General features: G+C 37.1%; 183 protein-coding genes, 22 tRNA genes, 1 rRNA gene, 4 pseudogenes, 2 riboswitches and 1 other annotated feature. Of the genes and pseudogenes, 70 read left to right on the top strand and 140 right to left on the bottom strand.

Annotation, left to right across the window (positions count from 1 at the left end; genetic code table 11):
- The 8 genes and pseudogenes from DN394_RS13905 to DN394_RS13870 form a co-directional block, all read right to left on the bottom strand.
- Positions 1-1,124, bottom strand: a pseudogene (locus DN394_RS13905) (DNA translocase FtsK); the annotation flags it as partial.
- Between the two features lie 155 nt (positions 1,125-1,279).
- Positions 1,280-2,236 (bottom strand): N-acetylmuramoyl-L-alanine amidase, encoded by a 957-nt coding sequence (locus DN394_RS13900; protein WP_149293893.1) that lies wholly within the window; start codon positions 2,234-2,236, stop codon positions 1,280-1,282.
- A gap of 40 nt (positions 2,237-2,276) precedes the next feature.
- On the bottom strand, positions 2,277-2,621 hold the full coding sequence (locus tag DN394_RS13895) for a thiamine transporter (RefSeq protein ID WP_098705208.1): 345 nt from the start codon (positions 2,619-2,621) through the stop codon (positions 2,277-2,279).
- 194 nt (positions 2,622-2,815) lie between these two features.
- Positions 2,816-3,430: a YtpR family tRNA-binding protein gene (gene ytpR / locus DN394_RS13890; RefSeq protein WP_001006767.1), complete on the bottom strand. Its 615-nt coding sequence runs from the start codon at positions 3,428-3,430 to the stop codon at positions 2,816-2,818.
- A complete protein-coding gene (locus DN394_RS13885) occupies positions 3,427-4,239 on the bottom strand; it encodes a DUF1444 domain-containing protein (RefSeq protein WP_000784602.1) in 813 nt (270 codons plus the stop codon). Before DN394_RS13885 ends, ytpR begins: the two co-directional genes overlap by 4 nt.
- A 78-nt stretch (positions 4,240-4,317) precedes the next feature.
- On the bottom strand, positions 4,318-4,632 hold the full coding sequence (locus tag DN394_RS13880; RefSeq protein WP_000838193.1) for a thioredoxin family protein: 315 nt from the start codon (positions 4,630-4,632) through the stop codon (positions 4,318-4,320).
- A gap of 83 nt (positions 4,633-4,715) precedes the next feature.
- Positions 4,716-5,225 (bottom strand): DUF84 family protein, encoded by a 510-nt coding sequence (locus DN394_RS13875; protein ID WP_000869958.1) that lies wholly within the window; start codon positions 5,223-5,225, stop codon positions 4,716-4,718.
- A gap of 286 nt (positions 5,226-5,511) precedes the next feature.
- Positions 5,512-6,585 (bottom strand): M42 family metallopeptidase, encoded by a 1,074-nt coding sequence (locus tag DN394_RS13870; RefSeq protein WP_001031515.1) that lies wholly within the window; start codon positions 6,583-6,585, stop codon positions 5,512-5,514.
- A gap of 148 nt (positions 6,586-6,733) precedes the next feature.
- Between DN394_RS13870 and DN394_RS13865 the strand changes: the two genes are divergently transcribed.
- Complete coding sequence (locus DN394_RS13865) at positions 6,734-7,045, top strand: PepSY domain-containing protein (RefSeq protein ID WP_000118541.1); 312 nt, start codon at positions 6,734-6,736, stop codon at positions 7,043-7,045.
- Positions 7,046-7,194: 149 nt separating this feature from the next.
- Here DN394_RS13865 and DN394_RS13860 read toward each other — a convergent pair whose 3' ends face one another.
- Both DN394_RS13860 and trmB read right to left on the bottom strand, forming a co-directional pair.
- On the bottom strand, positions 7,195-8,049 hold the full coding sequence (locus DN394_RS13860; RefSeq protein WP_060486701.1) for a YtnP family quorum-quenching lactonase: 855 nt from the start codon (positions 8,047-8,049) through the stop codon (positions 7,195-7,197).
- Positions 8,050-8,121: 72 nt separating this feature from the next.
- Positions 8,122-8,772, bottom strand: a complete 651-nt coding sequence (gene trmB / locus DN394_RS13855; RefSeq protein WP_149293892.1) for a tRNA (guanosine(46)-N7)-methyltransferase TrmB — start codon at positions 8,770-8,772, stop codon at positions 8,122-8,124.
- A 228-nt stretch (positions 8,773-9,000) separates the two neighbouring features.
- Between trmB and DN394_RS13850 the strand changes: the two genes are divergently transcribed.
- Positions 9,001-9,279, top strand: coding sequence for a YtzH-like family protein (locus tag DN394_RS13850; RefSeq protein ID WP_001122236.1), 279 nt, complete (start codon positions 9,001-9,003; stop codon positions 9,277-9,279).
- Positions 9,280-9,282: 3 nt separating this feature from the next.
- Here DN394_RS13850 and DN394_RS13845 read toward each other — a convergent pair whose 3' ends face one another.
- From DN394_RS13845 to pepV, 4 genes are all read right to left on the bottom strand, one after another.
- A complete protein-coding gene (locus DN394_RS13845; protein ID WP_002096266.1) occupies positions 9,283-10,080 on the bottom strand; it encodes a phosphotransferase family protein in 798 nt (265 codons plus the stop codon).
- 227 nt (positions 10,081-10,307) lie between these two features.
- Positions 10,308-12,449, bottom strand: a complete 2,142-nt coding sequence (pulA, locus tag DN394_RS13840) for a type I pullulanase (protein ID WP_098849571.1) — start codon at positions 12,447-12,449, stop codon at positions 10,308-10,310.
- Between the two features lie 137 nt (positions 12,450-12,586).
- Positions 12,587-13,132: an RNA 2',3'-cyclic phosphodiesterase gene (gene thpR / locus DN394_RS13835; RefSeq protein ID WP_098625685.1), complete on the bottom strand. Its 546-nt coding sequence runs from the start codon at positions 13,130-13,132 to the stop codon at positions 12,587-12,589.
- Between the two features lie 360 nt (positions 13,133-13,492).
- Positions 13,493-14,899 carry a dipeptidase PepV gene (gene pepV / locus DN394_RS13830; RefSeq protein ID WP_001274255.1) on the bottom strand — a complete coding sequence of 469 codons (1,407 nt, stop codon included), beginning with the start codon at positions 14,897-14,899 and terminating at the stop codon, positions 13,493-13,495.
- 357 nt (positions 14,900-15,256) lie between these two features.
- Here pepV and DN394_RS13825 point away from each other — a divergent pair, with 357 nt between their 5' ends.
- Positions 15,257-15,478 (top strand): DeoR family transcriptional regulator, encoded by a 222-nt coding sequence (locus DN394_RS13825; RefSeq protein ID WP_000805512.1) that lies wholly within the window; start codon positions 15,257-15,259, stop codon positions 15,476-15,478.
- Between the two features lie 81 nt (positions 15,479-15,559).
- On the opposite strand, the gene DN394_RS13820 is transcribed toward DN394_RS13825, so the two are convergent.
- A complete protein-coding gene (locus DN394_RS13820; protein ID WP_001234939.1) occupies positions 15,560-16,288 on the bottom strand; it encodes a pseudouridine synthase in 729 nt (242 codons plus the stop codon).
- 41 nt (positions 16,289-16,329) lie between these two features.
- Positions 16,330-17,982, bottom strand: coding sequence for a putative polysaccharide biosynthesis protein (locus DN394_RS13815; protein WP_001284052.1), 1,653 nt, complete (start codon positions 17,980-17,982; stop codon positions 16,330-16,332).
- Positions 17,983-18,276: 294 nt separating this feature from the next.
- On the opposite strand from DN394_RS13815, the gene DN394_RS13810 reads away from it, so the two are divergent.
- The gene (locus DN394_RS13810) at positions 18,277-19,545 is read left to right on the top strand and encodes a BaiN/RdsA family NAD(P)/FAD-dependent oxidoreductase (RefSeq protein ID WP_000558875.1); all 1,269 of its coding nucleotides are present in this window, start codon (positions 18,277-18,279) and stop codon (positions 19,543-19,545) included.
- Between the two features lie 208 nt (positions 19,546-19,753).
- A complete protein-coding gene (locus DN394_RS13805) occupies positions 19,754-21,190 on the top strand; it encodes an MDR family MFS transporter (RefSeq protein WP_149293891.1) in 1,437 nt (478 codons plus the stop codon).
- Between the two features lie 32 nt (positions 21,191-21,222).
- On the opposite strand, the gene DN394_RS13800 is transcribed toward DN394_RS13805, so the two are convergent.
- Both DN394_RS13800 and DN394_RS13795 read right to left on the bottom strand, forming a co-directional pair.
- Entirely contained in the window at positions 21,223-21,546 is a 324-nt protein-coding gene (locus DN394_RS13800; RefSeq protein WP_000098837.1) for an ArsR/SmtB family transcription factor, read from the bottom strand.
- Positions 21,547-21,978, bottom strand: coding sequence for an SRPBCC family protein (locus tag DN394_RS13795; RefSeq protein WP_000437758.1), 432 nt, complete (start codon positions 21,976-21,978; stop codon positions 21,547-21,549).
- Between the two features lie 424 nt (positions 21,979-22,402).
- Between DN394_RS13795 and DN394_RS13785 the strand changes: the two genes are divergently transcribed.
- Positions 22,403-22,630, top strand: coding sequence for a DUF3973 domain-containing protein (locus DN394_RS13785; protein ID WP_000498995.1), 228 nt, complete (start codon positions 22,403-22,405; stop codon positions 22,628-22,630).
- Positions 22,631-22,656: 26 nt separating this feature from the next.
- On the opposite strand, the gene DN394_RS13780 is transcribed toward DN394_RS13785, so the two are convergent.
- Both DN394_RS13780 and DN394_RS13775 read right to left on the bottom strand, forming a co-directional pair.
- A complete protein-coding gene (locus DN394_RS13780) occupies positions 22,657-22,839 on the bottom strand; it encodes a sporulation protein Cse60 (protein WP_000621751.1) in 183 nt (60 codons plus the stop codon).
- Position 22,840: 1 nt separating this feature from the next.
- Positions 22,841-23,077 carry a DUF2553 family protein gene (locus DN394_RS13775; protein WP_000533808.1) on the bottom strand — a complete coding sequence of 79 codons (237 nt, stop codon included), beginning with the start codon at positions 23,075-23,077 and terminating at the stop codon, positions 22,841-22,843.
- 255 nt (positions 23,078-23,332) lie between these two features.
- On the opposite strand from DN394_RS13775, the gene DN394_RS13770 reads away from it, so the two are divergent.
- Positions 23,333-23,827 (top strand): CarD family transcriptional regulator, encoded by a 495-nt coding sequence (locus DN394_RS13770; RefSeq protein ID WP_000451449.1) that lies wholly within the window; start codon positions 23,333-23,335, stop codon positions 23,825-23,827.
- A 73-nt stretch (positions 23,828-23,900) separates the two neighbouring features.
- On the opposite strand, the gene DN394_RS13765 is transcribed toward DN394_RS13770, so the two are convergent.
- From DN394_RS13765 to moeA, 7 genes are all read right to left on the bottom strand, one after another.
- Positions 23,901-24,686 (bottom strand): glucose 1-dehydrogenase, encoded by a 786-nt coding sequence (locus tag DN394_RS13765; protein ID WP_098849572.1) that lies wholly within the window; start codon positions 24,684-24,686, stop codon positions 23,901-23,903.
- A 13-nt stretch (positions 24,687-24,699) separates the two neighbouring features.
- The gene (gene glcU / locus DN394_RS13760; RefSeq protein ID WP_000353528.1) at positions 24,700-25,557 is read right to left on the bottom strand and encodes a glucose uptake protein GlcU; all 858 of its coding nucleotides are present in this window, start codon (positions 25,555-25,557) and stop codon (positions 24,700-24,702) included.
- A gap of 33 nt (positions 25,558-25,590) precedes the next feature.
- Positions 25,591-26,013, bottom strand: coding sequence for a DUF3888 domain-containing protein (locus DN394_RS13755; protein WP_000732103.1), 423 nt, complete (start codon positions 26,011-26,013; stop codon positions 25,591-25,593).
- 93 nt (positions 26,014-26,106) lie between these two features.
- Positions 26,107-26,340 (bottom strand): molybdopterin converting factor subunit 1, encoded by a 234-nt coding sequence (moaD, locus tag DN394_RS13750; RefSeq protein WP_097917984.1) that lies wholly within the window; start codon positions 26,338-26,340, stop codon positions 26,107-26,109.
- Between the two features lie 2 nt (positions 26,341-26,342).
- Positions 26,343-26,807, bottom strand: coding sequence for a molybdopterin synthase catalytic subunit MoaE (moaE, locus tag DN394_RS13745; RefSeq protein ID WP_000185930.1), 465 nt, complete (start codon positions 26,805-26,807; stop codon positions 26,343-26,345).
- Positions 26,804-27,319 carry a molybdopterin-guanine dinucleotide biosynthesis protein B gene (gene mobB, locus DN394_RS13740; protein WP_046958690.1) on the bottom strand — a complete coding sequence of 172 codons (516 nt, stop codon included), beginning with the start codon at positions 27,317-27,319 and terminating at the stop codon, positions 26,804-26,806. The genes moaE and mobB overlap by 4 nt, the downstream gene beginning before the upstream one ends.
- Positions 27,289-28,578, bottom strand: a complete 1,290-nt coding sequence (gene moeA / locus DN394_RS13735; protein WP_149293890.1) for a molybdopterin molybdotransferase MoeA — start codon at positions 28,576-28,578, stop codon at positions 27,289-27,291. Before moeA ends, mobB begins: the two co-directional genes overlap by 31 nt.
- An 83-nt stretch (positions 28,579-28,661) precedes the next feature.
- Here moeA and moaC point away from each other — a divergent pair, with 83 nt between their 5' ends.
- Positions 28,662-29,147, top strand: coding sequence for a cyclic pyranopterin monophosphate synthase MoaC (gene moaC, locus DN394_RS13730; protein WP_000094144.1), 486 nt, complete (start codon positions 28,662-28,664; stop codon positions 29,145-29,147).
- Between the two features lie 37 nt (positions 29,148-29,184).
- On the opposite strand, the gene DN394_RS13725 is transcribed toward moaC, so the two are convergent.
- The 6 genes from DN394_RS13725 to DN394_RS13700 form a co-directional block, all read right to left on the bottom strand.
- Positions 29,185-30,198, bottom strand: coding sequence for a molybdopterin-synthase adenylyltransferase MoeB (locus DN394_RS13725; RefSeq protein ID WP_149293889.1), 1,014 nt, complete (start codon positions 30,196-30,198; stop codon positions 29,185-29,187).
- A 16-nt stretch (positions 30,199-30,214) separates the two neighbouring features.
- Positions 30,215-31,228 (bottom strand): GTP 3',8-cyclase MoaA, encoded by a 1,014-nt coding sequence (moaA, locus tag DN394_RS13720; protein ID WP_048562058.1) that lies wholly within the window; start codon positions 31,226-31,228, stop codon positions 30,215-30,217.
- Between the two features lie 172 nt (positions 31,229-31,400).
- The gene (locus tag DN394_RS13715; protein ID WP_149293888.1) at positions 31,401-35,321 is read right to left on the bottom strand and encodes a BclA-related collagen-like exosporium protein; all 3,921 of its coding nucleotides are present in this window, start codon (positions 35,319-35,321) and stop codon (positions 31,401-31,403) included.
- Between the two features lie 117 nt (positions 35,322-35,438).
- On the bottom strand, positions 35,439-35,762 hold the full coding sequence (locus tag DN394_RS13710) for a hypothetical protein (RefSeq protein WP_001110866.1): 324 nt from the start codon (positions 35,760-35,762) through the stop codon (positions 35,439-35,441).
- Between the two features lie 20 nt (positions 35,763-35,782).
- Entirely contained in the window at positions 35,783-36,007 is a 225-nt protein-coding gene (locus DN394_RS13705) for a spore germination protein (RefSeq protein WP_000512464.1), read from the bottom strand.
- Positions 36,008-36,084: 77 nt separating this feature from the next.
- Positions 36,085-36,390 carry a rhodanese-like domain-containing protein gene (locus tag DN394_RS13700; protein WP_000141212.1) on the bottom strand — a complete coding sequence of 102 codons (306 nt, stop codon included), beginning with the start codon at positions 36,388-36,390 and terminating at the stop codon, positions 36,085-36,087.
- Positions 36,391-36,589: 199 nt separating this feature from the next.
- Here DN394_RS13700 and DN394_RS13695 point away from each other — a divergent pair, with 199 nt between their 5' ends.
- Positions 36,590-36,772 carry a hypothetical protein gene (locus DN394_RS13695; protein WP_000171896.1) on the top strand — a complete coding sequence of 61 codons (183 nt, stop codon included), beginning with the start codon at positions 36,590-36,592 and terminating at the stop codon, positions 36,770-36,772.
- Between the two features lie 49 nt (positions 36,773-36,821).
- On the opposite strand, the gene DN394_RS13690 is transcribed toward DN394_RS13695, so the two are convergent.
- A complete protein-coding gene (locus DN394_RS13690) occupies positions 36,822-37,946 on the bottom strand; it encodes a homoserine O-acetyltransferase family protein (protein ID WP_097917988.1) in 1,125 nt (374 codons plus the stop codon).
- A gap of 155 nt (positions 37,947-38,101) precedes the next feature.
- Here DN394_RS13690 and DN394_RS13685 point away from each other — a divergent pair, with 155 nt between their 5' ends.
- From DN394_RS13685 to DN394_RS13665, 5 genes are all read left to right on the top strand, one after another.
- Entirely contained in the window at positions 38,102-40,156 is a 2,055-nt protein-coding gene (locus DN394_RS13685; protein WP_149293887.1) for a spore germination protein, read from the top strand.
- 16 nt (positions 40,157-40,172) lie between these two features.
- A complete protein-coding gene (locus tag DN394_RS13680; protein WP_149293886.1) occupies positions 40,173-41,273 on the top strand; it encodes a spore germination protein in 1,101 nt (366 codons plus the stop codon).
- Positions 41,243-42,328, top strand: a complete 1,086-nt coding sequence (locus tag DN394_RS13675; RefSeq protein WP_149293885.1) for a Ger(x)C family spore germination protein — start codon at positions 41,243-41,245, stop codon at positions 42,326-42,328. The genes DN394_RS13680 and DN394_RS13675 overlap by 31 nt, the downstream gene beginning before the upstream one ends.
- A gap of 90 nt (positions 42,329-42,418) precedes the next feature.
- Positions 42,419-42,604: a hypothetical protein gene (locus DN394_RS13670; RefSeq protein ID WP_149293884.1), complete on the top strand. Its 186-nt coding sequence runs from the start codon at positions 42,419-42,421 to the stop codon at positions 42,602-42,604.
- A gap of 98 nt (positions 42,605-42,702) precedes the next feature.
- Positions 42,703-43,125, top strand: coding sequence for a pyrophosphohydrolase domain-containing protein (locus DN394_RS13665; RefSeq protein WP_000180554.1), 423 nt, complete (start codon positions 42,703-42,705; stop codon positions 43,123-43,125).
- A 44-nt stretch (positions 43,126-43,169) separates the two neighbouring features.
- On the opposite strand, the gene DN394_RS13660 is transcribed toward DN394_RS13665, so the two are convergent.
- Positions 43,170-44,102, bottom strand: a complete 933-nt coding sequence (locus DN394_RS13660) for a hypothetical protein (protein WP_149293883.1) — start codon at positions 44,100-44,102, stop codon at positions 43,170-43,172.
- A gap of 95 nt (positions 44,103-44,197) precedes the next feature.
- Between DN394_RS13660 and DN394_RS29405 the strand changes: the two are divergent.
- Positions 44,198-44,278 (top strand): annotated as a pseudogene (locus DN394_RS29405) (GNAT family N-acetyltransferase); the annotation flags it as partial.
- Between the two features lie 27 nt (positions 44,279-44,305).
- Here the strand turns inward: DN394_RS29405 and leuS are convergent.
- The 10 genes from leuS to DN394_RS13600 all read right to left on the bottom strand — a co-directional run bounded on the left by leuS (position 44,306) and on the right by DN394_RS13600 (position 55,786).
- On the bottom strand, positions 44,306-46,714 hold the full coding sequence (gene leuS / locus DN394_RS13650; RefSeq protein ID WP_097917993.1) for a leucine--tRNA ligase: 2,409 nt from the start codon (positions 46,712-46,714) through the stop codon (positions 44,306-44,308).
- 65 nt (positions 46,715-46,779) lie between these two features.
- Positions 46,780-46,999: a binding site (T-box leader), on the bottom strand.
- A 188-nt stretch (positions 47,000-47,187) separates the two neighbouring features.
- Positions 47,188-48,381 (bottom strand): MDR family MFS transporter, encoded by a 1,194-nt coding sequence (locus DN394_RS13645; protein WP_001137570.1) that lies wholly within the window; start codon positions 48,379-48,381, stop codon positions 47,188-47,190.
- Positions 48,382-48,659: 278 nt separating this feature from the next.
- Positions 48,660-49,883, bottom strand: coding sequence for a cation:proton antiporter (locus tag DN394_RS13640; RefSeq protein ID WP_149293882.1), 1,224 nt, complete (start codon positions 49,881-49,883; stop codon positions 48,660-48,662).
- Positions 49,884-49,886: 3 nt separating this feature from the next.
- Positions 49,887-50,384, bottom strand: coding sequence for a cation:proton antiporter regulatory subunit (locus tag DN394_RS13635; RefSeq protein ID WP_001026048.1), 498 nt, complete (start codon positions 50,382-50,384; stop codon positions 49,887-49,889).
- A 33-nt stretch (positions 50,385-50,417) separates the two neighbouring features.
- Entirely contained in the window at positions 50,418-50,984 is a 567-nt protein-coding gene (locus tag DN394_RS13630) for a tyrosine-type recombinase/integrase (RefSeq protein ID WP_097917996.1), read from the bottom strand.
- Positions 50,985-51,327: 343 nt separating this feature from the next.
- Positions 51,328-53,187 (bottom strand): FtsX-like permease family protein, encoded by a 1,860-nt coding sequence (locus DN394_RS13620; RefSeq protein WP_098092378.1) that lies wholly within the window; start codon positions 53,185-53,187, stop codon positions 51,328-51,330.
- Between the two features lie 17 nt (positions 53,188-53,204).
- Positions 53,205-53,966, bottom strand: coding sequence for an ABC transporter ATP-binding protein (locus tag DN394_RS13615; protein WP_071744449.1), 762 nt, complete (start codon positions 53,964-53,966; stop codon positions 53,205-53,207).
- Positions 53,967-54,198: 232 nt separating this feature from the next.
- Positions 54,199-55,221: a DUF418 domain-containing protein gene (locus DN394_RS13610; RefSeq protein ID WP_149293881.1), complete on the bottom strand. Its 1,023-nt coding sequence runs from the start codon at positions 55,219-55,221 to the stop codon at positions 54,199-54,201.
- Positions 55,222-55,357: 136 nt separating this feature from the next.
- Positions 55,358-55,507: a hypothetical protein gene (locus DN394_RS13605; RefSeq protein ID WP_001129340.1), complete on the bottom strand. Its 150-nt coding sequence runs from the start codon at positions 55,505-55,507 to the stop codon at positions 55,358-55,360.
- 15 nt (positions 55,508-55,522) lie between these two features.
- The gene (locus DN394_RS13600; protein ID WP_000840869.1) at positions 55,523-55,786 is read right to left on the bottom strand and encodes a YtzC family protein; all 264 of its coding nucleotides are present in this window, start codon (positions 55,784-55,786) and stop codon (positions 55,523-55,525) included.
- Positions 55,787-55,897: 111 nt separating this feature from the next.
- Here DN394_RS13600 and mnmL point away from each other — a divergent pair, with 111 nt between their 5' ends.
- The 5 genes from mnmL (at position 55,898) to DN394_RS13575 (ending at position 59,857) form a co-directional block, all read left to right on the top strand.
- Positions 55,898-56,857, top strand: coding sequence for a tRNA modification radical SAM protein MnmL/YtqA (gene mnmL / locus DN394_RS13595; RefSeq protein WP_149293880.1), 960 nt, complete (start codon positions 55,898-55,900; stop codon positions 56,855-56,857).
- On the top strand, positions 56,854-57,426 hold the full coding sequence (mnmM, locus tag DN394_RS13590) for a tRNA 5-(aminomethyl)-2-thiouridylate-methyltransferase MnmM (protein WP_149293879.1): 573 nt from the start codon (positions 56,854-56,856) through the stop codon (positions 57,424-57,426). Before mnmL ends, mnmM begins: the two co-directional genes overlap by 4 nt.
- Before the next feature lie 199 nt (positions 57,427-57,625).
- Positions 57,626-58,459, top strand: coding sequence for an ABC transporter ATP-binding protein (locus DN394_RS13585; RefSeq protein ID WP_149293878.1), 834 nt, complete (start codon positions 57,626-57,628; stop codon positions 58,457-58,459).
- Positions 58,460-58,477: 18 nt separating this feature from the next.
- Positions 58,478-59,158, top strand: a complete 681-nt coding sequence (locus DN394_RS13580; protein WP_149293877.1) for an ABC transporter permease — start codon at positions 58,478-58,480, stop codon at positions 59,156-59,158.
- 24 nt (positions 59,159-59,182) lie between these two features.
- The gene (locus DN394_RS13575; RefSeq protein ID WP_149293876.1) at positions 59,183-59,857 is read left to right on the top strand and encodes an aspartate/glutamate racemase family protein; all 675 of its coding nucleotides are present in this window, start codon (positions 59,183-59,185) and stop codon (positions 59,855-59,857) included.
- Between the two features lies 1 nt (position 59,858).
- Here DN394_RS13575 and DN394_RS13570 read toward each other — a convergent pair.
- The 3 genes and pseudogenes from DN394_RS13570 to DN394_RS29400 all read right to left on the bottom strand — a co-directional run.
- A pseudogene (locus tag DN394_RS13570) lies at positions 59,859-60,306 on the bottom strand (DNA topoisomerase); the annotation flags it as partial.
- Positions 60,307-60,389: 83 nt separating this feature from the next.
- Positions 60,390-60,608, bottom strand: a complete 219-nt coding sequence (locus DN394_RS13565) for a hypothetical protein (RefSeq protein WP_000739867.1) — start codon at positions 60,606-60,608, stop codon at positions 60,390-60,392.
- Between the two features lie 123 nt (positions 60,609-60,731).
- Positions 60,732-61,244: a DUF6973 domain-containing protein gene (locus DN394_RS29400; protein ID WP_434087825.1), complete on the bottom strand. Its 513-nt coding sequence runs from the start codon at positions 61,242-61,244 to the stop codon at positions 60,732-60,734.
- 199 nt (positions 61,245-61,443) lie between these two features.
- Here DN394_RS29400 and DN394_RS13550 point away from each other — a divergent pair, with 199 nt between their 5' ends.
- The gene (locus DN394_RS13550) at positions 61,444-62,745 is read left to right on the top strand and encodes a PepSY-associated TM helix domain-containing protein (protein WP_098084975.1); all 1,302 of its coding nucleotides are present in this window, start codon (positions 61,444-61,446) and stop codon (positions 62,743-62,745) included.
- A 37-nt stretch (positions 62,746-62,782) separates the two neighbouring features.
- Here DN394_RS13550 and DN394_RS13545 read toward each other — a convergent pair whose 3' ends face one another.
- A complete protein-coding gene (locus tag DN394_RS13545; protein ID WP_141475398.1) occupies positions 62,783-63,847 on the bottom strand; it encodes a tetraprenyl-beta-curcumene synthase family protein in 1,065 nt (354 codons plus the stop codon).
- 37 nt (positions 63,848-63,884) lie between these two features.
- Positions 63,885-64,688: an alpha/beta hydrolase gene (locus DN394_RS13540; RefSeq protein ID WP_097906679.1), complete on the bottom strand. Its 804-nt coding sequence runs from the start codon at positions 64,686-64,688 to the stop codon at positions 63,885-63,887.
- 74 nt (positions 64,689-64,762) lie between these two features.
- Between DN394_RS13540 and DN394_RS13535 the strand changes: the two genes are divergently transcribed.
- From DN394_RS13535 to DN394_RS13525, 3 genes are all read left to right on the top strand, one after another.
- Positions 64,763-65,275: a gamma carbonic anhydrase gene (locus DN394_RS13535; RefSeq protein ID WP_149293875.1), complete on the top strand. Its 513-nt coding sequence runs from the start codon at positions 64,763-64,765 to the stop codon at positions 65,273-65,275.
- Between the two features lie 143 nt (positions 65,276-65,418).
- Positions 65,419-65,952 carry a phosphatase PAP2 family protein gene (locus DN394_RS13530; protein ID WP_000868583.1) on the top strand — a complete coding sequence of 178 codons (534 nt, stop codon included), beginning with the start codon at positions 65,419-65,421 and terminating at the stop codon, positions 65,950-65,952.
- 12 nt (positions 65,953-65,964) lie between these two features.
- A complete protein-coding gene (locus tag DN394_RS13525) occupies positions 65,965-67,107 on the top strand; it encodes a glycosyltransferase family 4 protein (RefSeq protein WP_097994809.1) in 1,143 nt (380 codons plus the stop codon).
- A 278-nt stretch (positions 67,108-67,385) separates the two neighbouring features.
- Here the strand turns inward: DN394_RS13525 and DN394_RS13520 are convergent, their stop codons facing one another.
- The gene (locus DN394_RS13520; RefSeq protein ID WP_046958670.1) at positions 67,386-67,988 is read right to left on the bottom strand and encodes a molybdenum cofactor guanylyltransferase; all 603 of its coding nucleotides are present in this window, start codon (positions 67,986-67,988) and stop codon (positions 67,386-67,388) included.
- Positions 67,985-68,494 (bottom strand): MogA/MoaB family molybdenum cofactor biosynthesis protein, encoded by a 510-nt coding sequence (locus DN394_RS13515; protein ID WP_000117133.1) that lies wholly within the window; start codon positions 68,492-68,494, stop codon positions 67,985-67,987. Before DN394_RS13515 ends, DN394_RS13520 begins: the two co-directional genes overlap by 4 nt.
- Before the next feature lie 330 nt (positions 68,495-68,824).
- On the opposite strand from DN394_RS13515, the gene DN394_RS13505 reads away from it, so the two are divergent.
- Together DN394_RS13505 and DN394_RS13500 are read left to right on the top strand one after the other, a co-directional pair.
- Positions 68,825-69,004 (top strand): hypothetical protein, encoded by a 180-nt coding sequence (locus DN394_RS13505; RefSeq protein WP_000424811.1) that lies wholly within the window; start codon positions 68,825-68,827, stop codon positions 69,002-69,004.
- Between the two features lie 6 nt (positions 69,005-69,010).
- Positions 69,011-69,190 carry a hypothetical protein gene (locus DN394_RS13500; RefSeq protein WP_000486782.1) on the top strand — a complete coding sequence of 60 codons (180 nt, stop codon included), beginning with the start codon at positions 69,011-69,013 and terminating at the stop codon, positions 69,188-69,190.
- 41 nt (positions 69,191-69,231) lie between these two features.
- Here DN394_RS13500 and metK read toward each other — a convergent pair whose 3' ends face one another.
- Complete coding sequence (gene metK, locus DN394_RS13495; protein ID WP_000163113.1) at positions 69,232-70,431, bottom strand: methionine adenosyltransferase; 1,200 nt, start codon at positions 70,429-70,431, stop codon at positions 69,232-69,234.
- Between the two features lie 169 nt (positions 70,432-70,600).
- Positions 70,601-70,722: riboswitch (SAM riboswitch) on the bottom strand.
- Positions 70,723-70,950: 228 nt separating this feature from the next.
- On the opposite strand from metK, the gene pckA reads away from it, so the two are divergent.
- Both pckA and DN394_RS13485 read left to right on the top strand, forming a co-directional pair.
- On the top strand, positions 70,951-72,537 hold the full coding sequence (gene pckA / locus DN394_RS13490; protein WP_088080086.1) for a phosphoenolpyruvate carboxykinase (ATP): 1,587 nt from the start codon (positions 70,951-70,953) through the stop codon (positions 72,535-72,537).
- A 273-nt stretch (positions 72,538-72,810) separates the two neighbouring features.
- Positions 72,811-73,008 (top strand): hypothetical protein, encoded by a 198-nt coding sequence (locus tag DN394_RS13485; protein WP_000788114.1) that lies wholly within the window; start codon positions 72,811-72,813, stop codon positions 73,006-73,008.
- A 115-nt stretch (positions 73,009-73,123) separates the two neighbouring features.
- Here DN394_RS13485 and DN394_RS13480 read toward each other — a convergent pair whose 3' ends face one another.
- Positions 73,124-73,507: an ATP synthase subunit I gene (locus DN394_RS13480; protein ID WP_000624934.1), complete on the bottom strand. Its 384-nt coding sequence runs from the start codon at positions 73,505-73,507 to the stop codon at positions 73,124-73,126.
- Positions 73,508-73,789: 282 nt separating this feature from the next.
- Here DN394_RS13480 and DN394_RS13475 point away from each other — a divergent pair, with 282 nt between their 5' ends.
- Positions 73,790-74,011, top strand: coding sequence for a hypothetical protein (locus DN394_RS13475; RefSeq protein ID WP_000639043.1), 222 nt, complete (start codon positions 73,790-73,792; stop codon positions 74,009-74,011).
- Between the two features lie 28 nt (positions 74,012-74,039).
- Here the strand turns inward: DN394_RS13475 and DN394_RS13470 are convergent, their stop codons facing one another.
- Together DN394_RS13470 and DN394_RS13465 are read right to left on the bottom strand one after the other, a co-directional pair.
- Complete coding sequence (locus tag DN394_RS13470; RefSeq protein ID WP_098092410.1) at positions 74,040-74,945, bottom strand: DMT family transporter; 906 nt, start codon at positions 74,943-74,945, stop codon at positions 74,040-74,042.
- Positions 74,946-75,183: 238 nt separating this feature from the next.
- The gene (locus DN394_RS13465) at positions 75,184-75,507 is read right to left on the bottom strand and encodes an iron-sulfur cluster biosynthesis family protein (RefSeq protein ID WP_046958666.1); all 324 of its coding nucleotides are present in this window, start codon (positions 75,505-75,507) and stop codon (positions 75,184-75,186) included.
- Between the two features lie 123 nt (positions 75,508-75,630).
- Here DN394_RS13465 and DN394_RS28970 point away from each other — a divergent pair, with 123 nt between their 5' ends.
- On the top strand, positions 75,631-75,795 hold the full coding sequence (locus DN394_RS28970; protein WP_046958665.1) for a hypothetical protein: 165 nt from the start codon (positions 75,631-75,633) through the stop codon (positions 75,793-75,795).
- 215 nt (positions 75,796-76,010) lie between these two features.
- On the top strand, positions 76,011-77,036 hold the full coding sequence (locus tag DN394_RS13460; RefSeq protein WP_179953648.1) for a collagen-like domain-containing protein: 1,026 nt from the start codon (positions 76,011-76,013) through the stop codon (positions 77,034-77,036).
- A gap of 77 nt (positions 77,037-77,113) precedes the next feature.
- Here DN394_RS13460 and DN394_RS13455 read toward each other — a convergent pair whose 3' ends face one another.
- Both DN394_RS13455 and DN394_RS13450 read right to left on the bottom strand, forming a co-directional pair.
- The gene (locus tag DN394_RS13455; RefSeq protein WP_001030578.1) at positions 77,114-78,334 is read right to left on the bottom strand and encodes an ATP-binding protein; all 1,221 of its coding nucleotides are present in this window, start codon (positions 78,332-78,334) and stop codon (positions 77,114-77,116) included.
- Positions 78,331-79,587, bottom strand: coding sequence for an ATP-binding protein (locus DN394_RS13450; RefSeq protein ID WP_048565809.1), 1,257 nt, complete (start codon positions 79,585-79,587; stop codon positions 78,331-78,333). Before DN394_RS13450 ends, DN394_RS13455 begins: the two co-directional genes overlap by 4 nt.
- A gap of 251 nt (positions 79,588-79,838) precedes the next feature.
- Between DN394_RS13450 and DN394_RS29805 the strand changes: the two are divergent.
- The 3 genes and pseudogenes from DN394_RS29805 to DN394_RS13440 form a co-directional block, all read left to right on the top strand.
- Positions 79,839-80,935, top strand: a pseudogene (locus tag DN394_RS29805) (catalase); the annotation flags it as partial.
- 198 nt (positions 80,936-81,133) lie between these two features.
- The gene (locus tag DN394_RS29800; RefSeq protein WP_370458312.1) at positions 81,134-81,799 is read left to right on the top strand and encodes a catalase-related domain-containing protein; all 666 of its coding nucleotides are present in this window, start codon (positions 81,134-81,136) and stop codon (positions 81,797-81,799) included.
- Positions 81,800-81,815: 16 nt separating this feature from the next.
- Positions 81,816-82,625, top strand: coding sequence for an alpha/beta fold hydrolase (locus DN394_RS13440; RefSeq protein ID WP_149293873.1), 810 nt, complete (start codon positions 81,816-81,818; stop codon positions 82,623-82,625).
- 208 nt (positions 82,626-82,833) lie between these two features.
- Here DN394_RS13440 and DN394_RS13435 read toward each other — a convergent pair whose 3' ends face one another.
- The 3 genes from DN394_RS13435 to DN394_RS13425 form a co-directional block, all read right to left on the bottom strand.
- A complete protein-coding gene (locus DN394_RS13435) occupies positions 82,834-84,978 on the bottom strand; it encodes an LTA synthase family protein (RefSeq protein ID WP_149293895.1) in 2,145 nt (714 codons plus the stop codon).
- A gap of 272 nt (positions 84,979-85,250) precedes the next feature.
- Positions 85,251-85,481 carry a hypothetical protein gene (locus DN394_RS13430; protein WP_046956123.1) on the bottom strand — a complete coding sequence of 77 codons (231 nt, stop codon included), beginning with the start codon at positions 85,479-85,481 and terminating at the stop codon, positions 85,251-85,253.
- Between the two features lie 11 nt (positions 85,482-85,492).
- Positions 85,493-85,789 carry a DUF3986 family protein gene (locus DN394_RS13425; RefSeq protein WP_149293872.1) on the bottom strand — a complete coding sequence of 99 codons (297 nt, stop codon included), beginning with the start codon at positions 85,787-85,789 and terminating at the stop codon, positions 85,493-85,495.
- A 120-nt stretch (positions 85,790-85,909) separates the two neighbouring features.
- Here DN394_RS13425 and DN394_RS13420 point away from each other — a divergent pair, with 120 nt between their 5' ends.
- From DN394_RS13420 to DN394_RS13410, 3 genes are read left to right on the top strand one after another with little or no spacing between them, the layout of a single operon-like run.
- Positions 85,910-86,917, top strand: a complete 1,008-nt coding sequence (locus tag DN394_RS13420) for an ABC transporter substrate-binding protein (RefSeq protein WP_149293871.1) — start codon at positions 85,910-85,912, stop codon at positions 86,915-86,917.
- Positions 86,918-86,928: 11 nt separating this feature from the next.
- Positions 86,929-87,693, top strand: a complete 765-nt coding sequence (locus tag DN394_RS13415; protein WP_149293870.1) for an ABC transporter ATP-binding protein — start codon at positions 86,929-86,931, stop codon at positions 87,691-87,693.
- Entirely contained in the window at positions 87,686-88,492 is an 807-nt protein-coding gene (locus DN394_RS13410) for an ABC transporter permease (RefSeq protein WP_149293869.1), read from the top strand. The genes DN394_RS13415 and DN394_RS13410 overlap by 8 nt, the downstream gene beginning before the upstream one ends.
- 33 nt (positions 88,493-88,525) lie before the next feature.
- Here the strand turns inward: DN394_RS13410 and DN394_RS13405 are convergent, their stop codons facing one another.
- Together DN394_RS13405 and DN394_RS13400 are read right to left on the bottom strand one after the other, a co-directional pair.
- Entirely contained in the window at positions 88,526-88,753 is a 228-nt protein-coding gene (locus tag DN394_RS13405) for a hypothetical protein (protein ID WP_000849119.1), read from the bottom strand.
- A 214-nt stretch (positions 88,754-88,967) separates the two neighbouring features.
- A complete protein-coding gene (locus DN394_RS13400) occupies positions 88,968-90,092 on the bottom strand; it encodes a recombinase family protein (protein WP_149293868.1) in 1,125 nt (374 codons plus the stop codon).
- 81 nt (positions 90,093-90,173) lie between these two features.
- Between DN394_RS13400 and DN394_RS13395 the strand changes: the two genes are divergently transcribed.
- Positions 90,174-90,845 carry an HAD family hydrolase gene (locus tag DN394_RS13395; RefSeq protein ID WP_149293867.1) on the top strand — a complete coding sequence of 224 codons (672 nt, stop codon included), beginning with the start codon at positions 90,174-90,176 and terminating at the stop codon, positions 90,843-90,845.
- Between the two features lie 90 nt (positions 90,846-90,935).
- On the opposite strand, the gene DN394_RS13390 is transcribed toward DN394_RS13395, so the two are convergent.
- The 3 genes from DN394_RS13390 to DN394_RS13380 all read right to left on the bottom strand — a co-directional run bounded on the left by DN394_RS13390 (position 90,936) and on the right by DN394_RS13380 (position 92,391).
- Entirely contained in the window at positions 90,936-91,475 is a 540-nt protein-coding gene (locus tag DN394_RS13390; protein WP_149293866.1) for a DUF3267 domain-containing protein, read from the bottom strand.
- 34 nt (positions 91,476-91,509) lie between these two features.
- Complete coding sequence (mutTA, locus tag DN394_RS13385) at positions 91,510-91,989, bottom strand: antimutator 8-oxo-(dGTP/GTP)ase (RefSeq protein ID WP_097918012.1); 480 nt, start codon at positions 91,987-91,989, stop codon at positions 91,510-91,512.
- 84 nt (positions 91,990-92,073) lie between these two features.
- Complete coding sequence (locus tag DN394_RS13380; RefSeq protein ID WP_097918013.1) at positions 92,074-92,391, bottom strand: hydrolase; 318 nt, start codon at positions 92,389-92,391, stop codon at positions 92,074-92,076.
- Positions 92,392-92,474: 83 nt separating this feature from the next.
- Here DN394_RS13380 and ytzI point away from each other — a divergent pair, with 83 nt between their 5' ends.
- From ytzI to DN394_RS13350, 6 genes are read left to right on the top strand one after another with little or no spacing between them, the layout of a single operon-like run.
- A complete protein-coding gene (gene ytzI / locus DN394_RS13375) occupies positions 92,475-92,624 on the top strand; it encodes a YtzI protein (protein WP_000912935.1) in 150 nt (49 codons plus the stop codon).
- Between the two features lie 10 nt (positions 92,625-92,634).
- Positions 92,635-92,823: a DUF3953 domain-containing protein gene (locus tag DN394_RS13370; protein WP_098084959.1), complete on the top strand. Its 189-nt coding sequence runs from the start codon at positions 92,635-92,637 to the stop codon at positions 92,821-92,823.
- Positions 92,824-92,866: 43 nt separating this feature from the next.
- Entirely contained in the window at positions 92,867-93,097 is a 231-nt protein-coding gene (locus DN394_RS13365; protein ID WP_046958654.1) for a YczI family protein, read from the top strand.
- Between the two features lie 29 nt (positions 93,098-93,126).
- Entirely contained in the window at positions 93,127-93,360 is a 234-nt protein-coding gene (locus tag DN394_RS13360; protein WP_000920678.1) for a DUF3953 domain-containing protein, read from the top strand.
- A 27-nt stretch (positions 93,361-93,387) separates the two neighbouring features.
- Positions 93,388-93,627: a hypothetical protein gene (locus tag DN394_RS13355; RefSeq protein WP_000548108.1), complete on the top strand. Its 240-nt coding sequence runs from the start codon at positions 93,388-93,390 to the stop codon at positions 93,625-93,627.
- 11 nt (positions 93,628-93,638) lie between these two features.
- Positions 93,639-93,869 (top strand): YczI family protein, encoded by a 231-nt coding sequence (locus tag DN394_RS13350; RefSeq protein WP_097918015.1) that lies wholly within the window; start codon positions 93,639-93,641, stop codon positions 93,867-93,869.
- Positions 93,870-94,096: 227 nt separating this feature from the next.
- On the opposite strand, the gene luxS is transcribed toward DN394_RS13350, so the two are convergent.
- Positions 94,097-94,570 (bottom strand): S-ribosylhomocysteine lyase LuxS, encoded by a 474-nt coding sequence (luxS, locus tag DN394_RS13345; RefSeq protein ID WP_001141371.1) that lies wholly within the window; start codon positions 94,568-94,570, stop codon positions 94,097-94,099.
- Between the two features lie 128 nt (positions 94,571-94,698).
- Between luxS and yidD the strand changes: the two genes are divergently transcribed.
- The gene (gene yidD / locus DN394_RS13340; RefSeq protein ID WP_000809334.1) at positions 94,699-94,935 is read left to right on the top strand and encodes a membrane protein insertion efficiency factor YidD; all 237 of its coding nucleotides are present in this window, start codon (positions 94,699-94,701) and stop codon (positions 94,933-94,935) included.
- On the opposite strand, the gene DN394_RS13335 is transcribed toward yidD, so the two are convergent.
- Together DN394_RS13335 and DN394_RS13330 are read right to left on the bottom strand one after the other, a co-directional pair.
- Entirely contained in the window at positions 94,932-95,495 is a 564-nt protein-coding gene (locus tag DN394_RS13335; protein WP_000838167.1) for a beta-class carbonic anhydrase, read from the bottom strand. The two genes, yidD and DN394_RS13335, sit on opposite strands and share 4 nt — an antisense overlap.
- Positions 95,496-95,647: 152 nt before the next feature.
- Positions 95,648-96,778, bottom strand: a complete 1,131-nt coding sequence (locus tag DN394_RS13330; protein WP_149293865.1) for an RNA-guided endonuclease InsQ/TnpB family protein — start codon at positions 96,776-96,778, stop codon at positions 95,648-95,650.
- A gap of 890 nt (positions 96,779-97,668) precedes the next feature.
- Between DN394_RS13330 and cydA the strand changes: the two genes are divergently transcribed.
- Together cydA and cydB are read left to right on the top strand one after the other, a co-directional pair.
- Positions 97,669-99,018 (top strand): cytochrome ubiquinol oxidase subunit I, encoded by a 1,350-nt coding sequence (gene cydA, locus DN394_RS13325; RefSeq protein WP_046956116.1) that lies wholly within the window; start codon positions 97,669-97,671, stop codon positions 99,016-99,018.
- Positions 99,008-100,036 (top strand): cytochrome d ubiquinol oxidase subunit II, encoded by a 1,029-nt coding sequence (gene cydB, locus DN394_RS13320; RefSeq protein ID WP_000017651.1) that lies wholly within the window; start codon positions 99,008-99,010, stop codon positions 100,034-100,036. The genes cydA and cydB overlap by 11 nt, the downstream gene beginning before the upstream one ends.
- 167 nt (positions 100,037-100,203) lie before the next feature.
- Here cydB and DN394_RS13315 read toward each other — a convergent pair whose 3' ends face one another.
- Together DN394_RS13315 and DN394_RS13310 are read right to left on the bottom strand one after the other, a co-directional pair.
- A complete protein-coding gene (locus DN394_RS13315; protein ID WP_002008832.1) occupies positions 100,204-100,437 on the bottom strand; it encodes a spore germination protein in 234 nt (77 codons plus the stop codon).
- 28 nt (positions 100,438-100,465) lie between these two features.
- The gene (locus tag DN394_RS13310) at positions 100,466-101,242 is read right to left on the bottom strand and encodes an S-layer homology domain-containing protein (RefSeq protein ID WP_149293864.1); all 777 of its coding nucleotides are present in this window, start codon (positions 101,240-101,242) and stop codon (positions 100,466-100,468) included.
- 709 nt (positions 101,243-101,951) lie between these two features.
- Between DN394_RS13310 and DN394_RS13305 the strand changes: the two genes are divergently transcribed.
- Positions 101,952-102,989 carry a YdcF family protein gene (locus DN394_RS13305; RefSeq protein WP_149293863.1) on the top strand — a complete coding sequence of 346 codons (1,038 nt, stop codon included), beginning with the start codon at positions 101,952-101,954 and terminating at the stop codon, positions 102,987-102,989.
- Positions 102,990-103,041: 52 nt separating this feature from the next.
- On the opposite strand, the gene DN394_RS13300 is transcribed toward DN394_RS13305, so the two are convergent.
- The gene (locus tag DN394_RS13300; RefSeq protein WP_097918244.1) at positions 103,042-103,359 is read right to left on the bottom strand and encodes a zinc-ribbon domain-containing protein; all 318 of its coding nucleotides are present in this window, start codon (positions 103,357-103,359) and stop codon (positions 103,042-103,044) included.
- A 241-nt stretch (positions 103,360-103,600) separates the two neighbouring features.
- Here DN394_RS13300 and DN394_RS13295 point away from each other — a divergent pair, with 241 nt between their 5' ends.
- Positions 103,601-104,473 (top strand): YitT family protein, encoded by an 873-nt coding sequence (locus DN394_RS13295; protein WP_000411242.1) that lies wholly within the window; start codon positions 103,601-103,603, stop codon positions 104,471-104,473.
- A 195-nt stretch (positions 104,474-104,668) separates the two neighbouring features.
- Here DN394_RS13295 and DN394_RS13290 read toward each other — a convergent pair whose 3' ends face one another.
- From DN394_RS13290 to DN394_RS13270, 5 genes are all read right to left on the bottom strand, one after another.
- A complete protein-coding gene (locus DN394_RS13290; protein ID WP_000180096.1) occupies positions 104,669-104,887 on the bottom strand; it encodes a hypothetical protein in 219 nt (72 codons plus the stop codon).
- A gap of 97 nt (positions 104,888-104,984) precedes the next feature.
- Positions 104,985-105,800 (bottom strand): DUF4247 domain-containing protein, encoded by an 816-nt coding sequence (locus DN394_RS13285; protein WP_000071179.1) that lies wholly within the window; start codon positions 105,798-105,800, stop codon positions 104,985-104,987.
- A 12-nt stretch (positions 105,801-105,812) separates the two neighbouring features.
- Positions 105,813-106,319: a DUF4178 domain-containing protein gene (locus tag DN394_RS13280; protein WP_000051749.1), complete on the bottom strand. Its 507-nt coding sequence runs from the start codon at positions 106,317-106,319 to the stop codon at positions 105,813-105,815.
- A 21-nt stretch (positions 106,320-106,340) separates the two neighbouring features.
- A complete protein-coding gene (locus DN394_RS13275; RefSeq protein ID WP_000220322.1) occupies positions 106,341-106,745 on the bottom strand; it encodes a DUF350 domain-containing protein in 405 nt (134 codons plus the stop codon).
- Between the two features lie 80 nt (positions 106,746-106,825).
- Positions 106,826-107,491 carry a PspA/IM30 family protein gene (locus tag DN394_RS13270; protein WP_000110279.1) on the bottom strand — a complete coding sequence of 222 codons (666 nt, stop codon included), beginning with the start codon at positions 107,489-107,491 and terminating at the stop codon, positions 106,826-106,828.
- Between the two features lie 403 nt (positions 107,492-107,894).
- Between DN394_RS13270 and DN394_RS13265 the strand changes: the two genes are divergently transcribed.
- Positions 107,895-108,473: a lipoprotein BA_5634 family protein gene (locus DN394_RS13265; RefSeq protein WP_046956112.1), complete on the top strand. Its 579-nt coding sequence runs from the start codon at positions 107,895-107,897 to the stop codon at positions 108,471-108,473.
- Between the two features lie 37 nt (positions 108,474-108,510).
- Here DN394_RS13265 and DN394_RS13260 read toward each other — a convergent pair whose 3' ends face one another.
- Genes DN394_RS13260 through DN394_RS13250 form a run of 3 tightly spaced genes read right to left on the bottom strand, consistent with a single transcriptional unit; the run spans position 108,511 to position 110,907 of the window.
- Positions 108,511-108,678, bottom strand: coding sequence for a FeoB-associated Cys-rich membrane protein (locus tag DN394_RS13260; RefSeq protein WP_000989597.1), 168 nt, complete (start codon positions 108,676-108,678; stop codon positions 108,511-108,513).
- Positions 108,679-108,694: 16 nt separating this feature from the next.
- Entirely contained in the window at positions 108,695-110,683 is a 1,989-nt protein-coding gene (gene feoB / locus DN394_RS13255; protein ID WP_098849326.1) for a ferrous iron transport protein B, read from the bottom strand.
- The gene (locus tag DN394_RS13250; RefSeq protein WP_000060512.1) at positions 110,680-110,907 is read right to left on the bottom strand and encodes a FeoA family protein; all 228 of its coding nucleotides are present in this window, start codon (positions 110,905-110,907) and stop codon (positions 110,680-110,682) included. The genes feoB and DN394_RS13250 overlap by 4 nt, the downstream gene beginning before the upstream one ends.
- 194 nt (positions 110,908-111,101) lie before the next feature.
- Positions 111,102-111,203: riboswitch (TPP riboswitch) on the top strand.
- An 86-nt stretch (positions 111,204-111,289) separates the two neighbouring features.
- Between DN394_RS13250 and thiT the strand changes: the two genes are divergently transcribed.
- A complete protein-coding gene (gene thiT, locus DN394_RS13245; protein WP_149293862.1) occupies positions 111,290-111,958 on the top strand; it encodes an energy-coupled thiamine transporter ThiT in 669 nt (222 codons plus the stop codon).
- Between the two features lie 209 nt (positions 111,959-112,167).
- Here the strand turns inward: thiT and DN394_RS13240 are convergent, their stop codons facing one another.
- From DN394_RS13240 to DN394_RS13215, 6 genes are all read right to left on the bottom strand, one after another.
- On the bottom strand, positions 112,168-114,021 hold the full coding sequence (locus DN394_RS13240) for a sensor histidine kinase (protein ID WP_149293861.1): 1,854 nt from the start codon (positions 114,019-114,021) through the stop codon (positions 112,168-112,170).
- Entirely contained in the window at positions 114,018-114,707 is a 690-nt protein-coding gene (locus DN394_RS13235; protein WP_097918238.1) for a response regulator transcription factor, read from the bottom strand. Before DN394_RS13235 ends, DN394_RS13240 begins: the two co-directional genes overlap by 4 nt.
- Before the next feature lie 39 nt (positions 114,708-114,746).
- A complete protein-coding gene (locus DN394_RS13230) occupies positions 114,747-115,367 on the bottom strand; it encodes a class D sortase (RefSeq protein WP_098085918.1) in 621 nt (206 codons plus the stop codon).
- Between the two features lie 89 nt (positions 115,368-115,456).
- Positions 115,457-115,945, bottom strand: coding sequence for an LPXTG cell wall anchor domain-containing protein (locus DN394_RS13225; RefSeq protein ID WP_000728031.1), 489 nt, complete (start codon positions 115,943-115,945; stop codon positions 115,457-115,459).
- 177 nt (positions 115,946-116,122) lie between these two features.
- Positions 116,123-116,455, bottom strand: coding sequence for a hypothetical protein (locus tag DN394_RS13220; RefSeq protein WP_000415595.1), 333 nt, complete (start codon positions 116,453-116,455; stop codon positions 116,123-116,125).
- Positions 116,456-116,638: 183 nt separating this feature from the next.
- Complete coding sequence (locus tag DN394_RS13215; RefSeq protein WP_097918236.1) at positions 116,639-116,854, bottom strand: hypothetical protein; 216 nt, start codon at positions 116,852-116,854, stop codon at positions 116,639-116,641.
- 161 nt (positions 116,855-117,015) lie between these two features.
- On the opposite strand from DN394_RS13215, the gene hpt reads away from it, so the two are divergent.
- The 3 genes from hpt (at position 117,016) to DN394_RS13200 (ending at position 118,860) form a co-directional block, all read left to right on the top strand.
- A complete protein-coding gene (gene hpt, locus DN394_RS13210; RefSeq protein ID WP_001047287.1) occupies positions 117,016-117,543 on the top strand; it encodes a hypoxanthine phosphoribosyltransferase in 528 nt (175 codons plus the stop codon).
- An 86-nt stretch (positions 117,544-117,629) separates the two neighbouring features.
- A complete protein-coding gene (locus DN394_RS13205; RefSeq protein ID WP_000167910.1) occupies positions 117,630-118,532 on the top strand; it encodes a diacylglycerol/lipid kinase family protein in 903 nt (300 codons plus the stop codon).
- A gap of 148 nt (positions 118,533-118,680) precedes the next feature.
- Positions 118,681-118,860, top strand: coding sequence for a cold-inducible protein YdjO-related protein (locus tag DN394_RS13200; RefSeq protein ID WP_000289924.1), 180 nt, complete (start codon positions 118,681-118,683; stop codon positions 118,858-118,860).
- A 308-nt stretch (positions 118,861-119,168) separates the two neighbouring features.
- Here DN394_RS13200 and DN394_RS13195 read toward each other — a convergent pair whose 3' ends face one another.
- Positions 119,169-119,516 (bottom strand): YxeA family protein, encoded by a 348-nt coding sequence (locus DN394_RS13195; protein WP_097918234.1) that lies wholly within the window; start codon positions 119,514-119,516, stop codon positions 119,169-119,171.
- Positions 119,517-119,729: 213 nt separating this feature from the next.
- On the opposite strand from DN394_RS13195, the gene DN394_RS13190 reads away from it, so the two are divergent.
- Together DN394_RS13190 and DN394_RS13185 are read left to right on the top strand one after the other, a co-directional pair.
- Positions 119,730-120,188 carry a helix-turn-helix transcriptional regulator gene (locus DN394_RS13190; protein ID WP_000360776.1) on the top strand — a complete coding sequence of 153 codons (459 nt, stop codon included), beginning with the start codon at positions 119,730-119,732 and terminating at the stop codon, positions 120,186-120,188.
- 73 nt (positions 120,189-120,261) lie between these two features.
- Positions 120,262-120,645: a hypothetical protein gene (locus DN394_RS13185; protein WP_097918233.1), complete on the top strand. Its 384-nt coding sequence runs from the start codon at positions 120,262-120,264 to the stop codon at positions 120,643-120,645.
- 75 nt (positions 120,646-120,720) lie between these two features.
- Here DN394_RS13185 and DN394_RS13180 read toward each other — a convergent pair whose 3' ends face one another.
- The 4 genes from DN394_RS13180 to DN394_RS13165 form a co-directional block, all read right to left on the bottom strand.
- Positions 120,721-121,320: a DedA family protein gene (locus DN394_RS13180; protein WP_097918232.1), complete on the bottom strand. Its 600-nt coding sequence runs from the start codon at positions 121,318-121,320 to the stop codon at positions 120,721-120,723.
- Positions 121,320-121,898 carry a class I SAM-dependent methyltransferase gene (locus DN394_RS13175; protein ID WP_097918231.1) on the bottom strand — a complete coding sequence of 193 codons (579 nt, stop codon included), beginning with the start codon at positions 121,896-121,898 and terminating at the stop codon, positions 121,320-121,322. Before DN394_RS13175 ends, DN394_RS13180 begins: the two co-directional genes overlap by 1 nt.
- A 144-nt stretch (positions 121,899-122,042) precedes the next feature.
- Positions 122,043-123,992 (bottom strand): ABC transporter permease, encoded by a 1,950-nt coding sequence (locus DN394_RS13170; RefSeq protein ID WP_097918230.1) that lies wholly within the window; start codon positions 123,990-123,992, stop codon positions 122,043-122,045.
- A complete protein-coding gene (locus tag DN394_RS13165; protein ID WP_000859653.1) occupies positions 123,979-124,749 on the bottom strand; it encodes an ABC transporter ATP-binding protein in 771 nt (256 codons plus the stop codon). Before DN394_RS13165 ends, DN394_RS13170 begins: the two co-directional genes overlap by 14 nt.
- A gap of 306 nt (positions 124,750-125,055) precedes the next feature.
- Here DN394_RS13165 and DN394_RS13160 point away from each other — a divergent pair, with 306 nt between their 5' ends.
- The 7 genes from DN394_RS13160 to DN394_RS13130 all read left to right on the top strand — a co-directional run bounded on the left by DN394_RS13160 (position 125,056) and on the right by DN394_RS13130 (position 134,745).
- On the top strand, positions 125,056-125,928 hold the full coding sequence (locus tag DN394_RS13160; protein ID WP_097918229.1) for an AraC family transcriptional regulator: 873 nt from the start codon (positions 125,056-125,058) through the stop codon (positions 125,926-125,928).
- A gap of 250 nt (positions 125,929-126,178) precedes the next feature.
- Complete coding sequence (locus tag DN394_RS13155) at positions 126,179-126,874, top strand: response regulator transcription factor (RefSeq protein ID WP_000276740.1); 696 nt, start codon at positions 126,179-126,181, stop codon at positions 126,872-126,874.
- 2 nt (positions 126,875-126,876) lie between these two features.
- Positions 126,877-127,899: a sensor histidine kinase gene (locus tag DN394_RS13150; RefSeq protein WP_000765337.1), complete on the top strand. Its 1,023-nt coding sequence runs from the start codon at positions 126,877-126,879 to the stop codon at positions 127,897-127,899.
- 94 nt (positions 127,900-127,993) lie between these two features.
- On the top strand, positions 127,994-129,973 hold the full coding sequence (locus DN394_RS13145) for an FtsX-like permease family protein (RefSeq protein WP_149293860.1): 1,980 nt from the start codon (positions 127,994-127,996) through the stop codon (positions 129,971-129,973).
- Between the two features lie 67 nt (positions 129,974-130,040).
- Positions 130,041-131,996: an ABC transporter permease gene (locus tag DN394_RS13140; RefSeq protein ID WP_097918227.1), complete on the top strand. Its 1,956-nt coding sequence runs from the start codon at positions 130,041-130,043 to the stop codon at positions 131,994-131,996.
- A gap of 20 nt (positions 131,997-132,016) precedes the next feature.
- Entirely contained in the window at positions 132,017-132,769 is a 753-nt protein-coding gene (locus DN394_RS13135) for an ABC transporter ATP-binding protein (protein WP_000393250.1), read from the top strand.
- Positions 132,766-134,745: an FtsX-like permease family protein gene (locus DN394_RS13130; protein ID WP_149293859.1), complete on the top strand. Its 1,980-nt coding sequence runs from the start codon at positions 132,766-132,768 to the stop codon at positions 134,743-134,745. The genes DN394_RS13135 and DN394_RS13130 overlap by 4 nt, the downstream gene beginning before the upstream one ends.
- Before the next feature lie 50 nt (positions 134,746-134,795).
- Here DN394_RS13130 and DN394_RS13125 read toward each other — a convergent pair whose 3' ends face one another.
- From DN394_RS13125 to DN394_RS13040, 17 genes are all read right to left on the bottom strand, one after another.
- Positions 134,796-134,993 carry a YjcZ family sporulation protein gene (locus tag DN394_RS13125; RefSeq protein ID WP_001290402.1) on the bottom strand — a complete coding sequence of 66 codons (198 nt, stop codon included), beginning with the start codon at positions 134,991-134,993 and terminating at the stop codon, positions 134,796-134,798.
- 168 nt (positions 134,994-135,161) lie between these two features.
- Positions 135,162-136,487, bottom strand: a complete 1,326-nt coding sequence (gene gntP, locus DN394_RS13120; protein WP_087982671.1) for a gluconate permease GntP — start codon at positions 136,485-136,487, stop codon at positions 135,162-135,164.
- Positions 136,488-136,638: 151 nt separating this feature from the next.
- On the bottom strand, positions 136,639-137,769 hold the full coding sequence (locus DN394_RS13115) for an RNA-guided endonuclease InsQ/TnpB family protein (protein WP_149293858.1): 1,131 nt from the start codon (positions 137,767-137,769) through the stop codon (positions 136,639-136,641).
- A 680-nt stretch (positions 137,770-138,449) separates the two neighbouring features.
- The gene (locus tag DN394_RS13110; RefSeq protein WP_097917782.1) at positions 138,450-139,175 is read right to left on the bottom strand and encodes a GntR family transcriptional regulator; all 726 of its coding nucleotides are present in this window, start codon (positions 139,173-139,175) and stop codon (positions 138,450-138,452) included.
- The gene (locus DN394_RS13105; RefSeq protein ID WP_098092320.1) at positions 139,175-140,191 is read right to left on the bottom strand and encodes a sugar kinase; all 1,017 of its coding nucleotides are present in this window, start codon (positions 140,189-140,191) and stop codon (positions 139,175-139,177) included. The genes DN394_RS13110 and DN394_RS13105 overlap by 1 nt, the downstream gene beginning before the upstream one ends.
- Entirely contained in the window at positions 140,184-140,939 is a 756-nt protein-coding gene (gene dagF / locus DN394_RS13100) for a 2-dehydro-3-deoxy-phosphogluconate aldolase (protein ID WP_000181913.1), read from the bottom strand. The genes DN394_RS13105 and dagF overlap by 8 nt, the downstream gene beginning before the upstream one ends.
- 1 nt (position 140,940) lies before the next feature.
- On the bottom strand, positions 140,941-142,044 hold the full coding sequence (locus tag DN394_RS13095) for a DgaE family pyridoxal phosphate-dependent ammonia lyase (RefSeq protein WP_098092323.1): 1,104 nt from the start codon (positions 142,042-142,044) through the stop codon (positions 140,941-140,943).
- A complete protein-coding gene (locus tag DN394_RS13090) occupies positions 142,022-143,122 on the bottom strand; it encodes an amidohydrolase/deacetylase family metallohydrolase (RefSeq protein ID WP_098092325.1) in 1,101 nt (366 codons plus the stop codon). Before DN394_RS13090 ends, DN394_RS13095 begins: the two co-directional genes overlap by 23 nt.
- A gap of 361 nt (positions 143,123-143,483) precedes the next feature.
- Positions 143,484-144,344: a M15 family metallopeptidase gene (locus DN394_RS13080; RefSeq protein WP_098092326.1), complete on the bottom strand. Its 861-nt coding sequence runs from the start codon at positions 144,342-144,344 to the stop codon at positions 143,484-143,486.
- A 90-nt stretch (positions 144,345-144,434) separates the two neighbouring features.
- Positions 144,435-145,532, bottom strand: coding sequence for a sensor histidine kinase (locus tag DN394_RS13075; RefSeq protein WP_098085185.1), 1,098 nt, complete (start codon positions 145,530-145,532; stop codon positions 144,435-144,437).
- A complete protein-coding gene (locus DN394_RS13070) occupies positions 145,525-146,223 on the bottom strand; it encodes a response regulator transcription factor (protein WP_000822515.1) in 699 nt (232 codons plus the stop codon). The genes DN394_RS13075 and DN394_RS13070 overlap by 8 nt, the downstream gene beginning before the upstream one ends.
- Before the next feature lie 266 nt (positions 146,224-146,489).
- A complete protein-coding gene (gene menC, locus DN394_RS13065; protein ID WP_149293857.1) occupies positions 146,490-147,596 on the bottom strand; it encodes an o-succinylbenzoate synthase in 1,107 nt (368 codons plus the stop codon).
- Positions 147,597-149,042: an o-succinylbenzoate--CoA ligase gene (locus DN394_RS13060; RefSeq protein ID WP_149293894.1), complete on the bottom strand. Its 1,446-nt coding sequence runs from the start codon at positions 149,040-149,042 to the stop codon at positions 147,597-147,599.
- A gap of 283 nt (positions 149,043-149,325) precedes the next feature.
- The gene (gene menB / locus DN394_RS13055; RefSeq protein ID WP_000963888.1) at positions 149,326-150,144 is read right to left on the bottom strand and encodes a 1,4-dihydroxy-2-naphthoyl-CoA synthase; all 819 of its coding nucleotides are present in this window, start codon (positions 150,142-150,144) and stop codon (positions 149,326-149,328) included.
- A 68-nt stretch (positions 150,145-150,212) separates the two neighbouring features.
- The gene (menH, locus tag DN394_RS13050; RefSeq protein ID WP_098085187.1) at positions 150,213-151,025 is read right to left on the bottom strand and encodes a 2-succinyl-6-hydroxy-2,4-cyclohexadiene-1-carboxylate synthase; all 813 of its coding nucleotides are present in this window, start codon (positions 151,023-151,025) and stop codon (positions 150,213-150,215) included.
- A complete protein-coding gene (menD, locus tag DN394_RS13045) occupies positions 151,022-152,776 on the bottom strand; it encodes a 2-succinyl-5-enolpyruvyl-6-hydroxy-3-cyclohexene-1-carboxylic-acid synthase (RefSeq protein WP_097917770.1) in 1,755 nt (584 codons plus the stop codon). The genes menH and menD overlap by 4 nt, the downstream gene beginning before the upstream one ends.
- Positions 152,773-154,167, bottom strand: coding sequence for an isochorismate synthase (locus DN394_RS13040; protein ID WP_097917769.1), 1,395 nt, complete (start codon positions 154,165-154,167; stop codon positions 152,773-152,775). The genes menD and DN394_RS13040 overlap by 4 nt, the downstream gene beginning before the upstream one ends.
- A 194-nt stretch (positions 154,168-154,361) precedes the next feature.
- On the opposite strand from DN394_RS13040, the gene DN394_RS13035 reads away from it, so the two are divergent.
- Both DN394_RS13035 and DN394_RS13030 read left to right on the top strand, forming a co-directional pair.
- Positions 154,362-155,315, top strand: a complete 954-nt coding sequence (locus tag DN394_RS13035; protein ID WP_000425755.1) for a 1,4-dihydroxy-2-naphthoate polyprenyltransferase — start codon at positions 154,362-154,364, stop codon at positions 155,313-155,315.
- Between the two features lie 109 nt (positions 155,316-155,424).
- Positions 155,425-156,156, top strand: a complete 732-nt coding sequence (locus tag DN394_RS13030) for a yteA family sporulation protein (RefSeq protein ID WP_000957360.1) — start codon at positions 155,425-155,427, stop codon at positions 156,154-156,156.
- Between the two features lie 42 nt (positions 156,157-156,198).
- On the opposite strand, the gene cspD is transcribed toward DN394_RS13030, so the two are convergent.
- Positions 156,199-156,399 carry a cold-shock protein CspD gene (cspD, locus tag DN394_RS13025; RefSeq protein ID WP_001193052.1) on the bottom strand — a complete coding sequence of 67 codons (201 nt, stop codon included), beginning with the start codon at positions 156,397-156,399 and terminating at the stop codon, positions 156,199-156,201.
- Positions 156,400-156,720: 321 nt separating this feature from the next.
- Between cspD and DN394_RS13020 the strand changes: the two genes are divergently transcribed.
- The 3 genes from DN394_RS13020 to DN394_RS29395 all read left to right on the top strand — a co-directional run bounded on the left by DN394_RS13020 (position 156,721) and on the right by DN394_RS29395 (position 158,610).
- Positions 156,721-157,503, top strand: a complete 783-nt coding sequence (locus DN394_RS13020) for a TIGR00266 family protein (RefSeq protein ID WP_001147830.1) — start codon at positions 156,721-156,723, stop codon at positions 157,501-157,503.
- Positions 157,504-157,676: 173 nt separating this feature from the next.
- On the top strand, positions 157,677-158,399 hold the full coding sequence (locus tag DN394_RS13015; RefSeq protein ID WP_001260119.1) for a lipase family protein: 723 nt from the start codon (positions 157,677-157,679) through the stop codon (positions 158,397-158,399).
- A gap of 76 nt (positions 158,400-158,475) precedes the next feature.
- On the top strand, positions 158,476-158,610 hold the full coding sequence (locus tag DN394_RS29395; protein WP_000911073.1) for a hypothetical protein: 135 nt from the start codon (positions 158,476-158,478) through the stop codon (positions 158,608-158,610).
- 120 nt (positions 158,611-158,730) lie between these two features.
- Here the strand turns inward: DN394_RS29395 and glgP are convergent, their stop codons facing one another.
- From glgP to glgB, 5 genes are all read right to left on the bottom strand, one after another.
- Positions 158,731-161,139 carry a glycogen phosphorylase gene (gene glgP / locus DN394_RS13010; protein ID WP_149293856.1) on the bottom strand — a complete coding sequence of 803 codons (2,409 nt, stop codon included), beginning with the start codon at positions 161,137-161,139 and terminating at the stop codon, positions 158,731-158,733.
- An 18-nt stretch (positions 161,140-161,157) separates the two neighbouring features.
- Positions 161,158-162,588 (bottom strand): glycogen synthase GlgA, encoded by a 1,431-nt coding sequence (gene glgA / locus DN394_RS13005; RefSeq protein WP_002203738.1) that lies wholly within the window; start codon positions 162,586-162,588, stop codon positions 161,158-161,160.
- Between the two features lie 113 nt (positions 162,589-162,701).
- On the bottom strand, positions 162,702-163,736 hold the full coding sequence (glgD, locus tag DN394_RS13000; RefSeq protein ID WP_000504142.1) for a glucose-1-phosphate adenylyltransferase subunit GlgD: 1,035 nt from the start codon (positions 163,734-163,736) through the stop codon (positions 162,702-162,704).
- A gap of 18 nt (positions 163,737-163,754) precedes the next feature.
- The gene (gene glgC, locus DN394_RS12995; protein ID WP_000057613.1) at positions 163,755-164,885 is read right to left on the bottom strand and encodes a glucose-1-phosphate adenylyltransferase; all 1,131 of its coding nucleotides are present in this window, start codon (positions 164,883-164,885) and stop codon (positions 163,755-163,757) included.
- Positions 164,833-166,770 (bottom strand): 1,4-alpha-glucan branching protein GlgB, encoded by a 1,938-nt coding sequence (gene glgB / locus DN394_RS12990; RefSeq protein WP_097917766.1) that lies wholly within the window; start codon positions 166,768-166,770, stop codon positions 164,833-164,835. The genes glgC and glgB overlap by 53 nt, the downstream gene beginning before the upstream one ends.
- Positions 166,771-167,240: 470 nt before the next feature.
- On the opposite strand from glgB, the gene DN394_RS12985 reads away from it, so the two are divergent.
- Together DN394_RS12985 and DN394_RS12980 are read left to right on the top strand one after the other, a co-directional pair.
- Positions 167,241-167,846 carry a CalY family protein gene (locus DN394_RS12985; protein ID WP_149293855.1) on the top strand — a complete coding sequence of 202 codons (606 nt, stop codon included), beginning with the start codon at positions 167,241-167,243 and terminating at the stop codon, positions 167,844-167,846.
- A gap of 32 nt (positions 167,847-167,878) precedes the next feature.
- On the top strand, positions 167,879-172,102 hold the full coding sequence (locus DN394_RS12980) for a S8 family serine peptidase (protein ID WP_149293854.1): 4,224 nt from the start codon (positions 167,879-167,881) through the stop codon (positions 172,100-172,102).
- 174 nt (positions 172,103-172,276) lie between these two features.
- Here DN394_RS12980 and DN394_RS12975 read toward each other — a convergent pair whose 3' ends face one another.
- From DN394_RS12975 to rrf, 26 genes are all read right to left on the bottom strand, one after another.
- On the bottom strand, positions 172,277-173,221 hold the full coding sequence (locus DN394_RS12975; RefSeq protein ID WP_000715348.1) for an L-lactate dehydrogenase: 945 nt from the start codon (positions 173,219-173,221) through the stop codon (positions 172,277-172,279).
- Positions 173,222-173,716: 495 nt separating this feature from the next.
- Positions 173,717-174,745, bottom strand: a complete 1,029-nt coding sequence (locus DN394_RS12970; RefSeq protein WP_149293853.1) for a DUF4179 domain-containing protein — start codon at positions 174,743-174,745, stop codon at positions 173,717-173,719.
- The gene (locus tag DN394_RS12965; protein WP_149293852.1) at positions 174,738-175,268 is read right to left on the bottom strand and encodes a sigma-70 family RNA polymerase sigma factor; all 531 of its coding nucleotides are present in this window, start codon (positions 175,266-175,268) and stop codon (positions 174,738-174,740) included. Before DN394_RS12965 ends, DN394_RS12970 begins: the two co-directional genes overlap by 8 nt.
- 215 nt (positions 175,269-175,483) lie before the next feature.
- A tRNA-Glu gene (locus tag DN394_RS12960) sits at positions 175,484-175,555 on the bottom strand.
- 5 nt (positions 175,556-175,560) lie between these two features.
- Positions 175,561-175,651 (bottom strand) — tRNA-Ser (locus tag DN394_RS12955).
- A gap of 6 nt (positions 175,652-175,657) precedes the next feature.
- Positions 175,658-175,732, bottom strand: a tRNA-Asn gene (locus DN394_RS12950).
- Positions 175,733-175,739: 7 nt separating this feature from the next.
- Positions 175,740-175,816 (bottom strand) — tRNA-Ile (locus tag DN394_RS12945).
- Positions 175,817-175,826: 10 nt separating this feature from the next.
- A tRNA-Gly gene (locus DN394_RS12940) sits at positions 175,827-175,897 on the bottom strand.
- A gap of 13 nt (positions 175,898-175,910) precedes the next feature.
- Positions 175,911-175,986, bottom strand: a tRNA-Lys gene (locus DN394_RS12935).
- A 10-nt stretch (positions 175,987-175,996) separates the two neighbouring features.
- Positions 175,997-176,072, bottom strand: a tRNA-Thr gene (locus DN394_RS12930).
- A 14-nt stretch (positions 176,073-176,086) separates the two neighbouring features.
- A tRNA-Phe gene (locus DN394_RS12925) sits at positions 176,087-176,162 on the bottom strand.
- A gap of 14 nt (positions 176,163-176,176) precedes the next feature.
- A tRNA-Asp gene (locus tag DN394_RS12920) sits at positions 176,177-176,252 on the bottom strand.
- Positions 176,253-176,255: 3 nt separating this feature from the next.
- Positions 176,256-176,332 (bottom strand) — tRNA-Met (locus DN394_RS12915).
- A 28-nt stretch (positions 176,333-176,360) separates the two neighbouring features.
- Positions 176,361-176,453: transfer RNA gene (locus tag DN394_RS12910), tRNA-Ser, on the bottom strand.
- Positions 176,454-176,470: 17 nt separating this feature from the next.
- Positions 176,471-176,547: transfer RNA gene (locus DN394_RS12905), tRNA-Ile, on the bottom strand.
- 4 nt (positions 176,548-176,551) lie between these two features.
- Positions 176,552-176,628, bottom strand: a tRNA-Met gene (locus DN394_RS12900).
- A gap of 20 nt (positions 176,629-176,648) precedes the next feature.
- Positions 176,649-176,721, bottom strand: a tRNA-Ala gene (locus tag DN394_RS12895).
- A 14-nt stretch (positions 176,722-176,735) separates the two neighbouring features.
- Positions 176,736-176,809: transfer RNA gene (locus DN394_RS12890), tRNA-Pro, on the bottom strand.
- Between the two features lie 10 nt (positions 176,810-176,819).
- Positions 176,820-176,893: transfer RNA gene (locus DN394_RS12885), tRNA-Arg, on the bottom strand.
- 3 nt (positions 176,894-176,896) lie between these two features.
- Positions 176,897-176,985: transfer RNA gene (locus DN394_RS12880), tRNA-Leu, on the bottom strand.
- Positions 176,986-177,001: 16 nt separating this feature from the next.
- Positions 177,002-177,076, bottom strand: a tRNA-Gly gene (locus tag DN394_RS12875).
- Between the two features lie 29 nt (positions 177,077-177,105).
- A tRNA-Leu gene (locus tag DN394_RS12870) sits at positions 177,106-177,186 on the bottom strand.
- A gap of 21 nt (positions 177,187-177,207) precedes the next feature.
- Positions 177,208-177,283, bottom strand: a tRNA-His gene (locus DN394_RS12865).
- 10 nt (positions 177,284-177,293) lie between these two features.
- A tRNA-Thr gene (locus DN394_RS12860) sits at positions 177,294-177,369 on the bottom strand.
- 4 nt (positions 177,370-177,373) lie between these two features.
- Positions 177,374-177,449 (bottom strand) — tRNA-Val (locus DN394_RS12855).
- A gap of 4 nt (positions 177,450-177,453) precedes the next feature.
- Positions 177,454-177,569, bottom strand: a 5S ribosomal RNA gene (gene rrf, locus DN394_RS12850).
- Positions 177,570-177,627: the final 58 nt, after the last annotated feature.

Below are 177,627 nucleotides of genomic sequence, written 5' to 3'. Positions count from 1 at the left end.
TCCACTTCTTCTGATTCTTCCGTTTCTGCAATTACTTCCACTTCTTCTGATTCTTCCGTTTCTGTAATTACTTCCACTTCTTCTGGTATTTCCACGATAATCGTCTCTTCAAGTTTTTCTTCTGCTTTGACAATCACTGATTCTTCTGGAGCTTGCTTTTCTACTTCAATAGTAGGTTGTTCTATTTCTGTATTACGTTTAGTTTCTTCTGATAATATTGTATCCTCGTGCTCTACTTTAGAATCTACTAATTCTGTTTGTAGAATGTTTTTGGCCACTACATCACTTTCTTGCTTAGCATCTTCCATACGCTCAGCAATTGTTTGATGAGGTACTTCACCCGCTGGAACTGCCTGCTGTGCACTAATTTCTTGAACCACTTCTTTTTCTACTATAGGCTCTTGGCGTTCAATTTCATAACCGTTTTTCTCTAGCCATTGATCGACAACTGACTTTTCTTCCTTTTTACTTTGTTGATCTCGCTGATCAACGCCTTCATGACTGGAAGAAGTCGTTGCTTGTCCTTCTGAGAAATCAGATAATGTATATCCTTTTTTCTCTAGCCATGCATCAACGACTGATTTGCCCTCTACAGATATTTCAAGGTCTTCTCTTTCCTTTTCTTCCTCCTGCTTTTCTACCTTTTTCTCTACAGAAGGACGATTATATCCGTAAATTGGCGAAATCATTTCTGTTGGACGAAATGGTCTACGGTTACTTTCTTGCGAAGGTGCAGATGCCTTTTTTACGACAGGCTCTCGCTCCGGTTCATATTGTACTTCCGGCTCTTCATATGTAGAAACTACCTTTTCCACATACTGTCGTCTACTTCTTTCCACTTTGATTCCTCTTTGAGTAGGCTGATTTTCATATGTTACAACTTGAACAGGTTGTTCTTCAAAATGCCCTGTTGCTATAACATCCTCTTCATCGAACCCATTATCCGGTACTAATGGAAAACGGCATTTACCTGCATTCCTACTTGCCATTTGTGCTTCTCTTGCTTCAGTATAGTGGTTTACACGAGGAATTTTCGGCTGACTTTCGATTTGCTTTGATACTTCTTTATTCATCGCTGTTTGTTCTTCCTCTTTGTTAAACAGCTTTTTCATCCAATCTAACATGCTTACCACTCTTTCTACTAAATAGTAACATCCTTTATTGTATCAGCATTCGGCAAAAAGTGCAGGTAAAATTAAGCATGTCATATTTATCCATAACATTCTAATTTACGAGTGTTTTCATATGGAAAAACGCAGCCTTCCATGTAAGACTGCGTTTAAGCTTTACTCTTCCGATACTCATCTACACTATCCGTTACACTTTGCAATAAAGAATTTACATACTGTGGGTCAGATAATTTTTTATCTTCTTCAGGATTTGACATAAATCCAAGTTCTAATAGTACGCCAGGAACCTTTGCCCAATTAAATCCAGAAAGGTCATCCCTGAATTTAATTCCATTTACTTTCACTTGATGGTTCTCTCTCATTTTATTTACAATCGTTTGAGAGATTTGAAGACTTTCAGCATAAATCTCTTTCGTGTACGGACTTCCTTCTGCTGGCGTTAATACAGCAAATCCACTTTGATTCGGATTTTCAGAACCATCTGCATGAAGACGTAAAAACAAATTCGCCTTATGATCATTCGCAAATGTCGCGCGTTCTTTATTACTTATATCCACATCTTGTGACGTTCTCGTCATTAATACTTGCATTCCCTTTGCTTCTAACTTTTCTTTTAATACGGAAGCCATTTCTAATACAAGAACAGCCTCTCTTTTTTTCGTCGCAACACCAGTTGTACCATCTGTCACTTTATATTTTTGCGTCGTTGCTCCTGGCCCGATCGGCTCCAAATTTAAATTTGCTTTTTGTTGATGCCCCGGATCAATAACAACAAGAAACTTCCCTTGTTTTTCATTACTCTCTACTTTTTGCTCATTATTTTGCAGCGGTTTCTCAGCTGGCTGCACTGGCGTAGCTTCCTCTTTCTTTTCTTCAGCCAGCACTTCCTCCTGCTTCTGCTTCACTTGCTCATTCGTTTGAACTGCTTGCGGTTCTTCTTTCTTTTCTTGTTCTTCTTGCTGCTTTTCTACAGGTGCGTCTTCCTTGCTATCTTTGGTTTTTTCCTGCATAGAAGATGTTACTTCTTTTTTCGGCTCTTCTTGCGAACAACCTCCCATATATATTCCAATGAATGCAATCATACTCATTATCTTTATATACTTCATACTTTTCTCCCATCACTTTGCACCGGTTTCAAAGTTTTTCTTATAATTGTTTTATAATCTCATCCATATTTCCAATATGAACGGGTTGCCACGTTTCTGTACCACGCTCTGCGGTATAGACTAGATAAGCATCATCAACTACATTTACGAAAACAGGATCCCCCATATCTGTTTCATATCCGATAACAATCCATTCCTCTTTCCATTTTCCACTTTCTTCACTTAATAATGAATTTTTATGTTTATCATATCGATAACCGATTTGTCCTTTTTCTAATTCATTTTCGCTAAACAAATATATTTCATAGGAACCTAGTTCGATATCTTGCTGTTTTGAAGTTTCAATTCGTTTCAGAAGTCCGGCGATTTTTAGTTGTTTTTTCATACTTCTATCCCCTTCTATTTTTCTAAATTTTAACTAGATTGTTTATAAAATACAATATAGATTTTGAGAAAAAAGGTGACATCCTTATAATATGAACGATTTTTTGAATATATCTGTCACAACTCGCAATATATCAATGATTCAACAGAAAAGAGAGGCTGTCCAAAAGGACAACCTCTCTTTTCTTACATCAATTAAAATTTGAACTCTTGTCCAACTTCAAAGCTATCTTCTAATACAAGAATACCTTTTTCTTGTGGAGCATCTGGAAGCTCTAATTCACGTGCCGAGCAAATCATTCCAGAAGAAGGAACACCGCGAAGTTCAGCTGGTTTAATTAGCATACCGCTTGGCATTACAGCGCCAATTTTTGCAACGACAACTTTTTGTCCTGCATCAACGTTCGGTGCGCCACATACGATTTGTAATGTTTCTGTACCGATTTCTACTTTACAAATGTTTAACTTATCAGCATTTGGATGCTTCTCTTTTTCAGCTACATAGCCTACAACAAATTTTGGAGAAAGATCTGCTTCTACTGTTTCTTCAAAGCCGTTCTTCGCTAAAATTCCGTTGATTTTTTCTACAAATTCTTTCGTTAATGTTAGGTTACCTGTTTCTTTTACTTCTAAGTAAGAAGACGCATTAAAGATGTTAAATCCTGCTGTTACATTGCTTTCACGATCGTATACGCGTGCAACATCTCCTTTGCGATCAAAAGTACGGTTCTCTAAAGTAATATCTTGTAAGGCAACAATTAGAGTGTCACCAATTCCTTCAAGGTTGTAAAAAACGTTCACTTCGTTCATCCTTTCTCTTTTCCATCTGTCTTCTTCCGATTCTTCGCTAAAATAAAGATTGGCTCGAAGTCTCCATCTTCATATACGAATGAAAGTGATGTAATCGGAACATGCCCTTCGGCAAAAAATTTCATTGTCATTTGTGCAATAATATCATAACCGATTTCGTTGACGATATCAGCAATAATTAATACATCTTGGTGAGGAACAGCAACAACCATGTCACCAGAAATCTTTTCACGCATCGATTGTAGTAACGATTCGTTTAAAATACGCGTCGCATCATACCCATCATTTGTGTTTAAAAAGTAGAATGTATTCCCTGCTACTGTTTCTTGTTTAAATTCATAACCTAATGAGCGAGCGTTGAATAATGCCATTTCACGCACTTGTTGCTCTGTAAGTTCTAATTTTTGTAATAGACGCTCATCAATGAGTCGATACGTTTTATTCGAATCTAACGCGTAGTAAATACGTGTTTCCGCCGTATGATCCGTCATAATAAACGGATTTCCTTCTTCTGCTTGTTTCGGGAAAGAAGTAGAGCGAATAACAGGTAAAATTTTCGCTGCGCTATTTTCTTCTTTATGCATCGCAATTAACGCTTCTTGTACGTAATAAGCAACCTCTTCAATTGCTTTTTCTTTGTTCACTTCCCATTTTGCCACAACTCCTGGAAGCGATACGTTAATACCTTTTTTCGAGTCTTTTTGTTCTATACGTAGAACTTCTTTCTCGCTATCATACTGAAAGTCCCATTCTGGGCGAGATAATTTCTTCATTAACTCGTCTTTCATCTTTTTACTTGTCATCTTCATCTCTTTTTCCTCCCTTCCAAAAAAATAACCTCCCCCGCGAAGGTAGAGGTTGTTTTACAATTCAATTGGCAAATTGCCTTATTTTAAACCTTCAATGAACTCTTCGATTTGTTCTTGTGTTTTACGATCTTTGTTTACATAGCGACCTGTTTCTTCACCCTTATTGTACGCTACAAAGCTCGGAATGCCAAATACGTCTAATTTTACGCATAGATCAATAAACTCATCACGATCTACATAGTAAAATGAGAAATCACTATATTTCTCTTCTACTTCTGGCATAAACGGGTCTACAAAACGGCAGTCTGGGCACCATTCTGCTGAGAACATAAAGACTACATTCTCTTCATTTTTCAATTGTTGGAATTGCTCCATGCTTTCTAATGATTTCATCTATATTTCCTCCTCTAACGAGTGCATTTTTTCATGTTATAATCTTTCTTTTATACTACCATACATCGCGCATGGTGCAAGGTTTATGCTTGCTTTTCGTCATACTTATATTGCCCAACAAGTAACTTAACAACGTGTACAAATAATTCCGTGCGGTCGACATAATCATCTGTAAAAATACCGATAGCACCTTCGTGACTACGAATATCTTTTCTCTGTACAAACTCTTCCATCACTTCACTTAACTCCTTGCCATCTTCAAGAGGTGCTAAAAAATCATCTGGTAACTTAATACGTGCACCGCCTGCAACGAATGTTTTACCGGTACTTGTTGCTAGCGCGCCCCAGTTACACATAAATAAACCGTGCTCCGTTTTCATTACGCCACCTTCTAATCCAATACCAATTTGAGCTTCTCCTTCTTGTAGCGCTCGCTTCGCTCTATTAACCGCTCCTTGCATCGTCTCTTCATCTGTAAACGGCTGGTTTGCTACCCCTGAAGGAACAGAAAGAGATGTAATTGTAACATCTTTCCAAACCTTCTCCACAGCACCAACTTTCGTTTTATTCTTCGATCCAACTACTACTTTCATTTCGTTCACCTCTATAAAAATTTATCATTTTGTTCCATCCAATATCCGCTTCGGCATAAATTAAGTACCAACCACTATCACACACCACAGTGGAATCCCTTCTACCTATAAAAGAAGATGGCTTTCCGCAATATTATTGGTCCTAAACAAAAAAACAGGCTTCTTCTTTCTTCCTACCCGCGGTCTTAATACACCATTCGAGCACCTATTAAGCACTAACCGCCACCACACATCGCTGGTTCATCTATTCAACCTAAAAAAAGAAGGGTTTTTCGCCCTTCTTCTCCTACGCGTTATTCTTAATTGTCTCTAACGTCGTTTTATCCGTTGCTCTTACAAGCTTCGTAATGAGTTCTTTTGCTGCCGCATAATCATCAACATGTAAAATAGAAGCATGTGTATGAATGTAACGTGCGCAAACACCAATTACTGCTGATGGGATACCTGAGTTACTTGTATGTACACGGCCCGCATCTGTACCACCTTGTGAAATAAAGTATTGATACGGAATGTTGTGTGTTTCTGCTGTATCTAAAATGAATTCGCGCATTCCTCTATGCGTTACCATCGTACGATCATAAATACGAAGAAGAGCACCTTTTCCTAATTGACCGAACTGCGTTTTATCACCAGATGCATCGTTTGCTGGACTTGCATCAAGCGCATAGAAAATGTCTGGTTGAATCATATTTGCAGCAGTTTGTGCACCGCGAAGACCTACCTCTTCTTGTACAGTCGCACCAGAGTATAATGTGTTTGGTAATGTTTCGTCTTTTAATTCTTTTAATAATTCGATTGCAAGGCCACATCCGTAACGGTTGTCCCAAGCTTTCGCCATAATTTTCTTTTCATTTGCCATCGGCGTAAACGGACAGATTGGCACGATTTGTTGTCCTGGTTTTACACCAATCTCAATCGCATCTTCGTAACTATCTGCACCTATATCAATTAACATATTTTTTATATCCATTGGTTTTGCACGTTGCGCGTCACTTAATAAATGAGGAGGAATAGAACCAACAACCCCAATAACAGGACCATTCTTCGTCATAACTTGTACACGTTGCGCTAATAACACTTGACTCCACCAGCCGCCTAATGTTTGAAAACGAAGCATCCCGTTTTTCGTAATTTGCGTAACCATGAAACCTACTTCATCCATATGACCTGCTACAAGAACACGTGGGCCAGTTTCGTCCCCTTTTTTCAGACCAAATACGCTACCTAAACCGTCTTGCACAATTTCATCCGCATATTTGCTTAATTCTTGCTTCATAAAACGGCGTACATCATGTTCGAAACCTGATGCACCTTGTAATTCTGTTAACGTACGAAATAATTGTAATGTCTCTTTATTCACGAAGTCCCCTTCTTTCAAACCTTAGTAGAATACCTCTTTTATTGTAACGAAATTTTCGAAATGTTTCTAGTTTCTTCTTTTTTAGCTGTATTTGCTTTATAATTATCATTGGTACACTATTTTTATTTTATAGAATTGAGGTGAATATATGAGCTGGAAAGGTTTAGTAGCAGGTCTTGGCGTTGGGTTCGCAGCTGGTTATCTTGTTGCAAACAAAGTACAAGAACAATCCCATATTTCTTCAGAAAAAGCATTGAAAATGGTGAAACAAGCATTAAGTCATAAAGGTGAAATTACTGGCTCTTGGGTACATATGGTTCCAGAGACATTTGAAAAATATGATGTCGCATACGAAGTTTATCGTGGCGGTCTTACAACGATGTTAGATGATATACAAGAACGATTTGAATTTTTAGTTGATGCTAAAACAGGTACTGTTTTAGAGGTTATAGCAGCATAAAAAGGAGGGTTCCCATTAGGTGAACCTCTTATTTTTTAATTGTGGATAGTAATTGAAATTATATGGGCGATTTTCCGAATATATCGACTTACCGACAAAAAACGAAAAGGAGACTGCTCCAACAGACTGCTGGAACAAACTCCCCTTTTTTATGCTTCTACACTCGTTTTCCGCTCTATTTTTTCTACAATATGCCCTTCCTCATTCCATTTTACTGCACGGTAATATGCGTCATGATAAAAAGTAAACCATGCTCCTTTTTCAGCGCCGTACTCCATCCACTTTTGCTTATTTTCAATTGATGTCATTGGATAATCATCGTATGCCATTACCCATAGTACATTTTGATGTGCGTGCGTCGGCAATAGGTCTGCTAAATGAAGCATCGTTTCACCTTTGCTTTCTAAAGCAATAACTGCATGTCCATCACTATGACCACCTGTATGCGCCATTTTTATTTCATCCGTAATTTCTATTTCTTGCTGGAATGTAACAACTTGATCTACAATCGGCTCCCAATTTTCCTTCCAATATGTATTACGCGACCTGATATTTGGGTTCCTCATTTCATTCCATTCCGTTTCGCTTACGTAAACTTTCGCATTCGGAAACGATGGTACAAGGTGATCACCTTCCCATTTCGTTAAACCAGATGCATGATCAAAATGCAGGTGTGTCATTAAGACGTACTGAATATCTTCAGGTTTTAAATCTAATTTTTCTAATGATTTATAAACCGATGACTCTTCTGTTACACCTTGATTTCGCTTCATCTTCTCATTCAATTTACCGTTTCCTATTCCGGAATCAATGAGCATATTACCGTCTTTCGTTTGCAAAAGTAACGGATCTGTTCGTAAATAAATATGATTTGTATCATTATGTTTATATTTACGTGACCAAAGCACTTTCGGTACAACACCAAACATTGCTCCTCCATCTAAATGTGTGTTCCCGCCTTTTAGCCACGTCACTTTTATATCTCCAATTTGTAACTGTTCCATTTTTCATCCCCCTTTCTTTTTAATATTAACATAAAATTCCGATTATTTTAGTTATAAAAAACCTATGCATTACTACATAGGCTCTGTGCGATATTTTGCTTCAACTCGGTAAATACGATGACCTTTACTTGAGAATTTCTCTTCGTATTCTGTCATAATGTTTCCTTCATAATCACTATTATGAAGATCTAGGCTCAGGTAAGTTAATAACATACCATACTCAGCCATACTCATTAGAGAGTATTCAAATAAACCTTGGTTATCTGTTTTGAAATGAATTTCTCCGCCTTCTACTAACACTTCTTCATAATTGCGCAAAAATGTTTTATACGTTAAACGACGTTTCGTATGACGATTCTTCGGCCATGGATCTGAGAAGTTTAAATAAACGCGGTCAATCTCACCTTTTGCAAAGAAAACTGTTAAATCTTCAGCATCTTTATTAATTAACTTTAAGTTCGGTACTTCTTCTTCAATTAATTTATCAAGTGCATCTACAACAACACTTGTGAATTTTTCAATTCCAATATAATTAATATGTGGATTTGCTTTTGCCATATCATACATAAAGCGGCCACGACCTGTACCTACTTCAATATGAATTGGTTGTTCATTTCCAAATACTTCTTTCCAGTTACCAGCGCGCTCCTCTGGGTTTCCGATTACGATATGTGAATACTCATTAATTCGATCCATTGCATATGGTTTATGTCTTAAACGCATAGATGTCTCCCTCTCTTTACATAGCTATTTTAAAGGAATAATTCCTTCTCTCTGTTTTAATCAATCTCCCAAACAAAAAACCAAGTACGTACGAGCACTCGGTCCGTTTCTTTCAAGTATAAGATGTACCATTTTGATAAAAACTACATACAGCATTAAACATTCCATGACGAAACAGCTTTTTCTCGTACATTTGAAGAGAAAAACAATCGAAAGGATGATCCGTTCATGCCAATTAATCAACAACATCAATTAGAAGTGCTGAAAGATATTTTAGTCAATCACCAAAGTGATTGTTGCGGGACAGTTTCTGAATGCGAGCAATTAGAGCGTCTCATTCAATCGTTACTCGCAAACGATAGTATAAGTAGTGACGCTAAAGCAATGCTAAACGATGTATATTCTTATAGTCAATCGGGTAAATCTTCCTCTAATTTGGACAACCACATTTCCAATAATCAAGAACAACTTACTCAGTGGATTGCTGGAATGGACAATTTTTCTTAAGTATTACTCTGAAGCAAGTAGTTGCTGTAAATATTGATGCCAATATTCAGCTTCTGCTTGCTGTTTTTTTGTTGTGTGCCATTGCATAGACAAAATCGTTTGTGCTATTACATACCATCTCATACGTCTAAGCAGCGATTCATCCATTTCAATATCATAATATTCGAGCCACTCGCTCCATTCGTGGCGCGGAATGTACCAATATAATAACATACCAAGGTCTAGAGCTGGGTCAGCAATTACAGCTCCATCCCAATCAATTAAAAACAACTCATCTTCATCCGACAATAGCCAGTTGTTATGATTCACATCACAATGGCATACAACGAATTCATTGTATTCAATATCTTTTAATGAATCCATTAAATATTGAAGGCCTTGCTGAATTGTTTCATCATCCCTTATATCTCCTCTTAAAACAAGTTGCAGTTGTTGTAATAACTCTTGTGCGTGAAGCGGTTGCTTCCCAAGTCTTTGAATCATCTGTACAAGCGCTTTAGAGGAGTGTATTTTCTTCAAAAGTTTCGCAACACGTTCTAGTTTCATATCCTCTGGCTCTAGCTTCTGTCCCGGAAGCCATTTTTGAGCAGAAATTACATCACCGTTCGTTACCCTTCTTGTCCAAAGTAATTTTGGAACAATTCCTTCTGCTGACAATACCGCTAAAAAGGGCGATGTATTCCGCTTTAAAAATAACTTCTGTTGTCCGTTTTGCGCAATATACGCATCGCCCGTTACTCCACCAGCCGGTACAAGACTCCACTCTTTTCCTAATAATTGTTCCAACCATTCCATATTCATTACCCGTTAACAAATCCTTATCTTTTATAGTTATGAAAAGAAAAACCGCAACATTTCTACATATGTTGTGGATTCATATATTTTACTGTAAATGAAAAGAAAACTTGGCATAAGCCAAAAACTCTCTATTTTATTTTACAAAACCAGTCATAGAATGACAACTTATCAAAATCGTCACCTTTGTCAATTCTACATTTATTACATTCTCAACGTCAAGTAGCGATTTGTCACATTATCGTCAATATATACGTGCTAATTGGAGCCAGCTGAAGTTCCTTTCCTCTAAATGAAGAAATTGGCTCTATTTTCGCTTGCTTTTCGTTTACTAACACATGCCACGTTTCTTCTTTCGGAAGTTGCACCGTTTTAGCTTCTAAACCGCTATTAAATAAAACTACAATCTCTTTCCACGGTCCAAACGATTCTGCATGCCCTAAGTGATATGCAAGTACTTCTGGAGAGGTTTGCAAAAAAGTCATGTGCTTTTTTATAAGGTCTGCGTTTTGTAATCGGAATGCTCCGTGCTCTTTACGAATCGCAATTAAACCTTTTATATAGTTAACGGTCTCTATCTCGTTCTCTTTTTGATCCCAATCTAATTGATTAATTTCATCATTTGCATTATAACTATTTTCATTTCCTTGCTTCGTACGATAAAACTCTTGCCCAGCATGTAAGAAAGGAATACCTTGCGAAAGAATCACCATTGCGCTCGCTAGAAGGTGACGTTTTTTCAAAATCTCTTCTGGCTCTTCATTACTGCGCATTAGTTTATCCCACATCGTCATATTGTCATGACATTCTACATAGTTAATGCTTTGCACAGGCTCTAGAAACAGACCTGTTTCTTTCATACTCAAAAGACTTCCCGATGCTATATACTGCAAATGATTACAGTCTACATGCCCACCAAATGCAAAACCACGTTTATTTATATGAAAGGTACTCCCTTTTATCCCATCACGAAATTGATCATTAAATTGCGCAATATGCGGCATTTTCTTTGCATTATTTAACGTTGCTTTTTCCTCTAGAGGAAGTGGTGTTTGTAGCTCCCACCCTTCTCCTAATAACAATGCATCTCGCTTTATGTTTCGCACTTCTTTTTCTATTATATTCATTGTATCGACATCTAAAATTCCCATTAAGTCGAATCGGAATCCATCAACATTGTATTCAGTAAGCCAATATAAAATAGACTCTACAATGAATTTCCTCATCATTTTCCGTTCAGATGCTATATCATTCCCGACTCCCGTCCCATTAGAAGGCATGCCATCTTCACCATGACGAAAATAATATCCTGGGACAAGCTTTTCAAATGATGATAGCTCTCTTTCATATACATGATTATATACAACATCTACAATCACTCTAATGCCGTGCTCATGAAATGTTTCAATTAGTTGCTTACACTCTACTATCCTGTTATACGGATCAGAGAGGTCTGTAGCATAATATCCCGTTGGCGCATTGTAATATAATGGATTGTAACCCCAATTATATGCAGAGGAAGGATTCGCCTCATCTACACCACCGAAACAATATAAAGGTAATAGTTCAACATGTGTAACACCCAAATCTTTTATATGAGACAAGCCTGTTAACGTCCCATTTCGCCCTATTGTCCCTTCTTCCATTAGCCCTTTATATGTTCCTTTTTTACTCACTCCGCTGCCCTGATGAATAGTAGCATCACGAATATGCAGTTCATACAATATGGCATCTGTCATTGCCTGTAATGGTGGTAATTGCTCTCGTTTTGTTACATTTGTCTTTTCCAAATCGATAACAACGCCGTACGTCCCATTTACAGTCACTGACTTTGCGTAAGGATCCACCGCTTCATTCCATATTAAATTAATACAAACAAGAAATGTATACTTTGCTCCGGCTAAATCGCCTTGTAATGTATGAGTCCAAACCCCATTTTCTCCTCTATCCATTTCATGATCGGTATATTCTTTATCACTTTTATAAATCCTTACTTTCGCAAGCCTCGCAGTTGGAGCCCATACTTTAAATGTCGTTGCTTCTTTTTGATACACGGCTCCTAAATCTGTACCTTCGTAGTAATACTTTTCATCGAAAATCGCTGTTCTTATGACAGCACCTATTTGTAAATCTGTTTCTTCATTCCGTTCATCTCGTACTGTATAATACTTCCCCACATCTAGCGGCTCTTCTATAAAGCACTCATACTTCGTTGCATCCGGAAGCGCAATTGTATGAGAAATCGGTAAATCTTTCACGTTACTTCCTTCTTGCAAACGAAATGTCCGGCTTGTTCCATACGCGTGTGGGAGCAAAATTGTAATTTTATTCATTTCATCTAAATAGGCATCAAATGGACGTTTTACTTTCAACATAAAAAAATCACCATCATTCTTAAAATTAAATGAAACGAGCTGCAAATGATAAGGCTTTTCTTATCAGCAAGGCTCTATACAGTAACACATTATTCTCTATAGTATATTCACCTGTATAAAAAACGTTTTCATACATTCTATTTTTGTAATTTTATTTCAGCAATCGCTTTATACTTCGGTGTCTCCTTCACATGAGATTCGTATAAAGTAATCGTATCCGCTTGAAATGATATTTCAGGCACTTCCTTTATATGTTCTAAATCAAACTTCTCTTCTCCTACCCATTTACGAGCAACAGTAATATGCGGATGATACGGGCGCGTTTCTAAAGAAAATCCATTCCCTTCACAAATAACGTGTACTTGCTTTTGTAATTGAAACAAATCGTAATTCTCACTTACCTTCGCCCAAAAAATACGCGGTCTATCTTCCATACCGAACGTTGAAAATCCTTGTAATGTGAACGATAGTTCTTTCGTTTCTGTAAGTGTTTGTAATCCATTCTTTATTCCTTCTAATTGTTCCTCTGTCGTACTACCTAAAAATGAAAGGGTAATATGATAATCTTCTTTATGTACCCATGAACGAAATGGTAATTCCTCCTGCATTTCCTCTTTATAGTTAGACAGCACTTCTTTTATATGATTTGGTAACGTAATTGCGACAAAATAATGCGGCTCCATGTACATCTTCTCCTTCTTTCTATTGTTGCTTTTCTTTCTTATCTCATTCAATTAAATAGAATCAGACTTCCCTACAAGTCTAACCAAGTTAGGGTCGCGTTAATAAAATCAGTGGGGGTTTTGTCCATCCCCTACTGATTATCAGCCCTCACCAATCGGGCTTTTACGGGCAGTTGATCCCCACCTAACTTCTTCGCTTTCGCTAAATTTTAAAGTGGGGGGCTTACTGCCCGTTAATGCGGGATAGATGAAATTATATCAATATCTCGACAAGGGATATCGACTTAACAACAAACGCTACGTAACAGAAAACCGTCCCAAAATATTTATTGGGACGGCCTCTTCTTATTTATATATGCATTACTTCGCTAATTCATGAATTGCTTGCGCGTAAATTGCTGTTGCTTTTAATAAGTCTTCAATTTCAATGTACTCGTCTTTTTGATGCGCAAGTTCTTCTTTTCCAGGGAACAACGGACCAAACGCAACGCCAGCTTTCAATGAACGAGCGTAAGTACCGCCGCCAATTGCTAATAGCTCTGCTTTTTCACCTGTTTGTTCTTCATATACGCGTTGCAACGTACGAATTAACACATGGTCTTTATCAACGTGATGCGGGCGAGAGTTCGAATAGTCTGCTACCGCAAATCCATGAGTACCAACATACCCTTTTAACTTCGTGATCATTTCTTCAAAGTTATTCGTAACTGGATAACGTACATTTAATCCTAAATTGCCACCATTCTCTTTCGTATAAGAAAGGCGACCAACATTCACAGTTAATGGTCCGCTAATATCGTCTTTATAAGAAATACCAGCTTTCTCTCCTAAAATATCTCCTGTAAATGTTTCTGTTACAAACGATGCAAACGAAGCCCCTTTTCCATCAAGAGCAACTGTAGTTAAGAAGTTTGCCAGTAATAAACCTGCATTCTCACCCTTCTCTGGAGTAGATCCGTGAGCTGAAATCCCTTTAATTTGCAACGTCACCGTATTACCTTCTACAATTGCTTCACCTATTTTTTTAGCAGTTTGTAAATACTCTTCATATGCTACTGTAAGTGCATTTACATCTTCTCCTGTAATAATCGCTTCTGCAAAATCAGGAACCATATTTAAACGGCGACCTGATTCAAATGAAACAAGTTCATATGTACCTTTCTTCTCTTCACTACCACTTTGCACAACTTGTATATCAGAAATTCCTTTTTCTGCATTAATAATTGGAAAATCTGCGTCTGGCGCAAAACCGATTGTTGGCATTTCTTCGTTTTTAAAGTAGTGATCTACACATTTCCAATTGCTTTCCTCATCTGTTCCTAAAATCATACGAACGCGCTTTGAAAGAGGTAAACCTAATTCTTTTACAATTTTCATCGCATAATAAGCTGCCATCGTTGGGCCTTTATCGTCAATTGCACCGCGTGCAAAAATCTTTCCGTCGCGAATATCTGCGCTATATGCGGGAGTCGTCCAGCCATCTCCTTCTGGTACAACATCAACGTGACAAAGAATACCTACTAACTCTTCTCCTTGTCCCATTTCAAGATGACCTGCATACCCTTCTAAATTTTTAGAAGCAAAACCTTCAGTTTCTCCTTTATGTAACATGAAAGATAAAGCTTTTTCTACACCTTCACCGAATGGTGCGCCCTCTTTCGCTGATTCTTCTTCCCATACACTTTTAATTTGTAAAAATTGTTGTGTATCACGAATTAAATCATCTTTTCGTTTTGCAACTTCTTCTGTCCAATTAATCGCTGACATCACGCATCCATCCTTCACTATATTGTTTCTTTCATCATAACAAACCGAAATCTCTTATGCCATATACGAAACTCAAATACCTAACAATTGTAATATTTCAGATATTTCCCATTAGTTTTTCTTTTATTTTTCTAAAAAAATTTGCAGGAATTTGGCGTTTTACGTAGAATTTTATGTGTTAGTTGACTGACCATATATAAAATGTCAACTACCAATATTTTTCTATATGAATATTTGTTAAACTTTTGTAAAATTTAAGTAGATTAAAGCATGAATTTTATCATGTAGAGTACAATGGTAGTAACGACCTTCTTTCCTGAATGGGGTCAAAAAAACTAGTAGAGGAGTGGTTTTCTCTTGAAACCTACAACTACTCGTATGCTAACACGCATTAAATCAATTTATATGTACATCAATGAAAACGGAACGGTAACGACGAAAGACCTTGTAGATGAGTTCGGGATCACACCACGAACGATACAACGTGATCTAAATGTGTTGCAGTTTAATGAACTCGTGTATAGCCCTTGCCGCGGTAAGTGGACAACAACAGGAAAGAAAGTGAGAATGACCTCATAATGAAAAAATAATTGTATGTAAATAAATACATACCCCTTTCTAACTCATTAGAAAGGGGTCTTTTCTGCGCCAAAAACAGCACTATTTCTCAGTATCTACTTGATATGTTTTTAACATTTCTACTTCTTCATCTGATAGCTCTCGGTATTGTCCAAGTTCTAGCTCTTCATCTAATACTAATGGTCCCATCTCTGTTCTCTTTAGGTAGACTACTTTTTTCCCTACCGCTTCAAACATACGCTTCACTTGATGGAACTTTCCTTCTGTAATCACAAGCTCGATTTCAGAAATCTCATCGCTTTTTAATATTGTAAGTGCACCTGGCTTTGTTTCATAGCCATCATCTAAAATAACACCTTTAGCAAACTCTTTTACATCCTCTTCTGTTACTACTCCTGCAACGTGTGCATAATATTTTTTCGGCACATGCTTTTTCGGAGATAACAATTGATGTGATAACTTCCCGTCATTTGTTATCAATAAGAAACCTTCCGTATCAATATCAAGTCGTCCAACTGGGAACGGATCAAAGATTGCATCTTCTAACTCTAATAAATCTATTACCGTTTCATGATTATCATCTTCTGTCGCTGAAATAACGCCTTGTGGTTTATGCAACATTAAATAAATAAACTCTTTATATTCCACAACTTCTCCGTGAATCATAACTTCTTGCTCTTCTACATTTACATGAACCTTCGCATCTTTCACTGGCGTTCCATCAATTTTTACAACGCCGTCTTTCAATAATTTCTTTACTTCTTTTCTACTTCCATATCCCATATTTGCTAATAATTTATCTAATCTCACGTTTTTCACCTTCTTTATTTATCATAGAAAAGGGGACGTAATTACGCCCCTTTTGATTTCAACTTTATTTTGAATCTATTGCCAAGTTTACGTTGGATTTTCTCTAACGCTTCTCCGCCAAATACTCGTTCAAGTACTCCTGTGCGAATTGCTAACAATCCGTACACAAGACCACCAATACCTGCACAAACCACAACTGTAATAAGAGCACCCATTCGGCCATCAGGCGAGATCATGAAGGACAGAATCCATTGTGATAACTTTACAGCAATGACCATTACAAGTGTTAATACTGCAATTTGGAAAGTTCTCTTATATACAACACCAAATGAATAGTGTACATGTTTTTTGATTTGTCGATTCGTATACCATACAGAAGCTAAGAATCCGACTGCTGTTGCTAAAATCGCTCCAACTGTACCGAAATAACGAATAAAGATTACGTTACATACGAATTTCAAAATAACACCCATAATAAGCGCGACAATCGCATGTTTTTGTTGATTGATTCCTTGCAGAATTGCTGCTGTCACTGTAAATAAAGCGAATAACAACGCAACCGGTGCATACCACATTAATACTTGTCCACCTAGTGGATCTGAGTCATAGAACGCAGTATAGATTGGATATGCAAGTGTTGAAATACCGACAACTGCTGGCAATGTTAAGAACATATTTGCCTGGAATGTTTGTGTAATTTGTAACTTTAAATAACGGTATTGTTTTTCAGTAAATGATTTTGTAATCGCTGGTACAAGCGTTAAACTAAACGCTGTCGCAAGCGATACAGGAATCATAATTAATTTATGCGTCCACATTGTGAAAATACCGAGAGCTCGCTCTGCAATATCCCCTTGACCAATCGCTTGCATAATTGAGTTAAATGTCAATGTATCAATTTGTTGATATAAAGGAATTGTTAACCCAATTACAACGTAAGGAATCGCATATGCAAATAATTCTTTAAATAATTGAACCGTACTCACTGTCGATTCTGGTACAGTTTGTTCAATTAAATATTGATCCAAATGTTTTTTACGTTTTAACCAGTACCAAATGAGTACACCGAGCGCTCCAACTGCTGAAACGAACGCAGCAAATGTCGCTACCCCAACTGCTGTTGCAACTGTACCACCAAGTACTTTAATAACGATAAAACTACCCGCTAATAAAAAGACGATACGAATAATTTGTTCAATAATTTGCGAAACAGTAGTTGGTCCCATCGATTGGTGACCTTGGAAATAACCACGAATTAAACTCGCTGCTGGTACAACAATAAGTGCAAAACTTACAAGACGAATAATCGTCGTAACTTCTCCTATATTACTGTGTACACTTTGTTTACCAAGCATTGCTTCTGCAAACAGTGGCGCTGTCATGTATAGAACTAGGAACGAAAGAACTCCTGTTACTATCATCATAACCATTCCCGAACGGAACATTCTCCGGCTCGTTTTATAATCGCCAAGCGCATTATATTTGGAAACAAATTTGGAAACAGCAAGCGGCACCCCTGCCGTTGCAATACTTAAAAAGATTGTATATGGAATGTATCCATATGTATAGAGCGTTCCGCCTTCTGTACCTACTAATGCATGAAACGGAAAGACGTAAATCATGCCTAAGAACTTTACTAAAAATGTCCCTAACGTAACAATAAGCGTTCCGCGCAGAAATTTCGAATCGGACATACAAAAATCCTCCTACATCTACATAAAGTGAAACTTTAATCAGTGTGGGTGTTCTTCCCTACTGATTATTAGTTGAACTATTCGAGCATTTACGGGCTACCAAATTCCCTTTTTATTTCTCTTACATCTTAAGGTTTTTGTCTTATTGCCCACAAATAGCAGGATAGTGCTGAACTCTAACTTTTGTATTGTACCACAATTCTCTCCTTAAGCAGTACTTCACTCTATTTTTCTTTTAAGGGAAAACATGCTATTCTTTTAGGCAGGAAATGTAGAAAATGAGGTCGATATATTATGCATTATGATGTTATTGTCATCGGCGGCGGGCCTTCTGGGCTAATGGCTGCAATCGGTGCTGCAGAAGAAGGCGCAAGTGTCTTACTTCTTGATAAAGGAAATAAACTAGGGCGTAAACTTGCGATTTCTGGTGGTGGTCGTTGTAACGTAACGAACCGTCTACCACTTGATGAGATTGTTAAACATATACCAGGAAATGGCCGCTTCTTATACAGCGCTTTTTCTATTTTCAATAATGAAGATATTATTACATTCTTCGAAAAGCTTGGCGTGCAACTAAAAGAAGAAGATCATGGTCGCATGTTCCCTGTATCAAATAAAGCACAATCAGTAGTAGACGCACTTTTAACACGATTAAAAGACTTAGGTGTAAAAATCCGTACAAATACACCTGTTGAAACGATTGAATATGAGAACGGTCAAACGAAAGCTGTAGTACTGCAAACTGGTGAAGTGTTAGAAACGAATCACGTCGTTATCGCTGTTGGTGGAAAATCTGTTCCTCAAACTGGTTCTACTGGAGATGGATATGCTTGGGCTGAAAAAGCTGGACATACTATTACAGAATTATTCCCAACAGAAGTACCAATCCTTTCAAACGAACCATTTATTCGTGACCGCTCCTTACAAGGCCTTGCTTTACGCGATGTAAACTTAAGCGTATTAAACCCGAAAGGAAAAGCTATCATTTCTCACAAAATGGACATGCTCTTCACTCATTTCGGCCTATCTGGTCCTGCCGCTCTCCGTTGTAGCCAATTCGTCGTGAAAGCACTGAAAAAGTTTAAAACGAACACGATTCAAATGAGCATCGATGCATTACCAGAAGAAAATAGTGAACAACTATTCCAGCGCATGCTGAAACAAATGAAAGAAGATCCGAAAAAAGGAATTAAAAACGTTTTAAAAGGTTATGTACCTGAACGTTACTTCCTATTCTTATTAGAAAAAAATGAAATTGACGGTAGTGAACAAGCTGGACAAGTTTCTCACGAGAAGATTCGTGCACTTGTGAAAGACTTTAAAGAGTTCACTGTGAATGTAAATGGTACGCAGTCAATTGAAAAAGCATTCGTTACTGGCGGCGGTGTATCCGTTAAAGAAATTAACCCGAAAGAAATGTCTTCTAAATTCACGAACGGCGTATATTTCTGCGGAGAAGTTCTTGATATTCACGGTTATACTGGCGGCTATAATATTACATCTGCTCTCGTTACTGGTAGAATTGCCGGAACAACAGCTGGAGAAAACGCAAAAATGCAATAGTAAAAAAAGAAACAGGGCTTCCTGTTTCTTTTTTTATAGGTACATAAAATTATATTAGCGGTCTTTCACATATATCAGCGATTCCTCAGGTTATACCGACTTACCAACAAAGAATGCCAAACCCTCGTGCTTTTTAGTTGCTTTATATACCTTAGTACCTTTATATTTTATATTGTTGAATATTTAAAAAAGGGTAAGGGGAAAAAATATGAGAAAAAAAGTCATGATGTCTTTAATGCTAATGACGTTTCTTTCTGCGGTAGAAGGAACGATTGTTAGTACAGCGATCCCTCGTATAACGAGTGATTTGTCAGGCGTCGAACTTGTTAGTTGGGTATATGCAATTTATATGCTTGCAACAGCTGTTTCGACTCCAATATACGGAAAGTTAGCTGATTTATTCGGTCGTAAAAAAGTTTTACTCATCGGAGCTACAATCTTCTTAATCGGTTCTGCGCTTTGCGGAGTCGTTACATCAATGGAACAATTAATCTTCTTCCGTGCTCTTCAAGGTATAGGTGCTGGTGCTGTTATGCCGATCACAATGACGATTATTGGAGACTTATATAGCGAAGCGAGAGACCGCGCGAAAGCACAAGGTTGGATGAGTGCCGTTTGGGGTGTATCGGGTGTTATCGGACCGTTAGTCGGTGGATTTTTAGTTGATTCTCTATCTTGGCGTTATATTTTCTTCTTAAACGTCCCATTTGGAATTATCGCTTGCTTAATGATCGCCATTTACTACAAAGAATCTATTAAGCCCGCTAAACACCATATCGACTATCTTGGTGCAACAGTCTTCTCATTAAGTACGATCGCTCTACTATATGCATTATTAACAGGTAGCAGTAAGCAAAACTGGGGCGACATAACAATTATCGGCCTATTAATCTTCGCCGTCGTTTCATTCATTATTTTCTTATTCATCGAGAAAAAATCTCCGGAACCATTAATTCCGCTAGCACTTTTCTCTAACCGTACATTATCTACAATAAACATATTAACGCTCATTGCTGGCGCAATGATCATTAGTATTACAATGTACCTTCCAATTTGGAGCCAAGGTGTATTAGGAAAAAATGCGACAGAAGCTGGACTTATTTTAATGCCAATCCCTGTTATGTGGACATTTGGCGCTATTTTCTCTGGTAACTTAGTAGGCAAATTAAAAACGAAACAAATCATTTTACTTGGAGCTAGCATTTTATCAGTCGCTACGTTCTTATTATTTACATTATCAACAAATTCACCATCGTTCCTTATTTATGTAGCAGTCGGATTATTCGGATTAGGAATGGGGCTTGTGACACCTATTTATATGGTAACAATTCAAGCAGCCGTACCAGCTCATACACGCGGAACAGCCGTTGGTTTAAACACATTTATTAATACATTTAGCCAAACGTTAGGTGCTGCAATCTTTGGCACAATCTTCAATACGATGATTCATGCACGCGGCATTAAAAACCTTGACCTTGTATCTGGTGGACACGGCGGAACTACAGCAAACGTCGTAACCGAATCGCAAGAGGCATTAGCATCAAGTGTACACGTCATTTATATGAGTACTTTCGTATTAGCAGTATTTACACTAATCATCGCTTGGATTTTATTGAAACCAGCTACTCAAACAAGTGAGCAATAATAAAGAGGATGACCATTTCGGTCATCCTCTTTTTATTCTTCATTCTCCACAATATGTTTCAGCATAGATAATTTATTATCCCAAAAACGTTCATAATATGAGAGCCACTGTTGTAATTCCTCTAATGGTTCTGGATGCAAGCGATATATCTTCTCTCTTCCGCTTTTTCTTCCGCTTACTAAATTCGCTTCCGAAAGAATATGAAGGTGCTTTACAACCGCAGTACGACTCATCGGAAAATGATCCGTTATTTTGGAAATCGGTAACTCTTTATCACTTAATAACCGTATTACTTCTCGGCGGGTTGGATCAGCAATTGCTTGAAATACATCATATTTCGCTGCTGATGAAGACACTTAGCCTTCAACAACCTTTTTCAGTTTTTCATTTACAATCGCTACCCAGCCGCCACTCATTCTATCGCGAATAATAGAGCTCTTCGCATTCGCTTTCGGAAGAATTTCATCAGGATGTTTCCAGCCGCCGTGAATTAACGTAAATTCTGTTTTATTATCTCCTAGGTCTTTCAGATTAAATGAAACGACCCAGCCATCTGTATCCCATGAGAAAGATAGATGGTTTGGTTCATCAATTTCTAACACTTTACATGGTGATGGGCCAAATGGTGATTGCACATGAAATTCATGTCCTACCTCTAATGCAAAATCATTCGGCATAAACCATGAAGCAATCCCTTCTGCAGTTGATACTACATTCCATACTTTTTGAATAGACGCGTTAAAAACAATCGTTTGTTTAATATCATTTAATGTATTTTGTTGTTCCATTTTCATTCTCCTTTATTCGGCAATTAAATATAACACCTTTTAGTTGCACTTCAATGATATAACACCTTTTAGTTTCATGTCAACGCTAATTCTTTTTTACTGTTGAGAAATTCTCAACATTTTTTCAACAGGACAAACACCCTCTGAGCATTCCCTCATAATATACTCACAAAGGCAACAAAAAATAAAAACTTCTTTCAACATGAAACTCCATCATTCATCTTGAAAGAAGTGCCTTACGTATATCATGCGTATTTCGTCTCTCCTCCTTCCCTCAGGGACACTACGCGAGATATGAAAAATCAGAAGGAATATGCCCACCATTTGAGTAGGTAGTTATTTCTCTTCTCCTCAACATTTCCTTAGGAGCGAAATGACTACCAACTCACTTTTTCAAACAAAAATAAAAAGGAGATGAAAGGCTATGTTCTATTGCATTAACTGCTCTGACATTCACCATGAAAAACATCCGAATGATAAAGTATTCAAAAACGGTTTTTATATTGATCCATTTTTAGGTGATCGTTATCACCTTGGTATGTGTACAGATGCCCAAAACCATGAAACAGGGGAGCCTCTTTTAGCGAAAAAGAAATTAGGCACAACTCAATCTATTATGAACGTATTACCGACACATGTTGTCCCAACATAAAGCATAAAAAAGAGCTCAGCTCTTTTTTATGCTTTATAAACGATCATTGCTGAAAAACAATAAATTTGGTTTTCGTCATCATTAATGGAAACACCGACTTGATACTTAATATCTACAAAATTACTATCATCAATCTTTTTCAAAAAAACATTTACAGCGTCTTCTAAGTCTTTTTCGTGACTTTCATCAAACACTTTCACACGAATCATGTTAACACCATCCTAGATCGCAGCCCTCCGCCGCTTGATTATTGCCACGGTGCGTATCTATGATGCGATAAAATTTTCCGTCTTCATATATATATCCGTCTTCTAACACATATTGTTTACCTTCAGTATAGACATAAAACTTACCTATCATAAATTTACTCGTATATAATTCCAAATAATCCGGTCTAAATTTAGCTACAACTTTATTTGTAATATCAATTCTTATTGTGCGCCCCACCTTCTCTCCCTCCCTTGCAAAGAACGGATTTAGGTATATTGTATTAGCGATTTTACATTTTATGCTTAAAAATAAGTGGATATGCCTTCTTTCTTCGTCTGTACTATTTTTCAAAAAAAATCATCAATAAATAAGAGCAAAAAAATATATAAAAAAAAGAGTTTTTACTTATTGACTATAACATCAACATTATGGTATTATATAAAATTTGACATTTTTGATTACTTGTGCTATCATTAAAAGTGGTTACCACATATGGAGGTGGATGATTTGTTTCAAATTGGCGATAAAATCGTTTATCCAATGAACGGCGCAGGAGTCATCGAAGCCATTGAAGAGAAAGAAATATTAGGAACAACACGTCAATATTGTGTGATACGTATCATTAGTAAAGACATGCAAATAATGCTTCCTATGGATCAATTACAAAAATCAGGTATTCGTTATATCGTAGATAAAGGTACGTTAGATGGTATACTTCTTGAATTTCAAAACGGGGAATCAGACACATCACTTTCCTGGAAACAGAGATATACAATGAATATGGAAAAAATGAAAAACGGCAATCTGCAAGATAGTGCAGAAGTCGTTCGCGATTTACTTCGCCGTAATAAAGAGAGAGCATTAAATGCGAGCGAAAAACAAATGCTAGATAATGCACGCAAAATGATGATTAGCGAAGTTGCTCTCGTGCAAAATGTTTCTGAACATCAAGCAACAGAATTTCTTCAAGATACAATTAATCATTAAATTTAAAATAGCCGACCGCTATTTTTTTTTGCAGAAAAAAGGACAAAGAGATAAACCTCTTTGTCCTTTTATATTACCCGCGCCCTGCTTGAAACGACGGGTATAAAGTCATTCCACCATCTGCAAATAACGTAATTCCAGTTACGTAACTCGCTTCTGAAGAAGCAAGCCACGTTGCGACTGCTGCAATTTCTTCCGGTTTTCCAATGTAGCCCATCGGTATCATACTTTCTACGTCAGCACGTTTTTTAGGATCAGCAAACTTTTCGGCATTAATTGGTGTATTTATTGCACCTGGCCCAATATTATTTACTCGAATACCTTTTGGTGCATATTCTAACGCTAACGTTTCTGTCATCAGTTTAATGCCGCCCTTACTCGCCGCATAGTGCACAAATAGTGGCCATGGAATTTTCTCGTGAACACTCGACATATTAATGACAGATCCTTTAATATCGTGTTCCACAAAATATTTAATCGCTTCACGACTTCCTAAAAAAGCGCCTGTTAAATTTGTATTAATTACTCTATTCCAATCTTCAAGCGGCATTTCATGCGACGGTACCGCGTTTTCTATCCCTGCATTATTAATCATAACGTCGAGCGTACCAAACTCTTTTACAGCAGATTGAATGAGATTTGCAACATCCGATTCACTCGTGACATCACCTTTTACAGCAATCGCTTCTCCCCCTACTTTTTTAATTTCTTCTAATACATCATGCGCTTCTGACTCTCGTGAACGATAGTTAATTACTACTTTTGCTTTTTCCTTAGCAAACCTTACTCCCATCGCTCTTCCAAGACCAGTTGCTGACCCTGTAATAACGACAACCTTCCCTGCTAAATCACTATACATTCCAATACCTCCTTTAACTTTTTGCAATACCTAACATAATTCCAGCTGCAATAATAAAAACGATACCAACAACAATCCCCGTTAATTGGCGTTTCGTTTTTCTTTCACCTAATATAAGAATCCCGCCAAGCGTTGAAATAATAATTCCCATTTGTGATAGAGAAAAACTTGTTGCCACTCCGACACGCGGCTGCGAAATGAATAAAAACATATTTCCAGCTGCCCAAATTAATCCTGGAATAATATTTCGTATTGCATATTTATTAAATGGATGATGTTTAAAAGTAAGTAAAATTCCCCCTAACACCATACCAACTGCTTGTGGTAATAAAGCTGACCAACCATCTACATGAAATAGTCTAATCACTACTACATAAACTAAATAACCGACGGTTGAAATCAATAAAATGATAATGCCCTTTTTAAAATTCCCCGATTGCTCTGCACTCTTTTCTTCTTCACTTTGAAGCGATGTTAAAATAACACCGATAATAATACAAACGAGAGCCAAAACACCAAGGACAACTGATATTGTCGTGGACCACTCATGAAATACGATAACTCCAAATAAAGTCGTCGCAACTAATTGAAGTCCTGTTGAAATGGGCATCGTCCTCGAAACGCCCATTAAATCAATACTTTTTAATTGATTTGCCTGACCAAGTGCCCAAAATAAACCTGACACAATTCCAACTCCAATAACAGTAGGAGTTAATACTGGCTTCATAAAAATATAAACAACAATCGAGAAAATAAGTGCGCCAAGCGTTGTACCGAGCGTTTGACTATATGGTCCACCGCCAAGTTTTACGTTAAATAGCACAATACTTCCCCAAAATATAGCTGGTAAAATCGCTAAAAGTATGTCCATCGCTCATTACCTTTCTTTACGAAATGTCATCAGTTACCGTTCTACACCATTAGAATGTGATTTCATTTTTTCCTTCGCCCGTGCACAAACCTTTTCTGCGATCACACTAGACACATTTTTTTGTCGCTCAACTTTCTTTATCTTTATGTGATCTAAATTGTCTTCCAAAGTAAGTGTAACTTTATCATTGGGCGGGTTATGTGCACCTTGAAATGTGAGAAATTGTAGCGTCACTTCAAATCTAGGAACGAACTCATCTTTCTTACCAAGACGCTTTATATTTATAACAGAATCACATTCATATTGATCTTCTGTCGCTTGCCTTATAACAGAGTAATATCGATTTAATAGCGCACTTTCTAAAAGTTGTTCATTCGATTCTTTTGCCAAAGAATAACTTGGCAAAAAGGAAGAGATAGAACATATTATTGTTAGCATTACACATAGTTTTTTCATAACGCCCTCCTTGTTCTATACGTTAGTGTTCTCAAAACTGCAATAAAAAAACGACTTTCCCTATGTAGGAAAGTCGTTTTAATGAATCCAATATTAACCACCACTCACTGGTGGGATTAGTGCAACAACATCACCAGATTGAATCGTATCATCTTCATTTGCATATTCTTCATTAATCGCAACCATAATTGGTGCCAATACTGGCACATTATATTCAGTTGCAACCATATCTTTTAACTCTGCAACCGTAATATTTTCTTTCTCTATTTGTAATTCACTTCTTCCTGCTTCTTCTTGCAAGTTCGCAAATAACAATACTCGAATCATACTTATAGCTCCTTCCCAGGCTCTCCCGCCGGATATGGCGTTTTTTCTAATTGATCGCCAATCCAAGAGTCTCCATCTTCCCAAAACTCCTTTTTCCAAATCGGAACAATTTGTTTTATGCGTTCCATAATATATTCATTTGCTTCATAAGCCGCTTTACGATGCGGTGTTGAAACAGCCACAACAACCGCGATATCAGAAATTTGCAATGTACCGATGCGATGTGTAATCGCAACGTATGTACCTGGCCATTTTTCTTTCACTTCCGAACCAATTTTCTCTAACATCTTTTCTGCCATCGTTTTATAAGCTACATATTCTAAGTATAATGTACGACGCCCTTTCGTAAACTCTCTAACCGTTCCAATAAACGTTGTAACAGCACCACATTCGCGGCGAATAACCTTCTTCGCTACCTCTTCAATCGAGATTTCTGTATCAATTACTTCATAATACGTATTTGTCATTTCGTACTCCTTACCGTTTGTAAAAACCAGTCTATATAGAAATCTTCTTCTGTTATATGAAATACTTTATATTCTTCTCGTAAGTTTGCCGAAGCATCATGCCACGTAATAACCGCTACTATATTTTCTACTTTATGTAAAAGTTCAACGTCTTCCGCAGAACGAAGTAACACTACTTTCGGATAGCTCTCTTTTTTATAGCCCTCTATTAAAATTGTATCCACTTCAAAAAACTCATATAAGCGAATAATTTCTTGCAAGGACCATTCCTCTCTTAATGACGACAGTGAAAGTAATCCAGCGCCTTCTACACTACTGACAACAGCACCAGCCTTTCGGTGCCTTTCACTATCTTTTTGCGCTACTTCTGGAAAACCTCCGTGCCCGTGATGCTTAATTGTAGCAACTTTCATTTTTCGTTCAGCTAATGCATACACAATTTTCTCAACAAGCGTTGTTTTTCCGCTATTTTGATACCCTACTATTTGTAAGATTGAAGGGGCTTTGCCCATGGCCACTCACATCCCTCGGCGTGCTCTAACAACAATACAGATACTTTCATCCCTGCTTCAAATCCTCTCGTTCCTCCAGGCAACACAATAAAAGCATTCGCATCGGCAAGTGAAGAGACCGCACTCGATTTATCTAAACCGACCGGCATCGCTTGTAATGCCCCGTCTACGATTGTCACCTTAGCTCTTACAAAACGAGTAAACGGATTTGGCTTCGGAAAGTCTTTTTGTAAAATAGCATCTGCTCTATATACATGAGGCTCCTTTGCAAACAAGTATGTTTTTATAATCGGATGCACAAATAGCTCAAATCCTACGTAACAAGCTGAAGGATTCCCTGATAAACCGAAAAGTAACTTTCCGTCAACTTCAGCTACTGTCGTTACACTTCCTGGTCTCATCGCTATTTTATTAAAGAGTACATTCGCCTGTAATCTTTCATAAATAGCTGGCAAGTAGTCATAATCTCCTACCGACACACCGCCTGTCGTAATTAAAATATCAACCTCATCCATCGCCGATTGAACAGCTGCAAAACATGCATCTAACTCGTCGGCAAGTTGACCATAATAACGCACTTTCCCTCCGGCTTTCATAATTTGAGCTGCAATCATATACGAGTTACTATTTCTAATTTTCCCCGGCTGTAACGACTCATGTACTTCTAACAATTCACTTCCTGTCGTCACGATACCAACAACAGGCTGTTTTACAACTTTCACAGTACTATATCCAAACGTCGCTAATAAGGCGGCAACACCTGGATTGATTGCAACGCCTTTCTTAACGAGAACTTGATTTTGTTTTATATCTTCCCCTTTAAATGACACATTGTCACCACTATTAAAAGGACGCTTTACCTTCATATATGTTTTTCCGTTCTTCTCAAACCCCTCCGTCAGCTCTAGCATTACGACTGCATTACAATCCTCTGGAATAGCTGCCCCCGTCATAATACGAACCGCCTGAAAAGGTCCTACTTCTTCTGTAAAAACAGATCCTGCCCCGATTTCTCCTATTACTTCAAACTCAATCGCATTCTCTTGATTTGCTTCTTTCGTATCTTCTGCTCGAATCGCGAAACCATCGTAAGGAGAACGATCGAAATGAGGAACGTCATGATCAGAGATAACATCCTCCCCAAGAATTCTCCCGTAACTTTCCGTAATAGAAACCTCTTCTACTTCACCATTTTTCGCATATTCCATTACTCTCTCTACTGCCTCAGCAACTTGAATTGGAATTCGTTTTTCTATCATCGTTTCTCACCTCATATTTGCAATTTTTTTTATCTCGATTAAACTTTATATATTAAATAGAAATTACTTCAAGGAGGAATTCCATGTCTTCATTCACACACTTTAATGACCAAGGACGCGCGAAGATGGTTGATATAAGTGACAAAAAAGCAACCGTCCGAACAGCAATTGCGTGCTCTAGCATTGTCGTTACAAAAGAAATTTACGATAAAATCTCTCACAATGAAATTGGGAAAGGTGACGTATTAGCAGTTGCACAAATCGCAGGTATTATGGCTGCGAAACGCACTTCTGATATTATCCCAATGTGCCATCCTTTATTATTAAAAGGTGTTGACGTTTCTTTCGATTGGAAACAATCCGAAGAACAATATCGATTACTTATTGAAGTAAAAGTTAAAACAGAAGGTAGCACCGGTGTTGAAATGGAAGCTTTAACAGCCGCTTCCGCTACAGCTCTTACTGTGTACGATATGTGCAAAGCTGTTGATAAAGGTATGATTATTGGCGAAACTTACTTATTTGAAAAAACAGGTGGAAAAAGTGGAGATTATACGAGAAAGTCTTAATCTTCTTTCCATTGAACCTAAAGGGCTCCCTTTAGGTTCAACCTATATATCTTGCATATAAGCGTTTTGCTATATTTATATCATTCGTCCCATGAATAAACGCCCTGCCATCTGTAAATAAAACAAAACGAAATTCCTCCACCGGAAATGATAATAAATACGGAGTAGCTTTTACATCCACACTTCTTTGTAAGCGCTTTTTAATTTCTTCTAAATTAAATTCATTCCGCACACCTGGACGGATTTGTACTGTATTTCGGCCACATAACACTTCTGTTTTCGTTTGTGCTTCAAATGTTAAACTCGGATATGTACGTAATCTTCCGCAAGATAAACATGTATCTTTTTTCTGCCTATTCACTTTAAATGCCATCTGTTGATTATTCCAAAGATCAAACGATAACATCGTTTCGCGAAGCGCCCCATAGTCTTCTACTAATATTTTCAGCGCTTCCGTTATTTGATGTGCAACTACTAATTGCACGGCTGGCTGTATAATACCCGCCGTATCACATGTTGCCCCGCTCGCTGGATGTTCCATTAAACAGCGGAAACACGGTGTTTTTCCTGGTAAAATTGTATACGTTACTCCGTAGCTTCCGACACAACCACCATATATCCACGGAATATTACACTTTTGTGAAATATCATTAATAAGAAGACGTGTTTCAAAATTATCTGTCGCATCTAATATTAAATCTACATCATTCACTAGCTCTTCCATTTCTTGCACTGTTACATCAGTCACAACCGGGTTTATTTCCACCTCAGAATTAATCTCTTGTAAATGTTCTGCTGCTGCTACCGCCTTCGGTTTATACTGTGTTGCGTCGTCTTCTGTATATAATTGTTGCCTTTGTAAATTGCTCCATTCTACATAATCACGATCCGCAATTGTTATTTTTCCAACACCCGCTCTAACAATCGCTTCTGCATTCGCTGCACCGAGAGCACCAGCGCCAATAATAAGTACATGCTTCTCTCTAATTTTTCTCTGTCCTTCTTCTCCAACACCAGAAAATAATATTTGTCTTGAATATCGCTCCTGCATACGATAGCCCCCTTTCTTATCCTCCTATATAAGACATTTCAATTTTCGGACGATTCTTTGCACTTTCTTCTGTCCGTTCATCCGAATACCTGTCTTTTCTATTCATCCATACATTTTGTATAACGCTTACTAACTCATCATCTGAAAGATTTCCTCTAAGAAGTTCCCTTACATCCAATCCTTCTGTCGCAAATAAGCAAGTATAAAACTTTCCATCTGCCGAAATTCTTGCTCTCGTACAAGAGGAACAAAATGACTCTGAAACAGAAGTAATAAAACCGACTTCGACATTTGTTCCAACGTAACGATATCGTTTCGCAACTTCACCGAAATAATGCGCTTCAGCTGGCTCAAGTGGATACACACTATGAATCATTTCAATTAATTCTTGCTTTGTAACGACTTGGTCAAAGTTCCATCCATTTGTACTACCAACATCCATAAACTCAATAAACCTAAGTGTGATTCCTTGCTCTTTAAAATAAGTAGCCATCGGAAGTACTTGATGGTCATTCATCCCTTTTTTCACAACCATATTTACCTTTACATCAAGCCCGGCCTCTTTTGCAGCCATAATTCCCTTTATAACAGGTTTCGTATTGATATTCCGGCCATTAATGTCCTTAAATACATCGTCATCTATTGCATCCAAACTAACATTTACTCTATGTAATCCAGCTTCTTTTAATGCTTTTGCTTGTTTCGTTAAATGAATTGCATTTGTCGTTAACCCTATATCTACTAACCCTTCAATTTTCACGAGACGTGCAATAAGTTTTGTTAAATCTTTACGCAGCAGTGGCTCACCACCAGTAAGCCTAATTTTTCGTACACCGATGCTAACAAATAGTTTTGCCAAACGTTCAATTTCATCAAACGTCAGTAAAAACTCATCTTTCAAAAAAGCATAATCTGGCCCAAAAACTTCCGCTGGCATACAATATGTACATCTAAAATTGCAACGATCAATGACAGATATGCGCAAATCTTGAAGTGGGCGTCCAAAAAAATCTGTAACCATCTCCTGCATCGCCACCCTCCCTTTCTGCCAAATTTCTCTCTTTTCATTCTATTATAATATATTTTCGAACTGCGATGTTTTTGCTCAAGTGAATAAAGTAAAACTTTCCTAACCAATTAGATTACCTACAAATAACGATATAAAAACCTTGAAGCATAAAAGCCCCAAGGTTTTCTTCCTATTAACTTAATCTAATAATAGTTAAAGTAGCTCCTGGCGTTGCCGTAGATAATGTAGCTATTGCAACTAATCCAAATAACTGCAGGCTAATAGCAGCTCCAGCAGGCAAATTAGCAATGATCGTTGCACTAAATGAACCAGTAGCAACTGTCGGAGCGTTTATCGTTCCCGCAAGCGGACTACCATTTACAGTTATACGAGAACTTACAAGTAATCCTGCCGTTAGGTTAATTGTATAAGCTATATAATAATTCCCTGCATTCGCAACTGTAAATACAGTATTTCCTCCGCTAACAGTAATTCCTGGACCAATATTTTGATTGTTCGGTAATGGTACATTCGTACCACCTAATAAAACGGAAATAGCGGTTCCTGATGTATTATTCGCAAATGCATACGTTGCAGTTGTACTAACTCCAGTCGCCCCGGTTGCCCCGGTCGCTCCAGTGGCTCCAGCTCCGGTTGGACCTGTATCTCCAGTTGGACCTTGTGAACCGGTTGCTCCTGTAGCCCCCGTTGGACCTTGGATTCCTTGCGGGCCTTGAATTCCTTGTGGACCTGTCGCTCCGGTTGCTCCTGTAGCTCCCGTTGAACCTTGAATTCCTTGCGGGCCTTGAATTCCTTGGGGACCTTGAATTCCTTGTGGACCTGTCGCTCCGGTTGCTCCTGTAGCTCCCGTTGGACCTTGAATTCCTTGCGGGCCTTGAATTCCTTGTGGGCCTTGAATTCCTTGTGGACCTGTCGCTCCGGTTGCTCCTGTAGCTCCCGTTGGACCTTGAATTCCTTGCGGGCCTTGAATTCCTTGTGGGCCTTGTGGGCCGGTCGGACCTATGTCACCTTGCGGACCTTGGATTCCCTGTGGGCCTTGTGCTCCCGTTGCCCCTGTCGCTCCTTGGATTCCTTGCGGACCTTGTGGACCTTGAATTCCTTGTGGGCCGGTTGGACCTATGTCGCCTTGTGGGCCTTGAATTCCTTGGGGACCTTGTGCTCCTGTTGCCCCCGTTACTCCTTGGATTCCTTGGGGACCTTGAATCCCCTGTGGACCGGTTGGACCTATCTCTCCTTGAACACCTTGTATTCCTTGCGGCCCCTGTAACCCCGTCACTCCGGTTGCTCCCGTTACTCCTGTCGCTCCTGTCACTCCAGTTGAGCCTGTCGCACCTGTATCTCCTGTTACTCCTGTCGCACCTGTTGCTCCTGTCGGGCCAGGTGGTCCACCTGATGGACCTGTCACTCCCGCCGGACCTGATGGCCCCGTTGGTCCGGTCGGTCCTGCTGGTCCTCCTGACGGGCCAGTCACCCCTGTTGGACCGGTTACTCCTGGTGGACCGGTAGTTCCTTCTCCCGTCGCTCCGGTTGCCCCCGTATCTCCTGTTGCTCCCGTCGGACCTTGTATCCCTTGAATTCCTTGTGGTCCTTGCACTCCTTGCGCACCTGTTGCTCCTTGAATCCCTTGAATTCCTTGCACTCCCTGTGTCCCCATCGGACCTGTTGGACCAATTGCCCCTTGTGTACCTTGCACTCCTTGGGGACCCTCTGGACCCGTTGCTCCTATTTCCCCTTGTATCCCTTGAATTCCAGTTGCTCCTTGTGCTCCAGTTGCTCCCGTTATCCCTTGCACACCTTGTATTCCCTGTATTCCTTGTGGACCTTGTGGGCCTGTTGCTCCTACCGGTCCTTGAATACCTTGTATCCCCTGAGGACCCTCTGGACCCGTTGCTCCAACTGGCCCTTGCACACCTTGTATTCCTTGCGGGCCCTGAAGTCCCTCTGGGCCTTCTGGACCGGTTGGACCTATCTCTCCTTGTATCCCTTGGATTCCAGTTGGACCTTGTGGGCCAGTCGGACCTTGGATTCCTTGCGGACCTTGGATTCCCTGTGGACCTTGTGCTCCTGTTGCCCCTGTCGCTCCTTGGATTCCTTGAATTCCTTGTGGGCCTTGAATTCCTTGTGGGCCGGTTGGACCTATGTCGCCTTGTGGGCCTTGAATTCCTTGTGAACCTTGTGCCCCCGTTGCCCCTGTTACTCCTTGGATTCCTTGGGGACCTTGAACACCTTGTGGACCGGTTGGACCTATCTCTCCTTGAACACCTTGGATTCCTTGCGGACCCTGTAAACCCGTCACTCCGGTTGCTCCCGTTTCTCCTGTCGCTCCTGTCACTCCAGTTGAGCCTGTCGCCCCGGTATCTCCTGTTACTCCTGTCGCACCTGTTGCTCCTGTCGGACCAGGTGGTCCACCTGATGGACCTGTCACTCCCGCCGGACCTGACGGCCCCGTTGGGCCGGTCGGTCCTGCTGGTCCTCCTGACGGGCCAGTCACCCCTGTTGGACCGGTTACTCCTGGTGGACCGGTAGTTCCTTCTCCCGTCGCTCCGGTTGCTCCCGTATCTCCTATTGCTCCCGTCGGACCTTGTATCCCTTGAATTCCTTGTGGCCCTTGCACTCCTTGTGCACCTGTTGCTCCTTGAATCCCTTGAATTCCTTGCACTCCCTGCGGCCCCATCGGACCGGTTGGACCAATCGCCCCTTGTGCACCTTGCACTCCTTGGGGACCCTCTGGACCCGTTGTTCCTATTTCCCCTTGTATCCCTTGAATTCCAGTTGCTCCTTGTACTCCTGTTACTCCCGTTATCCCTTGCACACCTTGTATTCCCTGTATTCCTTGTGGACCTTGTGGGCCCGTTGCTCCTACCGGTCCTTGTATGCCTTGTATCCCCTGTGGCCCCTCTGGACCCGTTGCTCCAACTGGACCTGGCACTCCTTGTATTCCTTGCGGGCCTTGAAGTCCCTCTGGGCCTTCTGGACCTGTTGGGCCTATCTCACCCATCGGACCTTGTATCCCTTGAACTCCTTGTGGTCCCGTTGCTCCTGATGGACCCGGTACTCCTTGTATTCCTTGTGGACCTTGATCTCCAGTCGCTCCTGTTACACCTTGAGGCCCTATAGCCCCCTGGATACCTTGCGGACCTTGATTACCAGTTGCACCCGTGATTCCTTGAATCCCCTGAACTCCCTGTATTCCTTGTTCACCAGTTACACCCGTCGGACCAGGAATACCTTGGATACCTTGCGGACCTTCTGGACCTGTTGGCCCAATCGGTCCTTGAATCCCTTGTATTCCTTGCAAACCCTGTGCTCCTGTGCTTCCAGTCGGACCTGTACTTCCCGTTGCTCCTGTTACCCCTGTACTTCCTGTTACCCCTGTATTTCCCGTTGCTCCCGTCGCACCTGTACTTCCACTCGGTCCACCACCCGGGCCTGTCGCACCAGTTGCCCCCGTCGGACCTGGTGGTCCTCCAGATGGACCCGTTATCCCTGTTGGACCTGTTATTCCAGTTGGGCCTGTAACCCCTTGACCAGTTGCTCCTGTTGCTCCCGTATTTCCACTCGGTCCTTGTGGGCCTTGTATCCCTTGAGGTCCTTGTATACCTTGTGAACCAGTTGAACCCGGTACCCCTTGCACTCCTTGAATTCCTTGAGGTCCCTCAGGTCCAGTAGCCCCAATCAGACCTTGTACCCCCTGTATCCCCTGTATACCTTGTGCCCCAGTCGCTCCCGTTGGACCAATCGGACCTTGTAACCCTTGCACCCCTTGAGGTCCTGTCGCTCCAGTTTCTCCTTGTGGTCCTCTCAATCCTTGTGGCCCCTGCTGTCCTTCTGGTCCAGTTGCACCTATTGGCCCAACTGATCCTTGTATCCCTTGCACACCTTGAGGTCCTGTCGGGCCCATCTCCCCCATCGGACCTTGTAATCCTCTTGGTCCTTGAGGTCCTGTTGGGCCTTGTGGACCTGTTGGACCAGTGATCCCTATACCTGTAAATCCAGTTGGAACAGGGGGGAAAGTAGGCCCAATAAGTTCGGGTGGAATTCTAAAATTAGAGCTTAACGAATTTTGCTTCCGATTATTATCACGATTCTTCACACTTTCACCACCTACAAACCGTCTTTTTCATAATAAATAAGCCTCTTCTTAATCTATTTACAAAAATAATTTCCAAGACTATTTTTATTTTAAATAAATAAAAACTCCCTTAATTCCTTAAGGGAGTCCCGCAGTTGAATCCATATTATCTGTATTAGGAACAGCTTGCACTATACCCGATGTATTTACACTTTGCCCCATGTTTGTTCCTGTTACAGTACCAGCAGGAGTGCCCCTTGTATATGTTGTCGTCACAGAATCTCCTGGCTGTAAACAAAGCTTCGTCTCCGTCCCTATTACTGTAACAACGTCGATCCAAGTGCACCCCATTGAACCACTATACGATTTCGTAGCAGTAAATGACGTATCACTCAAATTATCACCGGTAAATATATTCCCAGTGTTATTCACAATAACAAATTCTTTTATATGAGCAGGCATAATTACACTCTACCTTTCCTCTATGAACCTAATGTACGTGTACTCGTTGCTAATGGCGGAAGAAACACTGATGTTCTAATCACCGCTTCTGACTGTCTTTTCCCATTTAAAAAAATAGCCGCACTCGACCCTCCAGCACCCGCATATACTTTTGCTACAGCTAAAGGTGAGATATCATAACAGTCACCAACATTAACAGCCCCTGTATTATTTATAATTTTTACTTTCCGCAAGTTAATCCCCATTTACCTATCCCCCTTTTGTACACTGTATGCAAAAGAAAAAAACTTGAAACAGACTCGTTTCAAGTTTTTTTAGCTACTTATTTCGTTTCACCTTCATATTGAAGCATGCCGCCAACCATGTTCACTGTTTTAAAGCCTTGCTCATTTAAATAATGACATACATTTTCACTGCGCATTCCCGAACGACAAATAAAGATATATTCATTCTCTTTATCAAAGAAATCTACTTTATTTGGGATATCGCCCATTTTAATATGTACAGCTTCTGGAATTTTCCCTGCCGCTACTTCTTCATCTTCCCTTACGTCTACTAAAAATAACGTTTCCCCATTTTCTAAACGCTCTTGCACTTCTTCTGTAGTAATTGTTTTAACTTCTGTCATATGTCGTTCCTCCTTATATACAATAAAACCTTTAGTCTCTTCCTTAAACAAGCATATCTAGTCAATTTTAGCATGCGAAAGAAAGAACGCAAAGAATGGAAATTTTATTTCTCAATTTTCCCGCAAAACTTATTCTTTACAAACATAACTCGTGCATTGTATCCTCAATATACTTGTTTTATGAAAGGAGCCAATGAAAATGACACTTTTTCTTTTCATTACGGGCATCATTTTCTTAATCGCCGCAATTATTGCACTTAGTATGAAGAATAATAAAAAGATAAAATCACCACAAGAAATGTCATTCTTATTTCTATTGCTTAGTATCGCATTCTTCGGTATAGCAATTGCCACATATATTTTCCGTCTACAAATCATGTAAAAAAAGGTGCCTACTACATACATCGCACCTTTTTCACACCGTTTATTTTCTACACCAAACTAGATACTTTCCGATTTAAAAATTCATAAACTTTCTTTTCAAATAAATGAATATCAAATGCTCCTGCCATATGCCCATTTATACTTTCTATCTCATACACTTCCGCATACTTCCCTTGTTTTTGCAAAATGTCTACCATTTTATAATTATAACGTGACGGCTGAAGCAAATCTTGTTTACACGGAATCATAAGTACATTTGCTTCTATGTTAGAAAGCGCCTCTTCTAAAGACGAAAATCCATGCGCAATATCATGTAATAAAACTGCTTTCGCAGTGTATATCCACGAATTTGCATCTACTAACCCTATACTTCTATATGTCACTTTATTTATTTCTTTCTCAAATGATGTTAATATCGCAAGCTTTTCATAAGGTTCTACTTTTATACTATTACGAGGGAATGTTGTTTCATAAAAATGCTCATCAAATGCGTTCATAAACATCATTCTATTTGCTAAATGAAGTCCCTTCATTGGCTGCTCTTCTCCATATTTTCCGCCCTTCCAACTTGGATCCAGTTGAATAGCCTCAATTGCATTTTGTGCTACATTTACCGACGTAATAATTGGATTTTGCGGGTTCGTAATAACACCAATCATCCGCTCTACCATATGAGGATAATGAACAGCCCATTGTTGTGCAATCATCCCGCCAGCTGACGGTCCCATTACAGCATGTAGCCTTGCGATTCCCATATCTTTTATTAACTCATATTGCATACGAGCTACATGAAGAAATGTAAAAACTGGAAAATCCATCGCATATTCATCTCCAGTTTTCGGATCAATCGATTTCGGTCCCGTTGTAAACACATAAGGGTTCTTCACCTGCACATTACAAAGATTATCAGTGCATATAACAAAGTATTTATTTGTATCAATTGCTTTTCCCGGTCCAATTAAACCATCCCACCAACCAGACTCCTCATCATGCGCTGTATATTTTCCTGCCGCGTGACTCGTTGCACTAAAATAATGGCATACCAAAATCGCATTTGACCTTTCTCTATTTAAAGTACCATACGTCTCATACCCCATTTGAATAGGAATTCCCCTACCATTTTCAAACGTAAACTCTCTTAAAACAAACTTTTCCTTTTTTACAAATTGCACAGACTCGCCCTCTTCCCGTCATAGTATGAACTGCTGCTTACTAAAGGATTTTTTCTATGCAAACTAATCTCCTCCTTCTTTTCATAAATAAATGAATAATATACAAAATTAGCCACAAAATAGCATTATATTACACAATCAAAGAGGGAATACATATGATTTGGAATTGGCTACGTAAGAAAAAAAAATCAAATACGACAGAGAAAAACGAAACAGATAACTCCTCGGAGCAACAACCTAACAATCAAGAGGATGATAACAAAGAACAGACTAGAAGTATGAAACATAATAAAGATAGCAATAGCGAGCAACAAAAAGAGGAACACAAAGAGCCTTCTCAGGATCCGCAGCAGCAACAAAATTCTAAACAAAACGACTCGGATCACAATCAACAACAAAATTCTAAGCAAAACAGCTCAGATCAAGAGCAACAGCAACGCTCTAAGCAAGACAACTCGAATCAGAATCAACAACAAAACTCTAAACAAAACAGCTCAGATCAAGAGCAACAGCAACGCTCTAAGCAAGACAACTCGAATCAGAATCAGCAGCAAAACTTTAAGCAAGACAACTCGGATCAAGATCAACAGCAAAACTCTAAGCAAGACAACTCGGATCAAGATCAACAGCAAAACTTTAAGCAAGACAACTCGGATCAAGATCAACAGCAAAACTCTAAGCAAGACAACTCGGATCACAATCAGCAGCAAAACTCTAAAGGTAATAGTATTTATGATTTTACAAAACCAGGAAAAGACCGTATTCATTCTCTACAAAATTTAATAGAGAAGCTGAAAAAGTCTAGTGATTTTGTTAATTACCATACATCTGACGATGAAACGATGCCTTATTGGATTTCTTACTATCGTCCTTCACTTGATGGTGAGAAATTGCAAAAGTACTTAATGCCTACTCTTTTGGAACGACCTAAAGCTTCACTAGAAGAGCTGAAAGAACATATTCCGATGAGCGGCATTACAATTACGAACGATTTACAAAAAATTGAGGACATGGTTTTAAAGGGGCATGCGATTGTTCAAGTAAATCAACAAGATCAAAAATGTATGCTTGCAAATATTGCAATTGATAATTATCGTGCACCAACTCCACCTTTAAACGAATCGACCGTTATCGGTCCTCAGGAAGGTTTCGTAGAGGATATTGATACAAATATTAATTTAGTTCGAAAACGTCTTCCTGTTTTAGATTTACAAACAAAAGAGATGATTATCGGCGAGTTTTCCAAAACAAAAGTTGTCATGATGTATTTAGACAACCTTGCTGAAAAAGATAATGTAGATTTTCTCGAGGAGTCATTACGTGCTCTTGAATACGATCAAATTAATGATAGTGCTTATATACAAGAATTGATGGGAGAAAAGTCGATTTTCCCTCTCTATATCAATACAGAACGCACTGATAGAGTTACAAAAGCACTAATCGATGGGAAAATCGCTATTTTTGTTGATGGTTCTCCAAGTGTTTTACTAACACCTGTATCCTATTTTGATTTTTTCATTTCACCAGAAGACTACAACGTCTCTTGGCTATACGCTACATTTTCAAGGATTTTACGCCTTATCGCCGTTCTATTCTCGATATGTGCTACACCGTTATACGTTGCAGTTTTAAATTATCATTATGAACTTATTCCGAGTGATTTACTTGAAACTTTGATTTTATCAAGGGCACAAGTACCATTTCCGCCTTTAATTGAAGCACTCTTTTTAGAACTCGCAATCGATTTACTAAGAGAAGCTGGCGCGAGGTTACCGATGAAAGTTGGTCAAACGCTCGGTATTGTAGGCGGTATCGTAATCGGGCAAGCATCTGTACAAGCTGGTTTAACGAGTAACATTTTATTAATTATCGTTGCCTTATCAGCACTCGCTTCCTTTATTACACCAATTTATAAAATGGGTAATGCGGTTCGATTACTACGCTTCCCGTTTCTCATATTTGCAGAAATAGGGGGACTTTTCGGGATTTCTCTTGGGTTTATCTTTTTATTTACTCATCTATTTAGACTTACTTCTTTACGCAAGCCGTACGCTTTGTTTTATCCGACAAGACAACAATCTGTTAAAGACTCTTGGATTCGTTTTCCTTTAACAATGATTGATACAAGAGATGTACAAGCAAGGCCACAACATGTAAAAAAAGCAGCGAAAGGAATTTCAACAAAACATAGATCGGACTTTGATGATTAAGAAATGAGGTGCATTGATGAGTAAGGTTCAAGAAAAATATCAAATATCTCCTGTCTTTGTTTTCTTCTTAATTCACGGTGCACAGTTTGGTGCTGGCGTTCTCGGGTTCGCTCGAATTATTGCAAAAGCAGCTGGATATGACGGCTGGATGGGAGTTCTAATTACAGGAATCTGTATCCATGTTCTTATATGGATGATGTATTTTTTATTAAGGGAAACAAACGGGAATTTAATTGATTTACATCGCCAAACATTTGGGAAGTGGCTAGGAAATGGTGTCAGTATCATCTTTATGGCTTATTTTTTAATCGTCAGTATTTCGGTTATTCGAACGTATGTTGAAATTATTCAAGTATGGATGTTTCCTACCGCTTCAACTTGGATGTTAACACTCTTTTTATGCCTAGTTAGCTATTACATTATCTCTTCTGGATTTCGTGTAATTACCGGTATTTGCGTCATCTCTGTTGGTGGTACATTAGGATATTTATTTCTAAGCTTATTCGTTTTGAAATATTCACATTGGGATAATGTACTACCTATATTCACACATTCTTTTTCAGACATTTTAAAATCCGCTCAACTGTCAATCTACAGTATGACCGGTTTTGAGATTTACCTCATGGTGTATCCATTTGTGAAAAAGCCTATGCAATCTCATAAATACGCTCAGCTTGGAGCACTATTTTCAAATCTTCTATATCTATTTAGCACCCTTTTAGCCTTTGCATTTTTTAGTGAAAAACAATTGTTAAAAACAATCTGGTCACAACTTTCTATGACCCAAGTCATTCAATTACCATTCATAGAGAGACTCGAATATATTGCAATTTCAGCTTATGCACTCGTTATTATTTCAAGTTCTATCCTTCCTTTATGGGCAGCAATGAGAGGCACTCACGAAATATTTCGGGTGAAACAAAGAGGTGTTCTAATCGCTTTTATCCTTATCACTCTCATTGTTTCACAACTTTTAACAAACAGACATGATATTAATAATTTTATTAGTAATGCGTCAAAAGTTAGTTTTTGGCTCATTTATGTATATATCCCAATCCTATTTATTATTGTGTGGGTGAAAAGAAAATGGAAAAAATCAAAAGCACAAGCAAATTAATACTTATTTCTTGTATAACATTCCTCAGTCTAACTGGATGTTTACAAAAAAATATTATCGACGATGTACAACTGATTCAAGGAACCGTATTTGACGTTGCAAAGGATAATAAAGTAAAAGTAACATTCGTTTGTCCCATTCAGAAAAAAGGAAATAAAGTTCAAGTTTTTGAAGGAACTGCAAATGCGGTAAAACAAGTAAAAGCAAACACATCTTTAGAGTCTTCTCAACCTTTTGCTAGCGGACAAATGCGTGTTGCACTATATACTATACGACTTGCCAAAAAAGGAATGTCTACTTCATTCGATACATTACTTCGAGATGTGAATATAGGGAACGCTTTATATGTTGGTTTATTAGAGGGGAATGGTACTGAACTTTTAAAAGGCAAATATTCGACTTCATACAACGTTGCAATTTATATAAAAAAATTACTAGAACATAACATGGAAACTGGTCCTTTACCAAGAGATAATCTGCATGTAGGAGCATTCCGTTATTATCAAGAAGGGCAAGACTACTACATTCCAATTCTAAAAAAGCATGGTGATAAAATAAAAATCACCGGAATTGGCCTTTTTAAAAAAGATAAATATATAGGTAAAATTGCGGAAAAAGATATGTTCATATTTAAAGGACTATTAGAAAAACATAAATTAGATTCACATGAATTTAAAACGGATTCTGCGTATGTAATGATTAATAATATTCGCTCTGTTCCAACTTACGATATAAAAATTAAAAACGGGAAGCCTTCTTTTTTCATTCACGTCCAGCTTGATGCACGTATTCAAGAACTATCGAAAGCAATTAACTTAGAAAATAACAAGAACACAAAAAACATTGAAAAAGATATTCAAAAACAATTAAACATACAGGCTGCCAAATTAATTAAGCAATTTAAATCTTTAGGTGTCGACCCCCTCGGGCTAGGAGCAAAATATAAACACCATTATCGCCCATTCAAATTAGAAGAATGGAGACAAATGTATAAAGATGTTCCAGTTCATATAAAATACACCGTAAATATTACAAATTCTGGTGTAATTGAATGAGAAATGATTGAACTCCTCTCTCCAGCATGATACAACGGAAAGAGGAGTTTTTATTTTAGATAGAGAGAGAAGATATTTATGGGGGAGCTTATGTCTAAAAAATTAGTAAAGCCTATTTTAAATGGTGTTTTATTTCTCGGCGTCTTTTTATTTGCTCATACATACTTAAAAAATGTTTCCTTCGCACGTTATTTACTTGTCGTTATCCCAATGTTACTCGTTGGTATATTTGGCATCGATCTTATTTTATCCGTTTTAATTAAGAAAGAAGAATAACAGGCGAGCATCTTATTTTCTATAAGATGTTCTTTTCATTTCATAATCACCTTATGTTACAATAAACTTCGGCATAACGTAAGAAAGGATGAAACAACATGACAAACGAAAAAGGTTTAGATAAAGGATACGAACTTGTTGCGAAAATGCATGAAGTATTCGGACATCCTGTAACAAATACTCCAACAAAATTAACAGAAGAGCGCGCAAAAATCCGTGCAAGTTTTATGCAGGAAGAACTAGAAGAATTTCTAGAGGCAACGACTGTTGAAGATCAATACGATGCACTAATTGACCTTATTTACTTTGCATTCGGAACGTTTGCAGAAATGGGCGTACGTCCAGATAAAGGATTCGAAATTGTAAACAACGCCAACATGGCAAAACTATTCCCTGATGGGAAGCCTCGATTCCGTGAAGGCGACGGTAAGATTCTAAAGCCAGAAGGCTGGCAAGCACCGGAACCACAACTTCGTGCTGAAATTGAACGTCAGCGTCAAGAAGCCGAAAAAAACTGCTAGGATTTCCTAGCAGTTTTTTATTATGTCTTTTTTTCTGCAACTCATTAATGCCCCACGTGCCCCGCGTGTCCTGCTGCTCCACTAATACTAGCTGCTCCCGCTGCTGCCCCTGCTCCTCCTGTTCCCATTCCACCTGTCCAAGGAGAAGATTGTTGCTGTTGTTGATATTGCTGATATTGTTGGTGCTGTTGGTGCTGTTGGTGCCCTTGATGACCTTGGTGTCCTTGTTGGTGATGCCCTTGTTGGCCTTGGTGGTGGTGACCGTGCTGGCCTTGATGCGTTTGATAAAGAACAGCTTGCGGATGAATGTGGTGTTGACCGTGGTGATGTACTTGTTGTTGATGTCCTTGATGGTGATGGCCATGTTGTCCTTGGTGGTGGTGATGACCATGGTGACCGTGCTGGCCTTGGTGATGTTGATGTAGATGATTGTCCGGGTGGGTGAGGGCCATGTTGTCCTTGGTGGTGGTGATGTGACCGTGCTGGCCTTGGTGATGATGATGTACATGATGGCCTTGGTGTCCTTGATGGTGATGGTGTACATGGTGGCCATGTTGTCCTTGGTGATGGTGATGTACATGGTGACCGTGAACACCTTGCGGATACCCACCTACTCCTCCGGCTACAACACCTATTCCTGGTACCGGAAATCCTGTCTGCACTCCTCCACCGAAAGAAGGAAATGTAGTTGGTACTCCTACTGGAATTCCTGTCTGTACGCCAGCTACTGATGTTGGAAAGCCTCCTGTTACTGTAGGCATTCCAACCCCTGATGTCGAAAAGCCTCCCATTGATGTAGGCATTCCAGTTTGCATGCCAGCTACCGATGTTGGAAAACCTCCTGCTGCTCCACCCATCCAGCTCGGAATTCCACCGTACCCTTGTTGGCCAGCTCCTCCCATTAACATCATTTGTTCATAACTATCCGATCCGCCTCCGAAAAAGCCATGTGGTGCATTATTGTCCATCCCTTTCATTCCTTTCACCTCTTCTACTCAATTTAACCTACCTTTTTTATCATATTTCCTATAGAAAAATAGGTGTTTGTCTGTATTGGAATTCCGCTCTTTTATTTGTACGCAGTGGAATGATTGAAAACTTAGATGAGGGTAATCCTGAGATTATTTTCTACACAAAAAAGCTCAGAGTATAAATACTCTGAGCTTTTATTTAGAATGAATTAGTTTGCAACAACGTTAACAAGTTTTCCAGGAACTACAATTACTTTACGAACTGTTTTCCCTTCAATTTGGTCTTGAATTGCTTCAAGTGCCAGTTGTTCCATCTCTTCTTTTGATGCGTCTTTACTCATTGTTAGTTTCGCGCGAACTTTGCCCATAATTTGAACAACGATTTCAACTTCATCTTCTACAAGTTTAGACTCATCAAATGTTGGCCAGCTTGCATATGTGATTGTTTCATTGTATCCAAGTTTGCTCCATAGCTCTTCCCCTATATGAGGTGCAACTGGTGCAATCATTTTTACGAAACCTTCTACATATTCTCTTGGAAGTGTTTCAGCTTTGTATGCATCGTTGATGAATACCATCATTTGAGAAATCGCTGTGTTGAAGCGAAGCTCTGCATAGTCTTCTGTTACTTTCTTCACTGTTTGGTGGTAAGCTTTTTCAAGCTCTTTATTTGGTGCGTCAGTAATTTTCCCACTTAATTCACCGTTATCTTGAACGAATAAACGCCATACGCGGTCTAGGAAACGACGAGCTCCGTCAAGACCATTTTCAGACCAAGCGATTGAAGCATCTAATGGTCCCATGAACATTTCGTATAGACGAAGTGTATCTGCACCGTGACTTGCTACGATATCATCAGGATTTACAACGTTACCTTTTGATTTACTCATTTTCTCGTTGTTTTCACCTAGAATCATACCTTGGTTGAATAATTGTTGGAACGGTTCTTTCGTTGGAACTACACCGATATCGTATAATACTTTATGCCAGAAACGAGCATATAGTAAGTGAAGTACAGCGTGCTCCGCCCCGCCGATATAAATATCAACTGGAAGCCATTGTTTTACTTTTTCAGGATCTACAAGTGCTTCGCTATTGTTTGGATCGATGTAACGTAGGTAATACCAACAGCTACCAGCCCATTGTGGCATTGTATTTGTTTCACGACGACCTTTTTTACCAGTCTCAGGATCTACAACATTTACCCACTCGTCAATGTTAGCAAGTGGTGATTCACCTGTACCTGAAGGACGGATGTTTTCTGTTTTCGGAAGAACTAATGGTAATTCTTCTTCTTTCACAGCTGTCATTGTGCCATCTTCCCAATGGATTACTGGAATTGGCTCACCCCAGTAACGTTGACGGCTGAATAACCAGTCACGTAGACGGTACGTTACTTTTTGATTTCCTGCGCTCGTTACTTCAAGCCATTCAATCATTTTTACGATTGCTTCTTCTTTATTTAAACCATCAAGGAATGCTGAGTTTACGTGCGCACCATCACCTGTGTATGCTTCTTTCGTAATGTCTCCGCCTTTTACAACTTCCTTCATTGGAAGATTGAACGTTGATGCGAATTCATAGTCACGCTCATCATGAGCTGGAACTGCCATTACAGCACCTGTTCCGTAAGTTGCAAGAACATAGTCAGCGATCCAGATTGGTAATTTCTCGCCATTTACTGGGTTAACTGCGTAAGCACCAGTGAATACACCAGTTTTCTCTTTCGCAAGTTCTGTACGCTCTAGGTCACTCTTCATTTTAACAGAGTTAATGTAAGCTTCTACAGCTTCTTTTTGCTCTGCTGTTGTAATGTCAGCAACAAGCGCATGCTCTGGAGCAAGTACACAGTAGCTCGCACCAAATAGTGTATCAGGACGCGTTGTGAAAACTGTGAATTTCTCGTCTGTACCATCGATGTTGAAGTGTACTTCTGCACCTTCAGAACGACCAATCCAGTTACGTTGCATATCTTTTAAGCTTTCTGGCCAATCAAGCTCATCTAGATCTTCTAATAGACGATCTCCGTAAGCTGTAATTTTTAACATCCACTGTCTCATCGGACGACGCTCAACTGGATGACCACCGCGCTCACTCTTACCGTCAATGATTTCTTCATTTGCAAGTACTGTACCAAGTGCTGGGCACCAGTTTACAGGCACTTCATCAACGTAAGCTAAGCCTTTTTCAAATAGTTTTAGGAAGATCCATTGTGTCCACTTGTAGTAGTTTGGATCTGTTGTATTTACTTCACGATCCCAATCGTAAGAGAAGCCTAATGCTTTAATTTGATTACGGAACGTATTAATATTAAGCTCTGTAAATTCTGCCGGGCTGTTTCCAGTATCAAGTGCATATTGCTCTGCTGGAAGACCGAACGCATCCCATCCCATTGGATGAAGAACGTTATATCCTTGCATACGCTTCATACGAGATAAAATATCTGTCGCTGTATAACCTTCTGGATGTCCTACGTGTAGGCCTGCACCTGATGGATATGGGAACATATCTAGTGCATAAAATTTTGGTTTTTCTGTCTCATCTGGCGTACGGAATGTTTTATTCTCTTCCCAGTACCCTTGCCACTTCTTCTCAATATTTTGATGATTAAAGCTCATGAGATACCCTCCTTGAAATTCTATTTATTTTCACCGCCCAAAATACAAAAAACCTCTCATCCCTAGAAAGGGACGAGAGGTTATAGATTCCCGCGGTACCACCCTAAATTAATGTACAAATATACATTCGCTTAGATCCGTAACGTGGATTAACGGCAATTGCTACTACTAGTTTCACAACTGCAACTCAAAGGCGAGTTCATAACGAAACGTGGATTGACTTGCACCGACCGTCAACTCTCTAAACCAGCTTCTGTTACTACTACTCCTTCTCACTGTTATTACAAATATAAGTTAATGTGAACTACCCACCACTTCGTATCTCTAAAGAGCTTACTTGAAGCTAAGGCTTCTCGGTTAATCGTTACTCTTCATAACTAACGAATTCGTCTTAGGACAGCCGAGCTATCTCCCTTGTTCCAAAGGTTGTTTTATTTAAATATATTCTAAAACATGTTACATGTTCCGTCAAACTAAACTGCAATTTTTTCTTCTACTGTTTCTTCTACTTTTACTCGTTTATCATACATGCTCGTTGCAATAATCGCTACTACAAGCATTACCATGATTGCTATAAACAATACTTCTATATTGTATAAATCAACAATTGCTCCGCCAACGACCGGTCCGAACATTTTCCCTACAGTCGCCGCGCTATTTACAACCCCTTGATAAAACCCTAACTTATCTTTTGGTGCAAGTATATTTGCAATGGTCGGAACTGCTGGCCATACGAATAACTCACCAATCGTTAACGTCACCATCGCAACGAGGAACATCGTAAATTGCTGCGCTTGACTTAACACAATAAATGACGCCGCAAAAATGACGATTCCAATCATAATTTGTTGTTTTAAAGAACGCTTCATCCAGCGAATTAACATACTAACAAGTGGCTGGGCACAAACAATCATCGCTCCGTTTATCGTCCATAATAAACTATAATGTCGGAGGCTAATATCTAATTCCCGCATATGAGTCGCAATCGCCCCTTGCCACTGTACATATGTAACCCAGCATAAAGCATATGCTACACATACGATAAGAAGTGCTTTGAATCCAGGTGTAAGTGTCCAGCCTTTTTTCGTTTCGACTTCTTTTTGCACTCCTGGCTCTTTCTTGTCTTCCATACCACGGAATCCAATAAAAGCAATTAAGAAGAAAACAAAGTACAAAACAAAATTGGCTAAGAAAATATAATCAAAACGGTAAGATGCAACTAAACCACCGCACGCTGTTCCGATCGCAATACCAACGTTTTGCCCAACATACATCGCATTAAATGCCCGTCTTCCGCCCTCTGGCCAAACCGTACCGACCATCGCATACATCGACGGGAAGACCATTCCAGAACCAAAGCCGATTAATGCTAGCCACACAACATATAACGGCCAACCGTGGAAGAACACAAGACCTAAAATCGATACGAGTGTAATAACAATCCCTACTAAAGTTGATTTATAACCGCCCCATTTATCAAATAAAACACCGCCGAGCAAGTTTCCGATTACACCAGTAAGCGAGTTGATCATTAATACCATTCCGGCCACAGATAAAGATTTTCCTAGGTGATCATGCAAATAAATTGTATTAAAAGGCCATAAAAAAGAAGCACCCGTGACATTAATAATCATCCCAGCTACTAATAGCCATACTTTCCTTGGCATAGTCTCCCCTCCTATTCTATTTTTTTCGTTCATCTATAACAGTAAAATTGTAGTCGTTTTTAAATAGGAAGGCAACTGATTAATAGTTGATGAAATTCAGATAATGGTTTTTCGGTAAATGAAATTATATGAATTGTCACTTAAAAATATATCGGCGATTATTAAAATATATCAGCGAATCTCAAAATATATCGACTTACCGACAAAAACGACATCAACAACAATATATAAAAAAGGAAGACTGCATAAAGTTCATGCAGTCTCCCCCCTTATTTATACTATCCAACTTCTTTTTCTCGCTTCGCACGTTCTTTCGCACTCCATTTAAATATTTTATCTAGTAGAGAGTATATTCTCCCAGACTCCTTCGTTAATAACGGTCCTAACGATGCTAATATTAAAACGTACAGTGCAGAGAACGGTTTAATCGTTGCCATTAAACCACCCGCAATGCCGATATTGGCTACAATAATGGAGAACTCTCCGCGTGATACGAGGGTTAAACCGATATTCGTAGAAGCCTTATGCGATAACCCGGCTTTACGTCCCGCCATCATTCCAGCTGTAAAATTACCGATGAGCGTAATGAAAACTGCTCCTAATGCCAACCACACTGCTCCTCCAAGTGAAAACGGATCTATACTTAAACCGAAACTGAAAAAGAATATGGCTCCAAAGAAGTCACGAAACGGAACGACGAGATGCTCAATCCGATCACTATGCTCTGTTTCAGAAAAGACGAGTCCTAACAATAATGCTCCAATTGCCTCAGCAACATGAATCGTCTCTGAAAATCCTGCTACAAAGAATAAAATGGCGAATATTACGATAATAAAAATTTCGTTTGACGAAATATCTAATACTTTATTTAGAAACAGCGTAGCTTTTCTAGCGATTACAAAGAATAGTAGCATATACCCTACCGCGATTAACACCGATGTAAGAGCACCTACAAATGATGTTGCACCACCGAGTACTAACCCTGAAACGACTGATAAATATACAGCTAAAAAAATATCATCAAACATAATGATTCCTAATATTAATTCAGTCTCTTTATTACCAGATCTTCTTAAATCAACAATTACTTTTGCAACAATTGCACTTGATGAAATTGTAATGATTCCAGCGATAATTAACGTTTCTAATAAAGGGAAGCCCATCACATATCCATAAAGTAAACCTAATATGAAATTAAGCGATATGTGGACAGTCCCCCCAAAAGCAATCGACTTTCCTGATTTAATTAATTTTTTTATTGAGAATTCTAAGCCTAAGTAGAATAGGAGGAATATGACGCCAACACGGCCGAGGAATGAAATAACTTCTCCGCTTTCAATAAACCTTAAATCGATAAGTCCTAAATCTGGGGCATGAGGCCCCACTAACATACCGAGTATAATGAGAAACGGAATAATCGAGAACTTTAACTTCGCAGCAAGGATAGCTGCACAAGCTACTAATACTAAAGCAGTTCCAACTTCAAAGATTAAAGTATCCATCGATTATGAATCACCTCCTGCTGAAAGCAATTCATTAATAATTCTTTTCACTTCATGTCTTTCACCCGATAATACGAGCATATCGCCAGCTTCAATAATAGAGTCTGGACCTGGATTAAAGAATTTCTTCATATTCTTTTTCAAAATAGCAATAATCGTTACGTTATATGTTTTTCTGACATGTAAGCTACCAATTGTTTGTTGTACTACTGGTGCATTATTTTCCACCTTAAACCATTCAATTGATAATCCTTCAAAAGCCATCTCAATTGTATCTAACGCTTGTGGTCTATATACCATTCCGCCCAATATAGCTGCAATTTGTCTCGCTTCAGAATCACGAAGAGAAATGCTTGAAATACTCTCATCATGATCCGCATCAAAATGATACATTTCTCTTCGGCCATCATCATGAATAACGATAACCATCTTTTCATTACCTTTTGTTATAACTTCAAATTTACATCCAATGCCCGGTAATTCACTCTCTCTAATATTCATATTCCCGCCTCCTAAAATTTTTAGTTACGGCTTTTACAAATCGACATCAATCTCTGTTTTAAATTCTTCATCTTTTGAGATTCCCAAATACTTTAATGTCTCTGAAGGTGTCGCGTGATGAAAATGTTTTTGTAATAGCGCAATCGCTATCCCTCTTTTGTATGCATGAAATCCAAACGTTTTTCTCATTGAGTTTGTTCCGATTTTACCAACAATCCCAACTGCTTCAGCAGCATTATGAATTACACGATACGCTTGTTGGCGCGTAATTGAATTTGTCGTTTTATTAGATTGAAATACGTAGTTTTCTCTTTGAGCATTAATAGATTGTACGTACTCTAAAAGTGCTTCTTTTACTTTTGTATTTAAATAAATATCTTGTTTAAACTTTTCATCTTTCACAGGAAGAGAATAAAACTCTTTAACAGCTCCATCTTCATTTAATACCTCTTCAAATTTCATACTAAGTAGCTCAGTAATCTTTAATCCTGTGTTAATTCCAATAACAAATAAAAGATAATCTCGCTGTGAGTGCTCTTTTAAATACTTTTTCATAGCCTCAATTTGGCTTATATCTTTTAATGCCTCTACAACTTCCATACATGTATTCTCCTCATCTTATGAACGGTAATTTTCTCATCATGTTGTCCATTTTACCTTATCACGCTATGGGATTTCCATGTATTATCCATTATTTTTCAATATACTTTTAGGTCCGAAAATTTTTCGTTTGGAAATTTATAATTGTGCAAATACAGTGGGGTAGGAAAAATAGGGGGTACAAGTTCAGCCTCTTTCTACAGATCGGATTCCTCCTTTCATTATCCAGCTGCTTCTACTTTAATTTTATGTTACTTATTTATATTATATTATATATTTCAGTAACATTAAAGTGTTTTTTCTGAAAATAATAAAAACCGAGCAGTTTCGCTCGGTTTTTTTATTAGTCTTCCTTAGGAAGAACAATTCCTTTATACAATTGAACTGTAATGAAGTAATAAATCGTGTAAATAACTACGAAAATTACAATTGGTACCCAAATACGGAAGTACGGATCGATTAAAATAAATCCGAAAATATTCATACCAACTAATACGTGTGCAATACCTATAATTGCTGGGAATAAGAATACTAAGAATAATTCTTTATAAATGGATTTCGTTAATAATTCACGGCGCACACCGATTTTACGAAGCATTTGGTAACGCGTAATATCTTTTGATGCACCAGAAAGAATTTTAAACATTAAACAACTTGCCATCATTGCTAAGAATGCAATTCCAAGGAAGAATCCCATAAACACTGTTCCGCTCGCAACGCCGTAGAACATGTCGTAAGCTTGATATTTACTATTTAATCTTTCAGCTGCTACATTTTTATATTTATCTAGTTGCAACTCGTCAAGTTTTTTCCATTCTTTTATGTGTGCTTCAAAATCATCTGTTTTTCCAGTAAATACGATTCCTTCTTTACCGTTTACAGTATCGTACATTTTTTGATCTACAATTTTAATTGCATGATCTTCATGTACGTAGAATGGCTGGATTGTTCTGAAAGCCTCGTCCCATTCTTCTGGAAGTGCTTTAGCATTCGCATCTTTTTCATTCATTTCTCGAGAAACTGCACCTACTGGCAGGTCCGCTGAAACTTTCTTTGTATTCATTAAATCCTTCATCGACTTCATATTTGACATATCTTTTACTAAAGGACGATTTTTCTCTAAATCTTCTTTTACATAGTAAACGTATTTATTATCAACTTTGTAACGATATTCATTTTTCTCTTTAAATGTAATACCATCTAAAACTTTCTTTTCTTCAGCTGTTGGATTATGAACAACTGAATCGTAAATTACTAAACCATCAACCATTTTTATAACGTTATTTTTAAACGCCATACCACCTGAAATTGCACCAGCTCCAAGAGCAACTAACATTGCTACTGTTGCAAGTACTTTCGTTAAACTATTAATACGGAAGTTTAATTGTGCAAATGTAAAAGCGTTAAGTCCTTTTTCACTACGCTTTTTATTACCTTTTAACTTTTTAATAATAACCGGAAGAAGTGATCCAAATAGCATGTAAGTACCAGCTGTCGTTGTAATTAATGCAATAAGGATTCCCATTTCCCTTAGTTTTTCCATGTAAATCATTGATGCATAGCCAATGCCTAATAAAATAACTGCAAGGAATGCAACTACACCTGTCATTTTTCCTTTTACCGCAACACGTTCTGTTTGTGCGTCTGCATGTACAAGTTGCAGTACAGAAATACGTGATAATTTAATACTGTTCATAATTGCTGATAATACAAATAGTGCAAAGAAGAAGATACAAGTAACAGTCATTGATGGTAAATAAAATGCTTTATAGCCTTTACCAGCAAATTCTAATTGTTTCATTAATAACTGTCCGATACCCTCTGCAAGTCCTACACCAACTATAATACCAATTGCAAGAGACGCAGCACCTAATACGATTGTTTCGATAAACATAAGTAATGTAACTTTATGCTTTTTTGCTCCTAACATCATATACATACCAAACTCTTTTTGACGAAGAGATAGTAAGAAAGAGTTCGCATACAAAATATAGAAGAACGTTATAATAGCTAGTAAAAATGAACCTGCTTGGAATACAAATCCAATTTGACCAATAGTAGAATTTTCCTTAAGGAAGGCTTCGTTTAACGCTAACGTTTGAAACATATAAAAAATTGAAATGGACATGACAAGACCAACAAGTAAGACGATATAATCTTTCAGCTTACTTTTTAGTCCTGACATGGAAAGTTTAAATAACATGCCCTAGACCTCCTTTCTTACGCTTTTTGTGTGCCTAAGTCTGCCAGCACATCTAAAATTTCTTTATAAAACTCTTCACGTGTACCACCGCGGTGAATTTCTTTGTATAGCTCACCATCTTGAATGAATAAAATACGCTGACAGTAACTTGCACTATACGGATCATGTGTAACCATCATAATAGATACGCCTTGATCTTGATTTAAGTTTGTCATCGCATCAAGTAAGCTCGCTGCATTTTTAGAATCAAGCGCTCCTGTTGGCTCGTCCCCCAAAATAATTGCAGGCTCATGCACTAAAGCGCGCGCTGCTGCTGAACGTTGTTTCTGTCCACCAGATACTTCAGATGGGTACTTTTGAAGAATAGCTGAAATACCTAACATATCTGCTACTTTTTCTACTTTCGGTCCAATATTACGTGATGAAACACCTTGAAGTGAAAGTGGTAGTGCGATGTTTTCATAAATAGATAAGTTCTCTAATAAGTTAAAGTCTTGGAAAATGAATCCTAACTTTTGCGAACGGAAATCAGAAAGCTCACCTTGTTTCATTTTCGTAATGTCCGTACCCGCAATTTCAACAACGCCGCCCGTTGCTTTATCAAGCGTTGAAATTACATTTAATAATGTCGTTTTACCAGAACCAGATGGTCCCATAATTCCAACAAATTCACCCTCTTGAATCGAGAATGACACACCTTTTAACGCGTGTGATTGGTTCTCACCTTTTTTACCGTACACTTTTTGAACGTTTTTCACGTCTACAACTGGTTTCGTCATATATATCCTCCTACGCTTGTTTTTCCATTACCTATTTTGCGCCTTTTAGAAGAGAACTGCTATTTGTTAACATTACAATTACCTTACACTTTTGTAATATAAAAAAGGTGGGCGTGTAAGGTTCGTTGGTAAATGAAATTTTATTAGTGATTCGACAAGTAATATCGACTTACCGAAAAAGATGACAATAAAAAATGAGCTGTTCCACAAAAGGAACAGCCCACTTCTCTCTTTATTTCTTTAAAGGCGTTACCGTCCAGTACGTAATAACACGCCAAATCCATTCTAATGGACCCATTTTAAAGATTTTCATCCAAATTACACTAAACACAATTTGAATTGCATAAATTGCGATACATACATATAGTGTCTGCATGTATGTTAAGTTTCCTGCAAAGTTACATACACTGCCTGCAATTAAAATCATTGCAGTTTGTCCGATATAATTTGTTAATGCCATACGGCCATAATATTTCAGTGGTGCTAACAATGTTTGAACTGGTTTTAATTGAAGTAATAAAATTAAAGCTCCAACATAGAAAGCTGAAATAATCGGTCCTACTGTAACACCAATTTTTAAAAATTGGCTTGCAGCATCCATTGTTCCGTCCTCATTCATTAGTATCATATTTACAAATGGCTCAGCAGGTACTTGTCCATATTGATACCATACAGCTACAACACTTAAAACAAACATAACACCTGTAAAAATAGCGACTTTCTTTATGTTCTGCGTGAGATTTTCAAATACACGATATTGCCCTGCAGCAAGACCTAATAAAATTAAGCCGAGTGGTAATAGTTCTTTAATCCCCATTACACTAAAAGCAATTGTTAAAATAAGGCCAATAACTAAGTTCACTTGTTTTTTCGCTTTATAAAATGGTAAAACGATTAACCCGCAAATTGCATATAACGTTAATGCTTCTCCAGGTTGAAACATGTAATGAATCAAACCAAAAATAAATAGTGCAACTAAACGACGTAAAAATAGAACATATCCATTCTTCCCTTTCGCAATTGCTCTCGTAATAAAGATATAGAATCCTACTCCAAATAAGAATGAGAAGATTGAGAAGAAACGACCTTCTACAAATAAGTATAGAAACCTTTGATAACTTGCATCCACTGTATTAGGATCTGGAATTTTAATATTAAGTAGTGCAAGAATATTTACTAAAATAATCCCCAGTAGTGCGAAACCACGAATGTAATCTAACTCATCAATTCGTTTGTTTGTAATATTGTTCCCCATAAAGCAACTCCTTGTCCAAAATTTAATCCTCCCTTACTCTACTGGAGAAGTAGGCTTATAACTATCGGTAAACCTTACAGTAATCTTACATTATTGTCATATAGCAAAATAAAACCAGGTCATATTGCGACCTGGTTTACTCTGATTGCTTCGATTTTTGAGGTTGTCCTTTTTTACTGTTCCGCTGTTTTACTTGAACAATCGGATCAAGCTCATTTGAAAACTCAGCGTTATGTCCATTTTGCGTTTTTTGCTCTGGGTTATTTTGATCTGAACGTTTCGCCATTACATTCACTCCTTATTAGTGCGGTGTAATAATCATTTGATGTTGCAGTTGGCGAATTGCCATGCGTGCTCTATTTAACTGCTCACGTTGCTCATCATTCGCATGTTGTTGCATCGTTTGTAAATCGTTATACGCTTGTTCTAATTGTAACTGCGCATCCGAATACTCCATCGTATTATAATGCTCTTGTCTCATACCTTGGTCTAATTGTTCTTTCGCATATTCCACTGCTTGTTCCGCTTGTGTAATATACGATTCAAGTGATTGACGCTCTGCCATAATTGTCCCTCCTTGCTTCAATTCCCCTTTAGTGTGTCCCTTCCATATGAACCTTATGAGTATGTTATAATGGATTTTGTTTCATTTTGACTCGGCTTAGGAGGGAAAGTAATGAAGGTTCAAAACCCTTTTCCATATACAAACGACAATAAACGTTATCATACATGGAATTACCATTTACGACATGAATTTGGTGAAAAAATCTTTAAAGTTTCATTAGATGCTGGCTTCGATTGCCCGAACCGTGACGGTACAGTTGCTTACGGTGGTTGTACATTTTGTAGTGCTGCCGGATCTGGTGACTTCGCTGGTGATCGCCGCGATGATGTTATAACGCAATATCATGAAATGAAAGAAAAAATGCGCTCAAAGTGGAAAGACGGAAAATGTATCGCTTATTTCCAAGCGTACACAAATACACATGCACCACTTGAAGTGTTAAAAGAAAAATTCGAACCGCTTCTAGCAGAAAAAGACGTTGTCGGTCTTTCTATCGCCACTCGTCCAGATTGCTTACCGGACGATGTCGTTGAATATTTAGCGGACTTAAATAAACGCACATACCTTTGGGTTGAACTCGGCTTACAAACTGTTCACGAACGAACTGCAAACCTTATTAATCGCGCTCACGATTACCCATCTTACGTGGAAGGTGTAAATAAATTACGTAAGCATGGCATTAGAGTTTGCTCTCATATTATTAACGGTCTTCCACTTGAAGATTACGACATGATGATGGAAACAGCTCGTGAAGTAGCAAAGCTTGACGTACAAGGAATTAAAATTCATTTACTTCACTTATTAAAAGGAACGCCAATGGTGAAGCAATATGAAAAAGGACAATTAGAATTCCTTTCTCTTGAAGATTACGTAAGTCTCGTTGTTGACCAACTTGAAATGATTCCAGAAGACGTAATTGTGCACCGCATCACAGGTGACGGTCCACCTGATTTAATGATTGGCCCAATGTGGAGCTTAAATAAATGGGAAGTATTAAATTCCATCGATGCAGAATTTGTACGCCGCGGAAGCTGGCAAGGAAAATATGCAAATGAGGAGAAACAACAATGAAATTAGAACGTGTATTACCGTTTGCTCGCACACTGCTGCAAACGGCAGTAAAAGAAGGCGATTACGCTGTAGATGCAACGCTCGGCAATGGACATGACACATGCTTCCTAGCTGAAATCGTTGGAGATAACGGAAAAGTATTTGGATTTGATATTCAAAAAGAAGCAATTGAAAGCTCTACTATCCGTCTAAAAGAAAAAGTGCTTTTTGAACGTACTGTTTTAGTTCACGATAGTCACGATACGCTTCTATCCGTACTACCAGAAGATGCAAAAGGAAAAGTAACAGGCGCTATCTTCAACTTAGGTTACCTTCCTGGTGGTGACAAGCATATCGTTACAAAACCGAACTCAACAATCTCGGCAATTGAACAATTACTAGAAGTAATGGCACCTGAAGGAATCATCGTCCTTGTCATTTACCACGGACACCCAGAAGGACAAGTAGAACGCGACGCTGTTCTCAAATTTGCAGAAGAACTCGACCAAAAACAAGCTCACGTACTACGATACGGCTTCATTAACCAGCAAAATAACCCACCATTTATTGTGGCGATTGAGAAGCGATAAAATATATCAACGATTTTTCAACTATATCTATCGTAACTCGTGATATATCAACGATTTTTTCGATATATCGACGATTCGACACACTATATCAACTTATCGACAAAACATAACAAAAAAAGACGTGCACTCATTGCACGTCTTTTTGTTATTCTCCTATATAATGGATGTATACAATATTTGAAGAAAGAAGGATAGAACTTTGCTAGTAGAACTAAGGGGAATTCAAAAGAAGTATGGCAAATCACTTATACTAGACAACATTGATTTATCCATTCCAGAAGGAGAAGCGCTCGCTATTATTGGCGGGAACGGGACTGGAAAAAGTACGCTACTCAAAATAATTGCAGGATTTATTTCACCTACAACAGGGACACTTCAAAGAAAAGAACATATACAAATTGGCTATGTACCTGAACATTTTCCTGAAGGGATTCGTTTTACATTAGAGGATTATTTATATCATCTCGGCCACATCCACGGTTTATCAACAAAATATTTAAAAGATAAAATTCCGATGCTTCTTGAATCTTTTCATTTACATCATGCAAGGCATTCCGTTGTACGAAACTTTTCAAAAGGTATGAAACAAAAAACAGGCATCTTGCAAGCATTACTTACAGATGTCCATTTATTAATTTTAGATGAACCACTTTCTGGGCTAGATCCTAACTCTCAGCAAGAACTAGAACATATTTTACTCTCATTAAAACAACACGGCATATCTATACTCTTCACATGTCACGAAAAACAACTACTAGAAAACTTCGCCGATAGAATTGTGACGTTAGCAAATCATACAATCACAGAAGATATGTCTGTGCAAAAAGTGGCAGAACAAGTCTATATTGAAGCAATCGTTCACGAAACGTTTTCAGCGATAGAACTACGGAAACAATTAGGTTTTATACACGTTACACACAATTCAAATCAAAACCTTATTCAATTACAGATCGAAAAAGAATATACAAACGAAATGCTTCAGTTTTTATTACATAAAAAAGCATCTATCACACTGCTACAACCTAACTTTTAAATCGAAAGAAGGTTTATTATGTTCGCGCTTATTCGTTACCATTTTCTCGACTATACAAAATCGTATAAGTACGTCCCTCCTATTGCGATGTACTTTGTGAGCTTACTTTTTGTATATACATATAAACCGACTCCTATTGTACCGACATACTTAGAAACAGCTCTCGCCCTTTATTTATTATCTGCCTGGATTACAATCACAATTTTTCATACTGAAGACCCTGTACAAGAACAAATTACTATTTCACACACAAATAACATTTCCACATTATACGTTGGTAAATATATTACAGCTCTTCTCATTTGTACTGTTTTATCTTTTATATCCGTAATCTACCCAATTTTTTTGCAAATGTTTAATGAAGAAATGACAGTTTCTTTATTTTTAGTCGGATTTCTCGCTCACATGTCTTTCTCTATACTAGGAATTTCAATCGCAACATTATGTACTAGAAATATGATTCAAAAAGCAGGCACTGCTTGGCTTAGCCTTACATTTATATTGCTTATAACGATTGCATCTATCCGGTTTAAAAAAGAGTTACTATGGTTTTTACCACCTGTCGAAAGCTTTCTAACGCTTGGACAATACAAATATAATATACTGACTCACACGCTATGGCTCACAGCTTGGACTATCATATATTCATTTTTATTATTTACCTTATTTCTTTTTATCGTTCGCAAAAAACGTTTTTAATTACATAGTAAAGGAGACGAAACAATGATTGGAATACTAGCAGGAATGGGGCCAAAATCAACTGGGCCATTCGTCGATACAGTTGTAGCAAGGTGCCAAACAATATACGGAGCAAAACATGATATGGACTTTCCCCATATGATGATTTATTCTTGTCCAACACCGTTTTATATGGATCGGCCTATTGATCACGAGGCGATGAAAAAAGCGATTATTGAAGGGGCACAAAAACTTGAAAGTACTGGCGTAAGCTTTATCGCTATGCCGTGCAATACAGCGCATCTTTATTTTGAAGAATTACAGCGATCTCTTTCTATTCCTATTTTGAATATAGTTGATGAGACGTTAAAAGCAATTCCTGAAAATACAAAAAGAGTTGCTCTTCTCGCAACAGAAGCAACTGTTCAAGCTGGGATTTACCAAGATGGGATTACAAAACGTAATATAGAATACATTCATCATGAAACATGGCAGGAAATGATTAATCAAATTATTACTTGGATTAAATCTGGAGAGAGTGAAGAAGCTCGCGAATTGTGGAATGCGCTCGTTTTACAGTTGGAAGATGAAGTAGATACTGCAATTATCGCATGTACCGATTTGAATGTGGTGGCGAGTGAGGATTTTGTTGATTCCTCTCAATGTCTTGCGAAAGCGGTTGTTAGGATGTATGTAGAAAATATAAGGGGGTCCAAATGAATATACCTTGCTGGCTATTGTTTTCAGAAAGATTATGTTGCTGCAGTAAGTTCATTAATTCACCTTTAGTTGTAAATCTCTCTTTATAACGTCCTTTGTATACACCGTTTTCAAAAGTAAATTGCGCTTCCAATTCAAAGAAAGGCGTTGGTTTAAAGTTTTTAATTTCCTGCTGTCGCTTGTTTATCAAACATAACGCAGGTGTTTATACTCGTATAAACACCTTGAATGCCTTTCTTACGTCAGTGTATATAACTTACTAGCATTCATTCCAATAATCCAATCGCTAATTTGATGTACTTGCACTTCAGCGAACATGCGCTCATAATCTGAACCAGGCTTTAAATTCTGAAAACCTTTTTTAATATCCTCTACTTCTAAACTATTGATCCACAAGCGGTTCTGTTTTTATTTGTACATCCTGCTTGTTGAATGAGTAACCTCGCAATTGCTTCACCCTCTCAAATTTAGTAAACTCCAACATAGCACCATGTTGGAGTTTTACTGCTACCTATTCATAGAACGCAACTTCCTAAGAACAACATACTATAGCATCATCAAATGCATCTTCTGGAACATACACCTTATTGCCCTCTACTTTATATGGAATATTGTTTCTTTCAAATCTTTCTGTGTCAACAGTTTCTACAGTGTCGCCCCATTTCACATATTTTCCTTTGTATTCTTTTTGACAAGCAGACAATATGAATAAAATAGCTAGACAAAAAATCAGTATTAAATTCTTTTTCAAAATCTTTGTCTCCTTTTTTATGCAAATATGTATTTTCAAGGTGTTAATTTAAAGAATATCACTAAGTAAAATATAAAGACAATACTATAGGATACTTACTTCTTCTCACATTCATTCTGTGCATTACTTACCAGTAACACCATTTGTCGCCACTAATTGATTATTAACTATTCGTGCTAAAGAACCTTTACTCACTCTTTCTCTCATGTAACTGCTATATTTTGACGTAGTCCAATAATAATTATTCATTGCTACAGATCTTCCAAACCAATTGTTATGAAGATCCATTTCTTTATCAATACCAACAGAATATTGTTCATGAGCATCAGTCCAAGCTTTTGCTCTTTCTTCGCCATATACAGCACCACTAGAACCACCCATGTTCAGAACTAAAATCGCATTCCAATAAGCATGTCTAAACGCATCACCATTTCCCTTAGTAAGTTGATCACCACCATAATATTTCTTCGCTTCATTAAGAGCATCAATTGAACATCCTCCATAAGTTACGAATTCAATAGGATGCCTCTTTGCTAACGAAATTTCCGCTTCTGTTAAATCAGGCATTCCTGGTATATCGTAACCATATAAACTAGGGGATTTTGCTGTGCTATTTTTTATCTTGTCACTAGCAATTTGATTCAATTCAGGCTACAAAAAGGAAATGAAGAGCTAATTCATTCAACTAAGCTTTGCATTGCGTATTGTATGTCTCGCTGATAAAAATCCCCAAAACTTTTAACTTTCTTCACAATTCTTTCAAAGTATCCACACTTAATCTCGCTATATTAAATAAGTAGTTATTCATATAGGGAAGGTTAGGGGAACAAAGAGTATGAAAGTAAATCGTTCGCTTCATTACATTTTTTGGCGTTGGCATTTTTATGCTGGGCTTTTTATTACTCCGCTTCTTATTACATTGTCACTGAGCGGGATTGGGTATTTATTTCGTGAAGAGGTTGAAGATTTCATCTATAAAGATTTATATTTTGGGAAGAGCGCCCAAACAGAATCTATTTCGATGGCTGATTCGCTTTTCTTAACAGAGAAAAAATATCCACATTATAGTGTGGCGAAAATTAGTGAGTTTAATGGGGATTATAATACGAGGCTTACTATTGCAAATGAATATACTGGGCAACAAAAATATGTGTATTTAGATAGCAATAATCAAATTGTTGGGGATCAAAACGCAAGTGAAACGTTTGCCAATATAATGCGGGAATTACATAGTTCTCTTTTAGTTGGTGGTACTGTCGTCAACTACATTGTAGAGCTAGCAGCATGCTGGACAATCTTTTTAATTGCAACTGGGCTGTATATGAGTATACGCCAGTTCAAAAACACACCGGCATCCAATAAGCGAGAAAAAGCAAAACGACGTCATTCTATTATCGGTATTATATTTACAATTCCACTCGTTCTGCTAGTCGCATCTGGATTGCCGTGGTCAGGATTTATGGGTAACCAAATTTATAAAATTGCATCGTCGAATGAATCGCTCGGATACCCAAAATTGTATATGGCGCCGCCTGAATCGAAGGTAAAAGAATTGCCATGGGCAACTAGAAAAGAAGCTCCTCCTGAATCAAATTCAAATGAACCGAAAGCAATTTCTGTCGATGAATTACAAAAAGGAATTGAAATAAAGAAACCGTATGTTATTTCACTACCAGCTGATTCGAAAGGTGTATTCACTGTTTCGAAATCAAGCGGTTCTGGCATTACAGGTATGCACGTCGCACCAAATGAAGAAATAACAGCTTATTTTGATCAATATAGCGGAAAACTTATTTCCAAAACGGACTATCGTGATTATGGATTATTTGCACAATGGTTCACTTACGGTATCCCGCTTCACGAAGGACATTTATTCGGATGGCCAAATAAAATATTATGCTTACTAACGACATTATCTTTATTACTTCTTATTTATTACGGAATAAAAATGTGGTTAGCAAGAAAGCCGAAAGGAAAATTAGCAGCACCGCCAAAACAAAGAGATAAAAAAAGCATAATCGTTTTCTTTATCATGATGGTTATACTAGGCGCTGTCATGCCTTTATTCGGACTATCTGTATTAGTGATTTTTGCGATTGAACTTCTTATATATGTATTTTCAAAAATACGATCATAATGAAAAGAAAACCACTCTACATGAGTGGTTTTCTTCATCACTGCGCTGTTTTCTTTCGGTACATCTTCCCGTTCCAATAGAAGAATCGTGAAGTAAGCCCTCCGTATTTTACAATGCGCCGTGCCATTTTGTGCATATTCTTTTGTGCTGATACTTTTTGATCTGATAAATAAATACCAAGTAATCCTCGGCTTATGAGACGATGAAACTTCGCATGAGGTAAATCACCAATGCTCTTCTCTGCTTCTTCTACAAAATGTTTCATACGATCTAATATCGCTTGCTCGTTTTCATAATAACTACAGAAATTCAAATCCCCGCCGGCGCGGTCTTCTTCTTGATCGATGAAATAATCAAGTAAAATGTGAAGTCCTTGTACGTATGGGAAGTATCCTTGTCTAATTTTCGCAATATCTTCATCATGTAATTCATCATGAAATGCATATGCGACAAGACAGAAGATTCCAAGTGTAGAACCGGCACATGCTGAAAATTCAAACCAGCTCATTTCAGGTAAATTTTCTTTATGTGCTTCAAACCATTTTTGTAAGCGTGGTTCTCTTTCTTCTAACTTCACGTGTTTATGAATTTGCAAATCACAATAATAACAAGCAAGTTCATGAAGAACAGGAGCAATTTTGTCATAGTGCTTCGTTTTCTTTAAAACATCTTGGCATGTTTCAACAAGTTCATCTAAATAACCACCATCGTCTTGATCATCACGATAGCGATAATAATTACCGCCACCTTCTACTTCAGGTGATAATGCCATTAACATAGATTCATGCAGTGCGGCAAAATCATTCGGATCAAGTGATGTACTGCGGTCACATAAATTATCTAAATAATCGCTGATTGTTTGATACGCTACGATAAAACGAATGCATTCCTCTCGGTGCTCATTTGCTAACAGTGCTAAAATACCACCGCCTTCGCAATGAAACGTTTTATTCTCAATACTTGCGATTGCCTGACTATGAAGCTCATCATTCGGAATATGGTAGGCACGCTCTTTCCACACCGCTAGCTCATGGTGTACTACCGGAAACACATCACGGTATACTTTCGCCATGAGCGTTATGGGATTACTCGGTACGTTCACTTCTTCCTTCATCTCCTCTATTCAATGTACAAATAATTTACTTATTTGTTTCTATTATGTTATTGATGCGTATTTCAGTAAATGACTGAATATAATTCAAAATTTCATCACGCTCATACTCATTTAATAACTCGTGATAACAATTCGGCCATTCTTTAAAAGCCTTATCACTCATTTTAACATTATCAAACCACATGCGGACACGTATTTTATCTACAAGTTTATCCTCACACGCCTGCATTAGCAATAGCGGAACATCTGGAAAATCATCTATTTTTTTATGAGCAATTTCGATAGACTTAATCAATTCACTATACCAACGTACTGATACTTTGCGCAAGAACAATGAATCATTCTCCATTGCGTCCCGAACTTCATGATTACGAGTGGACATTTCCACTGTAAGATTCGTTGCAAATTGCAATTTTGGTGCAACAACATTTAATATTTTTGAGGCAACTTGAAGCGGTGCTGAAGGTCCAGCTACTAAGCCTAAACATGGCGAACTTAAAATAATGCCGTCTACATCTTCTCTCTTCGTTTCTTGCATCATACGAATGACAATAAGACCACCCATACTATGACCAAATATAAAAATAGGTAACCTATACTTTCTTGCCTCTTTCACCCACAATTTAACTTCCTCTATGTATTCATCAAATGAATCAATATGTCCTCTATTTCTCGAAGTCGTTCCATGTGACGGAAGGTCCCCCATTACGACGTGGTAGCCGATATGATTCCACATTTCCGCAACGGCTTCATAACGTCCGTGATATTCCATTGCGCCGTGCACGATAACAACGACAGCTTTCGCTTCCTCTGCTTCATAATTCCACATACGGACCTCCTCCATTTCACTCTTTCTCATAATTTGATACACTGAAACTAGTCTCTAGGAAAGGAAGACTTTACATGATATATCCTTACAAAGAAAAAAATCCGAAAATTGCGAGTAGTGCTTTTGTCGCTGATTATGTTACGATTACAGGCGACGTTTCCATTGGTGAAGAATCAAGTATTTGGTTTAATACAGTCATACGCGGTGATGTTTCATCAACAATCATTGGAGATCGAGTAAATGTACAAGACCAATGTACACTCCACCAAAGCCCACAGTACCCTCTTATTTTAGAAGACGACGTGACCATTGGGCATCAAGTTATTTTACATAGCTGTCATATTAAAAAAGATGCTTTAATTGGAATGGGATCTATTATATTAGATGGTGCTGAAATTGGCGAAGGAGCCTTTATCGGTGCTGGAAGCCTCGTTTCACAAGGAAAGAAAATCCCGCCAAACACGTTAGCGTTCGGTCGACCAGCTAAAGTCGTTCGTGAATTAACAGAAGAAGACCGTAAAGACATGGAGCGAATTCGCACACAATATGTTGAAAAAGGTCAGTATTATAAATCATTACAGAAGTAACTTTTCCAGCTGCCATTAAAGTGGCAGCTTTTTATATAAAAACTAACTTTTTCTTTACAAAACATTATTACTCCCTCAATAAAATCTTATTAAAATAAAAGCTAATATCTCCATATATATGTAAACGAGGGAGGAGAATTTTCATGAAGGTCAGTGGACTGTATAAAATAGAATGTTACATTTTCAAAGGAATTAACCGATACTTTGATCAAAAAACATTAAATATCTTTTTCAGCAATATTACTCATATCGGTGGTGCTACTTTCTCAATCGCACTCACACTTTTCTTTTTAATTTTTGCAAAAGGGACTTTGCATCAAGCTGCAATCGCAACTGCTATTTCTTTAGCAATTAGCCATATTCCTGTGCAAATATTAAAAAGATGGTATCCGCGAAAACGCCCTTATTTAACAATTCAGGATGCGAAATATCCAGTCCATCCATTAAAAGACCACTCTTTCCCGTCTGGTCATACAACAGCCGTTTTCTCTGTCCTTATTCCATTTATTTGCTATAATCCAAGCATATTTGCTTTTCTATTACCGTTAGCATTATGCGTTGGTATTTCTCGCATTTATTTAGGGCTTCACTATCCGTCTGATGTATTCGTCGGTATGTGCCTCGGCACTTGCTCTGGCATCATCTCTTTTTATCAATTCATCCCACTTTTCACATAAAGGAGTGATATGATGAGAGTCGCCATTTTTACCGATACTTTTACGCCACAAGTTAACGGGGTTGCGAAAACGTTAGAGCGATTAACACGTTACTTTCAGAAAGAACAGATCGCCTATTCTGTTTTCGCCCCTCAGCATACAGCTGAAGATAATTTCATAGCTAATGTGAACAAGATGAGAAGTATCCCGTTAACAATATTATATCCAGAATGCCGCTTTTCTTTTCCTACTCCGCGCATTAAACGAGAACTTCTTTCCTTTAAACCTGACATTATTCACATTGCCACACCTTTCAATATGGGACTTTGTGGATTGTATTATGCAAAAAAGTTAAACATCCCAGTTGTCGGTTCTTATCATACTGATTTCGATGCTTATTTACGCTATTACAAAATTGAATTTCTCTCTAATATGCTTTGGAACTATTTAAAATGGTTTCATAGTCACATGCAAAAAAATTTCGTTCCTTCTTTTGAAACGTTACACCAACTAAAAAATAAAGGCTTTCAGGCCCTCTCCATATGGGGACGGGGTGTAGATTGCACACTCTTTCATCCATCTTACAATACAGACCTATTCCGAAAAAAATATAATATTACAGCAAAGTATGTCCTTTCCTATGTTGGACGGATTGCCCCTGAAAAAGATATTGATACGTTGCAAAATATTATCGCTAAAACAGCGCATACTCGAAACGACATTCATTGGCTCATTGCAGGAGACGGTCCTCTAGCAACAAATTTACGTGAAGCTGTTCCGAAAACAAATATCACTTTTACTGGATATTTACAAGGTAAGGATTTAGCTGAAGCATATGCTTGTTCTAACATCATGGTATTTCCATCCGCTACTGAAACGTTCGGAAATGTCGTACTGGAATCACTTGCATGTGGTACACCTGTCATTGGTGCAAATAGTGGCGGGGTTAAAAATATTATTACAGATGGAAAAACGGGATTTCTTTGCCCACCAAAACATGCGGATGCATTTCTATCATCCATCCATTCTTTATTGCAAAATGAAGAAAAACTTGAGCAGATGGGAATAGCAGCTTCATCTTATGCGAAATCAAAAAGCTGGGATGAGATCTTTCGTGGCTTACTTAACCAATATGAAGAAGTCCTTCAGCATAACGCATCAGAGTTGCTTGCTTAAATAGAAAAACTCCCTTCAAAACGAAGGGAGTTTATTACACAGTTGTAAAGTTTACTTAAATGAATGATACACAAGGTGAAATATCATATTATTTCTATATTCATTATAACAAAAACAAACATAAACAAACAGACTTGTAATAAAAACCCATAAAAATTAATATATGGTTGTACGCTATTTTAACTGTATAGTGATTTTAAGAATTCCCCTTAAAATCAACTTACTCACATACCTTTATACAGTAATTGTTCCCCAATTTCTGTATATCAAAAAACCTTTCATTCATTTGAAAGGTCTTTTTGAGCCTGCACATATTCTTCTTTCGTATTCACATTCATAAACCAATCCGCATTCGCTTGTACATCTTCTCCAGCAACATATTTCACATTACATTGTGATAAAAATTGGCCCATACTTCTTTTTTCATCCTGTAGCAAAGCATAAATCTTTTCTTTCACACGGTTATGATATGCTGCAAGTAATGGTTGTTTTCTTCCATTAATAATAGGTACAACTGCATCATATTCATCACTCGTTTGTTCTAATAAAATGGTAAACCATTCATACGAAACATTTGGCGCATCACATGGCATAATAGCGTACCAATCTGCTTCTATATATTCCATTCCTGCTACAATCCCAGCAAGTGGTCCGTTTCCTTTATAGTGCGGAATATCTTCTATAACAGGAACTTGTACGAGTTGCTCTACTCGCTCTTTTATATCAGAATGACTAATGACTACAACCTCTTGGAGCGTCCTTGTCATCACTTTCAAAATATGCTCAATAAACGTACTCCCTTGCCAGCTCGCTAACGCTTTCGGCTCACCGAATCTACTCGACATACCGCCCGCTAATACAATTCCAGCCCATTTACTCATTGGCGATGCAGCTCAAATGTAATATGACCTAATTCTGGTAAAATTAGCTTATTCATCGCAAGGCGAACTGCTCCACTAGATCCTGGCATTGAAAAGACAACTTTGCGCCCAATTGTACCACCGATCGCTCTACTTAACATTGCGCTGCTTCCGATATCTTCTAAATAACTAATCATGCGGAACAACTCACCAAACCCGACAATTTCTTTATCTAATAACGCTGATACTGCTTCAATCGTCACATCACGCTTCGTAATACCAGTTCCGCCATTTGTTAACACAACATCAACATCTTCTCTATGATAACCAGCTAACACTGCTTGCTGAATACTTTCTTTATCATCTTTTACAATTTCATAAGAGGTCACTGTATGCCCTGCCTCTTTTAACAATTCATGTAATAGTTGTCCACTCTTATCTGTCTCTTCCGTACGTGTATCGGAAATCGTCACGATTTTGCAGCGCACTTCTTTTGGCGCTTGTTTTTTATGTTCAGTTACGCTCATTTTTTATCTTTCCTTTCATTTTCTTGTAAAATTATGTATGAAGCAAAGAATTTAACATGATACAATATAAGTATATTTATCCATATAAAGGATCTTTACATGATTCAAAATATAAAACGATACGTACCCATTATACCATTCCTAATTATATTATCCCTTTTTCAATGTATCGCTTACGAATTCGATATTAACTTTTTAAATTTGCATGTACTTTTTCCTGATGGTGGTATTCGTTACTATTTGACTAGCACATTAATTCCTCTCACACTTGCCTATATAATAGATTTTATTTTTAAACGTTCTATCTCTAAATAAGGAGGTCTACATATTATGGAACTTTATAAAAAATTAACAACAACATTTATCCTCTTATTTGTCGCTTCAATCACTGTCGGCTTTTCCTTAAAAAGCGCAATCCCATACGCTACATTAGTAAGTATTATATTCGCAACACTATTTTTACTCAGCAGTGCCTTTTGCGCGGGTAAAGCACGTCAAATGAAAGGGTGATTACATATGTTCCAGAAGAAACCAATCCTTTGTAAATCATGTGAAAAAGAAATACAAACGTATGAAAAAGCATGGATTCATATGCCCTTTCCAGCAAGTGGTATGACTAATATGAAAAAGTATATTGAGCTAGACGGCGAAGTGTATTGTAGCTCATGCATTCAAATTAGAAGTAAAACAAAATAAAAAAAGCTTTGCGCTCACCGCGCAAAGCTTTTTTTCATATATTATAGACCAGCTTGCTCTTTTAAAGCTGCAGCTTTGTCTGTACGTTCCCATGTTAGGTCTACATCAGTACGTCCGAAGTGGCCGTAAGCTGCTGTTTGTTTGTAAATTGGGCGACGTAAGTCTAGCATTTTAATAATACCAGCTGGGCGAAGATCGAAGTTGTTACGAACTAGTTCTACTAGTACGTCTTCAGATACTTTACCAGTCCCGAATGTATCAACTGAAATTGATACTGGTTGTGCTACACCAATTGCGTATGCAAGTTGTACTTCTGCTTTGTCAGCAAGACCAGCTGCTACGATGTTTTTCGCAACATAACGAGCTGCATATGCTGCAGAACGGTCAACTTTCGTTGCATCTTTACCAGAGAATGCACCGCCACCGTGGCGAGCGTATCCACCGTAAGTATCAACGATGATTTTACGTCCTGTTAAACCAGCATCACCTTGTGGTCCACCAATTACGAAGCGGCCAGTTGGGTTAATGAAGAATTTCGTTTCTCCATCCATTAATTCTGCTGGAACTACAGCTTTAATTACATGCTCTTTTAAATCGCGATCGATTTCTTCCCATGTAACATCTGGATGATGCTGTGTAGAAATTACGATTGTATCTACACGTACAGGTTTACCATTTTCATCATACTCAACTGTAACTTGCGTTTTTCCATCCGGACGTAAGTATGATAATGTGTCATCTTTACGTACTTCAGTTAAACGGCGAGCTAATTTGTGAGCAAGCGAGATTGGAAGTGGCATTAATTCTTGTGTTTCATTACATGCGAAGCCAAACATTAAACCTTGGTCTCCCGCACCAATTGCCTCAATCTCAGCGTCAGTCATTAGACCTTCGCGTGCTTCTAGCGCTTGGTCAACACCCATAGCGATGTCAGCAGATTGCTCATCGATAGATGTTAAAACTGCACAAGTTTCTGCATCGAATCCGTATTTTGCGCGTGTGTAACCAATGCCTTGAATTGTTTCACGAACGATTTTTGGAATATCTACGTAAGTAGAAGTCGTAATTTCCCCCGCTACCAATACTAAACCAGTTGTTACAGTTGTTTCACAAGCTACACGTGCATTTGCGTCCTTTGATAAGATCGCATCTAAAATTGAATCAGAAATTTGGTCACAAATTTTATCTGGATGTCCTTCAGTTACAGACTCAGATGTGAACAGATGACGTTTTTTTGTCATGTGGTAAACCTCCCTACAGTAATTGTATATATTGTACGGAACTCATCCTTAATTTGCCACAAACTGCGACATACATTTATTCTCCCACACAAGCATACAGAAAAACCTTTCCTACTTTACATAGAGGAAAGGTTTAATTTGCTACTTGCATACTGCTTTTTGCCCTTTGCTCTTATCGTTCGAGACCGTTAGCCTCGCACAGGTTTTAGCACCTATTCACCTGTATTTACCACTACAAGTGAGGTTGCTGGGCTTCATCGGGCCTGTCCCTCCGCCAGCTCGGGATAAGAGAGTATCCGTCCCAACCTATACTAAAGAAATGATATTCATTTGTCAATTAATATTCACATTTTCCTGAAAGTTTTTCTCAATACGCCTGGAATGAAATATTAATAAGGAAATAATACATTCACACAAACAAAAAGAAATAAATAGTATACATTATTTATATAATTGTGTTATACTCTTGTTGGGGATTACGAGAAATATTTCATTAAATGAAAAGGATGGTATATAAATATGAGTACTGTGAATGTCCAAATTGGTTTACACGAATTATTGAACGGAAGCAATGCACAGATTCAACTAAGTGTTCCGCAATTAGTGGAAAAAGTATTAATGCGAAATGAAGGGAAATTAACTTCTACTGGTGCCGTTTCTGCTTCAACAGGAAAATATACAGGACGTTCTCCTAAAGATAAATTTATTGTGAAAGAAGCATCGGTTGCTGACAAAATTGCTTGGGGAGCAGTGAATCAGCCGATCTCTGAAGAACATTTTAATAAATTATATACTAAAGTTTTAGAATACTTAAAAGAAAAAGAAGAGTTATTCGTCTTCAATGGATTTGCAGGTGCTGACCGCAATTACCGCCTACCAATTCAAGTTATTAACGAATATGCATGGCACAATTTATTTGTACATCAATTATTCATTCGTCCAACTGAAGAAGAATTAACAACTCATGAATCAGAGTTCACAATTGTTTCTGCACCGAATTTCAAAGCTGATCCAGCTGTTGACGGTACAAACTCTGAAGCATTCATTATGGTTTCATTCGAAAAACGTATCGTACTAATTGGTGGTACAGAATACGCTGGAGAAATGAAAAAATCAATCTTCTCTATTATGAACTTCTTACTACCTGAACAAGATATTCTTTCTATGCATTGCTCTGCAAACGTAGGTGAAGAAGGCGACGTAGCACTATTCTTCGGTTTATCTGGAACAGGTAAGACAACATTATCTGCTGATCCACACCGTAAATTAATCGGTGATGATGAGCATGGTTGGTCTGATAACGGTGTATTCAATATTGAAGGCGGTTGCTACGCAAAATGTGTAAACCTTTCTCACGAGAAAGAACCACAAATTTTCGATGCAATCAAATTTGGATCTGTTTTAGAAAACGTTATCATTAATAACCAAACGCGTATCGCAGACTATAACGATACTACTTTAACAGAAAATACTCGTGCTGCATACCCTATGCATGCGATCGACAATATCGTACTGCCAAGTGTTGCTGGACACCCAAATACAATCATTTTCTTAACTGCTGATGCATCTGGCGTATTGCCTCCAATCAGTAAGTTATCAAAAGAACAAGCTATGTATCATTTCTTAAGTGGTTACACTAGTAAACTAGCAGGAACAGAGCGCGGCGTTACATCTCCGCAAGCAACATTCTCAACTTGCTTCGGTTCACCATTCTTACCACTTGATGCATCTCGCTATGCTGAAATGCTTGGTGAAAAAATCGAGAAACACGATGCGAAAGTATTCTTAGTAAACACTGGCTGGACTGGTGGCGAATACGGCGTTGGTAAACGTATGAACTTAGGTTACACTCGTGCAATGATTCAAGCAGCATTAAGCGGCGAACTTGCGAAAACTGAAACAGCTAAACATGACATCTTCGGTCTTGAAGTTCCACTTCACGTACCAGGTGTACCTGACGAAGTGTTAATGCCTGAACAAACTTGGGCTGATAAAGCTGCTTATAAAGAGAAAGCAATCGAACTTGCAAGCGAATTCAAAGAGAACTTCAAAAAGTTCGACAGCGTTTCTGAAGATATTATTAACTTAGGCGGTCCAATCGCTTAAGTACAAAATTTCTGTTGGAATACCCCTTTTACTCATATGAATAAGTGTCGTGTAACCGTAAAGTTCCGCGTACTCACCGACAAAACCCAATGCGGCTTAACGGTTATACACACTTACATAAAAAAGAAGCTTACGTTTTTAACGTAAGCTTCTTTCTATATCTTCTCTCTTCATCTGTGACTTAGTTCGTAAAATTACAGAAAATTCACTTTATAATCATTCATTATTATTTTTTTATGATACAATTTACATATGCAGGAAAGGATGAGGCCTATGAAAAATTTTTCTCGTACAGGAAAAATTTTATTCAGTTACGGAGCGATCCAAATGTTTTGGGGACTTGTGATGCTTAATGTTAATTTATTTGAGCATACAAGTGAAACGATAAAATATATTATTCTAATTACTGGAATAATTTGTTGTATTATATCCACCTTTTTTAAAAAACATAAGAGTCATACTAATACGTGATTTCATGTTAGCTTATAGGAAGCAGAAACCTGTATTTTATGCAAAATTATGCTTCCTATTGTAACTACCCCTCGCCGGTCCCTCTATTCCATCTAAAAAGAGGCTTTTTATCTTTTTAGCTCTTTGTTAATTCTTCCTCATCTTTCATACTATAGTAGCCTAAATTCACAACGATTAAGAAATAACCACCCAGAATCCCTACTGCAAATGCCCACATAACCATGTGGTGCTCAATTTCGTACATAATAACAGCGCCCAAAATGGCAGCTGCAAAACGATTAAACATACCGAGCGTCGGTGCTTTCGTTTTCTTTACGATACTATCTCCAAGCTTCTCAATTCGTCTCCCTAAAAGCCAAACACAATACATACTTACGATAAGTCCAATTCCAGCACCTAGAAAATGAGCTGAAAACGGTGTTAACATCCAGCCTAGTAAAAGAAAACCTAGTAAATAATACGATTGAATTTTAAACGATCTTAATGACATACTAATCATGCTGCTGTTCTCCTCTTCAGTAATTTTTATCTATCCAACAAAAAACTTCTTTCAAGTTTATACTACTGACATCCATTTCACTCAAATAAAAAACAACATAAACAGTATGTTTATGTTGTTTGAATGTTTTCAGGAAATAATATTATACAAGATTTCAAACATCATATTCTCATAATTTGTGACGTTTTTCCAAACATTTTTCGTCCATTTATGAAAAAAGTGATATCAATTTCTGAACATACGGATATGATGTAATAAGTACACAAATAAAGGGGGCGTCTAATGATTTATTTTTTAATGGCTCTCATTCACCTCATTATTCCTGCACTTATTGGACTTTCATTGTATTGGTACACGAAAAATCATAGTATTTTCTACGCTGTCCTCGGTGTTCTTCTTCCAGGTATTATTCTTATCACACTCTTCCGTATTCCATTTTTAAACTTAATTCCACTTATTACTGCTATCTTATTTCTCGTCTTCTTACCAAAAATAAAAAAATAGGAAAGCAGATCATAGATGATCTGTTTTCCTATTTTGATATAGGTTCCCTCGCAGTAGAATGAATTTTTACTTTCTCCGATTTCACAAACCATAGACCGAAGAAAATAATAATTCCACCGATTATTTGTTGAAATGATACATATTCATTTGCCCATACAGCTGCAAATAAAACAGCTACAAGTGGCGTTATATACATATATACCATCGTATGTGATGCGCCAATTTTTTGAATACCAACATACCACATCACTAAACCAAATACTGTTACAAAGAAAATGGAATATAGTAAAGCGAATAGTGTCATTCCATGTGTAATGTGAAATGGCATTATAAATACATGTGGTCCACTTAACAATAAAAGCGGAATCGCGCCAACTAATGCTGACCATGCGGTAACACGTAGTGCTGAATATTTTTTAATTAATGGACCTGCTAAAACAGGATAAAGCCCCCAGCATATTGATGTAATAAGTCCAATTCCGTTACCATAAAAAGAACTAGCAAGCGAATGCCCTGCTACTAAAACTAATGCAGCACCACCAAAGGCAATTATAGAACCGATGAGCTTTCGAGAAGAAAACTTTTCTTGTTTCAAAAAAATAGCAAATACAGTTGTAAAAATAGGTGAAATAGAAATGAGTAAAGAGGCATTTGTAGCGGATGTATATTGGACAGTTTCCATAAATAACGTTTGATACAGTACAATACCTACAACACTAACGATGATTAATCTAGGTATATCCTTTCGTTCCATATAAACCGAATTTTCAATAAAAAATGTAAGGAGTAACATAAGCGGTGCCGCCGATATCATCCGAAGTGCAGTAAACTCAATTGCTGTAAATTCTAAAAGTCCATATTTCGCAATCGTAAAATTAATCCCCCAAATAATAACGACACTTAAAATTAATAACTCCATCCCCCATTTTCTCATGCGTATCCCCTCCGCAAATAAAATTATACAGAAAATTCAATCACATGTACATTTCATTATGTGAAAAAAATCTTTGTATTGTATGAACGTTTTGATACATGAAATTATATCAGCGATTTTCTGAATATATCGGCGATTTTTTAAATATATCGACTTACCAACAAAAAACGACAATAATAGCGACTTATACAATAAAAAAGGTGGTTCCAAAATACGTTTTGGAACCACCTTTTCTTTACTACACTCGAACGTGTAACTTCATATTTGGATTATAAAATTGGCTCGGGCTCTTCAGCTGAAAAGTCCCTCCACCTTCATGCCAATCAACTGTTAATTTATCATCCATAAATACAAGCTTTGTGCGATCTGCGATAAAGCTAAACCGGCTTGATTCGATATCCACATCGCGCTCATCTTTTTCTGCTACAGCTACTAAATCGATAATTCCGCTCATTACACAACCGCAACCTTCATTATCGTAAAATAACTTTATATATTTCGCCTCATTTGGAATCGTATCCATAATTTTTTTATATGCTGCTTCTGTTACAGTAACGTACATATTCTAAACTTCATCCTCTCTTCTCGTATCCTTCATATATTGTACCACCATTTTTCTTTAAAAATATATACAGAAAATTACGACTAATATACAATATATGTAATAAAGGAGGTTGTATCACTCATGTTCAAATTACTGCGATACCCCATCTTCTTAGGCCTACTCGGTAGCTTTTTTATTTCTAGCGGAATGGTATTACAACATATACTTCCTTATTCTCCTTCTATTGGTTGGATTGTAGGATTTATTTGTTTCCTATCTGCTTCCTACCTTGCTATGAAAGAATAAGAATCACTTTAAGATTTATTTGCAGCTTAATTTTGACTTAGGTGTTACTTTCGGCCCATAAGAGAAACGTTGGCTCTATAACGATTCAACTCTCCTCTCTATTTTAAAATCTATACACAATACGATTGAACACACAAAAATATAGAATTCATAATATGTATATAGTGGTTCTATTTTTAAAACTAGTTTTTCAAAATATAGAAAGGAGAACATACATGTACCCACGTAATTGTGTTAGTTGCGACGGCAGACGCAATAGTAGTTCTAACGGAAACACCGGGCCCACTGGTAGCACCGGACCTACTGGAAACACTGGCTCTGCCGGCATCACTGGACCTTCCGGGAACACCGGACCCACTGGTAGTACTGGACCTACTGGCTCTGTTGGGCCTTCCGGAGCTGGTTTCCAAAGTACTACCGCCTTTAGTCTAGCAGCCGCTCCCACCTATAAAAAAGGACAAGTTGTCACTTATACGAGCAGCGGCTATGTTGTAAAAAAAGATGCACCTCAAGGATTTCCGAATGTATCTCCAGATTATATCGTATTAGTAGAAAGTGGACCTACTGGTAGTACTGGACCTACTGGCATTACCGGGCCTACTGGCATTACTGGATTTCGGGGTTACTGGCATTACTGGTTCTACTGGCATTACCGGGCCTACTGGCATTACCGGGCCTACTGGCATTACCGGGCCTACTGGCATTACCGGGCCTACTGGCATTACCGGGGCATTACCGGGCCTACTGGAACTGCAGGTAGTGCATCAGCAAAAAGTATTGTTTTTCAAGGAACAAATGCTGGTTTTCAACGTATAGCAGGTTCTCCTGGCATTGACTCCAACGTTATTCCATATGTCACTGCTGGGACCGGTAGCATAGTTGGGTTTGCTGCGTCTATAAATGTAAATAACTTACCTGCTGCTGTTTATACGATTGATATTTGCAGGAATGTCCCGACAAACCTCACTGCCCCCACTTCTAGTTACATCCTATCTACTATTACCTTAACTATTACTGACAAAATCACCGGAACTATAATATTTTCCATTAAACCGACGGATACTGGAGCAGGACAAATTCAAGTGTTTAATCCTAATCCAGCAGTAGGTCCCGCTACTGTAACTTGGACTAGCATTACAACTGGAAACTCAGTTTCGAGAGGAGATGCTATATCCCTTTATATTAACCCTGGAATTACTGCCAGTGCTGTATATTCTATTTTTCTAATCACTGATATATAGTTCCCTCTTAAAAGTCGTTTATTTAACAAAAAGGAGATCACTCTCAAATAAGTAATCTCCCTTTTAAAAATAGTTTTTCATGATATCGGCAATATAACCTTCACAGTCGTTCCAATCCCAACTTCACTTTCAAAACTCATTTTACCGTTGTGGTCTTTAATAATTTTTTCTGTAACTACTAAACCTAAACCTGTTCCCGTTTCTTTTGTTGTGTAAAAAGCTTCATTTAGCTTCGGAATTTTGTCTTTTGGAATACCGCAACCTTCATCCTTAACTTGAACAATGATTGCATCTTCTACAGTCACTTTAATCGTAATCGTTCCGCCAACTGACATTGCTTCAATCGCATTTTTAATTAAATTAAAAAATACTTGCTTTAATCGTTTTTCATCGCATGTAATCGATGGTATGTCTTTACTATAAATACCTTGTATGTGCACTCCTTGCTTTAAAGCAGGCTTTCCCATAACTCGAATAACATAAGCGATAATTTCTTCTATATTATGAACTTCTGATTCTAGTGATTTAGATTTCTCAAATCCACTAAGTTCTGTAGCGATTGTATGAATTCGCTCTACTTCTTGTTTCATAATATCACTATATATTTTATCCTCAGGATATTTATTTGCTTGCTTATTAACAAATTTATCTAAATTAGCTAGAGGTCTTCTAATTTTGTAACCAATAACTGTAGCCATTTTCCCAACAGTTGCTAGCTTTTCTGTTTGTTGTATTTCTTTATCCATCATCTCAAGCGTACGAACGTAAGATTGAAACCTTAAAAACATAATCCAACATATGATAGTAAATACGCTATATAATGCCATCGGGATTAAAACGAGTGACGAGTGAATAAAGATTCCTATAAGAGCATATTTTCCAACAAGTATGCTCGGAACTAACAAAAAATATCTTTTGTTTACAAAGAGTGGGGCAAATAAAATAAAAAATCCTTCTACTATATTCCCACCATCAAACTCAGCATCACTACCATAGTAAATCATAAAATTATGGATAAAATCTAATAGGTTATATCCAATTAGAATAATATATTTCACTGCAAATAGATTCTTCCATTTCATGAAGTATACTCCAATACAAAACAAAATCACCATCAGAAAATACAGCCATAAACCTAAACCATCTTCAAATTTTCCTACTCCTTCTTGCCCGCCCCCTATTAAAGGTACAATAAATTCGTAGGCAAGATCGTACACAAAAAATATAATGAAAAATAAACTTAAAAATATTTTCAATGCCTTCATTTCTTCATGTTTAAATATATCGTCTTTATTCATATCGTAACTCCTAGCTTTTCTCCTTCTTGGATTTCACTATTTCCACGCTTTTTTGGGAGAATGATGTCTATTCTAGTTCCAATATCTCTTTCACTTGAAATATGTAATTCACCAAGATGCTGCTCGGTAACAAGCCGATTCGCTACCGTAAGTCCCAGGCCAATTTTATCTTGTTTCGTTGTATAAAAGGCTTCTGTAACACGAGCTAAATTTTCTTTCTTAATACCGTAACCATTATCAATTACACTTAGCATTACATAATCTTGTCCTTTGTTTTCTAACCGTAACTCTAATGTGCCACCTTGCTCCATTGCCTCCAGAGCATTTTTTATGACATATAGAAAGACTCCTCTTATTTTCCGCTCATCACATTCAACTTCTATCGTCTTTTCTTCCACATTAGAAATAAACTGGACGCTAGATTCATTCATTTTTTCGCGAACAATTTTTACTGCTTGTAATGCAATTTCACCTATATTATATTTCTTATAAATAGGGAGTTTACATGTAGCAACTTCCATCAATTCACTTATCATATTATTCATATTTTCTATTTCAAAAATCATCTGTTCGTAAATAGGATCCTCCCCATGCTTCTCTCGTTGTAATTGCGTAAACCCTTTTAATGAAGCAAGTGGATTTTTAATTTCATGTCCCACTGTCGCTGCCATTTTTCCGATTACTGCTAATTTTTGTGATTCACTAGCAATCTTAATACTTTCCTTTACCGCTGAAAGGTATTGTATAAATCGATTTAAAATGATGTATGCCGCTATTAATACGAGTGTATACATAATGAGGAACATAAATCCTTTTACTTCCTTTAATACGAATAAATAAATAACATATTTCCCTACAATTGTCGAAAGTACAAACACAAAATATTTTTTATTTAAAAATATAGGTACAAAGAAGATGAAAATAATTTCTATTATATTTACTCCATCAAATGCCGCCTCATTATAAAGCATATACGAAAGTATATTAACGATTTCTATTCCTATGTATGCAAATACACATGCATATTTAACAAGGTTCGCTTTCTCTTTTTTTATTAAATATACATTCACACTGAGTATTGCAGTTCCGCAAATAACTTGCCATAGTATGCTATGTCCCCTATCCGTTAATGATTTATTTTCTAATACGATTGCATAGAAAATTTGGTATGAAACAACAATGACATATAGCACCCATAAAAAAATTTTTGCATTCCTTTCTTCTTCTTTATATGATAGAAAACTTCCTTTCACTTCAACACCCCTTCAAAATAATATCTCGAAGAATACCATTTATTATAATAAATGATTTTCATAGACAAACAAAGATAAATCGAACATTTGAGGAAAATCATCCCAATAAAGCAAAGTATCTTCAGGCTATATAAGCATAAAAGCTATAAACAATAATACGTATATTATGGGAGGTGTTTTATGTGGACGGCAAAAAAAATAAAAAAACAGAACAACTTAAATCCTTCACGCGTGAGAATGAAGGAAAGAAAATGACGACAAATACAGGTGTTACCATTTCAAATGATGAAAATACTTTAACCGCTGGTGATCGTGGTCCTACCCTTCTAGAAGATTTCCTAATGCGAGAAAAGCTTGCTCATTTTGACCGTGAACGAATTCCTGAAAGAGTCGTTCACGCACGTGGATACGGTGCGCATGGTGTTTTCGAGCTATATGAATCTTTAGAAGAGCTAACAATGGCCCACTTTTTACAAGACCCTTCAAAAAAAACACCCCTTTTCGTTCGCTTCTCTGAAGTGGCTGGATCAAAAGGTGCGAATGAAACAAATCGAGATGTACGAGGATTCGCCGTTAAATTTTATACAGAAGAAGGAAATTTTGATTTAGTCGGAAACAATATTCCTATTTTTTCATTCAAGATGGCATTAAATTCCCTGATCTTATTCACGCCCTTAAACCTGAACCGCATAATGAGATTCCACAGGGACAAACAGCACATGATACATTTTGGGACTTCATCGCCAATAACCAAGAATCGGCTGCGATGATGATGTGGATTATGTCTGATCGTGCCATTCCAAGAAGTTTTCGAATGATGCAAGGGTTTGGCGTTCATACATTTCGCTTAGTGAATAAAAATGGAAAGTCACGATTCGTAAAATTTCACTGGAAGCCGAAGCTCGGCATTCACTCATTAATTTGGGATGAAGCGCAAAAATTAGGTGGTGCTGATCCAGATTACCATCGCCGTGATTTATGGGAAAATATTAATGCTGGAAACTATCCTGAGTACGAACTTGGCATTCAAATTTTAGAAGAACAGGATGAATTTAAATACGATTTCGATATATTAGATGCGACGAAAATTTGGCCTGAAGAAGATTTCCCCGTTAAAATCATCGGGAAAATGACATTAAATCGCAACGTCGAGAATGTATTCGCTGAAACGGAACAAGTCGCGCTTCATCCGGGAAGTATCGTCCGTGGTATTGATTTTACAAATGATCCGCTCTTACAAGGTAGGCTCTTTTCTTATACAGACACTCAATTAGCACGCGTCGGTACAAATTATCAAGAATTACCGATTAACCGTCCGATATGCCCATTTCACAACAATCAAAGAGATGGTGCATCTAAATATATAATCGACAAAGGAAAAATTGCTTACCATAATAATTCCTTAGCAAATAACACTCCTTACACTGTCCCCGGTACAAAGGGTGGGTTCGTTACATATCCTTCTACTGTATCAGGACATAAAACGAGAGAAACAGCCGCTAGTTTCAAAGATCATTTCTCTCAAGCACGTTTATTTTGGAATAGTATGAGTAACGTCGAAAAGGTTCATATTATGCAAGCCTTCTCCTTTGAATTAGGAAAAGTAAAAAGTAAATCGGTCCGCCAACAAGTCGTAACTATGATTGGGCATATTAGTACTGAATTAGCTACGTTAGTCGCTGAAGCAATCGGCGCAAAAGTCCCAAATATTCAAGAATCGGGCGTTACGAAATCATCGCCAGCACTCAGTATGGCAAATACGACATTTAGTCCTAATACATTACGCGTAGGTGTCATTGTTGCAAATGGATATGACGGACAAAACGCGCAATATATAGTAAATCAATTCAAACAAGTTGGGTTGCAGCCAGTAATTGTTTCCGAGCGATTAGGTATTGTGCAAGGAACGCAAAATGTACGTTGGGACGTGAATGACACTTTCTTAATGGGATCTTCACTTCTTTATGACGGGCTACTTCTTATTGGAGGAAACCTTGATGAACAGTTTCTTAATAAAGCGAGTTCATTTGTCGTAGAATCATATAATCACTTTAAGCCAATTGGTGCCTTTCAAAATGGATCTACCGTTATTCAATCTTTAAATATTGAAGGGAAGCCTGGCGTCCTAATAGAACAAAATCCTACGCAACTTGCAAATGAATTCATTAAAGCCATGACGAAACAACGCTTTTGGGATAGAGCATATGAATAGGTTAGGGGGATAATTTATGTTTGTTACCGTCGAGAAAGATGTGCATATTTTTGTGCAAGACGTTAATCCTGGACCCGGTAGTAAAACCGTGTTTTTCGTTCATGGCTGGCCTTTAAATCATCAAATGTACCAATATCAACTCAATGTGTTACCACAGCATGGTTTCCGCTGCATCGCTATGGATATACGCGGAAACGGGCAATCTGATAAACCGTGGACTGGTTACACTTACGATCGTTTAGCAGACGATATCGCCATTGTTCTAGAAGCACTTCAAGTAGAAAGTGCTACATTAGTCGGTTTTTCAATAGGTGGCGCTCTTTCTATTCGGTACATGTCCCGCTACAATGGCCGTCGTATTTCTAAACTTGTATTAATCGATGCTGTTTCCCCCTCTTTCGTTAAAAATCAAGAATCGCCCTATGGCGTCCCAAAAGAACAAGCAGATACCCTCATTAATCAAATGTATGCCAATATGCCTAAATTTTTAAATGATGTATCTTTATCATTTTTCAATAGAAACTTAGGATCTGCTACGTTAGAATGGTTTTCTTATCTCGGTATGCAGTCTGCTTCCTACGCTCTCATCAAAATATTGCAAGCAGCCGCAAATGAAGACGTAACGAAAGATTTAAGTAAAATTAACGTCCCAACAAAAATATTCCACGGTGTTCACGATCAACTGATCCCTTACAAAAGCGCTGAACTCACACAAAAGCGGATTAAAAATTCACAGTTACATCCTCTTACAAATAGTGGTCACGGCTCGCCAATTGATCAAGCGGACGAATTAAATGAAGAACTTATAAAGTTTTTGCATTCATAAAAATCTATACCAAATCGTTTCGATAGGAACGCAGTTTTTGAAAAGATTAAAATTCACATATTTCTCACAAATCAATTAATAAAACGATTACCTGTACATTTATACTAAATGTACAGGTAATACTCCCTAAACCCAGCTTGTCTGGTTACCCCGTTAAATACTATAACAAAAAGAACTTGTATCGTTATACAAGTTCTTTTTGTTTGTTCTATTTAAAAAGTATATCTTTACTATACTGCTTTCCAGCAAGTAAATCATATTGAATCATTTTATATTGCTCTAACATTTCTTTTTGTTTCTTTGTTAAATTTGTTAGCTCTTCCCCATCTTTATTAACCTTTAACTCATCTCTCAGAACCGGTATTTCTTTATGCATTTCCGATAAAAATTGATAAAATGGTGATTGATTTAGTCCTGCATAATCAAAAACGAGACTAGAAAAATAAATCGGACTTACTAAACCTAAATTGTCATTTGGCAAATCAAAATTTGCATACATTAACAATGGTGTTTCTGACATAGCTAACCTTTCATTTACAGTTTCTTCATTCTCTATATATCCAGCTTCTTCATAGATAGCTTTATTTGCCCCTAATATTGGTAAGTGATCTCCAAAGAAAACCAATATAGTAGGCCTTTCTAGCTCTTGAATTTGTTCTACTAAATATTTTAGAGCCTCATCAGAACGACGTATACCCTCAGTATATGTTTCTAATTCTGCCTTCGATCCCTCATCTGTTAATCCGCTAATTTCTATTTGCTTTTCTTCAAATCGTCCTGGATTGAATGGAAAATGATTTTGCATCGTAACTGCATGAATAAACGTAGGTTGCTTTCTCTTATTCAATTCCTCTATTATTTCTTTACTAATAGATACATCACTAATATAATCCCCATCTATCTCTATGTTGTTCATTGTATCTTCTGCATTGAAATTATCAATTCCTAAAACATTATATACATCATCCCGCTTATAAAATGATCTTCCATAAGCATGAATTGCATTCGTGTAATATCCATGTTTTTTCAATTCACTTGCGATAGACGGAATTTCTCTCTGCCCTGTCACCGCTTGTTGATATGGTATAGAACCTTGCTTCAAAAAGCTCATTGAATAGCTCGTTAACGCTTCAAATTCTGTATTCGCTGTGTTTCCCCCGAATACAGGAGATACTGTTTGTCCACCCGGAAAATTCTCAATATATTGATGTAAATTCGGCATCGGATCCTCGCTAAATGAAAGATTCATTAGCTTTGTTGGATCCCAAAAAGCTTCACTCATGAAAAATATAATATTTGGCTTCTCGGTCTTTTCTTTTTTCCCTACATTGCTTCCATATTGTTTCTTTATATTATTTGAAATTTGTAGCATAGTTTCTTTTGAATATTCTTCTGGCTTCTCAATGACAGTTGTGTCTAAGTTACTGACAAATCCCAAAACAAAACCATTATCAGCATAGTTTACATTTTGATTCCAAGCCACGAAGGTTACCCCATATTTTTGAAATACATTACTCATAAATGTATTAGGATAATTATTATATGCATACACCATAAACGTAGAAGCACATATTAAAATAATTCTCGTAATTATATTAGGCTTTATAACTGGAATGTGCTTTCGTATATACATAACTAAATATACAAGCAGAGCAATCCCGAATATCCCCAAAAATATAGTCCACCAACTAAAATAGTCCATAACCATTGGTATCACGGACTGCATTTGAGTAATCTGTGTGAAATCAGACGGATAGAATGGATCTCCTCTAAAAATAAGTTTAAAATGGTTCACAATCCCAAAAACAATTAGCACCAAACTTGTTATCGTGATACTCAAAAAGATTCGTCCAAGCAAACTATACACAAAAACATATATCATATAAATAAATAATAAGCTTAATATATACTGTCCGTATCGGACATAAACCCAGTTATTAACTAATATAAGGCTCATATTCTCCTGTATCATGATATACATCCAATTCATTGTATGAGCGATTAAAAATAATAAGACGTAAGCTTGAATAGCCGGCCTAAGCTTATGACTAATGCCTTTATTTAAATGAATGATGTATAATAGTACACTCCACAAAACAATAATGAGTATACTCAGCTGTATTTTCCCATTAAAAAATTCTTTAATTCTCTCGAATTCGAACGACCTTAACATAACAAAAAACAGTGTCTCTAAACAAATCGCCCACATTCCACTAAGAATGATAGAAATTAATAAGTTCTTCCTCGGCTGCTGAGGAGAAAAACTAAAATGAAATTCATCTCTTCTTCGTCGTTGTGTAAAAACATTAAAACGCAATTTATTCCCTCTTTCCTTTACCCCTTCGTCTCGCATCCACAAACATATTGTCATATACAAAATAACATATTTGTATACAGTTAGTCTCCCTATGTGTTTGTATTATACACGTGTATCCTTAATTTCCCCTTAAAAATACAGTGAAACTTAATAAGCCCGAACCACTCAGGATTGAACGGGATAAAACTTCTTCGCTCTATATTCCAACAGCATAAATGAACTATGCTTCATAAAATTATTACCATAAAAAAAAGAACCTACCAACACTGACAGGTTCTCCTTCATTCTAACAGACATTAACATATTTATTATATAAGAGAATACATCCATACTTTCCATATAATACATACAAGTACGATAACTACAAAATCAAAAAGATCTAATCTTGGGCCCTTCTTCATATTTATCTCTAGCCACATATGAATCCATTTTATTCTTGTATATTTTTGAATGTTTTTCTTTGCAAATCGATAAACGAGTACTTGCATAATAAAAAATCCGACTACGAAAATGAACAAGAAAATGAGAAAATCGACCACAAAATTCCTCCCTATTTTTGCAGCGATTTTTCTACTATATGATTTCTCAAAACCCACTCTTCAAATTGAGCACTTCCAAATTCCCAGCTAAGATCACGAGCATGTACAGAAAAAACGTAATGACCAGCATATTCGTCCATAAATCTACCTGTCTCGATCTCACCTTTCTGAAGACCATACGCTCCAAAATTAAAATATACATCCCATACGTCTTCATTCTTCCGCTTATAAGCAATCGATTCCATATCACATTCTGTTCCGAAATAATCAAGATGTAAATGTACGCTATGATCATATTCGTACTCCATTTTATCACCCCTTATATTTGTACTTCTTTATCACCAAAAAAATTCCTGCTATCTACAATCACATATGGGCACTTACCTACATATCATGCTTGTAGAGCGACTTCTAGGAGGTGTCATATAGTGAAAAAATTCATAGCTGTTTTTTGCATCATGTTACTAGCTGTTTTCACATTTGCTGCTTGCAGTAGTAAAAAAGAAGGTACGAAAGAACAAACTCAAAACATTCGAATCGGCGAAGTTACCCATTCTCTCTTCTACGCCCCGTTATATGTTGGGATTAAAAAAGGATTTTTTAAAGATGAAGGATTAAATATTGACCTCCAAACAACAGCTGGCGGAGATAAAACGATGACTGCCCTATTATCTGGTGGCATCGATATTGCTCTCGTTGGTTCTGAAACGTCTATTTACGTTCATCAACAAGGTGCAAAAGACCCTATCATTAACTTCGCACAACTTACACAAACAGACGGAACATTTTTAGTTTCGCGTAAAAAATTAGACTCTTTTAATTGGAATGACGTAAAAGATGTTACGTTTTTAGGACAGCGTAAAGGCGGCATGCCGCAAATGGTTGGAGAATACGTTTTAAAGAAAAATGGCATTGATCCCCACAAAGATACAAACTTAATTCAAAACATCGAATTTGCTAACATTGCAAGTGCCTTTGCATCTGGTACTGGGGAATTTGTACAGCTCTTTGAACCGACTGCAAGTATATTTGAAAAAGAAGGAAAAGGGTTTATCGTCGCTTCGTTCGGAAATGAATCTGGAACTGTTCCGTATACAACGTTCATGGCAAAAGAAAGCTTCTTAAAGAAAGATAAAGATGCTGCTGAAAAATTCACACGTGCGCTCTATAAAGCACAACAATGGGTTGATACACATAGTCCAGAAGAGATTGCTGACACCGTTTCTCCGTTATTTAAAGACACTTCAAAGGACATTACAGTAAAAGTAATTGAACGTTATAAAAAGCAACATTCTTATGCGACAAATCCGCTATTAGATGCTGAAGAATGGAAACAGCTCCAAACGATTATGAAAGAAGCTGGCGAATTACAAAAAGAAGTTCCACATGAAGCGCTCGTCAATACAAAAATTGCCGAAAGCGTTATTAAGAAATAGAGGCGAAGTGTATGAGTTTTTTACAAATACGTAACGTTTCTCACTGCTTTTTCGCAAAAGAGAATGCCAAATTGATTCTCGAAGACATGAGTTTACAAGTGGAAGAAGGCGAATTTATTTCTATACTCGGTCCAAGTGGTTGCGGCAAAACGACACTCCTCTCCATTATTGCTGGGCTGCTTGATCCAATTGAAGGCATCGTCTTTTTAGATGGTGAGCCTATTACAACGAAAACTTCATCTATGGGGTACATGTTGCAGCAAGATTACTTGTTTCCTTGGAAAACAATTGAAGAAAATATTATGCTCGGACTTCACACCCGAAAAATTTACAATGAACAGACGAAAGAACATACTTTACAGCTTTTAAAACAAGTCGGTCTACATGATGTAGAAGAGCAATACCCTCGTGAACTGTCCGGCGGTATGCGTCAACGTGCCGCTCTCGTTCGAACGTTAGCGACCGATCCGAAAATTTTATTGCTAGATGAACCATTCTCAGCGCTCGATTATCAAACGAAATTGAAACTAGAAGATCTCGTTTTCAACTTACTACGCAAATATAAGAAAACGTCACTACTCGTAACACATGATATTGAAGAAGCCATTGCGATGAGTGATCGTATTTATTTACTACAAGCGAATCCCGGGAAAATTGCAAAAACATTTATCGTCCCTGGAAGCATCCGTTCCTTATCACCGTTAGAATCACGCCATCACCACGACTTCCCATCCCTCTTCCAAGATATATGGAAGGAGCTGGAGCGACTTGGATAATATAAAGCAACTACATGAACAGTTTCAGAAAAAAGAACGCAAGCGCGCATGGTTAGCACGCTCACTGCAGCTTTTACTGCTCATTCTTTTCTTTTCACTATGGGAAATAGCTAGCAAAAAAGAGTGGATTGATCCTTTACTCTTTAGCTCTCCTTCAAGCATTTGGGATCTCTTCCTTAGTAAATGGATTGACGGTTCGCTTTTGGTTCACATATGGACGACATTACTTGAAACAGGAGTAGGCTTCATTCTTGGAACAGTGCTCGGTGCTATTATCGCGACTTTACTTTGGTGGATACCACTTCTCGCCCGCGTACTTGATCCATATCTCGTCGTCCTAAACGCCATGCCAAAAGTGGCACTTGGTCCTATTATCATTGTCATCTTCGGTCCTAATATTTCTTCGTCGATTGCCATGGGAGTAATCATTTCCATCATCATTACCATTCTCGTTATTTATAGTGCATTTCAAGAAGTCGATTCAAACTATATAAAAGTGATGAACACATTTGGCGCAAATAAATGGCAATGTTATAAGCAAGTAGTTCTCCCTGCATCCTTCCCGGCAATTATTTCAACGTTAAAAGTGAATGTTGGTTTATCATGGGTCGGTGTTATATTCGGCGAACTCCTCGTCTCTAAACAAGGACTTGGCTACTTAATTAGCTACGGCTTCCAAGTATTTAATTTCACACTCGTCTTACTGAGCGTACTACTCACCTGTGTCCTCGCAACACTTATGTATGTGTTTGTTGAGGCATTTGAAAAACTTCTAATTGGAAAACGAAAAAGAAGCTGACTTAGGGCGATACGCTATAGTCAGCTTCTTTTTCTATCTTTTATCACACATCTTTGTTTCATTTGTAACGTTGCCATTCGCAACCGTAACTGTATGGAAACAATCTTTCACACGTACTGTAACGACATTTTCTTTTCGATCTATCACATGATAATCATCATACTTTTTATTTAATGCACTACGAATTTGCTCCCCTTCAAAAATCGGAAAACCGTGAGACATTACCCAAATGAGACCAGCAACAGCAAGAATCGTTTTCATACGTTTCATTACCTCCTCGAGAGTAAACTTATAGCCCCTACAATATGCGCATTATAATTGTGTCTAATTTGTGACATTTTTATACTAATTCTATTTTATAACGCCAGTTCCTTCTTCTTTTTTAAAAAAGACAGAATTTTCAATTTTATCAACATAAAAAAACGCAAAGAACTAAAATTCTTTACATTTTCTTAGCTAAAGTATATAACTCGCATTATTGTCCCCTTTGTTGTTCTATCGTTTTCGAAGCATCATATAATCCCGACAACACTTCGGCTCTCATTTTTACAAGCTCAGGGAATTGATAGAAAAAGGCAATTTTTTTATACTTTAACTCCGATCCTTCTTTCACCTTTTTGGAATCTTGCAAAATAAACGCTGTAAATGTATCTGCAATATCTTCCGCTATATTTGTCGTTCCATACTGTGATACAAACTCATCATGCTTTTCTTTAAAAAATTCAATTTGCGTTTCTTCACTTTCTTCTACTTTCTTTTCTGTCCACTCCTGCTCAATAAGCTTCCAGAAAGAATTATAAAATTGATTAATATAAGATTTCTCCCTCGCACACCCCTCTTGTAAGAAAAGCGTTTCACAGTTATTTCGGTATGTTGAAATATCTTTATCTTCTTCAAAATCCTTTACATACTTTTCATCTACTGGTATTTGCTTATATCCGAGCGTCAACACGTGAGCCGTCTCATGAATTAATGTTTTCATCACTTCATCGATATTTACCGCCGAATCAAGCGTATCTAAGCTAAGAATCCAATCTTTCGGATTCTCCATACTAGGCATAACGTGAGCAACAACACCGTCATAACCGTCCGTTATTAAATCAAATTCTGTTATATTCCCGCGATATTTAGCTGGAATGAGAGTACGGTACATATCCCATAAGTCTTCATGATAACCTCTATCTTGACGCTGTTGTAGCACTTCTTCTTTCGCTTCTTTATCTTCAGCGAATACTTTATTTAAACGTTTCCGTTCTATTTTTTCAAAATAAGGATCTACAATTTCATCACCATCAATATAATAAGAAGCTAAAAAGAAATAATTTTCGTCATCCTCTTTTTTCTGCTCTGCCTCTTTCATATCCGCACTTTCATGCTCTTCTATATCATAATCTTCTACTGCTTCAAGTTCAGATAATCCATCTATTTTTTCATATACTTTTTGAAGTTTCTTATCTCCTATTTCCACGCATTCTTCTTCTGTTTTACAAATTTCTTTTTCCTTCACACTCTTCATAGAACTATCGCACCCTGCCATTAACCCCATTGCGATGATAACCCCTACTAACTTGCCATACAGTCTCTTCATACACTCCTCCATTATTCCATTCTACAAAAATATCATAATCATTTTTTAACGAATATGCGATAATTAATTATACAAATTGTAAGGAGGTTTCTCATGATTCGAGCAGTCTTATTCGACTTAGATGGAACACTTTTAGATCGGTGCCAATCTCTAGAACAATTTATTTATGATCAATATAATCGCTTTGCCTCTCACTTAATGAGCATAGAAAAATTAGAGTATTGTTCTCGGTTTCTTGAACTCGATAATAATGGCTATACGTGGAAAGATAAAGTATATGCTACTCTCCTTTGCGAATACAATATTACCACTTTAACGCCAGAGCAACTGCTGCACGACTACATTACAAATTTTCAACATCATTGTATCCCTTTCCAAAACATGCATGAATTACTTCAACGTTTAACAGAACAAAATATTAAAATTGGCATTATTACAAACGGCTTTACTGTCTTTCAAATGAACAATCTCCGCGCACTAAACATACATACGTATACAAATACAATTCTCGTTTCCGAAGCGGAAGGAATTAAAAAACCACATCCTGAAATTTTCGAACGAGCTTTGCAAAAGCTAGACGTTAAAGCCGCAGAGTGTCTTTATGTTGGAGATCATCCAGAAAACGATGTGCTTGGTTCTGAACGAGTAGGGATTCTTGGTGTGTGGAAGAGAGATTCATTTTGGGGTGACTTTGAGCATTCACGTGTAGTGGATGATTTATTGGAGATACTTTCGTTTTTAGAGGTAGAGATGAAAACAAAATAATAGTAAATAAATTATATCAGCGATTTTCACAATATATCCACTTACCGACAATAACAAGAGGAGGTCGCTACTCTAGCGCCTCCTCTTCCTTTATGATTCATATACTGTAAACTGCGGTTTACTCGGATGATCCTTAACTAGCGCATCATCTGGAAACTTTAAAACTTTTTGATATAAGGCAATGTCACCGATACAACTCGCTGTTAGTAAAATTCCTAAAAATGAGATTGATTGCACATTCGTAGCTAATCCAATTACAATTGGCAAAATACCAGTCGGTAAAAACGGCAGCATTAACACTTTCTTCATTTGCTTTACTGTAATCACCTGTTTAGAATGAGCATATGCAACACCTAATTTCCAATTGACGCCCCATTTTAGTTCACTCCACGGAACACCTCCGATATAGCGAAACCCTATTAAATGTATCGCTTCATGAATACAAATGAGAACAATCATTCCAATAATCAAAAGAAACATAACGGGCAATGTAAATTCAAATTGAACCCCGCCTGAAAGAAATATATGCAAATAACCAATTCCAAACGCCAAAGCGAATATTATAAGAAATGCATAGATATTTAATTTAACCATCGAAACAGTAACAGTTGTTTCTTTTCTGTTATCCATCTTCCCCCTCCCAAAATGTAAATATATCTTTACTTTACTTCGTAAAACAGCCGATTTCTTCTATATGTTTCATCGTACGCGCCAATACATCGTCGCGCATTATAAAGCTAAATTTTCTATCCGTTTTAATGTTATCAGGAATGTCTGTTAATAAAACAGACCCTTTCGTTTCTTCGTAATGCGTATGTTCTTCTACCGCACTAATTGTTGCAAAATAAATGTTTTTAATGATTATTTTGTCTTTTCCAGATACTTTATATTGTCCTAAGTAAGTTAAATCAGAAACTATGCCGCCGGTTTCTTCATGAACCTCTCGAACTGCCGCTTCTTCCGGTGTTTCCCCTAGTTCTACTTTACCACCTGGAAATTCAAGACCGCGACGTAAATGATGCGTTAATAACCATTGATCCCTGTACCGGCATACAACCCAAACATGCTTTGGCTCAGGAGAAAATGGATAACGTTCAAACGATAATTGTACAGTGTTGTGGTAATAATCTTTAAATTTGTACATGCCATTACTCCCCTATTGATGGTTACAAGTTTTTCCTACCACAAATTGTAGCATATTCTCGCTTTTCTGCATAATATTATCCAATTACAATCCATTGATTATTCCCATTTGCGCGACTAATTCTTTCGTCTCATGATTTCCTAAATCGTAAATCATTTTATATGCTTTTTGTAGTTGTTCATCATATCGGTCATTATTTGAATCGTGATGATACTCAACAAATGGAACGTGAGAACGTACAAATGAACCTAAATCCTCTACATATGCTTGATCGAAGTACTCTCTTAACTCCGTAATTTCCTCATCACTTGCGGAAATTTCAAAATTATACGTATCCGCCGTCTTCACTTGTGAAATTTGACCGTTTCCTATTGATATATAATATGTTTTTTTCTTCTCCATGTAACACCCTTCTTTCATCCTTTTATTTTCTATTGTTTTCATCAATTACAAAATTATGTAAAATAAAGAAAAGGAGGGATTTTATGCTCAAAATATTAATTATCGGTATTATAATCGTCCTAGTCATACTAGTACTCTCCGTCATGACGATTAATAAAGGCTACGCTTATAAACATTCTGTTGATAAGCCAGAAGATAACCCTTATACAAAAAACAGCAAGAAGAATTCATAATACGCTTCATATGCTTCATATACTACTTATTTTAGCCCACATCATATCCAGCATTCGTTTACTGGCAGGTCAACATAACTTTCTACTACTTTCACAATTTCTATTAGGAGTTTTACTGCTTCTTATTACCATTGAGCAAATAAGGAAAAAGGATTCAGGAACTAGATTTATTTGTATTGTTGCAAGTGCTTTTATTTAGATTGTTATCATCATTACCTACATAAACTAGAAGGAGGGCTTTTATGTTAAAAGGCGTTCGAATTACTTTTGCACTTATCACTTTATCTATAGCAACCTATAGTTTTATTAACGGTAACAGAGACATTATGCCTTACATGTTCATTTTCTTAGGGGCTATGGCTTTCACTATAAGTTTAGAGGAAATAAAAAAACAGAAACAATCTAGCAGCATACTTGCTTTCATGGCCGGAGCTGGTGCTTTATTACTTGGCTTCTCAGAAATATTTCGGTAAGTCGTTTATTTAAAAAAGGGGGAAATAATATGCTAAAAACCTTTCGCATATTATCCGCTCTTATCGTCATCGTTCTCGCTCTATCCGTAATATTTACAAACGCACTTGTTACAATGCCTTATATGCTCATCGCCTTATCTGTTATGACCTTCATCATGAGCGCAGAAGAAAAACAGAAACAAAAGAAAGTACATAGTACACTCTCCTTCTTTTCTGGCGTATTCACTTTAATCGTTGCTATTGTTATTATTTTCTCTCGGTAACTTCTCTTTCTACTAAGGAGGGCTAAAATGCATATTAGACAAATACAACTCATCATCGTTTTTATTACTTTAATCTTATGCTTATACAGCACCTTTACAATGAACTTTCAAATCTTTTCACCTATCATTTTGTTCCTCTTTAGTTTATATGGCATTTTAGTAGGAATTGAGACGATTCAAAAACAGCAAAAACAAATTGGAACTATTAGCATCGGCTTAAGTCTTTTTACGATTGTTTTTGTTATTCCATTTATAATGTTCTTTTAAAGGAGGATTATATGTTAAAAAACATTCGAATTATAATCGCCACTATCGCACTTATTCTCGCCCTATTTAGCTTCTTCGCAAACCTCTCTATGCTTTTACCATACGTTTTTATCCTTTTGAGTATTATGTTTATCCTTTTTGGAATTGATGAAATAAAAGAGCGGCAAAAAGCAAAAGCATTTGTTTATTTTCTCGGTTCTGCCTTTATTTTATATGTTGGGATGTCTAGTATACTTTCATAAAAAGAAGAGGCCGCCCCACACATATGTTAGACGGCCTCTTCTTTTTATTTGATTCATACTATTGTCAGTTTTTGTCGGTAAGTCGATATCCAGTGTCGAAACGTTGATATATTAAAAAAATCGTTGATATATTTCAAGTTGCGTTCGATATATTCGAAAAATCGTCGATATAATTTTATTTATCATCGTGTTACAAAAAAAACTGCCCTTTCACAGGCAGTTTTTCTTTATCCAAATACTTTCTCAAGTTCATCTTTATCTTGGCTTAACCAGAAGTTCATTAAGCGTTGTGCTCCTTCTAAATCGTGAAGCTTCGCTTGACCACACTGCGTTTCATTTGCAGCTGGAATTTCTGTAATTTGAACCGCATCTTTTAATGTTAGTTCTAATAAATCAATGATTTCTCGAACCGTTGGTGTTCCGCTTACTACAAGATAATATCCTGTTTGGCAGCCCATTGGTGAAATATCGATAATATCAAAGTGCGGATAACGATCAATATATTTACGTAAATTAAATGCTAATAAATGTTCTAACGTATGAATAACATCTGGTTTCATTGCTTGTTTATTCGGTTGGCAAAAACGAATATCAAATTTATTTACAATACCGTCACTACCTACGTTGTGAACTCCGCAATGTCTTACATAAGGCGCCTTTACAATCGTATGATCTAATTCAAAGCTTTCTACTGATGGCATACAACATCTCTCCCGCTTTTAATTTAATTCCGTTATATCCAATATGATATAACGGAAATCAACATTAGTAAAGTATTATGTACAGTCGTGCTATAATACTTTAAGACTATGCTGAAAAGGAGACCATTATGAAACAGATTTTTATTGGGATTATACGCTTTTATCAAAAATTCATTTCTCCGATGACACCACCAACTTGCCGCTTTTACCCAACTTGCTCTCATTATGGTTTAGAAGCATTTCAAAAACATGGTGCTCTGAAAGGATTTTGGCTTACATGTAAGCGTATATTAAAATGTCACCCTTTCCACCCGGGAGGATTTGATCCTGTCCCAGATAAAAAGGATGACAAAGTAAATTCTTAATTGTCGTAACCATTCACAACTAAATCTAATTTTCCTGTGTCAGGATCTATAACAAGACCGTGAACAGGTACTTCTTCAGGAAGTAATGGATGGTTGCGAAGTATTGATACGCTATGTTCTACACTTTCTTCTACACTAGAGAATCCTTGTAGGAATCTTTCTAAATCGATTCCAGAATAACGAAGTGTATCTAATTTCTCTTCTGTTATACCGCGCTCTTTCATCTTCTCAATTGTACTGCTTGCTTGAATTTTTGCCATACCACAATCGTGGTGACCAACTACACAAACTTCATCAGCACCAAGTTCATATACAGCAACTAAAATACTACGCATAATACTTCCAAACGGATGTGAAATAACAGCGCCTGCTACTTTAATAATTTTCACATCACCGTTACGCATATTCATCGCTTTCGGTAATAATTCAACAAGACGAGTATCCATACAAGAGATAATTACCATCTTTTTGTTTGGAAATTTACCTGTTTCGTACTCTTCGTATTTTTTTTCTTCAACGAATTTTTCATTGTATTGTAAAATCTCTTCTAATGACTTCATAGTAAAGAACCGATACGATAAACTTAACTAAATCTATACAATTCAATCAAATTTACACAAGTTAGTGCTTCATCGTGTTCTCGCAACCCCGAAGGGACGAGGGGTATAACACTCCACACGAGGCAGTATCGTTACCTCCTATTATCAAGCTTTTATTTTACCCATCTTGATAAATTTATCGACGCATTTACATCCCTATCGTGATGGCTATTGCATGGAACACAACGCCACTCACGTATTTTTAAACTCCACTGTCCTTCTGGTTGAACTGAATGGTCGTATTTAACTCCACAACATGAACAAATCTGGCTTGAGGCGAACCATTTATCAGCTTTTACATACTCAATGCCATACTTCTCGCACTTGTATGATAAACATTGAAAGAAGAAGTTTAATTTTTGAAATGAAAATGCTTTCGATAGTTTTTTGTTTTTTAACAGGTTTGAGATAGATAAGTCTTCCACAACAATCCTCATTGGTTTGGTTTTCACCAATTTAGCTGTTGCTTGATGGATATGGTTATTTCGGATATTCGTAATTTTCCTAGATAACCGCAGGTGCTCCGTTTTCGCTTTTTCATATCCGGCAGACTGAATTTTTACACCTTTTTTAAATCTCCTAGACATATCTCTTTGCGCTGACTTTTTCCTTCTCAAAAGTTTTTTAACCTTGGCATCTTTGTTTATATTTCGTTCTTTCGTACCATTAGAAGCTACAAACAGCTCTTTTAAACCAACATCCACACCAATCGACTCATTGGTTAGTTCTTGGGATTCAAAGTTTTCTTGGAACCCTACACTCATCCACCAGTGACGACCATCAAAGGTAACTCTTGGATTGGATGGTTTTTTGTTTCGTGGTAGTTGTTGGCTTGTTTTCACTTCTCCAATAGACTGAATATAAACTACTTTCTTTCCTATAATCAGTCTTTCATAATTGGCATAAAATCCTTGGATTAAATCTTTTTTGGATTTATAAGAAGTGTGAGAACCATTTTTGTACTTTTTGAACGAATGTTTCCTCGCCGTATCAAAATCTTTTGAAGCCTGTTTAGGAACTTGTGCATTAATGTCTTTTAACCACTCATATCTCTTTCGCTTCTTGATCTTTGTAAATCGTTTCTGTAAAGCTAACTGTGAAACAGATTTCCCAAATAGCTTATAGTATCTATCACTCATTCTTTTACAATAGTTATAAGCGAATCTTGCAGCACCAGCATGGTTTCTAAGCACTTTTTCTTGTTCAGGCGTTGGGATTAGTCTAACTTTCTTCGCCAATATCATCAGAAGTCTACTCCTTTACTGTGCGATTATTCAGGCACTCACCTTTCAAATAATGAAAGATTTGTTCTTCTGAATAGTAGCGTGTTCCACCAGCATTCTCCTGAGACTACTCGGATGCAAACCTGTTAATTCTGATACTTGACTAACTCGTAAAAATTTCATTATTATTCTTACCTCATTGAATCTAAAATAGCACATACGTTCGATAGATTCAATGAGGTTTGATAGATTTAATTAAATGTATCTCGTTCAACTAAGGGCGCAATTCCTTAGCCAGTTCTCTTATGAACTTCTCATGTTTTCACATGAGCGCAGACTATATGTTTATCTCTTTAGAGATAGAGGATTTTTCCATCACCATAGGCTTGTGATGTACTCTCGTCAGTTACACGAGATAGTCGTTGAACGTTCATCTTATCCATTTTGACTTAGATGATTCGAGGCGGAAGACCCATTGTTCTAGTGTTTAGGATTTAACCTTGCACCATCTGATTGATTTTTTCTGCTTTCGCAACATTCACGCTCGCTATTTCTAGCCACGTTGTAGTTCAATCAGCTTTAGGGATTGCCCGCAGTTAACCCTCACTACTAGCCAATCACTTGACTAGCAGGGCTTACTGATATATTTAATTAACATTAGTTATAATTGGTTAAATAAATCGTAACAGTTAGTTACCCTCTTTTCTCTCATTTACATTACTTATATAGTGTACCAAAATTTAAAAAACTCAAAAAGGATATTGCTTTATAGTAAAAATAAGATATTTTCAGATAACTGACATAATTCTTTCAAAATATACACACACCTTTGTAACAAGTCCTCCCTATTTAAAACGTATTTTCACTATAAACTGATTGTAGATAATGTAAAAAAGGAGTGAATATTCATTATGTCCGACGTTCTGTTACTGAGTCGTTTTCAATTTGCAATTACTATTTTTTATCACTTTTTATTTGTACCTTTGACAATCGGACTTGTTATTTTAGTGGCATGTATGGAAACTCAATACGCCCGCACATTGAATCCAACATACCGCAAAATGGCAAATTTCTGGGGTAAATTATTTACAATTAACTTCGTAATGGGGATTATAACCGGGATTACGATGGAGTTCCAATTTGGAACAAACTGGTCTGAGTACTCCAAATATATGGGAGATATTTTTGGATCACCTCTCGCAATCGAAGCACTCGTTGCCTTCTTCTTAGAATCTACTTTCATGGGGATATGGTTATTCGGTAAAGACAAAATTTCACCAAAGTTCCGTGCCTTCTGTATGTGGATGGTTGCACTTGGAACAAATATTTCCGCCCTTTGGATTATTACAGCAAACGGTTTTATGCAAAACCCTGTTGGCTACGTCGTACGTAACGGCCGCGCTGAACTAAATGATTTCTGGGCACTTGTGACAAATCCATATGCTTGGAACATGTTCTTCCATACTGTAATTGGTTGTTATATTGTTGGTGCTTTCTTCGTTATGGCAATTAGTGCTTATCATTTATTACGTAAAAATGAAGTGGAGTTCTTCAAAAAATCATTTAAGTTTGGCTTAATGTTAGGTTTATTCGCTGCAACTGTTACACCGTTTATGGGGCATCAGTCTGGTGTATCAGCAGCTAAGTATCAACCAGCAAAAGGTGCTGCGATGGAAGCTGTTTGGGAAACTGGAAAAGGACAAGGCTTTTCGATTGTTCAAATTCCTGATGTAAAAAACGAAAAGAACTTTGAATTCCTTACTATTCCGAAACTAGGAAGTTTCTTCTATACAAACTCATTTGATGGCGAAATTGTTGGTTTAAAAGATATCCCGAAAGATGAACGTCCAAATGTTAACCTCGTGTACTATAGCTTCCGCTTAATGGTTGCACTTGGTATGTTCTTTATGGCATTAACTTGGTACGGTTTCTACTTAAATCGAAAAGGAAAACTAGAAAACTCAAAACGTTATTTAAAAATTACAATATGGTCTGTCTTACTACCATATATCGCAATTAACGCTGGTTGGATTGTTGCCGAAGTAGGTCGTCAACCATGGACAGTTTATAAACTAATGCGTACAGCAGAATCTGTATCACCTATATCTGTTCCACAAATTTGGTTTTCATTAATTAGTTTAATCTTGTTCTACACATTACTTTTAATTGCAGATGTATACTTAATGCTAAAGTTCGCGAAAAAAGGACCAGCAGCATTAGAAGAACCTGCTACTGAGGGAGGTGCAGCTCATGTCTCATGATATGCTTGCAATCATCTGGTTTGGTTTATGGGGCGTGATTTGGACAGTTTACTTCATTCTTGATGGGTATGCACTTGGTAACGGAATGATTTTTCCTTTCGTTGCGAAAGACCGACAAGAACGAAATCAATTACAAGAAGCAATCGGCCCATTCTGGGGTGGTAATGAAGTATGGTTAATTACAGCTGGTGGCGCAACATTTGCTGCCTTCCCAGTCACATATGCAAATATGTTTAGTTATTTATATACACCACTATTTTTAGTATTACTCGCACTGTTTGCTCGTGCTGCTGGACTTGAATTTATGCATAAAGACGATTCACCAATTTGGCAAAAAACTTGTAAATGGGCATTTACAATTGGTAGTTTCCTAATCGCCTTCTTATTCGGTGTTACATTTGCTAACCTTTATTACGGACTACAAATCGGAAAAAATGGCTATGAAGGAAATTTACTCAGCTTACTAAATCATTATGGTATTTTAGGTGGCCTGTTCTTCACTGCTATATTCGTCGTATCTGGCGCCCTTTGGGTTATGATTAAAACGACTGGTGAAGTATCTGATCGCGCTTATAAAATCGCAAGACCATTTTCAATGGCAGCTGCTATCATTTTAGCTATTTTCTATGTAGCAACTGCAAATCGTACAAATTTATTCCAAAACTTCACAGAATATCCGGTACTATTCATTCTTCCGGTACTTGCCATGTTAATGAGTGTACTCGCACTTATTATGGTGTACAAACATAAAATAGGTCTCTCATTCACATTCGTTTGCTTAACAATCGCAATGTTTATGACAACTGGATTTGCAGGTATGTTCCCAAGAATGTTACCATCTCGTATTAACGATGCTTATAGTACAACGCTATATAACGCAGCTGGTAGTCAATTAAACTTAAAAATTATGTTCTTCGTTGCAATGGTTATGGTGCCAATTGTTATTGGATATCAACTTTGGAGCTACAGTATCTTTAAAAATAAAATTCATAAAGACTCTGCTAAAGGGTATCACTAAAATAAAAAAAGACACTTCGTTTGAAGTGTCTTTTTTGTACGTATGATTTTCGATAAGATGTTATATTTCTAATCTAACAACTATAATAAAGAAGAATCATGAACAGCTCACAGCTAAAGTGTAACACACAACAAACATGTTACTTTATGCAATTTTGCATATAAAAATTATAACGTGGATTGAATGACTTGATCATACACATCGCTATCCATTACATCTGCTGTACTAATACCACTAAATGTTTGTACCTTTATTCCTGTATTCGATGATCCTGATCCATTATAAGCTTTCGTTTTTTCAATCGGCTGCACGTTATATTTATCTCCTAAATTAATCGTTCCGTTACAGTTTTCAATAATAACGCCTTCCACAACTGACGGCATTTTGTCACCTACTTTCATTTCCTTACTTTTATCTTATGAAAAGCGCCTAAAAAAATAGCATGTTTCCATAAGAAAAAGCAATTCCATCGCCATCACGATCTAAATGCTTACCATAGTACGGACTATCTCTTGTAATATCATAAAATCCAGCATCGTTTGCTTCTTTACAATTAGCAAAGCGCTTTGGCTCTTGATTTGCTCCTGGTCTTTCCTCATATGATAATCTCGCATTATACAAGAACTGTACATATTGTTCACGAGTCACATTCATCTTAGGTGAAAACATATTATCGCCTGTTCCCGCGGAAATTTTATTAGATTGCACAGCGCTAATCGCTTTATTCGACCATGATTTTCTATCTACATCTACAAATGTATGCTCTGATTTTGCCACTAATTTATATGCATTTGTTAATACTTGAGCCATTTCTTCACGAGTCAAAGAAGCTTTTGGTCTAAAGTTTCCTTTTTCATCCCCTGCAAAAATCCCCATTTCTATTAATGCTAAAATTTCCTTTTTAAAATTTGTTGAATGATCATTAATATCATTATACGGATTATTGTAATTCTCTTTCGATTCCGGCTTTAGCTGAAGATACATAAGTCTAGCAACTTGCTCACGAGTCGCATCATCACCAAACCCAAAAATTCCATTTCCGTACCCACTAACAATATTTTTACTTGTTAAATCTAAAATTGCTTTATAAGACCAATGATTGTTAGGAACATCTTTAAAATCTGCGCTTGCTTGCGCTGTTCCAATTGAAGTAAATGCTGTAGTTGCAACAATTGCACCTGTTAAAATTAATTTTTTAAATCCCATACTTAAGTCTCCTTCTCTTTACTATAATAACCTTATAACAATATAATAAATTAATTAAATATATTTTTGTCACATTATGTCGAACACAAAAAAGAATCCAATTGGATTCTTTTTTGCTAAGCATGAATGGCAAGTCTGGAGACAGTTGACTTCTTCAAAAATTTATTAGGGGTAATATTTTGAAAAAGAAAGCCTTTCATATGTAGGTTAACATCACTGGAATATATAGTAAATTGATAATCTTTATACGGAAGATTGCTAATGTTTAGTATAGATATTTTCCACTATGCAAACAGTAAAAACGATCTATACTAAACAACAAAAAGGCGCCTTCAGAGAAGACACCTTCATAAACAAACACTATAAAACAGAATTATTTATTGTTATACGATTGTTAGATACAAAAAGTAGAGGGAAATGTTTGTATTAAATTCTGCTTTATATAGTCTGCCTACCACTTATATTTTAATCCTCTTCATTTAAAAATAAATATAATATGCATAATTACATACCAAAAAGAAAAGACACTCCATAGAATGCCTCTTCAACCATTTTACCTTTAATATATCGCTTTGAATATATTGTAACATATGTATCCATGCATTTTATTGAGAAAATTCAAAATCCTTTTTCTTTCATTTTCACTTATAAAATCATGTAATATAAAAGGTATGTCAAATTCTTATACAAGTCGAGGTGTACTATATTTATGCTGTATTTCGGAATTATTCCTCTTATATTGTTTATTATTTTTCTTATCTCCTATTTAAAAGATCCACGAAAAATAATAAACGGCTTTTTATTTAATACCTTTATCTGTTTTTTCCTTCTTTTTTGTGTAATTATATCTGTGAATTCAAATAGTGATGTCTTACGCTATATTATAATTTTACCTATTTTAGCACTTCTCATTATGCTTCCTTTCGGTATTATTGCCTTAATGTTTGGGTTATTTCTTAATGCTAGAATTTTAATGAAGCGAGAAGGACGACGTTTCACTAACTGTTTAACACTCCTTGCTGCTTTAGGGATATTATTCTTTATGTTACTTCCTATCATAAATCCAGCAAGTTTGGTCTCATCACATTTAGAGCCTATTTTTGCAGGTATTTCCCTTATAACCGTATATTTCTTTATACACTTATCTAACTTTTTAAGTGCTTATTTTCTATACCAATTCAACAGACCAAGACGTAATCAAGATTTCATCATCGTTCTTGGTAGTGGCTTAATTAATGATAAAGTACCACCTTTACTTGCAAGTCGTATTAATAAAGCAATCGACTTTTACTGGAAACAGGCCGCTGTGAATACACCACCAACAATTATATTCTCTGGTGGACAGGGTCCAGATGAAGGTCTTCCTGAAGCAGAAGCGATGCAAAAGTATGCTGTTGAAAAAGGTATTCCGCTTGAACATACAGTGCAAGAAAATCGCTCTGTAAACACATATCAAAATATGTTGTTCTCTAAAGAAATTATGGATTCTTTAAAACCTGAAGGTAAGTATAGAAGTATTTTTACAACAAATAATTTCCACCTTTTCCGTGCTGGCATATACGCAAGGCAAGCCGGTCTTAATAGCCAAGGAATCGGATCAAAAACTGCATTTTATTACTGGCCTAATGCAATGATTCGTGAGTATGTCGCAATTGTTGTGATGGGGCGTAAACGTCATATGAAAGTTTGCGGAGCTATTTTAGGATTCTCTTTATTTGTATCAGTACTTAGTTTTATATTCTCTTAATAGCTAAAAAACCTGACCTTCTTTCATAAAAGAAGGTCAGGTTTTTTTATAGTTAAACAATTAACATAAATGCATACAAGACATTAATAACTCCAGAAACGATCCCAATAATAGCAAACACTTTACTTGTACCTGTTACTTTTTTATTTAATCCTAAGATAGAAAAGACAATAGCTATCGTACCAATAAGCCCCCATAAGTTAATAAACCAAGATATCAGTCCTGTTATGAAGCCAACTAATGAAAAAACCTCTATATCATTATTTAGATTGCTGGCTACTACTTTTTCATAATTAAGACTCTCTCCACACTGTCCACAAAACTTATTCTCCTCGTTAGTTTCATTCCCACATTTCGTACAGTATCTCACAGAATCCCCTCCCTAATATGAACGCCCTAACTGTACATATTTATACTGTTCATTCTACTTTTTTATATCAGAATTATGCCCACTCACTAATCATCTACAGGTGTATTTAAAATAATAATATGGTGATAATATTCCCTGCATACATCCATTAAAGGAGAAATTTTTCAAATTAAATGTTAAAATGAAATTTAGGTGTGAATTACGTAACAAATAAGAAACTAGTTTGAAACGAGGAAATTACATGGAGAAAATTATCAAAAACAAGCCCAATAAGCTAAAAATCGCTTCAAAAGCTTTGATGATTATTATTGGGGCATTTATCACAGCATACGGATTAGAAGCGGTATTAATTCCAAATAACGTATCAGACGGTGGTGTGACTGGTTTAAGTATCGTTAGTTCAAGATTATTTGGATTACCATTAGGAGCTCTAATCGCAGTTATTAACATTCCTTTCGTTTGGTTAGGATATAAACAAATAGGTAAAAGCTTTGCAATTTATTCTATTATCGGGATTGCTTCATTAGCAATAGGTACCGTTGTTATGCACGGAATACCTACTATTATTGAAGGCGATACACTACTCGTTACAGTTGTTGGTGGTATTATTATCGGTTTCGGTATGGGACTAGCATTACGTAACGGCGGCGCATTAGATGGAATCGATATGCTAGCTGTATTACTTTCTCGTAAGTTACCTTTTGGAACAAGTGACCTTATTTTATTCTTAAACATGTTCGTATTTATTTTCGTATCAACAGTATTCGGTCTTCAAGGAGCTATCCTTTCGGCAATTGCTTACTTTATCGCTTCGAAAGTCATTCATATCGTTGAAGTTGGTTTAAGTGGTTCGAAAACATTTAAAATCATCACGAAAGAACCTGAATTAATGGTAGAAACAATTCGTGATCGTTTAGGCCGAAGCGCAACGTATAACGAAGTATACGGTGGTTATTCAAGAGAAAAATTTAAAGAAATTTCTTGTGTAATTAACCGTTTAGAAGAAAGTAAAATGAAAGACTTGATTAATGAAATCGATCCAAATGCCTTTATTACTGTTTATGACGTAGCAGAAGTAAAAGGCGGTAACTTTAAGAAACGCGATATTCATTAATCATTATGAATAAAGAGGGTGTGCCAACAATTTGGCACACCCTCTTTTTATTATACTACCGTTGTCAGTTTTTGTCGGTAAGTCGATATATTTCAATAATCGCTGATATGTTTGGAGTTACGATCGATATACCCCGATAATCGCGGATATATTTGGAGTTGCGGTCGATATATTCTAATAATCGCGGATATATTTTTACTCTCCCCATCTTCTTCCTCTCTTAATCCATGCTACGTATTTTTGAAAGGCGGGCACTTCTTGTTGAAAACGAAGCGGAACATATAGAAAAAGAGTACATGTACATAGTATCCATAGAATACCTACTACAAAGTGGAATTTCATCGTTGTGCTAATAAACAAACTGAGAAATAAGACGAGGAACATAATTACACTAAATCTTTTATACATAGTCATACTAATCCCTCCTTATACATTAATTGTACCAGCTACAAGGAATTAATTTCCACAATAAAAAGACCGAAAAGCAACTTCCACTTTTCGGTCTCTATAACTATCTTCTCTTCGTAATTTTTCCTGAACCACCGACCCTCGTTTTCGGAGGAGATGTATTCCTTGGCGGCGTTTTAATAGAAGATTTCGGCTTCACATCTGATCCGCTCGAGCCACCTGGTGTTTTTGTAATTTTTCCTTTGCTTCCAGTAGAAGGCGGAGGCGTACTACTTCCTTTTTTCGTAATACTTCCTGTATCTCCTACGGAAGGTTTCGAATCTACATTATCGCCTCGCTTAATGATAGATCCTTTCCCTTCCTTCGTAATTGGAGGCGGGGTTTTCTTTTCTTCTTTCGTAGGCGGTCTTTCTGGAATAACCGGTTTATGATTTTGTCTGTCATTATATCCGCGATAATCACCGTATGATGATTTTCGTGAACCGAATATATCGTTTAATATACTTCCCATAATATATCCTTGCAGGAAGGATGGTTGGTAATTTTGACGGACAAATTCTTTATTACTTATTTCAATTAACGTATCAGAAGGTTTCTCTTTATCCTTTTGCAGGTTATAAATCTTATCAGAATAAACGAGGAACATTTGATTTTCGTCTTCTTTAGATGCTTGCTTCGGTTCTCTTTCATTAATGAGTTCCTTTGCGACTTCAGGAACTGACCGATTGGCGGCCCTATACACGTAAGATTCTTGTTTACCTTCCTTTGCGACAGATTCAAGTGGATAACGGTCTTGAATCGACTTTGTCTGCCCGCCCTGACAACCTGATAAGGCATATCCAGCAACAACAAGTAATAGAACGATAGCAAATATAGGGATCACGAACGATTTAATCATGGTAAACAATCGGTTTGACATGATTACGCCCCCTTACGTTGCTCTTATAATTTGTACATCAGCAGGAATAATTGCTTCTCCCTCATACATCATTGTGCGACCATTTTGCCATTCAATACGCAATAATTTTCGGTTATCTGATTGGAATTCCCATACATGCTGTTCCTCTGAAGCAGAGAATGGTGTTTTCCCCATCACAACAACACGTCCGTTATATTGCTCTTCCATATGGTACTCTGTATCATCCATTTCAATTGTCGTCGGAATTTCATCAATCGAATCTAAGCGACCATCAATGGGGGTATATAATTTGTAATACGTATTTTCACGGTCTTCAATTTTTAAATAACGAATATCTTTCCCGTCTTGCAGTGTTAAAACAATTTCTTTACGAGAATGCATACTCGTTTTCCCAGTTAATTCGTACATGACTAATGAAACTTCAATCATATCGCCAGGAGCTAACGTTAACAAACTTTTCTCTGGTTTCGGCGGCTCTGGGCTCTTCATTATATTTTTAATTCGTTTAAATAAACTCATGATTTACCCCTCCTTCTCTCTTTATAAACAAGCACCTAAAATAAGTGCACCAACGATATGTAATGATCCGGCCAACATCGCGTGTGCAACACTGCCTTCTTTCGTACCTTCTTCTAAATCTAAACCAGCCATTTTCTTTAACACAAATTCGATAAACATTTCTACCACTAATAAAATAACGAAAGAAACTGCTGATGCAAGTAGTGCTTGCCATAAGTCGTTTGCTTTCGTTATAGATTGAGATAAAATGTACCCTTGCGCGAATAATTTCATAACGAAACGCGTTGTTACAGCTGTATTCCCATTCTTTATTTCTTTTAAATCATTGTATTTAGTAAAAATTGAATCAACCCACATAATTGCAAATAAAAGTACTGCACTTGCTCCAGTCCATACAAGCATGGCTAACACATTTGTCCATGTCATTGCAAAACCTCCTCTAAAAAGTAATAGAAAACCGACATGAATTTGTTTAGACATGTCGGTTCATTTGTCTCTATTCTATATTATTTCTCATACTGCTTCATAATACGAGCTAATTCATCGTCAACAGCAGAATTTTTGTTTAAGCTTGCGAATTCATCATCTAATGATTTTTCTTTTTTGTACACTTCACCGCTTGCTTCTGCTTCAGCCTCTAATTGAAGAGCTTTCTCTTCCATACGGCTTAAACCAGCTTTCGCTGAATTCGAATCAAATCCAGACATTGCCTGATTAATATTCTTTTGTGCTTTCGCCGCATTTACACGTGCTACAAGTGTTTCACGTTTATTTTTCAGCTCTGTTAATTGCTTACGCATTTCTTCTAACTTCAGGCGAAGATTATCAGCAGCAGCTTTGTTTTGCTCATAGCTTGCTTTATATTCATTCATCTTTTGCTCTGCATTTTGTTTTTCTTCAAGAGCACGACGCGCAAGGTCAAGATTGCTTGCTTGAACAGCCATATGAGCTTGCTCTTCACGTTTTTTCACAAGTGCTTCTTGCTCTTCAAATAATATTTTGAATTTCTTCTCAAGTGCAATTTGAGCTGCTACACTTTTCTCAGCTTCTTGTACATCCGCTTGCATATCGCGTAAATATTGATCCGTCATCTTAACTGGATCTTCCGCTTTTTCAATTATTGAATACACATTCGACATTGTTAAATCTCTTAATCGCTTAAATACAGACATCCAAATTCCTCCTATGATATACCTCATATTTCAAATTCACTACTTGGAAAACTGAAAAATCTCCCTTTACAGTAAAGAATATTCATTTTTACAGCCTATGTGTTTATTATAACAAAACTAATATGTCCTTACATGTTATTTCCAAAATACAGCCAATATAATATGACATTCCAGATAAAACATTGTATTCCTAATATATTCTCATTAACCCTCTTCAAAATTGACTTATTTTTATGCAATTTCACTAAATTACACTATTGTAATGTTACTGTAAGCTAACTCGATAGTTACGTTTCCATATTTCTTATACACTAATACCAGAAGCGACAAACAAGCTTCTCATCATTTCAGAACTAATACAAAAAATGTATTTACTATAAAACATATAAAAGGAGAAATCATCATGAAAAAATTAGTAGGAATCGGATTAGCAGCAGCAATTTCATTCGGAGCATTATCAGGTTGTTCTTTATTAGGAGAGAAAGCAAACGGTTTTGTACTGTATGGAACAGAAGATCAAGTAACACAAATTGCAGATAAAAATAAAAAAGAAGTGAAAGAAAAAGACTTCTATAAAATGAAAATGACAACATTAGAAGGGAAAAAAGTTCTTGTCATGGATAAAAAAACTGGTGAAGAACTAGTAAAGAAAGAGTTACTTAGCAAAGTGGATGAAAAAGACGACACGAAACCACTTGATAAATTACCAGCTGTAACAGCTGAGCAAGGTGTATTATTTGCTAAAGAAAAAGTAGAAAATGCTACACTTGATGGGGCAAAATTAAAATACGAAGGCAATACAATTATCGGAAGTGGCCGTGCATATGCCGACATGTTCGCGATTGTTGATGATGCAACTTACGTAAATGTAAAAGGCGATGAAAAATCTGTCGGGGTATTAAAATTCGATAAAGACCCAAGTAAAGAATTCCCTGGAAAAAATGGTGTAGAATCATCACAACTTGTAAAAATTAAAAAGTAAAACAAAAAAGCTTTGCGAAATTCGCAAAGCTTTTTTGCTATTTGTGAGCGATTTGCTCCATATCCGGACTACAAGTTTGCGACTGACACGATTTATTTAAAGAACATGCTGCGCATTTTCCCTTTTTACTTCTCTTTACAAAATTAACTAACGTGTATGCTGCATAACCAAAAATGATAGCTCCAATTATAATATTGACCATCATCACAATACATCTCCTTCTAGAATCCGAGTAAGGATCCAACTTGGTATATAATGAGCGTTAATACATAAGCAACTACGAGTGGATACACGACTGAGAAAATCGTCCACTTCGCTGATCCTGTTTCACGTTTAATAACAGCTACTGTCGCTAAACACGGAACATATAATAAAATAAAGAACATAAATGCATATGCTGATAATGCAGTATAATGTGCTCCCATTACATTTCCTAACACATCTTCTTTCACCGCATAAATAATTGCCATTGTAGAAACGACAACTTCTTTCGCTAAAAATCCTGTTAAAAGAGATGCCGCAGCTTGCCACGTTCCAAAGCCAAGCGGTGCAAATAGTGGTGCGATAAATCCACCAATCATCGCTAAGTAACTGTCTCCCATATCAACACCAAACCCTGATGGACCTGCATAGTTTAATAACCAAATGACAACAGAACCACCAAAGATGAATGTACCTGCTTTACGAACAAATCCTTTTCCTTTCTCCCATGTGCTCAGCCATAACGTTTTCACTTGTGGCACACGGTAAGGCGGTAGTTCAATAACGAAAATAGATTTTTCCGCTTTTAAAATAGTAAGCGACATAATTTTTGTAACGAGTAATGCAAGAACAATACCTGCAACATATAAAGAAAATACAACAGTTGCCTGACTATGAGGGAAGAATACTCCCGCAAATAATGCATATACAGGTAAACGTGCTGAACAAGACATAAATGGCGTTACAAGAACTGTAAGTAAACGTTCTTTTTCTTGTTCAATCGTTCTCGCTGCCATAATACCTGGAACGTTACATCCAAAACCGATAATCATCGGAATGAACGCTTTTCCGTTTAAACCGAAGAACTCCATAATTCTATCCATAACAACTGCAATTCGCGCCATATATCCTGAGTCTTCTAATAATGAAATGAAAAAGAATAGTGCAAAGATTTGTGGAACGAATACTAATACCGCACCAACACCGGCAATAATACCTTCTGTAACGAGTGCTTGAATAAAATCAGAAGCTCCAACACTTGTGAGCCCAGCCGTTACCCAATCCGTAAGCTGTCCACCAAAAAACTCATCTAACATATCGGATAAAGGTGTACCAATCCACGTAAACGTAACCTGAAAAATAAAAAACATAACTGCTAAAAAGATTGGAAGTCCTAAAATTTTATGTGTAATTAATCTATCAATTTTTTCCGAAAAAGGAATTTTTCCTTCTTTCTCATGCTGCATAACATTTGTTTTTAACTTTTCAATATACGCTTCACGAGTTTTGTAAATATGCTCTTCCAACGTACACTCAAGTTTTCCTTCTAAGCGAGATCGAATGGCTACAAGTTCCTTATAAATTGGTAATGCTTTCATTTCTTTTTCTACTACTTCGTTATTACTTAAAAATTGAAGAGCTAACCATCTCGGATGCTTATAATTCACTGTCTCTAAAAGAGAAATTACCTCTCCAATTCCTTCATCCATTTGTAAACCATATGAAATAATGAATGGCTTTTTCTCACTTTTGTCATTTTCTTTAAGAGTAGCAAGTAGTTCTTCACAGCCTTTTCCACTTCTTGCAACGACAGGAACGACTGTTACACCTAATAGCTCTGATAATCGTTTTACATCAATTACAATGCCTCGTTGCTTTGCCACATCGACCATATTTAAACCAATTGAAACTGGCTTACCAAATTCAAGTAACTGCAACGTTAAATGCATATTTCGTTCAAATTGCGAAGAATCCACAATATTTAACATATGATGAAATTCGTCTGTTAGTAGAAAATTCGTAACGACACCTTCATCACGCGAAACTGGATTTAAATCATAAACACCTGGTAAATCAATTAATGTTCCTTGCTTATCTTTTAATTTACCAACCTTCTTTTCTACTGTTACACCGCTCCAGTTTCCTACATATTCATAAGAACCAGTAAGTGCATTAAATAATGATGTCTTCCCTGTATTCGGATTCCCTAGCAAAGCTACCTTATTCACGCTAATTCCACCTTTATCATTTTCGCGTCACAATGACGAATACTAATTAACTGTCCACGACACTCCAATGTACAAGGACCTTTAAACATCGCTTTCTGTTTTAGGCGAAGTTCGCTTCCTTCCGCTAGACCGAAAGCAGCTAGTCTACGCTTTAATAGCTGATCTAAAGACTGAATACTTTTTACTAACACTTTCTCTCCAATTTTAATATCTACTAAGCTCATAACCTTCCCCCTCAGAAGAGAATGATAATTATTTTCAAAAAAATTATACCACACCCAATTTCTCTTGTACTATACCCTTTTGCTTTATATTTATTAACATTTCGCTACAATTCTATTTCAATTATTGTCATACTGTATTCATTTGCCATTCTCATCCATTTCGCTTACAATAAACAGTAGCAAATAAAGAATCTCGTTATCACTGGGGGAGCCATGCCGCTGAGAGGGAACACTTCGTTCCGACCCTTCGAACCTGTTAGTTAATGCTAACGCAGGGATTGTGCAAACGTCCGAAATACATACCTCATTTTTATTTACGTATTTCGTATCCTCCTATGATATCTATTCTTTTTTGTACAACTTGGATTTAGGGGGAGACAACATGCGTAACACCAATTTACAAGCGATGATCGAATCTGCTATTCTTGCAGCCTTCGCTCTGGTCATCGACATTTTACCATTATCAATTAAACTTCCAACAGGCGGTTCCATCTCATTTGCTATGATTCCTATTTTTATTATTGCTTACCGCTGGGGCTTTAAATCAGCTTTCTTAGGTGGTTTAGTTTGGGGACTATTACAAATTGTCGTAGGAGATGCTTACATTTTAACACCTGTTCAAGCATTCATTGAGTACTTCATTGCCTTTGCTTTTATCGGATTTGCTGGCTTATTCTATCGTCCAATTCAAAAAGCACTTTTAACGTCTAATGAAAATAACTTAGAACAATCAAATTTAGGTAGCCGTAAAGATGAACCTTCATCAAAACAAAACAAAGGTAAGAAAGTCCTTGCTTATATTATCCTTGCTACATTTATCGGTAGCTTTGCTCGCTATTTCTGCCACTTTATTGCCGGCATTATTTTCTGGGGACAATATGCACCGAAAGGTCAATCAGCTGTGTTATATTCATTAATCGTAAACGGCAGTACAATGCTCGGTTCTTTTATTTTATGTACCGTTTTACTTATCTTTTTATTTATCACTTCACCACGTTTATTCAAAAGCATCAATGCTTATCAAATAAATTCAAACAAAAAGAGCGCTTAATGAGCGCTCTTTTTTTCATATCGTAATATCAATTAAAAATACAATAAATGCACAAAAGAAAATAAATACCATTATACTTAGCCACTTGCTATGCACGGTTCATCGACTCCTTACATAACCTCATTTTCTAACCAGATTATATCCCTTAAAAATAAAGATTAGGTAAAGATAATATGAAAATAACTTAAAAAAAGCGTAGATTATATTGTCTACACCTTTTTCGGTAAATAGAAGTAAAATAATACACCATCTTCTGTATTTTCTGCCCCATATTCAGCATCGTGCAGTTCTAAAATATTTTTAGAAATAGCTAGACCAAGCCCCGTCCCACCTTGTGAACGATGACGTGCTGCATCCACGCGATAAAAACGGTCCCAAATTTTATCTAATTGCTCTTCTTCAATGTGAGTACCTTTATTTTCAATACACACTTTTATACGATCCTTCTCATCTATTGTAGAAATAATAATATCCTCTGTATTCGGTGTATAACGTATGGCATTCGTAATGAAGTTCACGATTACTTGTTCAATCCGATTTTGATTTGCGACTACTTCAAATGAACATATATTTTTATGCACATGAAGTTCTTTTTTCTCTATGTCCACAGAAAGGTGTTCACATATATCTTCAATTACTGTATCAATATAAAATACATCCTTTTTCATTTTATATGTACCTGACTCAAATTTAGCTAACTCCAGCATATCCAAAATTAAAGTATCCATTTTATCTACTTCTCGTTCCATTGCCTGAAAGTAGTATTCTTTTTTATGCTCAGCTACTCCATCTTTTAAAATAGAAATACAGCTTTTCATAATACTCAGCGGTGTTTTTAATTCATGCGAAACACCAGAAATAAATTCTTTCCGCGTATTTTCTAACTTTCTTTCCTTTTCAATATCTTGTTCTAGCTGTCCAATATGCGAATGGAGCTTATTAGATAATGCATTAATATTTTTCGATAAATCACCAATTTCATCTTTTGAAGTAATCGGTATTTTTTCTGTGAAATCTAAATGCGCTATTTTCTTCGTTGTATCATTTATTTTTAATAGCGGTTTTGCAATTTGTTTTGAATAATAGAACGAAGCTAGAAAAATGAGAACGACTACAAATGCAATGATATATATGTAATAATCTTGTACCATTTGTACAGCTTCATCTACAGGCTGTAAAGAAGCCATCGCATAAATATATGTTATCGATCCGTCTTTTTCCTTCATTGGTTTGATTAATAATTTATATTTAATATCGTTTTTTTCATAATCCATTGTCTTTGTTGAATACTCTATTTGATTACTTTCTTTTAGTAATACATCCGTTTGAAACTCTTTTATGCTATCTAAGAATAGACTATTTTTATAAATTGGATTTACAAGACCTTTTACATCTGGAAACTGTACTTTTGTAACAAACCCACCTATGTAAACATCTGGTTCTTGGGCAGCTTGCTCCTGAACAGCCGGCTTCTTTTCCTTACCTACTTGTTCCTCAGCTGCTTTCTTTTTCTCCTCATCTAATTTACTCATTTTCTCCTTAAATGCTTTTTCTAACGGTTTATTAGATCCGCTTAAATTCTGCTTAGATAACGAGAAAGAGAATGGAATAAAACTATCTTCTTTTTTCACTCCAGAAAAAGAAATTCCTTGGCCTAGAAACTGATCTGATGATTTATTATCAATCTCTTCTATATTGACGAGATTGTATAAGGGAATTTTGAATATTTGATGTCCAAAACTCTTCTGTTGCCTACGATCTATCGTTACCTCAAAATAAAAATCATCTGCATGCTTTAAATTCCCGTTCTGATCTAATGTCGTAATCCACGTATTATTTTCTCTTAAAAAGTCTTGCTCCAGCTTCTGAATTCCTTCTGCACTTCCTGCATAGTTCAAATAATTCTTCTCAAAGGAATTTAAATTCACTTTAATATCTTCCACTTTTCGATTCGCGTAATATTGTTTAAAAAATATCGTTTGCCCAATAAATATCGTCACTAAAATTAACATACATAATGCTGTTGTGAGGGCAAATAATTTTAGTACAATCCCTTTTCTCATACATTCCCCTCAAATTTATAACCTGTTCGTACTACAGTTGTAATGCACTTTGCTTTCTCTCCTAATTTATTTCGCAAGTTACGAATATGACTATTCACTGTGCGATCATCTCCAGCAAACTCATATCCCCAAATTCTTGAAATTAATTGCTCTCTTGTTAGGACAATTCCTTGATTTTTCATGAAATACACTAATATTTCAAACTCTGTATGTGTTAATGTAATATTTGCTCCATCAACAGTAACAGTACGTGACGGAAAATGGACATGAATGCCATGAATTGCTAACGTATCATCTTCATTCTCTAAAGGTTTCTTTGTTACTTTTCTACTTTCTAACAGCCTTTTCGCTCTTGCTAATAAAATTGGTGGGCTATACGGCTTCGTCACATAGTCATCCGCCCCAAGTTCAAATCCAAGTAACGTATCATCTTCATCTACACGTGCCGTCAGCATAATAATAGGAACCTCGGATGTTTTACGAATCCTTCGGCAAACAGACCATCCATCAAGTTCTGGCAACATAATATCTAAAATAACTAAATCAACCTCTTCTTCCTCAAATACAACTAAAGCTTCTTTCCCATCTCTTGCTTCAAACACTACGTATTGCTCGCTCAAAAAATAATCTTTTAAAATTTCACGCAAAATATCTTCATCTTCCACAATTAAAATGTTTTTTGACATAACTTATGTATCCCCCTCTCGCTTTCAGAAACTACAACTTCATTTTGAATAACTAGCCTTTAACTTCGCCTCGATAATATATCTATCTGGTGCATCCCCTATATAATCAAATGGATAGCAAGTCGTCAGTGTTAATATCGGTTCTTCTTTTTTTATAATAACAGTACGATCATCCGCATGGGTAATCCATATCTTTTGAATTTCATATGTGTAAGTTTTATTATCATACTCTAAAACAAGAGTGTCTTTTTCTTTTAACTCTCCTAAATCTGTAAATACAGTATCCCGGTGTCCACTCAGTACAGTATGTCCCCCTCCAGATGGCGTTGTCGTTAAATCACTAACGAACATTCCAACTCCTTTCTTCAACGTTGCATCATCCGCTCCCCAGTATATAGAAAACTTCTTCTTTATTTTCGGTATATTTAACATCGCTACCTTTTCTCCTTCTTTATGCTCTGTTTGAGAAGAAGGCACTTGAGAAGTTACAGGTGTTTCATGAGAAAGTTTATTATGTTGTATATTTTTAAGATTCTTTATTTCTTCTGCCGTTAATTGCCCGGCAGAGCTTTTTCCTTTATACCATTCCATAGCGTAATATGATCCCATAAATAGCCCTATAGCCATCAATATGATACCGATATAATTGAGTAACTTCATGTTTCATCCCTCCATGCCAAAAATGGTAGGAATAACCTACCATTTTTAATATATGAAATTATTCCATTCTTTATAGGACAATATTTTATTTACGCCTTAACTTTATTGCGACGATTCAAACCAAATAATGTCCCTATCGCTACAAGACATGCGCTTAGTGCCATCATTGCTACATTATTGGATGCTGTGTTTGGTAATTTTTCACCTTGTACAGCTGGCTTCGCTACTTCTTTTTTTACCGCACCATTTTTTTGTTGTACTTGTGCTGCTTCTTTTTTTGCCATATCATTTTTCAACTGTTCTTGTGCTATTCTTTTTTTCTCTTCTTCACTCTTTTTCTCCGCTTTTATTGCTTCCTCTTTTTTAGCCATATCACTTTTTTCTTGTACTTGTACCGCTTGCTTTTTCTCTATATCATTTTTTTGCTGTTCCTTAATTGCTTCTTCTTTTTTAACTTTATCTTGCTGCAGTTGCGCTGCCTCTTCCTTTGTTAATGTTCCAGTAGAAGCACTCGCTACTGAAGAATATCCTACTGTTAAAAGTGCCATTGCACAAATTGGTAATAGTTTCTTTTTCATTTTATTTCTCTCCTTTTATACGTTTTACATCACTTCGCATCGGATGTATCACTAGAATAAACAAGAGATATAAATATAAGATGCAGATGAAATATATTTCATTTAAAGATTTCATTGTAGAAAAATAAAAAAACATCGCAATATATACGATGTTTTTTCGGGTGTGTGTCTCAATATTTACATGTTACTTTCGCGTGATTTAGAAGTAGAATAGGCCGGAGCGATAACTAATTGTCTCGGCTCAGTTTTCTTTAAGTGATTTTTGACGTTACACTTACGACGTTGAACAACCCATGCTTTAATAGGGTTTGTCAAAATAATCTTTTGCTCTTCGTTAGGGGTCTCTTCTTCAAACCTACAACTCTCGCTCCATTTATTCCATTTCATTGTAAATTTAGAAGAAGAATGATCGTCTTCTCGATCAAACAAGTGCAAAAAATCCATTTCGCCAGCTAGCATTACGGTGTTGCTAGTTGCTAAAAAAGAAAAGGTCGTCCAACGTTTCTCCATGCCCTCCTACTCCTTTTTCACATATAGAGTGCCTAAAACTTAATTTACCTAAAATATGTTTGCCTTTTACCTTACACCTATAGTTTATCCAAAACACTACTATGCAACTATCGATTTGCCTTACAACTACCTTACATTTTTGTAAGAAACAAAAAACCTTCACTCTCTATACGTGAAGGTTTCTCAGTTCTCATCTATATGATCTTTCATATGATCGACTCCAGCTTCTTGCAGCTGTGATATCATACCGTGGGAAATTGCGCCTAATACTAAAGTCATTCCAATTAGTGAAATCCGAATCGCTGGTACATCAATTATGTAAGCTAAACTGCCAAGAACAATTGTTAAAAACAATGCTTTTATAAATGTTGCACTTGTATACTCTTTCTTTCTCATCATAATCACCCTTTTTGGAAGCGTTTTCTTGATATAATCAGTATATCATATCATCTGACTATTTTGTGGGGATTTCTGTAAAAAACTTATATCTTCTTTGACTTTTCCCTTTCTTTCCTTTACAGTCGAAATGTTCACAAGTTTTACACTGTAGGAGGACTCCAATGAATCTTGAAATAAAAGATACTTTAATTTCTGAAGAACAATTACAAGAAAAAGTAAAAGAACTAGCACTTCAAATCGAACGTGACTTTGAAGGAGAAGAAATCGTAGTAATCGCTGTATTAAAAGGATCTTTCGTATTCGCTGCCGATTTAATTCGTCACATTAAAAACGATGTAACAATCGACTTTATTTCTGCATCTAGCTACGGAAATCAAACAGAAACAACTGGAAAAGTAAAACTATTAAAAGATATCGATGTAAACATTACTGGAAAAAACGTAATTGTCGTAGAAGATATTATCGATTCTGGTTTAACACTTCACTTCTTAAAAGATCACTTCTTTATGCATAAACCGAAAGCATTGAAATTCTGTACGTTACTTGATAAACCTGAGCGTCGTAAAGTGGACTTAAAAGCTGAATATGTTGGCTTCCAAATTCCAGACGAATTTATCGTTGGCTACGGTATCGACTGCGCAGAAAAATATCGTAACTTACCATTTATCGCTTCAGTTGTAACGGAATAATATAATAGAATAAACTTCCACCATCAATTACTGGTGGAAGTTTATTTTCTATCACGATTCGTAAAAGACAAAGGGAGAGAATAAAAATGACAAAGACAAAATTTGAAAAAGTGCTCCTCATCGTAAATCCGAAAGCAGGACAAGGCGATTTACATACGAACTTAACGAAAATCGTACCACCTCTTGCAGCAGCCTTTCCTGACTTACATATCCTTCATACGAAAAAGCAAGGTGATGCAACAAAATATTGTCAGGAGTTTGCTAGTAAAGTAGATTTAATTATCGTCTTTGGTGGTGACGGCACTGTATTTGAATGCACAAATGGCTTAGCACCTCTTGAAACTAGACCTACACTTGCAATCATTCCAGGCGGAACTTGCAATGACTTCTCTCGTACGCTAGGCGTTCCGCAAAACATCGCAGAAGCGGCAAAACTCATTACACAAGGACATGTAAAACCAGTTGACGTCGCAAAAGCAAATGACCTACACTTCTTAAACTTCTGGGGCATTGGACTTGTCTCTGAAGTATCAAACAATATCGATGCGGAAGAGAAAGCAAAGCTTGGAAAAATCGGTTACTATTTAAGCACCATTCGAACTGTCAAAAATGCTGAAACATTCCCCGTAAAAATTACGTACGATGGACAAGTATATGAAGACGAAGCCGTCCTTGTTATGGTTGGAAACGGTGAATATCTTGGCGGTATCCCGTCCTTTATTCCAAACGTAAAGTGCGACGACGGAACACTTGATATTTTCGTCGTAAAATCAACAGGTATTCAAGCGTTTAAAGATTATATCGGGAAGAAACTATTTGAAGACTCAAATGAAAATGACATCTTCCACGTAAAAGCGAAATCCATTCATATTGAAACAGAAGAAGAAAAAGAAGTAGATACAGATGGAGAAAGCTCGCTTCATACACCTTGTCATATTGAACTATTACAAGGACACTTTACGATGATTTATAATCCTGCGGTTGTGTAATCAATACTTTATTATACTTTAATAATTACTAAACTTCGCATTTTTGCGAAAAATACAGTATAATTAATAAGTAAAAGGTTGTTAACAAAAAATGTTAACAACCTTTTTATTTTTTCAAAAAAACTTTTCACTTTAGAGGAGCGATCACATGTATTGGAGAAAAAATGATAAGCCTGTAGAAGATCCCGAAGCGATAGCTATATGGGAATGCACGGCAAAAGACTGCCGTGGATGGATGCGTAAAAATTTTTCATTAGAAGAAGAACCAAAATGTCCATTATGCAAAAATGATATGAATAGTAGCGAGCGTTTATTACAAAAGCTCTAACTCCCGCTTTTCTCCACTTTAAATATTAGAATAAAGGATTATCTTTCTCCTTATCTACAAGATGCATTTCCTATATGTGAATAGAAAGAAAATAGATAATAGCGTAAAACATTGAAACAGAAAAGAGATGGTTTTCCCATCTCTTTTCTGTTTCAAATTCCCCTTATCAAACCTTAGTTATGCACACCTCATTTTAGCTAATAAAAAACGAAAGAGAACATAATTTTCACTATGTTCTCTTTCGTTTCCCGGAAAACTTTACCATAAAATAACAAAACCGATTCCCACATTGAGAATCGGTTTTATATCTATAATCCTAACTTCATCTTCGCTCCATCAGGAATTTTATCTAGTGTTACTTGTACTTTATCATATAAGAACTTACCTCTCGTAAGCACATGCCAGTATGAATCTTTTGGTAATTCACCTACTCCGTCAATTGTAACTTCTTTTTCCTTACCATTTTCATCATAAGCTTTCACTTTATACTCACGACCTTTATTTCCACCTGACTCTTTACCATCGTTATCAATTATTGCATAATGGTGCTCTATATCAAGAAATGGATTCATTTGATCTAGCTTAGCGCTCCCATTTAATAAATATGCCGCCCCTGCCACAATAACAAGTAGTGATCCAAAAATAAATCTTTTCATCTATATTCCGCCTTTCATTATGTTTTCTATGAGATGTTTCTAAGTATAGGGCGTATTTCTTAATAAAAACTCGTACGGTTTCTTAACATTTTCTTAAAATAGAAGTGAAATATTAATTAGTAAGCTCAAGAAACAAAAAGAATTCTTCACACTACAATTGACAAAATTACACCTTTAGTGTAATTTTACACTATAAGAAAAAGGAGCTGCATTATGGATAAACAAAAATTTATTGAACTCGTTAATTCAAAATTAAAACTCATCCGTGTTGAAAATGATTTATCACAAGATAAAATGTCAGAAATTATTGGTTTATCAAAGAAAACATTAGTCGAAATCGAAAAAGGAAGACGCACACTAACATGGTCAGGTGCAGTTTGTGTCGTAACACTCTTCGAACAGAGCGATACAGTCCAAATGACATTTGGGGATGATGTGAATGAAATTATAAAAACAATCGCTTTTACACATTACAATACGAACTTCCCGAAGACGTTAGGTGGAAAAGTGTGGTGGCGACAAATAAAAGAATTAAACGGTTATCAAATACAACAAAATATTTTATCTCAACATTATCGAATTTTAGATAAAGAAGACCGCAGAATATGCCATTCATTCGATTTCGATGAAATTGAACAGCGATTTATGGAAATGGCAAAAACATCTCAATAAAATAAAACTTTAATCAGTGGAGATTTTACTGCCCTTTAATACGGGATAAAATAAATTTCGGAGTATAATTCAAATGGAAAAACAGACAAATATCACGGTTTTAAATACGCTAATCATTAGCACGTTAGTATTCAATTTATTTATTTTCACATCGAGAATGAGCTTTTTACCTTGGTATATTGAAGATGGATGGGGATATTTAGGATTAGTATTTACATCCTTTATTTTCTTACTTTGCTTCTTTCAATCTTCGAAGCTTCATAAAGACCGAAAGTTAACTACGCTGCAAAAGTTCATTCCACTTGCTTCTGCCATACTTTCAATCTTCGTTCTTATCACTCCATCAAGTGATTTTATGACTATATTAGCTAATCTAATCAATACAATCATATTAACAATTTATATAACTGTATTTCAGACAAATCCTAATGTAAGGAATGAGAAGCAATTACATTAAAAGGGAGAGTTACTCTACAAAATAACTCTCCCTTTTATACTACTCTCAATCAGTATAAACCTTCATTCTATTTATTTACTTACTCATCACTGTACTTCTTCTTTGCTTATACAAATAAGTACCACTCACAACAACAAAAATAATTCCGCCAAAATACACGCCATACTCTATCGCGATTGCTACAATACTTTCAATATGTTGTCCAAATAAAGAACCGAGTACAAAGTAAACGAGTGTCCAAACAAATCCTGTCGTATAGGAATACAAAGCATACGTCTTAAATGACATGTTATTCATTCCAACTAAATACGGTACGATATGTCTTACAACTGGTATGAAGTAACTTGTGACTAACGCATAATGGCCATACTTCTCTACCATTTGTTGAGATTTCAAAAGATATTTCGCCTTTTTCTTTTTCATTAGCTTATCAAGTACTTTCGTACCAAATATTTTTCCTAATATATAACCTAAAGATAGTCCAGATACAACGCCTAAATATGTTAATAAAAATGCTGGAATGACACTTAATATCCCTAATGAAGAGACAAAACCACCACTCATTACGATCATTTCGTCTGGAATTGGCATACCGATAATACCTAACCATAAACAGAAAAATAGTGCCCAATAACCGTACTGTTCAATATAAGATAATAATTCATGTAATTCCATTAGGCATATGCTCTCCTTAGCTCTTTTTTACAGCTAAAGACGTACGCTGGCGGAAAATTGAGCCACACTTTTTCTAGCGTAATTTCAGGAAAGAAATGCTGGATACATCCTTTTTTCACAAGTGAATATTGAAATGTAATAAATTCACCGTTCTCTTGTATCGCTTCCATTACATTGTTTAAAATGCCCTTTGAAACTTCTTCTGGCAAAGAAGTAAAAGGCAATCCTGATAAGACGTAATCAACGCATTCTATATGGAACTCTTCCATATACTTCTTTATATTTTCAGCTGAACCATGTACAACAATGACGTTTTGCTCATCTTTAAACTTTCTCTTTAACTCTTTGCAAAACACTTCATTAATTTCAATAAGAAGAAATATTGTTTCCTTCTTCTTTCTCTTCATAATTTCTTTCGTAAAGACTCCTGTACCAGGCCCTAACTCTACGATGCATTTCGCTCTATTAAAATCAATTACATCTACCATTTTCCTTGCTAATATTTTTGAACTTGGCGCAATTGCACCAGTATGTTTCGGATGTTTAATAAATTCATGTAAGAATGTTATGAGTTGCATGTAAACCTCTCCCCATTCGTTCAATAGTTTTAACTTGTTTCTAAGTATAACTATCGTTTCTTAACAAAAATTGAGGAGATTTCTTAAGATTTTATGAAGAATGAAAAAACAGCTACCGCTTATATAGCGATAGCTGCTCATTTATTACTTCGCACTCACAATCTTATAATAAGAACGAACTGTTAAGAAGTAATATCCAATATAAATGACGCCGTATACTCCAATACTAATTAGGAGCGGGATCATAATTTCAAATGGTAATATATTTGCTAAACCTTTTAGTGCAAATAGGCTGTGCAGGATTCCGATTACTAACGGAATAGCGAAGATAAAGCTCACTTGTTTTGCGATAGCTTTCTTCATCTCTTGCTTCGTTACACCGACTTTATGAAGGACAACGTAACGATCACGGTCAGCACTTGCTTCTGTAAGCTGCTTGAAGTAAATGATTGAGCCTGTCGCTAATAGGAATACTAATCCTAAAAATAGTCCAATGAACATCATTAAGCCTGTCGTTTCCAGCCCCATTTGGAATCCTGTATAGAAATCGTTAAATGGTTTTAAAATTTCTGATTCACCAGCTGGCATAACGCTTGCTAATTTCGCTGTTAACTCTTTACTATTTCGCTCACCTTTTACATCAATATTTTTTACAATGCGCGTTTCGTTTACTTGTTTCGCTTGCTCATATGTTTGATCCGGAACGATTACAAATAGTTCATTTAAGTTTGTAACACTTCTACTATTTACACCTTTAATCTTTAACTCTTTTGATTCATTTCCGACAGGGAATACAGCTGTATTTCCTGTGTAAAGAGGACCAAAATCAAGATTTTCAATATATAAGCTATCATATACAAAAGCTTCATTCGCACTTAAATTTACAGGTTCTACATCTAAATGTTTCGCAAGTGCATTAAAGTTTGATTGAGAAATAAGCTCGTACTGCTTCGTAACATTATAGTGCGTGTTCAGAACTTGATCCGCTCTTTCACCTTTAAATGTTCCTTTCACAGGAATCATTTCAACTTCTGCTTCATATGTCACTGGATGGTTATTCTTTTCTCCAGCAAGTATTTCATTTACTTTTTTATCTAATGCTTCATCTTTTTTCTCATAAGAATAACTATACGGTGCAGCCACTTTTGATTGTGTAAATGTATTGTAATACATCGTAACTGACGTACCAACCGCCGTTAATGTTACTGCACTTAAAATAGCAATTGTTGCAAGTGATTTCGCATTTCCTTTAATGCGATATAGTAACTGCGATGTCGTTACCATATTCATACCGTTATAAAACGCTGACTTGTTATTTCTTGCACGTTTCAATACAAATACTGTGAAGAACATGAACAATAAATAAGTTCCTGCTACTGTCGCTAATAAAATGTATAATGCAACGACCATAAAGTCTGCATACATAACTGCTTTCATGTACATTAACGCTAAGAAATAACCTGAACCGATTAAGAACACTGAAATTAATGCCATAATGACAGAGCCTTTTGGCATTGCTTCTCCTTCACGTTCTGCGCGGAAAAGTTCAATTAACTTAAAGCGATAAATTAAACGATATCCTTGAAGTGATGTATATAAAATAATCACAAAGAAAATAATTGCTGTATCAATAATGGCAGCCATCGGTACTTCAAAATGAACATTTAAGTTTAATCCCATCATACTTACTAATAACTCAAGGAATAATTTTGAAAGGACGCTACCAACCGCAATCCCGATAATTAAAGACATTAATCCCATTAACATATTTTCATAAAAGAGCATTTTACCGATTTGTCTTTTACGAATACCTAATAAGGAATAGAGTCCAACTTCTTTTTTACGTTTTCGTGTAAAGAAACCGTTTGAATATATAATGAACACTGCTACGAATATAATTAGCATGACACTGGAAACTTGGAACGCTCCACTAATTTTTTTAGAAGCTTCCGCTGCTTTTTCCATTTGTGAATTATATTGCAGTGCTTTAAATGTAAAATAAATAACAATACTAAAAATCATAGATGCAAAATATACAAAGTAGTCTTTAAAGTTCCGCTGTATGTTGCGGAGGGCAATGCTAGATAAGGTCATCAGCCATACCTCCGGAAATAGAAGACATTACGTCAACGACTTGTTGGAAGAACTGTTTGCGCGTTAATTCACCGCGGTGCAATTCTTTATATAACTCACCATCTTTAATGAAAATAACTCGTTTACAGTAACTCGCCGCAAACGCATCATGCGTTACCATTAAAATTGTAGAGTTATCATATTCATTTAACGACTTCATACTTTCAAGTAAATCTGTTGCTGATTTAGAATCAAGCGCTCCAGTTGGCTCATCCCCGAAAATCATACTTGGATTCGTAACAATCGCACGCGATGCTGCGCAGCGCTGCTTCTGTCCACCAGATACTTGATATGGGAACTGACTTAAAATATGATCAATACCGAATTTCTTTGAGATTTCAAGAACGCGGCGATCAATCTCATTTGCTTTCACTTTTGATAACGCAAGAGGTAACGCAATGTTCTCTTTTACCGTTAACGTATCTAATAAGTTATAATCTTGGAAAATGAACCCTAAATGATCGCGGCGGAATAACGCTAACTTATCATCATTCATTTTCACGATATCTTTTCCATCAATTAAAATTTCACCGTTCGTCGCATTATCAATTGTAGAAAGAACGTTTAGTAAAGTCGTCTTACCCGAACCAGAAGGTCCCATAATTCCAACGAACTCACCTTCTTTTACTTGTAAGTTAATACCTTTTAACGCTGCGAATTTATTACCACCCGTGTCATACACTTTTTCAATATTTTTTGCTTCTAACACTGTTTTCATCTCGACATCCCTCATTTCTTCTATTCTCTATTTTCAACTATATACATTCTCTACTCTTGCCACTATCGATGTTTCTTACACAAACATGACAGTTATGTAAGGGCGGTAAGCAAAGAAATCAAAATTTAACCTAATGAATCAAAGTACTTTGTTACTATAACATTGGGATATCATGTCATCCATTCATTCTCCTTACAGGAACATTACAATTTTGTAAGGTGAAAAATGCACCCTACAAAGTTGTGCATGAAATGTCGGATGGGGCTATTTCTTTCCTGCTATTCTACTTACAGAGGAGGTCATTTAATGGATTCACTAAAAAATATGAATGCTGCAATGCAATATATTGAAGACAACTTGACAGATGAAATTAATTTTAAAGAAGTTGCACGGCTAGCACTCTGCTCTGAGTATCACTTTAAAAGAATGTTTTCATTTCTAGCTGGCATATCGCTGTCAGATTATATTCGCTGTAGACGCCTTACTCTCGCTGCCTTTGAACTAAAAAACAGCAATGTAAAAGTCATTGATGTCGCTATAAAATATGGCTACAATTCACCAGATTCATTTGCTCGTGCATTTCAAAACTTGCATGGCATAACACCTTCAGAGGCTCGAAATAGTAGCCATTCTTTGAAAGCTTATTCACCAATGACCTTCCAACTATCCATTCAAGGAGGAAATGAAATGAACTATCGAATTGAAGAAAAAGACTCATTTCGAATTATAGGTATTACAAAACGCGTACCGATTGTATTTAACGGTGTAAATGAAGAAATTGCTTCTATGTGGAAAAGTTTAAATCCAGAGTCCATTCAAACATTAAAGTCCCTTTCAAACATTGAACCTACTGGAATTATTAGTGCTTCTACTAACTTTTCTGAAGGTAGAATGGAGGAAAAGGGAGAACTCGATCACTACATTGGAGTAGCCTCAACGAAAGATTGTCCAGAGCAATTCGCACAACTTGAAGTCGCATCTTCAACGTGGGCCGTATTTGAAGCTGTAGGTCCATTTCCTGAAACATTACAAAATGTATGGGGACGCATTTATTCCGAATGGTTTCCTTCCTCAAACTATGAACTAGCGGAAGGACCAGAAATATTGTGGAATGAACAGAAAGATATATCTTCTCCAAACTTTAAAAGTGAAATTTGGATACCTGTTTTGAAGAAATAAAAAATAAAGCTGCTCTTCCTTAAAAGGAAAAGCAGCTTTTATTTATATTTTTAGTTCTTTTTTATAAGCGACGTAGGAATATCCCATCGTTAGTCTCGCTGTACCAATAATTATAAATTGTCCCCATAACCTTTTTACTTTTCACACTTTTGACCTATACTGTTTATTAGCCTACATTTCAACATAATGAAAAGACTTGAAACACATGATACACTATAGCTACAATTGTTTTTTTAGGAGGAATATACATATGTATAAAATTTTAATCGTTGAAGACGATCCAAATATTTCATCATTACTACAATCTCACATTCAAAAATATGGCTATGAAGCTGTTGTTGCAGAGAATTTCGATGATATTATGGAATCGTTTAATGCAGTGAAACCACATCTTGTTTTACTTGATGTAAACTTACCGAAATTCGATGGATTCTACTGGTGCCGTCAAATTCGTCATGAATCTACTTGTCCAATTATTTTCATTTCAGCGCGTGCTGGCGAGATGGAACAAATTATGGCGATTGAAAGCGGTGCGGATGATTATATTACAAAACCTTTCCACTACGACGTTGTAATGGCAAAAATTAAAGGTCAATTACGCCGTATTTACGGTGATTATGCACCAAATATTTCAGAACGTATCGTTGAAGTGGAGGGTTTAAAACTATTCCCTGAACGCCCAGAAATTCATTTTGGAACTGAGCAAGTTCTTTTAACGAAGAAAGAGGCTATTTTAGCAGAAATGTTATTATCTAAATTCCCTCGTACAGCGAGCCGTGAAGATTTACTAGCTGCCCTATGGGACGACGAAAGCTTCGTTGAAGAAAATACATTAAACGTAAACATTACGCGTCTTCGTAAAAAGTTCAATGAGCTTGGTATTGAAAATGCTATTGAAACAGTACGTGGACTTGGGTATCGTTTTAACACAACTTGGAGTGAATAAGCATGAAGCTATTTTTACGTGATCATTTTGCATTTTTTCTACTATACGTATTAAACTTCGGTATCATCTTCGTTCTTTATGATGCAGTAGATGGATTTCAAAATAATAAATTTTACTTCGTCGTTTTAAGTTTATATTTATTCATTTGTTTCCTCGCTTATCGTTACGTTCGCAATCGTAGAATGTACCATAGATTAAGTGAGCAACCAGAGAAAATGGAAGATGCGTTTATTGAAAGAGCAACTGCTCCGATGCCCCACGGCGTAAATGAACTCGTGCGTACGCAGTATCGTCTCTTCCAAAAAGAACTACAATCGTATGAAGTAAAACAACAAGAACATCAATTATTCATTAACCACTGGGTGCATCAAATGAAGACACCTGTTTCTGTTATGCAGCTTATGGTTCTCGAAATGGAAGATGAACATTTGATTCCGAAATTCAAAAAAGAATTAGAACGATTAAATCAAGGGCTCGATATGGCTTTATATATGGCAAGGCTGAATAACTTCCATGAAGATTTCCATGTTGAGACGATTTCATTAAAAGATGCGGTAACAAAAAATATTAATGGATTAAAAGAACTCTTCATTCGAAACGGGGTCTTCCCTGTTTTAGAAGTTCATTCCGATTTAAAAGTCGCTTCTGATGCGAAATGGCTAAAATTCATTATTTATCAGTTAATGACAAATGCCGTTCGTTACTCTGGTGAGCGTGGAAAGAAAGTTTTCTTATCTGCTTACCGAAACGGAAAAGATATTATTTTAGAAGTTCGCGATGAAGGTGTTGGTATTCCGCAAGAAGATATTCGAAGAGTATTTGAACCGTTTTACACTGGGAAAAATGGTCGCGCATTCGGAGAATCTACTGGTATGGGACTTTATATTGTAAGTAAAATTTGTGATTATTTAGGTCACTCTGTCAAACTAGATTCTGAAGTTGGTAAAGGAACGACGATTAAAATCATCTTCCACAACGCTGCAAATAATCAAGCAGAACATACGGAGAAGGTGACCGAAGCATGATCGTAACATATGCAAGCAAAATGTATGAGAACTCACTCTCATACATTTTTTGCAATAAAACTACTTCTATATCTTCTATCTGGAGGTATAGTCTATGACATTTTGGCAATTTGCATTTAAAAATGTAACGCGCAACTCAAGAGCTTACTTCGCTTATTTCGTAAGCAGTTCGTTTTCAATTGCTGTGTTCTTTTCATTTGCAGTCTACTTATTTCATCCAAAACTACAAAACTTTGGCATAGTCTCTGAAATTTCAGGATTAATGATATTTTCAGAAGTAGTAATTGTATTTTTCTCTTTCTTCTTTTTACTATATTCCATTGGCACCTTTTTAAAAGTTAGAAAAAAACAATTCGGCGTTTTGACCGTTTTAGGAATATCTAGAAAACAATTACATCGTCTTGTTTTTATGGAAAATATGTTAATCGGTATTTTATCTATTTTTTTCGGTATGCAGTTTGGACTTGTCTTCTCGCAATTTTTCTTATTAGTGACAGCAAAAATTACGCACGTACCAGGCATATATTTATACTTGCCTATTAACGCGTTTATTTTAACGACCATCGTTTTCCTTAGTCTTTTTATCATTGTATCAGCATTGACACCAATGCTAATTCGCACAAAAAAAGCGGTACACCTTTTAAAAATAAATGTTGGAAAACAAAAAGAAAGAAAACCATCCGTACTTATTTCTTTATTTGGAGCGATTTGTTTATTTGGAGGCTATGCTTTAGCTGGAAATCCTAAATATTTCGCATCAGTAAGCCCACAAATAGGTATTATATATATGGTTTCAAGTATTTTCGTTATCCCAACGCTTGTGACAATCGGAACATATTTCTTCTTTTCACAAATTAGTTTCTTACTTATTTACATTTTAAAAACGAGAAGAAAATTTTATATGAAACGGATTAATATGCTTTGGATTTCGGATTTAGCAAGCCGTATTCGAGCGAATATTAATATGCTTTTTATTGTAGCAATGCTATCTACTATCGCTTTCACAATGATTACGTTCCTATATGGGTTCGGGAAATTTATTAAACTAGAGGTTAATAGAACTTCTCCTTTCCCAATTTCTTATTTTTCTTATGATGCGAATCCTTTTGTTACGGAGCATTTAAATTGGCTTGAGCAACAATTACAAAAAGAGCATTTCCCTTATGAAAAAATAAAAGCTGATATATATGAAACACCACTAGAAGAAGATAAAGGTATAGCTATTTATAATGACGTATACGCAATTAAGCAAAGTGACTATAACAAACTTGCGGATTCTTTACGAATGAAACAACTATTTATGAATGATAACGAGGCATATGTTTTAACGGGGACGTCTTATATCACTATATTCAACGAATTTGAGCAAAGTTATAAAAGAGATTACATTACACTCTCTAGTACAAATACGAAATTACGAGTAAAAGGCTATGAGCATGTCAATGCAATTCCATCTGGCTTTGCATATCAAACGATAGTTTTGCCTGATATTATCGTGAGTAACTTCCCCAACACGGTAAAGCATATATCGGCGTACAATTACAAAGTGCAAAACTGGGAACAGACGTATAAAATTGCTGATACTTTTATAGAAAAGATCCAAAAAGATCGAAATAAATCCCAGTATGAAGGACCTCTTATTCGATCCTTTGAATCAGCAGGATCGTTATACAGAATAACATCTGGTAGTGCTGCATACTTCCTAATCGGAACATTTTTAGGAGTTATTTTCTTCATCGGGGCCGGTAGCGTTCTTTACTTTAGAATGTATACCGATTTGACGAACGAACAAGAAAAGTATATAACCATTTCTAAAATCGGTGTAACAGATACAGAGATGAAACGATCTGCAACCATTCAGCTTAGTATTTTATTTTTCGTTCCGTACATTATGGCATCCATTCATACAATGTTCGCAACGAAAATGCTACAAGATGTAATTGGTTTATCTTTGTTCAAAGAAGTTTCAGCCGTTCTTATTATTTTTGGATTCGTTGAAATCGTATTTTTCTTCTTCATTCGTTCACTTTATATGCAAAAATTATCACAGTACACGAGTGGACAAATCATTTAAAACAAACTTAATGAAAAGAGTATTTCTTATACTCTTTTCATCTTCATCCTACTAGGAGGCTAGGCAAATGACATTTTGGCAGTTTGCATTTAAAAACGTCTCGCGGAACGCCAGAGCTTATTTCGCCTATTTTGTAAGCAGTGCGTTCTCCATCGCAATTTTTTTCTCATTTGCAGTTTATTTATTTCATCCGAAATTGCATATGACAGACGTTAATTATGCTTTGAGCATATTAATGACAATTTCAGAAGTTGTCATTGTGTTCTTTTCATTTTTCTTTTTACTATATTCAATTGGTACTTTCTTAAAAGTACGAAAAAGACAATTTGGGATTTTAACAGTACTTGGCATCTCTCAAAAACAATTAAAACGACTCATATTTATAGAAAATATGTTAATTGGTATTCTTTCTATATTTTTTGGCATTCAACTGGGACTTGTCTTTTCACAATTCTTTTTATTAGTTACCGCCAAAATTACACATGTACCTGGTTTATATTTATATTGGCCTACAAGCGCCATTATTTTAACTATCATCATCTTTCTCGGGCTCTTTATTCTCGTATCATCTTTTACACCGATGCTCATTCGTACGAGAAAAGCTGTACGCCTTTTAAAAGAAGGAACAAAACAAAAAGAAAGAAAAGCATCTGTGCTCATCTCCCTATTTGGTGCGATATGTTTAATATCTGGATATGCGTTAGCCGCAAATCCATTATATTTTCTGTCGCTAGGTGACATCATTGGGCTTTTATATGCCGTCTCTAGTATATTTGTCATCCCATCGCTTATTGCAGCTGGAACATATTTTTTCTTCTCGCAAATTAGCTTTTTACTCATTCGTATATTAAAAGCGCGAAGAACGTTTTATATGAAACGCATTAATATGCTTTGGGTTTCGGATTTAGCATCACGCATTCGAACGAATATTAATATGCTCTTTATAGTAGCGATGCTATCAACGCTCGCTTTTACAATGATTACATTCCTATATGGTTTTGGGAAGTTTACAAAGTTTAATGAAATAAGAAAAAACCCGTTCCCTTTTACTTATTTATCACATACTGAAAACACGTTAAGTGATGAACATTTAAACTGGTTGGAACAAAAATTTAATGAAGAACAATTTACTTATGAAAAATTTAAAACGGATATATACGAAGTATCTTTAGCTGAAGATAACACGCAGCTCTATCATGTAATGAAACAAAGTGACTATAATGTACTCGCTAATGCATTAAACTTGGATCCACTCATCGTAAAGAATAATGAATCTTATATCCTTATGAAAGAAATAGATGATCATTTCATTGGAACATTTTATGATAAAGAAAAAAAAGATAGTCTTACACTTACTCAAAACTCTTTACATTTGAAAGTGAAGGATTATAAAAGTACTAGTCCGTTCCCAAACGGGTTAGTACCGAAGTTACTCATTATATCTGATGAAAATGTAGAAGCCTTATCAACTATTTCCAAACAAATGAGTGTATATAACTTCAAAGTGCCGAATTGGGAAAAGGCATATAATATCGGTGCTGCATTTATAACAAAAATCAGTAACGACAATGCATCGATTCAAGCAGAGCACCCACCATTCCATGCAAGTGAAGCTAGTGACTCTCTATACAAAACGAAACTAAATGTCGCTTCATTTTTCTTAATCGGAACTTTCCTTGGTGTTATTTTCTTTATTGGTGCTGGTAGTGTTCTTTACTTCCGAATGTATACCGATTTAACAAATGAGCAAGAAAAGTATGTAACGATTACGAAAATTGGTTTAACAGAATCCGAAATGAAGCGATCTGCTACCATTCAACTTGCGATTCTTTTCTTTGTTCCATACATTATGGCGTCGATCCATACAATGTTTGCGACAAAGATGTTACAAGAAGTATTAAATCTCTCGTTCTTCGCGGAAATTACAGTCGTACTTATGATTTTTGGAACAGTTGAAATTCTATTTTTCCTTTTAATTCGTTCCTTTTATATGCAAAAATTATCACAACACATTAAGTTTTAACAGATAGAAAGGTGATTATTATGGAAGAAGTTTTACACATAAAAAACGTCTCAAAAGTGTATGAGGGAAAAGTCCCTCATACCGCTTTAAAAAACATAAATTTACATGTAGATAAAGGAGAATTCGTTGCCATTATGGGACCGTCTGGGAGCGGGAAATCTACATTTTTAAACGTTATCTCCACAATTGATTCTCCTACTTCTGGTGACGTCGTTATTAACGGAAAGAAACCACACACATTTCGTAGAGAGAAGTTAGCTATTTTTCGTCGCCAAGAGTTAGGATTTGTTTTCCAAAACTTTAACCTACTAGATACACTAACAATCGGTGAAAATATCGTACTACCTTTAACTTTGGATAATGTTCCATTAAAAGAGATGGATGAAAAGCTTGATAATATTTCCAAGAAACTTGGAATTGATCATATTTTGGATAAACGTATTTTTGAAGTTTCTGGAGGACAAGCACAGCGTACCGCAGTAGCACGTGCTGTTATTCATCACCCGTCACTTCTACTTGCCGATGAACCGACAGGAAATTTAGATTCGAAAGCAGCAATCGATGTAATGGAGTTATTTACGAAATTAAATAAAGAAGAAGATGCAACGATTTTAATGGTTACGCATGATCCGTTTGCAGCAAGTTATTGTAACCGTGTCATTTTCATTAAAGATGGCGAGCTTTACAACGAACTACACCGCGGACTATATCGCGAGAAATTTTATCAAGAAATATTAGATGTTTTAGCCTTATTAGGAGGAAGACGTGGATGACATTTTGGCAATTCGCATTTAAAAATGTCTCGCGTAATTCTAAAGCATATTTCGCTTATTTTGTAAGTAGTGCTTTTTCTATAATGGTTTTCTTTTCATTTACTGTATACGCGTATCATCCGCGCTTACAAAGTGTACAAAACTTTCAAGATCGAGATCCTCTAATGAATTTAGCTAGTACAGCTCAATTCGTTATCGTTATGTTCTCGTTCTTCTTTCTCTTATATTCAATCGGAACCTTTTTAAATGTTCGGAAGCAGCAATTCGGGATACTCACGATTCTCGGTATCTCACAGAGACAATTAAAAAGATTGTTATTTACTGAAAACATGATAATCGGGATATTATCTATCTTTATCGGTATTCAAGGTGGGCTTGTATTTTCTAACTTTTTCTTATTAGTCACTTCGAAATTAACAAGTGCAAAAGGCCTTTATTTATATTGGCCAACAGAAGCAATTATCGTGACAACCGTAACGTTTATCATTTTATTTTTAATCGTTTCTACGTTTACACCAATGTTTATTCGTACTCGTAAAACAGTCCACCTTATTAAAGGGAACAAGAAAGTGACAGCCGAAAAAAGGCCGTCTATACTCATTTCGATATTTGCTTTAACTTGTTTAGGGTTATGTTATTATATTGCCGGTTACCCGCAAGGCTACGTAACCGAAAAAAATGTGCAAAATGGATCCGTATTCTTAATTATGCTATCTATTTTACCGCTCGTAGTAGTCGGGACATATTTATTCTTTTCACAAACATTTCTTCTCTTTATCTATATTTTAAAGAAACGAAGAAAGTTTTATTTGAAACAAATAAATATGTTATGGATTTCAGATTTAGTTTCTCGTACCCGCAGTAATATTAATGTACTCTTTATCGTTTCTATGCTATCTGCACTTGCATTTACGATTATTATCGGATTATTTGCTGCTAATAATAATACGAAAGCATCGATACTAGAGCGATATCCTATTCCCTTCACATACAAATTAAAAGGGGATCACTCCCTTGAACAAAAGCACGTTAATACTATTGAATCCGAACTTTCCAATGCTCATTTTCAATATAAAAAATATAAATTTACGCTTTTAAAAGATAATGCTTCAAAAGAAGAGATTGCAATTATGAAAATGAGTGATTATAACGAAATTGCTAAGCAGTTAAAGAGACCTACAATCACCCTTGATTCAAAAGAAGTTTACATTATTTCTGGCTATTCACCAGAGCTATTAAACCTTGTATCAAATCCATTTGTAAAACAAAATACAATTACACTTGAATCCAATAAAAAGGAGTTTTATATAAAGGGATTTATTAACAAAGGAATAGCACCACCCTTTGCATTAGCAAATTTAGTTATTATGCAAGATTATGCAATCGATACTGTGATTCCTCATATTGAAACCATTACGGTTTATAACTACTTCGTGGATAATTGGGAAAATGCAATTATTCCAACGAAAAATATATTAAAAAGTATTAGTAATGACACCGAAAAATATTATGAGGCACATAAAGACGATAAGCATGCATCTCCCGTCCCTTTTAATATTTATACAGCTACTGATGAGTTACTCCATAATAAAGAAAATGCAATTGCTCAATTCTTTATTTGGGCATTTCTCGGCTTTATCTTCTTTATCGGTGCGGCTAGTGTTTTATACTTCCGTATGTATAACGACTTAACGAATGAAAAACAAAAGTACATTACGATTACAAAAATCGGCTTAACAGAATCAGAAATGTTCCGCTCTGCAACGATTCAATTAGGGATTTTATTTTTCGTTCCTTACATCGTTGCTGGTGTTCACACGTTATTTGCGGTTAAGTTTTTACAAAGCATGTTCGCTTTTTCTTTACTAAAAGAGTTATTAATTGTACTCACCTTTTTCGGGATTATCGAGATTATTTTCTTCTTCTTAATCCGTTCTCTTTACATCAATAAATTATCACAGCATACCAAGATATGAATAAAATAGCCTTGTGCATAATGCACAAGGCTATTTTCAATAGTTTTTAATTAGCAGCAATATCCACCATAGCCGCCGCCATAACCACCGTAACCACCATAACCACAACCGCCTCCGCCTCCGCCGAAGCAGCTAGCACCGATGATAATTAATAAAATAAACAATACGATTAGAAGCGCAAAACCGCCTCCGCAACCATGGTGTCTGCGGTTACAATCATCATGTCTGTGTTCACACTTTTCGCTCATTACTCTATTCCTCCTTTAGTATCATTCATAACAAGTTCACCTTGCTCTAAATGAGGGGATTCCATTTATAGTATGTTTTCAGGGCGAATAGGAAGCTTGACCTTATTAAAAACGGGCTTGTTTTTGGAAATGGGCTTCATCAAAAAAAGATACCTGTTAAGGTATCTTCTAAATAAACATATTCAATAAAAGTGCAAAACCAAATGCGATAAATGATAATAATGTCTCCAGTACCGTCCACGTTTTAAACGTTTCCTTCACCGTTAATCCTAAATATTCTTTTACAAGCCAGAATCCTGCATCATTTACGTGAGAAAACATTAATGATCCCGCACCTGTTGCTATAACGAGCAATTCTAAATTTACACCTGACATGTGCTGAATAACAGGTGAAACAATTCCTGCTGCTGTCGTTAATGCTACTGTCGCTGAACCTGTTGCAATTCGAATTAATCCAGCTACCATGAAAGCTAATACAATTGGTGATAACGATATATGTTCTGCCATTTGTGCAATCGCCGTTCCAACGCCGCTTTCAATTAATATTTGTTTAAATCCACCGCCTGCACCTATAATTAAAATAATGGAACCGACCGGTAGTAAACTTTCATCCGTTAATTTTTTAATGACCTTTTTATTAATTCCTTGTCTTATTCCAAGTAAATAAAATGCTGCAAAACATGAAATAAGTAAAGCAATTACTGGACTTCCTATAAATACAAAAAATTCAGTTATCTTTTTCGGTAATGAAATATATGGTGCCACTACTGATAAAATCATCAATACAACTGGTAATAAAATAATAAAAAATGAAACTTTACGACTCGGTAAATCAGTTGATACTGTCGTAACTCGAACAAGCTCTGGTTCATTTTCAGGTATAACCCTTTTATGTACCCACTTTGCAAATATCGGTCCTGCGATAATGGCTGTTGGTAACGCGATAATTAATGAATATAAAAGTACCTTTCCTAAGTTCGCGTTATAAATACCGATTGCTGTCATCGCCCCTGGATGTGGTGGCACTAGCCCATGCACAATAGATAATCCAGCAATGACAGGTAACGCAATTAATAATATATTTTGCTTCGTCGTTTTTCGAATTGAAATAACAAGTGGTAATAAAATGACGATTCCCACTTCAAAAAATACTGGAATCCCTATAACAAATCCTGCAAATAACATAGCCCACGGTAGTTTCTTCACACCGAAAAATCGAATAAAGAAATCTGCCACTTGCATGCCGGCCCCTGAATCGGACATCATTTTCCCTAAAATTGTTCCGAGAGCTAAAATACCAACTAAATGCCCTAGTACACTACCAACACCAGTTTCATAGGCAGTCACTATTTTCGTTAAATTCAGTCCAGACATGATGGCTAAAAATAAACTCGCAACTGTTAAACTAATAAATGCATGCCATTTCCACCATGATACCCCTAAAATAACAATCGCAATTGCAAGTAACGTGACGATTAATAAGTATATATCCATCTCTCATTCCGATACGATAAACTTAACTAAATCTATACAATTCAATCAAATTTATACAAGTTAGTGCTTCATCGTGTTCTCGCAGCCCCAAAGGGACGAGGGGTATAACACTCCACACGAGGCAGTATCGTTACCTCCTATTATCAAGCATTTATTTTACCCATCTTGATAAATTTATCGACGCATTTACATCCCTATCGTGATAGCTATTGCATGAAGCACAACGCCATTCATGAATCTTTAAACTCCACTGTCCTTCTGGTTGAACTGAATGATCGTATTTAACGCCGCAACATGAGCAAATCTTGCTTGAAGCGAACCATTTATCAGCTTTTACATACGCAATGCCGTACTTCTCGCACTTGTATGACAAACATTGAAAGAAGAAGTTTAATTTTTGAAATGAAAATGCTTTCGATAGTTTTTTGTTTTTTAACAGGTTTGAAATAGATAAGTCTTCCACAACAATCCTCATTGGTTTGGTTTTCACCAATTTAGCTGTTGCTTGATGGATATGGTTATTTCGGATATTCATAATTTTCCTAGATAACCGCAGGTGCTCAGCTTTCGCTTTTTCATATCCAGCAGATTGAATTTTCACACCTTTTTTAAATCTCCTAGACATATCTCTTTGCGCTGACTTTTTCCTTTTCAAAAGTTTTTTAACCTTGGCGTCTTTGTTTATATTTCGTTCTTTCGTACCATTAGAAGCTACAAACAGCTCTTTTAAACCAACATCCACACCAATCGACTCATTCGTTAGTTCTTGTGATTCAAAGTCTTCTTGGAATCCCACACTAATCCACCAGTGACGACCATCAAATGTAACTCTTGGATTGGATGGTTTTTTATTTCTTGGTAGTTGTTGGCTTGTTTTCACTTCTCCAATAGACTGAATATGAACGACTTTTTTTCCTATAATCAGTCTTTCATAATTGGCATAAAATCCTTGGATCAAATCTTTTTTGGATTTATAAGAAGTGTGATAACCATTTTTGTACTTTTTGAACGAATTTTTTCTAGCCGTATCAAAATCTTTTGAAGCCTGTTTAGGAACTTGTGCATTAATGTCTTTTAACCACTCATATCTCTTTCGCTTCTTGATCTTTGTAAATCGTTTCTGTAAAGCTAACTGTGAAACAGATTTTCCAAATAGCTTATAGTATCTATCACTCATTCTTTTACAATAGTTATAAGCGAATCTTGCAGCACCAGCATGGTTTCTAAGCACTTTTTCTTGTTCAGGCGTTGGAATCAGTCTAACTTTCTTCGCCAATATCATCAGAATGTAACTCCTTTAATGAAAGATTTGTTCTTCTGAATCGTAGCGTGTTCCACCAGCATTCTCCTGAGACTACTCGGATACAAACCTGTTAATTCTGATACTTGACTAACTCGTAAAAATTTCATTATTATTCTTACCTCATTGAATCTAACATAGCACGTACGTTCTATATTTTCAAGGAAGTTTGATAGATTTAATTAAGTTTATCTCGTTCAACTAAGGGCGCAATTCCTTAGCCAGTTCTCTTATGAACTTCTCATATTTTCACATGAGCGCAGACTATATGTTTATCTCTTTAGAGATAGAGGATTTTTCCATCACCATAGGCTTGTGATGTACTCTCGTCAGTTATACGAGATAGTCGTTGAACGTTCATCTTATCCATTTTGACTTAGATGATTCGAGGCGGAAGACCCATTGTTCTAGTGTTTAGGATTTAACCTTGCACGATCTGATTGATTTTTTCTGCTTTCGCAACATTCACGCTCGCCATTTCTAGCCACGTTGTAGTTCAATCAGCTTTAGGGATTGCCCGCAGTTAACCCTCACTACTAGCCAATCACTTGACTAGCAGGGCGTACTGATATATTTAATTAACTTTCGTTATAATTGGTTAAATAAATCGTAACAGTTAGTTACCCCTTACTTTATAAAAAAAGAGGGCGAATACCCTCCTTTTATACGTCATAATTCACTACATAATGCTGCATTTCTGTATTGTAGTAGCCTTCGCTATATTCAATTACTTCGCCAACTTCATCGTAAGAATAGCGCATACGTTTTAATAACGCTGTCCCCTCTTTTTCGCCTAACGCTTCTGCAACGAAACTAGGCGCAAGTCCAACAGCGAATTCATCTCTGAAGTTTTCTAAATGTATACCTCGGTCTTCAACTAAATCATAAAGCGATTGTAGATCAAAATCCGATAAATCTGTGCTTGCCATTCGTGCTGAGAAATAGTGCGTATAATGAATATACGGTGCATCATTTAACGTATATAAACGTTCAATACGAAAACTCTCCTTACCGAATAATCGAAATGGCACTGTTCCTTCTTCATTATGAACAACTTCTGCTTTTAACAATTTCTTCTGTACTTTATATCCTTCTTCCACTAACACTTCTGTAAATTTCTTTCCCTTTGACAACTTTGTCGCAGAAGTATTACGGATGACTTTCGTTCCTTTACCGCTTTTCTTTTCTAAATATCCTTCTTGAGCAAGTTCTTTAATCGCATTACGCACTGTAATTTTACTCACTTTGAACTCTTCTTCTAACTGCGGTTCGGAAGGAATATTCGTATGAATCGCATATACACCATGCAATATTCGATCACGAATAATATTTTTTATTTGTAAATATAATGGTCCTTTTTTTCTCGTTACGTTCACCGTTACACCCACTACCTTTCTACATCACATACTGATGCCGTCATTGCCCGAAGTATATCCTTCTCTGATGACATTGGCGTATCACCGACGATTGTATGTGCAAGCATTCCAGCTGCTGACGCAAATGAAACAGCTTTCTCTGGTGCAAACTCTTCTATCTCGCCATGAATAATCCCGCTCGTATAAGCATCTCCAGCACCTATTCTATCATATACAGAAAACGTAAGTGTTTTTGCAAAAGTGAACGCACCATCTTTACATATAAACCCGCGAAGCGAGTGTGTATTATCACTATTAATAGAGCGATGTGTACCAGCGATTGTAGCGATATGATATGTCTCAGCCACTTTTGGAATAAGATCAACAAGTTGCGCCTCTCGCTCTGTCTCTTCAGTTTTCATTCCAAGAACGAACATTGCATCTTTTTCGTTCATCATAACGATATCAGCAAGAGCTAGCATTTCTTCATAATGCGTTTTCGCTTGCTCATATCCGTCTTCTCCCCAAAGCGATGGACGATAATTACAATCAAAAACGACAGTGCCTCCGCTTTCTTTAACTGCTTTCGCTAAAGATTTCATATGATGGCGCACCGTATCATTCATCGCAAGTGTAATGCCGCAAAAATGAACGATATCAATTTCCTTGGCGATTTCTTCAAATTGATACATCTCTTCGCATGCCGTATTGAAGCTACTTTCTAATCGATTTGAATATGTAACGCGGCTTGCACGTGCACCAAATCCATTTTCCAAAAAGTACATACCGACATATTTACCGCCTCTTGAAATAAATGATGACTGAATGCCTAACTTTTGAATGTGCGATACCGCCGCATCTCCAACCGAGTTTTCCGGTAAAGTTGAAATAAGAAACCCTTCATGCCCTAGATGAGAAAGTGCAGCTACCACGTTCACACCTGTACCAGAAAATGAGTAATTTAATGTGTTAGCTTGCGACAACAATTCATATCCTGGTACTTGCAGGCGCATCATTACTTCACCGAATGCTGCAATTTTCTTACGCATATTGATCAACTAACTTCTTCACGACTGCTAATAATTCACGAACATCTTCTGTTTTCGTATTACCAGTTTCTTTATCAATAATAGAAGAGTACACGTGTGGGATAACTTGCTCTACGTTTGCTTCAAGTGCAATACGTACAATTGTTTCAAAGTTTTCTTTATCAATTCCGCCTGTTGGCTCTAATGCAAATCCTTCTTCCGCACATGCTTTCGCAACTGCGCGATATTCTTCTTCATGCGCTAACCCTTTCATCGGGAAGTATTTCAATGAATTTCCGCCCATATCACGTACAAGTGCGATCGCTGTTTTAATTGGAACGATTGCTTTTTCTTCTCCAGCTGCACTAATTGGACCAGTAGAAATATTTACGTACCCTACTTTTCCCGTTGGTGATACTAAACTATTAATCCAACTATCTTTTCCACCAAGATTTGCACGTGTTGCTCCAACTGAAGGGAACACTTGGTTAATATGGCTACCTGGATAATGCTTCGCAATTTCAGCTACAACTGCCGCTTGGCGATTATCCCCTGCTCCTAGTCCGATTGATACAGCGTCATCAATTTCTTTTCCATATGCTTTCATCGCTGTAACTGCTTCTTCTACTGTTGGATAGTCTTTTGATAACACTCCCACTACTACATAACCTTCTGCGGCCTCAAAAATGTCTTTCGCATTTTCGATATTGTTCGCTAATACATTTAATGCTACGCGGCCTTTATAAAAACGTTTTTGAATGTTTGTCATTTTAGTTTCCCCCTACAATTTCTCTCATTTTTTCTTCAATTACATGTATGTCATCACCTTGAAGTGGACGTGGATCAATATCAAAGAATCCTTGTCTTACTCCGTAATCACGTGTATAAATTGCGATTTCCCCTTCGCGTAATTCAGTCACAACGTCTTTTGCTGATTTATTTAACTCTTTCTCGTTAATGTGAATACGTGCTCTAAAGATTGCTCTTCCTGCTTCATCTTGAACAATCGTTACATTTACACCATTTAATTCTTTTAGCGGCATAAGTACTTGTAATAACTCTTTTTCTTGCTCACTCTTATCTTCTTTTACTCCGTACTCGTCAAGCGCTTGAAGTAAACCAAAAGTCGTCTCTTTCCCAACTTTCATACTTCTTCCGATGCAATGTAATTGCACTTTCAGCCACTCGATATATTTTCGTTTCCCGCCGACAATACCAGAAGTTGGTCCTTCAATTGCCTTTGAACCGCTATAAACGGCAAGGTCTGAATACTTCACGTACTTTTGAATATCTTCTTCAGCTGCTGCATCAACGATAAGTGGTACGTTATTTCGCTGCGCAACTTCCCATGCTTCTTCAACAGAAATCATATTTTTTTGCACGGCGTGATGTGACTTCACATAAAGAATTGCTGCTGTATTTTCACCAATCGCATCTTCAATATGCTCTGCTTTCCCTTCATTTGCGTAGCCAACTTCTACAAGTTTACCCCCGCCTAAATAAATCATCGTTTCAACAGGCGCGCCGTATTGAACGTTATGACCTTTTAACATAATCACTTCGTTTTTCGCGATGACCTCTTGATGAAGTCTTTCACTTTTACGGCGATTTCCTTCTGTAACGATACTAGCGATAGAAAGCGCAATTCCGCTCGATGCTGAATTTACAACGACCGCTGCCTCTGCATCTAGAATTCTCGCAATATGGTCTCCTGCTTTATCTACTAAATCAGCAATTTCCACATAATTTTGTCCACCATGTTTCATCGCATCCATAACTGTATTTGCCGGAGCGGATACACCTAAAATACTCATTCTACCGCTCGCATTAATCACTCTTTTTAATCCATACTTAGCATTCAATGAATGACCCATTGATTACAACCCCTTTCGTATCAATTCTTCTTTCAGCAATGCGCTGATCCCCTTCTGAATCAATTAACGTAATCGGTTCATCTTTCACCGTAAATAAAGTTAAATTTGCAATATCGCCTTCTTGAATACGCCCAAGCTCTGGTTTTTTCAGCCACTCTGCCGCATTTTTCGTAACCGCATCAATTACTTCTTCTAGCGGATAACCTAAGTAAAGGAATTTCGAAAGAACGTGAGCCATACTATACACTGGGCCGTGTATACGATTCTTCCGGTAAATATCTGTACTAATTGTATTAAAGGCAATACCGTGACGCTTCGCCGCTTCTGCTACTTTAAAAGAAAAACTAGCATTACCGTGGCCAACATCTAAATGTACGCCGCGATTCACTGCATCTAGTAACACAGGTAGCGGTTTGCCTTCTTCATCGAATAAATTATTTTCTTTCCCGTTTAAGTAATGTGTAATAACATCATCTTTTTCTAAAAGAGGTACAACTTCCTCAATTCGAGGAGGCGCTGAACCGATATGTACCATAATCGGTAATGATGTTTCACGAGATAAATCGCGGGCTACATGAAGCGGTTCAATTCCACTATCACAAACGACACTTTTACTCATTCTCGCTTTTAACCCAACGATTACATCTTTATACTTTTCTACTGCTTCTATTACTTTCTCTTTATCTATCCATTCCATATTGGATAATTCATCGATTCGTTTCAAACCGATGCGAGAAATATTTAAAAAGGCAAATAAATTCGTTCTTGCCTGTTCTCTACTTTGTACTAAATCTGCAATACGATCAGCTCCGCAGCTACCCGCATCAACAATTGTCGTTACCCCTTGCTTAACGCCAATTTCATCCACTTCATCGCCATACGGATCAAACTCTGGAAAAGCGTGAACGTGTAAATCAATCCAGCCACTCGATACGTAAGTACCAGAGTAATCAAGAACCTTTCCACCCTCGCCAGCACCAGCTTTCGTCACCTGTGCGATTTTGTTATTTTCAATTACAATGTCAATCTCTTCCCCGTTCACACGTTTCACATTACGTAGTACGAATCGTTCTGTCATTGTATTTCCACCCTTTTCTATAAGAAGCCATAAGAATACGCTTACATTAAAGTTTCATTTTTTATATCTCTTTCACACTTTTAGCGTAACACAAAAAAAGGAAGAAGTAAATATAACGTTATAATGTTTAAAGGTAAATAAAAAAGATGCTCCTCTAAAATGATGATAGTCCCGGAAATTATATCAACGATTTTTCGAATATATCTATCAAAACCTGCAATATATCAACGATTTTTCAAATATATCTACCGTAACTCAAAATATATCAACGATTCAACAAGAAATATCGATTTACCGACAAAAATGTCAATTCCTTTCTTATATAAGAAAAGGCTGTCCCAAAACGGAACAACCTCTTTATCTATTCCTGAAACGTCACAATAACCCCATCCATATTGTTCCCGGAAATTTCATACTGCTTATTCGCTGGAACATTCACTTTCATATTCCCCGAAACTTTATGATAAGAAACCGTATATTTCTTACCTTCTACATCCGTTGTGATTTCTTTTTTCTCTTTTAAGAAGTCCAAATATTCCTCTAATGTAATTCTCTCCTTTTGCATAATTGCACTATGCGGTAAGCCGACGTAACGGATATGCCATGGCTCATATTGAATACCTGTAATATGACTTTTATTTTTTGGATAGCGTAATACAAAGCCGTGCTTCCATACGTTCTCTTCAATCCATCTTCCTTCAGGGGCTCTCTCCATTTTCTTTTGCGTAGATCCAACGTCGAGTGATAATCCTAAATTATGTTCACTATATCCTGCTGGAAGTGCATAATCTGATCCCATTTCTTTATATAATTTACTTTGCTCTTTAAAATCTCGATAGCCACTACTCATTAAGAAATGTTGTACGCCATCTTTTCCAGCCGCATCGACAACGTTTAAAAAATTTTTTACAACATCCTTTGATAAACGAAGATTTCTATCAAATATTACGTAACCTCTTACTAATTCACTATTATGATTTACATTTATAATGTCAGGCCTAATGCTATCTTTTTTTACTGGGTAATCTTTATTAACTAATAACAGATTACCTTTATAAATCTCTTCTTTTGTAATCTCTATCTTTTCAGTATTCGCAGCTCTTACCTTATTATCTTTTTCTGCAATTTTAACATCGATTTCTTTTTGAAATAACGGTGATATATAAACGCCCACACAGATTGTGCATGCTATAAAAAGAGAAATAAATACCCACTTTTTCATTTCTAGTTCCCCCTTAACGTAACTTACGTATAGAATAGAAAAAACTATTAAAATAAAAAGTGGGGTAAAGTTTAAATTTTTATTAAATTGTTAAGTCTCGTCTTTTGGTAATCTCACTTCAAATACCGTTCTAACTATATTACTTTCAGCAGAAATCGTACCGTTATGCTGCTCAACAATATTTTTCGCAATAAATAGTCCAAGGCCTGTCCCGCCACGGTTCTCAGTTCTCGATTTATCACCTGTATAAAACATATCAAAAAGATACGGTAAATCTTCTTCTGGAATGCTATCTCCGTAATTAATAACTTGTACGACAACTTCTTCATTATCGATATACCCATTCATATCAACAAATTGCCCATCATATCCATATCGAACGGCATTTGTTAACAGGTTTTCAAATACTCTAGCTAACAATTTTCCATCACCGTTAATCGGCAAATGAGAATCAACATTCAATCTAGCTTCTAAATGATGTTTTTCTAATAACGGATACAATTCCTCATCTAACTGTATAAGTAGCTCATTTATATCAATCGGCTTTGTATCCAACTTTAACATGCCATAATTCATACGTGTAATTTCAAATAACTCATCGATTAAACTTTCTAGCCTTTGCGATTTCGTATATGCAATCGTGGAAAAATGTTTAATTTGTTCTTTTGTTAAGCTCTCATCTTTAAGAATTAAATCTAAATATCCTAACACGGATGTTAATGGCGTTCTTAAATCATGAGCCAAATTCACAACGAGCTGATCTTTACTACTTTCAGCAAAGTCTCCTCTTTCCACAGCTTCTTTTAACTTTTCACTCGCAACATTTATTTCACGCGCGATATTTCCAAATTCATCATTTGATGAAACTTGAACTTGTTTTGTAAAATCTCCATTTGAAAGATGATGAATCCCATTAGAAATTTCATCAAAGTATTTTAAATACGGTTTTGTTAAAAAGAAGAAAAAGATAATAGATAACGGAATAAAGAAAATTAAAAAGAAGTTAATGTCTCCAAATTCCCTTACCATTGACCGAAATTGCGCTAAAGGCTCTTCGTAGCGAACCATCTTTTTATAATACAGCTGCAATCCTTTATAAATTATATAAGTTACAGTTGCTGCGAGCACCATACTTAACGCAAATAAGGCAATCATTTTAAATCGAAAACTTTTCATCATGTTACCCATTGAAAGTATAACCTACCCCCCACACTGTTTTTATTAACTTATCCTTTCTTTTATCTTCCCCAAGTTTTTTCCGCAATGTCCGAATATGTACCATAACCGTATTTCCGCCTTCATAATAATCATCTGCCCATACTTGCTGAAAAATATTTTCCACATTGTACACTTTCTTCGGATGGCTCGCTAATAAATATAAAATATCAAACTCTTTCGGTGTTAATTCAACTTGTTCTCCGTACACATTTACTGTTCTTCGCTCAGGATCAATAACGACTCCCCCTACCTCTAAAGCAGATTTATTCTCCGCTACTTTCGGCTGATTTAACGTAAGAAATCGGCGTAATTGTGCATTTACACGTGCGACTAATTCAATAGGTGTAAAAGGTTTCGTCATATAATCATCTGCACCTAATACAAGACCTGTCACCTTATCAAAATCAGATGTTTTCGCACTTAAAAAAATGATTGGCATATGATGCTTCGCGCGAATTTGACGCGTCACTTCATACCCATCCATTTTCGGCATCATAATATCTAAAACCACTAAGTCGATTGGCTGCGTTTCAATAATATGAATTGCCTCTTCCCCGTCCGCTGCCTTCACAACATGGTACCCTTCTTTTTCTAAATGTATCTCAATTAAATCAGCAATTTCTGCCTCATCATCCACTATTAAAATTGAAATGCGCTTCATTTTACTCCCCCTTTACCCCGCTATTTGCGGGCAGTAAGACTCCCACCTCAAAATTCGGGTGAATCAAAGAAGTTAGGTGGAAGATCAACTGCCCATAAAACCTTTTCGTATTGTACTGTGATAGTAAATGAAATTATATCGACGATTTTCCAAATATATCGAACACAACTTGAAATATATCAACGATTTTTTTAATATATCGACTTACCGACAATTAACGACAAAATCCTATCGCTATTTGCGGGCATCCTGATTAAATATTAAATTCACCGCTCCAAAACTATCCGCTGCTTCGTAATTTCCGCTAACCTTCCGCGGTCAACTTCATACTCAGCATCAACGCTTTGCGGTACAATCACTTTCCCGCCCTCAAGCATCACTTCCGGCGAAATAATATCCTTCTCCCAATGTCGGCTAGAAGCAGATATATCACCTGGAATCGTAAAGTTTGGCAGTGAAGCAAGCGCAACATTTTGAGCTCGTGAAATCCCCATCTCTACCATACCTCCGCACCAAACAGGTATGTTATGCTCCATACAATAATCATGGATTTGAATCGACTCCGTTAATCCACCCACTCTTCCTGGTTTAATATTAACGATGCGGCAACTGCCAAGCGTAATCGCAACGCGCGCGTCTTCTAAACTATGGATGCTTTCGTCTAAACAAATCGGCGTTTCAATTTTCTTTTGCAGCTGTGCATGATCAAGAAAATCGTAATCCACTAGCGGTTGCTCAATCATCATCAATTGAAATTCATCTAATCGTTTCAGTTTCTCCGTATCCGCTAATGTATACGCTGAATTTGCATCAGCCATTAACGGGATGCTTGGAAACTCTTTACGAATTTCTTTCAATAACTCGTAGTCGTGCTCTGGCTTTATTTTCACTTTAAAACGCTCATATCCTTCTTCTGCATACTTCTCGATTTGTTTTAACATAACCGGAATTGTATTGATACCAATCACAACGCCGACTTCAATTACAGTCCTAGTTCCGCCAAGTAATGTCGCTAATGACTTCTTTTGACGCTTTGCATATAAATCCCAAACAGCCCCTTCAATTCCAGCCTTTGCCATTCGGTTTCTCTTTATATGCTTGAACAACTCTGGTATTTCATTCGGATGAGAAATTTCAGCTTTCAATAAATCCGATATTAAAAAATCTTGAAGTACATGTAGCGCTGTCTTCACTGTTTCTTCCGTATACCACGGCTCAGAGAATGCAACGACTTCGCCAAATCCAATGTGCCCGTCTGTGTCTTCTAATTCAATGACGATACTCTCACGCTTTTCATACGTTCCGTAGCTTGCAGCAAACGGAATGACGAGTGGCATTTCTGTTATATAAAGTGTCGCTTTTTTTATTTCCACTTACATCTCCTCCACTAATTGTCTTAACTCTCTTCTTAACAATTTTTTCGAAGCATTTCGTGGTAATTCCTCTAAGAAACACGCTTTCTTCGGCACTTTATATTTTGCCAATTTCTCCTCGCAAAAATGAAGAATTTCTTCTTCTGTTACCTCTCCACTTTTTACAATAAAAGCAGCGGGTACTTGTCCCCATTTATCGTCAGTCATACCGATAACACCGGCCTCCGCTACCATCGGATGAGAAAGCAACACTTCTTCAATTTGAGCCGGATATATATTTTCTCCGCCAGAAATAATTAAATCACTGCGGCGATCTAATACGTATAAAAATCCTTCTTCATCTAAATAACCGAGATCACCAGTATGAAGCCATCCGTTTTGAATGGTTTCGCGCGTCGCATCTTCACGGTTAAAATAACCACCTGTTACGTTCGGTCCTTTTACTACGATCTCGCCTTCTGCAAACGGCGGTACTACTACGCCATCTTTTTCAATACGAAGTTGACACTGAAATAGTGGTTTTCCAGCTGATCCTACTTTCGTTAACATATAATCTGCGGATAACGTACAAATTTGCGACGACGTTTCTGTCATACCATACGTTTGATACACAGGAATTCCTTTTTCTACACATGTTTCGAGTAACGGTTTCGGGGCTGGTCCTCCGCCAAGTAACATGCATCGTAAAGAAGATGGATATGTCTCTCCTCCAAGTATCTCTAATAAATCAGTTAACATTTTAGAAACGACAGAAATGATCGTAACACCTCTCGTTTGAAGTGCTTTATGAATGAAATTCGCATCATATTTCGGAACGAGTAAAATGCGCATGCCGTACATAATATTTTTCATTAAAAGAGATAACCCGCCAACGTGGAACATCGGCATACAAGCTAACCAGCAATCATCATCACGAAGCCCTAAATTAAGCGAAGAACCAACCGCGCTTGCCCAGTGATTGCCGTACGTTAAAATAACGCCTTTCGGTTTCCCTGTCGTCCCTGACGTATAAATAATTGTCATCGCTTCTTCTAAAGAGAATTCTTCTTGTATAGATGCTTCCGCCTTTGGTCCATTCATCACTTCAGCGAATGAATAGACGGGAACAGCTTTAGCATCAAAATCTTGATCCTTCACTAAACAAATAACTTCAGCATCATCCATTTGCCAAAGTAGCTCTTCTCTTGAAAGACGCGTATTTAAAAGCACAGCTACTGCACCTACGTAAGATAGGGCGTGAATAACTGTAATCATCTCCATACCATTTTTCATCAGAACAGCCACCTTTTGCCCACGCTTTATCCCAACATATGAAAGGTGTTCACAAACAGATACTACTTTTTCATGCAGCTGCATAAAAGTAACCTTTTCATCCTCTATTTCAATTGCAGTGCGATCTGGTGTTAAAAATGCACGTTGCATTAACCAATTCGGCATCGTCTCCATCATATTCATTCTCCTTTCATGAAAGAAAGAGACTTGATATGACATCAAGTCTCTTAGTTGTTTTGTTTCCAGTTTGATCTCATCTAGCTACAGCAGCTAGAACGTTCGGTGGCTTCACTTCTTCCTACGAGGCAAAAAGCGCCTCTTTGTCAGAAGCTCCATCCCCCTCACATTCTGAACGAGCTGCTTCTGCTTTTGGTTTCATCTAGCTACAGCGGCTAGAACAGTCAGTCGTTTCACGCCTTCCTACGAGGCTAAACAGTCGGCTCCGCTTTTGGTTTGATCACGGGAAACGAGGGAATTGACCGAAGTCCGGACTGCGTTTTTCTTTGAACGCGTCGCGACCTTCTTTTGCTTCGTCAGTTGTGTAGTACAATAACGTTGCATCTCCAGCTAGTTGTTGAATACCAGCTAGACCGTCTGTGTCTGCGTTGAATGCAGCTTTTAGGAAACGAAGTGCCATTGGGCTGTTTGCTAAGATTTCTTGTGCCCATTGTACTGTTTCTGCTTCAAGCTCTTCTAATGGTACTACTGTGTTTACTAAGCCCATATCAAGCGCTTCCTGTGCGCTGTATTGACGGCATAGGTACCAAATTTCGCGAGCTTTCTTGTGGCCTACCATACGAGCTAAGTAACCAGCTCCGTATCCACCGTCAAAGCTTCCTACTTTAGGACCTGTTTGTCCGAATACAGCGTTGTCTGCAGCGATTGTTAAGTCACATACGATATGAAGTACGTGTCCACCACCGATTGCATAACCTGCTACCATTGCGATAACTGGTTTAGGAATTGCGCGAATTAGACGTTGTAAGTCTAATACATTTAAACGAGGGATTTGGTCGTCACCTACATATCCACCATGACCGCGAACTTTTTGGTCGCCGCCAGAACAGAATGCACGTCCACCTTCACCTGTTAAAATGATAACGCCAACATTTGCATCATCACGAGCGTGTGCAAAAGCGTTGATTAACTCCATTACCGTTTTAGGACGGAATGCGTTATGTACTTCAGGACGGTTAATCGAAATCTTTGCGATACCATTGTATGTTGAATAAATAATATCTTCGTAATTGCCTTCTTTTACCCATTCAATAGCCATTACAACTACCTCCTTGTATATTTCTGATCTCCTCTATAAGTGTAGCTTCCTTCTTAGATGAAAAAGCATCACTGCATAGTTTTTAGAAATCCCTTTACTATTGTATCAAACTTTTCCGGTTGTTCCACATGAATTGCATGGCCAGCACCATCAATTTTGACAAATTTCGCGTCAGAGACGCATTTTTCAATGTTTTTTAATATGCGAAAGAACTTTTCATCATGCTCCCCATTCATTAAAAGAACAGGTATTTTTAAGTTTTGCAGCTCGTTCCACCATGAAGGCTGAGCCCCTGTTCCCATGCCGCGCAAGCTATTTGCAATTCCTTTTGGATTGTTAGCAACTCTTTCTTTTCGCACTGCTTCTTGTACGTTTTGTGCTAAACGTTTTTGCGTTTCAAACAGAGGAATATTTTCCCACATCGTTACAAAACTATTGATGCCTTCTCGCTCAATTTTATTGGCAAGTCGCTCATCTTTTTCACAGCGTTCTTTTCTAGCCTCTTCACTTTCAAGCCCAGCTGTACAATTTTCTAATAAAAGAGAATGTACATACTCTGGATATAGACATGCCATCGTAATCGCCAGTCTACCGCCCATTGAATAGCCGAGTATGTGCGCTTTTTCAATATGAAGGTAATCTAGTAGTTCTTTCATTTGCAATGCTACATTTCGAATATCATAATGAGTCACATCTTCAGGACTTTCCGTTTTTCCGTGCCCCACAATGTCTACTAGAATGACTTGAAACTGCTCACTCCAAGAAGGAACGAAGGAACGCCACGTTTCCATGCTTCCCGTAAAACCATGAAGAAGTAGAAGTGGTTCCCCGCTTCCGACTACTTCATATTCATACGATACACCTTGCAGCGTTACGTTCATTTTGATTCACCTTGCAACGATGTAGTAATTACGTCCTGCGTTTTTGCCCATAATGTACGGTGCAATGTTAAGTTTTCATCACGATTCGTACAAATTTCTACAACGTGTAAACCTTCCGTCGTCGTTCCCTTTTGTACCTCTTCTCGGAATTGCTCCCAACCATTTACACGGCTAAATGAACCGCCGTACATTTTGACAACATGCTCGTAATCAAGTCCAATTGGCGTTCCAAATAATGATTCGAAATGTTCCTTTTTCTCATACTGTGGTAAGAATGAGAAAATACCACCACCGTCATTATTTACAACGACAATTGTTATATTTAATTCATGTAATTTTGCGGCTAATAATCCGTTTAAATCGTGATAAAATGATAAATCACCGATCACTAATACGAGCGGATCGCAAATAATGCTCGCTCCTAAAGCTGTCGAAATGATTCCATCAATCCCGTTTACACCGCGGTTTGCCATCACTTGAATATTTTTATCCGATGTGAAGAAGAATGAATCTGTATCACGAATTGGCATACTATTACTTGCAAATAACGTTGCCCCTTCTGGTAATACGCGGACGATATCCGTAATAACTTTCCCTTCAAATGCCGTTTCATATGCTTCCATTTCACGAAGCGTTTCCTTCGTTTTTTCGTTTATATGTTGCCACATTCCGAACCAATCATTCTTTTTCATAACTGGCATTTTTTCTATTAGTGCCCTGCAAAATGCAATATCACTTGCCTGTACAACTTCTGTCGCAACGAGAGCTGGGTCTCTCCATTGGCCAGATTCTTCAACAACGATATGAACGGCTTTCGTCTGTTTTTTAATGAACTGCGTTAATGCTTTCGAAACAGGCATACCACCAAAGCGAATCATAACTTCTGGCTTCCACGTTTCTTTTAACAATTCATTTCTTAAAAATGTATCGTAACAGTCGATTATCATCGTTTTATCGTGGTGTCCGCTACGAATGTTAGAAAGTGGATCCGCCAATATTGGATATCCCGTTTTTTCAGCTAGTTCTGCCGCAAACGCTGCGATTTCTGAATGACTATCATCTCCACAAATAATAAGCCCCTTTTCCATATGTGAAAGGCGCCCTACAAGAGAATCTACATATTCACTCGGCATCATCACGTTCCCTTGCTGAACTACTCCTGTATATTCCCCGCGTCCTTTATCCCATAAACTTTCTAATGAGAAATCTGGGATAAGCGGCTCGCGAACTGGAAAATTAAGATGAACAGGTCCTTGCGGCGCTAGAAGTGCGCTTGCTATCGTGCGCTGCGTCGTCATGCGAGCATAATGATACATCGCTTCACTCGCTTCTGGAAGTGCCATCTCTGTAAATTGCTTCACAAATGTACCGTATAAATTGAATTGATTCATCGCTTGTGGTGCACCAACATCTCTTAATTCATGCGGTCTATCTGCCGTTAAGACGATAAGCGGCACTCGTGAATGAAAAGCTTCACATACAGCTGGATAGTAGTTCGCTGCTGCCGTTCCTGACGTACATAATAATGCAACAGGGCGTTTTTTTGCTTTTGCGATACCGAGTGCAAAAAATCCCGCTGATCTTTCATCTACATGTAAATATGTGTTCATTCCTTCATGTTGTTCCATTAGTAGAGCAATCGGTGTTGACCGTGAGCCTGGACTAATGACAACATCACATACATTTAGACGCGTCAGTTCATCCACGAACGCGCCTAAATAATATGATAATGCTTCTATATGATTGTTCATTTCATTAATTCCTCCAAAGCACCAAGCATCGGTCTAAACTTCAAGCTTGTTTCTTCATATTCAAGTTGCGGTACTGAATCAATTACAATCCCGCACCCGGCAAATAAGGATGCTTTTGCGCCATTTAATAATCCGCAGCGAAGTGCAACCGCAAATTCACCATTTCCTTCATCATCTATCCAGCCAATCGGTGCACCATATAACCCTCTGTCTAACAATTCAACATCACGAATCAGTTTCATCGCTTCCAAACGAGGTGTCCCGCCAAGAGCTGGTGTTGGGTGTAATTCTTCTACCATTGTTAAAAGACTCGCATCGCCTTTTGCCTCTACAGGCGTATATAAATGAATTAAGTTTTTCGTTGTTAATAAGCCCGGACTTTCCGGAATATTAACGGATTCGCAGTGCTCATTTAGCACTCCTCGAATCATGTTCACAACATAACCGTGTTCAGCTAAATTCTTTTCATCATGAAGAAGCGCATTACTATTTCGTTTACTTTCTTCTATAGATTGACCATGACCAGTTGAACCAGCAAGACACATCGAAGTAAACTTCTCATCTTCTTTGCGAATTAATCTCTCTGGCGTCGCTCCTAAGAAGCATGCTCCTTTATAATCAAAAGAAAATACGTAACAATCTGGTTGCCCAATGCGAAGCGCTTCTAAAACAAGAGCAGAATCAATATGATGATTCATTTCTACTTTTAGCTCCCTCGCTAATACAACCTTCTGCACGTTCCCCTGCTTCATCTCATCTTGCACTTTCTCAATGGCCTTCATCCAGCCTTTCGGATCTACTTCTACTTTAGAAGTAACTGTTAATTTCGATCCTTCTAGTGCACATTTACTCTCCCCAAAAATTTTCTCTTCTAAAGAAACAATTTCGTTATAAAGAGTTTCTGCACAATCAGTTGCTGAAACGAATGTATTCATTGTTAACCATGCTTTTTCATTTTTTACAGTTAATAAAAATGCTGGTAGTGAAAATGTCGTATCATCAAATTCTTTCCATAAGTCGGTTTTCTCTTTTTCTTGGTCAAATGAAAATCCACCAAATAAAAGAGGACCTGTTCCAAATTCGTATCTTTCTCTTTGTACAAATGCTTTCTCTTTTACTTTATCCCACTCGTCACGAGCCGTTTGAAAGCGTTTGTGAGAAGAAGTTGCTATAGTGAAAACAGAGCCAATTCCAGCAAATATTACATGCTGAGCTGGGTCTGCAAAATAACATCTATTTTCGAATGAGATCCTTTTTCCTGCTGCATAAAACAGAAGCGGATCTATCCAGTCTATTTGTTTTACGAAGCTAACCAATATTTTTTCATCAGTTGCACGCTTAATGGCTGCACTAAAAACTTCTTGCAAGCCTATTTGTTTCGTTTGAATCACAATTGTCTCCCCCCTATGGGCGAAAAATAGTCATAATTACGCTTGATTTTAAGATACACCTCAAACGAAAGGCCTGTCAACGTTTAGCATTTCTGAGAAATTCCCCTTCTCTTCCTAGAAAATAAACGTTGACACTAAATGATGCTTTTTCTACACTTAGTTGTGTACAATATGTGACCAAAGGAGGATTCACCATGGAAATGAACGTCGAAACGAATTCCTCTCCTACGGCGCCAAAGCCAAGTAAGCAAACAGGCTGGCGCATTTGGTGGAGTTTACTACGTCCCCATACATTAACAGCAGCTTTCGTTCCTGTTTTCATCGGAACAGCCTATGCAATGCAGGTCGGAGGTATAAATCAAATACATCTCCCTCTTTTCCTTATGATGCTTCTCGCTTGTCTTCTCATTCAAGCAGCAACAAACATGTTTAATGAATACTTTGATTATAAAAGAGGACTCGATCACGAAGGGTCAGTTGGTATCGGCGGCGCTATCGTTCGCGATGGCATTCAGCCGAAAACAGTGCTTAACTTAGCATTTGGATTTTTCGGCATCGCAATACTATTAGGTGTTTATATTTGTATGAATTCTAGCTGGTGGCTTGCTGCAATCGGTCTTGTTTGTATGGCCGTTGCCTACCTTTATACAGGTGGCCCACTTCCAATTGCCTATACACCATTTGGAGAGTTAACAGCCGGATTATTTATGGGTGTCATTATTATTGGGATTTCATTCTTTATTCAAACTGGAACTGTAACATCAGAAGTCATTTTATTATCTATTCCAAGCTCCATTTTAATTGGTGCCATTTTACTAGCCAATAACATTCGTGACTTAGATGGCGATAAAGAAAATGGTCGTAAAACGTTAGCAATTCTCGTTGGACGTGAAAGAGCCGTTGGTGTACTCGCTTCTATGTTCATCGTTTCTTATATTTGGACAATCGCTCTAATTATCGTGAACATCGTATCACCGTGGATGCTTATCGTATTTTTAAGTGCACCGAAAGCATTAAAAGCGACGAAAGGCTTTATCGGCAAAAGCATTCCAATGGAAATGGTACCTGCGATGATTGCAACAGCGAAAACAAATACAATCTTCGGTCTCCTCATGGGAATCGGATTATTGCTTGGATATTTCCTCTAAAAGGAGCTGCTTATGCAGCTCTTTTTTCATATACCAATTTCAGCTCATAATTCCTCCTCTCGACGCTCATACTATGTAAAGAAACTGAATTGTAGGAAGGTGGACGACTATGTTAACTCCACAACAAATAAATCAATTTAAATCTATTTTAGAAAAACAACAGCAAGAAGTTGAACAAACAATACAAACTCATGAGAATACAGATCGTGCTTCTGAACGCGATTCTGTTGGAGAATTATCTAGCTATGACAATCATCCAGGTGATATGGCTACAGAATTGTACGAACGTGAGAAAGATTTCGGGCTCATCGAATTTTGGCATAAGCAGCTAGAAGATACAAAACATGCCCTGCAAAAAATTGAAGCAGGTACGTATGGAATTTGCGAAGTATCTGGCGAAGAAATTCCGTTTGAAAGATTAGAGGCAATGCCAACCGCTACAACATGTATTCAGCACACTACAAATAAATTAAATATGAACACGCGACCAGTTGAAGAAGAGGTGTTGGCTCCTTCTTTTCACAAGCACGACGAAGATCATTCTGTAGAATATGATGCTGAAGATGCATGGCAAGATGTCGCAAATTACGGGACATCAGAAACACCGTCCGATTTAGAAAGACAGGATTCCAAAAACTATAATGGCATGTACGTAAATAGTGAAGAAAATGTTGGGTATGTAGAGGATTTCGAAAATTTTATAGGAACAGACATGTATGGCAAAAATCCTCAAGTTTTCGCCACAGAAGAACATGAAGAATATGAACAAATGCTTGATGACTTTGAAGAGCGTACCTTTAAGGGCGAGTTATCTTCAAATGAATCTAGCTCCAAAGAATAAAAAAGCATTCCGAAATTCGGAATGCTTTTTATCGCTAGCTAATTAGTTTTTTGTAACGTTAGCTGCTTGTGGTCCGCGGTTTCCTTCAACGATTTCGAAAGAAACTTCTTGACCTTCTTCTAAAGTTTTGAAGCCGTCGCCTTGGATAGCTGAGAAATGTACGAATACGTCTTCTCCGCCTTCAACTTCGATGAAGCCAAAACCTTTTTCGCCGTTAAACCATTTAACTTTACCTGTTTGCATGTCATGTACCTCCTAAATAAAAATGAAACTATGAATCCACATGAAAAGGTGGATATAAAGGACATGAATGTATAACAAGCTTACAGCCTTTAATACAACGTGCTTTATTTCCGTACCACATTATGTAGCTCAATAGTTCTTTCACTATATCATGCTATGTCAAAAACGTCAAATGAGAACACTTTCAATCCATCGTTTTTTATAATCCTAGTATAACCTTAAATTTTCATTCTATTTTTATTCAAAAATTAACAAATCTACAGTATTCTAATTCCTTTGATTTCTGTACAATATAATTACTACATATGATGAGGTGAAAAAATGCAAGCACATGAAATCGAGTATAAGTTATATGGCGATGATATGCAGTTTGTTGAAATTGAATTAGATCCAGAAGAAAGCGTTATCGCAGAGGCTGGCGCAATGATGATGATGGAAGATCATATCGAAATGGAAACCATTTTCGGTGATGGTTCTGGCCCATCTAGTGGTCTATTCGGTAAATTAATGGGCGCTGGTAAGCGTCTTGTTACAGGTGAAAGTATGTTTATGACTGTCTTTACAAATACAGGTCATGGCAAGCGCCACGTATCATTCGCCGCTCCTTATCCAGGAAAAATCATCCCTGTTGATTTAACACAATATCAAGGGAAAGTCGTTTGTCAAAAAGATGCGTTTCTTTGTGCAGCAAAGGGCGTTTCTATCGGAATTGAGTTTACGAAAAAAATTGGAACTGGTTTCTTCGGTGGTGAAGGTTTCATCATGCAGAAACTTGAAGGTGATGGACTCGCTTTCATGCATGCAGGAGGAACTGTATATAAGCGCGAATTAAAACCTGGCGAAAGACTTCGCATCGATACAGGTTGTCTCGTTGCCATGACAAAAGACGTTAACTACGATATCGAGTTCGTTGGAAAAGTCAAAACAGCTCTATTTGGCGGCGAAGGTTTATTCTTCGCAACGTTAGAAGGTCCTGGAACGGTTTGGATTCAGTCCTTAACACTTAGCCGTTTAGCAGCACGTCTTACAAGCCCAGCAGCTCAAAACAGCGGTGAAGGCAGCGTTTTAGGCGGACTTGGACGTTTATTAGATGGAAAAGAGTAAACAGTGCCCTTATGGGGTGCTGTTTTATTTTGGCATGGTTCGTCCATAAGTCGCTATAATCTCATCCACTAATTTAAATACGCGATACAAACTATTTGCCCCCTCCAAAAGAATGAATCAAGTCCCTCACTGCATATATTGAACTATACCTTTTCTTAAGGAGGGCTTCCTTAATGCGTACTCCTTTATCCTTCGATAAAGATACCGCCATATTGTTAGCTTCTTGTTGTGAGTTAACGTATGAACAATATAAACAAAATGGGATTTTCGAAATACCGGATGGTTTTCAATATGTACAAGGCTTTCAAGGAAAAACCATTCAAACGACAGAATGGTTCGGATTCATACTAGAATCTGAGGATACGATTATTGTAGCTTTTCGCGGAACACAAACAGATACAGACTGGATTATCGATTCACTCGTTAACCAAAAACCATACCCATATGCTTTAAACAGCGGAAATGTCCATAACGGCTTTCTTTCCATTTATGAATCTTGCCGAGATTCTATTATGGATATGCTCGTATCACTACCAGCCCATAAAAAACTTCTTGCAACAGGTCATAGCTTAGGCGGCGCGCTTGCCACACTACATATACTCGATGCGCGTATCAACACCGCCTTCGCACAGTACGGTCTTTATACATTTGCCTCTCCTAAAGTGGGCGATATTGCATTTCGTAATTATTATAAACTACAAGTAGCTAGTAGCTTTCGCTTCGTTAATCTATTTGATGTCGTTCCTCTTCTCCCTCCGCGCAATGTCCATTTTAATGACCAAGACTGGGAATATGCACACGTTCATCACAACATGACATTTACAAAAAACACAAAATCTATTACAAATAATCATGCCATGACAACATACAAAACATGTCTGACTTCTCATTTTTAACCAGGTAATGATTGGAAACCCTATATCCTTATACTATAATAATATATGAAGTTATTTTTGGATGAGGGGACCTTACATGCTAAAATTTATCTTTGCACTTTTTCTCATTGTAATTTTTACGTTTACAGGTTTCTTTACATTTTCATACTTTGCGACGGGAGAATATGGTGGAACAGGTATCATATATACCGCTATCCCATTTCTTTCTTAAGCAAAAAAAGAAAACCGAGCTTAAGGAGATTAAGCTCGGTTTTTAGCAATTATATTCCTCTTTTAAAAGTGAATACACTTTGTCTCCATGAATAAAAGTCCCTTCAAAAGGGACTTTCACTTAATACTGTGTAACGGCATTACCAATACTCCAAATCTCATTACTATACTGTAAAATCGTTCGATCACTCGCAAAATGACCAGACTGTGCAATATTTAAAATCGACATTTCTAGCCACTTCGTTCGGTTTTCATACGCTCTACCGACAGCTTCTTGTCTTTCCGCATATGGACCAAAATCTCGCAGAACGAAGTATTCATCATTTTGAATTACGAGAGAATCATAAATCGCTTCAAATTCAGCTCCCGAATGTGCAAAGAAACCATTCGTTAACTGATCTACTACTTTTTTAATATGCATATTGTGGTGATAATAATCACTTGCACGATATCCACCATTTTGATAGTAATGAAGAACCTCTTCCGCTGTTAAGCCAAAAATGAAACAGTTATCATCACCGACCCGGTCTTTTATTTCAACATTAGCTCCGTCTAACGTTCCGAGTGTAATCGCACCATTCATCATAAATTTCATATTCCCTGTTCCTGACGCTTCTTTACTCGCAGTTGAAATTTGCTCACTCACATCCGCAGCTGGGAATATATCTTCCGCTACAGACACTCGATAGTTTTCTAGAAAGATAACTTTCATATATTGGCTTACGTACGGATCATTATTCACTTTCCTTGCGAGTTCATTGATTAATTTAATAATTTTTTTCGCATAGTAATAGCCAGGTGATGCTTTCGCTCCAAAGATAAACGTACGCGGATAAAATGTAAAACTAGCATCCTCTTTCAAACGGTTATACAAATATAAAATATGAAGAACGTTTAATAGTTGTCGTTTGTAAGCATGTAGTCTTTTTACTTGCACATCAAAAATAGAATTAGGATCAATTGTAATCCCCATTTTATTATAAATACGCTCCGCTAAAATCTCTTTACGCTCTTGTTTTACCTCTGCAAATTTCTCTTGGAAACTCGCATCGTATTGAACTGTTTGCAGCGCTTGAAGCTTAATCGGTTCTTTCTTCCACTCTGTTCCAATCGCCTCTGAAATAAGGTTTGTCAGCTGCGGATTCGCCTTCATTAACCAACGTCTATGAGCAATTCCATTCGTTTTATTATTAAACTTATCTGGATAAAACTCATAAAACAATCGCATTTCACGTTGCTTTAAAATTTCCGTATGAATTTTTGCTACACCATTTACACTATGGCTACCGACAATTGCTAAATGAGCCATTTTCACAAGATCATGCGCAATAATCGCCATCTCTTCAATACGATGCCATTCATATGGATAACGTTCCCAAAGTTCATGACAGAAACGTTCATTAATCTCTTCAATAATCATATAAATTCTCGGTAATAACGGTTTAAAAATGTGAATTGGCCACTTCTCAAGCGCTTCTGATAACGTCGTATGATTCGTATAAGAAATCGTTTGCGATGTTATATGCCAAGCTTCTTCCCATGCTAGTTTTTCTTCATCTAATAAAATACGCATTAGTTCTGGAATCGCCAAAACTGGATGTGTATCATTAATATGAATCGCAATTTTCTCATGTAATTGACGAAGGTCACCATATCTTTCTCTATGCATACGAACGATATTTTGCAAGCTTGCTGATACGAGGAAATATTGTTGCTTCAAACGAAGTATTTTCCCCTCATCATGCGTATCATCTGGATATAAAAACTCCGATACCGCCTCTGTTTCACGCTTATATTTCAAAATATCTTTGCAATTTTGCGGGAAAGGAACTGGTTCAGCATTCCAAAGTCTGAGTGTATTTACAGTACTCGTCTCGTAACCTACTACTGGAACGTCATATGGTACTGCCATAATCACTTCTGCATTCGTATGCCTGAACTCTAAACGCCCATCAATGTATAGCGGTTCAACATTGCCGAAATAACTTACTTCTACAGCTTGATCATGCCTTCTTACTTCCCATACGTTTTCATGAAGAAGCCACTGTTCTGGAAATTCAACTTGATAACCATCAACAATTTTTTGATCAAATAAGCCGTGTTTGTAACGAATTCCACAGCCATGACCTGGTAAGTTTAAAGATGCAAGTGAATCAAGGAAACAGGCTGCTAATCGTCCAAGTCCACCATTTCCAAGACCTGCATCTGCTTCCACCTCTTCTAACTGTTGCAAAGAAATCCCAAGCTCAGAAAGTCCTTGCTCACATACATCCCTGATGCCTAAATTTAATATGTTACTCCCAAGCAAACGCCCAAGTAAAAACTCAATGGATAAGTAATACATTTGCTTTTGCTCTCCAGATCGATAACTTTCGTTCGTTGCGATCCATTGACTATTCATATACTCACGCACCATGTACCCAAGCGTATTGTATTGGTCACGAGTTGTAGAATCTTTGAAACTTTTCCCATACATCGTCTCTAACTTTTCTAGAAAAGCTGATTTGAAGCTTTCAACATGAGTAAACATTTCTTCACCACCTACATGTTATTCCATGAGACTTTTATACAATTTCTTATAAGCAAGAGCTGATTTCTCCCAGCTATAATCTTCAGTCATCGCTTGTTTTACAAGCTGCTCCCATACCGGTTTATCATGATAAAATTCAATTGCACGAAGAACCGTGTGCAACATGTCATGTGCATTAAAGTTCGTGAAACTGAAACCATTTCCTTCTCCAGTTTCTTCGTCATAAGATTGTACTGTATCATTTAATCCGCCTGTCTCTCTTACAATCGGAATTGTACCGTACGCTAATGCGATAAGTTGTCCAAGTCCACACGGTTCAAATAGTGATGGCATTAAGAATAAATCACTTCCCGCATACACTTGGTGAGCTAGTTCTTCATTAAATCCGATATACACTTTTACCTTCTCAGGATACTCGTATGCCATCCACTCAAAGAATTGTTCATATTCAGAATCACCTGATCCTAAAATAATACATTGCACATCTTCCTCCATTATTTCGCGGAATACAGTACGTACTAAATCAAGACCTTTTTGCTTCGTTAATCTCGTTACCATCGAAATAATTGGTGTATCTTCTTTTTCTGGCAAACCAAAATAACGCTGCAAAGCGCGTTTATTTTCATTCTTTTCCTCTAATGACTCTGCATCATACTGAGCAGTAATATACGAATCTGTTTCTGGATTATATACGCTCGTATCAATTCCATTTACGATGCCGCTAAGCTTACCATTATTTTTTCGTAACAACCCATCTAACTTCTCACCGAAAAACTCATATTGAATTTCCTCTTTGTATGTCGGGCTAACCGCTGTAATTTGATCAGAAGCGATAATTCCGCCCTTCATAAAGTTCACATTTCCATAAAACTCTAGCTGCTCACTATGAAAATATTCGTCACCAAGTTCTAACAAGTCGTACATCACTTCAGGAGGAAATACACCTTGGAACTGCAAGTTATGAATCGTATACACCGTTTTAATATGCTCATATAATGGATTATCTTGATACTTTTCACGTAGTAAGAAATTCACCATAGCTGTATGCCAATCGTGGCTATGAAGAACATCCACTTCGAAATCAAGATGCGGAATACACTCTAAAACTGCTTTCGAAAAATAAGAAAAACGCTCTCCGTCATCATAATGACCATATAGAGAATCTCTCTTAAAATAATATTCATTATCTATTAAGTAATACGTAATCCCGTCTTGCTCACCTTTTAAAATTCCGCAATATTGATTTCTCCACCCAAGCGGGACGTTAATTACTTTATGTAACGTACATCCATCCCTTAATTTTTGCGGAATAAGACTATAATTTGGAAGTATAATGCGAACGTCCACACCTAATTTTTTCAGCTCTTTTGGGAGCGCACCTGCTACATCAGCTAATCCTCCCGATTTAACAAATGGTACACATTCTGATACTGCAAATAAAATATTCACTTGTTGTCCCACTGCACGAAAAGCTTATACGACTTCCCTTGCAGCTTCCTCCCTTCGAGTTTTCATTTGAATGAATGCTTTAATCAGTGGAGGAAAAGCCCCCACTGATTCTTTTAAGAATAACTATTAATCGTACTGTTTTGAATGCTTCCTTTTTCTACAACATATGGCTCATCGGCGTTTCCTTTTAGTACTACACCGTCACCAATTTTCACGTCTTTATCAATAATAACACCGTCTATTATACAGTTATCTCCAATTTTGCTCTTTTGCATAATAATGCTATTACGAACAATTGAACCTTTTCCAATTTTAACAGAACGGGAGATAACACTATTTTCTACTTCTCCTTCAATAATACTGCCGTTTGCAATCATTGTATTTTTCACGGCTGCACCCTTCAGGTAACGAGTTGGTGGTTCATCTTTTACTTTCGTAAAGATCGGTGCTTCTTTCTTAAATAATTGCTTCCAAATAGCAGGCTGCAAAATTTCTAAGCTATGTTTATAGTAACTTTCAATCGAATCAATAATAGCTACATATCCTGTATGCTCATACGTAGCAATATGTAGTGATTTTCCGCGCTTTTCTCTCACTACATCAAATAAACTGTATTGCTCCACATCTTTATATGTCTCAAATAAATCTAACAATAATTGTTTCTTTAACACGTATGTTTGAAGCGAAACCCCTTCATGGCAAACTTCAGTAATATCAGCTGCCGTATGTATATGTCGCTCTAACACCGCTTGAAAATTTAATGCTGTTACGAGATGGCTATTCGTAATAACAACGTATTCTTCTCTAGCTCTTAAAAAATAATCAATATGTCTTCTAAAATGTGCAAAAGACCCAAATTCATCTTGGTCACATTGGCAATTTGGCGGGAATAAAAACAGTCCGTCTCTTTTTCTATCTAAATCCCACTGTTTTCCTGAACCAACATGGTCCATTAGTGAACGGTTTTTATGACTTGTAAAAACCGCTACACTATGAATATTAGAATTCACCATATTTGAAAGCATGAAATCAATGAGTCGATAACGGCCCCCAAATGGTAACGCCGCTAATGAACGATGCCCTGTTACTTTCTTTAAGGAAGGAAAACTTCCCGTTGCATTAATAATTCCTAACATTTTTTCTCCCATTCATTTCATCCCCCTTTTCTATTTCCCTTCAGCAATGAGTACAACATCGTCGACATTTTTTTCTGGACGAATAATTGTTCCATCTTCAATAACCATTTCCGATCCAACAATCGCTCTTTCAATCACAACATTTTTACCAATCTTCGCTCCTGGCATAACGACAGAATCAATAACCATACTACCTTCTTCCACCGTCACCCCTTGGAATAATACAGAATGCTTCACGTCCCCTTCAATGACACATCCTTCGTTAATAAGTGATTCTTCTACTTTTGCCTTTTCTGCAATATATTGAGGTGGCTCATTTGGATTCACAGAATAAATACGCCAATTACGATCGTTTAAATTCAGCGATGTTTCATCGCGAAGTAAATCCATATTCGCTTCCCATAAGCTTTTCACCGTTCCAACATCTTTCCAATATCCTTCAAACGGATACGCCATCAGCTTTTTCCCTTCATCTAACAAAAGCGGAAGTACATCTTTTCCGAAATCATTACTAGATTCAGGATTCCTTGCATCCATCTCTAAATACTCTTTCAAAATTGCCCAGTTAAAAATATAAATTCCCATTGATGCAAGATTACTTCTTGGAAATTGCGGTTTCTCTTCAAATTCAACAATCTCCATCTCTTCGTTCGTATTCATAATACCGAAGCGACTCGCTTCATCCCACGGCACTTCAATAACAGAAATCGAAACGTCCGCTTCTTTCTCAATATGGTAATCTAGCATTTTACTGTAATCCATTTTATAAATATGATCGCCTGATAAAATCAGAACATACTCTGGTTCATATTGACTTAAATAGTTTAAGTTTTGATAAATGGCACTTGCTGTACCTGTGTACCACTTCACACCTGAAGACTCCGCATAAGGAGGTAACACTGTGACTCCACCGCTTACTCGGTCTAAATCCCAAGCATTGCCGATTCCGATATAATTATGAAGTTCGAGTGGTTGATATTGCGTCAAAATCCCAACCGTTTCAATACCAGAATTCGCACAGTTACTTAGCGTAAAGTCAATAATGCGATATTTACCACCAAATGGAACAGCTGGCTTGGCTAAATTTTTTGTTAATGCACTTAATCGACTACCTTTTCCCCCTGCTAGTAACATTGCTACGCACTTTTGCTTTTGAGCCATCTTGTTTTTTGCTCCCCTTTCTCGTCTTCACTGGTCGTAATATGGATACGCCAAATGGTGGAATTGTAATTTCTACATGTGCCGCTTGATTATGATACGGTTCTTGAATCGTCTTGAGACGTTTCCTATTCACTTGCCCCGATCCGCCATATTGCTCAGCATCACTGTTTAAAACCTCGTTATAATACTCAAAATCTGGCAAACCTACTTTATAGTTTTCATATGTAGCTTTCGTAAAATTACATACGACAACTAACGCATCTTCTTGTTTATCCCCTTGGCGGATAAACGAGAAAATACTTTGCTCATGATTATTAGCATCTATCCACTGAAATCCTTCAGGTGAATGGTCAAGCTGCCAAAGTGGTTTGGAGCGCTTATACAATGCTATGAGCTCTTTAAAGTAATCATGCATATAACGATGCATTTCAAAATCATGTAAATTCCAATCTAAATCTTCAAGGTCTTTCCACTCATCAAACTGCCCGAATTCTCCACCCATAAAGAGCAATTTCTTACCTGGGTGAGTAAAGAAATATCCATATAATAAACGAAGTTGAGCAAACTTATCCCAGTAATCTCCTGGCATTTTATTTAATAACGACTTTTTCCCATGAACGACTTCATCATGAGAAAGCGGTAATATGAAATTTTCAGAGTAAGCATATATTAAAGAGAACGTCATTTTCTCATGAATATACTTCCTATACTCAGGCGCACACTCCATATATTTCAGCACATCATTCATCCAGCCCATATTCCATTTGTAATTGAACCCAAGCCCACCTTCATACGTTGGAGCTGTTACAAGTGGCCAAGCTGTTGAATCTTCTGCTGTCATAAGAAAATCTTCATCTTCTGCAAACACCGCTTCATTTAACTCTCGTAAAAATGAAACAGCGTGCTCATTACTTTGTTCTTGTCCTTCTTTATTCCAGTACAGCATATTCGCAACTGCATCCACCCTGAAACCGTCAATGTGGAAATACTTCATCCAAAATAACGCATTTGAAATTAAGAAATTACGTACTTCCCTCTTCCCTAAATCAAAATTAACAGTTCCCCATACTAGGTTCTCTTGTACATCTATATCTTTATATTCATAAGTCGGTGTCCCATCAAACAAATATAAACCGTGAGCATCTTTACAAAAATGCCCCGGCACCCAATCTAAAATGACACCGATTCCATATTTATGACATTCATCGACAAAATACATCAAATCATGTGGCGTGCCAAATCTACTTGTCGCTGCATAATATCCCGTCCCTTGATATCCCCAAGAACGATCATATGGATGCTCAACAAGCGGCATAATTTCAATATGTGTAAATTGATGTTCCACCACATACGGAATGAGCTCCTCGGCCATTTCTCTATAAGAATACAGAGCGCCATCTTCTTTCTTTTTCCAAGAACCGAAATGTAATTCATAAACTGTCATCGCTTCTTTATAAATCGATTTTTTCTTTCTCTTACGAATCCAGTTTTTATCATTCCATTCATATCCCTCTATATCAAAAACTACAGATGCCGTATTTGGTCTTACTTCTGCATATACTGCGTAAGGATCTGCTTTTAAAATAACGTCACCATCCATCGTTTCAATCGCATACTTATATATCTCATTCTCTTCAATATGCGGTACAAACAAGGACCAAATCCCCTCTTCTGTCACTTGTAGCATCTTATGTTGCTCATAATCCCATTCATTAAAATCTCCAACAACACTCATTGCTTTCGCATGAGGAGCCCATACTGTGAATCGTACACCTCGCATCCCATCTTCCGTCACAATATGTGCCCCAAAGATGTTATAACTGTCATAGTACTTTTCTGTATGAAACTCATCTCGTTTCACTTCTTCACAATTTATTACATCCAATATGTTCACCTCACTAAGATGACAGAATTTTTTATACTTTACCAATTCTGCGAAAAACTGAAATATCCTTGTTATTTTTAAAAAAACATTCGTTTTTTTCTTTAATTTCGCTTAAAATATTCAAATTTACTGTGTAAAATATCGAATTTTGACGAATATTCATTGTAAACGCTTTATTACCTACTAGTCTTTCATCCTATTATTTATTTCTCAACCTTTATTTCATTAGAGTTATCCTATTTTACCCGCTATTTATCACTTAAAATCGTAACAAAATAATCTGTCATAAAAAAATGTTTCTCAACATTTTTTGTCACAATTTTATTGAAATGGAAAATTCATAAGCATATACTTGTTCTCAATAAAGAACGTTGAACTGTCGCAAATATAATTCATACTGAAACACTATGTTTACTCTATCCATGCTCCAGGCGAAAGTTCGATAAAAAATTAAATTAGGGGGCTTTCTTATGTCATTAAAACAAAAAGTTGGAATGGGAGTTGTCACAGCTTCACTTGGCTTATCCCTTACATTTGGCGGTGTATTCGCCTATTTCAGTGATTCTGAAACATCTAGTAACTCATTTCAAGCTGGTACACTAGATCTTTCTATTAACCCAAGCGTAATTGTTAATGTGAAAGATTTAAAACCAGGTGATTTGATTGAAAGAAATTTCAAGCTTGAAAACAAAGGAACATTAGATATTGCAAAAGTAGCACTTGAAACATCCTATGAGGTAACAGATGCAAAGCAAAATAATGATGGTGAAGATTTAGGTGATCACATCACCGTCAAATTTTTAGTGAATGATGGAAAGCCATCTAATCCAAACGATGATCATGAAATTTTGTGGGAAACAAAACTATCAGAATTAAAAACTATGAAACCGGAGGATGTAGCTACTTCTCTAGAACGTCATAACTTAATAGATGGTATTAAGTCTGGTGACACAGATTATTTACACGTTCTCTTCTCCTTTGAAGATAACGACCAAGATCAAAATAAATTCCAGGGTGATTCCTTACAACTAAACTGGACATTCCATGCAGAGCAAACACCAGGCGTGGAGAAATAATTTTTAAAATATAAATTATCGGAGGCCTATACATGAAAAAGAAAAATCGTTTTGTTACCGGAATTGTAACGGCTGGTGTTCTATTTTCAACTGCCCTTCCGTTCAATGTACTTGCTGAAAACCCTATTAACCAAATTGACTCTTCAAACGCCCAGTCTTTACTATCAAAACTTTCTAAAGAACAGCGCCAGGCATTACAAACGTTAGATGCCAATCCTGGTTTTACTATTTCGCCCGATATTAATACGAGTAGTTCTGAACCAGTAAATATCATTGTAGAATTTCAAACTGCTCCAGTAAAGATTAATGAATTAAAACAAAAAGAAAAAGGGTTACAAGCTGCTCCTGAAAATATAAAGGCACGTATTGATCAAGAACATGAGGAATTCCAAAAAGGACTCAAACGTCTTTATCAATTTAGCCCATCAGTAAAATCAGGGAATTTCCAGTCTATACAAATTAAACGTTCTTATAAGCATGCTATAAATGGTGTTGCGCTGACATTACCTGCAAATACAGTGGAAGAATTGTTACGAATTGGCGTTGTAAAACGTATTTGGAAAGATTACGAAGTGAAATTAAATTTACCAAAACAAGCGGAGCAAAAAGCACCTCAAAAACTAACAGATAGCATTCCGCAAATTGGGGTAGATAAGTTACATAGCGAGGCCATTACTGGAAAAGGAATTAAAGTTGGTGTATTAGATACAGGTATTGATTACAATCACCCTGACTTAAAAGACGTGTATAAAGGCTATCGCGCAAAACCGGGTGAAGATTCTAGTAAGGTAGACCCAAACTCCGTAAAAGGTTGGGACTTTATTAATAACGATGCAGATCCGATGGAAACAACTTATACAGAGTGGCAACAATCTGGCGCTCCTGAATTTGATGATCGTGGTTCTTCCTTCTATACTGCGCATGGTACTCACGTAGCAGGTATCGTTTCTGCCCAAAAGAAAAACAAATCAGATTCCGCAGTAAAAGGTGTTGCACCTGACATTGAACTGTATAACTATCGTGTACTCGGTCCTTATGGAAGCGGCGATAGTTCTGGTATTATTGCTGCAATCGATAAATCTATTTCTGACGGTATGAACGTCATTAACTTATCGTTAGGTGACGATAGCAACAATCCGCTTGACCCAACGTCTATCGCTGTTAATAACGCAATGCTTTCGGGCGTTGTTACAGTCGTTGCTGCTGGGAACTCTGGTCCAAATCCAGCGACACTCGGATCACCTGGTGCTTCTCCATTTGCTATTACAGTTGGAGCAAGTGATAGCTCTATTTCATTACCGAAACTATCTGGTCATGCTGGGCAATTACAATTCCCTAACCTAATTTTATTTGGCAAAAACTTCACTGATAAAATAGAGGATTTCAAAGGACAATCCCTCCCTATTGAATCTGTAGGAATCGGTACTCCTGACGAGTTTAGTAAAAAGGATGTAAAAGGAAAAATCGCTCTCGTTACACGTGGTACAATCTCGTTTGATGAAAAAATCGCAAATGCGAAACAAGCTGGTGCAAAAGCAGTTATTATTTATAACAATGTGGATGGAGAAATCCCTTACTACATTGGCGAAAGTACAAAATACATTCCAGCATTCCGCCTAACGAAAGAAGATGGCGAAAAACTAAAAGCTCAAATTGAACAAGGCAAAACATCCTTAACTTTCGATGAAATCAATTACATTCAAACAGAAGGCGATCATCTTGCAGACTTTAGCTCACGCGGCCCTGTTACATCAAATGATGATATTAAACCTGATATTACAGCGCCTGGTGTTGCGGTACTTTCAACAGTACCTGAATATATTAACGACCCGCAAGAAGGTGAAAACTACGATGTTTCCTATGAACGTATGCAAGGAACATCCATGGCATCTCCTCATATCGCTGGCGTTGCTGCTCTTATTTTGCAAGAACACCCAGAATACTCTCCATTCGATGTAAAGGCATCTCTTATGAACACAGCTGATGATTTAAAAGAAAAGTATTCCGTATATGAAGTTGGAGCTGGACGAGTAGATGCTTATAACTCTGTTCACACGGAAACAAGTTTTAAAGTGTTAGATACGACAAAAACAATTGTCAATGATGAAGTGATTGAAGTACCAGAAGAAACTGGATCCATTGCATTCGGTAAATACTATCAAAAAGACGGGGAATCAATTGAACAAAAACGAAAAATTAAAATTGAAAACCGCAATAAACAAGAGAAGAAAGAATTTAAAACAGAAATTTCTTATACACCAGCTTCTTCTGCTATTAACGACGCTACCGCAAACGGTGTAAAAATTTCTACTTCTGAAACAATTACGATTGATGCTGGTAAATCAGATGAAATTGAAGCAAAAATTAATATTCCAGCTGGTGCAAAGCAAGGCCGATATGAAGGATATATTCATATTACAAATACAAAAAATAAAGAAGAAACGTATCAAATACCATTCTCTATTCGTGTGTCAGAGCCTGGTATTGAAAATGCACTATTATCAAGAAAAACAATCTCAACTGATACATCTACATTCAATCCATACCGTGAATCATATGTTCACGGGGCGTTCCAATTAAACAGCGAACTTGAAACGTTAGATCTTATCGTGAAAGACTCAAAAACAAATAAAGCGCTCGGCTTCATCGGAACATTAAACACGAGTGGACTAAAAACGGATGTGTATTACTACTTAGATTCATTCTTTAACGGCAGAGTGTATCCTTTTACAAATGATCCTGCAAAACCAATTGGTGATGAGAAAATCGACTTACCTGAAGGAGATTACACAATTGAATTTGTTGGCTATGATAAAGCCGGGAAGGCACGTGTGAAAGGCGATTACGTCGTAATTGATAATACACCACCAGAAGTGAAATTAACTGGATTACAGCCTGGTATTTATGAATTAAATGAAGAAAACTACACAGTAGAAGACGGTAAAAAAGCACTATGGATTAAAGGAAATGTATATGATTCTAACGTTGACTACTTAAGAGGAAAAGGATTAAACATTACGCAAGAAGCGAACGGTGTTATGTACTATGATTACTCTCCATACTTGCATAAGTTTTTACCTATTAATGCAAATGGTGACTTTAAAGTTGGCATTACTCCTGAATCCTTTAAAGTGGAAGGACCAATGAACACAGGCGTATATATTTTCGATTATGCAACTGCAGGCCCTGACTACCCGAGCGGTGTAAATAACTATTGGTTTATCCCGCAAGGTGCTCAATATGCGAAAGCTAGCTATGATAAAAAAGAATTATATAAAAATGATGAATTCACTCTGACATTAAACGCGAAGCACGTAAAACAATTTGTTGCCGGAGAATTTAACGTGAAGTTCCTAGAGAAAAACTTCAAATTTGCAAATGCAAAATTGAATCCTGCTTTTGAAAAGCTCCTTTCTGAAAAAGGTGTAACGGCAAAAGTGAATGAACCTAAATTAGAAGAAGGTTCTGTTACAGTAGGCGGGGCTATCGATGATAAAAACTTCGCCGGATTAGATGGTGATTTCCCGTTCATTGATGTAACTTTCAAAGTAGAGAATGATGAGTTTTATGAAGCAAATGCTCAATTAGATTTACCAGTGTTCGCTTACTGGAAGCAAGGTCAATCAGAGCCAAACAGAATGCGTGTACTTCAAGATCAAACATTCTCAGTTATGTCTTTAAACTCACTCGTAGAAGGCAATATTAAACCTGGTGCATTCTTAAATGAACGTGGCTATTTAGATGGAAAATTCGATTATACAAAGCTTGGCGTAAAAGTATATGCAACAGATTCTTATCGTCATAAGTTTGAAGGCTCACTTGATAAATACGGTTACTTCAAATTGAATGGACTTCCTGTTAATAAACGTGATTATAACCTATACGTGGAGGTTCCAGGACATTTAACAAGCCGACTAACTACAAAACTAGGTACTGAAAAAGATGGTAAGCTGCTTGGTCAATATTATTATGCACGACCTGATGAAAATCTTGCCGGTGATGTAAATGGAGATAAAGTAATTGATATAAAAGATGCTGAAATTATCGCTAGCAACTATGGTAAAAAAGGACTATCAGTGAAAGACGGCGACCTCAATAAAGATGGCATTGTCGACGAAAAAGATATTCGTTTCGTTGAAAAGAACTTCTTGAAAAAAGGTCCAGATGCATCTAAATCACAAACGCCTGTTGAAAAATCAAAAAGCGGTACACTTGCAGATATTTTAAAGAAATTAGGATTAACGCCTAAAAAATAGTAATAAAGAGCACTCTACATAAAAGTAGAGTGCTCTTTTCTATAAACGACCCTTATCCAGCAAAAGGGGTATATTGGGGATATACAAGGGAAACCGGAAAAGGAATTTATATTAAGTTATATAAAAACTCAGAGGTAGGAAGCAGTTTCCCGCCTCTGAATTATTTAGCAATTATTATAGTACTGGTGCCATTGTTTCTTTTAATACTTTTACAGAATGAGCGAATTTCGCTTTTTCTTCTTCATTTAGCTCAAGTTCTACGATTTCACGTACACCTTCGCGGTTAATAACAGCTGGAACACCTACGAAAGCATCTTTCTCACCATATTGACCTTCAAGGTATGCCGATACAGTTAATACGCTGTTCTCGTTGCTTAAGATTGCTTTAGTTACACGAAGTAGTGACATACCGATTCCGTAGTAAGTTGCACCTTTACGTTCGATGATATGATAAGCTGCATCGCGTACATTTTCGAAGATTTTATCTAAGTCCTCTTGATTGTACTGCTCGTTGTTAGCTAAGATTGTTTCTAGTTTTTGTACACCTACAGTAGCATGGCTCCATACTGGAAGTTCAGTGTCACCGTGCTCACCAACGATGTAAGCATGAACGTTACGTGGATCTACATCTAAGTAGTCACCTAACATGTAACGGAAACGAGCAGAGTCTAAAGTAGTACCAGAACCGATTACGCGCTCTTTTGGTAATCCAGATTCTTTCCAAGTTACGTAAGTTAAAATGTCAACTGGGTTTGTTGCGATTAAGAAGATTCCATCGAATCCGCTATCCATAATGCCGCGAACGATTTGTTTAAAGATCTTTGTATTTTTCTCAACTAAGTCTAAACGAGTTTCACCTGGCTTTTGTGGTAATCCAGCAGTGATAACAACTAAATCTGCATCTTTACAATCTGCATAGCTACCGCTCCAAACTTTTGTTGGTGATGGAGAGAATGGTACCGCATGGCTTAAGTCCATTGCTTCCCCTTCTGCTTTTGCTTCATTAACATCTACTAATACGAATTCTTCAGCTACACCTTGGTTGATCATTGAGTAAGCGTAACTACAACCTACAGCTCCTGTTCCTACTAATACTACACGATTGATACCTTTTTTCATGTTAATTTCCCCTCTCTATTGTTCACATATATTTTTTTATGATTGTTTAAGTAATTAATTAAAATACTAATTTAATGTTGTTTAACTTCTTTACATTCATATTGTAGCACGTATCATTGTGAATTACTTCACAAATTATGACCTATTTGTGAACTTTTTCACATAGAGTGTAAAGTTGATGGAATAGGTGTGGAATCCATTTCAATGGAGGCGTTTTCTTTAGATTGTGAAAGGGTTTTTCTTACGTTTTTGTCGGTAAGTGCAATTATATCGGCGATTTTTGCAATAGATCGATTCACCGACAAAACTCGAAAATGATAATAGCCTAAAAAACGCCATCCTTTCTGTATATTTCTACAAAAAGAATAGCGTTTTTTGATTATATAGATACAAATTTATCTTAGCTGGATAGCGATGTTTTTCCATATACGTCAAATTAACATACCATTACTTATTAACAGTCAATAGACATGGAAACCTAGCAAGGCTCTTCAATTATTGTAGCAACACAGTCGTTTTTAAATCTTCAGCACCTCCATTTTTTAAAGTATCATTTTGACCACTAAGATAAGCAGGTTTAATTGTTAAGAATTTTGGAGGATTATCCATTGGTGGAAGAGCTAAAACAATATGGTGTCCATATAGTCCCGTGCTACCAACTTGCAAGCTGACTCCTTCGTAGACTTTTCCTTTATCATCAGTGACAGTATAATCAAGTGCTGGCCAACTATCATTAGCTTCCATTTCTTTTGGATAATCGAAGGTCAAATCAATCCTCGTTGAAAGTGAAGAAAAGGCAACTTGATCTACTGTTAATGCATAGAGATTATCTTTCGTTAATGTTTTTATATTAGGAGTAAATTTACGAATCTCACCTTCAACTTTTGTAAGAGGAAATGCTACGTTCCATGTTCCTGTTTGTCCAAATAAATCTTTCCCATGGACGGAAACATCAATTTTATCACCAAATTCACCGTAATTAGCCAGAGTGAATTCATGCTGCTCGATAATGGTGTTTCGTCCTTTTGACTTCTGTGAAGTAGAACCAATCGCAGCCCTAACTTCTTTCCCATTAATGGTTACATAACTAAATCCAGCTTTCTCTTCATTGCTATTGGAAATAGTATTTTCTCCTTTGTATTCCACCGTAATCACTAAACGTCCGCCATCGTAAACAGCTTCTTTCACATTCATCGTTAAGCCACTATGGTTATCTTGTCTTTCAATGGATGTAGCAAGCTCATCCTTTTCAATTTTATCAGAAGCAATATCATTAAATTGTGCATAAATGGAGCCTATAACTGGAACACTCGATAATGTCTTTGCCATAGTAGGAGAAATGAATCCAAAACCTAAGAGAGAAACACATATTCCACAAGCAACAAGACTAGAATACTTGATTGTTTTTTTTCTACGGTATTGATTTTTCTTAGCTTGAAGCATGGCTGTTTTTTCTCTTTGAATTAACCGGTCTTCTGGAATAGGAATATCATTGATATGGTGATTAAATTCTTCTTTATTCATAACTATATCCCTCCTTTAAAATGGGGTGTAAGGCTTGCTTTGCTCGATGTAATTGAGACTTTACCGTTCCTTCTGGAGAATTAAGAACCTCAGCAATTTCCTTAATAGATAAATCGTGATAATACCTTAATAAAATAATTGTTTTGTAAGTAGGATCTAAGAAATTAAATGCTTCGGTTAAATCTAATGATTGTTCTAATTTATTCATGCTCTCTTCTGTACATAAATTAGAAAATATTTCATCATTCGCAACAAATTGTCTAGAGGCTTTTCTTATAAAATCAATGGATTTAAAAACAAGAATTTTGGTAATCCAACTTTGAAATTTCTCCGGCTTTTTTAATTTTCTCAATGAAAGATATGCTTCATAAATTGTTTCTTGGTATATATCCAGTGCATCTTGTTCATTTCTTACATAAGAATAGGCTGTTCGATATAATTTCGGGCGAACAAAAGTGATAAGTTGTTCAAATGCTTGATCATTTCCTTTTGTTGCTTGTTTTACTAGATAGGCTATGTCCATTTTATTTCTTCCTCCCTTTACTAATATAGTCGAATGAGAGAATAAAAAGGTTGCAAAAATAAGTGCATATATATAAATCTCCTACAACTTATTACAATGATTAATATCCAGCATTAAAGAAAAGACACCAGAAATCCATAAAAAAAAGCAGACTACTCAAAGTCCACTTTTACACAACAAAAAAGAGATAGCAGATTATGCTATCTCTTTTAGTATGACCCGTACGGGATTCGAACCCGTGTTACCGCCGTGAAAGGGCGGTGTCTTAACCACTTGACCAACGGGCCAATTCTGGCAGAGAAGAAGGGATTCGAACCCTCGCACCGCGTTCGCGATCTACTCCCTTAGCAGGGGAGCCCCTTGAGCCACTTGGGTACTTCTCTATAATATGGCTCCGCAGGTAGGACTCGAACCTACGACCGATCGGTTAACAGCCGATAGCTCTACCACTGAGCTACTGCGGAATAATTATGGTGGGCCTAAATGGACTCGAACCATCGACCTCACGCTTATCAGGCGTGCGCTCTAACCAGCTGAGCTATAGGCCCATAATTGAAAAGCGGGTGAAGAGAATCGAACTCTCGACCAGAGCTTGGAAGGCTCTTGTTTTACCACTAAACTACACCCGCATTAAATTGTAAATGGTGAGCCATGAAGGATTCGAACCTTCGACCCTCTGATTAAAAGTCAGATGCTCTACCAACTGAGCTAATGGCTCATTTTGAAAGTGGTGCCGACTAGAGGACTTGAACCCCCAACCTACTGATTACAAGTCAGTTGCTCTACCAGTTGAGCTAAGTCGGCTTGCGACTTCAAAATGGTGGCTCGGGACGGAATCGAACCGCCGACACGAGGATTTTCAGTCCTCTGCTCTACCGACTGAGCTACCGAGCCTTTATGTAAAAAAATGGCGGTCCCGACCGGGGTCGAACCGGCGATCTCCTGCGTGACAGGCAGGCATGTTAACCACTACACCACGGGACCATTTGGTTGCGGGGACAGGATTTGAACCTGCGACCTTCGGGTTATGAGCCCGACGAGCTACCGTGCTGCTCCACCCCGCGATGATAAAATATTTAATTTAGAAAAAAATGGAGGAGGTAGAGGGATTCGAACCCCCGCGCGACTCTCGCCGCCTGTCGGTTTTCAAGACCGATCCCTTCAGCCGAACTTGGGTATACCTCCGAGATATAAAGCTTTAGTGGTGGACCTTGTAGGACTCGAACCTACGACCGGACGGTTATGAGCCGTCTGCTCTAACCAGCTGAGCTAAAGGTCCTTTATGGTAGCGGCGGAGGGGATCGAACCCCCGACCTCACGGGTATGAACCGTACGCTCTAGCCAGCTGAGCTACACCGCCATAAATGAAATTTAAATAAGTGGAGCCTAGCGGGATCGAACCGCTGACCTCCTGCGTGCAAGGCAGGCGCTCTCCCAGCTGAGCTAAGGCCCCGTGTTTTTGGAAAATCGGGAAGACAGGATTTGAACCTGCGACCCCCTGGTCCCAAACCAGGTGCTCTACCAAGCTGAGCCACTTCCCGTTAATAAAAGCGCGCCCGAGAGGAGTCGAACCCCTAACCTCTTGATCCGTAGTCAAACGCTCTATCCAATTGAGCTACGGGCGCATATGGTGCCGAGGGCGGGGGTCGAACCCGCACGGTGGTCACCCACCGCAGGATTTTAAGTCCTGTGCGTCTGCCTGTTCCGCCACCCCGGCATGTCATATTGAAAATTGGAGCGGAAGACGGGATTCGAACCCGCGACCCCAACCTTGGCAAGGTTGTATTCTACCACTGAACTACTTCCGCAAGACATGTATGAGTTATTTTATTAAAAGTGCGGGTGAAGGGAGTCGAACCCCCACGCCAAAGGCGCTAGATCCTAAGTCTAGTGCGTCTGCCAGTTCCGCCACACCCGCATATTGATTTTTAAAGAAAAATGGGGCGACTGATGGGAATCGAACCCACGAATGCCGGAGCCACAATCCGGTGCGTTAACCACTTCGCCACAACCGCCATGATTTTCTGGTGCCGACTAGAGGACTTGAACCCCCAACCTACTGATTACAAGTCAGTTGCTCTACCAATTGAGCTAAGTCGGCTAAATGGTGGAGGATGACGGGATCGAACCGCCGACCCCCTGCTTGTAAGGCAGGTGCTCTCCCAGCTGAGCTAATCCTCCATTTGCCTGGCAACGTCCTACTCTCACAGGGACAAGGTCCCAACTACCATCGGCGCTAGAGAGCTTAACTTCCGTGTTCGGTATGGGAACGGGTGTGACCTCTCTGCCATCATTACCAGACTGTATTCATTTAAGACAAGAATCATTGTAACTTATTTCATATTTATGGTTAACTCGA

Source organism: Bacillus sp. BB081 (assembly GCF_008368895.1).
GTDB lineage: Bacteria > Bacillota > Bacilli > Bacillales > Bacillaceae_G > Bacillus_A > Bacillus_A wiedmannii.
Note: the sequence above shows the minus strand (reverse complement) of the source record. Positions and strands in the feature narration are given on the sequence as shown.

Excerpts from the sequence above, each read along its gene's own strand:
- luxS (WP_001141371.1), bottom strand. The coding sequence starts at position 94,570 with ATGCCATCAGTAGAAAGCTTTGAATTAGATCATACGATTGTAAAGGCG.
- DN394_RS13130 (WP_149293859.1), top strand. The coding sequence starts at position 132,766 with ATGACATTTTGGCAATTCGCATTTAAAAATGTCTCGCGTAATTCTAAA.
- DN394_RS13365 (WP_046958654.1), top strand. The coding sequence starts at position 92,867 with ATGTTAAAAGGCGTTCGAATTACTTTTGCACTTATCACTTTATCTATA.
- DN394_RS13710 (WP_001110866.1), bottom strand. The coding sequence starts at position 35,762 with ATGCCTGCTCATATAAAAGAATTTGTTATTGTGAATAACACTGGGAAT.
- DN394_RS13335 (WP_000838167.1), bottom strand. The coding sequence starts at position 95,495 with ATGAAGTCATTAGAAGAGATTTTACAATACAATGAAAAATTCGTTGAA.
- DN394_RS13275 (WP_000220322.1), bottom strand. The coding sequence starts at position 106,745 with ATGACATGGACAAATGTGTTAGCCATGCTTGTATGGACTGGAGCAAGT.
- pulA (WP_098849571.1), bottom strand. The coding sequence starts at position 12,449 with ATGTTGAAAGTAAAACGTCCATTTGATGCCTATTTAGATGAAATGAAT.
- DN394_RS28970 (WP_046958665.1), top strand. The coding sequence starts at position 75,631 with ATGTTCAAATTACTGCGATACCCCATCTTCTTAGGCCTACTCGGTAGC.
- DN394_RS13355 (WP_000548108.1), top strand. The coding sequence starts at position 93,388 with ATGCATATTAGACAAATACAACTCATCATCGTTTTTATTACTTTAATC.
- DN394_RS13305 (WP_149293863.1), top strand. The coding sequence starts at position 101,952 with ATGCTGTATTTCGGAATTATTCCTCTTATATTGTTTATTATTTTTCTT.
- DN394_RS13115 (WP_149293858.1), bottom strand. The coding sequence starts at position 137,769 with ATGATATTGGCGAAGAAAGTTAGACTGATTCCAACGCCTGAACAAGAA.
- DN394_RS13535 (WP_149293875.1), top strand. The coding sequence starts at position 64,763 with ATGATATATCCTTACAAAGAAAAAAATCCGAAAATTGCGAGTAGTGCT.
- DN394_RS13530 (WP_000868583.1), top strand. The coding sequence starts at position 65,419 with ATGAAGGTCAGTGGACTGTATAAAATAGAATGTTACATTTTCAAAGGA.
- DN394_RS13880 (WP_000838193.1), bottom strand. The coding sequence starts at position 4,632 with ATGAAATCATTAGAAAGCATGGAGCAATTCCAACAATTGAAAAATGAA.
- DN394_RS13415 (WP_149293870.1), top strand. The coding sequence starts at position 86,929 with ATGAGTTTTTTACAAATACGTAACGTTTCTCACTGCTTTTTCGCAAAA.
- cydA (WP_046956116.1), top strand. The coding sequence starts at position 97,669 with ATGTCCGACGTTCTGTTACTGAGTCGTTTTCAATTTGCAATTACTATT.
- DN394_RS13610 (WP_149293881.1), bottom strand. The coding sequence starts at position 55,221 with ATGGGGAACAATATTACAAACAAACGAATTGATGAGTTAGATTACATT.
- DN394_RS13845 (WP_002096266.1), bottom strand. The coding sequence starts at position 10,080 with ATGAATATGGAATGGTTGGAACAATTATTAGGAAAAGAGTGGAGTCTT.
- DN394_RS13155 (WP_000276740.1), top strand. The coding sequence starts at position 126,179 with ATGTATAAAATTTTAATCGTTGAAGACGATCCAAATATTTCATCATTA.
- DN394_RS12980 (WP_149293854.1), top strand. The coding sequence starts at position 167,879 with ATGAAAAAGAAAAATCGTTTTGTTACCGGAATTGTAACGGCTGGTGTT.
- DN394_RS13520 (WP_046958670.1), bottom strand. The coding sequence starts at position 67,988 with ATGAGTAAATGGGCTGGAATTGTATTAGCGGGCGGTATGTCGAGTAGA.
- menH (WP_098085187.1), bottom strand. The coding sequence starts at position 151,025 with ATGAACGTAACGCTGCAAGGTGTATCGTATGAATATGAAGTAGTCGGA.
- DN394_RS13485 (WP_000788114.1), top strand. The coding sequence starts at position 72,811 with ATGAAAAATTTTTCTCGTACAGGAAAAATTTTATTCAGTTACGGAGCG.
- DN394_RS13215 (WP_097918236.1), bottom strand. The coding sequence starts at position 116,854 with ATGATGAGAAAGAAAGAGTATACAAGTGCAACATTTATAAAAGCATTG.
- DN394_RS13770 (WP_000451449.1), top strand. The coding sequence starts at position 23,333 with ATGGAGGTGGATGATTTGTTTCAAATTGGCGATAAAATCGTTTATCCA.
- thpR (WP_098625685.1), bottom strand. The coding sequence starts at position 13,132 with ATGGAGCCGCATTATTTTGTCGCAATTACGTTACCAAATCATATAAAA.
- DN394_RS13175 (WP_097918231.1), bottom strand. The coding sequence starts at position 121,898 with ATGCAACTCATAACATTCTTACATGAATTTATTAAACATCCGAAACAT.
- DN394_RS13270 (WP_000110279.1), bottom strand. The coding sequence starts at position 107,491 with ATGTCTGTATTTAAGCGATTAAGAGATTTAACAATGTCGAATGTGTAT.
- DN394_RS13900 (WP_149293893.1), bottom strand. The coding sequence starts at position 2,236 with ATGAAGTATATAAAGATAATGAGTATGATTGCATTCATTGGAATATAT.
- moeA (WP_149293890.1), bottom strand. The coding sequence starts at position 28,578 with ATGATAGAAAAACGAATTCCAATTCAAGTTGCTGAGGCAGTAGAGAGA.
- DN394_RS13875 (WP_000869958.1), bottom strand. The coding sequence starts at position 5,225 with ATGAAAGTAGTAGTTGGATCGAAGAATAAAACGAAAGTTGGTGCTGTG.
- DN394_RS13360 (WP_000920678.1), top strand. The coding sequence starts at position 93,127 with ATGCTAAAAACCTTTCGCATATTATCCGCTCTTATCGTCATCGTTCTC.
- DN394_RS13540 (WP_097906679.1), bottom strand. The coding sequence starts at position 64,688 with ATGTGGAATTATGAAGCAGAGGAAGCGAAAGCTGTCGTTGTTATCGTG.
- DN394_RS13090 (WP_098092325.1), bottom strand. The coding sequence starts at position 143,122 with ATGACAGAACGATTCGTACTACGTAATGTGAAACGTGTGAACGGGGAA.
- ytpR (WP_001006767.1), bottom strand. The coding sequence starts at position 3,430 with ATGAACGAAGTGAACGTTTTTTACAACCTTGAAGGAATTGGTGACACT.
- DN394_RS13145 (WP_149293860.1), top strand. The coding sequence starts at position 127,994 with ATGACATTTTGGCAATTTGCATTTAAAAATGTAACGCGCAACTCAAGA.
- DN394_RS13550 (WP_098084975.1), top strand. The coding sequence starts at position 61,444 with ATGAAAGTAAATCGTTCGCTTCATTACATTTTTTGGCGTTGGCATTTT.
- DN394_RS13600 (WP_000840869.1), bottom strand. The coding sequence starts at position 55,786 with ATGGCAGAGCGTCAATCACTTGAATCGTATATTACACAAGCGGAACAA.
- DN394_RS12970 (WP_149293853.1), bottom strand. The coding sequence starts at position 174,745 with ATGAATAAAGAAGAATTTAATCACCATATCAATGATATTCCTATTCCA.
- DN394_RS13670 (WP_149293884.1), top strand. The coding sequence starts at position 42,419 with ATGTCTAAAAAATTAGTAAAGCCTATTTTAAATGGTGTTTTATTTCTC.
- DN394_RS13635 (WP_001026048.1), bottom strand. The coding sequence starts at position 50,384 with ATGAATATTAGAGAGAGTGAATTACCGGGCATTGGATGTAAATTTGAA.
- DN394_RS13810 (WP_000558875.1), top strand. The coding sequence starts at position 18,277 with ATGCATTATGATGTTATTGTCATCGGCGGCGGGCCTTCTGGGCTAATG.
- DN394_RS13615 (WP_071744449.1), bottom strand. The coding sequence starts at position 53,966 with ATGACGAAACCAGTTGTAGACGTGAAAAACGTTCAAAAAGTGTACGGT.
- cspD (WP_001193052.1), bottom strand. The coding sequence starts at position 156,399 with ATGCAAACAGGTAAAGTTAAATGGTTTAACGGCGAAAAAGGTTTTGGC.
- DN394_RS13260 (WP_000989597.1), bottom strand. The coding sequence starts at position 108,678 with ATGATGGTCAATATTATAATTGGAGCTATCATTTTTGGTTATGCAGCA.
- metK (WP_000163113.1), bottom strand. The coding sequence starts at position 70,431 with ATGACAAAAAAACGTCATCTGTTCACATCTGAGTCTGTAACTGAAGGA.
- DN394_RS13380 (WP_097918013.1), bottom strand. The coding sequence starts at position 92,391 with ATGGAGAAGAAAAAAACATATTATATATCAATAGGAAACGGTCAAATT.
- DN394_RS13505 (WP_000424811.1), top strand. The coding sequence starts at position 68,825 with ATGGAACTTTATAAAAAATTAACAACAACATTTATCCTCTTATTTGTC.
- mobB (WP_046958690.1), bottom strand. The coding sequence starts at position 27,319 with ATGGGCAAAGCCCCTTCAATCTTACAAATAGTAGGGTATCAAAATAGC.
- DN394_RS13200 (WP_000289924.1), top strand. The coding sequence starts at position 118,681 with ATGTATTGGAGAAAAAATGATAAGCCTGTAGAAGATCCCGAAGCGATA.
- DN394_RS13280 (WP_000051749.1), bottom strand. The coding sequence starts at position 106,319 with ATGAGTTTATTTAAACGAATTAAAAATATAATGAAGAGCCCAGAGCCG.
- DN394_RS12985 (WP_149293855.1), top strand. The coding sequence starts at position 167,241 with ATGTCATTAAAACAAAAAGTTGGAATGGGAGTTGTCACAGCTTCACTT.
- DN394_RS12975 (WP_000715348.1), bottom strand. The coding sequence starts at position 173,221 with ATGAAAAAAGGTATCAATCGTGTAGTATTAGTAGGAACAGGAGCTGTA.
- DN394_RS13330 (WP_149293865.1), bottom strand. The coding sequence starts at position 96,778 with ATGATATTGGCGAAGAAAGTTAGACTAATCCCAACGCCTGAACAAGAA.
- moaC (WP_000094144.1), top strand. The coding sequence starts at position 28,662 with ATGTCTTCATTCACACACTTTAATGACCAAGGACGCGCGAAGATGGTT.
- menB (WP_000963888.1), bottom strand. The coding sequence starts at position 150,144 with ATGGCTATTGAATGGGTAAAAGAAGGCAATTACGAAGATATTATTTAT.
- DN394_RS13370 (WP_098084959.1), top strand. The coding sequence starts at position 92,635 with ATGCTTCATATACTACTTATTTTAGCCCACATCATATCCAGCATTCGT.
- DN394_RS13865 (WP_000118541.1), top strand. The coding sequence starts at position 6,734 with ATGAGCTGGAAAGGTTTAGTAGCAGGTCTTGGCGTTGGGTTCGCAGCT.
- DN394_RS13095 (WP_098092323.1), bottom strand. The coding sequence starts at position 142,044 with ATGGGTCATTCATTGAATGCTAAGTATGGATTAAAAAGAGTGATTAAT.
- DN394_RS13525 (WP_097994809.1), top strand. The coding sequence starts at position 65,965 with ATGAGAGTCGCCATTTTTACCGATACTTTTACGCCACAAGTTAACGGG.
- DN394_RS13030 (WP_000957360.1), top strand. The coding sequence starts at position 155,425 with ATGTTAACTCCACAACAAATAAATCAATTTAAATCTATTTTAGAAAAA.
- DN394_RS13755 (WP_000732103.1), bottom strand. The coding sequence starts at position 26,013 with ATGAAAAAACTATGTGTAATGCTAACAATAATATGTTCTATCTCTTCC.
- DN394_RS13660 (WP_149293883.1), bottom strand. The coding sequence starts at position 44,102 with ATGAAAGGGATGGACAATAATGCACCACATGGCTTTTTCGGAGGCGGA.
- DN394_RS13480 (WP_000624934.1), bottom strand. The coding sequence starts at position 73,507 with ATGATTAGTATGTCATTAAGATCGTTTAAAATTCAATCGTATTATTTA.
- DN394_RS13780 (WP_000621751.1), bottom strand. The coding sequence starts at position 22,839 with ATGATTCGTGTGAAAGTGTTTGATGAAAGTCACGAAAAAGACTTAGAA.
- DN394_RS13250 (WP_000060512.1), bottom strand. The coding sequence starts at position 110,907 with ATGAGCTTAGTAGATATTAAAATTGGAGAGAAAGTGTTAGTAAAAAGT.
- menD (WP_097917770.1), bottom strand. The coding sequence starts at position 152,776 with ATGAACAATCATATAGAAGCATTATCATATTATTTAGGCGCGTTCGTG.
- DN394_RS13295 (WP_000411242.1), top strand. The coding sequence starts at position 103,601 with ATGGAGAAAATTATCAAAAACAAGCCCAATAAGCTAAAAATCGCTTCA.
- DN394_RS13705 (WP_000512464.1), bottom strand. The coding sequence starts at position 36,007 with ATGGGGATTAACTTGCGGAAAGTAAAAATTATAAATAATACAGGGGCT.
- DN394_RS13665 (WP_000180554.1), top strand. The coding sequence starts at position 42,703 with ATGACAAACGAAAAAGGTTTAGATAAAGGATACGAACTTGTTGCGAAA.
- moaD (WP_097917984.1), bottom strand. The coding sequence starts at position 26,340 with ATGATTCGAGTATTGTTATTTGCGAACTTGCAAGAAGAAGCAGGAAGA.
- mnmL (WP_149293880.1), top strand. The coding sequence starts at position 55,898 with ATGAAGGTTCAAAACCCTTTTCCATATACAAACGACAATAAACGTTAT.
- DN394_RS13180 (WP_097918232.1), bottom strand. The coding sequence starts at position 121,320 with ATGGAATTACATGAATTATTATCTTATATTGAACAGTACGGTTATTGG.
- yidD (WP_000809334.1), top strand. The coding sequence starts at position 94,699 with ATGAAACAGATTTTTATTGGGATTATACGCTTTTATCAAAAATTCATT.
- DN394_RS13080 (WP_098092326.1), bottom strand. The coding sequence starts at position 144,344 with ATGAAAAAGTGGGTATTTATTTCTCTTTTTATAGCATGCACAATCTGT.
- DN394_RS13725 (WP_149293889.1), bottom strand. The coding sequence starts at position 30,198 with ATGCAGGAGCGATATTCAAGACAAATATTATTTTCTGGTGTTGGAGAA.
- DN394_RS13105 (WP_098092320.1), bottom strand. The coding sequence starts at position 140,191 with ATGCGTAAGAAAATTGCAGCATTCGGTGAAGTAATGATGCGCCTGCAA.
- DN394_RS13220 (WP_000415595.1), bottom strand. The coding sequence starts at position 116,455 with ATGGAGAAACGTTGGACGACCTTTTCTTTTTTAGCAACTAGCAACACC.
- pckA (WP_088080086.1), top strand. The coding sequence starts at position 70,951 with ATGAGTACTGTGAATGTCCAAATTGGTTTACACGAATTATTGAACGGA.
- DN394_RS13240 (WP_149293861.1), bottom strand. The coding sequence starts at position 114,021 with ATGAGAAAAGGGATTGTACTAAAATTATTTGCCCTCACAACAGCATTA.
- DN394_RS13125 (WP_001290402.1), bottom strand. The coding sequence starts at position 134,993 with ATGAGCGAAAAGTGTGAACACAGACATGATGATTGTAACCGCAGACAC.
- DN394_RS13290 (WP_000180096.1), bottom strand. The coding sequence starts at position 104,887 with ATGACTATGTATAAAAGATTTAGTGTAATTATGTTCCTCGTCTTATTT.
- DN394_RS13395 (WP_149293867.1), top strand. The coding sequence starts at position 90,174 with ATGATTCGAGCAGTCTTATTCGACTTAGATGGAACACTTTTAGATCGG.
- DN394_RS13435 (WP_149293895.1), bottom strand. The coding sequence starts at position 84,978 with ATGCGAGACGAAGGGGTAAAGGAAAGAGGGAATAAATTGCGTTTTAAT.
- glgD (WP_000504142.1), bottom strand. The coding sequence starts at position 163,736 with ATGGGAGAAAAAATGTTAGGAATTATTAATGCAACGGGAAGTTTTCCT.
- DN394_RS13230 (WP_098085918.1), bottom strand. The coding sequence starts at position 115,367 with ATGAAGTTACTCAATTATATCGGTATCATATTGATGGCTATAGGGCTA.
- DN394_RS13160 (WP_097918229.1), top strand. The coding sequence starts at position 125,056 with ATGGATTCACTAAAAAATATGAATGCTGCAATGCAATATATTGAAGAC.
- DN394_RS13895 (WP_098705208.1), bottom strand. The coding sequence starts at position 2,621 with ATGAAAAAACAACTAAAAATCGCCGGACTTCTGAAACGAATTGAAACT.
- DN394_RS13070 (WP_000822515.1), bottom strand. The coding sequence starts at position 146,223 with ATGAAGCGCATTTCAATTTTAATAGTGGATGATGAGGCAGAAATTGCT.
- glgC (WP_000057613.1), bottom strand. The coding sequence starts at position 164,885 with ATGGCTCAAAAGCAAAAGTGCGTAGCAATGTTACTAGCAGGGGGAAAA.
- DN394_RS13315 (WP_002008832.1), bottom strand. The coding sequence starts at position 100,437 with ATGAAAGTAGGTGACAAAATGCCGTCAGTTGTGGAAGGCGTTATTATT.
- DN394_RS13285 (WP_000071179.1), bottom strand. The coding sequence starts at position 105,800 with ATGTCAAACCGATTGTTTACCATGATTAAATCGTTCGTGATCCCTATA.
- DN394_RS13400 (WP_149293868.1), bottom strand. The coding sequence starts at position 90,092 with ATGGAGGAGTGTATGAAGAGACTGTATGGCAAGTTAGTAGGGGTTATC.
- DN394_RS13795 (WP_000437758.1), bottom strand. The coding sequence starts at position 21,978 with ATGGAACAACAAAATACATTAAATGATATTAAACAAACGATTGTTTTT.
- thiT (WP_149293862.1), top strand. The coding sequence starts at position 111,290 with ATGCGTAACACCAATTTACAAGCGATGATCGAATCTGCTATTCTTGCA.
- DN394_RS13035 (WP_000425755.1), top strand. The coding sequence starts at position 154,362 with ATGGAAATGAACGTCGAAACGAATTCCTCTCCTACGGCGCCAAAGCCA.
- DN394_RS13850 (WP_001122236.1), top strand. The coding sequence starts at position 9,001 with ATGCCAATTAATCAACAACATCAATTAGAAGTGCTGAAAGATATTTTA.
- DN394_RS13465 (WP_046958666.1), bottom strand. The coding sequence starts at position 75,507 with ATGTACGTTACTGTAACAGAAGCAGCATATAAAAAAATTATGGATACG.
- DN394_RS13605 (WP_001129340.1), bottom strand. The coding sequence starts at position 55,507 with ATGGCGAAACGTTCAGATCAAAATAACCCAGAGCAAAAAACGCAAAAT.
- mnmM (WP_149293879.1), top strand. The coding sequence starts at position 56,854 with ATGAAATTAGAACGTGTATTACCGTTTGCTCGCACACTGCTGCAAACG.
- DN394_RS13785 (WP_000498995.1), top strand. The coding sequence starts at position 22,403 with ATGTTCTATTGCATTAACTGCTCTGACATTCACCATGAAAAACATCCG.
- DN394_RS13350 (WP_097918015.1), top strand. The coding sequence starts at position 93,639 with ATGTTAAAAAACATTCGAATTATAATCGCCACTATCGCACTTATTCTC.
- DN394_RS13460 (WP_179953648.1), top strand. The coding sequence starts at position 76,011 with ATGTACCCACGTAATTGTGTTAGTTGCGACGGCAGACGCAATAGTAGT.
- cydB (WP_000017651.1), top strand. The coding sequence starts at position 99,008 with ATGTCTCATGATATGCTTGCAATCATCTGGTTTGGTTTATGGGGCGTG.
- DN394_RS13195 (WP_097918234.1), bottom strand. The coding sequence starts at position 119,516 with ATGAAAAGATTTATTTTTGGATCACTACTTGTTATTGTGGCAGGGGCG.
- DN394_RS13310 (WP_149293864.1), bottom strand. The coding sequence starts at position 101,242 with ATGGGATTTAAAAAATTAATTTTAACAGGTGCAATTGTTGCAACTACA.
- trmB (WP_149293892.1), bottom strand. The coding sequence starts at position 8,772 with ATGCGTTTAAGACATAAACCATATGCAATGGATCGAATTAATGAGTAT.
- DN394_RS13475 (WP_000639043.1), top strand. The coding sequence starts at position 73,790 with ATGATTTATTTTTTAATGGCTCTCATTCACCTCATTATTCCTGCACTT.
- DN394_RS13440 (WP_149293873.1), top strand. The coding sequence starts at position 81,816 with ATGTTTGTTACCGTCGAGAAAGATGTGCATATTTTTGTGCAAGACGTT.
- DN394_RS13455 (WP_001030578.1), bottom strand. The coding sequence starts at position 78,334 with ATGAATAAAGACGATATATTTAAACATGAAGAAATGAAGGCATTGAAA.
- gntP (WP_087982671.1), bottom strand. The coding sequence starts at position 136,487 with ATGGATATATACTTATTAATCGTCACGTTACTTGCAATTGCGATTGTT.
- DN394_RS29800 (WP_370458312.1), top strand. The coding sequence starts at position 81,134 with ATGAGTAACGTCGAAAAGGTTCATATTATGCAAGCCTTCTCCTTTGAA.
- hpt (WP_001047287.1), top strand. The coding sequence starts at position 117,016 with ATGAATCTTGAAATAAAAGATACTTTAATTTCTGAAGAACAATTACAA.
- DN394_RS13075 (WP_098085185.1), bottom strand. The coding sequence starts at position 145,532 with ATGGGTAACATGATGAAAAGTTTTCGATTTAAAATGATTGCCTTATTT.
- DN394_RS13515 (WP_000117133.1), bottom strand. The coding sequence starts at position 68,494 with ATGAGCGTAACTGAACATAAAAAACAAGCGCCAAAAGAAGTGCGCTGC.
- moaE (WP_000185930.1), bottom strand. The coding sequence starts at position 26,807 with ATGACAAATACGTATTATGAAGTAATTGATACAGAAATCTCGATTGAA.
- DN394_RS13860 (WP_060486701.1), bottom strand. The coding sequence starts at position 8,049 with ATGGAACAGTTACAAATTGGAGATATAAAAGTGACGTGGCTAAAAGGC.
- DN394_RS13620 (WP_098092378.1), bottom strand. The coding sequence starts at position 53,187 with ATGTTATTTAAACTTTCCATGTCAGGACTAAAAAGTAAGCTGAAAGAT.
- DN394_RS13630 (WP_097917996.1), bottom strand. The coding sequence starts at position 50,984 with ATGGAAGTTGTAGAGGCATTAAAAGATATAAGCCAAATTGAGGCTATG.
- DN394_RS13695 (WP_000171896.1), top strand. The coding sequence starts at position 36,590 with ATGACACTTTTTCTTTTCATTACGGGCATCATTTTCTTAATCGCCGCA.
- DN394_RS13265 (WP_046956112.1), top strand. The coding sequence starts at position 107,895 with ATGAAAAAATTAGTAGGAATCGGATTAGCAGCAGCAATTTCATTCGGA.
- DN394_RS13165 (WP_000859653.1), bottom strand. The coding sequence starts at position 124,749 with ATGAAAACAGTGTTAGAAGCAAAAAATATTGAAAAAGTGTATGACACG.
- pepV (WP_001274255.1), bottom strand. The coding sequence starts at position 14,899 with ATGTCAGCGATTAATTGGACAGAAGAAGTTGCAAAACGAAAAGATGAT.
- DN394_RS13140 (WP_097918227.1), top strand. The coding sequence starts at position 130,041 with ATGACATTTTGGCAGTTTGCATTTAAAAACGTCTCGCGGAACGCCAGA.
- mutTA (WP_097918012.1), bottom strand. The coding sequence starts at position 91,989 with ATGTACAAATTTAAAGATTATTACCACAACACTGTACAATTATCGTTT.
- DN394_RS13425 (WP_149293872.1), bottom strand. The coding sequence starts at position 85,789 with ATGGAGTACGAATATGATCATAGCGTACATTTACATCTTGATTATTTC.
- DN394_RS29395 (WP_000911073.1), top strand. The coding sequence starts at position 158,476 with ATGCTAAAATTTATCTTTGCACTTTTTCTCATTGTAATTTTTACGTTT.
- ytzI (WP_000912935.1), top strand. The coding sequence starts at position 92,475 with ATGCTCAAAATATTAATTATCGGTATTATAATCGTCCTAGTCATACTA.
- glcU (WP_000353528.1), bottom strand. The coding sequence starts at position 25,557 with ATGGACATACTTTTAGCGATTTTACCAGCTATATTTTGGGGAAGTATT.
- DN394_RS13170 (WP_097918230.1), bottom strand. The coding sequence starts at position 123,992 with ATGACCTTATCTAGCATTGCCCTCCGCAACATACAGCGGAACTTTAAA.
- DN394_RS13205 (WP_000167910.1), top strand. The coding sequence starts at position 117,630 with ATGACAAAGACAAAATTTGAAAAAGTGCTCCTCATCGTAAATCCGAAA.
- DN394_RS13150 (WP_000765337.1), top strand. The coding sequence starts at position 126,877 with ATGAAGCTATTTTTACGTGATCATTTTGCATTTTTTCTACTATACGTA.
- DN394_RS13060 (WP_149293894.1), bottom strand. The coding sequence starts at position 149,042 with ATGGAGACGATGCCGAATTGGTTAATGCAACGTGCATTTTTAACACCA.
- DN394_RS13470 (WP_098092410.1), bottom strand. The coding sequence starts at position 74,945 with ATGAGAAAATGGGGGATGGAGTTATTAATTTTAAGTGTCGTTATTATT.
- DN394_RS13500 (WP_000486782.1), top strand. The coding sequence starts at position 69,011 with ATGTTCCAGAAGAAACCAATCCTTTGTAAATCATGTGAAAAAGAAATA.
- DN394_RS13680 (WP_149293886.1), top strand. The coding sequence starts at position 40,173 with ATGAGTAAGGTTCAAGAAAAATATCAAATATCTCCTGTCTTTGTTTTC.
- DN394_RS13225 (WP_000728031.1), bottom strand. The coding sequence starts at position 115,945 with ATGAAAAAGAAACTATTACCAATTTGTGCAATGGCACTTTTAACAGTA.
- DN394_RS13015 (WP_001260119.1), top strand. The coding sequence starts at position 157,677 with ATGCGTACTCCTTTATCCTTCGATAAAGATACCGCCATATTGTTAGCT.
- DN394_RS13675 (WP_149293885.1), top strand. The coding sequence starts at position 41,243 with ATGGAAAAAATCAAAAGCACAAGCAAATTAATACTTATTTCTTGTATA.
- DN394_RS13390 (WP_149293866.1), bottom strand. The coding sequence starts at position 91,475 with ATGGATAACAGAAAAGAAACAACTGTTACTGTTTCGATGGTTAAATTA.
- DN394_RS12965 (WP_149293852.1), bottom strand. The coding sequence starts at position 175,268 with ATGGACATAGCCTATCTAGTAAAACAAGCAACAAAAGGAAATGATCAA.
- DN394_RS13135 (WP_000393250.1), top strand. The coding sequence starts at position 132,017 with ATGGAAGAAGTTTTACACATAAAAAACGTCTCAAAAGTGTATGAGGGA.
- DN394_RS13685 (WP_149293887.1), top strand. The coding sequence starts at position 38,102 with ATGATTTGGAATTGGCTACGTAAGAAAAAAAAATCAAATACGACAGAG.
- DN394_RS13185 (WP_097918233.1), top strand. The coding sequence starts at position 120,262 with ATGGAAAAACAGACAAATATCACGGTTTTAAATACGCTAATCATTAGC.
- DN394_RS13805 (WP_149293891.1), top strand. The coding sequence starts at position 19,754 with ATGAGAAAAAAAGTCATGATGTCTTTAATGCTAATGACGTTTCTTTCT.
- DN394_RS13405 (WP_000849119.1), bottom strand. The coding sequence starts at position 88,753 with ATGAAAACGATTCTTGCTGTTGCTGGTCTCATTTGGGTAATGTCTCAC.
- DN394_RS13235 (WP_097918238.1), bottom strand. The coding sequence starts at position 114,707 with ATGTCAAAAAACATTTTAATTGTGGAAGATGAAGATATTTTGCGTGAA.
- DN394_RS13190 (WP_000360776.1), top strand. The coding sequence starts at position 119,730 with ATGGATAAACAAAAATTTATTGAACTCGTTAATTCAAAATTAAAACTC.
- DN394_RS13580 (WP_149293877.1), top strand. The coding sequence starts at position 58,478 with ATGTTCGCGCTTATTCGTTACCATTTTCTCGACTATACAAAATCGTAT.
- leuS (WP_097917993.1), bottom strand. The coding sequence starts at position 46,714 with ATGAGCTTTAATCATCAAAATATTGAGAAGAAGTGGCAAGGGTACTGG.
- DN394_RS13815 (WP_001284052.1), bottom strand. The coding sequence starts at position 17,982 with ATGTCCGATTCGAAATTTCTGCGCGGAACGCTTATTGTTACGTTAGGG.
- DN394_RS13645 (WP_001137570.1), bottom strand. The coding sequence starts at position 48,381 with ATGCCAAGGAAAGTATGGCTATTAGTAGCTGGGATGATTATTAATGTC.
- moaA (WP_048562058.1), bottom strand. The coding sequence starts at position 31,228 with ATGCAGGAGATGGTTACAGATTTTTTTGGACGCCCACTTCAAGATTTG.
- glgP (WP_149293856.1), bottom strand. The coding sequence starts at position 161,139 with ATGTTTACTCATGTTGAAAGCTTCAAATCAGCTTTTCTAGAAAAGTTA.
- DN394_RS13575 (WP_149293876.1), top strand. The coding sequence starts at position 59,183 with ATGATTGGAATACTAGCAGGAATGGGGCCAAAATCAACTGGGCCATTC.
- dagF (WP_000181913.1), bottom strand. The coding sequence starts at position 140,939 with ATGACAAACATTCAAAAACGTTTTTATAAAGGCCGCGTAGCATTAAAT.
- DN394_RS13765 (WP_098849572.1), bottom strand. The coding sequence starts at position 24,686 with ATGTATAGTGATTTAGCAGGGAAGGTTGTCGTTATTACAGGGTCAGCA.
- DN394_RS13020 (WP_001147830.1), top strand. The coding sequence starts at position 156,721 with ATGCAAGCACATGAAATCGAGTATAAGTTATATGGCGATGATATGCAG.
- DN394_RS13700 (WP_000141212.1), bottom strand. The coding sequence starts at position 36,390 with ATGACAGAAGTTAAAACAATTACTACAGAAGAAGTGCAAGAGCGTTTA.
- DN394_RS13885 (WP_000784602.1), bottom strand. The coding sequence starts at position 4,239 with ATGAAGATGACAAGTAAAAAGATGAAAGACGAGTTAATGAAGAAATTA.
- DN394_RS13640 (WP_149293882.1), bottom strand. The coding sequence starts at position 49,883 with ATGGATACTTTAATCTTTGAAGTTGGAACTGCTTTAGTATTAGTAGCT.